At 39.3% G+C, this 183,578-nt stretch carries 173 protein-coding genes, 4 tRNA genes, 3 rRNA genes, 1 other RNA gene, 1 pseudogene, 5 riboswitches and 1 other annotated feature (1 of these 188 only partly in view); of the genes and pseudogenes, 43 read left to right on the forward strand and 139 right to left on the reverse strand.

Annotation, left to right across the window (positions count from 1 at the left end):
* The 3 genes and pseudogenes from ssrA to TSYNT_RS06625 all read left to right on the forward strand — a co-directional run.
* Positions 1 to 224, forward strand: a transfer-messenger RNA (tmRNA) gene (gene ssrA / locus TSYNT_RS06615); it begins 127 nt to the left of the window's first position.
* A 215-nt stretch (positions 225 to 439) separates the two neighbouring features.
* Positions 440 to 1,390: pseudogene (locus TSYNT_RS06620) on the forward strand (ComEC/Rec2 family competence protein); the annotation flags it as partial.
* Between the two features lie 226 nt (positions 1,391 to 1,616).
* Entirely contained in the window at positions 1,617 to 1,820 is a 204-nt protein-coding gene (locus TSYNT_RS06625) for a DUF3006 domain-containing protein (RefSeq protein WP_202859741.1), read from the forward strand.
* Here the strand turns inward: TSYNT_RS06625 and TSYNT_RS06630 are convergent.
* The 35 genes from TSYNT_RS06630 to TSYNT_RS06800 all read right to left on the reverse strand — a co-directional run bounded on the left by TSYNT_RS06630 (position 1,817) and on the right by TSYNT_RS06800 (position 34,200).
* Positions 1,817 to 2,509 carry a copper homeostasis protein CutC gene (locus TSYNT_RS06630; protein ID WP_059032703.1) on the reverse strand — a complete coding sequence of 231 codons (693 nt, stop codon included), beginning with the start codon at positions 2,507 to 2,509 and terminating at the stop codon, positions 1,817 to 1,819. The two genes, TSYNT_RS06625 and TSYNT_RS06630, sit on opposite strands and share 4 nt — an antisense overlap.
* A 21-nt stretch (positions 2,510 to 2,530) precedes the next feature.
* Positions 2,531 to 3,706: an N-acetylglucosamine-6-phosphate deacetylase gene (gene nagA, locus TSYNT_RS06635; protein WP_059032704.1), complete on the reverse strand. Its 1,176-nt coding sequence runs from the start codon at positions 3,704 to 3,706 to the stop codon at positions 2,531 to 2,533.
* A 224-nt stretch (positions 3,707 to 3,930) separates the two neighbouring features.
* Positions 3,931 to 4,662: a glucosamine-6-phosphate deaminase gene (nagB, locus tag TSYNT_RS06640; protein ID WP_059032705.1), complete on the reverse strand. Its 732-nt coding sequence runs from the start codon at positions 4,660 to 4,662 to the stop codon at positions 3,931 to 3,933.
* A gap of 106 nt (positions 4,663 to 4,768) precedes the next feature.
* The gene (gene hemL / locus TSYNT_RS06645; protein WP_059032706.1) at positions 4,769 to 6,052 is read right to left on the reverse strand and encodes a glutamate-1-semialdehyde 2,1-aminomutase; all 1,284 of its coding nucleotides are present in this window, start codon (positions 6,050 to 6,052) and stop codon (positions 4,769 to 4,771) included.
* A complete protein-coding gene (locus TSYNT_RS06650) occupies positions 6,049 to 6,618 on the reverse strand; it encodes a precorrin-2 dehydrogenase/sirohydrochlorin ferrochelatase family protein (protein WP_059032707.1) in 570 nt (189 codons plus the stop codon). Before TSYNT_RS06650 ends, hemL begins: the two co-directional genes overlap by 4 nt.
* Positions 6,600 to 7,580, reverse strand: a complete 981-nt coding sequence (hemB, locus tag TSYNT_RS06655; RefSeq protein ID WP_059032708.1) for a porphobilinogen synthase — start codon at positions 7,578 to 7,580, stop codon at positions 6,600 to 6,602. The genes TSYNT_RS06650 and hemB overlap by 19 nt, the downstream gene beginning before the upstream one ends.
* Positions 7,577 to 9,106, reverse strand: a complete 1,530-nt coding sequence (cobA, locus tag TSYNT_RS06660; RefSeq protein ID WP_059032709.1) for a uroporphyrinogen-III C-methyltransferase — start codon at positions 9,104 to 9,106, stop codon at positions 7,577 to 7,579. Before cobA ends, hemB begins: the two co-directional genes overlap by 4 nt.
* Entirely contained in the window at positions 9,103 to 9,984 is an 882-nt protein-coding gene (gene hemC, locus TSYNT_RS06665) for a hydroxymethylbilane synthase (protein ID WP_059032710.1), read from the reverse strand. The genes cobA and hemC overlap by 4 nt, the downstream gene beginning before the upstream one ends.
* Positions 9,926 to 11,236 (reverse strand): glutamyl-tRNA reductase, encoded by a 1,311-nt coding sequence (gene hemA, locus TSYNT_RS06670; RefSeq protein WP_059032711.1) that lies wholly within the window; start codon positions 11,234 to 11,236, stop codon positions 9,926 to 9,928. Before hemA ends, hemC begins: the two co-directional genes overlap by 59 nt.
* Positions 11,237 to 11,274: 38 nt before the next feature.
* The gene (locus tag TSYNT_RS06675; protein WP_059032712.1) at positions 11,275 to 12,030 is read right to left on the reverse strand and encodes a cobalt-precorrin-6A reductase; all 756 of its coding nucleotides are present in this window, start codon (positions 12,028 to 12,030) and stop codon (positions 11,275 to 11,277) included.
* A complete protein-coding gene (gene cobJ, locus TSYNT_RS06680) occupies positions 12,027 to 12,758 on the reverse strand; it encodes a precorrin-3B C(17)-methyltransferase (RefSeq protein ID WP_059032713.1) in 732 nt (243 codons plus the stop codon). The genes TSYNT_RS06675 and cobJ overlap by 4 nt, the downstream gene beginning before the upstream one ends.
* Complete coding sequence (gene cbiG / locus TSYNT_RS06685) at positions 12,755 to 13,861, reverse strand: cobalt-precorrin 5A hydrolase (protein WP_083497683.1); 1,107 nt, start codon at positions 13,859 to 13,861, stop codon at positions 12,755 to 12,757. Before cbiG ends, cobJ begins: the two co-directional genes overlap by 4 nt.
* Positions 13,806 to 14,546: a precorrin-4 C(11)-methyltransferase gene (gene cobM, locus TSYNT_RS06690; protein ID WP_059032714.1), complete on the reverse strand. Its 741-nt coding sequence runs from the start codon at positions 14,544 to 14,546 to the stop codon at positions 13,806 to 13,808. The genes cbiG and cobM overlap by 56 nt, the downstream gene beginning before the upstream one ends.
* Positions 14,543 to 15,226, reverse strand: a complete 684-nt coding sequence (cobI, locus tag TSYNT_RS06695) for a precorrin-2 C(20)-methyltransferase (protein ID WP_059032715.1) — start codon at positions 15,224 to 15,226, stop codon at positions 14,543 to 14,545. Before cobI ends, cobM begins: the two co-directional genes overlap by 4 nt.
* The gene (cbiT, locus tag TSYNT_RS06700; protein WP_059032716.1) at positions 15,219 to 15,833 is read right to left on the reverse strand and encodes a precorrin-6Y C5,15-methyltransferase (decarboxylating) subunit CbiT; all 615 of its coding nucleotides are present in this window, start codon (positions 15,831 to 15,833) and stop codon (positions 15,219 to 15,221) included. Before cbiT ends, cobI begins: the two co-directional genes overlap by 8 nt.
* The gene (gene cbiE / locus TSYNT_RS06705; protein ID WP_238142659.1) at positions 15,791 to 16,423 is read right to left on the reverse strand and encodes a precorrin-6y C5,15-methyltransferase (decarboxylating) subunit CbiE; all 633 of its coding nucleotides are present in this window, start codon (positions 16,421 to 16,423) and stop codon (positions 15,791 to 15,793) included. Before cbiE ends, cbiT begins: the two co-directional genes overlap by 43 nt.
* 5 nt (positions 16,424 to 16,428) lie before the next feature.
* The gene (cbiD, locus tag TSYNT_RS06710; RefSeq protein ID WP_059032718.1) at positions 16,429 to 17,532 is read right to left on the reverse strand and encodes a cobalt-precorrin-5B (C(1))-methyltransferase CbiD; all 1,104 of its coding nucleotides are present in this window, start codon (positions 17,530 to 17,532) and stop codon (positions 16,429 to 16,431) included.
* Positions 17,525 to 18,178, reverse strand: coding sequence for a precorrin-8X methylmutase (locus TSYNT_RS06715; RefSeq protein ID WP_059032719.1), 654 nt, complete (start codon positions 18,176 to 18,178; stop codon positions 17,525 to 17,527). Before TSYNT_RS06715 ends, cbiD begins: the two co-directional genes overlap by 8 nt.
* Complete coding sequence (locus TSYNT_RS06720; RefSeq protein WP_059032720.1) at positions 18,166 to 18,540, reverse strand: sirohydrochlorin chelatase; 375 nt, start codon at positions 18,538 to 18,540, stop codon at positions 18,166 to 18,168. The genes TSYNT_RS06715 and TSYNT_RS06720 overlap by 13 nt, the downstream gene beginning before the upstream one ends.
* A 4-nt stretch (positions 18,541 to 18,544) precedes the next feature.
* Positions 18,545 to 19,918 (reverse strand): cobyrinic acid a,c-diamide synthase CobB, encoded by a 1,374-nt coding sequence (locus TSYNT_RS06725; protein WP_059032721.1) that lies wholly within the window; start codon positions 19,916 to 19,918, stop codon positions 18,545 to 18,547.
* Positions 19,919 to 19,937: 19 nt separating this feature from the next.
* On the reverse strand, positions 19,938 to 20,759 hold the full coding sequence (locus tag TSYNT_RS06730; protein ID WP_059032722.1) for an energy-coupling factor ABC transporter ATP-binding protein: 822 nt from the start codon (positions 20,757 to 20,759) through the stop codon (positions 19,938 to 19,940).
* The gene (gene cbiQ, locus TSYNT_RS06735) at positions 20,756 to 21,532 is read right to left on the reverse strand and encodes a cobalt ECF transporter T component CbiQ (protein WP_059032723.1); all 777 of its coding nucleotides are present in this window, start codon (positions 21,530 to 21,532) and stop codon (positions 20,756 to 20,758) included. Before cbiQ ends, TSYNT_RS06730 begins: the two co-directional genes overlap by 4 nt.
* Positions 21,519 to 21,809: an energy-coupling factor ABC transporter substrate-binding protein gene (locus tag TSYNT_RS06740; RefSeq protein ID WP_059032724.1), complete on the reverse strand. Its 291-nt coding sequence runs from the start codon at positions 21,807 to 21,809 to the stop codon at positions 21,519 to 21,521. The genes cbiQ and TSYNT_RS06740 overlap by 14 nt, the downstream gene beginning before the upstream one ends.
* A complete protein-coding gene (locus TSYNT_RS06745) occupies positions 21,810 to 22,538 on the reverse strand; it encodes an energy-coupling factor ABC transporter permease (protein WP_059032725.1) in 729 nt (242 codons plus the stop codon). It abuts the gene before it with no gap.
* Between the two features lie 208 nt (positions 22,539 to 22,746).
* Positions 22,747 to 22,925, reverse strand: a riboswitch (cobalamin riboswitch).
* 156 nt (positions 22,926 to 23,081) lie between these two features.
* Complete coding sequence (thiE, locus tag TSYNT_RS06750; RefSeq protein WP_059032726.1) at positions 23,082 to 23,711, reverse strand: thiamine phosphate synthase; 630 nt, start codon at positions 23,709 to 23,711, stop codon at positions 23,082 to 23,084.
* Positions 23,701 to 24,531, reverse strand: coding sequence for a hydroxyethylthiazole kinase (gene thiM / locus TSYNT_RS06755; RefSeq protein ID WP_059032727.1), 831 nt, complete (start codon positions 24,529 to 24,531; stop codon positions 23,701 to 23,703). Before thiM ends, thiE begins: the two co-directional genes overlap by 11 nt.
* A gap of 38 nt (positions 24,532 to 24,569) precedes the next feature.
* On the reverse strand, positions 24,570 to 25,364 hold the full coding sequence (gene thiD, locus TSYNT_RS06760) for a bifunctional hydroxymethylpyrimidine kinase/phosphomethylpyrimidine kinase (protein ID WP_059032728.1): 795 nt from the start codon (positions 25,362 to 25,364) through the stop codon (positions 24,570 to 24,572).
* 72 nt (positions 25,365 to 25,436) lie between these two features.
* Positions 25,437 to 25,535, reverse strand: a riboswitch (TPP riboswitch).
* A gap of 178 nt (positions 25,536 to 25,713) precedes the next feature.
* The gene (locus TSYNT_RS06765; protein WP_059032729.1) at positions 25,714 to 26,982 is read right to left on the reverse strand and encodes a TRAP transporter large permease; all 1,269 of its coding nucleotides are present in this window, start codon (positions 26,980 to 26,982) and stop codon (positions 25,714 to 25,716) included.
* Positions 26,983 to 26,993: 11 nt separating this feature from the next.
* The gene (locus TSYNT_RS06770) at positions 26,994 to 27,476 is read right to left on the reverse strand and encodes a TRAP transporter small permease (RefSeq protein WP_059032730.1); all 483 of its coding nucleotides are present in this window, start codon (positions 27,474 to 27,476) and stop codon (positions 26,994 to 26,996) included.
* A gap of 10 nt (positions 27,477 to 27,486) precedes the next feature.
* Complete coding sequence (locus TSYNT_RS06775) at positions 27,487 to 28,479, reverse strand: TRAP transporter substrate-binding protein (RefSeq protein ID WP_059032731.1); 993 nt, start codon at positions 28,477 to 28,479, stop codon at positions 27,487 to 27,489.
* A gap of 158 nt (positions 28,480 to 28,637) precedes the next feature.
* A complete protein-coding gene (garR, locus tag TSYNT_RS06780; RefSeq protein WP_059032732.1) occupies positions 28,638 to 29,528 on the reverse strand; it encodes a 2-hydroxy-3-oxopropionate reductase in 891 nt (296 codons plus the stop codon).
* Between the two features lie 211 nt (positions 29,529 to 29,739).
* Positions 29,740 to 30,498, reverse strand: a complete 759-nt coding sequence (locus TSYNT_RS06785) for an SDR family NAD(P)-dependent oxidoreductase (protein ID WP_059032733.1) — start codon at positions 30,496 to 30,498, stop codon at positions 29,740 to 29,742.
* 174 nt (positions 30,499 to 30,672) lie between these two features.
* On the reverse strand, positions 30,673 to 31,617 hold the full coding sequence (locus TSYNT_RS06790; RefSeq protein WP_059032734.1) for a transketolase family protein: 945 nt from the start codon (positions 31,615 to 31,617) through the stop codon (positions 30,673 to 30,675).
* Positions 31,618 to 31,627: 10 nt separating this feature from the next.
* Positions 31,628 to 32,485: a transketolase gene (locus tag TSYNT_RS06795; protein WP_353682075.1), complete on the reverse strand. Its 858-nt coding sequence runs from the start codon at positions 32,483 to 32,485 to the stop codon at positions 31,628 to 31,630.
* A gap of 710 nt (positions 32,486 to 33,195) precedes the next feature.
* Positions 33,196 to 34,200 carry a LacI family DNA-binding transcriptional regulator gene (locus TSYNT_RS06800; RefSeq protein ID WP_202859743.1) on the reverse strand — a complete coding sequence of 335 codons (1,005 nt, stop codon included), beginning with the start codon at positions 34,198 to 34,200 and terminating at the stop codon, positions 33,196 to 33,198.
* A 413-nt stretch (positions 34,201 to 34,613) separates the two neighbouring features.
* Between TSYNT_RS06800 and TSYNT_RS06805 the strand changes: the two genes are divergently transcribed.
* Complete coding sequence (locus tag TSYNT_RS06805) at positions 34,614 to 35,876, forward strand: putative glycoside hydrolase (RefSeq protein WP_202859744.1); 1,263 nt, start codon at positions 34,614 to 34,616, stop codon at positions 35,874 to 35,876.
* A gap of 492 nt (positions 35,877 to 36,368) precedes the next feature.
* Positions 36,369 to 36,701: a hypothetical protein gene (locus tag TSYNT_RS06810; RefSeq protein ID WP_059032736.1), complete on the forward strand. Its 333-nt coding sequence runs from the start codon at positions 36,369 to 36,371 to the stop codon at positions 36,699 to 36,701.
* A 417-nt stretch (positions 36,702 to 37,118) separates the two neighbouring features.
* On the opposite strand, the gene TSYNT_RS06815 is transcribed toward TSYNT_RS06810, so the two are convergent.
* Positions 37,119 to 37,394, reverse strand: coding sequence for a hypothetical protein (locus TSYNT_RS06815; RefSeq protein ID WP_059032737.1), 276 nt, complete (start codon positions 37,392 to 37,394; stop codon positions 37,119 to 37,121).
* Positions 37,395 to 37,658: 264 nt separating this feature from the next.
* Positions 37,659 to 38,102, reverse strand: a complete 444-nt coding sequence (locus tag TSYNT_RS06820) for a RusA family crossover junction endodeoxyribonuclease (protein WP_114272607.1) — start codon at positions 38,100 to 38,102, stop codon at positions 37,659 to 37,661.
* 280 nt (positions 38,103 to 38,382) lie between these two features.
* On the opposite strand from TSYNT_RS06820, the gene TSYNT_RS06825 reads away from it, so the two are divergent.
* The 4 genes from TSYNT_RS06825 to TSYNT_RS06840 all read left to right on the forward strand — a co-directional run bounded on the left by TSYNT_RS06825 (position 38,383) and on the right by TSYNT_RS06840 (position 40,233).
* Positions 38,383 to 38,736, forward strand: coding sequence for a tyrosine-type recombinase/integrase (locus TSYNT_RS06825; protein ID WP_272947401.1), 354 nt, complete (start codon positions 38,383 to 38,385; stop codon positions 38,734 to 38,736).
* 306 nt (positions 38,737 to 39,042) lie between these two features.
* Positions 39,043 to 39,312, forward strand: coding sequence for a type II toxin-antitoxin system RelB/DinJ family antitoxin (locus TSYNT_RS06830; RefSeq protein ID WP_059032740.1), 270 nt, complete (start codon positions 39,043 to 39,045; stop codon positions 39,310 to 39,312).
* On the forward strand, positions 39,305 to 39,571 hold the full coding sequence (locus tag TSYNT_RS06835; RefSeq protein ID WP_059032741.1) for a Txe/YoeB family addiction module toxin: 267 nt from the start codon (positions 39,305 to 39,307) through the stop codon (positions 39,569 to 39,571). The genes TSYNT_RS06830 and TSYNT_RS06835 overlap by 8 nt, the downstream gene beginning before the upstream one ends.
* Positions 39,572 to 39,834: 263 nt before the next feature.
* On the forward strand, positions 39,835 to 40,233 hold the full coding sequence (locus TSYNT_RS06840; protein ID WP_059032742.1) for a hypothetical protein: 399 nt from the start codon (positions 39,835 to 39,837) through the stop codon (positions 40,231 to 40,233).
* Positions 40,234 to 40,256: 23 nt separating this feature from the next.
* Here the strand turns inward: TSYNT_RS06840 and relB are convergent, their stop codons facing one another.
* From relB to TSYNT_RS06880, 8 genes are all read right to left on the reverse strand, one after another.
* Positions 40,257 to 40,481: a type II toxin-antitoxin system RelB family antitoxin gene (gene relB, locus TSYNT_RS06845; RefSeq protein ID WP_059032743.1), complete on the reverse strand. Its 225-nt coding sequence runs from the start codon at positions 40,479 to 40,481 to the stop codon at positions 40,257 to 40,259.
* An 88-nt stretch (positions 40,482 to 40,569) separates the two neighbouring features.
* Positions 40,570 to 40,902 carry an RNA chaperone Hfq gene (gene hfq / locus TSYNT_RS12115; RefSeq protein WP_202859757.1) on the reverse strand — a complete coding sequence of 111 codons (333 nt, stop codon included), beginning with the start codon at positions 40,900 to 40,902 and terminating at the stop codon, positions 40,570 to 40,572.
* 300 nt (positions 40,903 to 41,202) lie between these two features.
* Positions 41,203 to 41,538 (reverse strand): type II toxin-antitoxin system PemK/MazF family toxin, encoded by a 336-nt coding sequence (locus TSYNT_RS06855; RefSeq protein WP_059032744.1) that lies wholly within the window; start codon positions 41,536 to 41,538, stop codon positions 41,203 to 41,205.
* Positions 41,532 to 41,783, reverse strand: a complete 252-nt coding sequence (locus tag TSYNT_RS06860; RefSeq protein ID WP_059032745.1) for an AbrB/MazE/SpoVT family DNA-binding domain-containing protein — start codon at positions 41,781 to 41,783, stop codon at positions 41,532 to 41,534. Before TSYNT_RS06860 ends, TSYNT_RS06855 begins: the two co-directional genes overlap by 7 nt.
* 476 nt (positions 41,784 to 42,259) lie before the next feature.
* A complete protein-coding gene (locus TSYNT_RS06865) occupies positions 42,260 to 42,649 on the reverse strand; it encodes a PIN domain-containing protein (protein ID WP_059032746.1) in 390 nt (129 codons plus the stop codon).
* Complete coding sequence (locus TSYNT_RS06870; protein ID WP_059032747.1) at positions 42,633 to 42,851, reverse strand: type II toxin-antitoxin system VapB family antitoxin; 219 nt, start codon at positions 42,849 to 42,851, stop codon at positions 42,633 to 42,635. The genes TSYNT_RS06865 and TSYNT_RS06870 overlap by 17 nt, the downstream gene beginning before the upstream one ends.
* Positions 42,852 to 43,287: 436 nt before the next feature.
* Entirely contained in the window at positions 43,288 to 44,904 is a 1,617-nt protein-coding gene (locus TSYNT_RS06875; protein WP_059032748.1) for a hypothetical protein, read from the reverse strand.
* Positions 44,905 to 44,921: 17 nt separating this feature from the next.
* Positions 44,922 to 46,085: an S-layer homology domain-containing protein gene (locus tag TSYNT_RS06880; RefSeq protein WP_059032749.1), complete on the reverse strand. Its 1,164-nt coding sequence runs from the start codon at positions 46,083 to 46,085 to the stop codon at positions 44,922 to 44,924.
* A 360-nt stretch (positions 46,086 to 46,445) separates the two neighbouring features.
* On the opposite strand from TSYNT_RS06880, the gene TSYNT_RS06890 reads away from it, so the two are divergent.
* Complete coding sequence (locus tag TSYNT_RS06890; protein ID WP_059032751.1) at positions 46,446 to 46,856, forward strand: TM2 domain-containing protein; 411 nt, start codon at positions 46,446 to 46,448, stop codon at positions 46,854 to 46,856.
* Between the two features lie 178 nt (positions 46,857 to 47,034).
* Here the strand turns inward: TSYNT_RS06890 and TSYNT_RS06895 are convergent, their stop codons facing one another.
* On the reverse strand, positions 47,035 to 48,813 hold the full coding sequence (locus TSYNT_RS06895; protein ID WP_059032752.1) for a methyl-accepting chemotaxis protein: 1,779 nt from the start codon (positions 48,811 to 48,813) through the stop codon (positions 47,035 to 47,037).
* Between the two features lie 407 nt (positions 48,814 to 49,220).
* Entirely contained in the window at positions 49,221 to 50,567 is a 1,347-nt protein-coding gene (locus TSYNT_RS06900; protein WP_059032753.1) for a copper amine oxidase N-terminal domain-containing protein, read from the reverse strand.
* Positions 50,568 to 50,859: 292 nt separating this feature from the next.
* Between TSYNT_RS06900 and TSYNT_RS06905 the strand changes: the two genes are divergently transcribed.
* The 6 genes from TSYNT_RS06905 to TSYNT_RS06930 all read left to right on the forward strand — a co-directional run bounded on the left by TSYNT_RS06905 (position 50,860) and on the right by TSYNT_RS06930 (position 54,771).
* Positions 50,860 to 51,414, forward strand: coding sequence for an RNA polymerase sigma factor (locus tag TSYNT_RS06905; protein ID WP_059032754.1), 555 nt, complete (start codon positions 50,860 to 50,862; stop codon positions 51,412 to 51,414).
* The gene (locus tag TSYNT_RS06910; RefSeq protein ID WP_059032755.1) at positions 51,411 to 51,872 is read left to right on the forward strand and encodes a hypothetical protein; all 462 of its coding nucleotides are present in this window, start codon (positions 51,411 to 51,413) and stop codon (positions 51,870 to 51,872) included. Before TSYNT_RS06905 ends, TSYNT_RS06910 begins: the two co-directional genes overlap by 4 nt.
* A 15-nt stretch (positions 51,873 to 51,887) precedes the next feature.
* Positions 51,888 to 52,709 carry a hypothetical protein gene (locus TSYNT_RS06915; protein ID WP_059032756.1) on the forward strand — a complete coding sequence of 274 codons (822 nt, stop codon included), beginning with the start codon at positions 51,888 to 51,890 and terminating at the stop codon, positions 52,707 to 52,709.
* Entirely contained in the window at positions 52,691 to 53,611 is a 921-nt protein-coding gene (locus TSYNT_RS06920) for a hypothetical protein (RefSeq protein ID WP_059032757.1), read from the forward strand. The genes TSYNT_RS06915 and TSYNT_RS06920 overlap by 19 nt, the downstream gene beginning before the upstream one ends.
* Positions 53,612 to 53,891: 280 nt before the next feature.
* A complete protein-coding gene (locus TSYNT_RS06925; protein WP_059032758.1) occupies positions 53,892 to 54,314 on the forward strand; it encodes a MarR family winged helix-turn-helix transcriptional regulator in 423 nt (140 codons plus the stop codon).
* A 100-nt stretch (positions 54,315 to 54,414) separates the two neighbouring features.
* Positions 54,415 to 54,771 (forward strand): carboxymuconolactone decarboxylase family protein, encoded by a 357-nt coding sequence (locus TSYNT_RS06930; RefSeq protein WP_059032759.1) that lies wholly within the window; start codon positions 54,415 to 54,417, stop codon positions 54,769 to 54,771.
* A 152-nt stretch (positions 54,772 to 54,923) separates the two neighbouring features.
* Here the strand turns inward: TSYNT_RS06930 and mnmA are convergent, their stop codons facing one another.
* From mnmA to TSYNT_RS06950, 4 genes are all read right to left on the reverse strand, one after another.
* Positions 54,924 to 56,024, reverse strand: a complete 1,101-nt coding sequence (gene mnmA / locus TSYNT_RS06935) for a tRNA 2-thiouridine(34) synthase MnmA (protein ID WP_059032760.1) — start codon at positions 56,022 to 56,024, stop codon at positions 54,924 to 54,926.
* A 2-nt stretch (positions 56,025 to 56,026) separates the two neighbouring features.
* Entirely contained in the window at positions 56,027 to 56,395 is a 369-nt protein-coding gene (nifU, locus tag TSYNT_RS06940) for a Fe-S cluster assembly scaffold protein NifU (RefSeq protein ID WP_059032761.1), read from the reverse strand.
* Entirely contained in the window at positions 56,388 to 57,578 is a 1,191-nt protein-coding gene (gene nifS / locus TSYNT_RS06945; protein ID WP_059032894.1) for a cysteine desulfurase NifS, read from the reverse strand. The genes nifU and nifS overlap by 8 nt, the downstream gene beginning before the upstream one ends.
* A gap of 81 nt (positions 57,579 to 57,659) precedes the next feature.
* Positions 57,660 to 58,088: an RrF2 family transcriptional regulator gene (locus TSYNT_RS06950; RefSeq protein ID WP_059032762.1), complete on the reverse strand. Its 429-nt coding sequence runs from the start codon at positions 58,086 to 58,088 to the stop codon at positions 57,660 to 57,662.
* A 257-nt stretch (positions 58,089 to 58,345) separates the two neighbouring features.
* Between TSYNT_RS06950 and TSYNT_RS06955 the strand changes: the two genes are divergently transcribed.
* Positions 58,346 to 58,927, forward strand: coding sequence for a YdcF family protein (locus tag TSYNT_RS06955; protein WP_059032763.1), 582 nt, complete (start codon positions 58,346 to 58,348; stop codon positions 58,925 to 58,927).
* A gap of 15 nt (positions 58,928 to 58,942) precedes the next feature.
* Here TSYNT_RS06955 and TSYNT_RS06960 read toward each other — a convergent pair whose 3' ends face one another.
* The 10 genes from TSYNT_RS06960 to groES form a co-directional block, all read right to left on the reverse strand.
* Positions 58,943 to 59,785, reverse strand: coding sequence for an amidohydrolase family protein (locus TSYNT_RS06960; RefSeq protein ID WP_059032764.1), 843 nt, complete (start codon positions 59,783 to 59,785; stop codon positions 58,943 to 58,945).
* Positions 59,786 to 59,936: 151 nt separating this feature from the next.
* Positions 59,937 to 60,407: a DUF1097 domain-containing protein gene (locus tag TSYNT_RS06965; protein WP_059032765.1), complete on the reverse strand. Its 471-nt coding sequence runs from the start codon at positions 60,405 to 60,407 to the stop codon at positions 59,937 to 59,939.
* Positions 60,408 to 60,464: 57 nt separating this feature from the next.
* Positions 60,465 to 61,700, reverse strand: coding sequence for an NAD-dependent dihydropyrimidine dehydrogenase subunit PreA (preA, locus tag TSYNT_RS06970; protein WP_059032766.1), 1,236 nt, complete (start codon positions 61,698 to 61,700; stop codon positions 60,465 to 60,467).
* On the reverse strand, positions 61,693 to 62,934 hold the full coding sequence (locus TSYNT_RS06975; protein ID WP_059032767.1) for an FAD-dependent oxidoreductase: 1,242 nt from the start codon (positions 62,932 to 62,934) through the stop codon (positions 61,693 to 61,695). Before TSYNT_RS06975 ends, preA begins: the two co-directional genes overlap by 8 nt.
* Before the next feature lie 167 nt (positions 62,935 to 63,101).
* Complete coding sequence (gene mtnA, locus TSYNT_RS06980; RefSeq protein ID WP_059032768.1) at positions 63,102 to 64,151, reverse strand: S-methyl-5-thioribose-1-phosphate isomerase; 1,050 nt, start codon at positions 64,149 to 64,151, stop codon at positions 63,102 to 63,104.
* A gap of 332 nt (positions 64,152 to 64,483) precedes the next feature.
* A complete protein-coding gene (locus tag TSYNT_RS06985; protein WP_059032769.1) occupies positions 64,484 to 65,914 on the reverse strand; it encodes a carbon starvation CstA family protein in 1,431 nt (476 codons plus the stop codon).
* A 128-nt stretch (positions 65,915 to 66,042) separates the two neighbouring features.
* Positions 66,043 to 66,807 carry a LytR/AlgR family response regulator transcription factor gene (locus TSYNT_RS06990; protein ID WP_059032770.1) on the reverse strand — a complete coding sequence of 255 codons (765 nt, stop codon included), beginning with the start codon at positions 66,805 to 66,807 and terminating at the stop codon, positions 66,043 to 66,045.
* Positions 66,797 to 68,524 (reverse strand): sensor histidine kinase, encoded by a 1,728-nt coding sequence (locus TSYNT_RS06995; protein ID WP_059032771.1) that lies wholly within the window; start codon positions 68,522 to 68,524, stop codon positions 66,797 to 66,799. Before TSYNT_RS06995 ends, TSYNT_RS06990 begins: the two co-directional genes overlap by 11 nt.
* 145 nt (positions 68,525 to 68,669) lie before the next feature.
* Entirely contained in the window at positions 68,670 to 70,289 is a 1,620-nt protein-coding gene (groL, locus tag TSYNT_RS07000) for a chaperonin GroEL (protein WP_059032772.1), read from the reverse strand.
* Between the two features lie 30 nt (positions 70,290 to 70,319).
* Positions 70,320 to 70,604, reverse strand: coding sequence for a co-chaperone GroES (gene groES / locus TSYNT_RS07005; RefSeq protein WP_059032773.1), 285 nt, complete (start codon positions 70,602 to 70,604; stop codon positions 70,320 to 70,322).
* 659 nt (positions 70,605 to 71,263) lie between these two features.
* Here groES and TSYNT_RS07010 point away from each other — a divergent pair.
* The 5 genes from TSYNT_RS07010 to TSYNT_RS07030 all read left to right on the forward strand — a co-directional run bounded on the left by TSYNT_RS07010 (position 71,264) and on the right by TSYNT_RS07030 (position 75,753).
* Complete coding sequence (locus tag TSYNT_RS07010) at positions 71,264 to 72,442, forward strand: ABC transporter substrate-binding protein (RefSeq protein ID WP_059032774.1); 1,179 nt, start codon at positions 71,264 to 71,266, stop codon at positions 72,440 to 72,442.
* Positions 72,443 to 72,525: 83 nt separating this feature from the next.
* A complete protein-coding gene (locus tag TSYNT_RS07015; protein WP_059032775.1) occupies positions 72,526 to 73,395 on the forward strand; it encodes a branched-chain amino acid ABC transporter permease in 870 nt (289 codons plus the stop codon).
* A gap of 11 nt (positions 73,396 to 73,406) precedes the next feature.
* Complete coding sequence (locus TSYNT_RS07020; RefSeq protein WP_059032776.1) at positions 73,407 to 74,270, forward strand: branched-chain amino acid ABC transporter permease; 864 nt, start codon at positions 73,407 to 73,409, stop codon at positions 74,268 to 74,270.
* A 2-nt stretch (positions 74,271 to 74,272) separates the two neighbouring features.
* Entirely contained in the window at positions 74,273 to 75,055 is a 783-nt protein-coding gene (locus tag TSYNT_RS07025; RefSeq protein ID WP_083497691.1) for an ABC transporter ATP-binding protein, read from the forward strand.
* Positions 75,049 to 75,753 (forward strand): ABC transporter ATP-binding protein, encoded by a 705-nt coding sequence (locus tag TSYNT_RS07030; RefSeq protein ID WP_059032778.1) that lies wholly within the window; start codon positions 75,049 to 75,051, stop codon positions 75,751 to 75,753. Before TSYNT_RS07025 ends, TSYNT_RS07030 begins: the two co-directional genes overlap by 7 nt.
* Before the next feature lie 58 nt (positions 75,754 to 75,811).
* Here the strand turns inward: TSYNT_RS07030 and TSYNT_RS07035 are convergent, their stop codons facing one another.
* From TSYNT_RS07035 to alr, 5 genes are all read right to left on the reverse strand, one after another.
* On the reverse strand, positions 75,812 to 76,708 hold the full coding sequence (locus TSYNT_RS07035) for a DMT family transporter (RefSeq protein ID WP_059032779.1): 897 nt from the start codon (positions 76,706 to 76,708) through the stop codon (positions 75,812 to 75,814).
* 31 nt (positions 76,709 to 76,739) lie between these two features.
* Entirely contained in the window at positions 76,740 to 78,152 is a 1,413-nt protein-coding gene (locus TSYNT_RS07040) for a peptidoglycan D,D-transpeptidase FtsI family protein (protein ID WP_059032780.1), read from the reverse strand.
* Positions 78,145 to 79,368: an FtsW/RodA/SpoVE family cell cycle protein gene (locus tag TSYNT_RS07045; protein WP_238142654.1), complete on the reverse strand. Its 1,224-nt coding sequence runs from the start codon at positions 79,366 to 79,368 to the stop codon at positions 78,145 to 78,147. The genes TSYNT_RS07040 and TSYNT_RS07045 overlap by 8 nt, the downstream gene beginning before the upstream one ends.
* On the reverse strand, positions 79,352 to 79,693 hold the full coding sequence (locus TSYNT_RS07050; RefSeq protein ID WP_238142655.1) for an FHA domain-containing protein: 342 nt from the start codon (positions 79,691 to 79,693) through the stop codon (positions 79,352 to 79,354). Before TSYNT_RS07050 ends, TSYNT_RS07045 begins: the two co-directional genes overlap by 17 nt.
* Positions 79,694 to 79,849: 156 nt before the next feature.
* Positions 79,850 to 80,998, reverse strand: a complete 1,149-nt coding sequence (gene alr, locus TSYNT_RS07055; protein ID WP_059032782.1) for an alanine racemase — start codon at positions 80,996 to 80,998, stop codon at positions 79,850 to 79,852.
* Positions 80,999 to 81,160: 162 nt separating this feature from the next.
* Here alr and TSYNT_RS07060 point away from each other — a divergent pair, with 162 nt between their 5' ends.
* Positions 81,161 to 82,303 carry a 5-(carboxyamino)imidazole ribonucleotide synthase gene (locus TSYNT_RS07060; protein WP_059032783.1) on the forward strand — a complete coding sequence of 381 codons (1,143 nt, stop codon included), beginning with the start codon at positions 81,161 to 81,163 and terminating at the stop codon, positions 82,301 to 82,303.
* Between the two features lies 1 nt (position 82,304).
* Entirely contained in the window at positions 82,305 to 82,835 is a 531-nt protein-coding gene (gene purE / locus TSYNT_RS07065) for a 5-(carboxyamino)imidazole ribonucleotide mutase (protein WP_059032784.1), read from the forward strand.
* 70 nt (positions 82,836 to 82,905) lie between these two features.
* Here the strand turns inward: purE and TSYNT_RS07070 are convergent, their stop codons facing one another.
* The 15 genes from TSYNT_RS07070 to TSYNT_RS07140 form a co-directional block, all read right to left on the reverse strand.
* Positions 82,906 to 83,868 carry an acyl-CoA dehydratase activase gene (locus TSYNT_RS07070; protein ID WP_059032785.1) on the reverse strand — a complete coding sequence of 321 codons (963 nt, stop codon included), beginning with the start codon at positions 83,866 to 83,868 and terminating at the stop codon, positions 82,906 to 82,908.
* Positions 83,868 to 84,995, reverse strand: coding sequence for a 2-hydroxyacyl-CoA dehydratase (locus TSYNT_RS07075; RefSeq protein ID WP_059032786.1), 1,128 nt, complete (start codon positions 84,993 to 84,995; stop codon positions 83,868 to 83,870). Before TSYNT_RS07075 ends, TSYNT_RS07070 begins: the two co-directional genes overlap by 1 nt.
* On the reverse strand, positions 84,992 to 85,951 hold the full coding sequence (locus TSYNT_RS07080; protein ID WP_059032787.1) for an acyl-CoA dehydratase activase-related protein: 960 nt from the start codon (positions 85,949 to 85,951) through the stop codon (positions 84,992 to 84,994). The genes TSYNT_RS07075 and TSYNT_RS07080 overlap by 4 nt, the downstream gene beginning before the upstream one ends.
* Positions 85,952 to 86,026: 75 nt before the next feature.
* The gene (gene gltA / locus TSYNT_RS07085; protein ID WP_059032788.1) at positions 86,027 to 87,421 is read right to left on the reverse strand and encodes an NADPH-dependent glutamate synthase; all 1,395 of its coding nucleotides are present in this window, start codon (positions 87,419 to 87,421) and stop codon (positions 86,027 to 86,029) included.
* On the reverse strand, positions 87,409 to 88,257 hold the full coding sequence (locus TSYNT_RS07090; protein ID WP_059032789.1) for a sulfide/dihydroorotate dehydrogenase-like FAD/NAD-binding protein: 849 nt from the start codon (positions 88,255 to 88,257) through the stop codon (positions 87,409 to 87,411). Before TSYNT_RS07090 ends, gltA begins: the two co-directional genes overlap by 13 nt.
* An 11-nt stretch (positions 88,258 to 88,268) precedes the next feature.
* On the reverse strand, positions 88,269 to 89,114 hold the full coding sequence (locus tag TSYNT_RS07095) for an Asp23/Gls24 family envelope stress response protein (protein ID WP_059032790.1): 846 nt from the start codon (positions 89,112 to 89,114) through the stop codon (positions 88,269 to 88,271).
* A gap of 168 nt (positions 89,115 to 89,282) precedes the next feature.
* The gene (locus tag TSYNT_RS07100; protein ID WP_083497692.1) at positions 89,283 to 90,716 is read right to left on the reverse strand and encodes a stalk domain-containing protein; all 1,434 of its coding nucleotides are present in this window, start codon (positions 90,714 to 90,716) and stop codon (positions 89,283 to 89,285) included.
* Positions 90,717 to 90,808: 92 nt separating this feature from the next.
* The gene (locus TSYNT_RS07105; protein WP_059032791.1) at positions 90,809 to 92,176 is read right to left on the reverse strand and encodes a DUF6612 family protein; all 1,368 of its coding nucleotides are present in this window, start codon (positions 92,174 to 92,176) and stop codon (positions 90,809 to 90,811) included.
* A gap of 149 nt (positions 92,177 to 92,325) precedes the next feature.
* Positions 92,326 to 92,901, reverse strand: coding sequence for a DUF2284 domain-containing protein (locus TSYNT_RS07110; RefSeq protein WP_059032792.1), 576 nt, complete (start codon positions 92,899 to 92,901; stop codon positions 92,326 to 92,328).
* Between the two features lie 251 nt (positions 92,902 to 93,152).
* Positions 93,153 to 93,230, reverse strand: a tRNA-Arg gene (locus TSYNT_RS07115).
* 49 nt (positions 93,231 to 93,279) lie between these two features.
* Positions 93,280 to 94,041, reverse strand: coding sequence for a prolipoprotein diacylglyceryl transferase (locus TSYNT_RS07120; RefSeq protein ID WP_059032793.1), 762 nt, complete (start codon positions 94,039 to 94,041; stop codon positions 93,280 to 93,282).
* Between the two features lie 36 nt (positions 94,042 to 94,077).
* The gene (locus tag TSYNT_RS07125) at positions 94,078 to 94,500 is read right to left on the reverse strand and encodes a PaaI family thioesterase (RefSeq protein WP_059032794.1); all 423 of its coding nucleotides are present in this window, start codon (positions 94,498 to 94,500) and stop codon (positions 94,078 to 94,080) included.
* A 304-nt stretch (positions 94,501 to 94,804) separates the two neighbouring features.
* Positions 94,805 to 96,478, reverse strand: a complete 1,674-nt coding sequence (locus TSYNT_RS07130; RefSeq protein WP_059032795.1) for a cobalamin B12-binding domain-containing protein — start codon at positions 96,476 to 96,478, stop codon at positions 94,805 to 94,807.
* The gene (locus TSYNT_RS07135; protein ID WP_059032796.1) at positions 96,475 to 97,611 is read right to left on the reverse strand and encodes an NAD/NADP octopine/nopaline dehydrogenase family protein; all 1,137 of its coding nucleotides are present in this window, start codon (positions 97,609 to 97,611) and stop codon (positions 96,475 to 96,477) included. Before TSYNT_RS07135 ends, TSYNT_RS07130 begins: the two co-directional genes overlap by 4 nt.
* Positions 97,612 to 97,705: 94 nt before the next feature.
* Positions 97,706 to 97,873, reverse strand: a riboswitch (cyclic di-AMP (ydaO/yuaA leader).
* A 73-nt stretch (positions 97,874 to 97,946) separates the two neighbouring features.
* Positions 97,947 to 98,093: a hypothetical protein gene (locus TSYNT_RS07140; protein WP_059032797.1), complete on the reverse strand. Its 147-nt coding sequence runs from the start codon at positions 98,091 to 98,093 to the stop codon at positions 97,947 to 97,949.
* A 175-nt stretch (positions 98,094 to 98,268) separates the two neighbouring features.
* Here TSYNT_RS07140 and TSYNT_RS07145 point away from each other — a divergent pair, with 175 nt between their 5' ends.
* From TSYNT_RS07145 to TSYNT_RS07160, 4 genes are all read left to right on the forward strand, one after another.
* On the forward strand, positions 98,269 to 99,360 hold the full coding sequence (locus TSYNT_RS07145) for a D-alanine--D-alanine ligase family protein (protein ID WP_059032798.1): 1,092 nt from the start codon (positions 98,269 to 98,271) through the stop codon (positions 99,358 to 99,360).
* Between the two features lie 156 nt (positions 99,361 to 99,516).
* A complete protein-coding gene (locus tag TSYNT_RS07150; RefSeq protein ID WP_059032799.1) occupies positions 99,517 to 99,852 on the forward strand; it encodes a rubredoxin-like domain-containing protein in 336 nt (111 codons plus the stop codon).
* A gap of 29 nt (positions 99,853 to 99,881) precedes the next feature.
* Complete coding sequence (rd, locus tag TSYNT_RS07155; protein WP_083497693.1) at positions 99,882 to 100,040, forward strand: rubredoxin; 159 nt, start codon at positions 99,882 to 99,884, stop codon at positions 100,038 to 100,040.
* A gap of 60 nt (positions 100,041 to 100,100) precedes the next feature.
* Positions 100,101 to 101,312 carry an NAD(P)/FAD-dependent oxidoreductase gene (locus tag TSYNT_RS07160; RefSeq protein ID WP_059032800.1) on the forward strand — a complete coding sequence of 404 codons (1,212 nt, stop codon included), beginning with the start codon at positions 100,101 to 100,103 and terminating at the stop codon, positions 101,310 to 101,312.
* Between the two features lie 54 nt (positions 101,313 to 101,366).
* On the opposite strand, the gene TSYNT_RS07165 is transcribed toward TSYNT_RS07160, so the two are convergent.
* The 4 genes from TSYNT_RS07165 to sfsA form a co-directional block, all read right to left on the reverse strand.
* Positions 101,367 to 102,122 carry a fumarylacetoacetate hydrolase family protein gene (locus TSYNT_RS07165; RefSeq protein ID WP_059032801.1) on the reverse strand — a complete coding sequence of 252 codons (756 nt, stop codon included), beginning with the start codon at positions 102,120 to 102,122 and terminating at the stop codon, positions 101,367 to 101,369.
* 34 nt (positions 102,123 to 102,156) lie between these two features.
* Positions 102,157 to 103,308 carry an iron-containing alcohol dehydrogenase gene (locus TSYNT_RS07170; protein ID WP_059032802.1) on the reverse strand — a complete coding sequence of 384 codons (1,152 nt, stop codon included), beginning with the start codon at positions 103,306 to 103,308 and terminating at the stop codon, positions 102,157 to 102,159.
* A gap of 43 nt (positions 103,309 to 103,351) precedes the next feature.
* Complete coding sequence (locus TSYNT_RS07175) at positions 103,352 to 104,122, reverse strand: IclR family transcriptional regulator (RefSeq protein WP_059032803.1); 771 nt, start codon at positions 104,120 to 104,122, stop codon at positions 103,352 to 103,354.
* Positions 104,123 to 104,243: 121 nt separating this feature from the next.
* Positions 104,244 to 104,924, reverse strand: a complete 681-nt coding sequence (gene sfsA / locus TSYNT_RS07180; protein ID WP_059032804.1) for a DNA/RNA nuclease SfsA — start codon at positions 104,922 to 104,924, stop codon at positions 104,244 to 104,246.
* Between the two features lie 155 nt (positions 104,925 to 105,079).
* Between sfsA and TSYNT_RS07185 the strand changes: the two genes are divergently transcribed.
* On the forward strand, positions 105,080 to 106,156 hold the full coding sequence (locus tag TSYNT_RS07185; protein WP_059032805.1) for a coiled-coil domain-containing protein: 1,077 nt from the start codon (positions 105,080 to 105,082) through the stop codon (positions 106,154 to 106,156).
* A gap of 11 nt (positions 106,157 to 106,167) precedes the next feature.
* Here TSYNT_RS07185 and gcvPB read toward each other — a convergent pair whose 3' ends face one another.
* From gcvPB to TSYNT_RS07280, 19 genes are all read right to left on the reverse strand, one after another.
* Positions 106,168 to 107,616, reverse strand: a complete 1,449-nt coding sequence (gene gcvPB, locus TSYNT_RS07190; protein ID WP_059032806.1) for an aminomethyl-transferring glycine dehydrogenase subunit GcvPB — start codon at positions 107,614 to 107,616, stop codon at positions 106,168 to 106,170.
* Complete coding sequence (gene gcvPA, locus TSYNT_RS07195) at positions 107,617 to 108,948, reverse strand: aminomethyl-transferring glycine dehydrogenase subunit GcvPA (RefSeq protein ID WP_059032807.1); 1,332 nt, start codon at positions 108,946 to 108,948, stop codon at positions 107,617 to 107,619.
* A gap of 1 nt (position 108,949) precedes the next feature.
* Positions 108,950 to 109,336, reverse strand: coding sequence for a glycine cleavage system protein GcvH (gcvH, locus tag TSYNT_RS07200; protein WP_059032808.1), 387 nt, complete (start codon positions 109,334 to 109,336; stop codon positions 108,950 to 108,952).
* A 6-nt stretch (positions 109,337 to 109,342) separates the two neighbouring features.
* Positions 109,343 to 110,416 (reverse strand): glycine cleavage system aminomethyltransferase GcvT, encoded by a 1,074-nt coding sequence (gcvT, locus tag TSYNT_RS07205; protein ID WP_059032809.1) that lies wholly within the window; start codon positions 110,414 to 110,416, stop codon positions 109,343 to 109,345.
* 155 nt (positions 110,417 to 110,571) lie between these two features.
* Positions 110,572 to 110,661, reverse strand: a riboswitch (glycine riboswitch).
* A gap of 297 nt (positions 110,662 to 110,958) precedes the next feature.
* Entirely contained in the window at positions 110,959 to 111,939 is a 981-nt protein-coding gene (locus TSYNT_RS07210; protein ID WP_059032810.1) for an ABC transporter ATP-binding protein, read from the reverse strand.
* Positions 111,932 to 112,927: an ABC transporter ATP-binding protein gene (locus TSYNT_RS07215; RefSeq protein ID WP_059032811.1), complete on the reverse strand. Its 996-nt coding sequence runs from the start codon at positions 112,925 to 112,927 to the stop codon at positions 111,932 to 111,934. Before TSYNT_RS07215 ends, TSYNT_RS07210 begins: the two co-directional genes overlap by 8 nt.
* 15 nt (positions 112,928 to 112,942) lie before the next feature.
* A complete protein-coding gene (locus tag TSYNT_RS07220; RefSeq protein WP_059032897.1) occupies positions 112,943 to 113,845 on the reverse strand; it encodes an ABC transporter permease in 903 nt (300 codons plus the stop codon).
* Between the two features lie 15 nt (positions 113,846 to 113,860).
* The gene (locus tag TSYNT_RS07225) at positions 113,861 to 114,781 is read right to left on the reverse strand and encodes an ABC transporter permease (protein ID WP_059032812.1); all 921 of its coding nucleotides are present in this window, start codon (positions 114,779 to 114,781) and stop codon (positions 113,861 to 113,863) included.
* An 85-nt stretch (positions 114,782 to 114,866) separates the two neighbouring features.
* On the reverse strand, positions 114,867 to 116,486 hold the full coding sequence (locus TSYNT_RS07230; protein ID WP_083497694.1) for an ABC transporter substrate-binding protein: 1,620 nt from the start codon (positions 116,484 to 116,486) through the stop codon (positions 114,867 to 114,869).
* A 100-nt stretch (positions 116,487 to 116,586) separates the two neighbouring features.
* Positions 116,587 to 117,942: an amidohydrolase family protein gene (locus TSYNT_RS07235; RefSeq protein WP_059032813.1), complete on the reverse strand. Its 1,356-nt coding sequence runs from the start codon at positions 117,940 to 117,942 to the stop codon at positions 116,587 to 116,589.
* 26 nt (positions 117,943 to 117,968) lie between these two features.
* The gene (locus TSYNT_RS07240; RefSeq protein ID WP_059032814.1) at positions 117,969 to 118,874 is read right to left on the reverse strand and encodes a diaminopimelate dehydrogenase; all 906 of its coding nucleotides are present in this window, start codon (positions 118,872 to 118,874) and stop codon (positions 117,969 to 117,971) included.
* A gap of 398 nt (positions 118,875 to 119,272) precedes the next feature.
* Positions 119,273 to 120,703, reverse strand: a complete 1,431-nt coding sequence (locus tag TSYNT_RS07245) for an MATE family efflux transporter (RefSeq protein WP_083497695.1) — start codon at positions 120,701 to 120,703, stop codon at positions 119,273 to 119,275.
* A 369-nt stretch (positions 120,704 to 121,072) separates the two neighbouring features.
* Complete coding sequence (locus TSYNT_RS07250; RefSeq protein WP_059032815.1) at positions 121,073 to 121,999, reverse strand: diaminopimelate dehydrogenase; 927 nt, start codon at positions 121,997 to 121,999, stop codon at positions 121,073 to 121,075.
* Between the two features lie 99 nt (positions 122,000 to 122,098).
* Positions 122,099 to 122,274, reverse strand: a riboswitch (Lysine riboswitch).
* A 180-nt stretch (positions 122,275 to 122,454) separates the two neighbouring features.
* Positions 122,455 to 123,018, reverse strand: a complete 564-nt coding sequence (locus tag TSYNT_RS07255; RefSeq protein ID WP_059032816.1) for a pyruvate kinase alpha/beta domain-containing protein — start codon at positions 123,016 to 123,018, stop codon at positions 122,455 to 122,457.
* A 24-nt stretch (positions 123,019 to 123,042) separates the two neighbouring features.
* Entirely contained in the window at positions 123,043 to 123,726 is a 684-nt protein-coding gene (gene deoC, locus TSYNT_RS07260; RefSeq protein WP_059032900.1) for a deoxyribose-phosphate aldolase, read from the reverse strand.
* A gap of 40 nt (positions 123,727 to 123,766) precedes the next feature.
* The gene (locus TSYNT_RS07265; RefSeq protein ID WP_059032817.1) at positions 123,767 to 124,222 is read right to left on the reverse strand and encodes a YbaK/EbsC family protein; all 456 of its coding nucleotides are present in this window, start codon (positions 124,220 to 124,222) and stop codon (positions 123,767 to 123,769) included.
* A gap of 139 nt (positions 124,223 to 124,361) precedes the next feature.
* On the reverse strand, positions 124,362 to 126,470 hold the full coding sequence (locus TSYNT_RS07270) for a heavy metal translocating P-type ATPase (protein ID WP_059032818.1): 2,109 nt from the start codon (positions 126,468 to 126,470) through the stop codon (positions 124,362 to 124,364).
* A gap of 117 nt (positions 126,471 to 126,587) precedes the next feature.
* A complete protein-coding gene (gene zupT / locus TSYNT_RS07275; RefSeq protein WP_083497696.1) occupies positions 126,588 to 127,367 on the reverse strand; it encodes a zinc transporter ZupT in 780 nt (259 codons plus the stop codon).
* A gap of 106 nt (positions 127,368 to 127,473) precedes the next feature.
* Positions 127,474 to 128,670: an anaerobic nitric oxide reductase flavorubredoxin gene (locus TSYNT_RS07280; RefSeq protein WP_059032819.1), complete on the reverse strand. Its 1,197-nt coding sequence runs from the start codon at positions 128,668 to 128,670 to the stop codon at positions 127,474 to 127,476.
* A gap of 157 nt (positions 128,671 to 128,827) precedes the next feature.
* Between TSYNT_RS07280 and TSYNT_RS07285 the strand changes: the two genes are divergently transcribed.
* Entirely contained in the window at positions 128,828 to 129,742 is a 915-nt protein-coding gene (locus tag TSYNT_RS07285; RefSeq protein WP_059032820.1) for a GerMN domain-containing protein, read from the forward strand.
* A gap of 133 nt (positions 129,743 to 129,875) precedes the next feature.
* Here TSYNT_RS07285 and TSYNT_RS07290 read toward each other — a convergent pair whose 3' ends face one another.
* From TSYNT_RS07290 to cdaA, 11 genes are all read right to left on the reverse strand, one after another.
* Complete coding sequence (locus TSYNT_RS07290) at positions 129,876 to 131,564, reverse strand: ABC transporter ATP-binding protein (RefSeq protein WP_059032821.1); 1,689 nt, start codon at positions 131,562 to 131,564, stop codon at positions 129,876 to 129,878.
* 43 nt (positions 131,565 to 131,607) lie between these two features.
* The gene (locus TSYNT_RS07295; RefSeq protein ID WP_059032902.1) at positions 131,608 to 132,447 is read right to left on the reverse strand and encodes an ABC transporter permease; all 840 of its coding nucleotides are present in this window, start codon (positions 132,445 to 132,447) and stop codon (positions 131,608 to 131,610) included.
* A gap of 2 nt (positions 132,448 to 132,449) precedes the next feature.
* Complete coding sequence (locus TSYNT_RS07300) at positions 132,450 to 133,418, reverse strand: ABC transporter permease (RefSeq protein WP_059032822.1); 969 nt, start codon at positions 133,416 to 133,418, stop codon at positions 132,450 to 132,452.
* The gene (locus TSYNT_RS07305) at positions 133,415 to 135,001 is read right to left on the reverse strand and encodes an ABC transporter substrate-binding protein (RefSeq protein WP_083497697.1); all 1,587 of its coding nucleotides are present in this window, start codon (positions 134,999 to 135,001) and stop codon (positions 133,415 to 133,417) included. The genes TSYNT_RS07300 and TSYNT_RS07305 overlap by 4 nt, the downstream gene beginning before the upstream one ends.
* 60 nt (positions 135,002 to 135,061) lie before the next feature.
* Positions 135,062 to 135,592, reverse strand: a complete 531-nt coding sequence (locus TSYNT_RS07310) for an FmdE family protein (RefSeq protein ID WP_059032823.1) — start codon at positions 135,590 to 135,592, stop codon at positions 135,062 to 135,064.
* Positions 135,593 to 135,697: 105 nt separating this feature from the next.
* Complete coding sequence (locus TSYNT_RS07315; RefSeq protein WP_059032824.1) at positions 135,698 to 136,285, reverse strand: class I SAM-dependent methyltransferase; 588 nt, start codon at positions 136,283 to 136,285, stop codon at positions 135,698 to 135,700.
* Positions 136,275 to 136,817, reverse strand: a complete 543-nt coding sequence (locus TSYNT_RS07320) for an ECF transporter S component (protein ID WP_059032825.1) — start codon at positions 136,815 to 136,817, stop codon at positions 136,275 to 136,277. Before TSYNT_RS07320 ends, TSYNT_RS07315 begins: the two co-directional genes overlap by 11 nt.
* A 310-nt stretch (positions 136,818 to 137,127) precedes the next feature.
* Positions 137,128 to 137,895 carry a hypothetical protein gene (locus TSYNT_RS07325; RefSeq protein ID WP_059032826.1) on the reverse strand — a complete coding sequence of 256 codons (768 nt, stop codon included), beginning with the start codon at positions 137,893 to 137,895 and terminating at the stop codon, positions 137,128 to 137,130.
* Between the two features lie 226 nt (positions 137,896 to 138,121).
* Positions 138,122 to 139,471, reverse strand: coding sequence for a phosphoglucosamine mutase (glmM, locus tag TSYNT_RS07330; protein ID WP_059032827.1), 1,350 nt, complete (start codon positions 139,469 to 139,471; stop codon positions 138,122 to 138,124).
* A 17-nt stretch (positions 139,472 to 139,488) separates the two neighbouring features.
* Positions 139,489 to 140,703 (reverse strand): CdaR family protein, encoded by a 1,215-nt coding sequence (locus TSYNT_RS07335; protein WP_059032828.1) that lies wholly within the window; start codon positions 140,701 to 140,703, stop codon positions 139,489 to 139,491.
* Positions 140,696 to 141,520 (reverse strand): diadenylate cyclase CdaA, encoded by an 825-nt coding sequence (gene cdaA / locus TSYNT_RS07340; RefSeq protein WP_059032829.1) that lies wholly within the window; start codon positions 141,518 to 141,520, stop codon positions 140,696 to 140,698. Before cdaA ends, TSYNT_RS07335 begins: the two co-directional genes overlap by 8 nt.
* A 171-nt stretch (positions 141,521 to 141,691) precedes the next feature.
* Between cdaA and TSYNT_RS07345 the strand changes: the two genes are divergently transcribed.
* From TSYNT_RS07345 to TSYNT_RS07355, 3 genes are read left to right on the forward strand one after another with little or no spacing between them, the layout of a single operon-like run.
* Positions 141,692 to 142,129 carry a nucleoside recognition domain-containing protein gene (locus TSYNT_RS07345; protein WP_059032830.1) on the forward strand — a complete coding sequence of 146 codons (438 nt, stop codon included), beginning with the start codon at positions 141,692 to 141,694 and terminating at the stop codon, positions 142,127 to 142,129.
* A gap of 24 nt (positions 142,130 to 142,153) precedes the next feature.
* Positions 142,154 to 142,597, forward strand: coding sequence for a nucleoside recognition domain-containing protein (locus tag TSYNT_RS07350; RefSeq protein WP_059032831.1), 444 nt, complete (start codon positions 142,154 to 142,156; stop codon positions 142,595 to 142,597).
* A gap of 42 nt (positions 142,598 to 142,639) precedes the next feature.
* Positions 142,640 to 142,957, forward strand: a complete 318-nt coding sequence (locus tag TSYNT_RS07355) for a MazG-like family protein (protein WP_059032832.1) — start codon at positions 142,640 to 142,642, stop codon at positions 142,955 to 142,957.
* 9 nt (positions 142,958 to 142,966) lie between these two features.
* On the opposite strand, the gene rho is transcribed toward TSYNT_RS07355, so the two are convergent.
* From rho to TSYNT_RS07405, 10 genes are all read right to left on the reverse strand, one after another.
* A complete protein-coding gene (gene rho / locus TSYNT_RS07360; RefSeq protein WP_059032833.1) occupies positions 142,967 to 144,235 on the reverse strand; it encodes a transcription termination factor Rho in 1,269 nt (422 codons plus the stop codon).
* Positions 144,236 to 144,752: 517 nt separating this feature from the next.
* Positions 144,753 to 145,352 carry a hypothetical protein gene (locus TSYNT_RS07365; protein ID WP_059032834.1) on the reverse strand — a complete coding sequence of 200 codons (600 nt, stop codon included), beginning with the start codon at positions 145,350 to 145,352 and terminating at the stop codon, positions 144,753 to 144,755.
* A gap of 117 nt (positions 145,353 to 145,469) precedes the next feature.
* Positions 145,470 to 148,436 carry a S8 family serine peptidase gene (locus TSYNT_RS07370; protein WP_059032835.1) on the reverse strand — a complete coding sequence of 989 codons (2,967 nt, stop codon included), beginning with the start codon at positions 148,434 to 148,436 and terminating at the stop codon, positions 145,470 to 145,472.
* A gap of 28 nt (positions 148,437 to 148,464) precedes the next feature.
* Positions 148,465 to 150,342, reverse strand: coding sequence for an S-layer homology domain-containing protein (locus TSYNT_RS07375; protein ID WP_059032836.1), 1,878 nt, complete (start codon positions 150,340 to 150,342; stop codon positions 148,465 to 148,467).
* 191 nt (positions 150,343 to 150,533) lie between these two features.
* Positions 150,534 to 151,916, reverse strand: a complete 1,383-nt coding sequence (locus tag TSYNT_RS07380) for an S-layer homology domain-containing protein (protein WP_059032837.1) — start codon at positions 151,914 to 151,916, stop codon at positions 150,534 to 150,536.
* A gap of 151 nt (positions 151,917 to 152,067) precedes the next feature.
* Complete coding sequence (locus tag TSYNT_RS07385) at positions 152,068 to 153,231, reverse strand: TolC family protein (protein WP_059032838.1); 1,164 nt, start codon at positions 153,229 to 153,231, stop codon at positions 152,068 to 152,070.
* Between the two features lie 42 nt (positions 153,232 to 153,273).
* Positions 153,274 to 156,429: an efflux RND transporter permease subunit gene (locus tag TSYNT_RS07390; RefSeq protein WP_059032839.1), complete on the reverse strand. Its 3,156-nt coding sequence runs from the start codon at positions 156,427 to 156,429 to the stop codon at positions 153,274 to 153,276.
* On the reverse strand, positions 156,426 to 157,688 hold the full coding sequence (locus TSYNT_RS07395; RefSeq protein ID WP_059032840.1) for an efflux RND transporter periplasmic adaptor subunit: 1,263 nt from the start codon (positions 157,686 to 157,688) through the stop codon (positions 156,426 to 156,428). Before TSYNT_RS07395 ends, TSYNT_RS07390 begins: the two co-directional genes overlap by 4 nt.
* A gap of 54 nt (positions 157,689 to 157,742) precedes the next feature.
* Positions 157,743 to 158,357 carry a TetR/AcrR family transcriptional regulator gene (locus TSYNT_RS07400; RefSeq protein WP_059032841.1) on the reverse strand — a complete coding sequence of 205 codons (615 nt, stop codon included), beginning with the start codon at positions 158,355 to 158,357 and terminating at the stop codon, positions 157,743 to 157,745.
* A 123-nt stretch (positions 158,358 to 158,480) separates the two neighbouring features.
* Positions 158,481 to 159,062 (reverse strand): YqaA family protein, encoded by a 582-nt coding sequence (locus TSYNT_RS07405; protein WP_059032842.1) that lies wholly within the window; start codon positions 159,060 to 159,062, stop codon positions 158,481 to 158,483.
* A 333-nt stretch (positions 159,063 to 159,395) separates the two neighbouring features.
* On the opposite strand from TSYNT_RS07405, the gene TSYNT_RS07410 reads away from it, so the two are divergent.
* Together TSYNT_RS07410 and TSYNT_RS07415 are read left to right on the forward strand one after the other, a co-directional pair.
* On the forward strand, positions 159,396 to 160,238 hold the full coding sequence (locus tag TSYNT_RS07410; protein WP_059032843.1) for a MerR family transcriptional regulator: 843 nt from the start codon (positions 159,396 to 159,398) through the stop codon (positions 160,236 to 160,238).
* An 82-nt stretch (positions 160,239 to 160,320) separates the two neighbouring features.
* Positions 160,321 to 161,361 (forward strand): NAD(P)H-dependent amine dehydrogenase family protein, encoded by a 1,041-nt coding sequence (locus tag TSYNT_RS07415; RefSeq protein ID WP_059032844.1) that lies wholly within the window; start codon positions 160,321 to 160,323, stop codon positions 161,359 to 161,361.
* Between the two features lie 64 nt (positions 161,362 to 161,425).
* Here TSYNT_RS07415 and TSYNT_RS07420 read toward each other — a convergent pair whose 3' ends face one another.
* The 3 genes from TSYNT_RS07420 to TSYNT_RS07430 all read right to left on the reverse strand — a co-directional run bounded on the left by TSYNT_RS07420 (position 161,426) and on the right by TSYNT_RS07430 (position 164,389).
* Positions 161,426 to 161,935, reverse strand: coding sequence for a ferritin family protein (locus TSYNT_RS07420; protein ID WP_059032845.1), 510 nt, complete (start codon positions 161,933 to 161,935; stop codon positions 161,426 to 161,428).
* A 72-nt stretch (positions 161,936 to 162,007) separates the two neighbouring features.
* Complete coding sequence (locus TSYNT_RS07425) at positions 162,008 to 162,679, reverse strand: rhomboid family intramembrane serine protease (protein ID WP_059032846.1); 672 nt, start codon at positions 162,677 to 162,679, stop codon at positions 162,008 to 162,010.
* A 123-nt stretch (positions 162,680 to 162,802) separates the two neighbouring features.
* The gene (locus tag TSYNT_RS07430; protein WP_059032847.1) at positions 162,803 to 164,389 is read right to left on the reverse strand and encodes a DEAD/DEAH box helicase; all 1,587 of its coding nucleotides are present in this window, start codon (positions 164,387 to 164,389) and stop codon (positions 162,803 to 162,805) included.
* A 266-nt stretch (positions 164,390 to 164,655) separates the two neighbouring features.
* Between TSYNT_RS07430 and TSYNT_RS07435 the strand changes: the two genes are divergently transcribed.
* From TSYNT_RS07435 to TSYNT_RS07455, 5 genes are all read left to right on the forward strand, one after another.
* Entirely contained in the window at positions 164,656 to 164,949 is a 294-nt protein-coding gene (locus TSYNT_RS07435; RefSeq protein ID WP_059032848.1) for an ArsR/SmtB family transcription factor, read from the forward strand.
* Positions 164,950 to 164,974: 25 nt separating this feature from the next.
* Positions 164,975 to 167,476 carry a DsrE/DsrF/DrsH-like family protein gene (locus TSYNT_RS07440; protein ID WP_059032849.1) on the forward strand — a complete coding sequence of 834 codons (2,502 nt, stop codon included), beginning with the start codon at positions 164,975 to 164,977 and terminating at the stop codon, positions 167,474 to 167,476.
* A gap of 304 nt (positions 167,477 to 167,780) precedes the next feature.
* Positions 167,781 to 168,005, forward strand: coding sequence for a FeoA family protein (locus tag TSYNT_RS07445; protein WP_059032850.1), 225 nt, complete (start codon positions 167,781 to 167,783; stop codon positions 168,003 to 168,005).
* A gap of 64 nt (positions 168,006 to 168,069) precedes the next feature.
* A complete protein-coding gene (feoB, locus tag TSYNT_RS07450; RefSeq protein ID WP_059032851.1) occupies positions 168,070 to 170,085 on the forward strand; it encodes a ferrous iron transport protein B in 2,016 nt (671 codons plus the stop codon).
* Positions 170,086 to 170,114: 29 nt separating this feature from the next.
* The gene (locus TSYNT_RS07455; protein WP_059032852.1) at positions 170,115 to 170,384 is read left to right on the forward strand and encodes a FeoC-like transcriptional regulator; all 270 of its coding nucleotides are present in this window, start codon (positions 170,115 to 170,117) and stop codon (positions 170,382 to 170,384) included.
* Positions 170,385 to 170,456: 72 nt separating this feature from the next.
* On the opposite strand, the gene TSYNT_RS07460 is transcribed toward TSYNT_RS07455, so the two are convergent.
* From TSYNT_RS07460 to TSYNT_RS07470, 3 genes are all read right to left on the reverse strand, one after another.
* Entirely contained in the window at positions 170,457 to 171,458 is a 1,002-nt protein-coding gene (locus TSYNT_RS07460; protein ID WP_059032853.1) for a copper amine oxidase N-terminal domain-containing protein, read from the reverse strand.
* Positions 171,459 to 171,604: 146 nt separating this feature from the next.
* Positions 171,605 to 172,129 carry an ECF transporter S component gene (locus tag TSYNT_RS07465; protein ID WP_059032854.1) on the reverse strand — a complete coding sequence of 175 codons (525 nt, stop codon included), beginning with the start codon at positions 172,127 to 172,129 and terminating at the stop codon, positions 171,605 to 171,607.
* A 17-nt stretch (positions 172,130 to 172,146) separates the two neighbouring features.
* Positions 172,147 to 172,407: a TM1266 family iron-only hydrogenase system putative regulator gene (locus TSYNT_RS07470; protein WP_059032855.1), complete on the reverse strand. Its 261-nt coding sequence runs from the start codon at positions 172,405 to 172,407 to the stop codon at positions 172,147 to 172,149.
* A 536-nt stretch (positions 172,408 to 172,943) separates the two neighbouring features.
* Here TSYNT_RS07470 and TSYNT_RS07475 point away from each other — a divergent pair.
* Entirely contained in the window at positions 172,944 to 174,332 is a 1,389-nt protein-coding gene (locus TSYNT_RS07475; protein ID WP_059032856.1) for a hypothetical protein, read from the forward strand.
* Between the two features lie 25 nt (positions 174,333 to 174,357).
* On the opposite strand, the gene serS is transcribed toward TSYNT_RS07475, so the two are convergent.
* Positions 174,358 to 175,632, reverse strand: coding sequence for a serine--tRNA ligase (gene serS / locus TSYNT_RS07480; RefSeq protein WP_059032857.1), 1,275 nt, complete (start codon positions 175,630 to 175,632; stop codon positions 174,358 to 174,360).
* A 64-nt stretch (positions 175,633 to 175,696) separates the two neighbouring features.
* Positions 175,697 to 175,889: a binding site (T-box leader), on the reverse strand.
* A gap of 201 nt (positions 175,890 to 176,090) precedes the next feature.
* On the opposite strand from serS, the gene TSYNT_RS07485 reads away from it, so the two are divergent.
* Positions 176,091 to 176,579: an ECF transporter S component gene (locus TSYNT_RS07485; RefSeq protein ID WP_059032858.1), complete on the forward strand. Its 489-nt coding sequence runs from the start codon at positions 176,091 to 176,093 to the stop codon at positions 176,577 to 176,579.
* A gap of 12 nt (positions 176,580 to 176,591) precedes the next feature.
* A complete protein-coding gene (locus tag TSYNT_RS07490) occupies positions 176,592 to 177,599 on the forward strand; it encodes an AIR synthase family protein (protein ID WP_059032859.1) in 1,008 nt (335 codons plus the stop codon).
* A 64-nt stretch (positions 177,600 to 177,663) separates the two neighbouring features.
* On the opposite strand, the gene TSYNT_RS07495 is transcribed toward TSYNT_RS07490, so the two are convergent.
* The 7 genes from TSYNT_RS07495 to TSYNT_RS07525 form a co-directional block, all read right to left on the reverse strand.
* The gene (locus tag TSYNT_RS07495) at positions 177,664 to 178,116 is read right to left on the reverse strand and encodes an NUDIX hydrolase (protein ID WP_059032860.1); all 453 of its coding nucleotides are present in this window, start codon (positions 178,114 to 178,116) and stop codon (positions 177,664 to 177,666) included.
* A gap of 297 nt (positions 178,117 to 178,413) precedes the next feature.
* Positions 178,414 to 178,488 (reverse strand) — tRNA-Asn (locus TSYNT_RS07500).
* 21 nt (positions 178,489 to 178,509) lie between these two features.
* Positions 178,510 to 178,621, reverse strand: a 5S ribosomal RNA gene (gene rrf, locus TSYNT_RS07505).
* A 44-nt stretch (positions 178,622 to 178,665) separates the two neighbouring features.
* Positions 178,666 to 181,627 (reverse strand): 23S ribosomal RNA (locus tag TSYNT_RS07510).
* A gap of 108 nt (positions 181,628 to 181,735) precedes the next feature.
* Positions 181,736 to 181,812: transfer RNA gene (locus TSYNT_RS07515), tRNA-Ile, on the reverse strand.
* A 19-nt stretch (positions 181,813 to 181,831) separates the two neighbouring features.
* A tRNA-Ala gene (locus TSYNT_RS07520) sits at positions 181,832 to 181,907 on the reverse strand.
* Between the two features lie 70 nt (positions 181,908 to 181,977).
* A 16S ribosomal RNA gene (locus TSYNT_RS07525) occupies positions 181,978 to 183,502 on the reverse strand.
* Together the 16S, 23S and 5S rRNA genes with 3 tRNA genes alongside form the textbook arrangement of a ribosomal RNA operon.
* Positions 183,503 to 183,578: the final 76 nt, after the last annotated feature.

The raw sequence follows: 183,578 nt of genomic DNA on the forward strand, positions 1-183,578 counted from the left end.
GCGTCCTTACTCGGCTTTGCCCGAGAGCTGAGATAAGGGCGTCAAAAAAATCGGGATTTTCTTTTAGCGTTGCTCTGGCGCTAAAAGAGAAACTTACAGAGCTGGCCGAGCTTTAATCCTGCCCTCAGGAGTAAAGCCGGCGAGATCCAAAATGAGGGATAAGCTTGTAGACGCTCTTATTGATGTACCTCCGGACAGGGGTTCGATTCCCCTCGCCTCCACCATAAAAAGCTATTTTTGATATTAATTAATTTTATTGGACATATACAAGCACGAGATTTGAAACTGTGCAAAAGGGCTTTCGAAGTAAAAAACAACTGCGGAAGTCTTTATTTTATTTGAGGATAAATACGGGGTTTATTAGTTCTAAGAAACATCTTACCAGGAAGTGGTTGCTAATATGAAGTTGCTAAAAAATATTTTCGGATTTAGAGCTAAGATGCAGCATAAGCAAGCCATCCAAATTTCGAAAATCTTGTTGTGTCTATTAATATCCCTGTCGCTGATAATTATTGCGGCCTGTGGTGTCTCAACAGATTCACCTCAATCTGATTCTCTGCCAAAATCTCCGCCTGCCCAATCCCAGGAAGAGGAAGTTTCTTCTGCGCAAAATCAGCTCAAAGTCCATTTTATAGATGTAGGTCAGGCAGACAGCATTTTAATTCAGACTCCCGAAGGAAAAGTTATGCTTATTGACGCAGGGAATAACGAAGATGGAGATTTTGTTGTGTCATACTTAAAATCTCAAGGTGTAGAAAAGATTGATGTTTTGGTAGGTACACATCCTCATGAAGATCATATAGGCGGTATGGATGATGTTATATATTCCTTTAATATAGGCAAAATTTATATGCCTAAAGTTGCTTCTACAACCCGGACATATGAAGATGTATTAACAGCTATAAAATCTAAAAATCTCAAGGTTTCTACTGCAAAAGCAGGAGTTACAATTGACATAGATCCTAAAATCAAAATCGAAATGCTTGCTCCCAACAGCGAAACTTATGATGATTTAAACAACTATTCTGCTGTTATAAGGATTACATACGGTAAAACCGCATTTCTTTTCGAGGGAGACGCTGAAAGTTTATCCGAAAAGGAAATGTTAAAAAAAGGATATGATCTTAAAGCTGATGTATTAAAAATCGGCCATCACGGCAGCTCAAGTTCTACTACATCAGAATTTCTTGCAGCTGTGTCTCCAAAATATGCCGTGATAAGTGTTGGAAAAAACAATGATTACGGCCATCCTGCAAAGACAACGATGGATAAACTAAAGACTGAAAATATAATAGTGTATAGAACGGACGAATGTGGGACAATCACTGCTACAAGCGATGGCGCGAACATTTCTTTTAATTGTAAGCCCGGAACTTACAATTCCGGGGCACTAAGCAGCTCAAATTCGTCTATCTCAAGCTCCGTTTCAAATATAAATAAGTCTTCTACTAAAAGTTCGGAAATAACAGTGTATTGGACGCCTAATGGCAAATCATATCATTATTCTAAGGAATGCTCGACCCTTTCTCGCAGTAAGACCATCTTAAGCGGTCCTCTTTCCAAATGTCCTAAATCGGATCCTTGCGATGTTTGCGTTCATTAGGAGGATGGAATAAATGATGAAGGTAATTATTGATAGATTCGAAGGGGATTTTGCGGTAGTAGAATTACCGGATAAAACAATGGTGAATATGTTAAAAATACTCCTTCCTTCAGAGGCGAAGGAAGGAGATGTAATCAGTATAACTGTGGACAAAGAGGAAACAAAAAGTAGGAAGGCTCATATAGAAAAACTGATGAATGACGTATGGGAAGATTAATTTTCAGTTGCCTTTTTGTATTCCTCAGCTATTTCTTTTAGCTTTTCACAGTTTATATCATAAAAAGGAGAATTATTCATGCGGACTGCAGTTCCAAAGTGAACTTCTTTTGTCCCGGTTTTTTTAATAACCGGAGCTAAAGTCTCTTTTGTCATGCCTCCTCCTACCATAATTTCGATCTTTCCTTTTCCGGCTTCGATCATCCTACATATTGTAGAAAGATTGTCCATAGGCTTTCCTTTACCGCCAGAGGTAAGCACTCGCTTTATCTGTGGATATTTTGCAAGAATTTTAATGCTTTCTACCAAATCTTTTGTCTCTTCAATTGCCCGGTGAAAAGTTATATCAAGTCCCTCTGCTGTCCTCAACAATTTTTGTAAATTTCTTTCATCAATACTTCCGTTTTCATCCGCCATGCCTATAACGATTCCGTTTGCCTTTAGCTCTTTTACAATATTTATATCTTCTTCCATGATTTTTATGTCTTCTTTGGTATATATAAAAGACTTGGCATGGGGGCGAATCATTACATTAACAGGAATTTTAACCCTTTCAACAACATTTTTAATAAGAGCGTAACTAGGCGTAAGCCCTCCTTCAGTAAGGCCTGACACCAGCTCTATCCTTTGGCCTCCGCATGCCTCTATTTTTATCGCATCGTCAATACATGTTGCTATGATTTCAAGCACTTTTCATCACCTTTGCTAGTATTAATATGCTTTTATAACATTTAAAATGTTGAGTTCTTCGTCAAAAATTATAAGGTCTGCATCTTTTCCTATTTCTATGCTGCCTTTGCATTTATCTACACCAATAGCTTTTGCAGGATTTAGGCTCGCCATGCGAACAGCATCTTGTAAAGAAACCCCCACCATTTTTACCATGTTGTATACCGCTTTATTCAGCGTTAGGGTGGAGCCCGCTAAAGTTCCATCTATGAGCCGGGCTTGTCTATCTTTTACTATAACTTTTTGCCCGCCCAGGGTATATTCTCCATCGTCAAGTCCGGCAGCCATCATGGAGTCGGAAATCAGTATGACTTTATCCTTGCCCTTTGAATTTACAACAAGTTTCATTGCGGCAGGATGTAAATGAATCCCGTCACAAATCATCTCACAAGATACCCTTTCATCTGTCAGGGCAGCTCCGGCTATTCCAGGCTCTCTGTGAGTAAAGCTTCTCATTCCATTAAAAACATGAGTGACTTGTGTTACCCCACAATCAAATGCTTTTTTTGCAATATCAAAAGAGGCATCGCTGTGGCCTGCTGACACTGTTATGCCGTGGTCTTTCAAAAAACGTATCGCATCTTGCGCACCGGGAAGTTCAGGTGCCAGTGCAACTATCTTTACAGAATTTTTTGAAAGCCTTATAAAATCTGCCAGTTCATCTGCGTTTGGCTCTTTAAGATGCTCGGGAGCTTGCGCCCCTTTTTTAGCAGGGGAAAAATACGGACCTTCAAGGTGCAGCCCTAGTATTTGGGATCTGGGATTATCTGAAACATCTAAGCTGCCATGTTTTTTATTCTGCTCTGATATATAATCTGCAACGTTTACAATGGCTTTCTTAGTATCTTCAATTGAAGCTGTCATAGTAGTTGCCAAAAATCCTGTCACGCCGTTTTTACAATAAAAATCAGCCATGGCGCAGAGTGCCTCAAAAGTGGCATCCATAGTATCATGCCCGGAATTTGCATGGGTGTGAATATCAATAAAGCCTGGAGCAAGATAATTGCCCTTAGCGTCTATAATCTTGTCAAAATTTTCCTCCTGCAGTTTACCGCAAGGCGCAATATCTTTTATTTTAGTTCCCTCAACAGCTAATTCAAAACCATACAACACCTCATAAGGCGTTATTATGTTTGCATTTTTTATAAGAACATTCATCAAGCTTCCTCCGTTTCTATTTCTGTGTTCTAATACATTTTATCATAGAAGGGTGGAACAGTGAACTTTAAAAGCAATAAAAACTAAAACTGTAATTGACGATGGTGTAAAATTGCCAAAAGTAGCTTTGATAGGAGACGATAAAAAGCTGCCCCCGGTCAAGTAGGCCAGAGGCAGCTTTTGTGCTGCTAAAATTTAAGAAGTGCTTATTACTTAGAAATTATTTATTTACACAGCGATGCTGCTTCTTCATCCATGATTATTGTTGTATCGGGATGTAGTTTTAGGAGAGAAGCCGGGATTTTTGTAGTTACTACGTCTCTGTTTAGAATTTTGGCCATAATCTCTGCTTTATTTTTGCCGCTGGCTAAAAGCAGGATTTTTTTGGCTTTCATTATAGAACCAATGCCCATTGTTATAGCTTTTGTTGGAACTTGTTCAGGAGAATCAAAGAACCTGGAATTTGCTTTTATGGTATCTTCTGTAAGATCGGTTAGATGTGTCCCTAGAATCAATTCCTCTGCAGGTTCATTAAAACCTATATGACCGTTTACACCTATGCCCAGCAGCTGCAAATCAATGCCGCCGAACTTTGAAATTTCTTCATCATATTGCTTGCAATAAGTTTCAACATCTTTTACCAATCCGTTAGGTATATGAACATTTTCCTTTTTTATATTTACATGATTAAAAAGATTTTCGAACATAAAATAGTTATAGCTCTGGGGATCGTCGGGAGGAAGATTGTAATACTCATCCAAGTTAAATGATACTACTTTAGAAAAATCTAATCCCTCTTCCTTATGCATCCGAATAAGCTCTTTGTATGTACCTATAGGAGTGCTTCCTGTCGCAAGTCCGAGCACTAAATCAGACTTTTGTTTTATTTCGTTAGCAAAAATCTGTGCCGCTTTCTCACTCATTGCCGAATAATCTTTTTCAATAAATACCTGCATAAAACTACCTCCTAAACATTTTTACAGATTAAAATACATTACTGATTATATCACAAAAAGTTTAATTGTATACTTTTGTTAAAATTAAATTAAAAAATTTTTTTACTTAAAAGCTCAGATTTTTTGCCACGTCTTCCGCTATATTCAAAGTTTTTTCTATGTCTTCATCTGTATGCGCAGTCGACACAAAGAAGGTTTCGAATTGGGATGGAGGAAGATAGATACCGGCTTGCAGCATTTTTTTAAAGAAAATATTATAACAGGCTGTATCAGACGTGGCTGCCGAAGCATAATCATAAACTTTGCTATTTGTAAAGAAAAGTGTCATCATGCTTCCGACGCGATTTATTGTAACCGGAATACCTGCTTTATCCATAATGTCCTTTAATCCCGAGCAGAGTCTTTCCGCCTTCTTGTTAAGCTTGCTGTATATGTCAGGATTTTTAGAAAGTATGCTTAAAGTCGTATATCCTGCAGCCATAGCCAAAGGATTGCCAGATAAGGTTCCTGCCTGGTATACAGGACCATCAGGAGATACCCTGCGCATAATTTCTTCTTTTCCTCCATAGGCTCCCACCGGCAGACCGCCTCCGATAATTTTCCCAAGTGTTGTTATATCAGGCACAATATTATACAATCCCTGGGCGCCTTCATATCCAACTCTAAATCCTGTAATGACTTCATCGAAAATCAAAAGCGCGCCATGGCTTTTTGTTAAACTTCTCAGCTCCTGTAAAAATTCTGGCTTTGGAGGAACTGTCCCCATATTGCCGGCTACAGGTTCCACAATAACAGCGGCTATATCTCCCGGATGTTTTTCAAAAACATCTCTTATCATATCTATATCATTATAGTTAGAAACAACAGTATCTCTTGCAGTATCTTGAGTTACCCCGGCAGAATCCGGACTGCCGAAGGTAAGGGCTCCCGAACCTGCTTTTATAAGGAGACTGTCAGAATGGCCATGGTAACAGCCTGCAAATTTAACTATGATGTTTCGACCTGTATAGCCTCGTGCAAGCCGTATTGCGCTCATAGTGGCTTCAGTGCCGGAATTTACCATTCTTACAACTTCAATCGAAGGTAAGGCTTCTCTTATTTTTTCAGCCATAAGCACTTCAAGTTCTGTACATGCGCCAAAGCTTGTGCCCAGCTCAGCCTGTTTTTTAATAACCGATACCACTTCCGGATGGGCATGTCCCAGTATAAGGGGACCCCATGAAAGCACATAGTCAATGTACTCTTTGCCGTCCTCATCCCAGATATGACTTTTACTTCCTTTTTTTATAAAAGGCGGCGTAAGCCCTGCGGATTTAAAGGCTCTCACTGGACTATTTACACCGCCCGGCATAACTTTCAAGGCTCTTGTATAAAGCTCTTGGGATTTCATATTTTCTCACCTTTTTCAATTATGTTCTCATAGATTTCTATCTTTTCTTCGATTGTAAGATTCTGATGTTTTATCTCCTCTCTTGCCTTTGACAGCTCATCAAGGAGTTTTTCATATCTTTCTCCTATTGTTTTGTCAAGCTCCTCGCGTATTTTCCTTGAAAGAAGAGGACTTTTGCCCCCTGTTGCAACCGCTATCGTAAGGTCTTTTCGCCTTAGCACCGATGGAACTATATATGAAGAAAGCTTAAGATTATCTGCAACATTTACGAGGATGCCGCGCTCTTTAGCTTCATTTGCCACCAGCTCATTTATACGGGCATCATCACATGCAGCAACTACTAAAAAATATCCGGCAGCATCCCCTGAAATATAGCTTCTATGTATTACGTCGATCTTATTTTCTTTGGAAAGCTCATCCACTTCATCACATATTTTGTCTGCAATTACGGTTACTTTCCCTCCACATTCCAGCAAAGACTTTATCTTCCTATATGCAACTTTGCCCCCGCCTACCACCAGGCACCTCTTGTCCTCTATATCGAGCATTATCGGGTAGTAAGCCATTTTGCCGCATCCTTTGCAAAATAGGTTATTATCATATCGGCGCCTGCGCGCTTCATGGATGTCAGCGACTCCAACGCCACAACTTTTTCATCAAGCCATCCTTTCAGCGCTGCAGCCTTTATCATTGAGTATTCCCCACTTACATTATATGTGGCAAGAGGAACCTTAAAGCTGTCTTTTGCACGCCTTATTATGTCAAGATATGCAAGCGCCGGCTTTACCATCACGATATCAGCGCCTTCTTCTATATCCAATGCTATTTCTCTTAAAGCTTCATCTGAATTTGCAGGGTCCATTTGGTAGCTTCTTCTATCTCCAAACTGAGGAGCCGACTGAGCCGCTTCCCTGAATGGTCCGTAGAAGCCGGAAGCGTATTTTGCGCTGTATGCCATGATCGGTACCGTAACATAACCTTCGCTGTCCAATATTTGTCGTATGCATCCTACCCTTCCGTCCATCATGTCGGAAGGCGCTACCATATCGGCTCCGGCTTTTACATGAGATAAGGCGGTTTTTGCTATAAGTTCTAAGGTTTTATCATTATCCACATACCCATTTTCCACCACTCCACAGTGACCATGGCTGGTATATTCGCAAAGGCATACATCTGTTATGACAATCATAGAGGGTATCGCCTCTTTTATAGCCCTTACAGCCCTTTGCACGATGCCTGAGCTTACATAAGCCTGGCTTCCTACCTCATCCTTCGAAGAGGGTATGCCAAAAAGTAAAATTGCCGGTATTCCAAGTTCATATGTTTCTTTGACATCCTTGACCAGTTTATCTATGGAAAAATGAAATACTTTCGGCATAGCCTCGATTTCCTCTTTTACATTCTCGCCTTCCACGACAAAGTAAGGATATATGAGATCCTTTACATCAAGTGAAGTTTCTCTTACCATATCTCTGATATTTTGATTAAGTCTTAACCGCCGCGGTCTTTTCACAAGTTCCGCCTTCATTTAAAATCACCTTCCTTATCAATATAATAGGCTAATATGGCTCTTGAAAGTCCCTCAATGGTATACTCTTGAGGTATAATATCAACGTTCCGGCCTGCTTTTTCTAAGGCCGCTTTTGTAACAGGACCGATTGCGGCTATCTTTACATTTTTAAAACCTGTCATATCATCATTTAGTATTTTGCACATAAAATCAAAGGAGGATGGACTGGTAAACACCGCTACATCGATGCCATCCTGGATTTTCTCAAGCAGCTCTTCTTTAATCTCAAAATTTGGTTCGTTTTTATATGCTGTAATTTTTTTTGCTTTAAGACCGCAGTTTTCAAGACCAGCTATAAGTTCCGCTCCCCCTATATCCGATGTTATTACTGCGGCGCTCTTTCCAAAATGCTCTTTTTCTATGCAGCTCAATAGTGCCTTTGATGTATATACCTTAGGCACCACATCAGGATATATATGAGCTTTCGAAAGTTCTTCACCTGTTTTTTCACCTATGGCCCATATCTGTTTGCCTGATAAATACCGTGCATCTATTTTATTTTCCTTCATACATGAAATAAAGGCATTGACGCCGTTTTTGCTTGTAAATATCAGGATATCGCAGTCCGCGATTTCGTTTATAAATCCTTTCACATTTTCCGCTTGAGAAGATATTTTAAGTGTAGGGCAAATAATAACCTCTGCCCCCTCTTGCTTTAGCTCATTAAATGGCAAATCTCGCCTCGGCGTCGGCTCATCGGAAAAACCCGTTCCTAAAAAGAGGATCCTTTTGCCAAAAAGCTTGCCTTCTTCATACCATGATAGCTCATCTCTCAAATTTACAACCTGGCCTATCACTATGACAGCAGGATTTTTTATACCGGCTTGTCTCACCTTATCGCCTATGTTTGATAATGTGCCTACCACCGTCTTCTGACCAGGTGTTGTTCCTTTCATTATGACGGCAGCAGGCGTATCTGGTGATTTGCCATATTTTATAAGGCTGTTTGCGATATTGTCCAGGTTGCAAATTCCCATCAAAAATACCAAGGTCCCTTTCAGTTTTGCCAATGCTTCAAAATCAATAGAGCTTCCTCCGTCTTTCTCATGCCCTGTTATAATATGGACGGATGAAGCTGCATATCTGTGCGTTACCGGAATTCCGGCATAAGCGGGCACTGCCACTGCTGATGTAACTCCGCAAATTATTTCAAAGGGTATTTGATTTTGCCTAAGATAAAGGGCTTCCTCGCCGCCTCGTCCGAAAACAAAAGGATCGCCGCCTTTGAGTCTTGCTACATTCTTGCCTTCTAGGGCTTTCGTATAAAGAATATGATTTATCTTAGACTGAGGCACCGGATGATCTTTCGGAAATTTACCCACATCAATAAACTCTGCACCGGAAGGTGCCCATTTGAGAATATCAGGATTTATCAGGCGATCAAAAACCACCGTATCGGCGTGTTTTAAAGCCTCTACCGCTTTTAAAGCAATTAAACCTAAATCCCCTGGACCTGCACCTATAAGGTATACTTTGCCCTTCATAGTTTACCTCCCAATTCCTCGGCAAGGCGGATACCGATTTGTTCTGCTTCGCTTCTTCTGCCTTCAAGTTTTCCCCGCTTTACTATTTTATCCCTTTCTATCATGCCTATAAGCTTTAATCTATCATCAAAAATCTCGGCATATGCTCCCATAGGCTGCTTACAGCTGCCGCCTAGGACTTTCATAAAAGCCCTCTCGGCTCTTGTTGCGCAAGTAGTCTCGTCATCATTTATATGCCTGACAAACAAGGACATTTCATCATCAGCTCGAGTTTCCACAGCCAATGCACCCTGTCCTACCGCCGGTACTATTTCGTCCGGTGAAAAATAATCGGTTATGAGGTTTTCCATACCCAGCCGCTTTACGCCTGCCGCCGCCAGTACAATGCCATCAAGGCCGCAGGTTTTTATCTTTTTTATGCGGGTGTTAATATTTCCTCTTATCTGAACACACTGGATATCCTGCCTTAGCTTATTTAATTCACAAATCCGCCGCATACTGGAAGTTCCTATTTTGGCCCCTGTATCCAGCTCGGAAAATCTCCTGCCATCTGCCGATATAAACACATCTCGGGGATCTTCCCGCCGAGTAATCGCTGAAATTTCAAGCCCTTCAGGCAAATCTTGTGGCACATCTTTTAAACTGTGCACTGCCATATCAATAGCGCCGTAAAGCAGTGCTTCCTCTATTTCTTTAACAAAGGCGCCTTTGCCCAATTCATACATATTGGAATTTAAAAATTTATCTCCTGTAGTCTTTACGGTTATCAGCTCAAAATCCCATTGTGGAAAGTGTTCTTTTAATTGGCTGATAATCAGCTTAGTTTGCACTAATGCCAACTGGCTTTGCCGGCTGCCGACTTTTACAATTTTTTTCATCAAAAATGCCTCCTGCAAATACATTGACTACTGATTCGTCTAGCTTTTCTTCCTCGGCCAATGTCTTTAGTCCGATTAAATATCTATTCACTATCTTTGCTGCAACCCTTTCAAGTGAATACTTAATCTTTTCCTTTTCTTTTTCATCCAAATCCTGCAGCTTGTTTTTAACTCGTTCATATTCGCTGCGGCAGACTTCATCAGCATATTCGTTCATATGTCGTATCATCTTTTCGGCATAAATGGTATTATCCCATTTGATAATATCGTTTAGACTATCATCGATCATATCCTCAATTATAGTAACTAAATGTTCCCTTTTCTTTTGATTTTCCACAGCGGTTCTTTTTAAATCATCAATGGTAAACAGTGTCACTCCATCTATTTCGCCTATCCGGGGGTCAATATCCCGCGGAAGCGCTATATCTACCATGCAGATTTTATCGCCCGGATGATGACAGGCCGTAAATTTCTCAAGGTTTACCGTATAGTGCGGCGCATTTGTAGCACTTATAACTACATGGCTCTGGTTTATGTATTCATACTTTTGCTCATAGGGTACAACCGTTACCTCCGGGATTTCTTCCTTGAGTTTTAACGCATTTTCATAGGTTCTGTTAGAGATATAAATGCGTCTTGCCCCCTTTGCCACAAGGTGCTTTATGACCAGCTTCCCCATCTCCCCGGCGCCTATTACAAAGATATTTTTGTCATGCAAATCCTTAAAAACCTCCAATATAAACAAAACTGCAATATAGCTTATAGAAAGCGAATGATTTGTAATTCCGGTTTGACTTCGGGCATTTTTTCCAAGAGTAATCGCTTCTCTAAAGAGCTTGTTTGTGTATTTCCCGGTGGATTTACATTTTTTTGCAATTTCCCAGGCTTGTTTCACCTGAGATAAAATCTGATCTTCCCCCACCACCATTGATTCAAGACCGCAGGCAACTCGAAAAAGATGCTCTACTGCGCATATTCCATCAAGTGCGTAGATATATGGGGAAAGCCGAGCATCATCCAAAGCGAAAAAATCGCCAAAAAAGTTTGTAAGCACATCTGTTTTAGGCTCAGACGCAATCGCATAAATTTCACTTCGGTGGCAGGTTGATACTATAACCGCCTCAAGTATGCCATTAATTTCTTTAAGTTTTGCCAATGCTTCGCCTGTTCTTTTATCAAAACACACTTTTTCTCTAAGCTCAATTGGAGCTTCTCGGCTGACACCTACCATTAAAAGCTGTTCAATTCCCATTGCCGTTACACCAAACCTTTTTTTGAAATAAAATAGTTTCACAGAAGAAATCTATTGCAAATTTCACAAATAACTTTATCCATATCATTTACTACATTGGGGTAATTTACAGATGGCCGCTCAATCAGCAGGATTGGAAGATTAAGCTTTGAAGCGGCTGTGATTTTTTCCGGCACACCGCCAATTGCTCCGCTGTCTTTTGTAACTACTACATCCGCCCTGTATTCCTTAAACATTTGAAAATTTATTTCCATACTAAAAGGCCCTTTTGCCGCTATGATATTTTCCGGAGTAAACCCCAAATCTTCGCATTTTTTTAGGACTTCACTCTTTGGCAGCACTCGTGCAATAAGATATTTACCTATGTGCATAAGCTTTGCAAACTTGTCTAGATTTTTACTGCCTGTGGTCAGGAAAATTCGCTGATATTTTTCTAAAACCTTTACGGCTTCGTCTATGTCTTTTACATGAATTATATTAGGATATTGGGTTTTGGAGCTTTCCCGTTCATAGCGAAGATACTCTATATTGCATTTGCAGGATACTGCTATGGCGGTTTCGCTTATATCTTTTGCATAAGGATGTGTTGCATCTACGATGAGTTCTATGTTGTTTTCTTTAATTATTTGTTCAAGACTATCCTTGTTTAAGGGACCTGTTCTGAATTCAATTCCCGGGCCAAACAGCCGGCTGCCATATTCGGTAACCGTTGTGGCTAAGACTTTAAGTCCTTTTTTGCAAAGCCTCTCAGATAAAATCCGTCCATCCTTCGTACCTGCTAATACCATAATCATAGCTTATACCCTCGTGGTGTAATCATTTTGCCACCTATCGTAAATGTGTTCTTGTTGCCGATAACTACAATGCTTGTCATATCGATATTCTCTATCGGCACCGATTCCAGTGTTGTAAATATCACCTTTTCTCCTTCTCTGGATGCATTTTTCACTATGCCTACAGGAGTATCCTTAGGCTTATATTTTGATATAATTTCAAGGGCGGTATCCAAATGGTTTTCTCGCTCATGGCTTCTGGGGTTGTATAAGGCTATGACAAAGTCTGCCTGAGCTGCCGAATCCAGCCTTCTCTCTATGACTTCCCATGGCGTCAGATGGTCTGAAAGGCTAATCAGCGCAAAATCGTGCATTAGCGGAGCCCCTAAAAGAGCCGCTGCCATATTTACAGCACTTATGCCCGGTATCACTTCAATTTTTATATCTAAGCCCTCCTTTGCTGAAAGTTCCAGCAAAAGACCTGCCATGCCATATATCCCCGGATCGCCGCTGCTGATTACACAGACTTTTTTCCCTTCATTTGCAAGCTCTATGGCCTTCTTGCACCTTGAAACTTCATGGCGCATACCTGAGCCTATGATTTTTTTATCTTGAATAATCGGTTTTATTAAATTTAAGTATGTATTATACCCTACGACCACATCACATTCCTTCAAAGCATCCATGGCTTGCAAAGTCATGTGTTCCAAAGAACCCGGCCCTATTCCCACCGCTTTTATCCAGCTCATGATGTCCTCCTTTTATATACTGCCAAAGTAATGCCCTTTGATGTGTAATATCCTAATTCCTCTCCTCCTCGGCTTGCCATATAGGCCGCCGGTCTTGCCACACAGCCTGTGCCTACGGTTTTTTTGACAAAAGAGGAGCAAGGGAAACGGTTTTCGTATTCTGCAAGCTGTACGCCGGTATATAGTTTAAGCGGCGCATTTAAGCACTCAGACAATTGCAGTATACATTTTTCTTCTCTTTTTATATCCACTGACGCAATACAGCCCACGCTTTTTTCGCTTAAATTAAAATCCCTTAAAGCCCTTTTGACTTGAGTAAGCAGTGTCTCATAAGGCACGCCCTTTCTTGTACCGATACCAAGCACTGTATTTTGAGGCCGTAAGATTACATAAGGCACGGGAGGAGGCAATATTTCTTCATCCGTTACAAATACAGCAGCTTTGGCATCTTTAGGCAAATCATTTGAAAATACTTCTGACCGCTTTATAAGATGTGCCAGCTTTTCATATGGAAAGTCTTTTTCTACCGATAATGCCAGCTTCTCACCATTTACAAGGCAGGCGCTCACCTTCGGCAAATCCGAGAAATTGTCAATATAAAAGCCGAGTTTTTTGGCTAAAACATCTATGCTCTCAAAACCCTGAATGTCACTGGCGGTAGTAATTACCGGCATACATTTTAGAACCTGAGCCACTTTTGACGCAAGTTCATTTGCCCCGCCAAGATGCCCGGAAAGCAAGCTTATAGAAAATTTCCCCTGTTCGTCCACCACTACAACCGCCGGATCCGTTCTTTTGTCGCAAATCACCGGCGCAATCGCCCGAGTCGCAATACCGGCAGCTGTTATAAAAATCAGACCGTCATAGCTTGAAAATATTTGGCGGATAAAATCCTTAAATGAGTTTTTTATCGGAAAATAGTTTTTCAAATCAGCTTCATTTAAAAGCCGACTGTTTACATATACATCGCCGCCGACGCCTGCTCTGATTTTCTCGGCAATGCTCATTCCGTTTTTTGTTATAGCAATAATGGCTGTCTTCATTTTCTTACCTGTATTCATGGCTGAATGTTTTGTTATAGAGGCATGAGAAGTCATATTCATCACTTAAGAAATTTCCTACCAATATCAGTGCTGTCTTGCAAATTCCCGCTTCTTTTACTTTTTCTGCAATATCTGAAAGAGTGCCCTGCACAATCTTTTGGTCCTCCCAGGTGGCTTTATATACAACAGCGATAGGAGCATCCGAACCATAAACCTTCGCCAAGTCTTCTGCAATTTTTTCAATCTGATTTATGCTGAGAAAAATAGCCATAGTTGCTTTATGTTTTGCCAAAGCATCTAAGCTTTCCTCTTCGGGAACCGGCGTTCTGCCTTCTACTCTGGTCAGTATGATGGTCTGGCTTTGTCCGGGCACGGTAAGTTCCCGCTTTAATACTGCACCGGCAGCGCTAAATGAGCTGACACCCGGAATTACTTCATAGGGTATCGCAAGTTTATCAAGAGCTTCCATCTGTTCCCTTATTGCCCCATAAATAGAAGGATCTCCCGTATGAAGTCTTGCCACATCTGCCCCTTTTTCAAAAGCATCTTTCATGGCATCGATGATTTCATCAAGATTCATCGTAGCACTGTTATAAATCTTCGCTCCGTCTTTTGCATATTTTAGCAGCTCAGGGTTTACAAGCGAGCCTGCATATATTACTACATCGCAATTTTCCAAAAGCTTTTTACCCTTTATAGTAATAAGTTCCACATCACCGGGACCGGCACCGATAAAATAAATCACTTTTTATCCCTCCAGGCAATAATTAGGGAAAGGTAGCTTACACCCCTGCCCAAATATTTATCTAAATCAAATTCTATTTTTTCATCTTCCTGGCCGCAGTGGGTAACAAGCACTGCACAAAATCCGTTTTCCTTCAAGACCTTTACTACATCATCATAATTTCTGGATATTTTCATCAAAACAACATTGTCAAAATCCTTTAGGGTTTTTTCCAGTAATTTTTTGTCTTTAACCGGTATTACGGCAAAGGGAGCGTCTCCTTCTGCTATGGGGATATTGACCTTAGATGCAGCGGCGCAAAAAGATGTTATTCCCGGAATTGTTTCGGCTTCATACCCGCAAAGTCGTGATAATATATATGTATAAGTGCTGTATATCATAGGATCTCCCAACGTTATAAACGCAGTGTCGTTGCCTTCTTTAAGAATTTCTTGAATGATCTTAACGTTTTTGTCCCAAATATCATTTAGTTTATTTTTATTGCTTATCATGGGAAAATTCATCTCTATAACTTTACAATTGATGTAAGGCCGGGCTATCTTTAAAGCCAAGCTTTCTTTATCTGCCGCAGGAGCTATGACCATATCCACTTTAGACAAAATCTGTGCGGCTTTCATAGTAATAAGTGTCGGGTCTCCCGGTCCCACTCCGATTCCATAAAACTTACCTGATTTATTCATATAAAGGCTCCTCTGCTTTCTTGCTGTCTTCGGGTTTTCTTGCTGCAAATATATAAATGGGATTGTGGGCAAACATCATTGTTTTTCCCTTTACTTGCTTTGAAGTAGAGATATTTGCTAAGGTGATATCCCTCTCCCAGCATCTTACCTTAAAAAATCCCTGCAAACTGCATAAGGTATCTATTGCTATGGCATTTGCAACTATAATGCCGTAGGGCGTAAGTCTTTCGGCGGCTGTTTCTAGGATTTCCTCGGTAAAATCCCCGGTTCCGCCTATGAATATGCTGTCAGGGCAAGGAAGATTTGAAAGCGCATCAGGTGCTTGTCCACAAACTATTTCCATATTTTTAACTTCAAATGCCTTTCGATTCTCTTTAAGCAGCTTTATTGCCTCCGGATTTTTCTCAATTGCAAAGACCCTTCCCTCCCTGCAATACACTGCTGCTTCCACTGAAACCGAGCCTGTGCCTGCGCCTATATCCCAAACTATGCTGTCGCTTTTGAGCCGCATTTTTGAAAGAGATAAAACCCTTATCTCTTGTTTTGTCATGGGCACGCTGCCTCTTATAAAAAGCTCGTCAGGGATGCCGAATCCATACTGCCACACCTTGTTATCACCACCACATTTAAGTCAAAATTTTGAGTGCTTTCGGCAAGTTCTTCAACCGAAAATTCCCCTATCTTTTCATTTTCATAAGATAGGTTTTCTCCAACATATATTTTTACATCAACAATACCTGCCTGTCTTAAACTTTGAGCAATGTAGCAAGGGCTATGTATTTTGTCGGTAAGCACTGCTAACGATTTATATTCCTTGACTTTTTCTATAAGCTCCTGCTTTCGACCGTGAAGGCTTATCACGCAAACATCTTTCATTGGCATCTTAAGTTTTCCCAGCATGTATTGGATACAACTTATTCCGGAAATTACTTCGATTTCTTCTTTCTTTCGCAAGCTGAGTATTTTATCGAGGATACCGTATATTGTCGGATCGCCGGAAGCTAAGACTACTACATTGCCAGGATTATCCAGGGCTTTTTCTAAATCCAACTTGCCATCGAACAATATTTTCGCGCACGAAACCCCTTCACACATTTTAAGCTGCCGCCGGCCGCCTATGATAACATCAGCGGATTGTATCTTTTTTAGAGCAATTGGAGTTACATAGTCAGGATGTCCCGGACCGATGCCTACCACACTTATCAATTGGAATTTTCCCCTTTCCCATAGGCTTTTGCCAGAAAACCTCGATTTAATGAAAAAATTTTTACCTCTATATTCAAGCTTTTCCCTGTATACCACATGCAGCGTGCGACAATTCTTTCGGCAATAAATTTACTAAAACTTTCCATATCTATGCCTGCTTCTTCGATAATACTTAGAGCTTCCCGAGTTGTAACAGAATTTAGCAAATTTACCGCCACATCCTTTGTGACTCCAAAATATGCTGCATATGCTGTCATTATCTCGCTGCGGGCATCGGCAACTTTCCCTGTTGTATCAAATATGCCTGCGGCTATTTTAATGAGTTTGCCGATATCTCCGATTAACAAAACATCTTTGAAACCATATTCCACTACTTTTTCCAAGGCGAACCCCAGGTAGTTGCCATAAGAGACGATAAGCTCCGGATTTTCACCGGATTTTAGTGCATAATTTTTGCCATAATTACCCGGCACCAAGATTACTTTTTTATGTCCCTGGGCTGCAAGTATTGACAATTGAACCGCCAGTGTATCCTTTAGGGCCGCAGTGGACATAGGTTCAACTATTCCTGTAGTGCCGATAACCGAAAGCCCTCCCTTAATTCCCAGCATCGGATTAAAAGTCCTTTCGGCAACTTCTTCACCGCCGGGAATACTTATGGTAAGTCTTACACCACAGCCCTTGGGAAGCACCTTGCAAACTTCGTTTTTTATCATAGCCTGTGGCACCGGGTTTATGGCAGGTTCTCCCGGCTTTACTTGAAGTCCGGGTTTTGTGACAATGCCTATTCCGGCGCCGGCGGTAATTGTTACTCCTTCTGAGACACGCTCTGCCTTGCAGTATATAATAAGGCCATCTGTCACATCAGGGTCATCTCCGCCATCTTTTTTAATTCCACAGCTTACCCAATCTTCTCCTTTTTCAAAAGCGGCTATCGGAAGTTTAAGCGGCCATCCTTTTGGGGTGTCGATTTCGATTTCCCGGGGAATGTTTTCATAAAACAGTGCAAAAGTTGCAGCTTTTGCAGCAGCGGCTGCACAGCTGCCGGTGGTATAGCCGTATCGAAGTTTTTTTCCGTTCTTTACGATGTACTTATCCATTTTTAATGGTTTTCTCCTCAAGACTCATATACATCAGTGCATTAACTATGGCAGCAGCTATGTTGCTGCCTCCTTTTTGTCCTTTTGTAATTATATGCGGAACCGAAAGCTTGGAAAGCTCTTCTTTGGATTCCGCCGCTCCTACAAATCCTACCGGGACGCCAATTATTAAATCAGGATTGGCTTTCCCTTCCCTTATAAGTTCGATCAGCTTAAACAGTGCCGTTGGGGCATTTCCCAAAACATAAATCTTTATATCAGGAAAAGCAGCTGCCATCATTACAGAGGCCATGGAACGGGTTATGCCCTCGCGCTTTGCCATCTCTGCCGCCTGCGGATCGTCTACCATGCATAAAGCCTTGCATCCCAGCTCTTTAAGTGCCTTTTTATTAATTCCCGCTTCAGCCATTCTGGTATCTGTATAAATACGGCATCCTTTTTGCATTGCCGAAAGCCCCGCTTCAATTGCACCTGGCGAGAATTTTAGTAAATTAGCAAAATCAAAATCTGCCGTAGTATGGATAACTCTCCTGACAACGTTCCATTCTTTAGGGCTAAAGTTTGCTTTATCAACATTTTCCTCTATTATCTCGAAGCTTTTTTTCTCTATGCCCTCAGGTGTTTTCACATAGCTTAAATTTCCCATAGTTTTCCCGCAGCCCTTTCGATTAAAATATCTGCAATGCGTCTGTCAAAGCCTATCGGCTTTGCAAGTGAAATTTCCAAATCCGGATAAACATTTTTAACATTAGTAAGTTCCTCCGGAATATCATGTCGTATGTGGTTTCCCTCAAACAAAAACATAGGTACTGCTACCACCTGCCTCAAGCCTTCTTTATAAATTTCATCAAAGGCTTCGCGAATATTCGGGTGATTAAATTCCATAAAGGCAACTTTTACTTCCTTATATAAATTCCTTTTTGCAATTTCGCCGCGAACTTGATAGATTACTTCCGTGGTAGATTGAGCTTTACTGCCGTGAGCTAGAATAAGCAAGGTTTTATCCATATTTTTACTCCTTATCATTGATTTGCCTACATTTATCCAGAAAATTATCCAAAAGCTTAGGATATGCATAAAAATCTATATGCATATAAGAGGCAAGACAGTTTTTATAGGTGTAGCCGCACTGCCACTTACGGTTTTGTTCCGGCTTTCTAATAATATAGCTTGCGTTGTTTAAATTACCATTTATCTTAGAATAGTGAAACTCCTGGCCATTTATTATGGTGCCGAAAGGAGCGAGCACATTGTCTTTTACTACTTCTGCCGTCACATATCCAAAATTTTGAAGCCTGTCTGTCATTACTGTTTCACAGTCAAATATGCCCACCATCGGATAAGCCTTGCCGCCTCTGTCATAAACTGTCTTTGCAAGATACATCAGGCCGCCGCCTTCTGCATAGGTAGGAAGGCCTGCATTGATGGCGTAAAATATGGAATTTTTCATAGAATTGTTTTGACTAAGCTGCCGGCCAAAGTTTTCTGGAAAACCTCCTCCTATGTATAAGCCGGATATTCCTTTCGGAAGCTCGGCATCTTTTAAAGGGCTAAAGGGCACAAGACAGGCGCCTTTTTCTTCAAAAAGCTCTAAGGAAGCATTATAGTAAAAGCAAAAGGCATCATCCATGGCAACTGCAATCTTTAGCTTTTTGCCGCCGGTATCTGCGGATTTACTGCATTCATTAGGCAGGACAGGTATATGAGCACTCTCTGCAATTTTAAAAATCTTAGCAAGATCTATATGTTTTTCTATTAAATAATTTAGTCTTTCTAGGCCTTCTTCAAGATTTTCCATCTCTTCCGGAGGCATAAGGCCCATTGGCCGCTCCGGGATTACAAGTTTTTCGTCTTTTGGAAGATAGCCTAAGGCGCAAAGCCCTGTATCCTTTTCTATACATTCTTTTAAAAGTTTAAAATGCTCATCTCCCCCAACACGATTAAATATTACTCCGGCTAAGTTTAATTCAGGATCAAAATCTTTATAGCCTTTAACCATTGCCGAGGCACTTCTAGACATACCGCCGGCATCTACAACTAATATTACGGGTATGCCTAAGATTTTGGCCACATGGGCGCTGCTGGCAAATCCCAAAGAATCTTTGCCGTCAAATAACCCCATCACACCTTCTACTATAGAGATATCTCGCCCCGCGGTTTTTTCATAAAATAGTGATGCAAGCCTTTCTTCGCCCAACATGTGAATGTCTAAATTGTAGGAGGGATTTTTGCTTACCAATTTGTGATAAGCAGGGTCAATATAGTCCGGTCCCACCTTAAACGGTACCACTTTGAGCCTTTTAGAAAGAGCGCCCATTATTCCAAGACTTATGGTGGTCTTGCCGGAACCGCTGTTGGTCCCGGCTATCATTACGCCTCTATTCATAAATAACCAGTCCTTTTGTTTAAAGTATGCACCTTAAATCCTCTATTGATTTTGGCTGTCTTTTGCCAATGAGTCCTTTTTCAAAAAGCACTTCATATACTTCTAAAAGCATGGGCTTTTGAAGATCGGCTTGCTTTAGAACTTCATCATTTGCAAAAATTTCTTCCGGAGTTCCCGACTTCAGAAGTTTGCCATCTTTGATTATTATTATATTGTCCGCCCAGCCGTAAGCCAAATTAACATCATGTGTTGAAAGAATTATCTGTTTTCCGCTTTGATGCAGCACATTAAGGCTTTCAAGGAGAATACGGCAGTGCTTAGGATCTAGATAGGCTGTAGGTTCGTCAAATATTATAACCTCCGGTTCCATTGCCAAAACTCCTGCAATACAAACCCGCTTTTTTTGACCATAACTTAAAAGATGTGTCGGCTTTTGAGCTAAGTCATAAACTCCTGCAGTAATCAGAGCTTTTTCAACTCTCTCTTTTACTTCATCATCCTTCAATCCTAAATTGAGGGGTCCAAAGGATACTTCTTGAAACACCGTTCCGGCAAAAATTTGAGTATCCGGGTCTTGAAAGACTATGCCTACATTTTTTCTAAGTTCCATAAGATGCCGTCGATTATACTCAATTTCCCTGCCGTCAAAAAGTACTCGGCCGCTTTTGGGTTTTAATATTCCGTTAAAGTGAAGAAATAGTGTAGATTTTCCGGCGCCATTAGGCCCTAGAACGGCTGTCTTTTTGCCTTTTTCTATGGCCAAATTTATTCCTTTTAGAGCTTTGGTGCTGTCAGGGTACTCATACTCTAATTCACAAGTTTCAAAAATGTATTGACTCATTTAAAAGAGCCTCCGGTTTTTAAAGCTATGACAAACAGAGCGGTGTCGATAGCTGCTATTATCAATAAATTCTTTACAGAAAATCGGTAGTTTGAATCCAAAACTTTAAGCTCTCCGTCATATCCGCGAGAGACCAAAGCCGTATAAAGTCTTTTTGAATCTGAAAATGATTTTGTAATAAGATATGAAAGCAGTTTACCCATCGAGTTTAGGCTTGACTTGAAATTCACATAGCCCAAACGTGCATTTTGAGCTGTGTATATTTTTTCTGCAGTATCTAAAACCACAAATAACTGGCGGTATATGAGCAGCATTAAATCCAATAATACGCCGGGGACATTTAGCTTTTTAAGCAGGGCTATTAAATCCAGAATCGGTGTTGTAAGAGATATAAAGTATAAACAAGACACTAGAGCCATAGACCTTGCAGAAAGAAAACCGGCCTGTTTTAATCCGCCATATGTAACACCTATAGTTGTTTGAAAAAAAGGGAAATGCACGAGACTTTGCTCGGCACTTGCCCCAAAATTTATCACTATAGGTAAAATGCTCATCCCAAGGAAAGCAAGGGGAAGGAAAATTAAGTGCAGATATATTTTTGGTGGTATTCCACCCTTGATAATTATAATAGCCGCCATAAGTAAGATAATCAGCCCATCACAATATATGTTTGGAATAAAGCCTATACACATAGTTATTAAAGCAAAAATCAGCTTTTCCCCGGGATGAACATCTTTTAACCCATTTTTATAAACAAGACTATCTAGCAGCATTTTTTTGAGCTAGGCGGCCGAAAAAGTAGCCTATAAAACCGGCACCTAAAGCTGCTTGCAGCGCAAAAAGCATGCTCTCGATTTCTCCGCTGGGCGGCTCCCAAATATTTGAAAACCATGGTTCATAATCTGATACAATTTCAGTAATAGCTTCTTCTGCTTGTCCATCAGCGCCCTCAAACTCTCCGTCTTTTACAAACATCATCGGAATTATTGCAATGATTATTACGAGTAATAGTAAAAACAAGTTTTTCATTAAAAGGTTCTTGTTATTCATTTATAGACCCCCTTCTTTGAAGTGGCCGACAAGAGTATTGCTATCATATGCCGAAAGAAGATTGACCACAATTACTGTAAGCAGTCCCTCGCTTATGGCCAAGGGAACTTGCGTCAGGGCAAAAATACCTATAAATTTTGTAAATGATGCCGTAAAGCCGCCCACCTCTGCCGGAAAAGCTATTGCCAGCTGAAAAGATGTAACAACATATGTCATAAGATCTCCTAAAGCCGCTGCCAAAAATACAGCTATGCTTCTTGATGCTCCCATCTTTTTTGCAAGTTTATATGTAGCATATGACACAAAAGGACCGACTATAGCCATTGAAAAGGTGTTTGCTCCAAGAGTTGTAAGCCCTCCATGAGCCAAGAGGAGTGCTTGAAATAGCAGCACTATCATTCCTATCACGCTCATAACCCAGGGCCCGAATAATATAGCTCCCAGACCAACGCCTGTAGGATGAGAGCAACTTCCTGTCAGCGAAGGCAGTTTCAAAGCCGACAGCACAAAGGCAAATGCTCCTACAAATCCCAACAGCATTTTATTGCTGGGATCTTCACGGATTAACTTCTTTATTGATGAAAGACCGACAACTACAAAGGGAATCATAGCTACATACCATACAGCAGCCCATACAGGCGGTAAAAATCCTTCCATGATGTGCATGGCAAAAGCCGTGCTCGGCATCATGCATAACAAAACAGCTAGCAAGCATATCTTTTTAGTCATTAAAATACCTCCCAAGTTTTAACTTTTATTTTCGTGTCTTTTTTGGCATTAGTGTTTCAGGTAAATGGATTGTCAACCTTGCTCTAATAAAATATCCCATAAATTAAATATCCTATCTTTTACCATTCAAAAAGCCCCTTGACTACAAACGTCAAGGGGCTTTATCGCCTAAGCAGTTCACAGATTGCACCTCCCTATCGGTCGTAGGATAGTGAAATCAGCATAGGCAGGTCTCCTGGCTCAGGTTCATCGCTCCTTATGCCTTCCCAGTTTCCCAGTGGCTCAGTATAAGGTAGCTCGCCTTTACAGTGGCGGGACCGCGCGGGATTTTCACCCGACTTCCCTTTTAGTCAATCTAAAATTGACACCTACACCTTTAAAATATTTATTTTCCTAAGATGGTTCCATTATAACAATAAATGTCGCATAATACAAGACGATTTTTTTCTTAATATACAATAAATACCAAAATTTTACGGTTGCGTATTACAGCTTTAACCAACTGCATAATTTTTCTAGCCCTATGTCAAAATTTTTTACCCCTTATAGTTGTGAAGCTACTTTTTTTAGCTTTTTGGCCTCTTCTGTAATGTCCTTTGCTGAAATCAGGGCTGAAATAACTGCTATACCGTCAATACCCATGCCCTCAAAGTGCGGCAGAGTTTCTAGGTTAATGCCGCCAATCAGAACTAACGGCAATCTGACGGAATGCCGGATTTTTTCCAATTCTTCCATTGATACAAGCTCTACATCAGTTTTTGTTTTCGTGGAAAACATGGCTCCTATACCAAGATAATCTGCTCCGCTCTCCTTTGCCCGAATTGCCTCATCTAAAGTAGAAGCCGAAACACCCAAAATTTTGTCAGAGCCGATAATTGAGCGGACAATCTCTGCCGGAAGGTCGTTCTGCCCGATATGGACGCCGGCGGCATCCACTGCCAGCGCAACATCAACACGGTCGTTGATAATAAGCGGTACATGGTAAGCGTCTGTAACTTGCTTTATGCTTTTCGCTATTTGGTAAAAGTCAAGGGATGACACTGTTTTTTCTCGCAGCTGCACCAGTGTTGCTCCACCTTTGATTGCCTGTTCTACTGCTTCCTCCAACGTCGGGGTACTCATAAGCTGGCGGTCAGTCACCAAATAAAGGCTATAATCAATCTCAGGCTTCATGAATTTTTGCCCTCTTTGTAAAAATTTCGGCATTCATATTGCTAACAGAATCTATAATTGCTTTATGTAAACTGCCGCTGCCCTCTTTTCCGACCTTTTCCGCAGCAGCCTCGCCTGCGATACCCATACAGAGTATACCTCCTGCAGCAGCAACCAGAAAATCTTCTGTCGCTCCGCAGAAAGACCCAATAAGCGATGTGCACATACAGCCTGTACCTGTTATACCGGAAAGCAGTTTTGTACCGTTTTCAAGGAGAAGAGTGTGCTGCCCATCTGAAACAATATCTGTTTCACCGGTAATCGCTGCCACACAGCCATACTTTTTTGCTATTGTTTCGGAAATACTGCATCCTGCTGCAAGACCGCTATTGATGTCTGCATCGGAAGCATCAACGCCTTTCGTTGAGGCTTCCAGCCCGGCGATAAAACGGATCTCTGACATATTGCCGCGAAGCACGCTAAGCTGCACTTTTTCTAAAATTTGCTCTGTCGTCCGATTGCGCAATTCTGATGCGCCGGCGCCGACCGGATCGAACACCACGGGAATCTCAAGTTTATTGGCCTTTTCTCCTGCGGCAAGCATTGCCTGAACCGTCCGTTCATTCAGTGTGCCAATATTTAGCACCAGAGCCGAAGAAATTGATGTAATAGCTTCCACTTCTCGGATATCGTCTGCCATGATGGGAGATGCCCCTATAGCCAGTGTGATATTGGCACAATCATTTACAGTAACATAATTTGTAATATGATGAACTAGAGGTTTTTTGGTGTGCACCATTTCAAAGGCTTTCTTAACTTTTTCAATATATTTTATCTCCATTACATAAATCATCCCCTTGTGTTTTGTATTTCATTTGATTAATACTCCCTCTGCAATCCGTTTTGATAGAGATTATAAAAGTGATGAGTGGGTCCACAGCCCTTTCCAATAGGCAGAGAATGTCTTATTGCCGTGGTAACATAATCTTTTGCTCTTTTTACTGCTTCCTCTAAATCAAGACCTAATGCGAGGTTGGAAGCTATTGCGGAAGAATAAGTGCAACCTGTTCCATGAGTGTTTTTAGTATTTATACGCTCCTCGCTAAAATAAGTAAAATGTTCGCCATTAAATAATATGTCAAGTGCCTCTCCTTTAGCGTGACCACCTTTTACCAAAACAGCTTTTGCACCCATTTTTGCGATCTTTTCAGCTGCATGCTCCATGTCCTCGGATGTTTGAATAGATAACCCTGTAATCCTTTCGGCTTCTGGAATATTTGGTGTCAGCAGGTCAGCAAGAGGCAGTATTTCTTCGATTAATGTATCCATTGAATCGGGTTGCATTAGCGGGCAACCATTTTTTGCTATCATGACAGGATCAATTACAATATTTTGAGGCCCATACTCCCTGAGTTTGTGCGCTACAGCTTTCATGGAAGTCGATTGTGATAGCATTCCTATTTTGACAGCATCTGTGTCAATATCCTCAAAAATAGCATCAATCTGTTTCTCGATTATTTCAGGCTCAATATCCTGCATGTCAATGACACGAAATGTATTTTCAGCTACTACAGAAACAATAACGCTCATACCATAAACGCCGTGGGCGGCAAAGGTTTTGATATCTGCCTGAATACCTGCGCCACCACTGCAATCAGATCCGGCAATAGATATAACTTTTTTCGTTTTTCACACCTTCCTTCTGAACAAAAAAATAATGCTTGCTGAATTTGGCAAGCATCGTTTTCTCTAAAAATTTTCGCTTCCCTACACCAGTGTTAGCTGACAGGTTCAAAGGGTCAGGTTTTACCTTCTCAACTCATAAGAGTTCCCCCGCAAACTGCATATTATATTGTTGTTAATAACGTATCACTTAAAAAAGGTTCTGTCAACACGATTTAAAAACCGCTGAAGACAAAATTATAAATGAACTTTTGGCAAATCAAAATATTCAGGAGTATATAAAATTTTCTTCATGTGCCGATTGATTCATCTTTTTTGTAAATTTCCAGCTATATAGACATTATACCAGGAACAACGTTAGCTGTGGCACAAGTAAAATCACAGTCAATCCTGCTAAGCAAACTAATAAAAATGGAATGATATAAGGAAATATCTGCACCATCGTTGTTTTTCCAATATTCATAGCGACAAAGAGGTTAACACCTACAGGAGGAGTAATAAAACCAATTGCTAGAGTTACAATCATAATAATACCAAAATGCACTGGATTTATTCCAACTTCCATGGCAATTGGAAATAATATCGGTGTAAAGATAACAACCGCAGCTGAAGTATCCATAAACATTCCCACGATTAACAAAATAACTACAATCAACAATGTGGCTATAATCGGGTTTGAAGAAATTGAAAGCATCCCAGCGGCTACTGCTTCGGGTATTCTTTCCAACGACATGATTGTTCCAAAGGTTGTTGCTGTCCCGATCACTATAAGAATAGTTGCTGAACTTCCAGCTGCATTACATAGAATTGTGAATAAATCTGATAGTTTTACTTCTCGATATATGAATACACTTACAAAAAGTGAGTAGAAAACAGCAACCACTGCAGCTTCTGTTGGTGTAAAAATACCGCCGTAAATTCCACCTAGAATTATAATCGGAACAAGTATTGCCCAGATAGCTTCTATAAAAGAAGACTTCAAACGTTTTAAGGAGAAGGGTTCTTGATTTCCACGATATCCTATTTTTTTTGAATAGAAATAGACATAGATACATAAGCAGATTCCGATAAAAACGCCTGGTATCATACCGCCTTTAAACAAGTCGCCTATGGAAGTTCCTGAGCCTACGCCAAAGAGCACCAAAGGGATACTTGGAGGTATGATTATTCCAAGAGCGCCGGCTGTAGCTAATAATACTGTAGTAAACCGGCTGTCATATCCCTCGCTAATCATCATTGGAATCATCATTCCGCCAACTGCTGCAACTGTTGCCGGTCCTGAACCAGAAATAGCTGCAAAAAATATACATGTAATTACCGCAGCCATGGCCGTCCCACCATAGAAACGTCCAACGAAAACATTGATAAAATTAAATAATCTGCGTGAAATTCCACCTTTTCCCATTAGTTCGCCAGCAAGAACAAAGAAAGGTATTGCCATAAGTGCAAAACTATCTGTCGAAGTTACAAGGCCTTGCGCAATAAAGGTTAGTGTTAAGCTTGGTGAGAAAAGCGCAACAACAATACAAGCTAAACCCATTGCAAAAGCAATGGGTACTTTCAGCGCAATTAATAGCGCAAAAGTTCCAAATAATAAAAATGTAACCATATTAACTCCTCCTAATCCAATTTATCGGCCTGGCAGATATACTTATATTTAATTATATTTGTTTGTATCAGTCGGATAATAGAAAGTCCAAAACCAACCACAGGTGCAAGATATACATATCTCATAGGAATACCTAATGCGGCTGAAGTACGAGTTGCACGGAATACAATGTCAAGTCCAAAATAAGTCATAATCAACATAAAAATTAATAGAAATAAATCAGCAAGCATATCAGTTATTAAGTTTCCTTTTTTATCAAATAACGAATCTAAAGCATCTACTTTTAAATGCATTTTCATCTTTATTCCATAACTTACTCCTACATAAGTCATCCAGATAAATAAGTATCGTGCCAATTCTTCAGACCACGTTAAAGAGTTTCGAAAAATGAAGCGCATAATAACTTGAAGAAAAACGATTATTGAAGTTGAACTTAGTAAAATAACAAGAAGCCATTCTTCCAAATGATCATCGAGCCATTTTAATGCCCTCATAATAACCCTCCTAACTTTTTGCTGCTTTAAGAATGCGATCAATAATCTCTTGACCATGAATTCGAGCAAACCATTCGTATACAGGACCAACTTTTTCTTTAAAGGGTTCCGTATCCACCTCAATCACTTTCATTCCATCTGCAACTAATTCATCTATCATTTGCTGTTCCCTCTCGCGCAGCAGTTGACGGTGAAATTCCGCACTTTCCTGGGCTGATTTCTGAATAATTTCTTGATACTCTTTGGAAAGTGATTGAAAAAATTCATCACTAATAATAAGATGAACAGGCATATATTGGTGATTTGTCATAATCAAGTAATCTTGCACTTCTTGAAACTTATTCGTATAAGCATTGGCAACTGGATTTTCCTGTGCATCCACCGTGCCTTGTTGCAAAGCAGTATAAAGCTCGCCAAAGCCCATGGGTGTTGGATTTGCGCCAAGTGCATTAAACACCTGAATTGACATGGGAAATTCTGGTGTACGGATTTTTAAACCTTTTAAATCTTCTGGTGAATATATTGGACGATTTGAAGTAATTTGGCGGAATCCATTTTCAAAGTAAGCGAGTATTCTCAAATTATTATCTAAATATGTATCCGCTACTTTACGACCAATCTCTCCATCTAATGTAGCCCATGCCTCCTCATAACTATCAAAAAGGTATGGTAGTTCAAAAACGCTGATTAAAGATCCATATTGATTAGTCGAGCTAGTTGCTACCATTTCCAAATCGTCAAAGGAAACGCTTTCTGTTAATGTAGCTTCATTTCCTAATAATCCTTGTGGATAGATTTCTACTCTAATTTCTCCGTTCGAACGCTCTTCCACCAATTCTTTAAAATGGGTTAAGGCAATGTGGCGCTCATTAACCACTGGTTGGTCATGGCCTATACGAATCAGGATTGTTTTGTCATCTTCTTTTTGTGTAAAGAAAACAAAGACGAGAGAAAAACCTAACACAAACAAAAGACTAATGACTATACCCCGCATGTATTTCATTGTTTTTTACGTCGAGTAGACAGCCTCGACACTCCTTTCTAAATATTTTAATCAGTATCAGGTATCTTTCGTATGCAGAAGAGACTACTGAAAAAATTGATTCATGGTTTTTTAACTCACATTTCAAATTATACTTCGATGCTCTTCTTTTTTAAAAATTACTTCATTTCATCACAGGTAAAATTGGCTAATTTTTCATAGTAAATTAGCAACCCGCTATGATCCGTTCGCTCATGACCGTGAGCAATCAGCGAACGAAACATTTCCAGAACCTGAGTCGTCAAAGGAAGAGGAGCATTGATTTCTTTACCGGCATCAATAACATTTTGTAAATCTTTTGCATTTATAGAAATAGGACCACCCGGCTGAAAATTTCTTTTTACTATTTTGGGAATTTTTGCATCTAGCACGGCGCTTCCGGCAGCTCCCCCACGGACTGCTTCATACATTTTAGTAATATCAATATCTGCCATTTCGGCAAAAGTCACAGCTTCTGCCATAGCAGCCATATTAACATTTACCATAATCTGATTAGCTAACTTTACCGTTGTACCAGCACCATTGGAACCAACATGAATAATATCTCTTCCAACTGCTTGTAATACAGGAAATGCTTTTTTAAAAGCTTTATCTTCTCCGCCTACCATTATGGAAAGTGTTCTCGATATCGCACCATCTTCACCACCAGATACCGGAGCATCTACCATGTCAATTCCTTTTTTCCTTAGGGTATCAGCAATCCTTTTTGAAACCACAGGCGAAATTGAACTAGTATCAATTAGTAAGGTATTTTCTTTCGCATGGCTGATAATTCCGTTTTCACCGAGAACTACTTCTTCCACGTGGGATGAATTAGGCAACATAGTAAAAAACACTTCACTTTTTTCTGCTAATTCCGAAACACTTTTTGAGGCTATAGCACCATATTTTTCAACTGCTTCTACTGCCTTTCGATTAATGTCATATACTCTTAACGAATGCCCTGCCTTGATAAGGTTGTAAACCATTGGTCTTCCCATAATGCCTAGCCCTATAAAACCAATTCTCATGATTTCCCTCCTTGTTGCAAAAATCATTCACTATATTTTTCAATTCCTTGTTAATGCGCATACCTTTTTCAATTTTGATTAGCCTGTATATTTTGAATAATAATGATAACTTTTAGAGGCACATAATGCAAAAAGTTTATTTTGTCACGAATTCAGGTAAAAGCGGATTAAGCCTTAGGACATTTCGTTAGCTGCCTAAGGCCTAGTATTTTTAATCCATATGTTGCCCACCATTAATATCTATATCTTCACCAGTTATATATGATGCTTCTTCTGACGCTAAAAAAGCAATTGTTGACGCGATTTCCTGAGTTTCTCCTGGTCTTCCTATGGGAATTCCGGCAATAATATTGTCTGCCTGTTCTTTTGAAAGAGATTTCCATATCTCTGTATTAATCAAGCCTGGCGCAACACAGTTTACGGTAATACCATCTTGGGCCACTTCCCGTGCAAGATTTTTAGAAAATCCTAATACTGCAGCCTTTGATGCAGAATAATGCGCGCCGCCAAATATACCTCCGCCTCTTTTTGCAGAAACGGATGACAGACTTATAATTCTACCATATTTTTGTTTTTTCATTGGTCGTAAACATGCTTGTGTAATTAAGAACAATCCATACATATTGACACTGAAAATTCTTTTCATGTCATCAAGGGTCATATCTTCTACAGTAACTTTTTGTGAGATTCCCGCATTATTCACTAAAATATCAATTCGTCCAAATTTGTCTAAAACATCTTCTATTAATGTATCGACAAAGCTTTTGTCTGTAAGATCTCCAGCAACGCCATAGGCTTTTCCACCATTTTCCTCAATGAAGTTAACATTCTTCTTAACGCCGTCTTCATTAATATCTGTAATAACAACGGTTGCCCCTTGATTCGCTAATGTAGAAGCAATCGTTTTTCCAATACCTTTTTCAGAACCACTTCCAGTAATTATTGCGACTTTATTATTTAATTCAAACATGTATAGTCTGGTCGAGTAGACAGTCTCGACTCTCCTTTCATCGTTAATTTATATTTGCATCGCAAAGGGACTGCCTACTATCCCTTGCGGAACCGTACATGCGGTTTTTCACATGTAAGCAATGCTCTCATTTATCATGCCTATTGCTATTCTTTGAGCTTTTTTCTTGTATGATTAAAGCAATTGTTTTGCATTCATTATTATGTTTTCTACTGTAATTCCATTTAATTCTAACAGCTTTTCGTAAGGGGCAGATTGACCAAATTGATCTTGAATGCCAATTCTTCTTACCTTGCCTTTACCGGCTTCTGCAACAACTTCACAAACTGCGCTTCCTAGACCATTTATTACATTATGATCTTCTACTGTTATAATTCTACCAATATCCACACAGTCTAAAACAGCTTGTTTATCAAGTGGCTTAATCGTATGCATATCTAGTAATTTTACAGAAACTCCTTCTTCTTCTAATTGATTTGCTGCCTCAATAGCAAGGCAAACTGTATCGCCATTTGCGATAATTGCTACATCCTTGCCTTGTTTTAATTCCTTAGCTTTTCCTATGACAAATTCTTCATCTTCATCGTATATAACAGGTACTGCATCTCTTGTAAAGCGTAAATACACTGGGCCATAAATTTCTGCCGCTTGTCTTACAAGCTTTCTTGTAGAGTAATAATCAGCTCCCATTACTACTGTCATATTTGGAATTGTTCTTAATACTCCCATGTCCTCAATTCCTTGATGGCTGCCTCCGTCATTTGCAGGAGTCAATCCTCCATGAGAACACGCAATTTTTACGTTTAAATTGGGATAGCAGATTTCTTGTCGGATTTGTTCCGCCATTCTTAAAGATCCAAATACCGCGTATGTGCTAATAAAAGGAATTTTTCCAGTAGTTGCTAATCCCGCTGCAACTCCCGCACCATTTTGCTCCGCAATACCAACATTAATATGCTGTTTGGGAAGTTGCTTTTGGAATTCAGTAGTTTTGCAAGACTTTCCTATGTCGATATCCAGGACCATAATGTTTTTATTTTCTTTTCCTAGTTTAACGATTTCGTCACCAAAACCTTGCCGAGTAGCAATCTTTTTCATATCGTCTTTTTTCACGCTCATTTCAAGCCTCCTACTGTACTGATGCACGAAGTTCCTTCATTGCTTGTTCATATTCTTCATCATTTGGAGCAACTCCATGCCAGTTACATTTATTTTCCATAAAGGATACACCCTTACCTTTAACCGTATCCAAAACGATACATTTTGGCTTTCCATTTTTTTGTCCACGAACAAAATCAAGAACACTGACGATTTGTTCCATAGAATGTCCATCAATACGCTGTGTTTCAAAACCAAATGCGCGGAATTTATCTTCGAAATCTTGTGTAGGCATTATTTCATCTGTAGTACCATCTAATTGAAGGCCATTGTTATCAACAAAAACCACTAGATTATCAAGTTTATATTTAGCGGCTGTTTGGACAGCTTCCCATATTTGACCTTCATTACATTCTCCATCACCAACCATCACAAACACACGATAATTCTTTTCATCAATTTTTCCAGCAATAGCCATTCCAACGCCGCAGGATAAACCTTGACCAAGTGAACCTGTAGAAATGTCAATTCCTGGGCATTTCTTCATGTCAGGATGGCCTTGGAATGGAGATCCATATTCCCTTAACTTGTGGATAGTTTCATAAGGCACGTATCCCAACATTGCAAGGGCGGCATATTGAGCGGGACACGCATGTCCTTTTGATAGCACAAATCGATCACGGTCTTCCCATCGAGGATTTTTAGGATCAATGTTCATCTCTTTAAAATAAAGCGCTGTCACCACATCAGCTGCAGAGAAAGATCCTCCCGGATGTCCCGATTGAGCTTCATAAATCATCGTCAATACCGTTTGTCTTAGTTCTGCTGCCTTTTGTTTTAGTTCTTCAATGCTAATATTTTTCAAGATATTCACCTTCTTTAAATTTATATTTGTTGTTAGAAATGAAAATCTATAATGCCTAATTTTGGTATCAACATTTAAAACTTATGTACTTGAAAGTTAAAGCTTATATGTATTTATACGATTAACTATGTTACATAAATTATCAGTGTATTATCTGTATATATCAATTGGTTAATCGTTTTACTTTTTTGTTTTTAATATTATCATGTAAATATTTTGTTGTCAATAGTTATTTAAAAAATTTAATTAAATTCTCAACTTTCCCACCTATAAAATAGGCTTGAACCTTGAAAAAATCATATAGAAACGCACTTTGAAATAAAAAAACCTCCATGCAATGGTAAAATCGAATTAGAACAACCCAATAATACCAATTGCTAAGGAGGTTTCTCATGGCAAGTATTGCCCTTGTCTGCTGACTAGACAGGAAATTTCAGGTGTGGCCCTTAACTATACTTTGCGGTATGAGCGGTATTCCAATAAGAAAGTTGAACAAAGTAAATTATAATAGGACTTCTGCTATTTCGTTCACAATAAGCGCAGAAAAAAATAGGAGACAATAAAAGAATAGTAGTTGGGCAAAATTAAAAACCGTAGAAGGGAAAAGCTTGTTGGTAGTGGCTATAACACCATAATTAATGGTGTTATAGAAGTGATGAGAATGACGGTCTTTTGATAAATAGTTACATGATTCTATTTACCAATTGGAATAAAATATTCAGCCTTGATTACAATTAACAACCGCATGAATTTCTCACTATTAAAGAAGAAGGCAGTTGTATATGGGTCATATAATCAGGATTGTGGATTTTGTTTATCAATACATCGAACGCTGTTCTCCCTATGGTTCTTGCAGGAAGGATGATATTTGTCACAGGTGGTTCAATAATGACTGCAGATGGGAAATCGCCAAATCCGATAATGGCTAAATCATCGGGTATTCTCAATTGCATTTCTTTAATTTTTCCAATGGCGCCTACTGTCATTAGATCTGTTTGGGTAAAAAGAGCTGTAATATCTTTTTCGCGGCTTAATAAATTAGCTACAGCATCTGCACCGCCTTTAACTGTTCCGTAACCTCTTTCCAAACATCCTTCGCAAAAAGGAATATCGAATTGTTTTAAAGCATCTTTATATCCTCTTAATCTTTCTTCTGTTGTTGAAACATTCAGAACAGAATATATAAATCCAATCTTTTTATGGCCATGTCTCAATAGATGGGTAGTTGCATCAAAGCCAAGCTGATAATTATCGCCAGATACTATGGGGATGTTTTTTATTTTTTTATCAAAACGATTTACCATAACCACGGGAAACTTATAATTTGTATATTTATTTAAATAGCTGATATCACCAGAAGTAGGCGATAAAATAATTCCATCAACTAAATTAGAATGCAATAGATTAATGGATTCTTCTTCATATTTTTCATCTTCTTTGGTGTTTACCAAAAGAAGATTATATCCCATTTCTCTCGCGCGCTCTTCTACACCAAAAATCATATCATTTACAAAATTATCAGGCAAACTTGATACAATCAAGCCGGCAGTTTTTGTCTTTTTTTTGCGTAAATTTTTTGCTGATGAATCAGGAACATAATTATACTTTTCTATGCTCTTTAGCACTCTTTCGCTTGTTTCCTTAGAAATATTTTTTGTACCGTTTATGACATGAGAAACAGTCGCCACAGAAACTCCGGCTTCTCGAGCAATATCCTTCATTGTAATCCTGTTTTTCAAAATAATCACCTCCAGTAAATCGATTAACTATTTCCACTTTATTATATTATAAACCTGAATCAATGACAAGGTAAACTTTTAATATTCCATGCTTCCCCAAGCTTCGTAGAAATTGAAAATGACAGCTTTAAGTAATTCTGACGGAACAAAGTTGACAGCACAATATACAATCAGAATAATAAAAAGCTGTTATAATAGAGTATATCAGTTTAACAGCACATCCGTCAATGAAAGTATTGTTCTTTGACACTTATTTGAATAAAAAACGTTCAAAGTCCTGAATAGATTCATTTTTTGCCAAGGTTATATATTTAATATTGATGAAAAAATTTTTAAAGAAACAAAGATACGAGAGTTAAAGTTAAGATATAATATATTTTGTAAGGGAATCAGAAGTATTAGGGGGCTTTTAATTGAAATGGACTGTAAAAGGTAGCTTTTTGCTTTTAATTATTTGTGCTGTTTCTTTGGCATTTAATTCTCATAGCTCGACCATTACCTATAGTTCCCAGTCATTGTATCGGGAACTTTTTGAAGAAAAGCAGGCTATTAACGATGCAAAACGGGATAAGGAGATCGAAAGGCGTAATGAGTGGAATCGAAGAAATGAAGTTTTGAAAGAAACACTGAAAGAATATTATGTACCTTTGCCATTGGATAAGCAGAATTCTTTTGATGTACCTGTTGTTAAGGGAATATATGTAACCGGAAACACGGCCGGAACTCCAAAATATTTTAATCACTTAATCGACTTTTTAGACCGTTCTGAATTAAATGCAATGGTGATAGATGTAAAAGATGATAACGGCCTTATAACTTATGAAAGCAATATAGAAATAGTTGAAAGCGCAGAGGCTGATAGATATGTACGCATACAGGACATTAAGTCTTTTATACAAACTTTGGAAAATCATAATATATATCCAATAGCAAGGGTAGTAACATTTAAAGACAGTAATTTGTGCAACCATTATCCGGAATTTGCAATCCAAAAAAAGAGCGGCGGCATATGGCGCGACAGGAACGGTGTACCCTGGGTAAACCCATATGACAAACGAGTTTGGGACTATAATGTTGCTATAGCCAAGGAAGCGGCTCTAAACGGTTTTAAAGAAATACAGTTTGATTATGTAAGGTTTCCTGAAAACGGAAGTAAAGTAGATGCTGAAGCTTTTTTCCCTGGTAAAAACGATGTTTCGAAAGAGGATTGTGTTGCAGGTTTTCTAGCATATGCGCACCAACAACTGAAAGACTATAATGTCGTTATTTCAGCTGATGTTTTTGGTCTTACCACAAGTGCAGATGATGACATGAATATAGGTCAAAAATGGGAAAAGATTTCGCCTACAGTAGACTACATAAGCCCAATGATATACCCTTCTCATTATTATCCTGGAAATTACGGCTTTGATAATCCAAATGCTCATCCCTACGAAGTAATCGACAAGGCAGTAAAAGATGCCCTAAAAAAGGATGCCGGTCTTGAGAAAAAAGCTGTTATAAGGCCGTGGATACAGGATTTTACTCTTGGAAGTCCTAAATACACAGGCGAAGATGTCCTAAAACAAATTAAAGCCCTTAATGATAATGGAATCCAGGGCTACATGCTGTGGAACGCCGGAAATGTATATTCTGAAAACGCTTTCACCACTGACATAGCCCCATCTACAAAATGATGGGGCTATGGAAGCTTTGCTTTAAATTTTATTATTGGAGATGCTGGCTTAGAACTTTCATCTGAAAAGCTGCATTGTATAGAAAACCGAAACAAAGAAAGATATTTTAAAAGCGCAGTCTAGTGTTGTAGACCCTGGGAAATGCCATGATAACATAGATCTCATAAGCGATTATAACTATGCCAGAAACTGTAATACATTTCATATTGCAACCATTAACATTTAACGTAATATACTTTAAAGGCTTTCCTTACGACAGTGAGCTTGTCAAGATTATTCTCAACGGATATCATAACATATATAGATAAAAGCCCCATTAAATCCGCCAACATCGGCGGTAGGACTATGATATTGACAGAGTATATGAAATACTTTGGCTTTGATGTGAAATAGGACCCGGAAGCTAGGCGCTTAGACATTACGTCTCCTGAAATCTATATTATCAAAGGAAAGGTCATAATACCGGATGCAAAGGTCGCCCCCAAAGGCGGTGTGAAGGTAACCATCAGCGCTTGGATAAATCCCAATTCGGATCCTTCTCTGATTTTAAGCGGATACTTTCCTAAGTTCGTAAGAGAGGTGGAATGCGTAATTCCAGAAGGACAAAACAGCGTTAGTTACAGGATAGGTGTGCCGAAATCTATGCCATACAATGATGATCTTGGTTTTAGATATATATCAAATTATGTTTTGCTCTATAGGTATGAATACTATATAGGAGACTTTAAAGCCCAACATGGCAGCTGGCGGCAAGGTTACCTTGACATGAGCACGGGCGATAAAGAGGATGTAGACTATGTTTTAGAAAATATCCAGCTTAATTGAAATAATCTACAGCAGCCGTAAAAATAAAACGCGTCTTGTCCAGCCTTTAAGAGCAAGGCGCGTTTTTGCACACTTTCTTTGAAAGAGGTAAGAGCCGTGGATTTTTTAAGAGCTTTATCGCACAAAAGCTGCTCGTCTTGCTTTCCTTTCTATTTATTTTGAGTTTCTCTGCACTTATCGTGCGAAACAATGCTAAAAGTTATGTAAATGAGCAAAGATATGGATAGCTTCTTTGAAAAGATAGGAATGCCCAATGTGCTAAGCATAGCATACCCTTATGGACAGTTCAACGCGAAGATAGTTAATGAGGCACTCGTGCAAGGCTATAAATTGGGATTTACCATAAATCCGGGGTTTGTATATCAAAACTCTTCCCCTATGACTTTGAACAGGATGGTAATTATGCCAGGGAAAAGCTTAAGCAAATTTAAAGCTATGCTTAGTGGGAGAGGCTATAGATGAATATATACCGATTATGTCGCTTTCAATAGGACTTAAGTTCAGCTCTTTAAGCACCCCTTCCCTTGCTTTAATATCGCTTATCCCTTGATTTCGGAGAATGCGATAGATTTCGTTGCTTTCCAGCACATCGGCCACATTTTCTTTTCTCGCGTAGTACTCATGCAGCTTAACGTCTTCCTTGACAAACTCGGCACCCTTTTTCGACAGCACCGCATATCTTTTTTTATACATATAAGGCACCCTCTCCGTCCTTATCAATCTCTTATTTTTAAGCTTTCGCATTATGTAGTATCCCTTCATTTTATTTGCTTCGCTAATTTGCAGAATATCCAGGATCTGTTCTATTGTCAGCGCTTTATGCTGAAATAGAAGGCGATTTTTTTCTATCTTTTATATTTATACTGTTAATCCTTTATTTTGCTTGGCTTACAGCATATATTAATAACCATTTTTATTAGTTGCCTTTTTTACTGTTTTTTTGACCAAATTTTAGGCTTATCTTAAGTCAAAAAATTCCTCAGGAGACAGCGGATTTTTTTTCATTTCTTCAAGGTGCTCAAATTTACTTTTGTATTTACCATAAAAGAAATGTATCGTTTTAAGCAGGCTGTTATCGTCTGTTACAAAAACCTCGATACCCTGCTCGCCTCCGGTTGCTAAAATGGGCATCATCGACTCCAATACGTCTTTATTGTCATCTATGATTACTTTGTTTTTTTCAAGGGAATCTATTATATACTTTATTGCAAAGTTGTCGATGTCTCTTAATATATCAGCGGTGAAGGTAAACTTAATGACGGCGACGGCTTTGTCAAACGCTTCAAAGGGGAATTTTTCGTCTATAAGCTGCATATTGTCCAAGGCATTTTTGATCTTAATATCCCACCACTTGATAAGGCCGCCTTGAACGTTTTTACCGTTTACGAAATTGCTTCTCATTGAGATAGAGCGGTTAAGCGACAGCGGCAGTGAAGGAATTTTTATGTACAGCAGCTTCGGCGGTCCAAAATAAAAATACGACCTTTCGAGCGACTCTATTTTTCTTCTTTCCCCTTTATCAAGAAGCGATATGAGTTCGGCTCTGTATTTTTCTTGCTCTACGACAGATATAACAAAGCTGCCTATGAGGTCATTGACAGCCTTTTCGCTTTTACGGATAAGTTTGCAAACTTTTTTCCCGCACTTTTAATCTTCCTACCTTAAAGAAGAAGACCTGGAAATATCGGATAGGAAGGGCTTGCTGAGGATAACCGGAAAGGGCAGGAAGGTAAGGGAGGTTCCGGTAAACTCCGAGACGAGAAAATACCTCAAGGAATACCTTAAGGTAAAGCCCAATTCACCGTACCTTTTTGTAAGCCAAAAAGGCGGCAAGATGGAAAGGAGCACCATATTTAGGATCATAAAAAAATACGCAGCCCTTGCAGGCATAGAAAAGCCCGTACACCCCCACACCCTGCGGCACACCTTCGCTCAGACATTAATAGACAGCGGAGTTGACATCTTCACCGTTCAGCACCTTTTAGGGCATGAGGACATTACGACTACCCAGCGGTACCACAGGCCGAAAAAATAGGTAGAGGAACGGGCGGTAGAAAATATGTACGCAAGCTTATGAAAAAACAAAAATAGAGCGCAAAATTACCCTTAAAATCCTTTGTGGGAGTTTTAAGGGTAGTTTTATATGCGAAGATTTTTTCAAAGGCTATAAGGGCTATTTTTGAAGGTCAGCTTCTAACCTTCTTGCGAAATCATCGTATAAAAGTATGTGCACTTGAGCATCCCTGATATTGCTATGTATTGCTATGTTTTGCTTGATATTGATAGTGAAATGCTATATAATAATAGGAGATGTAAGCAGTACACGAAAGGAGCTTTTGAAATGGCACAAGTCAACATTCGCATAGACGATGAGTTAAAGAAAAAAGGCGAAGAACTGTTTAATGAGCTTGGAATGAGCTTTTCGACGGCTGTAAGCATATTTGTCAGTCAAGCTGTGCGCCAAGGCGGAATACCGTTTGAGATTACAACCAAAGATGATTTTTACAACCCTGTAAATATAAGGCACCTGAAACATTCTATTGAGCAGATGAAGCGGGGCAACGTAGTTGTCAAAACAATGGGCGAATTAGAGAAAATGGCCAATGAATAGCATAACATTTACGGCTGATGCTTGGGAGGATTATCTGTATTGGCAATCGCAAGACAAAAAAACTTTGAAGCGGATAAACCGTATTATACGCGATATAGCCAGAAGTCCATATGACGGCATAGGAAAACCGGAACCGCTGCGCGGCGATTTGTCAGGGTATTGGAGCCGCCGCATAGACGATGCTAACAGGATAGTTTACTGTTTGCATAACGACCTTATTGAAATTTACGCCTTAAGGACCCATTATCAAGACAATTGACTACTCCCCGCCATAAGCGTGGTAGGGATTTCTGCTAAGGCATACGTAAGACTATAGCCCTATCGAAAGATAGGGCTATAATTTGTAATTTTCGAACCGTTCACTTGTATAGCCGCCAACGGTGGGCGGACAATATTTGTCGAGCCGTTCACTTGTATAGCCGCCAGCGGTGGGCGGACAATATTTTCAGTGTTTTTATTCACTCACATTATAGTTCATCAATAGCGATTAAGCAAGTATATTATCGAAAAAGAGGTGATTTTATGCTTTATATATCTGGAATTCACGCACTAAACCTGCCTTGTAACTTATTAACCTGCGGCGACTGGCATACATTAGGCATTAACTGGGAAAATATAGTCCTTTTAGAGAGCAATGACAGCATTTTTTTGGATTATGGAATAGAGAAAAATCGGACTATACCGTTTCATAGAGGCAAATATAATGTCGCAAATCATATAAGAGCTTTACTTGACCTTCTAGCAGAAGGAAAATACAGCATAGCTCAGGGCATGAAGGAAGATTATATATGCAATGATATATACACGGAAGAGATTTTCCAAAAAGTATCTTTAATGCAAGAACTTGACAATTGGCCAAATATCGATCGGTTTATGGAACGGGAATACGGAATTGAATGGACTGAATTTAATTTATCTTAACAAAAAGACTTTTGTATCTCATGCTAGATTTCTAATCTTTTTTTGACATCATCAAAAGAAATATGCTTAACTTCATTATTTTTAAGTCTTTCTTCATAAGCAAGGATTGCTCTTAAATCAATCTCATCTTCAATTTTTTCTTCCAAAGCTTTTTTCATCAAAGTAGATAAGGGAACATTTTTGAATTTAGCATATTCCTTGTAAGTCTTAGCTTCATCACTGTTCAATCTGATAGTAATAGTACTCATAAAGACCTCTCCTTTCATATATACATTGTAATACAATGTATATATTTTATAACGTGAAAATAAAAGAGGGATGTGCCCTGCCTCCCTTCTAGTCTGGTTTTGCAGTGCTTGCTGCCTTCTTACTTTTACCAAGAAATTTACTGCTTATTTTTTTGTAGATGTCCTGCCCCTTAGGCACTGAAAGCGTAGAAATGGCGCTCTTGTATATCATCTGGCTCTTATCGCCGCAGTCCACGAGTACAGTGAAGTTGTCGAAGTCTATTATCTTTCCTTTTACAGGTACACCGTTTGCAAGGTATATGGTTATTTGCAGCTGCTTTTTCTTAATTTCGTCGAGAAAAAATCCTGAAGGCTTGCTGTTTGATTTGTCATTTTTACCTCTCCCATTCTTATTCTTGCTCAGAACAAGTATATTGAGTATATCATGATCAACCTCAAATTTCTATGAATCTTCACAGCGCTGAGTAGCTGACATTCAACAAAAAATTATAGTATTCTTTCTCTGCTTCTTACGTGCAAACGTCCATTTCTTTCGGTATGTAGGCTTCAAGCTGTTCTATGGTTTCTGTATCAAGATTTGCACGTTTTGCTGCTTTTGTCATTATACTTTTGGCGTGGGTAGTTCACGTCCTTCTGCTATGGTAGAAAGCTTTGTTTTAAACCCCAAAAATCTGACATGGTAGGTATAGGTTTTGGAAATGGTGAGGTTCATGAGAAAAAGTTAATCTGAAACTATTTCTATTTCAGCCGAAACAATATCAATCACTGTTTGCAATAAATCAAGAGGTAGGCTATCTACTAGATGATACTGCCGAGAATTAATATCAAGAGCTTTCACGTGTTCACAAAGAACGACACCGGTTGTAGTTGTGCGGGTATCAAGCGGGACGTGCAAAGGAAATTTGTTATCGGTATTTGTAATCGGGCAGACAATTGCCATGTTAGTCTTATTATTAAAAACATCGTTGCTTATGACTACCGCAGGCCTATGACCTGCTTGTTCATGACCGGCTTGAGGAGTGAAATTAACCATAATAATGTCCCCTTGTTTTACCATATTTCTCTCCCAACCGGTTTACCCCAATCAATTTCTTCTGGTTGGTATTCACCTTTAAAATCAGCAAATAATTCCTTGATAGTTTTATGTTTTTGCTGTTTTATATTTGCTTTTTTTATGATAATTTTTCCATCATTAGTAATCATTTCAACCTGTTCATTTTCATGCCAGTTTAATTCATCCAAAATATATTTTGGAACTCTGATACCGCAGCTATTACCCCATTTATTAATTACAGTAATCACTTCTAACGCCTCCCTCTGTATATACTTAGTATATACTAAGTATATCTTTTCAGCAATGTTTTTATTTTGTTCCACGAAATTAGCAAATATATAATATACACCCTTTCTTGTCTATATGCATATTTCTTCCTCCTGCATTTCCTGCAATTTCCCAAGGTATATGACGGCAATATTTTTATAGCTGTCAAAGCCTATTTTACCGGTTAAATAATGCCGCATAGGAAAACCTATACGGCATTATTAACGCTCCGGCCCCGCCTGCCGACTGCCGGCCATTATGCGGTCTAAAATTTCTTGAAGTTCGGGGCTTAGTGCAGATATAATCCATCCGGCCTGTGATTTCATGGGGTGCTGCGTGCCTGCTAGGCGCTTTTTTTCTATGTAGCTGCTTGCCAGCGCATCCTTGACTGCCTGTGCGGTATAGGTTTTAATAAGGTGAGCTGTTCGGCACTAAAGTGCCGAACTTTATAATTTTGCTACTGAAATTTCACAAGCCCATCGATAAGGTCAAAGTGTTTGTCAAGCGAATATACGCAAAGATGATTTTTAATCGCCATACAAGCTATCACTGTATTAGTAAACGGAATGACAATACCTTTTTTTCTTAATTCCAGTGAAAAAAAACCTATGTCAGACCAGTCTGATTTCCTGATATCAACATATGGTAAAGCCTTTAGGCTTGCAAGAAGTTCCTCCGCCTGTTTCTTATTCTTGATACCCTGAATCAGTTCTGCAATTATCGGTCCTGTTATATATGCGCTGCCGGCATCTATCAGCAAATCTACGGCTTCGCCAATTTGAGCATTACCGCGAAAATATTCTATCCATATGGACGTATCGATTAAAACCTTACTCTGGAGTTCCATCGTCTAAACTCCTCATCTTTTCAATATCTTCAGGTTCAACTTCGAAATCTATTTTTTTCTTAAGGCTTTTTAATGCGCTCATTCTTTTGTTCCTTATAGCGTCCTTTAATGCTTCTTCTACGGCCTTTGACTTGTTCTTTTTATTGTAAATTTCCTCTACTTCTTTTAAGATGTCGTCTGAAATGTTAAGGGTAGTTCTCATATACATCACTCCTTTCATCAAGATTATACATTACTTTTTGATGTTGTGCAAGCGCATAACTGTATTAACTATTACTAAAGTGAAATAAGTAATATTACCATTTTATTAAAAGTAATCCAACTGTATTTTAGTAATAGTTGGCACCTAAAAACCCAGTATTTCCGCACCTTTCAGGCCTCCGAAAACATATTAAAACATATATAAAACAAGCAAAACAAAGACTGCTTGCCTGCTTTTTCGCTATCGCTTGCATAATTTTCTCCTCGTGCTTTAACATAAGGATCCCTGAGCCTCTATGCAGTCATCATTAGACTGCTTCTTTACTATGCTTCTTTACTTATGATCTTTCTCTTCATAGATACACTCTTTTAACGCGCGTTATCTTTACAGGATAAAATTCCGAAGTTCTCTCGCACTTTATCTATAAAATAAAACCCTACTTAACAAGATACGGATCGCTTGCCCCGGTAGAAGGGCTGTCGTCGGTCTTCAGCACCTCGATTTTTTCGGTAATCTTGTTGTTGGCGTATGTAGTCTCGTTTGAAGGCTTGTTTCTTGAGGGGTTTACCTCAACTTCAAGTGAAACACTTGCGCTTGAAGTATTCGGCATTGTAAGGTTTACCCTATCTATCGCGCTTGACTTTGCCGGAACCGTTATATTTGCCTTTCTTACCTGCTTTCCTGCAAATTTCCATACGATATCGGTCGTTATGGGCTTTTCGGATGTGTTGTACACCCTTGCGCTGAAAAGATCGGTTTCATTGGTATAAAGGGCGTCCGTCCATGCAGCAAGCTGAACCGATAGGTCTACTTTATCCTCCTGCATCGGGATAAATACCTGCTTTTTGTTGTTGTCATACGTGGTCTCGATAAGCCTGTTTTCTCCCAGCTTTTCAGGATTTATCTCGGCTACAACCGTCACCGGCTTTGATTTATCGCTTCCCGCCTGAAAGTCGAAGGGAACAGTTCTTGTTTCACCCGGCTTTAAGCCGTTTACGGGAATATCTGTGCTGCTGGTTATCTTGCTGTTTGCGGCGGTAAGGTAAATAGTCGTATTTATTGGGTTCGGCATACTGTCAGATGCTCTGTGAAAGGTTATTTTCCCGCTGTAATTTGCGCCCGGTTTTGCGCTTTGAGTGCCGGCATCGAGCTTATCTAAAACGATGTCCATATCCTCCTTTTTCCCGCCTTCTATGATCTCAATCTTACCTGTGTTAAGGTCTATTATCTGCATACGGCTTTGAATATCTTCCTCATAGCTTTTAAAGCGGGCAGGGACGTGGATGTCTGTAGAAAAGCTGTTTTCCAGCACATTGTAATATACCTTTGTGCCTGTAGCATCTAGCGCAGGTCCCTCGCCGCCTTTAGCGTCCGCCTGGAAAAACTCTACCTCGCCGCACCTTAAAAGGTATCTTGCCTCGTCTAAAAGGTGCTCTTTTCCTTCAAGCCCCAGGGCTTTTATGATGTATTCCCTGCTTAAAACGGTCGATGTAACGCAGGGCTTGTTAAAGCCCGCGCTGCCGTATTTGCTTTTAATATAGGCCGCTACATTGCTGTTTGACTCTGCGCGAAACTCCTTTGTATTTTCATACTTTGTATTTACGAAGGCATACTGAAAATCTATCCTGCCCTTGTCCGGAAAATAAACAAAGCCCCCGGGAAGGGGGACTCTGCTTTCATTTACAGGAATAAGGCCGTCCGATATTGCTATGCGATTTGAATTTAGAAGGGCTACCTTGTATCCCACCGTCCTGTAGTAAAAACCGTTGGGAACCTTCGGCCCGTATGTGGACTGCTCGTATATGGTTAAACTGTCAAGCTGAGCCTTGCCGTCAGGGCCGCCGGAACGGAATGGAGTAGCTTTGTCCATGCTCGTATCCAGTGTTCCTAGACGCTCGAACCTCATCTCAAGTCCGTTTTTATCATAAACTATCTGAGGCTTTTCATCACCTTCGGCTTTTGCAGGAAGCGCCGCCATTCCCATAAACATCAAAGCAACAAGCACTGCCGATATTATTTTTGTCCAGTCTTTCAATCTCATTTTCAATCTCATTGTCCTACTGCCTCCTTTTAATTAAAAATATCTAAAACACCTCTGCCTACATCAAGTACCTTATACTCCTTGCCTGTAAACCCTACCGTCGCATACCAGGCCTCCCTGCCGTTCACTATTACCCTAAAATAGTGCCTATTAGTGGACTGCCCCGGCTTTGTCTCCCAGTACAAATCCTTACACACTACAACCGATTTTGCATCTACCTGACTCGTTTTATTAAATAGATAGTCCTCTATGGATGCCTTGTATTTTTCAAATAAATCATCATCAATCACGGCCCATCCACCAACAGGAGTCCCCTCAGGAAATCTTGACTCCATTGGACCTAAATCCTTTATCTTTTGGATTATCTCGGGAGTAAGCTGGGATTCGCTTGTAATTCCTCCCGACTTATCGAGGCTTTCCCAAAGCTCATCGACATTTTCGCTTTTAGGGGGGTTTTCTATGCCTTTATCCTCTGCAAGTTCATCGAACATCTCATCGGTAATTACGGTGGTATCCTTAGGCACGTCTACAATTCCTATAATCTCATTTGCCTCTGCGCCGCCTTTTTCCGAAGGCTTGCCCATAAAGGTGGTTATGCCCTTGTCGTTTAAAAGCATTATGAATTGGGTCACCTGATCCCTTTGGAGGGGCTTGTCTTTTTCGTAGGACTCGAAGGTGAGCCTGCCGGGTATCATTCCGCTTGAAAGGTCGTTTTCATACATGTAGTATATAGCCTGACGCTCGTCTAGATTAAATCCGTTCTTTGCGGCTACAATCCTTGCAACCTGTCCTCTTGTAATAGCGGAGTCCTTTATCTTGTCATTTGTATATCCGTTAAAGGGCAGCTGCCATTTTATCAGCTCGTCGTATATTGCCTGGGCCCAGTGCTTTCCTTCTTCCTTTTGGTTTATCCTGTCTTTGTCGGTGTTTTTGGCATACCTTGCAAGTATTGCGGCAAATTCCGCTTCCGTTACATTTTGGAAAGGCTTGAATGTCCCGTCGGGGAATCCCTCCACTATGCCTTCTTCAGACGCCCAAGTTATTGCGGATGTTGCCCAGTAAAGGTCTACGTCCGAAAAGGGAGGGTTTAAGAATATAACATCGAATTCCTTCGCTTGCGCAATAGCGGAAACCGAAAAAATCGATAAAAACAATAAAACGGCAAGTAATACGCTTATTGATTTTTTAAACATGCGATCGTCCTCCTTAAATTTTGTTTTTCAAATATATATACAACAAAAAAACCGGCAATTCCTGCCGGGTAGTTTATTGTGATCAACTTTTTATATATATCCAGGTTATTGCACAACAACTTTCGGATTGGAGTAAAAAGCCTGAAACCTTTGATATATAGGAGGTTCAGGCTGGTTTTTTAAGGGGTTCGGTGTAAAAGTTAAGGTATGGGCAACCCGTGATTTAATGCATGTGCAAAAATTATCTATTTTCATGATATAATATTCTTGAAAAAGTACTGTTGCTTTTTCCATAAGCATTTAAATAAAATGCTTTCTAAAATACATCAAAACATAAACTTCAATGAGAGGGCGGATACTATGTCAGTTGAGAAGAAGAATCAATTATCCGATAAACAGCTTTCAATTCTAGAAAGTGAAATGAAAAAATATGGTAAAAGTGTTGGCGTTGCATATCTTTTGCTAATTTTTTTAGGGACTTTAGGTATTCATAAGTTTTATTTAGGTAAAGCCTTATGGGGGACAGTCTATCTTTTACTAGGTATTATAGGTTTGGGATCTTGGTTTGCCGGCAGTCTAGTAGCTTTTGGAGGAATTCCGGAACTTGCCGGCAGTCTTGGTGCAATCGGTAGTCTGTGCTTAGGTATTCTTTCTATATTAATTCTGATTGACCTTTTTACACTGCCCCGACAAGTTAGAAAAATTTATGAAAAAGCAGAGGAAAAAATAATAAATGAACTTCTACTAAGCCAAAAAAGTCAAGAAAGCTAAAATGTTTCTAGGATATTTAATCGTTTCAAGTCATTTAGAATATTAGAAGTGCATGCAACAGCAACCTTAAGCAGGTGGCAAAAGTTGTGTTACATTAACAATTTAAAAGTTCGAGACTTTTATTTGTCTTAAAAGGCCAATCTGCAAGTGTGTAGAAATTTTTATGTATTGTCGAAATTTATGTTCTAAATGTATTGATTTTGTTTTCTAGGACATCTACAACGTCCTTAAGTATTGAAGTAGATGCCTTTAGTTCTTCGCTCATCGCTGCCTGCTCTTGAGCTGTTGCGGCAATGACTTCCATTTTTCCGGAAAATTCTTTTATCAGTTTGTTTATTTCATTAAACCTTTCCATAGCTTTATCCAATTCGTCCTGTATCATAGCATATTCCTCAGATATCTTACTTATATTGTTTACATTATCTTCTGCATTACCCGTTACATACTTTAGATAATCCTGCATACTTTTAGATAGATTTACACCTTCATCTACCGTATTTATTGTAAGATTCATGTTAGCAATAGTCTCATTTGCTTTCGAGTCAATGCTGTTGGCTATTTCATTTATGTTTTGAGCAGATTCTTTTGTGCCTTGTGAAAGTTTTTGAATTTCTCTGGCAACTACAGCAAAACCCCTCCCCGAATCGCCTGCTCTTGCAGCTTCAATACCTGCATTTAGTGCAAGTAGGTTCGTTTGTTCGGCTATATCATTCATGGTTTGAGTAAAAATATAAATATTTTTGATTTCTGCTAGCAGTCTGTTCAAATTTTCATCCGTCGTTCTGGCTATATCGCTTAAAAGAGATATGCTCTCTTCAAATTTGCTAATCTCATCTTTTCTCGTCAAAGATGCCTCTTGTTCTAATTTCATATCTTTATAAATAGCTTTTAATTTTTCTACAGCAGTATCAAGTTTTTCTTTTATTTTATCCATATTTCCAACGGCTTCATCTAAAATCTTTTCTTGGCTAGACGCGCTGTTTGCCGCCTCTACAATATTTGCTGATACATCCTGAGCTGCGGAGCTTGATGCATCTGCATTTTCTAACAGTTGACTGTTGAAATTGAGTAGTTTACTTACCGAATCCTTTATAGAATTTATTATGCTGGCAGTATTCTTTATCATCACAGAAAACGCGCTATATATTTCGCTGATTTCATTGTTGCTTTTTGTTGAATTTTCAACGTTAACAGATAGATTTCCATTTGAAATTTCTAATGCATAATCTTTTATTTTGATTATGGGGCGAAGTATGCCTGAAATCAGGGCGGCAATAAGAGTTGTAATAGCGGCAAAGCCTAAAAAGATTACCGAAACAACCGTGAAAGTAATGGAGTCTATCATACTTTTAACATCATTTGCCGGAGCATCTGCACCCACAATTCCTACTATCTTTCCTTCCGAATTATATATTGGAGCAAATGCAGAAAAGAGCATTCCCCATTCTTCCGTCTCATAAAAATCAGTATACCCTCCCACGCCTTCAGTAAGAGCCTTTATAGTTTCTTCGGTATCAATAGTTTCATTTTCTGTATTGACAGATGTGCCTATAGGGCTAAAGTCTTCTTTATTTGTCTCATTTCCATCGACTATGTAGGCTGTAGTTTTTCCATCCTTAAGATAGCTCTCAGTAAAAAGAAAGCGCAAACCTGTGGTATTTTTTACTTTTATCAAGTATTGCCTCAGTTCCTCGTAGTAGGGATCTTTATCATTCAAATTTTCAACTAGGCTCTCGTATTTATCGCCGTCAATGCTAGCAGAAACCGTTTCAAGAACTGAAAGGATTTTTTCACCTTCTTTAAGCTTTAAGGTATCCTGGTAATTGTTTACAATAATCAAACCCAAAATAGTTCCAATTACAGCAAGCACAATTATGCACCAAACAATAGCAGTTCGCTTAATTGAGCTGGTACGTAGTTTGCGAGTGTTTTTACTATTTGATAAATTATCAACCATAAGATTGCCTCCCGGATAATGGTAAATATGAACATGTGTTTGTTTTCTAAGTGCTGAGGGGATGAATCTTCAAAAACGTTTCCGTAAATATGTTACAATACAAATATTTACCATAAGATACATGTTTTTCTAGTCATAAGCAAATTATATCGAATTATTAAAATTAAATCAACTTATTACAATCTATATGTCAAAAATTGAATAATGTCTAGTCTTGTACAAAAACCCGCAATTATTTTTCAGATCGAAGATCTGCAGAATGTTCCTATTTAAAATCAAGATTTGGCATAGAATTTAATTCGCAAAGGCAAGATAAAAATCTATCCTTAGCTTTTCCAAAAAATATGGTCCTATCATCTGATAGGACCATATATATATATATATATGAAAATTTATGATATTTATCTTTATTCTTCATATACTATTACAGCTTCCTGTGTGCTGTTTATCCAGTCTACCTTACAGTTTAGGTTTTCAGCAGCAAATCTTATAGGTACAAATGTTCTTTCATTCTTTAAAACAGGCACTACATCCATCTTCTTGCTTGCCCCATTTACTTTAATATCTGTCTTTCCAAGCCACATCTCAACTATGTTTCCCCTTGCATTAAGAGTTATCTTGTTTGTAGCATTGTCCCAATCTGCAGTTCCTCCCATGGCTTCAACAATTGCCCTTATGGGCACCATAGTCCTTCCTGATATCGTAACAGGGGCTGTTCCTCTTCCGGGATCTACTTCTTTTTGCACTCCATCAACACTCATATAGGGACTGTCCAGCTTAAGAAGGATAAAGTGCTTAAAGCTTCCTGGCTTATAAATCTGGCTTCCCGTTGTAACAGTAAAGGTTGCAATAGGATCGCCAAGCTTTTCGTCTATTCCTTCAAAGGGTTTTGCTTCTGCAAGTACAGGTTTTACCGTATAGTAGTATGTTGTATTAGGTTCTACGTTTACATCTGCATAAGAGGTACTTGTAATGTAAAAGTCGGTTACGGATATTCCAAGTTCGTCAGGAGAAGTTGACCTATAAAGTCTATACCCAAGGCAGTTTGATACTGGGTTCCACATAATCCTTGCACCTGATTCAAAAGCCTCTGCGTTGGTTGCGCTTATACCAGTAGGAGTAGTGGGAGCGGGTGCGGCAGGTGGTGCCTCCTCCCGCCATTCATAGGTATAAGTATAGCCATAGCCTTCACCTAAGCGCAAATATATAGACTTTTTGTCTCCCGGCGAACCTGCGGGAATTGGGGCTTCGCTTTCAAAATAGACTTTTTTATCTACTATATTTTTTTCGCCATCTTCAGATACAAAAGATATAGAACCTACTGTAACGCCAGTAGGAATACCCACAATATCAAAGGTTGCAGACACACCGCTTGGACTCCAAAGTTGTGATTCGAGTGTCTCTGCCTCAACATTAAATCCCACTTTTTGCCCTGCAGGAAGATATTCAGGGGGGCTGTCCCATGTTACTCTTGTAACTACGCGGGCAACTAGATCGCCTCCGGGGGTTGTGCATTCATTTGTAATTTTCATGTCTCCTTCAGAACCTTCACAGGCATAAGTCGTAAGTACATAGCCCCCACCCATTACATTGCTTTTAAATGTGCCGTCTGATGGAGAATTCTCAAAATGTTTTTCTACAAGATACCAACCGCCTGTTGCGGCATTAGCCTTTACTGGAATAAAGGCAACTATTGCTAGCATAAGTGTTACAGCCAGGGCAACTGAGGCAAAAACTGATAACCTTTTTTTCATTATTATCCCCCTCTTGATTTTTTTGATAATAGCAGGCAACTTTAATTCGCTATATCGGCAAATCATCACCTCTTTCCCGCAAAAAGATATTCTTTGTAATTTAGATTTTATTACCATTCTAATAACAATTCTGATATCATCTAAATTATATAGTGAAACTACTCATAAGGCAATAAAAAGTTAATTTGCATGCCACTAAACTCCAACTTTTTTTGAGTTATTGTATTATAAAATCTTGCAGGGTTTTTTATTTTTTTCACGTCTTTATAAATAGGGCGGAAGGAGGGGAGCAATGGATCATGATGCAAAGCTTGTTCAAGAATGCCTTCTCGGCAATGAAGATGCATTCTTTGAAATCGTAGAAGCTTACAAAGGATATGTTTTTGCAATTATTTTAAATTTTATAAAAGACTCTTACATAGCTGAGGACATTGCCCAGGAAGTGTTTTTGCAGGTCTACCGCTCTCTTCCTCAATTTAAAAATAAGAATTTCAAGGCATGGATTGGGAAAATTGCTGTAAATAAAGCTATCGACTTTAAGAGAACTCAAAAGAAATTTTATGAAAATGAAGTTATGCAGGAAAAAGAATCAATTTCAATAGCAGAAAATAAAATACCAACACCTGAAGATGCCCTGCTTGATAAAGAGCAAAAAACTAAGGTAGATGAAGCTGTGGCAGGCCTTCCGGAAATTTACGGCAGAGTCCTTAGAAAATATTATTTTGAGGGTAAAACTTATCAGCAGATAGCATTAGAAGAAAATATTACCGTAAAAGCGGTTGAATCAAGATTGTATAGAGCAAAAAAACTCTTTAAAAAAAGTTGGGGGAGGGAGAATATAACATGAAACATTACAGCAAGGAAGAACTAGCAAGTTACAAAGCAGGCACTCTTTCCGAAAAAGATTCGGATATTCTCGAAGAACACCTTACAAAGTGCGATATGTGCTGCGAGATGTTTTTATCGATGATTTATAATGAGGAGATACGCCAAGCCCAAAGCAAAATTTCTCTTGATTTTCCAACAAAGGTACTGTGTAAAGTAAAAAAACAGCGCAAAGTGGAGCCTGTTTGTAAAAAGAAGGTTGAGATCACAAGAAAAAGAAATCTTTTCATGTATTACATCGCAGCCTCCATAGTTACATTTATGCTGATGAACTTTGGAATGTTCAATAAGATTGCAAACATTGTACCTGTAGCAAATGCCACGTCTTACCGAGCAGAGTGCAGTATGAATATAGATTTTCCAGAAAAAATAGTCAGTGGAGCACATGAATGGATTCAAAATTTTGAGGAATATAAGTAAAGGAGAATTTAAACAGTGAATAAAAAAAGTAAACTTGTAACATTTATACTATCTTTTATTCCCGGCCTGGCTCATATTTACCTTGGATACCTTGACAGGGCATTTGTCTTTTTTCTTCTTTTCTTCGGTATAATACTGGGCACGGGAGGGCTAGCCCTTGTCTTGCATCAACATGAATTTATATTTATTTTGGGTTTACTGCTCCCCATAATATGGCTTATTTCATTGGTAGATGCTATCTCTTTAGCCGATAAGTCAGGATATAACGGCAATAATTCCGAAATACCGCAAGGAGAAAAGGAAGAAGTAAAAAGTTTTAAAGATGAAAATAAAAAAGTTATAGCGGTAGGTCTTTCGGTTATACCCGGAGCAGGCCACATGTACTTGGGCCTTCAAAGAGAAGGCCTGATATTGATGAGTATGTTTTTCTTTGACATTTTTTTGATGAGCTGGCTTAACATGAGTTTTTTCTTGTTCCTTTTACCTGTTATATGGTTTTACAGCATATTTGACACGCTCCACAGCCTTGAAGGAAAATCGGAGGAATACCGTACAGACAGTTACCTTTTTTCCTTACTTGACAACAATCCCAAAATTGTCGGCTGGAGCCTTATAGGACTTGGCATATTAGCTACATTTAACAGGATAATCATGCCGCTTTTGCCATGGAGGTTTCAGAGTTATTTGCAAACGATAATTGTAGCCGCAATTTTAATCGCAACAGGTATAAGGTTGCTAAAAGGTCCTAAGGAAAACAGTGAAAATACCGAGAAAGATCATGATTGTGATGATTATCTTGAAGAAAGAAGTGAAGATACATGCAGCAAAGAAGAGTAGGCACTTTTACAATGGGCATAGTACTTATATTTTTTGGATTTATTTTGCTCATATCACAGCTCAAGACACAAAATGCTGCAATTATATTAATAAAAGGCTGGCCGTTGATCCTGGTTCTTTTAGGTCTAGAAGTTTTATGGCGCTACTATACTTTAAAAGATGAACAAACCAAAATAAAGTATGATATCCTCAGCATAATTATAATTGGCGCAATATGTGCTACAAGTCTGGGATTGTACGTTTTTACTCAGGTCGGTGTCGTTTCTCGTATATCGGATATGGTTTTAAATCAAAGCTATAAGATGGATGCTAAAGTCAGCGAATTTATAGTAGATGATACAGTAAAAAAATTAGTTATAGACGCATCAGGCCTACAGCTTAATGTCAGAACGTCACAGAATAATAAAGTTACCGCGCAGGCTAAGGCTTGTATAAGGGCAAATTCAAAGGAAAAAGCTCAAGAGCTTCTGCAAGAGCAAGAAGTCGTCTATGAAAAGGAAGGAAATACTGTACATATGTCGTTTAACCGCCCAATTTCCGGGAATATCAGTGTTAACGAATATGATATTATTGTTCCCGCAAACCTGGAGGTCGAAGTTTATGAAACATCTGCTATAAAATTTATATGTCAGCAAATCCAGTCTGACTGGTATATATTTGATACAGGCAATGTAGATATAACTATTTCTGAGAATACAAATGTAAAACTTATTGCTTTAGTTGAAAATCAAGAATCACTGATGGGAAATGTCGATTGGGATATTGACGATCAAGACCCATCCGGCAACAAGGATCTTCCCGGCAATAGCAAAAGCCTTAGGTATGAGGCGACCTTCGGCAGCGGTAAAAATAATATTTATATACTCGAATCCGGTGATATAACAGCAAATAAGTTGTTGTAACAACTATAAAACTTTACCAATTTTTTCGTCTTCCTCTTTATAGGTAAAAGATATATTCTGAAGATAGGTTAATTTTAAGTAACCTATCTTTATTTATAAACTTAAGTTTGTAAGGCTCATAAAAATCACTTGACTAAATGAATTATGCTTATATTCCTTCGGATTACCTTGCAATAACATAATACAGCAAATATAATAATTATAACAGTGCGACACTGAGTTTGTGTTTTTAAATTATAACAATTGGAATGTTTTTAAAGCAGAAGGGAATGATAACAGATTGTTTGATTTAGATGAATGTGTAGCCTTTATTACTAATAAAGCCGCTAAAAAGATGGCAGATGCTTTCAACGAAAGGTTAAAATCTCTGGGCACTACTCGAGTTCAGTGGACCGCTTTATATTACCTGGGTAAATATGACGGGATAAGTCAAAAAGAGTTAGCTGAAAAAATGAATATTAAAAGTTCAACTGTAGCTAGACTAATCGATCGTATGGAAAATGACAATCTTGTAATAAGATTGGAGGATCCAGAAGATAGGCGTGCCATAAAGCTCGCACTAACTGAGAAAGGCAAAGAATTGAGAGAAAAACTGCTTCCGGAAGGGGAAAAGATGAGTAAAATTTTTGCTAGCGGTTTAACCGATGAGGAAATTGAAATATTTTTAAAGGTTATCAATAAAATGGTGGAGAATATCAGTTAAAAACTCAAAAATCTTCAAAATAAGAAGTTGACGTTTTATATAATAGTTGCTATACTAATAATTGATATAGCAACTATTATATTTTCAGGAGGCTGTATAAATGTCAAAAACACCGCGTGAGTATCTCAACGAGTTTACCCAAGGATTAAACGATCTTGCTAAGACCAACAGGGATAATGTAAAGTCTTTTATGAATCTTCTCGGAGTCACATATAAACCGGGAGCATTAGATACCAAAACGAAGGAGCTTATGAGTGTTGCTATTGCAGCTTATAACCGCTGTGAATATTGCATAACTTACCATGTTTACAAAGCACTCGAAGCAGGTGCCACTCGTGAAGAAATTATGGAAGCTGCAATGGTAGCCGTGGCTTTTGGAGGCGGTCCTTCAATGGCCTATAGCGTATCATTGCTCAAAGCTTCAATTGATGAATTTGAACCGGATTTTAAGAAATAAATACGAATTAATAATGATTTTAAATCAAATAAAAGACACTGACTATATCTTCAGTGTCTTTTATTTTGACCGCAAATATAACTTATTTGTTGCTTAAATTTGAGATTGCAGTGTAATGATAAACTGGGAAATTATTTTAATGTAAAGCCTTTCTAAAAAGATTTTTCAGGAAGGCAGCGCCGTTGTATAACACCACCGCCTAAAACTACATCGCCTTTATAAAATACTGCTGATTGGCCGGGAGTAACGGCTTTTTGGGGATTTTCAAAAATGACTTTTACCGTATCGCCATTAAGTGGTATGATTTCGGCCGGCTTTTCGATAAAATTGTACCTTATTTTTACATTTGCATTAAACTTTTCACAAGGTATATCTATTGATACCCAGTTAGTTTGACTTGCTACAAATTCCTTTGTATAAAGGTCTTTTTCGTCCCCTAGAACTACGGCATTATTCTCGGCATCTATATCGACTACATAAAGAGGCTTACCGGCAGATATGCCCAGGCCCTTCCTCTGGCCTATCGTGTAAAACGGAATACCCTTATGCTTTCCTATTATCTTGCCATTTGTATCTGTAAATGGTCCTTCTTTGATTTTATCCGGGGCTTTCTTATATAGAAAGTCACGGTAATTGGTATCGATAAAACAAATCTCTTGGCTGTCTGGTTTATCCGAAACAGATAAGCCTATTTTTTGAGCTATTTGGCGAATTTCCTTTTTTGTATAATTGCCCAGCGGAAAAAGGACATGCTCAAGCTGCTGCTGAGTCAAGCCATATAAAACATAAGATTGGTCCTTATCGCTGTCGACAGATTTTTTTAAAATATATCGGCTTAGAGCATCATCATATTCTACCCTGGCATAATGACCGGTTGCAAGATAAAAAGCATCAAGTTTAAAAGCTTCTTTTAGAAGTTCGGTAAATTTTAGATATTTGTTGCAAACAATGCAAGGGTTTGGCGTTTTGCCGGATAAATACTCGCTTATAAAATACTTTATGACTTTTTCATTAAAGCAGTGCTTCAGATTTACCACATAATGCGGTATGCCCAGATTTTTTGCTACAAGTCGTGCGTCCTGCACAGCTTCGGTGGAGCAGCTGCCTTCTTTAGCTTTGCTTTTGCCCGATGCATCATCAAATATTTGCATAGTTATTCCGATTACTTCATATCCCTGCTCTTTTAGCAGATATGCGCAGACAGAACTGTCTACTCCCCCGCTCATCGCTACTGCAACTTTATTTTTGTTCAATATTAACCCCTACTTTTTTTATAATCATTTATCGCTTCCTTAAGCGCGTCTGCAGCAAGATTTGAACAATGCATTTTTACAGGCGGCAGGCCTCCAAGGGCTTCAGCCACTTGTTTATTGCTTATCTTTAATGCTTCATCAATGGTTTTACCTTTAACCATTTCAGTTACCATACTGCTGGTAGCAATAGCGGCACCACAGCCAAAGGTTTTAAATTTAATATCTTCAATAACGTTGTCCTTCACCTTTATATATATCTGCATTATATCACCGCACACCGGATTTCCAACTGTTCCGACACCGTCAGCGTCCGAAATTTCTCCTACATTGCGCGGATTTGAAAAATGATCCATAACTTTTTCATTATACATTTTTAGGTTGCTCCTTTCTTTTGGCAAAAAGCGGTGACATCTGCCGAAGTTTATTTATTATACTCGGCAAAACCTCCAACACATAATCCACGTCTTCCTCACTGTTTTCTCTGCCAAGTGTCAATCGCAAAGAACCATGAGCTATTTCGTGAGGTAAGCCAATAGCCAAAAGCACATGTGAAGGGTCTAATGATCCGGATGTGCATGCAGAGCCGCTAGATGCGCAAATGCCTTTCATATCAAGATTTAAGAGTATGGATTCGCCTTCAATAAATTCAAAAGATATATTGACATTGTGAGGCAGTCTTAATGTCGGGTGCCCATTTAATCTAGTATATGGAATTGTGTTTAAAATTCCTTGCATTAGTCTATCTCTAAGCAAAGTAAGTCTTTCATATTGCTCTTGCTGCTCGCATTCGGCAAGCTCTGCCGCTTTGCCGAAGCCGACAATCCCTGCTATATTTTCCGTGCCTGCTCTGCGGCTGCTTTCCTGGGCTCCGCCCGTCATAAATGGAGCAATGCGAGTGCCTTTTCTTATATAAAGAGCCCCTACGCCTTTTGGACCGTAGATTTTGTGCGCGGACATACTCAGTAAATCAACACCCAAATTATTTACATTTACAGGAATTTTGCCTGCCGTCTGAACAGCGTCAGTGTGAAAAATAATTTCGGGATTTTTTTGTTTAATTATTTTGGCAATTTCATTTATCGGCTGTATCGTTCCAATTTCATTGTTGGCATGCATAATAGAAACCAAAATTGTTTCATCGGTTATCGCATCTGCTACATCCTTAACATTTATTAATCCGTCTTTATCTACCGGTAAATATGTTATTTTAAATCCTTGCTTTTCCAAATCCCGGCATGTATACAAAACAGCATGATGTTCTACAGACGAGGTGATAACGTGTTTACCTTTCTTTACATTTGCGGATACAGCTCCTCTTAAAGCCCAGTTGTCGGATTCTGTTCCACCCGAAGTAAAGAAAATTTCTTCGGTATTCGCTCCTATTAATTGTGCAACATTTTTCCTGCTTTCCTCAAGTGCTTCTTTTGCTTCTCTTCCATAGGAATATATTGTAGATGCGTTTCCGAATTTTTGCGTAAAATAAGGAAGCATCGCCTCTAAAACTTCAGATCTTACAGGAGTAGTCGCTGCATTATCTAAATATGTTCTCTTCAATTTACCATCTCCTATATTCGTTCTAATTAATCCGGCCATATTTGCAAGCTGCTGCTTATGCAAGGTAAATTCCTTCGAATTCTACGGCTCATTTTTGTTTGATATTTCATGACACATATCCCAAAGAGTAATAGAATCAATGGTTTTAATTATACTGTCCCTTATTTTTTCCCACACTATTCGCGTTATGCAGCTATCATATTTTTCGCACTCTGCAGCATCCTGTTCCAGCACGCAGTCCACCAGCCCAATGGGTCCTTCCAGTGCTCTAAGCACATCACCCACAGTGATTTTTGAAGGCTCCCTCGTAAGTAAATACCCACCATAAGCGCCTCTTACGCTTTGCACTAAACCCTCTTTTTTTAAAATGGCCATAAGTTGTTCCAAATAAGGTTCGGAAATATCCTGACGCTCCGCAATATTTTTTAATGGTATGGGTTCATCACCATAATTTAAAGCCAAATCATACATCGCTTTTAATCCATATCGACCCTTGGTAGATAATTTCAATACATGTCTCTCCTAATTCCTACTATTTTACTCGGATTTATGTTTATACTATACTCCTAAACATATAAAATGTCAATACAAACAATAAACCTGCAACCGGGGTTAGTTTGTCATGCTGCTAATTTTAAGGTTGATAAAATTTACGATAATGATAAACTAAAGATAACAACTTCGTAATTTGATGCGGGCACAGTTAAAGAATAGAAAATTGCAGGGAAAAATAAGAAAGTAAAGGGGTCAGGGAAATATCTAATTTAATGCTCAAACGGCTCTTGTTTATAATAGTTCTTGTATTATTATGTTCTTTTCTGATAATTGAAAGCTTAATTATAGTCAACTCATTTTCTGATGATGATATACCTGTTGATTTTATAATAATTTTGGGTGCAGGATTATATGGCGGTGAACCGTCACCGTCTCTAAGGTATCGGCTGCAGCAAGCTTTAGAATACGCAAATAAATACCCTCAAGTGCCCATAGTAGTATCCGGCGGTCAGGGTTCCAATGAATGGATAAGTGAAGCTGAAGCAATGCAGCGCTTTTTGGTAAAACACGGAATCAAAGAAGAAAGAATAATAAAAGAGGATCGCTCAACAAATACCGGTGAAAATTTACTTTTTACAAGAGAAGTAATTAAATATGCAGGTGAGACAGAAAGACCGAAAGTAATGATTGTAACCAGTGAATATCATATGTTTCGTTCCAAGCTCCTAGCAAGGCGATACGGATTTATCCCATATGGTATATGTGCGCCGACACCGGCATATCCCAGATATCTAAAACCTCTATACTATATACGGGAATACTTTGCTGTGATTAAATCCTTTTTCTTTGACTAAATTCAGATTGCCCTATTACAGACCAAGGAGTCGGCAGGCGTTTTGTCCGCAAACAAGCTCTTGTTCCTCTTGGCTTAAACCGGATTCTGATATTTCTTTAAGGTATCTTTTCATAGGCAGCAAGGGAAAATCACTTCCAAATAGCACTTTATGCAAAACTTCGATATCGCCGGCTGCTTTGTATATGTTTTTATTGTAAAGTAGTGGAGATGCGGCAGTATCATAATATACGTTTTGATTTTGTTTTTTTATCTCAGGCATTAATTCATAGAACATAAGCCCGCCACCCCAATGGGCAAATATAACTTTAACATCGGGAAAATTTTGAGCAAAGGCACCGGCTTTTTCCGGTGTGGTGTCAGTCTTTCCTGCATAGTAATGGCCTACAGGCTCATTTGTATGGATTATCAGGGGAAGGTTTCGTTCTATACATAAGTTAGCCAGGTTTGACATCTCTTTAGAATCTGCTATATCAAATCCCTGTCCTTGAGGAAAAAGTTCACCAATGCCTTTGAGTCCGGCAGCTCTGCATCTGTCAATTTCTTTTTCCAGCTCCCTCGATGTAGGCATTGCTACCATATATCCTATTAGTTTTTCAGGATATTCTTTTATAGCTTGGGCCGTATAGTCGTTGACATAACGGCAAAGCCCCATATCTTTAAAAGCAAACCCGAAGATAACTGCCTTGTCAATTTCTGAACTTTCAAGCTCTTCTACAACATCATCAGCCGTAGCAAATTTATTTACAGGGCTTTCGCTGAGAAGCTTAAAATAGTCCTCCTTTTCGGCTATTTTCTTCCAGTCTTTTATAATATCCGGTGGTGTTATATGTACATGAAAATCTATCTTCAATATCATCACTCCTTTAATTTGCTTTCTGTGACTACATTCTATTACATTTTTTTCTGTCTCTCAATGAGTCATTAAGGTAAGCAAAAAAGAAGGCTTTTTGGGCCTTCTTTTTTCTAAGGGTATGTTTTGTTTCTGTATCATAAAAATTTAAAACTTATTAGTCTAGATTTTCTGCGCGTTTTCTGTTTAACATTTCATAAATCCAAATTCCCAAAGACTCTGATGTATATCCTAGAACTGCTCCGCACAAAAGCGCAGGAACTACTTGCATCCAATTCCCTTGAGCGGCAAAGGTAGCGCAGCTTCCAACAAATGCACCTGGAATAAAATCAAATGATTTAAATTTCGCTTGAGCGCACATTATAAAAGAAATAATGCCTGTCATTAAAGCTGCGGCACCATCAAAACTTGATATACTGCTAACTTTAATCGCAATTACCGCCCAGATAACACCTGTAATATTAGTCATTATGGCTTTTTTAAATCCTTCTTTTCTCCCTCCGGCGGCAAAGTAAGTCGTGCAGCCCAAGAATCCTGCCCAAGTAATAAGTCCAAAGGCAGAACTTAGATAGGCCCATATTCCCGAAAAAACGCCTACGCTAATTGCAGTAGTCATAAGAGCATCCATTAATTATCCTCCTTGCTTTAGGAAAAGGGTGCCGATTTGACACCCTTTTCTCTTGAATTAAATAACTAATTTACGTTCTGCGGCACCTGATTTAAATTTGATTTCTCCCTTTTCTATGCACTGCACAGGGCATACATTGGCACATAAATGGCATCCCACGCATCTATCTTCTATTAAAATTGGTTTACGCTCTTTTTCATCCCATTCTATCGCCTGGTGTCCGCCATCATAGCAGGATATATAGCATCTTCCGCATTTAACACATTTCTTATCATCGAATTTCGGAAATACTATATAATCCCTGTCTAATTTATCAGGAGGTATAATATTTTGAGTAGCAAGTCCTACCATATCGGAAATTTTCTTAAAGCCCTTTTCTTCCATGTAATAGGACATACCGCTTATCATGTCTTCAACGATCCTATATCCGTACTGCATTACTGCTGTAGTCACTTGTAAGTTTGAAGCGCCTAAAAGTATAAATTCTGCCGCATCCTCCCATGTTTCTATTCCACCTATTCCGCTTATGGGCACATTTTTTAATTTTGGATTTGACGCAAGTTCATATATCCATCTAAGTGCAATAGGCTTGACTGCCTTTCCAGAGTATCCGGAGACACTTGACTTTCCATTTATAATGGGCACAGCCGTATAGTGATTCAGGTCGATTTTTGTAAGAGATTTTATAGTATTTATTGTAGCAATGCCTGTTGCTCCGCCTTCTATGCTAGCTAAGGCAGGAATTGCCATATCTGATATATTTGGTGTCATTTTTGCTAAGATAGGAAGACTGGTCCCTTTTCTGACAGCCTGACAGTATTTTTTAACCAAATCCGGATTTTGTCCAACATCTGAGCCCATCGCACCACTCGTCATCTGCGGACATGAAAAATTGCACTCTATCATATCGGCTCCGGCTTCGGTTACTAGTTTAGCAAGTTCTGTCCACTCTTTTTCGTTTTCTCCCATTATTGATGCCACTAGTACCTTGTCGGGATAGTTCTTTTTTAGTTTTCTCATAGCTTCCAGGTTTTCTTCTAAGGGATGTTCCGCTATTTGCTCCATGTTTCTAAATCCAACAAAAGGTGTGCATTCCTTTTGCAAATGGTCAAACCTTGGAGAAACCTCATTGGCCACAAAAAATCCTACTGTTTTGAACACTATTCCGCCCCAACCGGTATCGTATGCCTTTGCACACATTTCATAGCAGTTTCCCACCGGCGAAGAAGACAGAAAGAAAGGATTCTCGCAATGAACACCGCAAAAATCTATAGATAGGTCTTTCTTAAACATTATAAGCACCCTCTTTCTCAAGATATTCCATAATGGCTTTAGCTGCTTCTTTTCCAGTTTTTACTGAATAAACCACTGTTTTATCGCCTTCAATTATGTCTCCGGCAGCAAAAATACCTTCTTGAGATGTCATATAATTTTTCACAGGCAAAGTATTATTGTCCAATTTTAGCCCTAATGATTCTAGATTTTCAGGCTCCTGTCCAATTGCAAATATTATTGTATCAGCAGGCAGATCCAATGTAGAATCATCAAACATGCCTTCGGCTTTAAAGCGGACTGCTCTACCGTTTTCACCCACTATTTGTTTTGGTTTAAAACCTGTAAAAATCGGGATATCTAATTTAAAAACTCGCTCTTTTTCTTCAGGATCCGCCGGCATTTTATCTATGGTTCTGCGGTAAACTATTTTAACATCTTTTGTTCCTAAATCCTTGGCTACAGACGCGCAATCCATTGCTACATCTCCGCCGCCTATTACTATAACTTTATCTCCTATATTTATGTTTTCTCCCGCTTTTATTCGAGATAAAAATTCCGTTCCTTTGAAAACACCTTCAAGATTTATGCCGTCAATATCAGGCAACTTGCTGCTCTGAACTCCTACCGCAACTAAAATTGCTTTATAACCCTCTTTTTTTAGCTCATCTAGTGTAATATCTTTTCCAACGCTGCAATTTGTCTTAAATTCTACACCTAATTTTTTCACATATGAAATGTCCTGTTCAACTGCTTCTCGAGGCAATCTGCTATCTGGGATGCCGTATGTCAGCCAACCGCCGGGTTTATCTTTTTGCTCAAATATAGTTACTTTGTATCCGTTTCTGGCAAGTTCTGCTGCTGCTTGCAGCCCGCTGGGGCCAGAACCTACTATGGCTACTTTTCCCTTATCTGATGTAACGGGTTTTAGTATTTCCAAATCAAGGGACTTTTCATAGTCTGTCAAAAACTGCTGTAATTTAGCAATGCGAATCGGCTTATCTATTTCTGTGCGGCTGCATGCACCCTCGCAATAGCGGGAAGTTGGGCATACTCGTGCACATACACTTCCTAATATATTATTCGTCCTTATGGTTTCTACAGCGCCTTTTAGGTTTCTAAAGCGCAATGACCGAATAAACTTTCCTGGATCGGTTCCAGCCGGACAAGCTTTGGAACATGGTGAATCATGGCAAAGCAAGCAACGTGCCGCTTCTTCAATAGCAACTTGTGGTGTAATATGCTCTTGTTGCAATTTAAATTCCTCCTTCTGATGCTAATACTGGTTGTTTTATTGTTTATTTTTTAACGAACATGTGAAAATTATAACATACTTTGCAATAATCGTCAAAACCCATTACAAAAAGGGATGCTTTAAAAGCACCCCTTTAAGGTTTTAAATATCGATTTATCTGCTATTTTTTACTTCTTTCCATCTCTAAGCCTGCTTAAATTTTCCAAATACGGTGGTCTTATAATGCCCTTCTCCGTTATTATTCCGGTTATGTTTTCATGAGGCGTTACATCAAAGGCGGGATTGTAAACATCTATACCTTCCGGTGCAATTCTTACGCCGTTTATATGAGTAACTTCTGTGGCGTCTCTTTCCTCGATTATGATATCTTTGCCGCTTTTTGTTTCAAAATCTATTGTGGAGATAGGCGCTGCAATATAAAAAGGAACATTAAAATCCTTTGCTATCTGCGACAGCATAAATGTGCCTATTTTATTGGCTGTATCGCCATTTAGCGCAATTCTGTCAGCTCCCACAATAATTATATCAATTTCCCCATCTCTAATTAGCACAGGAGCTACGCTGTCAGGAATTAGCTTTGCAGGAATCCTCTCCTGCACCAGCTCCCATGCTGTAAGCCTTGCCCCTTGAAGCCGCGGTCTTGTTTCATCAGCAAAGACTCGTATGTTTTTGCCTGTGTAATGAGCTTCCCTTATAACGCCAAGAGCCGTCCCGTATCCTGCAGTAGCGAGAGCCCCTGTATTACAATGAGTTAAAATAGTAGCTCCCTTTGGAACAATCTCGTTTCCATATCTTGCTATAGCTTTATTTGTTTCTAAGTCTTCCCTTTCTATATTTTTTGCCTCATTTAACAAAATCTCACAGATTTCACTGTTTGTTTTATCTTTATTTGCCTCTAAAACATTCATCATTCTTTTTACAGCCCACATTAAATTTACTGCTGTGGGTCTGGCATTTCCTAAAATTGCAGCGCTTTCCTTTACTTTACTAATAAACTCTTCTTTTGACAGATCTAAAAAGTTTTCAGCTGCAAGAACTATGCCGTAAGCTCCCACAACCCCTATGGCCGGAGCTCCTCTTACCACCATGTCCTTTATGGCAAATTCTACATCTTTGTGGTCTTTACATTCAAACATAGAAAGCTTTTCCGGTAATTTTCTCTGATCGATTAAATAAAGTTTTCCGTCCTTAAATTCTATACTTTTTATCAAAGTCATTATCGTAAACCTCCCAGTTAATATCCTTGTAATTTGACTCCTTCACCGTTCTAGCTGTGCTTTCTGTGAAATCTTGCCATTTGTAATTATGTGTTACCATTATGTAGTAGTTTATTAAATACGCTTTATGTTATATTCGTCTTATGCTCATTTAATCTATATTATAGCATAAGTCAATGACCATGTGCATATATGTTTCCATCCTAAGATTTTGTCAATTAATAAGGTTTTAAAAGCATAACCGTTTAGTGAATATAAAAGGAGCTGTCGGAAATAAGAACAGCTCCTTAATTTTAGCTTTTAACTTCTTGTTAGTGCTATCTTATAATTCATTAGGCCGCCTTTGAATCAGCAACACTTTCTTTCATTTTATTTATGTTAAAAATGAAATACAAGAAGGCTGCTGCCGCCGCAATAATCCCCGACGGATAGGATATGGCAGTTGGCAGGTTAAATCCTTCGCTTGCCTGTAAAATATACGTTACGCTTACCGCAGTCATAAAAGTTGCGGGCAAAGTAGAAATCCAATGGTTTTTATTGTGTTTAACCAAATATGCAGATCCGGTCCAAAGCACTATCATAGCCAAAGTCTGATTTGCCCACGCAAAATATCGCCACAAAATATTGAAATCCATTTGGGAAAGAGCTATTCCGACGATAAAAAGCGGGATAGCTATTTTGTAACGGTTTGCAGGGGATTTTTGATCAATATTAAACCATTCAGCCAGAGTATATCTGGCAGCTCTAAAAGCTGTGTCGCCTGAAGTTATGGGAAGAACTACGACTCCAAGTATTGCTAGTACTCCGCCAACGGTACCCATCATGGTAAATGCTGCATCTTTTACCACACCGGAAGGACCTGCCGGGTTTGCAAGGGCTTGGCCCAGTCCTTCAGTTCCGCCATAAAAGCTCATAGCTGCTGCTGCCCAAACCAATGCTATCAACGATTCAGCAATCATCATACCATAAAATACAAATCTGCCTTCTTTTTCGTTTTTTAAGCATCTTGATATGATAGGCGATTGTGTTGAGTGAAATCCGCTTATGGCCCCGCAAGCTATAGTAACAAACAAGAGCGGCCATAAGGGCACACCTTCAGGATGTAGATTTTGCAAAGTAATTTCAGGAATTTCATATCCTTGAGCAAAGAGTGCTCCCCCGATGCCGACAGCCATAACAATAAGAATTGCTCCAAATATAGGGTAGATTTTTCCTATAATCTTATCAATAGGCAAAACTGTAGCTAGGAAATAATAGGCAAATATTATCCATACCCAGACCTGTTTAGTTAAAACTTCCGGTGTCAATATGGCAAGTAATCCGGCTGGACCTGTAACAAAAACAACTCCGACTAAAACCAAAAGCAGCACTGCAAAAATATTTACTATTATTTTTGCTTTTTCTCCCAAATATTTTGATACCAATACCGGCACATTTGCCCCGCCGTTCCTAAGAGAAATCATCCCGCTCAAATAATCGTGAACCGCTCCTGCAAAAATTCCGCCGAAAACAATCCATAAAAAAGCCGCAGGACCCCACATAGCTCCTTGTATAGCTCCGTATATGGGTCCAAGACCCGCAATATTTAATAATTGTATGAGGGCACTTTTATTTTGACTAAGTGGGACATAGTCTACGCCATCTTGCATAGTATAAGCAGGTGTTTTCCGGTTTGGATCTGCTCCAAAAATCCGTTCTACAAAACGGCCATAAATAAAATAGCCTAGTAATAATACAATGATAGAACCGATAAAAGAAAACATTACAAAGCCTCCCTTATTAAAATTATTCGCGTATTATAATTGTATGAATATATTGATAAATTTTCACTATTTTCCTGCTAAAAGGTAAAAAAATAGACCTCATCGGTTAAATACGAGGTCTATTCGGCTTAGATTTGTAAACGTTCCCTTAACTTTTTAGCGCATCTGCGACTTACTGGCACTTCATTTTTCTCATAATCTTTCAAAGAAAGTATATATGTGCCATTAAACCAAGGCACTATTTCTAAAACCTTATCCATATTCACAAGAAAGCTTTTATGAGTCCTAAAGAAGTTCAAATCTTTTAATCTGTCCTCTAGCTCTGAAAGGCAACAATTTGTCTCAAACTCTCCTTGCAAGGCCATTACCTTGCTGCCTTTTTCGCAAGCCTCAAAATAGTTTATGTCTTGCGGATTTAATAAATAAATTCTATTATTTTTCCAAACAGGAATTTTGATATTCTGGGACTTGTTTATTGTTTCAATGCACTCAACAAATCTGTAAATATCAAGACTATTTTCATTGTTTTTCGACAGATTGATAATGCGGTTTATGGTTTTGTCTAATCTTTCTTTTGAAAAGGGCTTTAAAATATAGTCTATGGCATTTATCTCAAAAGCTTTTATTGCATATTCATCATAGGCCGTAGCAAAGACTATAAATGGCTTTATTCCCCTTTGGAAAATTATTTTCGCAGTTTCAAAACCATTTAAATCCCACATCTTAATATCTAAAAAGATTACATCCGGCTTGAGTCTCTCGGCTAATTCTATTGCTTCCTTTCCAGAAGCTGCTTCACCGATCACCTTGACATTAGGATAAGATAAAAGAAGAAAAGAAAGCTCTTCTCTTGCCGGAGTTTCATCATCAACGATAAGTGTTCTAAGCTCCATGGTTCTCACATCCTATTGCAGGTATTCGGCTACAAGGGATAAAGAATTTTACTACAGTTCCATGTTTATATTTTGAGTAAATTTCAAGACAGCTTTTCTTTCCAAAATAACTTTCAAGACGGCCATTTACATTCCACAAACCAATTCTATCTTTGCAAGCTTTATATTTTTTGACGTCTTCCAGTATTTCCTCGCTCATTCCAATACCGTTATCTTCTACGCTGACAATTGTACCCTGATTTACGCTTTCAATCTTGACTGTTACTTTTCCCCCTTCTTTTTTTGGCATAATTCCGTGTTTTACCGCGTTTTCTACCAAAGGCTGAAGAATTAAGGGAGGTACTAATATACTAGAGGCCGCATTAGGTTCTATAATAAATTCTGTTTTAAGTCTTTCGCCAAACCTAGCCTGCTCAATAGACAAATATGCCTTTACATGCTCTATTTCCTGTTCCAGCGGAACCATTTCCATGCCGGCTGAAAGATTTTTTCTGAAAAACTCGCTTAAATCCATCAATAGCTTTCTGGATTCGTCTGGATTCTTCCTAGACACAGATATAATTGTATTTAGTGCATTAAACAGAAAATGAGGATTTATTTGGGCTTGAAGAGCTCTTCTTTCGGCATTAGCCAAAAGTTTTGCCTGATTCTCAGCTTTGGCCAGTTCCAATTGAGTAGCAAACATACGTGCAAGGCCCTGGGCAAGTTTTACATCAATGCTGGTTATACTGTTTGGTCTTACTTTATATAATTTTAGGCAGCCAATAACCTTATCTCCTTCAAGTAATGGAGCTACTACAGCTGACTGTAAGGGACAAGATGGCTCGGCACAGTTAATTTCCTCTTTTGATGTAGCTATTTTATATTCCTTAGAACTAATAACATCTTTCGTAGTCTTTGTCATAAAACTATAGCCGGCTTTGTGGTGATCTTCTCCCTTGCCCACATGTGCCAATATTTTCTCTGTATCCGTAACGGCGACAGCATCATAGTCGGTTTTATCAAAAATTATCTTTGCAGCCTTATATGCCGAAAGTTCATTGAGTCCTTTGCGTAAATACGGAAGGGTTTCTGAGGCAATATCAAGAGACAGTTTGGCTTGCAAGGCTCCTACTTGTTCCTGTTCCTTGAAAATATTATCTATTATTAATATAAAAATGGCGATGCCGCAAGAATTTACAAAAGTCATGGGAAACCAAATTACCTTTACCAATTCTAAAGCTGCTGAAAATGGTTTTGCAATGGTAACAATAATTACCATTTGCAAAAGCTCCATAGCTATTCCTACTGCAAAGCCATGCCACCAGCAGATTTTTTTGCCGTTTTCAAACTTTTTGTGTATAAATCCGGCCAAGGTTGCCTCAATAAATGTTGAGATTGCACATGCCACAGCGGTAAACCCACCAATGTCGATACTCCATCGGTGTAAAGATGCTATAAGACCTGATAATACCCCTACAAAAGGTCCTCCCAATAAACCCCCTATAATTACACCTACAGCTCTGGAATTCGCTAAAGCTCCATAGACCGGGATGCCCATATAAGTGCCCAAAATTCCAAAAGAACCAAATATAGCTGAAAGAATAATTTTTTCGCCTAAGGAAACTTCTTTTTTTAAAATAAGTTTCTTAAAGGGTGTAAATTGGGATAGTAGAAATGCTATTATAACAAATATACCAAGTCGGTTAGCAAGATCAAGAAGGATCTGAAAAGTCATGATTTATCCCCAACTTTCGCAGAATCTGTCTACTGTTAATTTAATTCTATCATTTGCTTTTTTTATGTCAAATTAGTGTAATTTTATTAAAAAGTACATAGTAAAAGACTCGCAAATAATTTGCGAGTCTTTTTGTTTGCTTCTATTAATACATCATATCAGGGCTTGGTGGCATTCCTGCCATTGGCTTTTCTTTTTCAGGAACTTCTGTTACAACAGCCTCTGTTGTAATTACCATTGCTGCGATGCTTGCTGCATTTTGTAAGGTAGATCTGGTTACTTTTGCCGGATCTACAATTCCTTTTTCAATCATATTCACATATTCAGAGTGTAAAGCATCAAAGCCTACGCCTTTCGGGCTTGATTTTACTTTTTCAACTATAATTGATCCTTCATATCCGGCATTTGTAGCAATCTGTCTTACAGGTTCTTCTAAGGCTCTTCTTATTATATTCACGCCGATAGCTTCGTCACCCTCAGCTTCTACTTTGTCAAGAGCGCTAATAGCATCGATAAAGGCGGTTCCGCCACCGGGCACGATACCTTCTTCTACCGCAGCTCTTGTAGCAGAGAGAGCATCTTCAATTCTCAGTTTGCGTTCTTTAAGCTCTGTTTCTGTAGCAGCTCCTACTTGAATCACTGCTACACCGCCTGCCAACTTGGCAAGACGCTCTTGAAGTTTTTCTCTGTCAAAATCTGAGGTAGTCTCTTCAATCTGAGCTTTAATTGCGTTTATGCGCTTCTTAATTTCTTCCGGATTTCCGGCGCCTTCTACTATTGTTGTATTTTCTTTATCCACTTTAACCTGTCTTGCTCTGCCGAGCATGCTGATATCAACATTCTTAAGTTCCATGCCAAGATCTTCTGAAATTACCCGGCCACCGGTTAAAATAGCTATATCTTCCAACATTTCTTTTCTGCGATCTCCAAATCCCGGAGCTTTAACCGCTACGCATGTCAATGTTCCACGCAGTTTATTTACAACTAATGTTGCAAGTGCTTCACCCTCTACATCTTCGGCAATTATTAGAAGTTTTTTGCCTTGCTGCACAATTTTCTCTAATACAGGAAGCAAATCTTGAACCGTTGAAATCTTCTTATCAGTTATCAAAATATACGGCTCATCAAGAACGGCTTCCATCTTTTCTGTGTCAGTCACCATGTAGGGGGATATGTATCCCCTGTCGAATTCCATTCCTTCGACTACTTCTAAGGTAGTGCCCATTGTCTGGGATTCTTCAACGGTAATAACTCCGTCTTTTCCTACTTTTTCCATAGCTTCGGCAATAAGTTGTCCTATTTCTTCATCTGCTGCTGAAATCGATGCTACTTGTGCTATAGCTTCTTTTGTTTCTACCGGTCTGCTGAAATTCTTAATTTCTTCAACTATAGCTTCTACGGCTTTCTGGATACCTTTTTTAAGAATTATAGGATTGGCACCCGCCACTACATTTTTCATTCCTTCATGTATTATGGCTTGAGCAAGTAATGTTGCCGTAGTGGTTCCATCACCGGCGTCATCTTGTGTCTTTGTAGCAACTTCCTTAATTAGCTGAGCTCCTGCGTTTTCATAGGGGTCTTCCAGCTCTATCTCTCTTGCAATTGTAACACCGTCGTTTGTAATTGTAGGTGTTCCGAATTTCTTCTCTAAAACTACGTTGCGTCCTTTAGGTCCTAATGTAACTTTAACCGTATCGGCTAATTTATCAATTCCCCTTAGCAGGGCTGCACGAGCATCTTCATCAAATTTAATCTGCTTTGCCATTTTTCAAAGTCCCTCCTCAATGTTTTAATGTTATTCTAATATCGCAAGTACATCGCTTTGTCTTAATATCAAGTATTCTTCCTCGTCAAGTTTTACTTCTGTTCCTGCATACTTGGAGAAAATAATTTTATCTCCAACTTTTACTTCCAAGGGAACCTTTTTACCATCGATTATTTCTCCTGAACCTACTGCTACGACTTCACCTTTTTGAGGTTTTTCCTTTGCGGTATCAGGAAGAACTATGCCGCCTTTTGTTTTTTCTTCTTCTTTTAGAACTTTGATAACAATCCGATCGCCTAATGGCTTAATATTCATTTTGAACCCTCCCTGTTTATAATTTGTTTATTGATGCACACATGAATGCATAATAGTATGAAAGATATCTTTCTTGCATTCTTACTTAATTGGAAAATAGGCTTTCGCCTTGTTGTTAGCACTCCACTTCGATGAGTGCTAACTTCATTTAATATGATATACAAAGGGAATGCTAAAATCAATTTCTTCTATTCGGTCTCTTACTTGAATAACTAGCATTTTTATAAGATATTCTTGCTTTTTCTTGTTATTTCTCGTTATTTAAACAAAATGTATTTTGTATTAGTAAAATTATGTTAGAACCATTCTGGTAAAAATTATGTATTATTTATGCAATTGTAGTTATAATATCTCATTTTCTTAGTGACATTTTGCTAAAATTAGATTATAATAAAATACAAAATTCAATGTTTTATTTAGTGAAAAGGAATTGCTTATTATATTTATATTATACAAACTTTCAAAGCGACAGATTCCATTTATGGTGTTGTCGTAAATAATCTGTCGCATTTCTATACTTATGAAAATACGGAGGTGGTATATAATTTAGGTTTGTAGTGTGACTATGATATTTACGAATTGCGTTAATTGCTTGAAAAATTTCATTCTTATTTTATGTATATTCTAACTAAAAGTATGGTTTGGGAGGTATTTAAAAGATGGGTACATTTAGAAGATCACGGTTTTTAGTTATGCTTTTAATCCTTGCTCTTTCGCTTTCTCTTCTTGCAGGTTGTGGTCAAAGCCAGTCAAAACAAGAAAGTTCCGGTGACGCTTCCTCACAAGAAGCTAAGCCTGAAGAAACTATCAAAATCGGCACCATCGGACCACTTACGGGGAATATAGCAACTTACGGAATAAGCACAAAGAATGGCGTCGAAATAGCAGTAGAAGAATTTAATCAAAATGGTGGAATAAACGGACGCCCTGTTAAACTTATATCCGAGGATACTCGCGGCGATCAGACCGAAGCAGCTAATGCCGCTTCCAAGCTTATAGAACAGGATAAGGTTGTGGCAATAGTAGGAGGGGTAATAAGCTCAGAAACTCTTACAGCAGGTCCTATAGCGAACGACGCAAAAGTTGTGATGATTTCATCTTCATCTACAGCAGCCGGAGTTCCTGAAATAGGCGATTATATCTTTAGAAACTGCCTTTCTGATGAAGTTCAGGCGGTGCAACTTGCTGAATATGCTGCAAAAGAGTTAGGACTTAAGAAATTTGCCATAATGTATACAAATAATGATTATGGGCTTTCGCTTAAAAATGCATTTGAGGCTAAGGCTAAGGAGCTTGCAGAAGTAACAGCAGTAGAAACTTACAATGATGGAGAAAAAGACTTTAGGGCACAGCTTACAAAAATCAAGGGAACAAATCCTGATGCGCTTTATATAGCAGGCTATTATACCGAAGCCGCCAAAATAGCCCAGCAGGCGAAAGAACAAGGCTTAAATGTACAAATCCTAGGAGCCGACGGCTTCTATTCACCAGTCCTAATCGAACTTGGCGGAGATGCTGTAGAAGGGGCAATCTTTACAGCCGGATTCTTCACAGATGATCCTTCTGAAAAAGCTCAAAATTTTGTTAAGGCATATAAGGAAAAATTCAATGCAGAACCTGATATGTTTGCAGCCCAGGCATATGACGCCGCTATGATTTTGCTTACCGCTCTTAAGAATACCAACGGCGAAGGCGGCGAAGCATTACAGAAAGAAATGGCAAAAACTAAGGATTTTCCAGGCATTACCGGAACTACATCCTTTACTGAAACCGGAGATGCTATAAAGAACATTATTATCTTAAAAGTTGAAAACGGCAAGTTTACAAAACTTCGTTAGTAATTTTGCCAATTAAGCAACTCTGTCAATGGGTGGCATAGCCATCCATTGACTTTGCCCTTTGGAAAGGAATGGATTTAGAAATGTTTTTCGAACAATTGATAAACGGTTTAACACTTGGAAGCACATATTCACTAATTGCTTTAGGATATACAATGGTATACGGAATTTTAGAGCTTATTAATTTTGCCCACAGTGAAATATATATGGTTGGAGCTTTTGTGGGACTTGCAATGGTTACAGTTTACAAGCTTCCTTTTGCAGTAGCTCTCGTTGCAGGCATGTTAGGTTCTTGTTTACTAGGCATAATAATCGAAAAGGCCGCTTACAAGCCTTTACGCAAAGCAAATCGCATAGCTCCCCTTATCAGTGCAATCGGTGTTTCGATCTTTTTGCAAAACGCGGCATTGATGATAGCAGGTCCCCAGGCTAGATCCTTCCCATCAGGGCTTAATATACGGACTTTGAGCGTAGGCAGTGTTCATATCTCGACTTTGCAGCTTTTGATTTTAGTTATTTCAATTGTTCTTATGGTAGGGCTCCAATTTTTAATACAGAATACCAAATTGGGACAGGCAATGAGGGCTACAGCTCAAGATAAGGAAGTCGCACAACTGATGGGCATAAAAATCGACAGTATAATTACCTTTACTTTCGCTATTGGTTCGGCATTAGGCGGTGCCGCCGGAGTTCTTGTAGGGGTTTATTTCGATTCAGTAGATCCGACAATGGGATTTTTCCCGGGTTTAAAGGGATTTGTTGCAGCAGTGCTCGGAGGAATCGGAAATATACCTGGTGCGATGCTGGGCGGGTTGATACTCGGCTTAGTTGAAATGATAGGTGCAGTATATATGTCACGTTATAAAGATGCAATTGCTTTTGCTGTTCTTATAATTATCTTGTTAGTAAAGCCCACGGGATTGCTGGGACGAAATGTGCAGGAAAAAGTGTAGGTGATACAGAATTGAATTATTATTTGCAGATATTGACAGTCATAATGATAAACTCTATACTAGCTGTAAGTCTTAACCTGATTACAGGATATACCGGGCAGCTTTCCTTGGGCCATGCAACTTTTATGGGGCTGGGCGCATATGCTGCAACCCTTTTTACGTTAAAGCTGCACTTTCCTTTTTTAGCAGCTCTTATTGCAGGCGCGCTTGTAGCTGCTTTCTTCGGTTTTATAATAGGGGTGCCTACATTAAGATTAAAAGGCGACTATCTCGCAATAGCCACTCTAGGATTTGGCGAGATTACCAAGAATATACTCATGAACCTTAAAATAACAGGCGGGCCAATGGGACTTCGCGGAATACCAAAAGTAACTAATGTTTATATAGCCGCTGTGGCTTTATTTCTTGTGATATTTTCATTAAACCGCATAATGAATTCCCGTGTGGGAAAATCTTTTATTGCGATCAGAGAAGACGAATTGGCTGCAGAAGCCATGGGAATCAATACGACACAATTCAAGATTCTCGCTTTTATAATCGGTGCTTTTTACGCCGGCTTAGCCGGTGGTTTATACGCCTTTTTATTTAGATATATAAATCCGAAAGATTTTGGCTTTATGAAGTCAATTGAAATACTTTGTATGGTAGTTCTCGGCGGAATGGGCAACACATATGGTGCTGTTTTAGGCGCGTTTATAATAACGATTTTGCCTGAACTTTTGCGATCGGTGTCTCCTGTCATAGCACAATATAGGATGGTTTTCTATGGTTTATTACTGGTTATAATGATGATAGTAAGACCTCAAGGGATCATGAGCGCTCAAGCTTTGGAAAAGAAAAAATATAAAAGTTCATTAGAGAAGGGAGGGTTATGATTATGGAAATTTTAGAAGGACATGATTTGACAATGGTCTTTGGCGGCCTTGCAGCTTTGACCTCGGTCGACATCAAAATAGAGGAAGGCGAAATTTTAAGTGTTATAGGTCCGAACGGAGCCGGCAAAACTACTCTGTTTAATCTTCTGACGGGCGTTTATTCGCCTACCTCCGGTAAAATATACTTCAAAAAAAAGGAAATCAAAAATCTCAAGCCTTATCAAATAACAAAACTGGGTATTGCCCGCACATTTCAAAATATAAGGCTTTTTGGGGAAATGAGTGTCCTTGACAATGTAATAATTGGACAGCATTGCCGGACTAAGACCGGCATCTTTGGGGCAATACTTAGAACTCCCTCCGTAAAAAAAGAAGAAGCTTCCGTTAATGAAAAGGCCATGGATATTCTTAAATTTGTAGGTCTGGAAAAAGTTTACAATGAAAAAGCAAAAAATTTACCCTACGGAAAGCAGCGCCGCCTTGAAATGGCAAGGGCATTGGCCACTGACCCTGAGCTTATACTTTTGGATGAGCCGGCAGCAGGCATGAATCCCTTCGAGACTAATGAGCTTATCGAACTTATAGGGAAGATTAATGAAATGGGTAAAACCATTCTTCTAATTGAACATGATATGAAGCTAGTAATGGGTATATCTAAACGAATAATGGTGCTGGACTACGGCAAAAAAATAGCTGACGGACCGCCGGAAGAAATAAAGAATGATGAAAGAGTTATCAAAGCTTATCTCGGAGAGAGCTCCCGCAGGGAGGGCCGCGCATGTTAAAACTTGAAAATGTTGTAGCACACTATGGAAATATACAGGCACTTAGCGGCATTTCTTTGGAAGTCAGCGAAGGCGAGATAGCAACCATTATAGGCGCAAACGGAGCAGGAAAAACCACCACATTAAAAACTATTTGCAGCCTTATATCCCCTACATCAGGCAAAATCTATTTTCAAGGCAAAGATATTACAGGAAGGCCTACTTATGAGATAGTTGAAGCAGGAATATCTATGGTGCCTGAGGGGCGGCGGGTTTTCCCCCGAATGACCGTCTTAGAAAATCTTCAATTAGGTGCATATCTTAACAAAAACCGGCAACAGGTAAAGAGTTATCTTGAAGAGGTTTTTACGCTTTTTCCTGTACTTAAGAGTCGCGCAAAGCAAGTGGCAGGCACTCTTTCAGGCGGAGAGCAGCAGATGCTGGCCATCGGTCGTGCCCTAATGGCAAAGCCTAAGCTTTTGCTTTTAGATGAACCTTCGATGGGTCTTGCTCCTAAAATCGTTGAAAGTATTTTTGACATAATAACTAAGATAAATTGTGAGGGCACTACCATCTTGCTCGTTGAGCAAAATGCCGGAATGGCTTTGTCTATCGCCAATAAAGGATATGTGCTTGAAACCGGAAAAATCGTAATGAGCGATACTGCAGAAAATCTTCTTGAAAATGAAAAAGTAAAAACGGCTTATCTAGGAGAATAAAAAGAGTATCTTAAAATTATTTGCAAATAATTTTAAGATACTCTTTTTATTCTCAGTATTAACCGACAGTATCTTCAGCTGCCCCATTATCTTCAATTGATATAGCGGGAAATAATTCAGTTATAAGAACTCCTGCTATAACAATAGCAAATCCAGCAACGGTCCTTAATGCTAATTTTTCTTCCCAGAATATAATTGAGAATATGCCTGCAAAAATAGACTCAGTGCACATTATTACGGCTGCGTGGGTCGAACTTGTATATTTCTGAGCAATATTTTGCACGATAAAAGCTCCTGCTGTACAAAGTATTGCCCCGAACAAAATCGCTCCCCACCCCTTAGCATCAAAATTCAGTGATGCGGAAGGTTCAAAAAATATCGAAATAGCCAATGTAGCAAAACCTGTAAGTGCCACCTGTATAATTGCCATGTTTATAGGATTCACGCGTTTCACATAGTGCTCAGTAAAGGTGATCTGCAGTGCAAAGCACACCGCACAAGCAAGCGTTAGGACATCTCCCCAGCCAATTGCAAGGTTTTTGTCAATAGATATAAACCCAAGCCCTGTAAATGTAAGGATTGCCCCAACTATTTGATTCGTCTGGGGAAATTCTTTTGTAATAAGATATGAGATAAATGGAACCATGACTACATTGCTGCCGGTTATAAAACCAGATTTAGAGGGGGTAGTATATAAAAGACCCACTGTTTGGGTTATAAAGCCTAACATTACAAATGTCCCTACAATTAAGCCGGCTTTAATGTCCTCTCGGCTTGCATTCTTAAGCTGCTTATAAAATACCAAAGCCATAAGGACGGCACCTATACTAAACCTTAAACCAAGGTACATGAAAGGTGTAATTGACGACAAAGCATTTTTTTCAATAACAAAGTTCAAGCCCCAGATAAGAGCTACTAAAAGGAGTGCAGAATCTGCTATTAGACTTTTTTTCAATATGTCCACCTCTTTAAGCATTTCACAAAAGCTATTTTTCATCTGTTAAATATTGAAGCATAACACTGCGTGCGATAGGGGCCGCTACAGCTCCTCCTGATCCACCGTTTTCTACTATAACAGCAACGGCAATTTGGGGGTTTTGTGCCGGTGCAAATCCAATAAACCAGGCATGGGCTTTTCCGTGGGGATTTTCGGCACTACCTGTTTTACCGGCAACTTCAATTCCTTTTATCGCTGCAGAAGTTCCTGTACCATTTTTTACAACTTCTACCATTAGTTCTTTAATCTTGTCTGCCGCATCTTCACTAATCACTTGATTTGAGCTAGCCGATGGCTCCCTTGCCTTTACCACACCTAGAGGAGAAACTGTTTCTTTTACAATATAAGGACTTATTTCTCTTCCCCTATTAGCTATAATAGCTGCTACACGTGCCATTTGTAAAGGGGTTGCTAAAATTTTTCCTTGACCGATAAAAGCTTCTGCCATTTCCACATCTTTTTTAACAATTGAAGGTTTTGGAAAGGTGCTTTGGGCTATTGGAATATCGGATTTCTCCTGTCTATTAAATCCAAAGCTTTCAGCCATTGCTATCATTTTTTCTGTTTCTATTTCTTGACCTATCTGGATAAAAACAGTATTGCTAGAATATCGAAAGGCAGATGATAAAGTATAATTTCCCGGTTTTAAGTAATCCGCATCTTTAATAATATTGCCATCTACTTTAATGTATCCGGGGGTATAGAAAGTTTCTGTTTCAACTTTCGGATTATAAGTTAAGGCCGCCGCAAGAGTTACCACCTTAAAAACAGAGCCCGGTGGATAAAGTCCTTGAGTCGCCCTGTTTAATAAAGGTTTGTCCTCATCTTTTGAAACAGCATCCCAGTCCTGCTTTATTGTCGAAGGATCATACCCCGGTGAGCTTACTAAAGCCAGTATTTGCCCTGTTTGAGGATCGAGGGCAACCAATGCCCCCGGACGGCCCTGAAACAGATTATAGGCGGTTTTTTGCAAGTTTAAATCCAATGTAAGTCGAATATCGTTTCCTCTCTCCCCTACCCCAAGTATCTTTTTTCGAAGAAGCGTAACAGGATCTTGTTCAGCTATTCCCAACAATTCACCGTTCAAGATACTTTCGAGGCCCGCTCTTCCTAAAACCTCATCTGAGTATCCTATCAAAGGACCGATAGCTTCTCCTCCTTCATATATTCGTTTTTTTACACCGTTTTCAACTTGCGTATCTGCTAATACTTTGCCGTTTCTGTCGTAGATACTTCCTCGTATCACTTTTGCTTCTTGCTCCCATAGCCTTCGATTATAAGAATTTTGGATGAGTTCTTCTCTTTCAACAGCAGTAAAATATGTTAAGTATAAAATAAGTGAAATAAAAAGTATACTGAATACTAAAAAAATCAACTTTATATTTCTCTCCAGCTTATCCATTGCTTTCACCACTTGATGCTCTGATTTTTATGCCATTTAATATTCCTATGGACACAAAGCTCATCACCATGGAGCTGCCGCCATAGCTCATAAAAGGAAGAGTAACTCCTGTCATTGGTATAAGCTTTATCACGCCGCCTATTATAGTAAAAATCTGTATGCCGAAAAAGGTTGTAATTCCCAACGCAGCAAGACTCAGGAAGCCGTTATTTATTGACAAAGCTATTCTTATTCCCCTGTATATCAATAGCAAATAAACTACGATTAATGCCGAGGCTCCCAAAAAGCCAAACTCCTCGAAGAATGCCGAAAAGATAAAGTCCGTTGTAACAGCAGGGATATAATCCGGGTGTCCAAGGCCTAAACCTGTACCAAAAAAACCTCCCTCAGCTATTGCAAAAAGAGACTGAACAATCTGATACCCTTTGCCCGGCACATCTTCCCATGGGTTTAGCCAAGCTTTTATTCGAACCTTGACATGGTTAAACTGCTTATAACCTACCAATCCTGCAATACACGCCATAAGCATTCCTGCTGCCGCAATATCAAGCCTTGAAGTTGCCGCAAAAATAACCGCAAGTGCTGTAAAATAAAATATCATAGCTCCTCCCAAGTCTCGGGCCGCGGCTAAAAGAAGAAGGATTACCAGGATTTGTCCAAAAAACTGCAGTGGGTTTTTAATTTTTCTATCTTTTAAACTATCTGCTAAAAAAAGGCTGAAGGTAATTTTTGCAAGTTCTGAAGGCTGAAATGAGATTTTTTTATATACTATCCAGCTTTTGGAGCCCCAGCGCTCTACCCCAAAAACTAGCGGAGAAAGCAGCAAAAGGACAGTTATGACAAAAAGAAAAAGGTCTCTAATTTTTACTTCAACCCAGGCTTTAGATGCAAGGGTGCTTATAAAAAATAAAACCACTCCTAATCCGTACCAGATAAGCTGCCGCTCAGCAGAATAAGGATTTATCCTATAAAGCATTATAAGGCTGAGCTGGACAATGAAACTTGATAGCAGAATCAAGGCCGGATCTTGTTGTGGAAATAGCAGGTTTGTAAAGATATAACCGCTGACCATAATAGCAATAAAAATCATTTCACCGTATACAGGTATCGGTGAAAAAGTGCCGTTATAAAAGGACAAGACCAAGGATGCTATTATCCCTATAAGAGCAATTATCGCCATATTTTCTTTGTAAATAATATTAGCGTGGGGCTTCAAGCCTTTCACCTCTTAAGAATGTGAAATTTCTTTTGCCTAAAACAATTTGGTCATTGTCTTTTAATCTGATGGTTTTTTTGACTCTTTTGCCATTTACAAAGGTACCGTTGGTACTGTTCAAATCACGGATAACCATCTTGGAGCCTCTTTTTTCGATAAGGGCATGTTTACTGGAAATAAATGGATCATCTATAATAATATCTGCATCGTTTGCTCTCCCTATTGTGTTTATATCAAAGAGCGGATATATCTTTCCATTTTCTTCTACAAGCACAAACCCGGTTGCCTTTGGATGAGTTTTTTCTTCTTTTAAGTCAGCCATCATTATCCTTAAGAAATTCAATAGGAAATAGTAAATGAGAAAAATGAAAACAAATTTTGAGATCTTCGACAGGAGCTCAAACACTTAAAATCACCTCAATCTTATTATATCTCAAAAATTGAGGTTTTATAATTAAAGTGGTGTAAAGTTGGCTGATTTTTAAGCCTGGAAAAATTTCTCGCCAAACATACTCTTTATCTTCCATATTCTGTAATTTTTTATAAATATCTTAGGAACTCTAGACTTGTCGCTCATTAGCAAAAAATCATAAACAGGCATAATTATTTTATCCTTCTGTCTTCCCCACAAAATAGCCTCATCTCCCACATTGACGTTTGGGATGTCAGTAACATCTATCATTGTTTGGTCAGCACATACCCTGCCAATCACCGGAGCTTTCATGCCCCTTACAAGCACAATTCCTCTATTTGAATAAAGCTTTGTATAACCATCATTATACCCAGCTGCTAGTGTAGCAACAATAGTAGTTTTATTAGTAGTATAAGTTCTGTCATAACCTATGCTTACGCCGGGGCCGACCTTCTTTAAAAATATTATATGCGTCTTAAAGTTTTGAGCAAATTTAATATCTATTACTTTCTTATCTTCTTCTGAATTATAGACTCCATATATAAGATCGCCGGGTCTTACCATATCAAACTTTTTATAGGTTTCTGGCAGCGCAGTAATTGCAGCGCTTGATGCACAGTGTTTTATTGGTATATGATAACCACTGGTATCAATGTCATTTAAAACCTTTATAAACAGACTTAACTGGTATTTCATAAACTCTAGATCATGGGGTGTTGCAAAGTGAGTAAAAATACCTTCCAGCTCTACATTTTTCATCTCGTCGACTTTTGCCACAAAATCAACTGCCTCTTCCGGGAAAACACCTATTCGACCCATTCCTGTATCGACTTTTAGATGAAGTTTTGCAATTTTGTTAATTTTAGCAGCTTCATCCGATATTCTTTTAACTGAATCTAGATCGCATACCGTCTGAGTTATGCCATATTCAATAAGTTCCCTTTCCTGCCCTTTCATATTTAAGCACATATTTAAAATAGGCGCTTTTATGCCCGCCATTCGCAAAAAAATTCCTTCTTCTAGTCTTCCCACTCCAAGATACGATGCACCATTTTCTAAGGCTGTTTGAGAAACTTCTACTATGCCATGAGTGTAGGCATCGCCCTTTACCACAGCAAGCAGCTTCTTGTCTCTGATGAGTTTTTTTATGCTGCGCACATTTTTCCCTATAATATCTAAATTAATTTCCACATAAGTGGGACCGATTGATAAATCCAATATACTTACTACCTCCAACTAAGATTTATATTAATTATAGCACACTTTGCAAAAGGGCTCATAAAACCTGTTGTTTTCAGCGCCATAAACAGTATAAAAGAAATCCTTATTGTGATATAATGTTTTCAAAGTAAGTATAGATTTAGGAGATGAAAATGTTTTATGGCTCATTCGATGGACTTTAAAATTGGCATTATAGGCGGCGGCCAGCTGGGAAAAATGATGGCTCAGGAGGCAAAGAAATTTAATTTTACTGTGAATATATTAGACCCCACCCCGGGATGCCCTGCCTCTTCAGTGGTAGATCATCAAATCGTAGGTGGGTTTTATGATGACGATAAAATACGCGAACTTGTAAAATGTAGTGACATTACAACTTTCGAAATAGAACATATCAATACTCAGGTATTAAATGAACTAGTTGCAGAAGGTCATACTATATTGCCTTCTCCAAAGGTTTTGGAAATAATACAAGATAAATCAAAACAAAAGCGTATGCTAAATAAAAATGGCATACCTACTGCCCGATGGGTAATGCTGAATGATGATTTTGTGGAAACCATAAATGACTTCGGATTTCCTGCAATGCAAAAAGCATGCAAGGGCGGCTACGACGGACGGGGCGTATGTGTTGTCGAGAAACCGGAGGATTTAGAGAATTCATCAATGGGAGAATCTTTTCTAGAAGAGCTTGTACCAATCGAAAAAGAGCTTGCGGTTATGGTTTCAAGGAGCACAAAAAAAGAAATAAAGTGTTATCCTGTTGTAGAGATGACCTTTGACCAGAAGGCAAATATATGTGATAATACCGTGGCTCCCGCACGTGTAGAAGAGTCAATAAAAAACAGGGCTTTAGAGCTTGCCGTAAGATGTGTCGAGGCTCTGGGCGGCGTTGGTATCTTTGGTGTAGAAATGTTTCTGACATCGGATAAAGAAGTCCTTGTAAATGAAATTGCTCCACGGCCTCACAATTCCGGACATTATACAATTGAAGCATGCATAACATCTCAATTTGAACAGCATCTAAGGGCAATTACCGGCTTGCCTTTAGGTTCCACTGAACTTATAATACCTGCTGTAATGGTTAATCTTTTAGGCGCTGAAGGCTATCAAGGCAAACCCTGTTTTGAGGGAGTGGAAGATATACTGCGCATCCCCGGCGTAAACCTTCATATATATGGCAAAAAAGAAACCAGGCCTTATAGAAAAATGGGACATATAACAATAGTTGATAAAGATTTAAACAGGGCTTTAGAAAAAGCCGAGACAGTAAGAAAGACTATAAAAGTTATTTCGGAGGGATAAAATGAGTAGTGATAAAGCTTTGGTAGGCATAATTATGGGAAGTGATTCCGATCTTATTGTAATGAAAGAAGCAGCTAAAGTGCTGGAAGAGTTTAACATAAACTATGAAATGACCATTGTATCCGCTCATCGGACTCCTCAAAGAATGTTTGACTATGCAAGATACGCAGAATCTCAGGGACTTGAAGTTATTATAGCCGGCGCAGGAGGCGCTGCTCATCTTCCAGGAATGGTAGCGGCTATTACTCCTCTTCCGGTAATTGGTGTTCCTGTTAAAACATCAACCTTAAATGGGCTGGATTCGCTTTTTTCAATTGTGCAAATGCCTGCAGGAGTGCCAGTAGCCACCGTGGCTATAAACAACGCCGCAAATGCAGGATTGCTTGCCGCTCAAATACTCGGAATTAAATATCCTGTAATAAGGGACGCAGTAAAAAAATATAAAGAAAATATGAAGGCCGATGTGTGTGCTAAGGCTGAAAAGCTAGAGGCTATCGGATATAAAAGTTACTTATCTGACAGTGAAAAATAATTATATTAAACAACAAAAATAGGCGCAGCATTTAAAGCGCCTATTTTTAATCAAACTGAAGTTATATAAATTACGCCACACCATCATCGACAATTTTCCACTTGTTACATCTATCACCCCAGCGGGCTATTACTTTGCCTTCCATCTTTATGTTGACAACTTCGCAGTGGTTCGGACATCCGCTGCATTCAAAACTATCCGCTGCAAAATGCATATCCGACAGACCAAACCCTTTAAATTTTGTTTTAGATATTTTAGCATGTTTTGCAAGCAGTGCTGCCCCTATGGCCCCCATTACGTCATGGTATTTTGGCACATAAACTTCCTCGCCAAGGGCTTCTTCAAATGCCGCTTTCATACCGGCATTAGCTGCTACGCCGCCTTGAAATACTATGCGAGGCCGAATTTCTTTGCCCTTTGCAATATTGTTTAAATAATTTCTTACAAGAGCTTCGCACAATCCACGGATAATATCCTGGGTTTTATAGCCTAATTGCTGTTTATGAACCATATCTGATTCAGCAAAAACAGCACATCTGCCTGCTATTCGGACAGGATTTTTTGACTCTAGCGCATAATTTCCAAACTCTTCAATAGGTATATTTAAGCGGTTTGCCTGCTGGTCAAGAAAAGAACCTGTTCCTGCAGCGCATACTGTATTCATCGCAAAATCAGTTACAACACCGTCTCTAAGTATTATAATTTTAGAGTCCTGACCGCCAATTTCAAGCACTGTTTGAACATCCGGAACTTCTCTTAAAGCTGCTACAGCATGGGCAGTTATCTCATTTTTTATTATATCAGCACCGACAATCACCCCTGCAAGTTGGCGGCCGCTGCCAGTTGTTCCTACACCTCTTACATCCCATTTTCCCTTATTCCTAAAGGAAAGCTGCCTCATTCCTTCCTGAACAGCCTTGATAGGGTTGCCTTGTGTCCTTATATAAATTGACTCTTCTACAACTTCGTCTTCGTTTATCAAAACAAGGTCAGTGCTGACTGAGCCAACATCAACCCCTAAATAATGAGACATCAGCTCACCTCCTTTGCGATTTTTGATTTTGTCGGAACATATTCCAGCCTTTCTCGTTTCGCCTCAAGCAGATCTACAAATGCTTCCAGTCGAGTTCTAAGACCTTCTTTCCCTGTTTGTTCATCAAAGTTGATACTAAGAAAACCTAAACCATGTTCTTTACACACTTTTGGGAGGATGCTTTTTGCAACTATTTCAGGTATGCAGGTAAAAGGCGAAAGCTGAATCACCCCGTCAAAACCTCTTTTCGCAAATATTACAGAATTGCCTACTGATTCCCTGCCGTGGCCGCCGCACATCTCTTTAAAATAAGGAGCAGCCATTTTTTTAGCGTCTCTGTCGCCTTTAATGTGAAATAAATCTAATACTGCATTTGAAATGGTATATCCGGAAAGAAACATAGAGCGCTCCACATACACACCTAAATCCCCTAACATCTCCTCGATTTCAAGGTTTGAAGCAGGCTCTAAAAGTACATAAATTTCTCCAACAATACCTATTTTTATAGGGTCATAATCTTTCTTCTCAATTAAATCGAAAAGGCGCTCCGATTCATGTTCTATTTCAACTAGCTCACTATATTTTTCAGCTTTCGCAATCATGTCAACGCATTTCTTGTATGTTTGGGTAGTTTCACCTTTTTTTACTTCTAATGGCCTTACTTTATGCGATAACTTTTCAATCTTATCAAGTAAGACTAATTCTTTCCATACAAAGCGTCCTATAGTTGCATAATCTTTTATGCTCAGCTTTACATTTATTAATTTTTTTATACTTTCAATTAGATCTTTCAGGTGCCTGCCGGGCGGTTCAAGGGTAATCATTTCAAATTCATAACCTAAATCTTTTAATATCTTCTCATGAAGAGTGGTATATAAGCCTGCTCTGCATGGCCCGACGCCGCCTGAGGATACAAGGGTGTTAGCCCCCTTTTCCAAAACTTGAACATACGTTCCTAAGACTATTTTAAATGGATAACATGCAAACTCAGGTGCATACTTCGTGCCATAGCTGATTGTTTCTTCTGTAGGTCTTGGAGGAACAATCACATCATTTCCGAATGCCTTAAGCAGTTTTTCAAATGGTATATAGGATGTTCCCATGCATGGAAACGAAACTTTTCTCATACCATTACCGCCTCTTTCTTTTCTTTCTTTATCTTTAGCATATCTACGAAAGCCTCCAGTCTGGTATTTAGACCTTCTTGGCCGCTTTGCTCGTCGAGAGTAATGGTAAGATATGGCATTTGGTATTTTTTAGCATCTATCTCCATCATTTTGTCAACTATAAAATCGGGGCCACATCCGAAAGCTGTAACATGTATTACTCCGTCTACAGTTTTATTTTCAAAAAAATAGTATGCAGATCTTATTACCTCATTGCTAAATGTCCAAAAAAGTGTTTTTTTGAGTTTGCCGGCTTGTTTTTGCTTGTCCTTTTTACTTAGCATTTCAGGTGTTACCACGTAAACGCCCATATTTATCAACTTTTTTATAAGATCAAGACTTAAATAAGAATCATACAGCATATAGGGGTAGCCCACAACAGCAAGGTGTATAGGATTACTTCTTTTTTGAGCTACAATTCCAAGGGGCGGTATACCGCCTTGTAAAAACTGATAAGTATAGTTTTTAAAACTTGACAAAGCTTTTAAATAAGCTGCATAAGTCTTTAAAAATCCTTTTTTAAATTTTCGTCCCACTTTCATGCACAGCTTCAGTAAGTCAACTCTTCCTCCCGGTATATCTACTCTTACTTCAAACATATTCTTAAAGTCTGAAATAGAACATGCGATCATGTCCGGAAGTCCTAGAAATTTGGGGCAGAAAGTAGATTCTTTTTTAATTCTCACAAGCCGCGGGACTAATACATAATCAACCCTGTCTTTTAGATTACGCACATGTCCATGAAATAATTTAATCGGGACACAGGCATCTGAGATTGCATCCTCTACGCCTAAATCCATAATCTCTTTCGTGGTTTCATCTGACACTACTACCTCAAAACCAAGCTTTTCAAAAAAGGTTTTTGCAAATGGATAGTAAGCATAATAAGCCAGCGCCCGAGGTACACCTATCTTCATCGTTATCTCTCCTCTGATTCAAACCCTTTAACACGCAGAGACATCGAAACAAAATTTATTTCTATTTCAGTAGCTTTATTTATTTTTTAAGTAATTATCTATAGACTGTGCCGCTTTTTTTCCGGCTCCCATTGCAAGTATTACAGTTGCGGAACCTGTTACAATATCTCCGCCAGCCCAAACTCCTTCTTTTGAAGTTCTTCCATCTTCATCTGTTGCAATATATCCATATTTATTAAGATCAAGGCCTTGGGTTGCTTGGATTAAAAGGGGATTTGGTCCGGTTCCTATAGCAATAACTACTGTATCCATATCTAACGTAAACTCAGATCCTTTAATCGGAACTGGTCTGCGTCTTCCAGAAGCATCAGGCTCGCCCAGCTCCATTTGGATACATTCAACACCTTTTACCCAGCCCTTTTCATCGCCGATTATGCGTATCGGGTTTGTAAGGAATTTAAAAATAATGCCTTCTTCCTTTGCGTGTTCAAATTCTTCCTTCCTAGCCGGCATTTCTGCTTCTGACCTTCTATAAATAATGTAAACTTCGTCTGCTCCCATTCTTAAAGCAGATCTGGCAGAATCCATTGCTACATTGCCACCGCCTATTACGGCAACTTTTTTGCCTACTTTTACAGGCGTATCAGTTTCCGGGAATTTATAAGCTTTCATAAGATTAATTCTTGTTAAAAACTCATTGGCCGAATAAACACCTAAGTAATTCTCCCCCGGGATACCCATAAATTTTGGCAGTCCTGCTCCTGTTCCTATAAACACAGCTTCGTATCCTTTTTCAAAAAGATCATCCACTGTCAGAACTTTGCCCATTACCATATCTGTTTCAACTTTTACGCCAAGTTCCTTTAAGAAATTCACTTCTTGTTTTACAATTTCTTTAGGAAGACGGAATTCGGGTATGCCGTAAATCAAAACTCCTCCGGCTTCATGGAAAGCTTCGAACACCGTAACATCATAACCTAGTTTTGCAAGATCTCCCGCACAGGTAAGGCCTGCAGGGCCTGAGCCTATTATGGCAACTTTTTTGCCGATGGGATTAGGCTTTTCTGGAATTTTTACTCCTTTTTCCCTTTCCCAATCAGCGGCAAACCTTTCTAGTCTTCCTATTCCTACCGGATCTCCTTTTTTTGTCAAAATGCATTTTTGCTCGCATTGATCCTCTTGAGGACAAACTCTACCACAAATTGCAGGCAGGCTGTTGGTTTCTTTTATTATGCTTATAGCGCTTTCAAAATCTTTTTCTTTTATGCACTTTATAAATCGCGGTATCTGAACTTGAACAGGGCACCCCTGCATACATGTGGGATTTTTACAATTTAAGCATCTGGCAGCTTCATTTACTGCATCTTCTTCAGTATAGCCAAGAGCTACCTCGTTGAAGTTTCTGCTCCGAACCTTTGGATCTTGAGCCGGCATTGGAGTTTTGACTTTGCTTTTATTTATTGATGGCATCGGCACCCACCTCTTTCTTTTTCATACTTTTCAAGGGCTATTTTTTCTTCAGTTGCATATGTTTGCAACCGCTTCATAAGCTCATCAAAGTCTACTTGAGTTCCGTCAAAAGCAGGGCCATCTACACATACGAACTTAGTTTCGCCGCCCACTGTCACTCTGCAGCAGCCGCACATTCCTGTCCCATCTACCATTATCGGATTTAGGCTTACCATTACCGGTATGTTGTAAGGTTTTATAATCTCAGTTCCAATTTTCATAAGTATTGCAGGGCCTATTATGATTATCTCATCAAATTTTTCGCCCTTCTCCAGCAGTTCTTTAAGTACTACAGTTACAAAGCCATGGCGGCCTTTAGAACCATCATCTGTACAAATATATGTTTCATCGCTTACTGCCTTTATTTCGTCTTCCATTATAAGCATATCAGCGGTTTTTGCGCCTATAATGCTTATTACCTCGACTCCTTGTTCATGAAGCATCTTAAGCTTTGGATAAAGCGGCGCAACTCCTAATCCTCCGCCAATTCCAAGCACTCTCTTGTGATTCGGAAACTCCACTGCCTTTCCCAGAGGACCCACAAAATCAGCAAGAAAGTCTCCTTCTTTAAGAGTGCCAAGCTCCTTTGTTGTCTTGCCAACCTCTTGGAACACAACTCTTACTGTGCCGGCTTTTGCATCATAATCCGCTATAGTCAGAGGAATTCTTTCTCCTCCCTCTTTGATTCTTAAAATGACAAATTGCCCCGGCTTGGCTTTTTGCGCGATTAGCGGCGCATCTACAATAAATTGCTTAATAGATGGTGCAAGATCTTCTCTAGATAATATTTTGAACATAATAAGCCTCCTTAAATTTTTTGATTTATTTTTCTCGGATCTTGAGTAAAATAAAGGCGTTTAGCAATTACTTCAACGCTTAGAACGTTCAGACCTGTCATGTGTTCAATAATTTCTCTTACTCTTTTTTGCACTTTACGGAGCACTTCTTGCATATCACTGCCATATTCAATAGACAGCTCAAGTTTTAGTTTTATTCCCTCGCTGTTGTTTTCTATGAAAACCTTTCCTCCACTGCCAATACCACAAACCTGCTGAGCTGTATATAGTGCAATTTGACTTATTGTTGTATCGCCTATGGTATACTTTCCCATGTAACTATAAGTAGGTCTAACGACAGATTTTTCCTCCAGCATTGCAGGCTTGGCCTTTCCCTTTTTTCTAAAAATGCGCAGAGGATCTAAAAGAAAACCGGAAAAGTCTTTCTTAATTTCAAGGGTTGGCACTGGTATAATGTGTTTACCTGTAGTCTCACGTATTTTGAGAGCTGTGCTTATTTCGCGTTTCGATGAAACATCTTCAATCTTGATGATTCGCTCAGGCAAAGGCAGGTCAAGATTTTTGCATATGACTTCAATCATTGAATAAGAAGTGCCTAATATAAGGATACTTTCAGGATTTAATTCTGCAATTTTATTTTTTACTTCCTCTGCATGTTCCGGCTCTTGAAATATAGCACACCTGATAGCTCCGATTTTGGTACTCTCTCGCTTCGCTGAGCGGCCTGCAAGAACTTTGTTCCCTTTTATAAGGATTCCATCATCTATTATGAACTCTATGCCATTTTTTTGAGCGACCCACTGAGCTTTGTGGCTTTTCCCTGTGCCGCTTCTTCCTACCAAGGCTATGGTGCGCATATATCTACCTCCACACAATTTACTGTACATTATAACATTTTTTTAAGAAGATTTGTATCCATGATAACGATTAAATTCACAAGCTTATCAGCTAAGATATAAATTAAGACCCTAGTCACATAAGGGTCTTAATTTGCTACACAATATACAGATAAAGACAGATGTATATTAATTCATTTTCACAGGTTTAAAATTGTCTGCTAAGGTATCCCAAAACGATGGGGTAGTATAGCCTAATCTCCATATGGCAATGCCTTTTAAGCCCTTTTGTAAAACCATTTTGGCCTTCGCATCTATTGAATAATCGCTTTCCATCCAAACTTCGTGTATCTGTCCATTCTCATCGGTATATTTTCCGTTAAGAAGTCCTGAAGTTTGATCAATGCTCATAGTTAAGTTATATTTTTCGGAAAGGTCATCTGCAAATTCAAGATAAGTTGTACCATTATTTTTTGCAATAACAGAACTTCTCTTTCCATTTACCCAGTCGTATCCGTAGCAGCCAATACCAAGCACTATCTTTTCTGCAGGAATACGGGCTGTCGCGTAATTTACAACTTCTTCTACCCAATCGATTCCCGATTGAGGACCTGGCACGCTTGGACTCTTATCATAGGCCATAAGCACTACAAAATCGGCATATTTGCCGAGAGTTGTATAGTCGTATCCCGGCCTCCAGTCAACACTTTCTGTTTTTACAGGAAGCGAAAGACTCAATGATTTTCCCTGAGCTTTCAATTTTGCATAAAGACTTTTTATAAATTCATTAAACTGATCTTTTCCTGAAGCTGTCACAGCTTCAAAATCAATATTTACACCATCAAAACCCTCGTCTGTTGCCATCTTGCTTATTTGATCTATTAGGGCCGTTCTAGATTCAGGAGTTGATAGTGCTTTATTTAGCCTGGTAGCATTATTTTCAAAAACCAGCATCTGGATTTCTACACCGTTTTCTTTGGCAGTTTTAATTACGCTGTCATAACCTTCCGGAACATTTATATACCGCAAGGTGTCTTTATTAATCAAGCTGCCGTTTTCATCCAAAGTATACCACTTAGCTGCCACAGCCGACATTTTGTCGACGTTTTTTAGAAAATCCTCATATGACTGTGAATAATAGTAGCCCATTATGTACTTTGAAGGCTTTTCTTCAGGCAAAGTACTTATTTTAACTGTTCTAAGACCGTTGTCCCAATTAACCGCAGCCCCAAAAGCTTCGCTGAGAAATCTTAAGGGAATGAGGGTTCTGTCGTTTTTTATTATAGGTGCCGTATCTAATTTTGTCGGGGTTTGGTTTATATATGCAGTGTCTTCTCCAACTTTCAAAAGTATCGTTTTATTATCTTTAAACGCCGCAACGGTTCTTGTTTCCTCATCCCATTCTACTTCAGCTCCAAGAGCTTCGCAGATTTTTCTAAAAGGCACCAGTGTCCTGCCATTTTCAATAATAGGAGGCACGTCAAAGCTGAGACTTACGCCGTCTAATAAAACTTTAATATCGCTTGCGGCATCGCATGGCTTAAATGGAACAAACATCGATATCGTAAACATTAACGCAAGTAAACCGGCAATAATCCTGTTTGATATTGCGCGCTTAAACATATAGATCTTCCTTTCGAATAATTCAGATCCAACTTACAATAATTGCATGCGGCATCTTTGTTACGTCAGATGCCGCACTATATAACACAATTCTATTCTTGAGGCGCTTCCTCTGGAAGTTCTTCTAAATTTACTTCTTCGGCATTTTTAGCTTCATCAGGAATTTCTATCTCAATATCGGCATTGTAGTCATGGTAATTGTAATTCATGGACATTTCTAGTGCTTTTACAGCTAAAGGACTGTCCTTCTGAGCATCCTCATTAAATAAAGCCGTAGTACTTGCTTTTGCTTTGCTTGTTAATCCATCTTCAACGCTTACATAATTTATGCCCCTTACAGCGATAAACTTCACTATATTTTCTGCTTCTTCTAAACCTGGAATTTCTTCTTCGCTAAATCCGGGAATTGCGCTGAAAATCTTACTTAAGTCTTCAAGTCTTGAGTAAGTTGCTACTTTGTAATACTCTTTTCCGTCAATCGTCACTTTACCCAAAAGCTTATAGGAAGCTATGTCTTCTATATCTTTGGCCCAGTCCTGCTGCTGTGTTAAAAAATCTTCATCAAAAAGCATTGGCATAAAGTTTTTCATCTTTGTCCATTCAGCTTCGCCTTCTCCTGTATCGGTTAAAGTGTAAATGTAGTCCTTGTCTATATACTGTTCCAAATCTATGCTTTCCTCAAGACCTTTTATTGTCTGAGTCATCTTTTGATGATAAGCGTCTTTTGTATATTCTATGTTTAAAGTTGATGCTACTTCAAGTCCTTCCATAAGGGTATCCCCGGCTGACATATCCATTCTAATTTGCATGTCGCCATCAGCGCGGAATGATTTGATATCCTTACTTTTTTCATTTGCCATATCAATTATTGATTTTGCATCTTCGTCGATACCAAAAACATTAACCAATAATGATGCCGCATCACCGGCTTTAAGTTCATCAGTAGGATTAATATTTTTTTGTGTAAAGTTTTGGTCTATTATCCAGGAATATAACTCATAATCTACGCTTTCTTCATCAGAAGAGTTTCCCGACCCCTCGGATATTACATCTTCAGGAATTCCAAGCATTCTTGCTGTCAGCGCTAAAGCTTCCATGCCTGTAATAGGCCTTTCCGGATAAGCATTGCCGGCAAAACCATTAAGAATACTGCGATCCCAAAGCGCCTTGACTGCGCCGGCATACCACGCGCCAGCATCTAAATCTGATGGAAGATTTTCGCTTTCATCGATTTCAGATGTGGGAATATCCGCAGCATAAACCAGCATTGCAGCAAATGCTCCACGGCTAAGAGGCTCATCTTCGGGAGTTTTTGCTATATCTAATAAATTTTCCACAGTAATTAAGGGCTTTGTCGCCGATGCTGCTTCCTGGGCATTGTTATCCGCTGCCAAAGCAGGTACTGCAGATACAAATAACATAGTTACTGCTAAAAACAAAGTACAAACTTTCTTAAACATTATATTGTCCTCCTTGTTTTAATTACAAGCTTTGATATATCTAGGCTTGCAAAACCATAGTTTGTGAAATAAGGCGTAATTAATTATAACATATATCCGAATACAAATCGTAAAAGGAGGGCAAATGTAACAGAAATGTAACATAAAAACTATGAAAGCAGCACAAAACCTGTCCATGTTACCTTGTCAGGCGAAAACTCCATGTTTATCCCCATATTGCTGCATGTCTTTAAGACATCAACACCCATAGCTTCCATTGAAGGTCTTGCTTTCTCTCGGTGCACACATATTGGATTTGGGCTGTTTATTCCCGGACATTCTTTGCACAACTTGCAAGAGCCGCCTATAAGTGCAGCCGCAAAAGGAAATCCAAGTCCAAATGCCTTATTTTCCAATTGATATACGACATCATGCAGCTTTAGCGCCCATCTATCGCTTTCCGGTTCCCAATTAGCTTTATTTGTAATTTCTCCTTCAAGTTGAACAAGAAGCGCCATATAGTATCTTGACAATACTTTTTTAAACTCATCTACGGAAAGAGTGTAAGGCGGACACATTAGCTTGCGTCCGTATTCTCTGCACCCTGAATATGCACACTGGTATCTTACTCTCTCATCTACAATAATATCTCTTGTATGTATCAATTTAGCTAATTTTACATTATCGAAGGTTGAAGCTGCATTTACTAATTCCTTGGCTTTTTCCATCTCAGTCAGCAATTCCATAAACACATCCCCTTCTTTACATTATTTTCTGTCTTTTATTATATCTTTGTGAACTACTCACCACTTACTCATTCATTCGTCGAAGTGGGAGCTTCTTGGTCAATAGCAGTAGCCTGCCAAGTTTACCCAAGCTCTAAGGGTAGTCCCTGCTCCAATAATAATTTTTAGCTATGGTTTGGCTATCACCATAGCTATTAGCAATTCATTTTCCACTATAAAAGATGGGAGAATTCTTGATAAATATGATTAAATGGTGCGCCTGAAGGGATTTGAACCCCCGCGAAACCCGGCTCCGGAGGCCGGTGCTCTATCCGCTGAGCTACAGGCGCACAAACTATTATCCATTTTCATGATACATTAATTTGCCCTTTAAGTCAATTATTCCGACGCAGGCTTTTCAACGCTGTATTTATACATATAGTATACAATGCCCAGCACTAAAGGCGTAAACCACTGAGTAAGTGTAACTACGCCGATTCCCCATTTTGGGTTTACATATTCTATTAAATATAATGGATTTTCTCTTACTGTTTCCTCTATAAGTGCTCTAAGCAGTTGATGATACCATATAAATGACCAAAATTGATATCCTTCAGGTAATTGCTTTTTTTGAAGATAAAAATAGCGTATAAGCAGTACTAGGCCTATGGAAGAACCTACTAATTGGGCCGGCCATCTGCCAAAGGAAAATTGTGTCATTCTTCCTAATACTTCTTGGTTAAAGATGTTGGCTATCCTAACTAGACAGTATCCAAAGGAAAGGCCCACTACTGTCCAATCTGCTATCATGTTTGGGTTTACACCGTTTTTCTTACAATAATACCAGCCGGTTAAAAGTCCACCAAGAAGCGCGCCATGCCATGCAAGACCACCTTCCCAAATCTTTATAACATTTAAAGGGGCTGTAACAAACCATTGAGGATAATTGCTTAAAACAAAAATTAGCCTTGCACCGATTATGCCTGATACAATTACTATCATAGCAAGGTTTAGCAAAAAATCTTCGCTAAGCCCTTTCTTTTTCCCCATCTTTAAAAGATGAAATGAGCCTACTAAAAACGAAATCGCCATAAAAAGGCCATACCAGCGAACGGCTATGGGGCCTATCTTAAAGGCATATGGACTTAAGTCAAGAAGCATAGAGAAACCTCCTTCTAAAAATAGCTCAAAATTTAACTACTTTGAAGACATGTTTGGATTCTTTACAATATAAGTCCCCAGACTTTGTGCCACAAGTTTATCTTTGTAATATATCTCACCTTCGGCAAAAATTAATGTCCTACCTTCTTTTACCACTTTCCCAACACCCACCAGTTTATTATCTGTTCCGGCAGGAGAGATGTAATTTATTTTCATCTCAACAGTTACCGGTATAATCCCCAGTGTCATTGCAGCGCCGCCCATGGCAGTATCGCACAAGCTTGCAGTTACTCCTCCGTGGATTATTCCAAGACCATTTGTAAATTCTTCTTTTGGTTCGACTTCTATGATTATTTTTCCCCTTTCAGCATCAGCTACTTTTACACCTAATAAATTACCGTCGAAAGGGGAGCTTAAGTTTTGCAAAAGTCGAGATTTTGTTTCTTCGCTTATATCCATAACTCAACCTCCATTATTTGATAGATACAGTAAGTCTATTTAATAATATTAACAGAAGTCACACACAAAAACAAGAAAATATTCCCCGCAGTATCGATATCTAACATTAAAGCCGGCGCCTTTTGGCGTCGGCCTTTGACAAAATTTAGCTTTAAATTATACTCTACTTACTTCTCGCGAGGCTCCTATCCCTGAATTTACAGACTTTCAACATCACTGCTAGAATTTCCTGCTTCATTGACCTTGAAGCCTGCTACCTTTACAGGCGTTAATTCGGATAGTCTTCGCCATCGATATTTGTTCGCTATACCACTAACTCATGATTGAAGTCACAAATATTTGTTGTTGTATCAATCTTACTTAAAATCCTGTCAATACGTTCTTTTTCAGTAAGCACCCGTTTTTCCACAGGATCATAAGCATATAAAGCACCGTTTATCATTTGTGTAACTAACTGTCCTTTGGCAGCCGGATTCCCTCTAAGATGCGGGGCATCCAGAATTCCTATCTCAACCGCCTTTGCAAGAGTTGAGGGGTCAGACAAGGGATCTTTCACGTTTGGACTTAATGATTTTATAGCTTCAAGAGTAACACGCGCTTCTGCTATCAATTCATTTTTTCTTTCCTGAATAACCGGGTCCTTTGTGATATCGCTGGCTCCCAGCATCACATTCCTTATAACGCCTCGGACAATCTTGCAGCTTTCAATAACATCATCAGCCGTAGCTGCATGGTGGGCTTCACAATAGCCTACTACATGATAAATATGTGGTTTTATTGCCATTGCAAGATATGCAGACGAAGCAAGCTGGCCCTTGGCCTGGGCGAGATCTGCCGGAAAACTGGCTATGCCTGCGCGGGCTTGACGGTATACATTGAAGTTTTCATCTTCTAAGCTCTCTATCAACTCAATTTTTGCAAGCATTTTTGCAATATCCATAGCCGGTGAAATGGAGGGTGGAACGTTGAACATGTATTGAGCTACATAGTCCTTTACTCCCATCTTTTTTGCATTATATGCTGCAAGATAAGCAGTAACTACACCAATAGTATCATGGGCATCTCTTAGGCTCCAGTGATGTGACTCATTAACTTCTACCGGAATCGACCGCTGGCCATGCCACTTCATTACCTGCTGATTTTCTCTTATGGCTTCTTCCACCGGCCGCGGTCCTCTTTTATCCAGCACACTGTACCAGTAAAGAGGAACGGCACACCAGGCATTTTTTATTGTTTCATTTAGCATCTCTGCAAAGGGTATCAAATCCTTTGTTCCGCTGTAGCAGCGAAGAAGGGGATAGTTCCCTCTACGTGATGCTTCATATAGTGCTTTAAAATCTTCTTTTGAACGAAGCGGCACTCCCCCTGCTCCGTCTAATCTATGATCCATTTTATCCTGTTCAAAGAAATGCTCCTGAGCATTTTGATCCGGTGCTATAGAAATAACATCCAACACTTTGGCATCAGCTACTTTTTTAATAGCTTCAATCGTCTCTTCTAAAGACGGCAAGCCAATATGATGCCTGAGTATAGGATATGGATATTTTGATTTAATTCGCGAAACCAGATCTTGCGGATAATCATCGCTTTTTGCAAATGTAATGCCTTTTAAAAATCCGATAACTTCATCCGGATCCTCTGTTCCATTGAATATATGTGAAAATATGCCGCTTTTTTTGGCAACTTCTGCAGTAGGTTCAGTGCCGGCAAAAAGCCATTTTATACCTTTTATATTCTCTGCGGCAATTTTGCTCTTAAGCTCATCTAAAATTTTCTCCAGCGGTTCAGGGGTAAGCCTGTAGCTTACACCTACATAATCGGGTTTTTCTGTCTTGATGGCACAAATCAGCTCATCGATAGAAATTGCAGCTCCGCAAAATTCGGTTTCATAGCCTTCTCTTTCAGCCAAGGATAAAAAGTTCATTATCCCTGCCACGTGAACGCAGTTGCCTATCGAGGCCGCAATTATTTTTTTCATAATGCCACCACCCCCACATTTCGATGTGTAGCAGCTACTAAATCGCCTGTTTGGGCAAACTCAATAATTTGAGATGCCGAAAGCCCTTTAAGGCCAAGTTTTTCAACTGTCCTGCCTTTTTCAATAAAATTCTCGCCTGTTATAATATTTGCAAGCCTTATAATGGTGTCAATTGCAGGAGTCTCTATGCCAAGCTCTTCGGCAATTGAAGCTATAGGCACTAGGCTGCACGGAACATCTTCATATATATAGCGGGTATTTAGCCCTTTTGGTGCTGTAAGTCCCTTATATGCCGAATTGTTTTGAATGGCTTCATACAGGGTATCGCCTTTTGCCCCATATGACTCTTCAAGCCATTTTCTTGCAGAAATAGTTTTAACGCCTAAAGCCATAGCAACATGCATTCTTTCCGAATCAAGTTTTTCCAGCATTTGGCCAATAGAAGGGGTAATACCTTCTATATAATATTCAAAAGTCTGACCCCGTTCAATATGTCCGCTGTTTAACAGCGTCGGCGCCGGATGAAAAATAGCTCCGAAATTGTTTAAGCTGGTTTCCATTACACTATTTGCGGGAGTGAATTGAGGATAAGCTTCCGACAGAAGCTCTATTACTTCCATTGTCCTTGTAGCCGGAATAGCCGCAAGAGCCACTTCATTTTTTACGCTAAATATTTTTGCGCTTTGGGGTCCGATTGCTCTGCATGCATAAATAAAAGTTTGGGCTTCTGCAACAGTGATGTCCTTGGTGCATCCATTGCTTCTCAATGTTTCATAAACCTCAAGAGCTCCACCGGTGCGTCCTGGATTTAATACTATAACTTGGCCATCCTCTAAATAAGGTGCTATTAAGCAAGCCAATTCATAATGGCCGGTAGCCGGTGTGGTTATCATAATCACATCTGTTCCCCTGATAGCTTCTTTAATATCGCTTGTTGCAAGATTGATCTTGCCGCTTCCCTCTATAGAACCGCTTAAATTAATATATGGGTTTTTTGCTAAGCCTTCTATCTTCGAATAGGTTCTATTATAAAGGTTCACCGAAAAACCTCGATATGCAAGATAGCCTGCCATTGCCAATCCGCCGTTACCTGCACCTATTACTGCAAACTTCACATCCATCGGGCTTATCATCCCAATACCTCCTTTTCCTCTATTTTTTGGACAAAATAAAAGCCATGGAGATCCATAGCTTTTGAGTTGCTTTTTTGAGCACTCACTACTATCAACCTCCTCTTACAACGCTGGCGAGGTTAGCTGTCGGATTCGGGTCGAAGAGTGTAACCCTACCCCTCTAATCAAGAACTTGCAATTTGATTTCTTGGTCAAAGGGGATTCACCCCAAAAGTGGTTCCCCCGCTTCTTTCTTTTCGAAAGAATTAAGCGCTCAGATTGAGAGCTCATGTATTAAGTTTCTTTAATTGTATCAAAAATCTTAATGTCTGTCAACTTTTTTGACTAAAGGCTTGTTAAGCGCCTTTTTTGAGCTCATCTATCTGCTCTTCGATTTCCATAATGCGGACTAACAATTTTACGCGGTTACCTTCATTCTTTGTCCACTGGCTTAACAGTCTTTCTCTTTCTGATTTGAGCATGGATATCTTGTCGTGGGTCATTGCGCATCCTCCTCCTGTGTGATTTAGCATTGATAATGCAACTCAGTATCATTTACATAATATATAATATATCATAATTATCGAAAAGTCAACTAATAAAGCATATTTTGTTTGTTCAAGAATGGTTTTTGTATTATAATAAATTGAATATTGACAGTGAAAGGAGTATTTTGCTTTGCAAAAACTAAAGGTTGGAATTATATTCGGAGGCCAATCCAGTGAATATGAAGTATCGTTGATGTCTTGTGCATCAGTTATAAAGGTTATGGATAAATCAAAATATGAAATTATGCCAATAGGAATTAATAAGCATGGAAATTGGAAGCTTTTTTTGGGCAGTATCGAAAAAATTGAAAATGATACTTGGCAAAGCGAAGCCATTCCTGTACTTCTTGCCCCTGATCCAAAATATAATTGTGCAATTGAAATAAATAACGGAATTGAAAAGCGGCACTATTTCGACGTGGCGTTTCCGGTTCTCCATGGCCCCAGAGGGGAAGATGGGACAGTCCAGAGCATTTTTGAACTGATGAATGTGCCTTATGTAAGTTGCGGTGTGGCCTCTTCTGCTATTTGTATGGACAAGGTTTTTTCTAAAAAAATTCTCGCTCAGAGTAACTTGCCTATAGTTGATTATAAGGTATTTTATAAAAATGAATTAAAAGGAAAAATCTCAGATATTATCTCAGAAATAGAAAACTCCATTGGCTATCCGTGTTTTGTAAAGCCTGCAAACCTCGGCTCTAGTGTTGGAATAAGTAAAGTTAGCAAAAGGGATGAGCTTAGCGATGCACTTTTTGCCGCTGCAAAGTATGACACAAAAATACTAGTAGAAAAATCAGTTGATGCTCGTGAAATCGAGTGTGCTGTTTTGGGAAACAGCGACCCTAAGGCTTCGCTGCCCGGAGAAATTCTGCCAAGTCGTGATTTTTACGATTACAGTGCAAAATATCTTGACGGCGATAAATCGAAACTTCTTCTTCCTGCGCCTCTTTCCTCTGACCTTACCACTCAGGTTCAGGAACTTGCCATAAAGGCTTTCAAGGCTCTTGACTGCAGCGGAATGGCTCGGGTAGATTTTCTGATGGATAAAAAAACCGAAAAAATTTACATAAATGAGCTTAACACAATCCCCGGCTTTACAAAAATAAGTATGTATCCTAAAATGTGGGAAACATCTGGCTTGTCATATAAGAAGCTAATAGATGAGTTAATTTGCCTTGCTTTAGAGCGTCATAGAGAAAAAAATGAACTTACTTTAGCGTAGTTATCTTGATTCTCTATTGACACATAATAGTAATTATTATTATAATAGTGATGTAGATTATTTGAAAGTTTTATAAAAGTAAAGTATAATTAAACCAGAAGTTATTAGTAGCTTAAAAAAATTTTAAAAAATTATTAAATTGAGGAGGTCTTTAAAATGGCAAAATGGCAATGCGGTGTTTGCGGCTACATATTTGACGGTGATGAAGCACCTGCAAATTGTCCTAAATGCGGAGCTCCTAAAGAAAAGTTCCAACAGCTAGACGACGAAACTGCATCTAAGGTAGACAGATCTCGCTATACCAACGGCTTGCATATGGAACTCTTTGCTCTTCTTGAAAAGGCAAAAGAAATCAGTGAAAATGGCATTAAAGACGCACTTGATCCGGCATGTGTCCAGATATTTGAGACAACAAAAGCCTGTGCCACAGATATCCAGCAGCGAATTAAGGCAGAATTAAAAACTCATATGACCAAAAACAAATGGGGTTAATATCATACTAATAGGCGAGGGGGATTTTTATGCAGAAATGGGTTTGTAGCGTTTGCGGATATGTATACGACCCTGAGGTAGGAGATCCGGAAAATGGGATCGCGCCGGGCACAGCTTTTGAAGACATTCCCGAGGATTGGGTGTGTCCCGAATGCGGCGCGGGAAAAGATATGTTTGAAGAAGCTTAATTGTTCTAAGGCCCGATTTATGGGCCTTATTGTTTATCAAATTATAGGGAGATGTGTAAAATGACAGATCCTGTTGTGATAATCGGAAACGGAATAGCTGCTGTATCTGCTGCTGAAGCCTTTCGCGAAAACGACAGAGGCACTCCTGTTATTATATTAAGCGGAGAACCCTATTATGCGTATTATCGAATGTGGCTGTCGAGTCTTCTGGGAGAACCTTTGGACCTTGATAAGCTTTACATTCATAAACCCGAATGGTACGCAGAGCTTAATATTGATGTGTGGCTTAACTGCAGAGCAGAGTCTCTTGATACAGAAAATTGCACAGTGTTATCAGATAACGGTAAAACAATAAAATATTCAAAATTGCTTCTTGCAAACGGAAGTAGCCCGTTTATTCCGCCTGTTGCCGGCAACGACCTTACAGGAGTTTTTTCTATACGCTCCTTGGATGATGTAAAAAAAGTAAATGAGTATATAAGTGACAAAGAAAATGGTATCGTTGTAGGTGGTGGAGTCTTAGGATTAGAGGTAGCATGGTCTTTGGCCAACAAGGGCAAAAAGGTTTCGGTAATCGAAGGCTCGCCGTATATTCTCTCAAAACAAGTTGACGAAACAGCTTCCCATCTTCTTATGGCTCTTGGTGAAAAAGCGGGGATAAATTTCGTGACCAACGGTAAACTCACAGAAATTATAGGCGAAAACGGTAAGGTTACATCAATTCAGCTTGAAGGTAAAATAATGCCCGCAGAATTTGTGGTATTTTCTACTGGCGTTCGTTCTAATATTGGCCTTGTAAAGAATACTCCTATAAAAGTTGGTAGAGGTGTTCAAGTCAATGAATATATGCAGACTTCAGTAGAAAATGTATACGCTGCAGGCGATATTGCAGAATATAAAGGACAGGTATACGGTATTTGGCCTGTGGCTCGGGAGCAGGGAAAAACTGCAGGCTTAAATATGGCAGGCAAACAAGTACATTATAATGAAGTGGTGCCCTCTAACTACTTAAAAGTATTCGGTGTGGAATTATATTCAGTTGGGGATTTGTGTAAAGACGGAAAGCCTTTTGATTCCATAAAGAAACTCGACAAAGAAAATAATAAATATAGTATTATTTTTATAAGAGATAGCAAACCTGTTGGCGCAGTACTTTTTGGTGACACCAAGCCTGCTATGAAAATTTCCAAAGCGATTAAATCTAATTTAGAAATCCCTGAGGAAATAATAAGAAACAATGATTTCGAAGGATTGCTAGCTATGCTGCAATAATTTTTAGAAAAAAAGAGACAACCGGGTACAGGCACTTCGGTTGTCTCTTTTTGTTTATTTAACTGTATTTTTTAGTCTGCCTATGTTTTCCAATTCAGCTTCAATAATATCCCCCGCTGCAAGATTCCCTTTTCCGGGAGGTGTTCCGGTGCTTATAATGTCTCCGGGATTTAATGTCATTATCGCAGATACAAATGCAATAATTTGCGAGACATTAAATATCATGTCTGATGTATTGCTGTCTTGGGTCACTTTACCATTATGGTACATTTTAATGCCCAGATTATCCCCGTCAATTCCCTCGACAATGCAGGGTCCTATTGGCATAAATGTATCATAGCACTTGGCTTTTGTCCAAGGCTTACCCTTTATCATAAAATCTTTTGCAGTAATATCATTACCGCATGTATAGCCTAAAACATGATTTTTGGCATCTTCTACGCTTACATTCTTGATCTTATCCTTTATGACTACAACAAGTTCTGCTTCATAATTTAGCTCTTTTACGCCTGGAGGACAGACTATAGCTTCATCAGGTCCTATAACAGATGTGCTAGGTTTTAAAAAGATTATCGGCTCCTCAGGCATAGGATCGCCTTTTTCATTTATTACCTCTTTATAATTTGTCCCCACACCTACAACCTTGGTGGGCTCGCAAGGAGCTAAAAGTTTGACTTTGTTTAAATCATAGACTTTTGATGTTTTTGACCATTTTCCAAAGATCGAGCCTTCCAATTCAGCTATCTTTTCACCTTCAAGTAATCCGTACTTTGGACCTTTGCCATCATCAAACCTTACATACTTATTCATTATTGCAGACACCTCCAAAATTTATGCAATTTTTTTAAAGGGAATCTCTATATATCTTTTTTACATCCTCTAAACTCGGAAATTTCGGGCTGGATTTTAAATTACTGCTTGCATTTTCATAAGCATTTTGTGCCAGTTTATCTATATCTTCTTCTTTTACCCCTAGAGCGGATATCTTAGTCGGGATGCCAAGATCTTCTATAAACTCTTCCAAAGCCTTGATGGCTTTTTGCGCAGCTTCGTTTTCTGAAATATCTTTGGTATCTATGCCAAAAAGTTCTGCAACCTTTGCCAGCTTAGGAGAGGCATCCGGCAAAGAAAAACGAAGAAAGGCAAGGGAGACTGCGGCTAGTGTCTCACCATGGGCAATATTATAATAAGCGCTTATTGGATGACCTAATCCATGTATACCGCAAGTTCCGGAAAGGTTTATAGCCATACCTGCAATTGTGCTAGCCCAAGCCATAGGTTCTCGATACTCAATTTTATCTCCATGCTCATACGCACCTTTTAAATTATCCAAAACAAGCTTCATGGCTTCAAAGGCCAGTGGTTTACTTATAGGCTGAGATCTTTTGCTCAGATATGATTCTAGAGCATGAAAGAATACGTCGATTCCGGTAGATGCTGTAACTTTTTTTGGAACTGTGAGCGTAAGCTCTGGATCAATAATAGAAACTTTTGCAAAAGTGTCAGGAGAAGAAAAGGATTTTTTGGCACTGGTTTCGGGATTCGTCATAACTGAATAATTATTAGCTTCGCTGCCGGTTCCGGCAGTAGTAGGTATTAGAATAATAGGTAGTACATCTCCTGCCGGCTGTGGTCCGAAATAGTTAGCAATCGAGCCTTCTCTTTTTACACCAAAAGCAATGGCCTTAGCTGAATCCATAGCGCTTCCACCGCCCAGCCCGATGATAACATCTACTTTGCTATTTCTTGCCAAAGTTATACCTTTATCAATAGTGGTAGTAAGAGGATTCGGCTCCACTTCATCGAACAGTGTCCAATTTACACCTTCCTTTTCAAGGCTTTTTGCAACGGTGTCTAAATGTCCGGTTTTCTTTGCGCTGGATTTACCCGTAACTATTAAAGCATTTTTTCCAAAAGATTTTGCATATACGCCGGTATCTTTAATTTTCCCTAATCCAAATATAAGATGTGCCGGCATGAAAAATTCAAAATCCATAAAAACACCTCCAAAATTTTAAATATCATTTACTTAATGTTAATTATCTATTTGGCTGCCATCCCATTCTTTGGGATATCTTATTTGCACAGTCAATTACATCTTTGCTTAATCTCTCAACTTTTTCATGTGTCATGCTGACAGTAGGCCCTGATATGCTTATTGCTCCAATCACTTTACCTGTGTAATCAAAAACAGGAGCTGCAATACATCTTATTCCTTCTTCATTTTCTTCATCATCAATTGCAAAACCTTGTTTTCTAACTATTTCCAGATGCTTTAATAGTTCTTTTGGATTTGTTATAGTATTTTTTGTAAACTTTGTAAGTCCTTGCTTTATCGCTTCCTCTACAAACTCTTTATCTGCAAAAGCCAGAATTGCCTTCCCTACTGCAGATGCATGCAAAGGAACCGTCCTGCCTATTTGGGAAAACATGCGAATCGTTTTATTGCTGTCTAATTTATCAATATATACAGCACGAAAACCGTCAGGCACTACCAAATGTACTGCTTCATTCGCTTTTGATGAAAGCTCTTCAAGAAGGTCATGAGCTTCTCTTCGTATATCCATCCTGTCAAGAATAGCTTCTGCCAAAAACAAAATTTTCATCCCTAGCCGGTATTTTTCAGAGGATGTATTTTGTTCCACATATCCAAGGCTTAAAAGAGTTGTCAGCATGCGATGAACTGTGCTTTTATGCAGTCCTATTCGAGATGCAAGCTCAGTAACACCCAAACCTTCTTTTTCGGTTGCCAGTTCTTCAAGTATTTTAAATGCTCTCTCTACTGATTGTACTGTATTATCCTGCGGCATATCTTCACCTCTAATTATTTAATATCAATTCGGGTGTACCACTTTATGAAATTATGTTTCATAAAACATTCATATCTAATATATTCTACATTAACTTGTAAAATCCTTTTTTAAATAGCAATTATAGTTTTATTTTTATATGATTTTCTATCATAATGGAATTCCTCGTTACCTTACAATCAAGAGCTGCCATATCGACGTTCTGTTTTTGGGCTGCTTTTAAGGCATCGCTAAAAGTTTTGTGCATAGCTTCATTTGGCATAAAATAGCTTACTTTTTGCATTTGAATTATGAAAATTATCCAAGCTGCATAACCATTTTGCCTGGCATCAATAAGCTCATTTAAGTGTTTTACGCCGCGTTCTGTTGGGGCATCAGGAAATAAGGCTACACCGTCTTTTTCTAATGTAACTCCCTTAACTTCAACAAACCCTCTGCTTTTTGCTGTTTCTATATAAAAATCAAAACGAGAGTTTTTATATTGAGCTTCTGGCTTTACAAACAAAATATCTTCTTTTATGTCAGAATCAGTGAGCCATTCGTAAAAGACTTTATTTGGCGCGCTGCTGTCAATATTTACCAGCATATCGCCTTTATATACCGATATAAGATCATATTTTGTCTTACGCTTAAAGTTATCCGACTCCTGGACAAAAACTTTTGCACCTGGTGTAAGCAGCTCCTTGCACCTGCCTGTGTTTTTTACATGGCACAGCTGGCTTTTCCCTTCGATTTCTATATTTGCAATAAATCTATTAGGACGGTTTATAAATCTTGCTTCTTTAATATTTTTATAAATCACTGTATCGCAGCACTCCTTTAAAACTATTATACATCAAATTTTATCAGTTAATTTTCAAAATAATTTTATAAAACCTGAAATTAAAGGATATAGTAATTTTTTGTAGAATGAAATATATATATAGAAGAACAAGTCGCCCATGCGGGAGGAATATTATGCAAACTTCTAAAGGGCTTATTTTTTTGGTAATAACTATTTTCATTCTAAATGTTTTATATATCGAAACTCCTTTAGGCGCTCAAAACACTGTAAGCGAACAACAACTAATTGAAGATATTCTGTCTCTTGACGCAAAAGTTCTGGCGCTTAAAAATGAGGTCGAAAAACTTTCAAATAAAAACAGCGAGCTCGAAAGGGAACTTAAAGAAAAAAAGAACGAGCTTGCATTGCTCAATAGCAACTTTTCTACGCAACAGAAAAAATTGGCTAAGTGGGTTGTTTTTTCCTTTAAGGGCGGCACAGGAAACATGCTTGCAGTTTTGCTGGGAGCTGAAGACTTGGGAGAGTTTTTTAGAAGATATGATAATGTAATGTTCTTTATGGAATATTATAAAGGTATAATAGATGAGACAAAAAATCTTATATCTTTACGAGAAAAAGAGGAAAATGATATTGAAAGAAAGCAGCAAGATATTAAAAATCTTGAAAAACAGTTAAAACTTACGCTAAATGACATTACTCGGACGCTAAAAGAAAAACAAAAGCAGCTTGCAGAGGCGCGTGCCGTTCTAAAGGATACAACATTTTTAGAAGATTTAAGCAAAAATTGGCAGGAGTCCTTGCCTTCTTTGGATTATCTGCTAAAAAACCTGTCAGCGCTACCTTGGTACAACCTAGACCCTGACAGTCTTAAAATCGATTATACTTCGTCAGCTGTAAGAGCCGATTTTTCGGATGTCTCAGTTACGAACAAGTTACTATCTCAAGATAAAAATCTCAAAAATATCTTTTTCAAATTTCATAAAGGGGGCGTTACAGTCAGCGAAAAGAATACTGACGGCTCTGCTCCCCTTTACTCAATTACATGTGATATTCAAATTACCGAAAATCAAAAAATAAAGTTTATCCCTAAAGAATTAGAGTTTCGCGGCGTTACACTATCTGCAAAAGTCATAGATGAACTTGCGGCAGATTATGATTTAAGCTTTACGCCTCCCCCTCTTCCATATAATTTAAAGATATATTCCGTAAATACCGAAGAGGGAAAACTTATACTGGAGTTTAAAAGATAGCCGAAAAATTTTTATTCTTTATAGATAACTTTAACATCTCTAGCAGCTTTTACCTCGTCAACACGTTTTACAGGCATACTAAAAGGCGCCGATTTTAAAATGTCCGGATTTTCTTGCGCTTCCCTATAAATATTTTGCAGCGCATCGCAAAACGCATCTAATGTGTCTTTGCTTTCGGTTTCTGTAGGTTCGATCATAAGCGCCTCTTCAACTATTAAAGGAAAATAAATAGTAGGAGGATGAAACCCATAATCCAGTAAGCGTTTAGCTACATCTAATGCTCTTACTCCAAAATTCTCTTTCCAGTTTTTACAGCTTACAACAAACTCATGCTTACAAACATTCCCTTCAGGCACGATAAACATATCTTTGATCTTTTTAAGCAGATAGTTGGCATTTAACACGGCAACTTCGCTTGCTTCCTTTAATCCGGAGGCCCCCAAGCATTTTATATATCCATAGGCTTTAAGAACAACGCCTACATTACCATAGAACCCATGAATCTTGCCAATGCTATAAGGTATATTATAGTCTAAGACATATTTATCATCCTTTTTGGCTACGATAGGTTTAGGAAGAAAGTCCTTTAAAAACGCTTTTACTCCAACCGGCCCGGAACCCGGCCCACCGCCGCCGTGTGGTGTAGAAAAAGTTTTGTGCAGGTTAAGATGAACTACGTCAAAGCCCATATCTGCCGGCCGGGCAATCCCCATTACCGCATTAAGGTTTGCACCGTCATAATACAGTAAAGCTCCCTTTTCATGTAATATTTCGGCAATTTCATGTATGTTCTTTTCAAAAAGGCCTAATGTATTTGGATTTGTAAGCATCAGCGCTGCAACATTTTCATCGACCACTTCTCTAAGTGCTTTAGGGTCTACAAGTCCGTCGCTGCCCGATTTTAAGCTTATAACTTCAAAACCTGCTTGACTTGCAGAAGCTGGATTTGTGCCATGGGCCGAATCCGGCACAATAATTTTAGTCCGTTTCTGTCCGCTATGTTCAAAGTACTTCTTTATGATAAACATCCCGGTAAGTTCTCCGTGTGCACCTGCTGCAGGCTGGAGTGTAAAATAGTCCATGCCGGTAATTTCAGCAAGGAAATTTTGCATATGATACATAACTTCCAATGTTCCTTGACAAAGTTCCTGAGGTGCGTATGGATGAAGCTGGGTAAATTCAGGCATTAAAGCAATTTCTTCATTGATTTTAGGATTATATTTCATAGTGCAGGAGCCTAAAGGATAGAAACCGCTATCTACTCCAAAATTCATGGTGGAAAGCTTAGTATAGTGCCTTATAACATCTACTTCCGATACTTCCGGCAGGTCTAGGTCGCATCTTATTAGATCCTCATCAAATACTTGAGATATTTCTACTTGAGGAACGTCAGGGGCAGTTAAAACAAATCCTTCTTTTCCTTTTCTTGATTTTTCAAAAATCAACGGCACATCGCTCACTTAATCCACCCCCAGTATTTTCAAGAGCTCATCAATTTCATGTTTCGTCCTTTTTTCTGTAAATGCTACCAAAAGCTTGCCTGCCTGTTCCGGGAAAAACTTATCTAATTTAAGACCGGGAAGAATCTTGGCATTTAAGGCTTTCTGGTATTTTTCTTCAAGATTGTCTACTTCTACCGCAACTTCATTGAACACTTTTGAATTTATAATCCTTATACCCTGATATTTTTTTGCTTCATTAATAAAATACTGTGTATTTGCGATACAATTATATGCCACTGACTTTAGTCCTTCTTTTCCCAGATATGCAAGATATATAGTTGCTGCCAGGGCATTCAATGCTTCGTTTGAACAGATATTAGATGTGGCTTTCTCTCTTCGTATATGCTGCTCTCGTGCTTGAAGGGTTAATACAAAAGCCCTGTTTCCTTCTTTATCAATGGTTTCTCCTACAATCCTGCCGGGCATGCTGCGCAAATACTTTGCTTTCGCACTCATAAATCCAAGGTATGGTCCGCCAAAGTTTAAGGAATTCCCCAACGGCTGCCCTTCTCCCACAACAATATCGGCTCCATATTCTGAAGGTGGCTTTAAAAACGCAAGAGCGATTGGATTCGCTGCTACTATCAGCATAATATCTTTCTTTTGAGTAATTTTTTGGGCCCTTCTTACATCTTCTATGACTCCGAAAAAGTTTGGTACGCTGACAACCAGTGCTGCCGTCTCACCGTCTATAAGGGTCTCGAGTTTGTCCCAGTCCGTTTCATATAAACAGTTGTATGGCGAGACTACAACTTTGATGCCGCTGCCAAAAGCATAGGTCTGCGCTGTTTCAATGTATTCCGGATGCAGGGTTTGAGAAATTACTACTTTATTTTTCTTTTTTATGCGGCAAGCCATTAATATAGCCTCTGCCAAGCTTGACGCTCCATCATAGACTGAAGCATTCGCAACATCCATTCCGGTAAGTTTTGCTATCATGGTTTGATACTCAAAAATTGCAGCTAAAGTCCCCTGACTGCGCTCCGCCTGATAAGGTGTATATGCAGTATAGAATTCAGAGCGGCTTAGCAAAGCTTTTACCGCTGCCGGCACATAGTGATCATACGCGCCGGCTCCTATGAAGTTTATGTAGTCCGCTGCTTTGTTCTTGCCGCTTAAAACCGCAAACTCTCTTTTAAGCTCAATTTCATTTAAAGGTAGTGGCAAGTCAAGATCTCTGTCTAATTTCACTTTATCGGGGACATCACTGAATAAAGCCGTTACGTCGGAAATTTCCAGCTCTTTGAGCATTTCATCGATTTGATACGGGGCATGGCTTATATACTTCACATTACTCGCCCTCCACTAAACTTTTATATTCTGCCGGTGTCAAAAGGTCGTCCAGCTCGCTTTCATCCTCCACCTCCACAACTATCATCCATCCGTCATCATAGGGGCTTTCGTTTACAAGTTCCGGGGAATCATCCAGGGATTCATTTACCTGAACCACTGTTCCTGACACAGGAGCCATAAGATCAGATGCAGCCTTGACAGATTCTACAGAACCAAAAGGCTCTCCTTTTATTATCTTGTCGCCAACCTCCGGAAGCTCTACATATACAATATCCCCCAGCTCCTCTTGAGCATGATCTGTTATACCGATTTTACCATGGTTCCCTTCAACTGCAATCCACTCATGATCCTGAGTATACTTTAAAGTTAACGGAATATTACTCATTTAACGTCACCTCTTATAATTTTTTAAAAAATTTGTAGATGTTTTTTCTGCTTTATGTTTTTTCTTGTGAATTTCTATTTCAAATAAATCACCGGCTATATCTTTTGATGGAAGTTTTACAAGAGCCATAGCCAGATACTCTTTCACATATGGCGCAAAACCGCCGGATGTTACTTTTCCCACTTCTTTTCCATCATAGTAGACTGCATAGCCATGCCTGGGCACTCCTTTTTCTAAAAGCCTAAGCCCTATAAGACGTCTCCTGTCTTCTTGCTCTTTTTGGGCAAGAAGGGCATCTTTACCTACAAAAGGCTTGTCAAAATCGATAAATTTAGAAAGTCCTGCTTCAACCGGGGTAATATCTGGCCCTAATTCATTGCCATACAGCGGCAGACCAGCCTCAAAGCGCAGCGTGTCTCTGGCCCCAAGTCCGCAGGGAAGCGCTCCAAAATCAATCGCCTCAAGGAACAGCTTTCTTATAGGTTCAGCCATTCCATATATTTCGTAACCGTCGCTGCCAGTATAACCCGTCCGGGATAAAATCAGTCGTTCCCCTTCAAATTCAACAATTTGGAAATAAAATGGTTTAAGCTTTACTTCACCAAAAATATTTTCTATAAAATTGATGCTTTCAGGTCCCTGGATAGCAATTAGGCAACACTCATTACTTATATCTTCAATTTTTATATCAGCTGTTGCAAAATTTTTAATATATTCTACGTCCTTATCCTTATTTGCCGCATTTACTACAAGCAGATATTTTGCCGGCGTAAGCTTGTAGACCATCAAATCATCTACTGTTCCGCCGTTTTCATAAGTCAGCAATGTGTACTGCGCCTGACCTTCACTAATTTTATTTATGTTGTTCGTAAGTATACCGTTTAGGAACTCTGCCGCATTCTCGCCTGTAACAAGAACTTCCCCCATATGTGAAATATCAAAAATGCCCATCTTCGCCCTGACAGCCATATGTTCCTCAATAATTGAAGAGTATTGAATCGGCATTTCATAACCTGCAAAATCTACCATTTTTGCTCCAAGATTCAGATGCTGTTCATACAGTGGTGTTCTTTTAAGCATACAATCCCTCCCTTTCCTTTAATCAATTTTGAATTTTTAGTTATTTTAAGCACAAAAAAATGTTCTAAGTACAAACAAAAAACATTTATACTTAGAACCTCTGTCCTTTTGCCTGAAAGATCTACCTCGTCGGCGCAAGAAGCTCTCCAGAGGGCGGTCCAAAGATGATCCTTTTGCCTGAGAGTTTCACCTGGCTCGGTTTACCCCTTCGGCGCCTTTTTAAAGGTCTCTCTCATCTTTTTCATACCTGTTTTGCATTGTTATCATCATAATAGCAGGTTCTTGGAAAATTTACAAGCCCTGGATAAAAGAAAAGTCTCCCCGGTGCCTTTTTTCTTTTTGTTCCTTGCTATAGAAAACTTTCCTTCAGTAGTTGATACTCTGCTACCATCGTAATGTTTTCTAAGTAATGTCTTTTAATGACAGCAATATATTCTGAGTGCAAAGAAGAATCTTGCTTGTTCTTACAATGATCTTTCACTACGTCAGGATGACAGGCTGCTCCAACCTCTAAAAACCATCTTATCTTAACCTACCTGAAATTATCTCGAATATAGATGGCATGCAACCATATGCCCATTAAAATCCTTAAGCTCGGGTTCTTCTATGCTGCATTGTTTCATAGCGTTTGGACATCTTGTATGAAATCTACACCCTGCCGGTGGATTTACGGGACTTGGCACATCCCCTTGTAGAATAACTCTTTTGCTCTCCCTTAGCCTTGGATTGACTTTTGGAACAGCTGAGATTAAAAATCTGGTATATGGATGAAGGGGTTCGTCATATATGTCTTTAGCGTTGCCCGCCTCTACTATTTTTCCTAAGAACATTACATATACTTTATCTGACACATATTTTACTATTCTAAGATCATGAGATATGAATATATAAGTCAATTGAAACTGCTGCTGAAGATCCTTTAAAAGATTTAGAACCTGAGCTTGAATAGAGACGTCTAAGGCAGAAACCGGCTCATCACATATAATGAGCTCAGGATTTAGGGCAAGCGCTCTGGCGATTCCTATACGTTGGCGCTGTCCGCCGCTGAACTGATGAGGGTATCGTTTCATATGATAAGATCTTAAACCTACTTCTCTCATAAGTTCATATACCATCTTTTCCTTTTCTTTTCCGAAAGCTACTTCATGAGTTTCAAGGGGTTCGCCGATTATTTCACTTACGGGCATGCGGGGATTTAGCGAGGCATAAGGGTCTTGAAAAATTATCTGCATCTTTTTACGCAGTTTTCTAAGTTCTTCGCCGTTCATATCATATATGTTTTGACCTTTAAAAAGCACTTTGCCGGAAGTAGGTTCCAAAAGGCGTAAAATCAAACGGCCTAATGTGCTTTTCCCACAGCCGGATTCACCCACAAGGCCTAAGGTTTCTCCTTTTGCCACTTTCAAATTTATGCCGTCCACCGCATGTACCGCTTTCTTTTTCTTGCTAAACAAACCTTCGCCGCCTACTATAAAATGCTTTTTTAGATCTACTGTTTCAACTAAGACTTCATTACTATTCATCACTGCTCACCTCTTTGCAGTACTTCCAGCATTTAACCATATGGCCTTGCTTTGCTTCGCCTATCAAAGGGTCTTTTTTCTTGCAAATATCCATCGCATCAACGCAGCGAGGCCAGAAGCGGCAACCTTTTGGAAGCTTGGTCAGGTTCGGAACAACGCCTGGTATATTGAAAAGTTTTTGATTTTTTTCCTGTTCAAATTTTGGTATTGAATTGTAAAGACCGATAGTATATGGGTGAAGGGGTTCTTCAAAAATCGAGTACACATCAGAATATTCCACTACTGTTCCTGCATACATAACACACACTTCGTCTGAGACTTCTGATATTACACCTAAATCGTGTGTTATCATCAAAATCGACATATTATTTTGTTTTTGTATATTTTTCATCAGCTCCAAAATCTGAGCTTGAATAGTAACATCCAAGGCTGTCGTCGGCTCATCGGCAATTAAAAGCTTTGGGTTGCACGCAAGTGCCATTGCAATCATAACTCGCTGCCTTAAGCCGCCTGATAGTTGATGAGGATAGCTAGAAAGTCTTTCCTCCGGGTCAGGTATACCTACAAGGTTAAATAGTTCTACAGTCCTTTTTAAGGCCTCCTGTTGGTCTGCATGCTTATGAATCTTCAATACCTCCATAACTTGGCTTCCCACTGTGTAAACCGGATTCAGCGATGTCATGGGCTCCTGAAAAATCATGGAAATTTCATTTCCGCGAATTTCGCACATCTCATCATAGGTTTTTTTCGAAAGGTCTATGCCTTCAAAAAAGATTTGACCGCCGACAATTTTTCCCGGAGGTGACGGGATTAATTTTAATATAGAAAGAGCCGATACGCTTTTTCCACAGCCGGATTCGCCCACAAGACCCAGTGTCTTGCCTTTTTTTATTGAAAAGCTCACATCATCAACAGCCGGAATCACTCCTTCATCGCTATAGAAATAGGTCTTAAGGCCTTGCACTTTCAGTATTTCATCATTATCCAAACTCCCCACCTCCGATTATTGTTTCATATACGGATCCAGCGCATCTCGAAGGCCGTCTCCTAAAAAGTTGAAAGCTAAAACGACAATTAATATGGCAAAACCGGGAGATATTGCAACCCATGGCGCAGAAAATAAATATTCTTTGCCGTTAGAAATCATAAGGCCCCAGCTGGGCGTTGGAGGCTGTGCGCCAACACCTAGAAAGCTGAGACTTGCCTCAGACATGATAGCTTCAGGTATGCCCATTGTAAGTAATACCAAAAGAGGCGCCATACAGTTTGGAAATATATGTCTTATCATTATAACGCTATTTTTTACTCCAATGGCCTTAGCTGCTTCTATAAATTCCTTTTCCTTTATGGATAGTGTTTGGGCTCTTACCACTCTGGCAGTGCCTGCCCATCCGACGATACTCAGTGCTATAAATATATTGTAAATGCTTGCGCCTAATGTGTACATAACTACCATGGCAAGCAGGAGAGATGGAAATGCCATAACCATATCTGCAATTCTCATTATAACAGTGTCTATTTTGCCGCCATAATATCCTGATACGATTCCTAGAACAGATCCTATTGTCATGGATATCAATGTCGGAATAAGACCTATGATAAGAGAAATACGAGTACCGTAAATAATACGGCTTAGCATATCCCGACCATATATATCAGTCCCTAAAATATGCTGACTGCTTGGCGGCTGAAATTGTTTTAACAAATCTACTGCGTAAGGATCGTACGGAGAAATCCATTTTGCAAAAATAGCTACAAAAACCATTATTATTACAGTCGCGGCGCCGATCATCGCCATTCTATTTTTTCTAAAACGATACCATACTTCTTTTATAAAAGTGGTACCGTAAATTTCCATTTCTTCATCATACTCTTCTTTTACAAAATCATCTTTTTTATTTTCCATCACGGCCGGCACCTCTCAATCATACCTTATTCTTGGATCAAGGTAAGAATATGCAATATCTGCTACCAGGTTCCCTATTATAACAAGGCCTACCGTAAATATTACGGAGCCTTGCAACAGAGGCATATCTCTGTTTTGTATGGCATTGACACAAACCCTGCCAATGCCTGGGATTCCAAAGACGCTTTCTGTTATCACAGCACCTGAAAGCAAACCTGCGACTTGGATTGCCATTACGGTCACAACCGGCAGCATTGCATTTTTAAGTGCATGATAGAACACGACTTGTCTTTCTTTTAGTCCTTTTGCTCGAGCTGTTCTTATATAATCAGTTCTTATTACTTCCAGCAAACTTGACCTTGTCAGGCGTGCTATAGATGCCGCAGAGCTCCATCCTAATACGATTGCAGGCAAGATTACATATTGCGGTCCGCTAAAACCTGAAATCGGCAGCAAATTTAATTTAAGGCCAAAAATATATTGCATGATAAGTGCTGACCAAAATATTGGCATTGACACTCCTAATAGCGTAAAACCCATAAAAAAATTATCTATAAAAGAGTACTGTTTTATTGCAGAAATTATCCCGGCAGGTATACCGATTCCCCATGCAATTATTATAGCTGCAATGGAAAGAACAACGGTATTGGGAAATGCCTCTAAAAGTAGATCTGTTACGTTTCTATTTAGTTTATATGACCTGCCTAAATTTCCATGCAGCAAATCTCCCATAAATTTAAAATAGCGGATATAGACAGGATCATTTAAATGCATTTCATTTTTAACACGTTCCAACACATCCGGGCTTATGTGTTCTTTCATCATTAATACCACAGGGTCGCCCGGAACTACATTCAATAGGTAGAATGTAATAATGGTTATACCGATAATTATCGGAATTGAAATCAATATTCTTTTAAATATGTACTTGCCCATTTGATTACCTCCCGTGATATTTGATGTCTTACAGAAATGGGCTCAGAAGTATTGGTTAGAGGAGCCTTATCGGCCCCTCTATATTTTATTCTTCTACTTTTACTTCATAATAAGGCATATCGCTCCAGCCATTCCATGAAACCTTAAAATTCTTAACTCGGGGCTGCACAACGAATAAATGATCTAAATGGAATAATGGAATCCATGCAGCATCATCATAAACTATTATTTTTTCAAGTTCATTGTATAAAGCAATTCTTTCGTTCTGATCAGTCATTGCTCTTGCTTTTTCAAGCCCTTCCTGAACATACTCGTTGTTGTAATTGAAAGATCTTACTTTTGAGTTTTGCTTAGAAAAGAATGTATACATAAAGTTATCCGGATCATTGAAATCTGCAGACCAGTCACTTGTGTACATTGGAAGTTTACCTTCTCGTCTGGTTCCAAACCATGCAGCTTCATCCATTTGCACTATCTCTGCTTTTACGCTTATATCATTGAGCATGGCCTGGACAGCTTCATTTAGCTTTAAGGTATTTGGAGAATCAACAGTTTGCGAAATTTGCATTTGAAAACCATTCGGATAGCCTGCTTCTGTCAACAGCGACTTTGCCGCTTCTATATCATATGGTATGCCCGGCAGATTTGGATTATATCCTATAAGGCCCGGCGGCAGAATGCCTTTAGCAACTGTGCCTGTGCCATTATAAAGCGTATCTAGAAGAAGCTGCTTGTTGATTGCCCGCTGCATAGCTTTTCTAACTTTGACATCATCAAAAGGTTCTATGGCCTGATTGATGTTATAGTAATAGACGCCCACCCTGGGGCCGCTGACTATCTGGTTTTTCCACTTTTCGCTGTTTTTAAAATAGGGAATCTGAGAACGTGCATTGTCGCAGTCAAATACATCAATTTCACCTTTTTCAAACATCATTCTTTGTGTTTCTGCATCCGGAACTATTTTGGCTACAATTTTATCCAAGTCCGGTTTACCTTTAAAATAATTTGGATTAGCTGCTAAAACAATTTGGTCATTATAAGACCAACTACTCAGCACAAAGGGTCCTGTTCCTACTGTAGCTTCGGCTTTTACTCCAAAATCCTGTCCTGCGGCTTCAGTGGCTTTTCGATTATATATTGATCCTGCCGGAGTTGAAAGACAGGCTATAAATGGCGCAAAAGGCTGCGCAAGTGTAATTTGAATTGTATAATCGTCTATGACTTTAAGACCTCTTGTAGAATCAGCGGTGCCATCCATTCTTTCCTGAGCGCCATCTATCATATTAAGAAAATCCGTATTTAATGCCTTTGTCTTAGGATCTAACATACGATCAAAAGTGTAGAGGACGTCATCTGCCTTGAGTTCTTCTCCATTGTGAAACTTTACACCCTTTCTTAAATGAAATGTGTAAACAAGGCCGTCTTCTGATACATCCCACTTTTCTGCAAGTCCCGGTTGAAGTTCGGATTTCCCCGGTTCTATCGTAACAGCTTCAACTAAGCGATCATAAATGTTCAAAGGTATGAAGTATTCTTCAGTAGTAAGTTGAACATCGGCTGTTCCGGGATCTGACGTTTTAGCTATAGTTATAACTTTTTCTTTTTGCTGGGCAGGAGGAGCTGAGCTTGAGGAACATCCCGTAAGTTGAGATAATATCAATAATAATATTACAAAAGATACTAACCATTTTTTTCTTACTGGCATTAGAAAACCCCCTCATATTTTTTAATTTTTTAAACTAATAGCTCCATTTACACTTTACTTATAATTTTTGCTAAATCATCTCCTTCTTTTAAAAACTCTTCTACGCTCTAATAGCGCAGCCAAGGCGTCTGTTTATTATTTTGCCTTGGGCTAAAGCCATTCTGCCGCCTATAAGCACATAATCTATGCCATCAGGTGGCAATGTCGGGTTTTCAAATGTGGCTGTGTCTCTGATTTTTTCAATATCAAAAACAGTAATATCTGCATCGGCGCCTATGGAAAGAGTGCCTTTATCTATGCCGAATCTTTCAGCGGGAATATAGGTCATCTTGGCTATTGCTTCATTTAAAGATACAAGTTTCTTGTTTATAACATATTCTCGTATAAATCTTGGAAAAGTTCCGGCGGCTCTTGGGTGTCCGTTGCCATTGTTTAGTATTCCGTCACTTGCAACAATGGTTTTTGGGTGAGATAAGGCTTTATCTACTTCCGAATCCCTCATAACATGGGCTACAACCAAATAGTCCGGGTGATTTTCTCTTTCTTTTTTAAAACTGGCTTCATTTAGTCTTTGCCCTTTATATTCTCCTTGAGTTATCTCTAATGCCGAATAGTCTATGCCATATCTTTCTAGAAAACCATCATCGAAAGTAGTTGAGCCAATAGATGTGCAAAAAGCATTATACGGGTAGCAGTCTATACCTATATTGATACCGGTGCCGCTATGGTAGTCTATAATCTGAAGAGCTTGCTCCATTTGGCCATAAGCCGCCATACTGCCTATGTGGGATACCTGCACTTTTATACCGGTATCTTTTGCAATATTGATAAGTTCCATAATAGATGGCGCAACTTTATCTGCATCGTCTCTTATATGTGCGGCCACAATTCTGTCATATTTTTTAACTGTTTGGCTCAAAGCCGCCATCTCATCGCTGCTTACTCCCGGAATATAACGTATGCCAAAAGACAAACCTAGCGTTCCGGATTCCAGCTCGAATTCAAGTCTTTCGCTCATTTTATAAATAACATCTTTGCCTACGCCTTTATACTTGTCAAAATTTCCAAAATCACTTCTTAAATTTCCGTGAGCTGAAAGCAAGCCTATATTTATCGGATACCCGAGCCTATCAGCTTCATTTAAGTATCTTTCGGGATGCTTAGGGCCCGATCCGCAATTGCCTCCTACAGCACTTGTGACGCCCATTTTAAGCATGCAGTCGGCTATGTCAAAACTAAAATTTTTTTTCTTTTCATCATATGAATCTTCATGCATATGAATATCAACAAAGCCCGGAGAAATAGTAAGGTCGGAACAATCAATGTTGTTTTCTCCTTCTATTTCGTCGATTGTCAATGCTGCTATTTTTCCGTCTTTTATTCCTATATTTAATTTACTTGCAATTTTGTTTTTAGGATCAACCACATATCCGTTAAGAAGTGCATAATCAAACATAAGGTGTACCTTCTTTATATTAAATTTTAAACAAATCGCTTGATAAGGGATATTCTTTCGCCGTAAATGCAATCTATTGGAGGAATTTCAATCAAGGTGTAGCAGCCCGGATTTTGTTTCAGACTTGCCCTTGCAGCAGAAACCATAACTTGAGCTGTAGCGGCAGGATTCGTAAGGGACATCGTAAAATCCATTTTCTGATTATGAGTATTGCCTGACACGCCTTTTCTTTCTATATGAACTCCGTGGCCCATATCTATGAGGTTTTTCACATTGTCCACGCAAAACACATATGTTTCGTCTTGGTTAAAATAGGAATCATCTTTTATCTCTTTTGAAACCTCGTTAAAATCATAGCCATCTTCAAGTTCAATATAAACTAACCTTTTGTGAAGCCCCATGCCCTTGGGCACCGTTATAGATATGGCATCTTTTACTCCCGGTGTGGCTTTTACTGCTACTGTATGGCCCATGCTCATGCCCGGCCCGAAGTTCACTGTGGTGAGGCCTTTAGGTGCTATCATTTCCAGCACTGCTCTTATAATAGAGTCTGTGCCGGGATCCCATCCGGAGGCCATTATCGAGACTGTATTCTTTTCTTTTGAGATCTTGTCAAGACTTTCTTTCAATTCTATCATAGAATCTCCATGAATGTCATAGGCATCCACTGTATTTATTCCCATATTGAGATATATGGGCGCAGTGCTTGGTACATGCCTGCTGTCTATGGCAAGTATTGCAACATCCACTTTCCCGAGTTTTTCAATATTGTCTACTACAGGAACGTTTGGAATATTGACTTTTAGTTTTTCTATAAGGTGGGCAAGCTCTACAATACCCGCCGTTTCCATGTCAGGACTTTCTTCTACGGCTTCATATACTTTTTTACCCACATTTCCAAATCCTACTATGGCAATTTTTATCTTTTCCAATTTTGCTACCTCCCATTATCAGCCGGTTCCTATACGATAAATATTTAAAAATAGATAATTTTTTATCGTATCGGACAGTCTTATATATTCAAAGTTGAGCAATAATCGTGCCAATTATTCTATTGCCGCAATGCCTTAAAACAAAAGACTCCTGGGCATTTTATAAAATTAAAAAATCCAGTTTCCCGGAAAATTTTTATCAGTTAATATCAATTCGCACAGCTTAATATATGTATTTGCTGGCATTTCCGAAAAACTGGACTTAAGTTCTGATATATGAACTTATTTGATTAAAGCAGTATGTTAAATCTATTTATAATTATATTATTTTATAAATGGTTACTCAATGACTTTTATTAAAAAATTTTTAAGGTATAAAGGGCTCTAGAAGAGCTCCTCTATACCTTTATATGTTTCCACTTTCCCAAGTTGTATCTAATGTATATAAAAACCGAACGGAATATCTGGTCAAGGGCCTGTGCTGTCCATGCGCCAAAAAGGCCAAAACCCATATTAATAAATATCTTTGCAAATAAAACTCGAATTCCCCATATGCCTACAACTGTTGCAAAAAGAGGTCCTCTGGTATCACCAGCTCCTCTCAGCGCCCCTGCCAAAATAAATTGCGTAGATTGCATTGGCTGCATAAGGGCTATTATTTTAAAGCATCCTGCCGCAAGGGCAATTACTTGGGCATCTCTGTTATAAATAGATGCTATTGGCTTACCGAAAAAGAAAAATGTAGAAGCTATTGCAACGGCGACGTACATGCCTATGCGCCGTGTTTCAAGACCGTATTTTTCAGCAAGGTCCGGTCTTCCTGCCCCAAGGCTTTGACCCACCAGAGTAGTTGCCGCCATTCCAAAAGCTTGGCTTGGAGAAAAGGAGAGTCCGAAGACATTAAGCGCTATCTGGTGAGCTGCAAATACTGTAGTGCCGAGCCCTGCAACAGTCCTTGCAAATTCTACCTGGCCAAGTCGAAGGACAAACTGTTCTATTCCTGAAGGTATTCCAATCTTTAGTATTCGTTCTATTACGTTAAAATCAAAGTAAATTCCCTTTTTCTCTGAAAGTGTAAGTATAGAATTAGGATGGTATATAGCCATAAGAGCCATAATCATCCCTACAAGGCGCGAAAGCGTCGTAGCTATAGCTGCACCTGCAACACCCATTGCCGGAAAACCTAGTTTTCCATAGATTAACACATAATTCATACCAACATTTAAAAGATTTGAAATCAGATTATATCTCATGGGCGTCATGGTATCTCCCGCGCCTCTTAATGCCGCACCTATTCCCATACTGATAGAAATAAATATGCCACCTAGTGCAATAATTTGTAAATATGTTACTGCAAGAGGGTACACATCGGGTTCTGCCCCCATAAAGTTTATAACACTTCCGGCAAAAACGTATCCAAGTATGCTCACTAAGGTTCCGATAATAAACGTCAAAATAAGCGTTTGTTTTACAACAGAACTTGCAGATTCGGTATCATCTGTGCCAACATAACGCGCTATAAGAGCAGTGCTGCCTACATTAAGAGCTTGAAATACTGAAAGCGCAAGCATTGTAGGTTGATTTGTGATGCCTACGGCTGCAAGCGATTCCTTGTTTACTTGTCCCACCATGACCATATCAACCATACCGAACAATGTACCAAGGAGTAATTCTATAAGGGAAGGCATTGCGAGCTGCATTATGCGCTTGCGAAGTATGCCTCTGTCACTGGCTTCATCAATAATTTCTTCCTCTTGAATTTCTTCGTAAAAATTAGGTTCTTCATTACTTGCCTGATTTTGTTTAATATTTTTTTGTTCATGTTCCATTTATATTTACCACCTCATTAACCTGTTTTATCACAGCCGAAGTCATAAATCACCTCCACTTGTTACGGCCAAAATAGTTATAATAGTTGTATTAATACCTTGCAAACAAATAATAATATTCCTTGATATAAATATTATATCATTTTTTGCAAGCTGTAAGATATTAGCGAACTTCTTAGGTATCGCCAATACTTTTACTAAAAAAAGACCCCTGCTTTCAGGGTCAACCGTGAAAGAAAGGGGGCATAAAAAATAAGGGTAAATCATTTAAGTAAGAAATAGGGTCTGTATAAATTATAACATTATACAGTCTAATTTACCATACTTAAATTAAGCTAAATTTCCAATTTTTTATAAGTAATTCAAAACTTATATTAAGCGATGCAAAAGTGATTCCTTATCTCCATAAAGAAAATCAATAATAGGAATTTCAAGAGTGCTGTAGCATCCCGGTTTCTGTTTAAGACTTGCGCGTGCAGCTGCCGCCATAATTTGGCCTGTTGCCGCCGGATTGCATATAGACATACTAAATTCTATTCTTTGATTGCTGGTTACCCCCGAAACTCCCTTCCTTTCCATATGGACTCCGTGCCCCTTGTCGATAAGGCTCTTTACGTCATCTACCTTATAAACATGAGTCTCATCATGAATGAAATAAGGATCGTTTTTAATTGCTTGAGAGATTTTTTCAAAATCATAACCATCTTTTATTTTTACATATACCATTCTTCTATGAATACCTGTGCCTTCAGGTATAGTCATTGATAGAGCATCTTCTACCCCTTCAATCGATTTTGCTACCACTGTATGACCCATGCTCATGCCCGGTCCAAAGTCAGTATATGTTATTCCCCTGGGTGCAATTACCTCCATCAAAGTTCTTACAATTGAATCTGAGCCCGGGTCCCAACCGCACGAAATAATTGAGACTGCATTATTTGCTTTTGCAAGACTATCAAGATTTCTTCTAAGCTCGATTATAGAATCTCCGTGAATATCAAAGCTGTCTATCGTATTAATTCCCTGCTTTAAATACATAGGCGCAACCTCAGGAACCGAACGGCTGGGTATACTCAGTATAGCTGCGTCTACCTTCCCTAATTCAGCAACATCAGTTACAACCGGCACTTCTCCTACAAGCTTTTTTACTGAATCAACTTTTTTAGGATTTCTCAAAACTATGCCCGCTACTTCCATATCCGGGCTTTCCTCTACAGCAGGCAAAACCTCTCTTCCTACATTACCAAAACCTACTATTGCAACTCTTATCTTCTTTGCGCTTACATCTGTTGTCATTTTACTTCCTCCCTCTTGATTTAAAATTAAGAGGTCTTGCAAAAAACAAAAACAACCGGGTATACTTGCCGGTTGTTTCACTCTTGGCAAATACCTCTCTCCTGAAGTAGCTCTCCACCGAATTGCTCCGGTGACAGTCCTATACTTATTCAGCATAGGCCCAGCATGGTCTTTGGGAAAAACCACACTTCGGCAGTGTTCCCTTTCGGCTTGCTTAATCAGCTTCCCTCGCCTCTGCAAGCTTACTCTTGATACACCGCGCCTCTACCTCAACTCTTAGCGAGATGAGGCATATTCAATTTTTTATAACTATATCACAATTTGTTCGTTCTGTCAATTTTTCTCAAAATCGACAGAACGAAAATTTCCTTTATTATTGCTGAGACAGCGCCGGGGGAAAATAAAAAACAACTACTTTATTTTGCACAAAGTAGTTGTTTTTTACTAAAACTAGGTTAAACACCTTTTTCTTTACTTGCGGGTTTGCATAAAATCTGCGAAATCCAAGTGTCAAAAATCGCAGAGGCGTGTGCCGGTCTTATGATAATTGCGGTATCGGCTCCTTCGGAAGTGCCGCCTACAGCTATTATGTCTTCCCCGTAAGGGATAAGTCCTGCGTCAAGAGCCATAACAGCCGTTTCCACACAAACTTTGGTACCCTGTCCTAACATCCGCAAAGTTTGAGCTATGATTTCAACAGGATATGCACCGCCAAATTTGCGGCTAATTCCTCTTTCAGCGCCTGAAAGCACATGAGTAGTTGTAAGGACTTTCACTCCGGCATCTGTAAGCTCTTTTCTTACATTTTCGCTCATTTCCTGCTGGCCAGGTTTTTCAAAACCTGTTACATGTGTTACGCAAACAAGATTTACTCCAAGATTTGCATCTTTAAAAAGTTTTGCTGTATAGCCTTTGCATGATGCTATTACAACATGTTTTACATCATATTTTTTTATAGCATCCCTTACAACTTCAAGGGTCTTTTCAGTATTTTGTTTCCCAGCTTTTTCAAAATACATTTTCCTTACCTCCAACTTATTTTGCTAACTAATTTGCTGTTCATAATCTTGAATAATGGTGATTCCCGAGCTTGTTCCTATTCGTGTAGCTCCTGCCTCAATCATGGCAAGTGCTGTTTTGGCATCCCTTATACCGCCGGAAGCTTTCACTTCCATTGCATTTCCTACTATTTTTTTCATTAGCTTTACATCATCCACAGTAGCCCCTCCTGCTCCAAAACCTGTAGATGTTTTTACAAAATCCGCTTGGGCTGCTTTAGCCAACTGGCAGGCAGACACCTTTTCATTTTCATCAAGGTATCCTGTCTCCAGAATTACTTTTACTTTTGCTTGTGGATTAATTGATTTTGCCGCTTTTACCACTTCAGCGATGTCTTCTTGAACACCGTAAAAATCGCCGCTTTTTAGCAGTCCCACATTCATCACCATATCTATTTCTGCGGCTCCTGCTTTAACAGCTTCTGCTGCTTCAAAGGCTTTCGAGGCAGTCAGCATTGCTCCCAGTGGAAAACCTACGGTAGAACCTACTTTAACATCAGAATCCTTTAAAATGCTTGCTGCATGTTTTACATAACATGAATTTACGCATACAGCATAAAACCCGTATTCTTTTGCTTCCAAACACAATAATTCAATATCGGCAAATGTAGCCGTAGGTTTGAGCAGTGTGTGATCTATGTACTTAGCAAGCTCGTTTTTTGTAAGCATAAAAATCACCTAACCTTCTATTTTATTTTAAATAAAAACATTACTGGCTAATATCAATCCACTTTCCCAAGGTTAACTCTTCCAGCTCCTGCACGGACAATTTTACAGCCGCATTAAATTCCCCTGCCGCAGGATATACAGTACCATATTCTTTTAGAGAAATATCAAGATAAATATCAATGGGATTTCTCAGGGCAAAGGGGCAGACCCCGCCTACCGGGTGACCTGTTATCTCCATCACTTCCTCCGGCTCCGGCATTTTAGGTTTGCAAGCAAAAATATTTTTAAATTTACGGTTGCTGATTCGCTTATCCCCTGCCATCAAAACCATTATGTATTTCTCCTTTACTTTTAAAAGCAAAGACTTTACTATTTCTCCTTCTGTAACATTTAATGCTTTAGCAGCTTTTTCCACTGTGCTGGTATCTTCGAAAACTTTTATGTTTGCATCGATATTTTTTTCTTTAAAGTAATTCTTTACAGCCTCTACCGACAACGACTTCCACCTCGCGAATACATAATGACATAATCTGTCTCAATTATACATGGCGCACTTTAAATGTGCAACTTTGCCAAGATAAAGAATGAAAATGCAAAAAGCGCCGAAACTAAATGCTTCGGCGCACCATAAGATCTTACTTTACGCGTAAAGTCCTGATTGAGTTCATTACAGCAAGAAGAGCCACACCAACATCTGCAAAAACCGCTTCCCACATATTAGCAATGCCCAATGCTCCCATAGCTAGGAAAATGAGTTTTACGCCTAGCGCTCCTGTAATATTTTGCATAATTATCTTTTTGGTATATCTTGCCATTTTTACAGCTTGGGGAATTTTAGAGAGGGCATCTTCCATAATAACTATATCAGCAGCTTCAATAGCAGCATCAGAGCCTAAGCCTCCCATTGCAATTCCCACATCTGCGCAAGCAAGTACCGGCGCATCGTTTATTCCGTCTCCAATAAAAGCCGTATTATTTCTTGAGCCATTGTAGTATTTAAGTTCTTCTAATTTCTCTACTTTTTCTTCAGGCAAAAGCTCTGCATAATATTCATCAATTCCAAGCTCTTTTGCTACATTTTCAGCTGTTTCTTTTGCATCGCCTGTAAGCATTACGACTTTCTTTATTCCCAAATTTTTAAGCTCTTTAATTGTTTTTGCTGCATCTTGCCGGATTTTATCAGCAATTAGGATATATCCCGCATATCTATCGTCAATTGCTATATGAACTACTGTTCCAACTATACCTTTATTATCTAAATTTGCTTCTATTTCCTCGCTTTTTAAAAGCTTTTCATTGCCGGCAAGTATTTGTTTATCCTTAACTTTTGCCATTACACCCCGCCCTGCTATTTCTTTATATCCCTTTATCTCGGAATCATTTATGGGTTTACCATAAGCCTCTATTATGGATCTTGATATGGGGTGGTTGGAATAAGCTTCGGCATATGCTGCAAATCGCAGCAGCTCTTCTTGTGTAAATCCGTTTACAGGCACTATCCGGCTCACTTTAAAAACACCTTCTGTAAGTGTGCCCGTCTTGTCAAATACCGCTATATCAAGATCGGCTAAAATATCTATGAAGTTTGCGCCTTTAACAAGAATTCCCTTTCGTGAAGCTCCTCCGATTCCTCCGAAATATCCAAGGGGCACCGAAATCACCAGGGCGCAGGGGCAAGAAATTACCAACATCGTCAATGCTCTATATATCCACTTGCTAAAGCTCTCTCCCGGTATAATCACAGGGGGGATAAGAGCAATTGCTGCTGCTGCCAGCACCACTAAAGGCGTATAGTATCTTGCAAATTTTGTAATTATCTGTTCTGTTTTTGCTTTGCGAGAAGATGCATTCTGGACTAACTCAAGTATTTTCGAAACAGAAGAGTCTTCAAAGGTTTTCTCTACTTTTACCTTTAATGTCCCTTCCATATTAATCATTCCGGCCATTATTTTATCTCCGGTTTCCACACTGCGGGGGACTGATTCTCCTGTAAGGGTTGAAGTGTCAAGATATGAAGCACCTTCCACGACTTCGCCATCAAGGGGGATCTTTTCTCCCGGTCGAATAAATATCGTGTCACCTATGTTGATAGTTTCAGGCAAAACTCTGATTATGCCTTTGTCTGTCACTAGATTTGCATAATCAGGCCTAATATCCATAAGATCTCCGATAGACTTGCGGCTTCTGTTTACAGCAAGGGACTGGAGGTACTCGCCTATACAGTAAAATAGCATTACGCTTGCAGCTTCAGGCAGCTGGTGTATCGCAAATGCTCCTAAGGTAGCAATAGTCATTAAAAAGTTTTCATCAAATATTTGTCCGCGAAATATATTGGAAAATGCAGACTTTAGAACATTCTTTCCGGCTAGTATATAGGATATAACAAATAGACTGTATTCTATAATCTCAAATCTTCCATGAAGCTTAGGGGATAATATTATTCCGGCTATTAAGAAAAGAAATGAAAAAATTATGCGAAAAAGTTTCGTGCGAAATGTATCCCTTTCTTCGTCTTCATCATTAGTATGATGACTAAATGAGGAAGATTTCTTTGAAATTAATTTGATATTGGGATCTACTTTTTTAATAGCTTCCTCAGCTTTTTCTTCAAGGTCTTCATTTATTCGGACGGTCTTACTGGCAAAGTTTACTGTCGCATCAGACAAGCCGTCGATTTTCTTTAATTCGTCTTCGATTTTCGCCGCGCAATGGGGACAATCTAGGTTTTTTAGTTCATATATCATTTTAAGGCCCCCCTATATCATTTTTATACTTGAACAATCATTCAATTGTTTCCTAAAATTATTCTAACACAAGGGAGCTAAAAATACAATATTTAAGATAGTTGAAGGTATAATAAATCACATAAATATAACTCCGGTTAATGGCATCAGGCAAATGCCGGCAAAAGATGACAAAAGCGCCAGCCTGCTGTAGCCATACTGTCTTGAAGTGGGAATAAGCTCCTCAAAGCTTATATAAATCATAATACCTGCTACTACTGCAAAGGTTGCTCCCAGTAAAAAATCATTAATGAACGGTCTTAATGCAAGAAATGTTAAAATTGCGCCAATAGGTTCGGCAATGCCTGATAAAAAAGTATATTTTAAAGCAGTGGCTTTGCTTTGTGTCGCAAAATAAATGGGCATAGCCACTGAGATACCTTCAGGTATATTGTGAAAAGCAATCGCAATACCTATTGATGCTCCAAGAACCGGATCATTATAGCCAGCCATAAAGGTTGCGACCCCCTCCGGAAAATTATGTAATGTAATAGCAAGCATCGAAACAAAGCCTACTCGGTATAGGTTTTTATGTGGCTTATCATTTTTTTCTGTATCAAATTCTTCATGGGGAACGAAGTAATCAATTGATAAAGCAGCCAGCAGACCCAATGCCATAAATATCACCGAAAAAACTACCGCCCGGCTTTCTCCGGTATAGATTCCTATAGCTCGTTGAGCTTGCGGCAGTAAATCGGAAAACGATACCGAAATCATTACTCCTGCTGCAAATCCCAATGAGCACGAAACTATTTTTTCACTTTTTGATTTTGCAAAAAATATTAAAACAGAGCCCAGCATTGTTGACATGCCGGCTAAGACAGAAATTGCCAATGCCGTTAAAGCTCGTTGATCCAAGCATCCCACCTCCAATATTCAAAACTGTAAGAAAATAATTATTGTAAAAAACCCGGAAGAGGCAATTACAGCCCTTCCGGAATCATTTGCTCGTTTTTTGACCTGATTAGTTATTGTTTAATATTTCTCCAATTTCCCGACCGAATTCTATACATTTCTGTTTGCCTTCCTTGTCAGGGTTCCACATTAGCTTAATTCCATCATTTATTATTTCAAAACCGGCTTTTTGGAGTTCTTCTGTAATTATTTTGACTCCTTCTCCGCTCCAACCGTAAGTTCCAAAAGCCGCAGCTTTTTTATTTTTAAGCCCCAGACCTTTCAATACTCCAAGTAAGCCTCCCGTCGAGTGGAGCACAAAGCGGTTTACAGTAGGAGAACCTACTAAAATAGCTTTTGATTTAAAGATTTCGGTAATGATGTCGTTATTGTCAGATCGGGCACTGTTGAACAGTTTTATTGTAATGCCTTGATTTGTCTGTCTTATCCCCTCTGCTATGGCCTCTGCCATTCTTCTTGTCTCATTCCACATAGTATCATAAATTATTGTTATCTGGTTTTCTTGGTAGGCATTGGCCCATTCCTGGTATATCTTTACAATCTGTAAGGGATCTTTTCTCCATATCACACCGTGGCTTGGGCATATCATATCTATTTTAAGATTTAGATTTAAAACTTCGGTAATTTTTTTATCCACAAGTTTGCTAAAAGGGGCTAATATGTTTGCATAATATTTTAAGGCTTCTCCATAAAGTTCGCTTTGGTCTACAAGGTCATTATACATATGCTCTGATGCATAATGCTGGCCAAAAGCGTCATTGCTGAATAAAATATTGTCTTCTGTAAGGTAAGAAAACATGGTGTCCGGCCAGTGAAGCATCGGAGCTTCTATAAAGATAATTTCCTTCTTTCCTAGACTTAATCGATCGCCGGTTTTTACCGGAATAAAATTCCAATCTTCATGGTATTGTCCCTTTAAAGATTTTATACCATTGTTAGTGCAATATATAGGTGTTCCTGGAATTTCCCTCATCAGTGCCGGCAGCGCGCCGCTATGGTCAATTTCGCCATGGTTTGCAATTATATAATCGATTTTTTTCAAATCGACCTCTTTTTTTAGCTGCTCGATAAATTCATCTGCAAAGGGTTCCCATACTGTATCAATAAGCACCGTCTTTTCATCTTGCACAAGGTAAGAATTGTAGCTGGAACCGCGGTGTGTCGACAAATCTTCTCCATGAAACTTCCTAAGTTCCCAATCAATCTTTCCTACCCATTTGACATTATCGTTAATTTTAAAACTCATTTTTATCCCTCCATTCTATTACGTCTACTTATATTTAACAGATTTATATGGTCTTTGTCAAACAACCGCGAGCTCTTTTGTAACAAGTTTGTATTTTTCTTATTAGAAAATATCTGATATAATGTTGTTAAATCAAAAGGATTAGAGGTGGCAGTAAATGAAAAAATTTTTAGCAATACTCATCGCGCTAAGTCTTTTGGTAATAACGCCCGCCTGCTCGATAAACCAGAAAACGGCATCAATTAATTTGTATTATACAAATAATGACAACAGCCAAGTTTTAACCGAAACCAGAGAAATCAAATATACCAAAGATGAAGAAATTCCAAAACTTGCCTTGGAAGAACTTTTAAAAGGACCCAAGACTCAAGGTTTAAAATCCACCATTCCGGAAGGAACAAAGCTTTTAGATATTAATGTAAAAGATAAAATTGCTACCGTAAATTTGTCAAAGGATTTTACGGGATTTCCGGGCATGATGGCTGAAAGTTTGGCGCTAATTTCTATCGTAAATACATTAACAGATATAGACGGTATCGAAAAAGTTGAAATACTTGTCGATGGTAAAGAGTTTATAGGACCAAGCGGCAACCCTTACGGTCTTTTGACTCGCTATGACATTGATCAAATCAATAATGATTTAAGTGGAAAAAAGGAAACTGTTACGCTTTATTTCCCTGATGAGCAAGCAATGTATGTTGTTCCCGAAAAGCGTGAAATTACAGTAAAGGACGATAAGCCTATAGCACAAATTGTGATTGAAGAATTGATGAAGGGTCCAACTGTGTCCGGCCTTACAGCAACTTCTATTCCAAAAGACGCAAAACTGCTTTCAGTAGAAGTAAAGGATGGCATTGCATATGTAAACTTTTCCAAAGAGCTTATTGAAAACCATGTAGGTGGTTCTACAGGCGAAATGATGACCATCGTCCCTATAGTAAATTCCCTTACGGAACTTCCCGGAATAAATAAAGTTCAGTTTCTTGTAGAAGGTAAAAAAGAACAGACCTTAGCGGGTCATGTTATCTTCGATGAACCTTTTGAAAGAATGGAAGAGTGGATAAAAAAATAGAATACTTACTGTTTGATATAGGTTTTTCAAAAGTGATTATCTAAAGTTCTTTAAAAGTGGGGCGGCTTCTGACCGCCCTTTTTTGCGTTCAATAAGCAATGCAGCTGTTAGAGGTTATGCGCAGATAACATTTTCAGCTATTTTTGCTTATTAACTTCCTGGCATATTCACTTTTAGGATTATCAAATACTTTCCGGGCCGGACCTGTTTCCACTATTTCACCCTTATGCATTATATACAGTTTGTCGGCGATTTTTCTTGCAATATCCAAGTCGTGGGTAATATAAATCATGGAAAATCCTAATGCGTTCTGAAGACCCTTTAAAAGCCGCAAGATATTAGCTTGGGTGGAAGGATCCAGCATAGAGCTAATCTCATCGGCGATGAGAAGTCGCGGCTTTAAAACAAGGCTGCGAGCGATAGCAACCCGCTGCCGTTGCCCACCGCTTAACGTAAAGCATCTCCTGTTTAAAAAAGTATTATCACATGCAAGTTCCACATCTGCGAGAGCTTGTTTTACCATTGCTGTTCGTTCATCTGTATTATAGAGCTTTAATATGTCCAGAGGTTCCTTTACAGCTTGCAGTACTGTAAATTGCTTGTTTATGGATGAAAATGGGTCTTGAAACACCATTTGGATACCTCTTAGCTGGCTGGTAAATTCATGCTGTTTTATTGTTTGACCTAAGAATTCAATATTCCCGCTTTCAGGTTCCAAATAACCTGAAAGAATACTTGCCAGAGTAGTTTTACCTGATCCGGATTGTCCTATCAATGCTATAATCTCGCCTGCGCGAATACTCATATGACAATCTTTGCATGCGCAAATCTTGTTGCCTTTAAAAGAGTAGGTTTTATTTATTCCCCGGGCTTTTAAAAGTGTTATAATCCCACCTTGATTGCAGGCAACTTTGCGCTCAAGGGATGCATATTTCAGTTTAGGTTTTTGACTTTTGCATATATCTTCTTTTTGATTGCACCGAGGATAAAAGGAGCAGCCCTCCTCGGTTGCCGCCTCACTTGCCCGGGGAATTCCCCATAGATCCTGATATGGATTTAAAGAAGGCGATGAATTTATGAGCCCGCGCGTATAAGGATGCAATGGGTTTTCAAGTATATCTCTTGTCAGTCCTTCTTCTAAGATATGCCCCCGGTACATCACACACATTTTATCGGTAAGTCGCGTAATTACAGAAAAATCATGGGATATTACAATCATAGCAAACCGCTTTTGGTGTTGAAGGTAAGCTAAAAGCTCGATAATTTCTTCTTTGGATACGGCGTCTAAAGAAGATGTCGGCTCATCAACTATAAGCACTTTAGGATCACATGCCAATGCCATAGCAATAAGCACCTTCTGCCGCATACCTCCCGATAGCTGATGAGGTAAGCTATCTGCTACAGAGGTATCCAATCCCACTTGTCCAAGGAGTTCTTTTACTCGAGAATCCGCGTCATGACTTTTTATTTTCGTATGACGTATAATACACTCTTTTATCTGCTCATTTACGGTCATAAGCGGATTTAATATGTCAAGACCGTTTTGAAATACCATAGCAATGTGTTTCCATCGATACATATCCAGCTGCCTTTGCGAAAGCTCTCTTAAATTGATTTTATTATATTCTATTGTCCCCGTAATCTTTGCAGTCGGTCTAAGTATACCCATTATAGCTAAGCCCAGTGTGGTTTTACCGCTTCCTGATTCTCCGATGATTCCCATGGATTGACCCTGTTCTAGGATAAAAGATACCTCGCTTACGGCATGGGTTTCTTGACCGTCCCCGCTATAGGTTATTGATAGATTTTCAACTTTTAACATGGCAATACCTCTGTTTAAAACATCCGATTTTGGTTTCTAAAATCTAATCAATTTTGGCATCTAATATTTTTTCAAACTCTCTGCCAACAGTGGCTGTAGCAAGAACCAACAATATTATACAAAGCAGCGGATATATAATCCACCATTTCCAATAATCGGTAAAATATATGCCGGGAAAATTTAATGCATAATTTAGTATAAGCCCCCAACTTTTACTTGTGGGGTCCCCTAGGCCTAAAAATGAAAGACTTGCCTCGGATACTATGGCCCTGCTTATAAGTTTTATAAAACTTATAAGCGAAATTGGAAAAATCTGCGGCAGAAAATGTCTGTAAGTTATGTAAAAAAATCCTGCTCCATAGCCCTCGGCTACTTTTATGTAAGTTTCCTGTTTGGCCGAAATAATCTTTGAGCGTATAATCCGCGCGGGCACAGCCCAAGATAAAATAGATAATATTAATATAATGTTTTTTATGCTCGGGCCGAAAAAAGCCCCTGTCACAACCATTATGGGCAAACTTGGTATAGATGTAAGTATATCTATTAGAGCTGTAATTACAAGGTCAGCTACCCCTTGATAATATCCGGATACAACGCCCAGTAGTGTGCCAAGAAAACATGCAATTACTGCTGTGCCTATTCCCACTACAATGCTGTTTCGCGCCCCGTGGCATATTTGAGCCCACAAATCTATGCCCAGATCATCAGTGCCTAGTATATGGGCTTTGCCGGGGGGCTCCAAAGAAGCGCCCGTCGGCTGATTCCAGGGGTATTTTGTAAGCATCGGGGCAAAAATGGCGATAAAACATACTAAGACTATGAAAACTAAGGAAAATTTACCTGCTATTGAAAACTGTTTCACGATTTTAGGCATTTTTATCACCATTAAGTTATTCTCGGGTCAAGCCTTTTATATAAAATATCAACTGCCGCATTCATGATAATTACAAAAAGCGTTACGGTTAGAAAAATGCCCTGTATCAGAGGATAATCCCTGACCATTACGGCTTGTCGCATTAATGAACCGAGGCCCGGATATTTAAATACATTTTCTACCAATAATGTCCCTCCCACTGCTTGTCCCAAACTGTAAAAGGCTTGGGTTGCAATAGGCAAGGCAGCATTAGATAAGGCGTGGCGAAAGAGTATACGCCTTGTGCCAAGTCCCTTAGCTTTAGCTGTGATTATATAATCTTTCGACATTATTGTAATCATGCTGTTTCTGGCTATAAGGTAAAATCCGCTCATCTGCACAACAGAGAGTGTCAGGGTAGGTAAAAAACCGTGACGTGCTATATCTAAAAGCACATCAATCCAAGAGGCATAGTCCGCAAAGGGTTTTGCGCCACCTGAAAGAGGAAAAATTCCCTGCCGAGCCGCCAAATAAAACAGGAAAAATATGCCTATTAAAAACGCTGGAATCTCAGAAATTACCACCATGATACTATAGAGGAACTTATCCGAAGCATTTCCTCTGTACCATGCGGACAAGCAGCCCAACAGCGTGCCAACGCCACCCCCGATTATTACTGATAGCAGTACTAAGGAAACAGACCAAGGAATACGGTTCTTAATAATTGTCTTAACATCACTGCCGAAATATATGCTGTACCCCAAATCCCCTTTGATAATACCCTTCAGATAGCTGCCATATTGGGCAAGCATAGACTTATCCAGACCGTAGTATGCTTTAAACCGATCAATTTCTTCTTGAGAATAAGTTACAGCAACCTCTCCCTGTTCGCTTGATAAAAAATAGAAGGGGTCACCCGGCATAATTCGGGGCAAAAAGAAGTTCAATGTGATTATACAGAAAAACGTTGCAAAATATTTCAGGGCTTTTTGATGTCTCATTTATCTTGTTCCAAGTATGATAATTTGTTATGAGTTACTGCGTGATGGTCAAAAACATGAACCCATCCGTCGTACTTTTCCGGTTTAAAGACTGTATAATCAATTGTATTGTAGATGGGCAGTATTGGTATCTCGTCTGATATAAGCTTTTGAAGCTCCATTATCATCGATTTTCTTTTTTGTTCATCAAGTTCAGCAAGCTGCTCTTTGCAAAGTCGGTTTATATCGGGATTGCTGTAACCGCAAATTACATTGGATGTGGGACCGGCATCGCAAGCTGCGGTTGCCGCATAAACTTCCCTGAGACAATCGGCATCCGCCCCCCAGCCGCCATGTCCGATTATGGCAAGTTCATAATCACAGTTTTTAACACAGCTGTCGCGGGTTTTCATGTCTACCGAACGAACATCGATATTGATTCCGGCTTTTGCGAAATTGATTTTAAGAAGTTCTGCGATTCTGGCTTCTTGTTGGCTGTCCGATATTAGCAGCGCCAGGTTTAATGATTTATTATTTAAAAGTTCTTTAGCTTTTTCTATATCAAAATCATATCGCGTAACATCGGGATTATACCATATATGATCAATCGGTAAATATCCGGGGCTTGCGGGAACCGCCGCGCCTCGTGCTACTTTTTCGATAAGTTCGTCAACATTTACTGCATGGGCAATTGCTTTTCTTACGTTTATATCCGCTAATTCCGGTTTTTTCTCCATATTAAATAAAAGTTTATAACCCCAGAAGGCCGGACTTTTAAGGATTTTAAATTCCTTATTGTTTCTATATCGATCAATTAAATCCGGCGGAACATCCAAAACATCGATTTCTCCGTTTTCGAAAGCCAGCACCGGATCACTTACCGGGATAAATTCAATAACATCTACCCCAGGCTTCCGTCCCCAGTAATCTTTAAATGCTTGGAATCGGTATTTGCCCTGTTCTTGACTATAATCCGTAAGTATGTACGGTCCGCATCCTACTAATTTATCCAAATCCATTATTTTTTTGGGATCATCTATGTCCTTCCAGATATGCTCCGGAATTATCCTGACAATCCCCACTCTATCCAGTACTGTAGCGTTAGGATCTTTTACCACTATTTTTACCCGGTCTTCATCAATAACCTCTATTTTTTCTATAAATGGTTTGCTATCAATTAATAAGCTGTTTGACACCGGAGGATGTTTTTCGAAATACTCGAAAGAAAACTTCACATCTTGGGCGGTAAGCATCTTTCCGTCATGCCATTTGACCTTAGAGTTTAAAAGAAAGGTATACTCCCTGCCGTCCGATGAGATAGTCCATTCCTTCGCCAGCCATGGAATAAGACCGTCTTCTCCTTTTTCCAGAAGGCTGTCATAGATAAGACGCATTTTCGATGCTCCAGGTCCCCGAGAATAGTGAGCAAATGGGGAAGGAAACCCCCAATCCCCGCCTTCCAGGCGTATTACCAATGAGCCGCTTTGACTTCCGGTGCTGCCTGTACTTTTTTCTGTGGTTTTTGCGCCGCAGCCTGCCATATTTAAAATCGCAATTATGAGTATCATTGCAGCAAGCAGTTTGGTTATTTTTGATTTTTTCACATCAAATCCCCTATCTGAATGTTTTGTTTTTTTGTCAGGGTTGGCTAATTACTTTAAGGCTTACCAACCTCTAGAATAATCATCAAAACAGTCTAGGCACACGGGATTATTATTTACCATACGTATTTTATGCTCAGGAGCGCCTTCGCCGCATTTTGTACATTTTATTGTATTAAATATCCGAGCCTTTTTCGGCAAATCAAAACCGGGATTCTTAAATTCAAACAGTTCTTCAACGGGGCTTTCCAGGATAGCTTTCTTGCGCTCATCCTTTGAAAGTTTATCATTATCATCCCTGGGTTTTAATACTATACGCAATTTTTGTCCTGTGTCTCGTCGGAAGAAAGTAAAAGCCTGTTTGCCTGTACCTCGGTATATTAAGTTTCCTTTACCTAGCGTACATCCCGTAACAACCTGGACTGCGTCAACGCCGCACGCATCATTTTCTGTAACGCAAACTATTTCTTCATCTTTAGAAAAATTTACACCGAGTTTTTCCCGCGCCGCTTCGCATACTTTAAATCCGATAGCAAGACCCGGGCACTCATGACCGTGAAATTCCACACATTTTTGCCAAAGCTGCTCATCCATAAAAAATCTCTCCTTGTGATTTAGTATAAAGCGATACAAATAATGAGCCAAGACTCATAAATTTTAAGACTTCATGGCTCATTACAGTCTCTGCGACCTAATTACTTATTTTTTACCGATAACTATAAACATCTCTTCGCTGTCTATAGTAAAGAAAGGTTCAAGCCCTGCCTCTTTCATAAATCCCTCTATAACATCTGCTTCAGGCAGGTCATCGTTATTTACCGCATCAGAGCTTTTTGTATGGAGCTCATTTATAGCTTTTCTGCTCTGGGAGTGAGCTATTACAAGCCTACCGCCGGGCTTAAGAAGCCCTGCCATACGAGATATCACTTTTGGTTTATCTTGAAAGTGAGGGAAAACTGAGTAGCACATTATAACATCAAAATGGTTTTTAGGAAGATGCACATCGTAAATATCTCCCAGAACAAAACGAACATTGTTAAAAGGGTGCTTCTGCTTTGCAACCTCAAGCATCTTTTCCGCAAGATCAATGGCTGTAATTTCTCCCTCATCACCTATCATTTCATGTATATAGGGAATCATAACACCTGTTCCTGTGCCTACATCTAAAACGCAATCACCTTGTGATATCCCTGCCGCTCTAGCTATATATCTAAGTTTTGCTTCATCATGGTTGCACATCTGGTCCCATTTATCCGCTACTTCATTAAAAAATTCTCTATGGTTCAAGGGTATCCCTCCCTCTTGCCCTTATTTGATATTTCTTAAGCAGCAAAACTACTGCAGGAATAAATATTAATTGAATTGCTATTCCTGGCAGCCCTTTTGTAATACTTGCAGCAATAAAGGCGAAGGGTGTGGGGAATTTGGCACCGAAAAATGTCGTGAGCATCCATACGGCAACACCGGATACAATGCGGCCTAAAATCATGCTGCAAACTAAGGATATATAAACATTTTTGTGAAGCTTTCTATACATAAAACTTGTCACATAACCATAAGCGGCAAGTTCAAAAACCATGTAAGGCATTACCGGAAAAGCAGGAGGCATGCCGGTAAAAATAGAACTTAAAATTGGTGTCAAGGCTCCTACCGCCGCTGCAGCAGGCGCATCCAAGAAAAATCCCGAAAGCAAAACCGGTATGTGCATCGGCAAAAAGGTTGAACCAAGTCCTAGCACATGAAACATCATCGGCAGGACAATTCCGAAAGCGGTAAAAACACCTGCAAGAGCTATCTGGTATAAATTATCATTTCTCAAATTTGGCACCCCTATCTGATTATTATTTAAGAGAAAATAAAAAAACCATGAATAAAGCCGTTTCATTCAGCTAAACAGCTTAACCTTCATGGTTTGTCTACTTTATGGCCTTCATGACCATTTGATAAAATTTTAACATTTGCTTCTCTTTTTGTCAACACAAAGTTTGTCGCGAGCAGATAAAACTAAATACAAAAAGGTGGGTTTCTTGAGCTGATCCTTGTCAAGTAGATAATCTAATTTTAATTAATTAGACTGTCCACTTTGAAAGTATCATACATATCTTTCTCCTACCTTTAATATATTGGATCTACTTAAAATATATAGCAATAAAGCCCAATACAACTGTTACTATTAACCCGAAAGCCCACTTTTGCAGTCCGCTAATTTCTTTATGGATATCATTGAATTTTTCATCTACTCTATCAAACCTTGCATCAGTTTCTTTTCTTATGGACTCAAGCCTAATATCTACTCTATCAAATCCAGAATCGGTTTTATCGGATAGGTCTTTGATCTCCTTATGAACTGTGTCAAACCTAGCATCGGTCTTATCTGACAGGTCTTTGATTTCCTTATGAATCGCCTCAAACTTAGTATCAGTTTTATCTGATAGGTCTTTAACTTCCTTACGAACTGCTTCAAACTTGCTCTCGGTCTTATCTGATAAGTCTTTAATTTCCTTATGAACCGCATCAAACCTGGCATCGGTTTTATCTGACAGGTCTTTGATCTCTTTATGAACTGTGTCAAACCTAGCATCGGTCTTATCTGATAGATCTTTGATTCCCTTATGAACTGCTTCAAACTTACTATCGGTCTTATCTGATAGATCTTTAATTTCCTTACGAATCGCCTCAAACTTAGTATCAGTTTTATCGGATAGGTCTTTGATCTCCTTATGAACTGTGTCAAACCTAGCATCGACCCTGTCAAATTTTGCATCCATGCGATCTCTTACATCGTTTATTTGTTGTGATAGATAAAAATATCCTGATTCATAAATCTTGGGTTCATGAGTTTCGTTTTGCCGTTGTTCACCATTACCGCCGGCAATTTCTTTTTCTGCCACGCTCATCACCCCTTCCTCCGCTTAAAACCATTATATCATTAATTACCGTAAGTTTCCATAAAGCCTTCCATTTCTCTGTTCTTTCAAACAGGCTTAAAGCTTATGTAAAAAAATCCGGCATAGCATATCAAAAGGCACCGGGAGTGATAAGGTAATGTTAGAGCTTTCAAATGTGAATGAATTAAAAAGGCGAATAATTCAGGTTCCTAATTATTCGCCAACTCTTTTTTATTTATCTCAGTTCTTCTTCTATCACTTGGGCAACAGATTTTGCTACTTTTTCGATTAAATCTTGCTGTTCACCTTCTACCATTACACGAATAAGGGGTTCTGTGCCTGAGGGGCGAACTAAAATTCTACCTCTGTCCCCTAACAAAGCTTCATTTTCTTTTATGACTTTTTGTATATGCTCATTTGTGTCATAGCCTGTCTTGTCTGCTACTCTTACATTTATCAGAACTTGGGGGTACACCTTCATTACTTGCCTTAGCTCGGAAAGCTTTTTGCCTTCATCTACCATTACATTGAGAAGATTTACGCCGCTTATCATTCCATCTCCTGTAGTATGATAGTTTAAGAAGATTACATGGCCTGATTGCTCTCCACCCAAAGTGTATCCGCTCTTTAGCATCTCTTCTAGAACATAGCGATCGCCGACTTTAGTGCGGACTAAATTTATACCTGCCTTCTTCAGTGCCACTTCAAGACCCATGTTGCTCATTACTGTAGCTACTACAGTATCTTTTTTTAAGAGTCCTTTATTTTTAAGATATATGCCACATATAGCTAAAACATGATCACCGTCGACTATCTCTCCCTTTTCGTCAACTGCAATCAGTCTATCCGCGTCTCCATCAAATGACAGCCCAACATCTGCTCCAATTTTTTTAACATACTCGCAAAGGCTTTCCGGATGGGTGGAACCGCAATTAACATTTATATTAGTGCCATCTGGCTCATTATTTATTATGTAGACATCCGCCCCCAGTTCTTGTAAAATCATGGGTGCTACTTGGTAAGATGCTCCATTGGCACAGTCAACTGCTACTTTTAAACCTTTAAATCTGGTGTTGTCTCCTATTACAGATTTCACAAAGTCTATGTAGTGCCTTGCCGCATCATCTTTTGTATAGATTCTGCCAACGTTCGGACCAATCGGTGTGTTAATAGTGCCACTTTCATCATCCAGCAATGCTTCGATCTCATCTTCTAAAGCATCGGGCAGCTTATATCCGTCTTTATTGAAAAATTTTATGCCATTGTATTCTACGGGATTATGAGAAGCCGATATTACAGCTCCTGCATCAGCATTAAAGTAACGTGTAAGATAGGCTATTGCAGGTGTTGGCATTACCCCGACTTTTAAAACGTCAGCACCTTGTGAGCATATGCCGGCCGCCAGTGCAGCCTCTAACATATCTCCGGATATTCGCGTATCTTTGCCAACTACAATAATTGGCTTCTCATGAAGTTTTGACAAAACATGTGCTCCGGCGCGGCCCAATTTGAAAGCTAAAAGTGGCGAGAGATCTTTGTTAGCTACTCCTCTGACTCCATCTGTTCCAAAAAGCCTAGGTTTCATTTAATTTCCTCCTTCATTTATTGCGAAATTTCGCTAATGACAACATGAATATCGCTCGGCTCTATTTTAATAATTCTGTAAGGCCTAGAGATATCTCCTTGAACTTTGACTGTATGTTCTCCTGCCGTAAGTCCTGTAAGATCGATTTTGAGCTTTACCATGTTCTCATTTACTTTATCAATGATACTATTGGGACCGCTGACTGTCAATATTAATTGAGTCTGTTCTACACTTGCGCTCAAACCGGAAGCAATACCTTCTATAGTAACATTATCGCTATTTAAATTTAATGTTGTTTCACTGAGTTTTTCAATTTCCACAGTAACTTTAGCTGTCCTTACATCCTCGTCAAAGCTTGTAATACCATTAGGAAAAATCAGATCTACATCAAATGTTGTCGTAGAAGTTCTGTCTTGGATATTTATAGGCTCAGTTGTAATTGATTGGACATTAGCAAGCTCCTCTTCACTGCCGGTTACGATAATCGACGGTGGGTCTATCCTGACATCTCTGATGATATATCCCTCCGGTGGATTGCCTTTTATATTCGGGATAATCTGTGTATTTGCCACAGGCACTATTGGAACTGTAACTTCTACTGTTTGAGGAGTAAATGTAATTCTCTTTTGTTCTTTTCCGTTTTTATCTAAAACTTTAAATGGGAAATTGCCTATTATCGGCTTATCTTTGCCTGATACATCTATATATACAACGACCTTATTTACTGCCTCGACAGCACTGCGCGGGCCCTTAACTGTGACATATTGAGGACTAACTTGTGCTGGCCTTGCGGCAAAGCCTTGAGCAGTGGTGCCTGTAACTTCTACTGTAACAGGCCGCTCTTCTTCGATAACAGCTTCTAGTGTTACCAATATTTCTCTCGGGTAAACATCTATTAGTTCTATATTTGGCGGCACGACCACATCAACGCGAATGAGGTTTTCTCCCTCAATCCGTCCTTTCATGTTCATTTCGGCACTGATATCGTCTGATTTCAGATCGGAAACCAGGCTTCTGCGCCCTCTAACTTTAACATTCACCTTAAATTCTGCTGATTCATCCTTTAGGACCAGCTTTTCTTCATCAAGGTTTACTAGCTTAACGGGAACATCTTTTATAATATAAGTTACTTGAGGATTTTGTTCATTCATCACATATAGCCACATTAAAACTGCCAAAATTATCGAGAGGATTTTAATTGCTGTATCATCATCAAATAGTCTTCTATGCATTATTCTTCCTCCACGACGACCATATGGATGGTCTTTTCTCTTTTATTTCGTAAATATCCCTTAGCATGTTTTTAAGTGTTTCTGCATCTAAATAGCGGGTAAGCTTTCCATCTTTTGCCACTGAAATTACTCCTGTTTCTTCTGAGACAACAACTGCTACCGCATCAGTTTCTTCTGTAATGCCTAAAGCGGCTCTATGCCTTGTTCCAAGTTCCTTGCTTAAATTAGGATTTGCCGTAAGCGGAAGATAGCAACTCGCCGCCATTATCCTGTCATTTCTTATTATTACCGCTCCATCATGCAATGGTGTATTGGGAATAAAAATATTTATAAGAAGTTCTGCAGAAACCCGACCTTCTATTTTAACCCCTGTCTCAATGTATTCGTTTAATCCAGTCTGTTTTTCAAGGACAACAAGGGCTCCTATTTGCTCTTTTGAAAGTTCTTCTGCAGCTTCTGCTATACAGTCAAAAAGTTGATTCATTTCATCTTCGGCCAATCCAAATAAGGGTGTTGAAAAAAGTTTACCCCTGCCTAATTGTTCAAGAGCTCTTCTAAGCTCAGGCTGAAATACCACAATAAGCGCTATTACTCCTACTGTCATTGCATTGCGCAAAATCCAATTTATTGTGTAAAGTCCCAGCCATTCGCTAAGTTTTGTAGAAACAACAAGAACCACCAAACCTTTTAAGAGTTGCACGGCCCGAGTGCCTCGAATCAGCTGTATAGCTTCATAAGAGACAAAAGCTACTATAGCTATATCCAGTAAATCTCTTAAACGAAAACCTTTGAAAAGCTCAAGAATCTGTAAAGACATGTTTTCACCCCATTGGCACTCTTTTTATTCCTATGAAAATATTATAGCATTTAATTTTGATTTAGTATATTATAGAAGTCTTCTGCTGGCCCTTTTACGTTTATTGTTTAAATGATATAATACTTTATAGTTATTAAAAATCAATGTTAAAAGGAAAAAGGAGGAGATTTTTTGCAGGATACAAAGAGGAATACTCCTTTTGACATATTAAAGCGCGGGCTATTGTCAGGTCTTGGTGTTACATGGGAACTTTCCAAAATCTTGGTTCCTATTTATTTTATAGTAACGTTCCTTAAGCATACTCCTATTATTAATTGGTTTTCAGATATGTTTGCACCTGTGATGGGTTTTTTCGGCTTGCCCGGGGAGGCGGCAATAGTCCTGGTTATGGGCAATGCCGTAAATATGTACGCAGCTGTGGGTGCCATGGCATCACTTAGTCTTTCTCTTAAAGAAATATCGATTTTAGCTATCATGCTGTCATTTTGCCACAGTCTACCCACCGAAACCGCCCTGGCAAAAAAAATAGGCCTTTCGGGCATAAATGTAATATCAGTCCGGGTGATTCTGGCAGTAATTTCGGGTATTATTTTTAATGTATTGCTGTAAAAAGTATGGAAAGGCGAGTGTATTATGCTCAACATATTAACCGAAGCTATTTTAGGCAGTATAAATTCAGTTAAACAAATAGCCCTTATTGTAATTCCGCTTATGGTAGTAATGGAAATTTTAAAGAGTACAGGTATATTTGATAAAATTGCCGAGGCATTTTCTCCTTTAGTCAATATATATGGAATGAAAAAAGAAGCCGGATTTCCTTTAATTATTGGGATAATAATCGGGCTTTCTTATGGAGCCGGTATCATATTTAGATCGGCAAAGGAAGATCATCTGACAAAACGTGATCTTTACTTGCTCACATATTTCTTGGTCGCCGCTCATGCCGTTTTTGAAGACACTGCAATCTTTATGGCCTTTGGAGTAAATGGCCTTCTTCTTTTTACTACGCGGCTTATTGTAGCTGCACTATTTACATTTTTGGCATCAAAATTTATAAAACCAGATATAGAATTATAATACTTAAAGAATAATACTTAAAGATCGAGGTGTTTTTTGTTTATGGAAAATAATAACTATAAGGTAATTAGTTTGCCTAAACTTAACGGGCTTACTCCCACTTTAGAATCAACTGCTTTAAAGCTGATGGAGGAGGCAGGGGAGCTTGCCCAGGCTATAGGAAAGTTCCGCGGAAAAAGTGGTGAAACCGTCTGGATGGATGAAGAAAAAATCGTTGATAAAATGGCTCAAGAACTTTTAGACGTGGCTCAGGTCGCTGTTTCGATGATGTTTGTTTTAGAGGAAAGTTATGATATAGATCTTGATGAAAAAATAAAAGAACACATTGAAAAACTCAAGTCAAAAGGTTATATAAAATAAAATTAATTCTTATGACTTTCCGTTTTGCAATTCATTAACCAGTGTTGCTAAATTTTCGTAGAATTCTCGATTAGTTTTTGTTTTTCTCAAGCCGTTTATTACTATAGACGCAGCTTCAACATTGTCAACTGAGGCAAGAGCTCTCCTTAAAAGCCATACTGCTTCAAGTTCTTCTTTAGATAGCAATAATTCCTCGCGTCTTGTGCCAGACTTCTTTATATCAATAGCAGGATATATTCTACGTTCTGCCAATTTTCTATCAAGGTGTATCTCCATATTTCCTGTCCCTTTAAATTCTTCATATATTACATCATCCATTCTACTGCCGGTTTCGACTAAAGCCGTAGCTATTATGGTTAAGCTGCCGCCCTCTTCGATATTTCTGGCTGCACCAAAAAACCGCTTAGGCTTGTGGAGCGCGCTTGGGTCAAGACCTCCGGACAAAGTACGGCCCGTTGGTGGCACTACAAGGTTGTTGGCTCTTGCCAGTCGGGTGATGCTATCCATTAAAATTACTACATCCTTGCCACTTTCTACTAAACGCTGTGCTCTCTCTAAAACCATATCTGCAACTCTTAAGTGATTTTCCGGCAGTTCATCAAATGTGGAGCTTACTACTTCTCCATCCACTGACCGTCTTATATCAGTTACTTCTTCAGGTCTTTCGTCAATCAATAGCACTATAAGTTGAATTTCAGGGTAGTTTTTTGCTATGCTTTTTGCTATATTTTTAAGCATCATGGTCTTTCCTGCTTTTGGAGGGGATACTATTAGAGCTCTTTGGCCCTTTCCTATTGGAGCAATCATGTCGATAATTCTTGTAGAAAGTTCCTGAGGATCGTGTTCCAACACAATGCGCGAGTTGGGAAAAATCGGTGTAAGAGAATCGAAATGATAACGGCAGACGGCGTGCTCCGGGTCTAAGCCGTTTACTGCTGAAATTTGCAGAACAGCTCGATATTTTTCCCCCTCTTTGGGAGGTCTTACGTTTCCTGAAATCATATCACCGGTTCTTAGATGAAAGCGGCGGATTTGAGATGGAGACAGATAGATATCCTCATCTGAAGGCAGATAATTCTCAATCCTTAAAAAACCATATCCGTCAGGTAGGATTTCTAAAACCCCTTCAGCCATAGCATTGCCATGCTCATCGGCAGCTTCCATTATTTTAATTATAAGCTCGTGCTTCCGATATTTATAGTAACCGGGAATTTTCTTTTCCTTTGCAATTTCATGTAATTGAGCTATTGTCTTTTTTTCAAGTTCTGTAATAATCAAAACTTCACTCCTTAAAATTTAGTAAAAATGCAACAAAAATTTCAATGTTCAGCCTATATAAAATCGGGCTAAAGAGATAAATATAAGTTAAAGTCAATTTTTAATAAGCAAGGATCATTTTTGATATTTGAACTAAAACAGGAAAATAAATGATGAGTGATAAAGCGCTAGGTTGGAAAGAAATTCCAAATGAAAATTAATTATACATAAGTTAAAAAAGAGCCCTCCATGGGGCTCTTTTTTAAGATACACCGAGGAGGATTTGCCTTTGCTTTAATTATAGCATCTTAGGCAAACTACGTCAACATTGGACGTGTCTCGTTTCTTTCTTGATCTGATAAGTCTGTTACTATCCACAAGTTCAACTTCTACTATATACCTTTATATAGGGTATCGGTATTTTGACCTAGCCATAGGTCATTCTGAAGGCAGTGAAAGATATCACTTATATGCGCAAAAGTCAACAATGTATTCAGGATGAAAATCGCTGTCAGTTTGAACTAAATAACAGCAGATTCTATCTGTTTATGCCAGTTGCTTTTTTACCACTAAGTTTTGACTTTATAATTATCATCGGTCTTTCTTTTGCAATATCTAAATCTTTTTGACTTGCTGCCTTTATTATGTGTTTGCCTCCGCAATTTTTGCATATAAGTTCTATTTTGTCAGTTCCAATATTCGCAGTTACAGCATAACTGCCACATTGGCACTGAATTTTTTTGTTTTCTGCCATATCATGAACATGATTTATCATTTCATACATTATGAATGGATTCGTAAAATAATCGTCAAAACCCATCTCGCGCATTAATGCTTCTACATCCCGACGATGCTTTTCGGCAATTGCCTCTATGTCTTCCCTCGGGCCAACATATCCCAGTTCATTACCGCAACCGGCACAACAGACTCTATACCCTCCGGGCTTATTAAGAGAGGCAAGAGTAAAATTAAATTTACTATATTCTTTGCACTGGTCACAATACATCTTCACAATGATTTCTTTCTTATTCCGATATACAATTAATGATTTTTGTTCATAACCTTGAAACAGGCTTACGGGAACGACATTTATATTGCTGCCTTTGAACAAAGCTATGAAAAATCGTGCATCTATCATTTGCACCACCAAATCAGTAAGATTTATTTACACATTATGATGATTTATCCCTTCTACTTAGTTTTATTCTACATGAAATTAAGAACTCCTTCTTTTGTAAGCAGAGTTTTTTAATTTCTAGCTATTTATTCTTACTATAAGCGGTGCATATTTTTCATCATAAATCTCAACGGTTTCTATAATAACGCTCTGGTGAATCAAGGCTTTTCCATCTACCACAAGATATTTTACACCATTTACTAAAATATCAGTATTTACCGGTCTGTTGGTGTCTTTCTCTTTTACATATAAACTCCCATCTTGAGTAATTTCTATTTTAAGCATTTTCTTTCCTACAACGAATCTCAAAGGAATTCGTGAAATGCATGTAGGATTTGAGTTTTCAACGACTATATAGCCTCTAAAATCGGAACCTTCCTGGGGTATGTTCACAAATAAACGGGGTTTCCATTCATACCCTGCAGGCAGATTTCCGTTAATATCTTGTATATAAACGTTCATTTTATCTGTAAGAATTTGAGTTTTGATTTTAATATTTGCCGATTTATCAGGTATGGAAAAGCCATCTACATACACTACATACTCTCCCGCTTGAGGAGTTTTGATATGTATGCTTTCCTCCATAGAATCGGCTTTTCCGGAAAATGCAATTTCCTTATACAACTCATCAGTATCTTTTTTATACAGATATATATCTATATCGCCCTTTGCTGCGTTTTCGGCGGCTGAATTTATGTACAGATCCATGGTATTTTCAGGCACCTTAAATGCAGGTCCTCTGACAAGTTTACCATCTTCAACTTTTATCGTCTCCGAGATAATTCCTTCGTTTTTCTCAGCAAGGCCTGCCCCTTCAAGTCTTCCTTTGAAAACGCCGCTGCCATTTTTCAGTAATATTTCTTTTGAAAGATAATTTTCCCCTTTTCCCACTGCAAAGGAAAGCTCTTTTACATCCGAAAAAATCCCAAAAGCCTCAGACGACAGCTGATAGGCTGTTTTTACAGCTCCGAAATCTGATAAATTATAATCAGAAACTACAACGGCTTCCCAAATTCCCGGTTTTGGCTCGGTTGCTTTGAATACCGTACTTTGTTTTGGTGAAATATAGTCTGATCCTGCTGTATCTTCATAAACCTTTTGCCCGTTAGGATCATAAACATATAGCATAGCTCTGCCCATATGGGGTAGCGTGTTGTCAATTTTTAAAGTGATATCAAGTTCTGACATTCCGGATGCTGTTTTAAAGAAATAACGCGTCCAATGGCAAGGCGAAAGCTCACCTTTTAATAAAATCTCGCTGGTTTTTCCAAGGTCATGTGGTACAACTGCCGTTGTTGTAAAGCTTGCAACGGATTTTCCGCTTAATTTATCGTAACCCGTTATTTTGGTATTATAAAGCCCCGGGTTCTTCGGAAAATCATAAGAAAACATAACTTCTGCTTTATTTGTTGGTGCAAGCGTTACTTCATTTTTATCTGTGCTTGCCCACTGTTGGTCTGATTCTAGTTTTATTGTTTGTAAACTATCAGATAAATTTGCAATTAAAACTTTCAATTGAGCCTGCAGTTCATCGCGGAACATGATACCTTCTATATACTCTTGCGAATCTTTCAAACTCATGGCTGCCTTTGATGTATTAAGTAAATTCCCCTCATTTACTAACATATTCCAACTTTTTACAACATCGATAAGCCCACTGCCCTGCTCTATTTCGAGATAACCATCGATTTTCCTTGCGCCGGCCTCCAGTGCTTTTATGACCGATCCTGAAGAAGTGTCCAGCCCGGCGGCTTTTGCCTTTTCAAGTATAAGCGCACAGCTGCCGGAAGCAAAAGGCGCTGCCATACTTGTGCCGTCCATCAAAAAATAACCGCCGCTGTCCCAAATATTTGCAGTTGATATAACGCTGGAGGGAGCAACTACTGTGGGTCTTGATGTGCCATGGCCTACGCCGGTATAATACCATAGTGTTTCAGTGGGCACGTTAGCATTGTAGTTAATTTTCCAAAGGTTAGGGGACATATATGCGCCTACCGTAATTACATTGTCAATTCCACTCATGTCGTAAGCTGTCGCGAGACCGGGGCCGCCATTTCCTGCCGCTATAACGATAATGGCATCGCTTTTGGCAGATAAATCTTTCAAAACTTTGGCTTGAGCATCATGGCTTGCTGTAGAAGATATTAGGTTTCCGATACTGACATTTATAATATCTGCTCCTTGGCTTGAGGCGTATTCAATCGCCTTAAAGATGTTGTCCCAATTTCCATCTCCGGAAGATTCAACAGCTTTTAACACCATTATTTCGGCACCCGGAGCCGTTCCTTTAAGGTTTCCGTTTGCTCCTAGAATACCTGCTACATGGGTTCCGTGACCATTGCCGTCAAAACCAAGTTTTATAAAATTACCATTGCTTTCGATATCGGCAACTACAAAGGAGGATTTTTCAATATATTCAGTTAAGGGATTGTCAGTGCCAAAAAAACCAACATCGTGGTTTTTTGCATATATTTTTAAAGGCTCTTCATCAGAAAAATTGAAATTTTGATTAGTGTCTACATAAACTGTGTCATATATGCCGGAAAGCTCTTCGTCTGCTACTAAAATTCCAAAAACACCGTTGCTTTTTCCGTCTCTGTTTACATCCTGGCATATAGGACTGTTTTCGCTAATTTGGCTTTCTTTAAATGTTCCAAGATGTAAAATGCCTGATTTAGTTTGAACTTCGCCAATAGCGTATTGATTTTTATCAATGCTAATTTGATATCCGTCAGGAGCAGCTGCAACTTTTGTTTCGACTAAGCCTTCCTTTGTAAAATCAATATAATCAATTATTTTTGAATTCCCATCAGGAGTTTTTTGAAGATCGGGGTGGCTGGCATCCACACCTGTGTCGACTATTGCCACCTTGATTCCTCTTCCAATTGCTCCGAATTGTGCTTTAAATTCATCTGCTTTAATGGTCCGTAAAGCCTCATGCATTCCTATACTTACATCGAAGGTAGGCTCTTGGCCACTGGCAGGCGCGGCAAAGCACAACGTCCCAACTAATATCAGAGCAAGTATTGAAATGTACTTTTTCATAGCAATCATTCCTAAATTCATTTAATGTTTAATCAGAGATAGTAAGATCATGTATGGTATCTGCGAAAAACAAGCCATTGTCATAATCGCCTATGCAAATAACTTCATCTCCGACTAAAATTTTACTAATTCTTACTTCCCTGTTGTCTTTGTAGAAAATAGTGTCACTAGTATAATACACATGCTGGTTGCTCTTTGTCCCATCACTGTTTTTTACGCTTACAACAATAACTTTTACATCTTCATTGACGTTAACAACTGTTCCGGTTAAAGTTTCTTTTACATTTTTAACCGTTACATCAATCCTCACTGCCTCGTTATTTTCCACTTCCACATCAACGTAGTAGTTTGGTCGAATTTCCGTAGCATCTATTCGCTCTCTATCTTTAATTATTTCTGTATCCCTGGTTATGGTAATTACATGCTCTTTTCCATCCTCATCCACTACCGTAATGGTATCCTTGCTGTCTGTAAATGTTACTGCTTTTACTGTGCCGCTGACATCCTGTTCTGTACTTTCGGCTACTATTTTTACAACAACATCATATTCTAAAGTCAATTCTACTTCGTCGTCTGTTTTAAGATCACTAATATCAGCGCTTTTGCTATTTTTGCGTATAACCGCATCCTCATCTACTTCATAATCATGTTTCCTGCCATTATCATCTTCAATGGTTATTGTAGGATTTTTGGTGGAAAAATCGATATCAACTATAGTCCCTGTCACTTCTTTTGTAGCAGACTCAGCATTAATTTTTGTTACTTTGCCATCGGTAATCGTTACAGTTGCCGTATCGCCGATTACCAGTTTATATATATCGGTGGTTTCTCCATCGCGAATTATCTTAGCATCTGATGCTATTGGGTAGCTTTCATATTTTTCGGTATCATCATTTTCTATTGTCAAGACCTTAGTAGAAGTATTTATCCCTCTTATAATCCCTTCAATGGTCGCAGTTCCGGTTGTAGTACCAGAGGTAGAGCCTGGCTCTTCATCGCTGTAAGCTATTTCAATATATGAGGCTGTATTTCCATTTGCTATTATGCTTACTGTATTTCCTTCTTTTATATCAGCCAGCGACGCCTTGCTAAGCGCACCGTCTTCATCTTCTTTATATATCACAGTGCTGTAAGTATTTATAGTATATGTTTTAGTTGCTCCTGTGCTCAATTTTACTTCAACAGAGGGCAGTAATGTTGTATCTACTTCCTCAACCGTTCCTTTAACGATACTGCTTGTGATATTTCCGGCTTTTATCATATTGTTTAGGACTGCAGCTACTTGAGCTCGAGTAACTTTGTCATTTGGCTTAAAGCTTTTATCGGGGTATCCCTGCATTATGCCCTTTTCAACCGCAATCTCAATATAAGGTTTTACCTCAGGCTCTATAAGGTAACCATCTGTAAACGACAAAGAAACAGTTAGGTTAGTACGGTTTTTAGCTTCTGATTCAAGGCCTAGAGCTCTTACCGCAAAAACCGCAATTTCCGATCTTGTTGCAGCATCAGCAGGCCTAAAGTCTTTAAGGTCATCTCCGGAAATAATACCCTTTTCTACAGCTACTGCTACATATCCTCTTGCCCAAGGTGCAACAGAGCTTGCTTTAGCAAAAGTCGACGGAATGCTCTTGCCTGCCGCCTCGCTCTCCCACCCCATTAATCTTACTAACATAGTAATTAGTTGTTCTCTCGTAACAGAATTATCCGGGCCATAACTAGTATCGCTCATCCCTTTTACAATACCTAAAAGATTCATTTTTTCTATGTAGGGACGGGCCCAATCATATTTTGCCGCAGTTATGTCTGTAAATGTGGCAGCCGCGGCCGGTGTTAAGCTTAATGATGAAATAAGTAAGGCAATTGCCAATAAGGCAATAGATATCTTTTTTGTTCTACTTATCTTCATAAAAAATTCTCCTCCATAAAAATATTATCTTAAGATATTCTACAACTGTTGATATTTATCCTCTTTTTTTGAAGTTTTTGTTCTCTAATAAAAAGTATGCTCCCTGATGTAAAAGAATTTTATTGTTTTAAATATCTCTTACAAGGGAGCATACACATTACCGGCCTTTCAGGACAAAACCTTTATTTAAATTACTTATACTTCAGCTCTTCACTTGTTTCCACTTCGATTTCTATCGCCACATCATCTTTTGCTTTTATTTCAGCGTAATCTCCTTCTGTAATACCTGACAACTTTTCATCTTCACCATCAATGATAACTTTAGTGTCATTGTTAATATAAAATGTTTCAATATCTTCAGCTTCTAATAAAGCAAAATCAGTTACTTCAATCATCGGGCCTCTCATATAGATGGAAGCTTCATCTATCATTTTACCAAAAACGACAATTTTTTCGTCTACATAGTCTTCAAGTTCATCAATTTCTCCAATAAGCACGTAATGGCCTCGCTGAGTTTCGAGTTCATAGTGGCGACCTTCTATATCATTTACCCTTAGCACTCCTACAAACCCTTCTTTGTACTGGTCATGCACAAACAAGCTAATAGACTTTTTAGCCTTATTAACATCTACGACTAAACCTTTAACGGTTGTAGTAGCTTCATCAGCTCTTTCTGTCACTTGGATAAATATTACATTTTCATTTTTATCGAGAATAACTTTAACTGTATCTCCGATATTTAAATCCTTTAAGCTGTAATATTTTCCATCAATATAAACAGTGGCATGTTTTAACACATTATAAGTTACGGTTTCGGAATCATTTTCTAATGTTATTGTGAGTTCATCAAGATCAATATCTTCTATGGTGCCTGCAAACATATTCTCCGGAGCAAAAAACACGTCTAATCTGTCCATTAATACAGCCATCTCAGCCCTTGTAATAGGTTCATTCGGTTTAAATGTGCCATTTGTATCGCCTTCCATCAGACCCAGCTTTACGGCAACATATACATACCCAATCGCATTTTCGGGTATTGCCTTGGCATCTTTAAATGGAAGTTCCTCATCCATATGTTCTGTGGCTTCGCTTTCCATGTCTAATGCCCTGACTATATACCGCGCTACTTCATAACGTTTTGCAGGAGCGTTTAGATTAAAGCCTTTTAGTTCTTCGGGTTTTATAATATTCTTTTCTACAGCCAAAGCTACATAATAATAGGCATCATCCCATGGAAGTTTAATTTTCTTAATGTCATCATTGATTGTTACATCTTCTAGTTCTTCTTCGCATCCCATTACCCTTAAAGCCATTATGATGGCTTCTAAATGGGTAACGTTATTTCCCGGCCTAAATACACCTCCGGGATATCCCAAAATAACACCTTGATTGCACATTCTCTCTATGGCATCTTTTGCCCATTTAAAGTTTTCATCTACATCGTTAAATTTTGCCGCTTTTTTTAACTGACCGGGTGAAAGGTTGCCAGCTTCCGCCCCAAAAACCGGTAATGTGAAAACAATAAGCAATGCTGCCGCAAGGAACAGAACACCTACTTTTCTGCAAGTCTTCATTATTAATATCCTCCTTTTCCAAAAATTTTCTCACTTTTGTAAGTTGAGATATCGTATATCTATTTTAATGATATCAAAGGAGGAAATTAAATTAAAGACTATTTGACATTTGTAATCCTTTTTTAACTTTGCTGTAACATATCCTTAATCTTTACATTGATGAAGAAGAAGCATTTCCGGCAGTGGAAAAATACACAGAATTTTCAAGTTTCAGCCGTGCAAGATTATAATTGTATATGGCGCTCAGCCTTTGCAATTGAACTTGCTTTAGGCCATCTTCCGCTGCGGTAACGTCGACACTACGCACAAGCCCTGCTTCATAACTGAGTTTTGCAATACGCAGGCTCTCTTGGGCAACTTCTAGGCTCTTGTCTAGCACAGGTATATTTGTCTTAGCATCTTCAAAGTCCAGCCAAGTATTTCGTATTTCTGCCTCAGCACTGCTTTTTGTATTAGAAAGTTTAAGTTGCGCTTCTTCCATCGCATACTCTTTTTCAGCATAAGTAAATGTATTTGATGGATAGGCCTTGCTGCTAAGTTCAAAGTCCAGTTTAGCGATTTCGAAAGCGCCTTCAGCGCTAACAATGTCTATTCTATTGCTATTTGCCTGCTCTATTAATTCATCTAATGTCACATCCAAATTTTCCGGCGATTCTTTAAAAGAATCAGTAAGATTTATGTTTTTATCAAGGGGTAAACCTAATAGTTTTTTGAGGGTGATATAAGCTTTTTCTTCACTAGACTTTGCTTTAGATAAATCTCCCTCTGCTTTTGTAAGTTGAACTTGTGCATTTAATACCTCTGTTTTTGCAACAGTGCCGGCTTTATATTTAGCTTCGGCAATTCTAAGCATTTCCTGCTGCCTGTCTACTGCAGCTTGAGCAATTGCCACATTTTCTTTAGCTAAAAGAGCTCCATAATATCCAGCCTCGATACCGTATTCAACGCCTTTTATCGCAACTTCAATACCTCTCTGGGCTAAGTCGACTCCAATATCAGCTTGTTTTTTACCCAAGTCCTGGGCGTATTGGTATTCAAAAGTACCAGATATTATTTCTCTTCCCAGCATATCTTCTTCTTCTTTTACTTTCTTTTCTTGATATACTAACTCTTTCCTTGCAAGCTGTGCCTTTTGTAAGGCAAGCTGTGATAATTTTATTTGCTGATTATTTTCTTCTGCAATCTTTACAGCATCTTCCACTGATAAACTAAGTACTTCATTGTCGCTATTTTCCTGTGCAAAGGCTATGCTCGATATCATCAGTGACAATACGAGCACAAAAATCGCCATCTTACTTAGTAAAGCTTTTTGCATTCCACTACCTCCTATAGTTATATTTTAACCGCTAGCCTATTTTTACACATCCGCTGGTTTTCTTCTGTTTCGCCAATTATTAGTATACCGTGACAAGATATCTTGCCAATCTTCAAAAATTGTATACACCACAGGAATTACTACCAGAGTTAAAACTGTTGAAACAGTTAAGCCTCCGATTATGCTTGTTGCCATGGGAGCAGCTAGCTCAGCGCCTTCTCCTATCCCTAAAGCAAGCGGTACAAGTCCTAAGATTGTAGTCAATGTAGTCATTAGTATAGGTCTTAGCCTTGAAGGTCCTGCTTTAATAATCGCTTCTGTTCTTGACATTCCTTTTGCTCTGTATTGATTTACAAAGTCTAAAAGTACTATTGCATTGTTAACAACCACTCCTGCCAGAATAATTACTCCCATTATTGAAGTCATGTTAAAGGTGCGTCTCGTAATAAATAAAGCAAATACTACGCCGATTAGAGCAAGTGGCACGGTAAACATAACTATAAACGGTTGCTTTAAGGACTCAAACTGTGAAGCCATTACCATATAAACCAAAACAACGGCTAGGATAAATACAAGTCCCAAATCCGTAAAGGATTCAGTCATTTGTTGCTGTTCTCCACCCATTTCTATGTTGTAGCCCTCTGGCAGTTTTAAAGTATCAAGCTGTTGCTGTATTTGGCGGTTTACTGAACCTGTAGCAGCGCCTGCAACATCTCCCGTCACTGTAACCTCTCGGGTTTGATTTTCTCTTGATATTGTTACAGGGCCGACACTTCTTTCTACTTGGGCTATATCCGAAAGTGTTATTAAAGCTCCTGAGGTATTTGGAATCAATAGATTTTCTATGCTGTAAATATCGCTTACTAAATCCTTATTTGCCTTTATAACAACGTCTATCTCTTCGCCGCCAATTTTATACTCTGTTGCAGTGCTGCCTGATATTGCGGCATTTACGGCTTGAGCTACCTGAGCAGAAGAAATGCCATACATGCTTGCCTTTTCTCTGTCAACTTTTATTACAAGTTCCGGTTTTCCTTCTTCCAAACTGCTTTTAACATCCCGAGTGCCAGGTACTTTCTTAACTAAATCTACAACTTGATTTGATATTTCATCAAGTTTGTCAAAGTCGTCACCTTTTACTTTTATTGAAATTGGCGTTAATAGATTGCCGCCGGAAAAGCCGATTCCGCTTAGTGCTTGAACTTCAATCTCGGCTCCGGCCATATCTGCCGTCAAGTTTCTTATTTCTTCGGCTACTTCTTCGGAGCTTCGTTCACGTTCAGACAAAGGTACGAGTTTTATAGAAATTCCTGCTTCACTGCTTTCCGAAAATGCTCCACCTATAGACATCGCCATAGTGGATCCGGTAGTTTGGAGTATTCCTTCGACCTCTGGAATTTTTTCAATCTTTTCTATAACTTGAGTTACAAATTCATCTGTTTTATTTAAATTTGTTCCGTAAGGTAATTTAACTGTAATGCTTATAGAACCGGCATCAGACCGCGGAAAAAACTCTGTACCAACAAATGGGACTAATGCTATGCTGACTACAAATAATCCAACCGCCCCAATAACTACCATTTTGCGGTGAGAAAGTGCCCATTTTAGCAAACCGGCATATCTTACTTCTACTCTTCTATAAAATCTTGCAAAGGCACGAAGAGGTGCGCTAAAAATGCTTGTCTTATTTTTAGCATTCTTTTCTACTGGTATCTCGTCTTCAGTAATTTCAACCATAAGTCTGGAAGATAACAGCGGAACCACCGTAAGAGCCACTGCCAACGAACACAACAGTGAAAAAGTGACAGTTAATGCCAATTGGTTAAATAATTGGGCTGTTATTCCTTGGACAAATACCATCGGCAAGAATACTGCAATGTTTGTAAGAGTCGAAGCGGTTACTGCCACCGCAACTTCATTTGTGCCGTCTAAGGCAGCCGTTACAGGGTCTTCGCCTTTTTCTCTGTGGGCAAAAATGTTGTCTAAAACAACAATGGAGTTATCCACTAACATTCCAACGCCTAAAGCAAGTCCTCCCAAGCTCAGCATATTTAAAGTAAACTTACTGAAATAAATAAGCACGAATGTAGCTATAATAGACACCGGAATTGAAATACCAATAATCAGCGTGCTGCGGAAGTGCTGGAGGAAAAGGTATATGACAAATATCGCTATTATTCCTCCCATTACTGCATTGCTTTCAACATTGTTAATCGACATTTGAATATAGTCGGATTGATCTAAGATAGGATCATATCCAATATCTATAGGAAGCTCCGATTTTATTTTTGCAAGCTCTGTTTTTACCTTCTGAGCTACTTGAACCGTGTTATAACCACTTTGTTTTTGGATACTCAGTGACAGACATGGTTTTCCATTGTAGCGTGTTATAGTTGTAACATCTTTGTTTGTATCTTTTACTTCGGCCACATCTCTTAACAATATCGTTCCGCCTTGAGGAAGAGTAATCGGCAAATTTTCAATTTCGGAAACATCTTTAAATTCTGCTTCAGTTCTAAGTATATACTTTTTATTACCCTGATCTACGTTGCCGCTGGGAAGATTGATATTTTCAGCTTGAAGCTTAGCTGATATCTGACTCATGCTAAGACCGTAATAAGCTAATTGGTCCGGGTCTACCTCTATACTTATTTCTCTTTCCGGGGCCCCCATAATATTTACAGATGCAACGCCTTCTATACGAAGCAGTCTATTTGAGATCGCATCTTCCGCTATATCATTTAGCTGCACAATATTGTCTCCGCCGTATAGAGCTATTTGCATTATAGGCATCATTGTAGGATCGAACTTCATGACCATAGGTTTTTGGGCACCCGAAGGCAGAAAGCCCCTTATCATATCGACTTTCTCTCTCATGTCCTCTGCCGCAACATCCATATTAGTGCCCCAATTAAATTCCACCATGACCATGGAGCTGCCTTCACTGCTGAGTGAAGTTATGTTCTTGACATTACTCAATGTGGCAAGAGTCTGCTCCACGGGCTTTGTTACCATACTTTCAACTTCTTCGGAAGAGGCGCCGCTAAATTGTGTCACAACCACTCCCATAGGAAGGGAAATATCCGGAAGTAAATCTATCCCGAGTCTTGCAAAAGAAATACCGCCCAAGACTATGATAATTAAAATTATCATAAGGGTAGTTACAGGCCTTTTTATTGAGAACTTTGCAAGATTCATTTTGATTCACCCCGGCCCTCTACCTTGACTTTCATACCATCAGTTACGAATTCTTGTCCTTCAACTATTATTTCCGTCCCCGGTTCCAAACCACTTTTAATAATCGCCTTCCCCATGGACACAGGGCCAACTTCTACATTTAGTGCTTTAGCAACATTATTTTCTACAGTATATATTGTCGAGGTGCCGTTGTAATATACGATCGCGTCTTCCGGGACTGTTACAGCATTTTCATGAACTGCCACTGTAAGTTTAACTCTTGCAAACATGCCTGACTTTAAAATATTATTTTCGTTTGGCGCTTGGACTTTCACGGGATATACTTGTGTTCTTGCATCTTTAAAAGGGCTTACGCTTGCGACTTTGCCTTTTAAAGTTGCATCGCCAAGGGCATCAGCACTAATTTCCGCTTCTTGTCCTGCCTTCAGGCCTGTTACCTTGTCTTCTGTAACATTTATTTGTATTTCAACGGTATTTAAATCGCCCACGGTAGCTACCGAATAGCCTGCAGCCACTAATTGCCCTACCTTAGCGGTGATGGAACCTATTACTCCATTAACCGGCGATGTTATAACGCAGTTATCAAGAGCTGTTTTTGCTGCAGAAAGTGCTGCTTCTGCCTGTTTTACTTGGGCACTTGCCAAATCAATGCTCCCTGGAGCTGTTTTTTCTTTTGTAAGTTCAAGTTGGGTTTTTGCCGATTCGTATTGTTCTTTTGCCACCTTGTATTGAAGTTCCGCAGCCTCAAACTGCTGCTGGGTGATAGCTTCCTCATCAAGGAGCGTTTTCATGCGCTCATAATTTTTCTCCGCATTATTAAAATTAGCTTCCGCTTGGGCTACTGCTGCTTCAAGCTGAGCAATTTGCTGAGGAAGTTGGCCGTTTTTTAAGTTGTTTAATTGAGTCATTGCAGCTTCGTAAGCTGCTTGAGCCTGATTTACCTGTGACAGGACATCTTTTTGCTCAAGCATAATTATGGTTTGACCTGCTTTTACTGAATCGCCTTCTTTCACTAAGATCTGCTCCACTTTACCACCCATTTTAGGCACAATGCTAATTTCGTTAAGTGCTGCTATCTTACCCGGAAAAGTTCGATATTCGGGCAAATTTTCTTGTTGTGCTATTGCTACTTTTACAGGAACAATTTTTTCTTTTTCTGTGCTGACAGTAGCATTTTGCTTTTTGCCGCAGCCGGATACTACCAAACTAAATATTATGGCAAGCGCAAGTATGTATGCTGCAAATTTTTTGTTCCTCATTTTATGATACACGCTCCTTTTTTAATAACGTTTATTTAAAGTTATTTTTATATTTTACCGAGAACCGTCTACAACAAGTCCATTTGCAACTATTTCTATTAAGAGTTGAACCATTTCTTCAAACACATCTGGGTCAAATGCTTTTTTGTGAAGTATGGGGTAGTATAATGTTTGCAAAACAGCAACAATAACTTCGGGACGATAATCGGTTATTATGCTCCCTTCCTGCTGCCACTTCTTAATCAGTGGTAAAAAATCATCTACAAACCGTCTGTTGCATTCTTTGATTTTTTCAACAGGAATTTTTCTGACTAGAAGATCTACCTCCTCTTCTAAAAACATTTGTTTGATTATGGAGTTTGTATTTATTACATGCAAAATCTTTTTAAAAAAGGCTTTAAAATCTTCCCTGGTAAGATGTCCAATATCTTTTTCCTGTTTCAAAAAATTTTCTTTTATGGCTTCTCCTTCGTTATTTATAACCTCAAGATAAAGCTCTTCTTTTGAATCAAAAAAAGTATAAAAAGAACCTTGGGCTATTCCTGCCGCTTTTGTCAGGTCTTCTATACTTGTCCTTCTTAGGCCGTATTTTCCAAAAAATTCTCGGCCTGCACTTATTAATTTGTTTCGTATAATCTGTTTTTCTTTGTCGCTGAACCCCCTTGCCATTTCTTCACCTCTTGTTCCTTAATCATGAACCAATGAATAAAAAATATTTATATTCATCTCATTCTATCTTCTGATGCTTCTTTTGTCAAGATTGTGTTGTTGTATAGTTTAATTTCGATTTTATCAATTATTCCGATTTAATTTTTTCACTATAAAATATATTACAGCACAAACAGCCACAAGTACAAAAGAACCCGGTGCTAAAAGCTCGTTTATATAAATCAAGGCTTTTTCTCCCATGCTGTAAATTACTGCTCCTTCAATAAAGAATCGGGCACTTCTGCTGAGAAACGCTGCTATAAAGAATGTAGCAAATCTCATATGAAATACGCCCGATGCAATTGTAAAAACTTTATAAGGAATAGGAGTGAACCCTGCTATAGCAACAGCCCAACCGCCATAACGAGCAAACATATCTTCTATTTTATGAAAATTATTTTGTTTTATAAATCTGTATAAAATCGGCCTACCGGCTTTTGCTCCTATAAAATAGCCAAAAACTCCTCCGAAAGTTGAGGCCAAAGAGGTAATTGCCGCATAATAAATGGCTTTATCAGGTGAAAAAATCGACAGAGGCAGTAATACTGCATCAGGAGGCACAGGGAAAAACGAAGCTTCAAGAAAAGATAAAATAAATAGTCCCCATGCACCGTTTTGTACAAAAAAGTCCTTTGTTCCTTCGATAAAATAAAAGATGTCTTCCATGTCATCACCACTTTTTAAAATTTCTGCAAAATTTTAAATAAGCCAAAATAGAAATTGACTCTAATGCAGAAATTTTTTTCTCCATTCGCTTGCTATTTCAGTATGCTTGTATTTATATGTTAAAACTCCCTTTTTGAAGTGGAATCAAAATTATATACCAAAAAAATAATATCATATTAAATAGTCCTTAACAACAAAAGTCTTGCTATAGCAAAAAGGCATTGATTAAATTATGGCTAAAAAGCCTATTACTTCGACCTAAAATACTATTTTTAAGAATGGTTTCTATGGGAAAATTTTTAATATATAATGATTTATAAGGGAGGGAGTTAAATGAATATGCTGACAATAGGCAAAATGGCGCGACTTAACAATATTTCTGAGCAAGCCCTGCGATTATACGACAAGATAGGACTTTTAAAACCTGATTATGTAGACGAACAGACAGGGTACAGATATTATAATATAAAGCAATGCGCGCGCCTTGACATGATAGCATATATGAAGGAACTGGGAATGAGCTTAAAGCAAATTAAAGAACATTTAGACAGAGAAGATGTAAATGTAATACTTGAGGTCTTGAGGCGGCAAAAAATATTGATCGACAAAGACATTGAGGAGCTTTTTCGCAAACAGAAAGCCATAATCAGATACATTGAAAACTATAACCGCTATCTAAATTTTCAAAAAGAAAGCTTTAAAGGACCAATTGTAGAGCACATTCCTTCACGAAAAATCTATTGTTATAAATGCAGTAAAAATGTTTATGAATGCAAAATGGACAGCTATGAATATATCCTAAGGGAACTTAAAAATCATATAATCCTTCACGATTTGCCAAGTATATATTTTTGTAATGTAGGTTCGATAATTCGCAAAAATACATTAGAACAAGAGGAACTTGCCTCAAATGAGATTTTTGTATTTGTTGATGACGAATTTACTTCAGATACCGGTATAGAAAAAATTCCGGAAGGAGATTTCGCCTGTATATATTTTAATGATTTTAATTTTGAAAAGGAAAAAGAATGCGCCGAAAAGCTTATACGCTATATTAAAGAAAATAGTTTTGAGATTATCGGAGATTATGTATGTGAAGTAATAGCTGAATTGCCTATTTTTCCTCATGACAGCAGGAATATGTCCGTTAAACTGCAAATCCCAATAAAAATTTAACAAAATTCTTGACTCTATAGTTGGTATAAGGTTTATGCTTAAATAAAGATAATATTTCAAATTTTGAAAGGGGATTTGTTGTATGCTGGAAAAAGTAAGGGTAATTCAGTATGGTTGTGGCAAAATGGGAAGGGTATTCTTGCGCTATCTTTATGAAAAAGGAGCAGAAATTGTCGGAGCAATTGATATGAACCCTGATGTAGTAGGCAAGGACGTAGGAGAGGTAGCAGGGCTTGGCTGTAAACTTAATGTGCCCGTTCGCTCCGATGCCGAAAATGTATTTGCGCAGTGTGATGCCCACGTGTGTGTAATCGCCACCAGAAGTCTTCTATCTGAAGTTTATGATGCTTTTGAGCTTGCGGCCCGTTATGGTGTAAACGCCATAAGTACTTGTGAAGAATCTTTTTATCCCTGGAACACTTCACCTGCACTGACAAATAAACTAGACAAGCTTGCAAAGGACAATAACTGCACATTGGCCGGTTCGGGTTATCAAGATGTTTTTTGGGGCAATCTTATAACATCTATTGCCGGAGCCACTCATCATATAACAAAAATTGAGGGTTCTTCCAGTTATAATGTTGAAGAATATGGTATTGCACTAGCCGAAGTGCATGGCGCCGGACTTAGCCCAGAAGAATTTGAAGAGAAGATTGCAAAAAATGATTCGCTGCCATCTTACATGTGGAACACCAATCAATGGCTTTGTTCACAACTTGGATGGAGCATAAAGTCTATGAACCAAAAACTTATACCTCTATTTCATGATAAAGACGTCTATTCAGAAACTTTGGGAAAGACCATAAAAGCCGGCAACGCTTTGGGCATGTCTGCAGTAGTTACTACTGTCACTAATCAAGGACCTATCCTTGAAACCCAATGTATTGGAAAAGTATATCCGGAAGGTGAAGTAGACACCAATTTATGGACTATATATGGAGAACCAAATACTACATTAAAAATAGAAAAACCTGATACCGTAGAGCTTACCTGCGCAACAATCGTCAACAGAATTCCTCAGCTGATAATGGCTCCAGCAGGGTATTACACAACCGAAAAAATGCCTCCCGCAAGATACCTTACTTATCCGATGAATGTATATGTAGACGATTTTTGGCGCTAATTAAACGGCCACTTACAAACTTATGAGTAAAGCCGGCGCTTTTTAGCGCCGGCTGTCATCTTTTTTATGTGCTCATCCAGTTCCATACTTTGCTTTCTTCTTCTGCGTACCATTCTTCTGTACCTGTTAGGAAGCGGTAAACATTATCTAGGGAACTTAAATGTTCTTTTTCCTCTTCCATTAAAAGTCTAAAAAATTCTCTTTCACGCTTATCTTCGACTTTTTCGGCAAATTCTCTATACATATTGTAGCCTTTTTTCTCCATTTCCATTGCTAGTCTGTATCCCTCAATGTTATCCAGTGGCATGGCTTTTTTATCTTTATCAAGCTCATAAAATATCTTTTTTACCTCAGGCTCTAGAGAAAAAGCCGGTCTGCTCGCAGGTTTTACTTCACTGCCGCTTTGTAAGCTTTCGTAGATTTCCATGATTCTTTTTGCGTGTTCATTTTCTTGAATTGCCAGTGATTCAAAAAGTCTCTTTGCTAAAGGCTGATTTGTTTCTTTGGAGATTTTTGTATAGAATTGGTAGCCGTCTTCTTCGAATTTTAAAGCAGCTTGTAAATATTCATCCATTCTTTTCATCTCCTTTTATATATTAATGGTTATCATTTATATTATTCTACATATCTTATCTATTTCCTTCATTTAGTAATAGTATACGTACTTCTTTTTCCTTACGAATTTTTTGTATAGTAATGCTCCGGCAATAAAACCGAAAATATGAGCCCACCACGCTACTCCGCCTATTACATTTCCGGAAATTCCGGACATAATGCCGGAATTAACTTGAGTTATAAACCAAATTAGTAGAAAAATAGAGGCGGGCACGCGTATTATAAACGGAAAAAATGGAATAAGTGTTATGATTCTTGCAAAAGGAAACATCATAAAATATGCTCCCATAACGCCTGCAATAGCACCGGATGCACCAACTGTCGGCACAGTCAGCAGTGGGTTAAAGGCAAAATGGGCAATGCCTGCTATAAGACCGGTTAAAACATAAAAAATCAGAAAGCGAATAGGTCCCATATAATCTTCAACATTGTCTCCGAAAAGCCAAAGAGACCACATATTGCTGATTAAGTGTGAAAAATTCCCGTGTAGGAACATACTTGTAAAAAGTGGAATATAGCTCATTGGATCTTTCCAGCCCGCAAGCAGTCTTGCAGGGATGAAAGAATAAGTAAGAACCATCTTTAAAGCTTCATCAGGCGGCATTATAAGTTGATTCAAAAATATTACTGTATTTATTATTATTAATGATAAAGTAGCTATGGGAACTCTTCGGCTTGATGCGGTATCTCTCAGGGGAAACATATCATTAGCCTGCCTTTCTTTGCCGGTTTTCTAAAACTCTTATTAATTACTATTATAACTTAAAAAGAGAAGTTATGCCAAATTAAAAAGGCTTCTTTGTAAGAAGTCTTTTTTGATAAATTACTATTTTCTATTGGCTGGTTCGATATTTATTTTTTTACCCTTTATTTGATTGTTCTTCATAGTGTGAAGAACATCGGAAGCGTATTCTGATGGAACATCAACGAAAGTAAATTTATCATAAATGTCTATACTGCCGATAAGTTTACCTGGCATTCCGGTCTCACCGGCAATTGCACCAACTATATCTTTTGCGCGTATCTTTTGGTTTTTTCCGATATTGATAAAAAGTCTTGTCATCTCCGAAGATTCCTCAGTGTTTTCAAATGATGGGCTGAAATTTTCCCCTTCATCTTCTCCACTCTTACCTAACGCCATTTTTAGTAAAGATGCGGCAATATCTAGTGAAGTATACTCATCTTCCATTTGTTTTTCAATCCATTGGGTATATTTCGCAAGTCCTCCATCATCTATTGTCTGTTTTACCTTGTCAAAAATCAGGTTTACCCTGGTTTCTTCAACATCAAAGAGTGAAGGAATTCCTCTGCGCATAATGCGGGTATTGGCATACCTTTGTATGTCTTTTAGTTTATATACATCTTTTCCGGTGGCCAATGTAAAAGCTTTACCCGACCTTCCGGCCCGCCCTGTCCTGCCTATTCTGTGCACATAGTATTCATCGTTTTGGGGCACATCAAAGTTTACAACCACGTCTACATCATCTACATCAAGTCCTCTTGCAGCAACATCTGTTGCAACGAGTATATCAATTGCGCCGCTTTTAAATTTTGACATAACCCTGTCCCGCTGAGCTTGGGACATGTCGCCATGCAGACCCTCTGCCGAATAACCCCGTGCCTGAAGCTGCTCTAAAAGCTCATCTACACGCTTTTTGGTATTACAAAACACAAGTGCCAAATTTGGATTGTAGAAATCGATTAAGCGGGATAGAGCCTCAATCTTGTCCCGTTCCTTCACTTCAAAATAGTACTGTTCTATACTGGGAACGGTAAGCTCTTTATGGACAACCCTTACAAGTTGTGGATTGTTTAAATATTTGTCAGCAAGTTCCAAAATAGGTTTGGGTATAGTTGCTGAAAACATTAAAGTTTGCCTTGTTTTAGGGGTATCTTCCAGAATCTTTTCTATATCTTCCCTAAAACCCATATCTAACATTTCATCTGCTTCATCCATTACAACTATTTTTGTGCTTTTAAGTTTAATTGTGCGCCGCCTCATATGATCCATGACTCTACCGGGAGTGCCTATAATAACCTGTACGCCGTTTTTTAAGGCGTGAATCTGTCGCTCTATCGGCTGGCCTCCATATACAGGCAGCGTCTTTATTCCTTCTTTATATTTAGAAAGCGCTTTTAACTCTTCCGCTACCTGAATCGCAAGTTCTCTTGTAGGGCATAAAATTATTGCCTGCTGGCTTTTATCATTCGGGTCTATCATGTCTACTATAGGCAACCCAAACGCAGCAGTTTTGCCCGTCCCCGTCTGTGCCTGGCCTATAACATCTCTTCCTTCGTAAATGAAGGGTATGGCCTGGGCCTGAATTGGTGTTGTCTCCTCAAAGCCCATATCATTTATGGCTCTGAGCAGTTCTTTCGATAAATTTAGTTCTTCAAATTTCATTTGTGACATTAAAAAATCCTCTCATATTTTCTTTTGTTGACATTGACTAAAATATATTAAAATGGTCAACGTTACAATTATACCAGCATATCGTTGATTTCACAACTATTATTTTTCATATTGATTTAAATTTAGGAAAAATATTTCCTCTAGGTATTGATATTGAAGGATTATTGGCAGCTGCCGGTTGATTTTTTGGTGTAAAAGTAAGGTATTGACAAGTTTATTAGTATATCATAATATTATAATATACTAATTTGTGAGGGAGTGCACAAATGGATAATGACATGAATAAATTTGCAAAAATTGCTGAGGTTTTAAAGGCACTTTCAAATCCGGTAAGGCTTTGCATAGTCCACGGTTTGCTTGAAAAGGGCAGCTGTAATGTTTCATACATGGAAAAGTGCTTAGAGGTATCGCAGTCCGGCATTTCTCAACATCTATCAAAACTTAAATCTGCCGGAATCGTCAAATGTGAGCGCATAGGAAATGAAGTGCATTATGCGATAGCAAATGATGATGTTAAAAAGTTTATTACATCAATTTTTGATAACTTTGTCTTAAGCTAGACAAAACTCAATGGAGGTTGAAAATATGAAAAAAATATTAATTGTGGGCGGTGTGGCAGGAGGAGCTACTGCAGCCGCAAGACTCAGAAGATTAAATGAGGAAGATGAAATAATTATTTTTGAGCGAGGGGAGTATATCTCCTTTGCTAATTGCGGACTTCCTTACTATATTGGCAATGTTATTTCAGACAGAAATAAACTTTTAGTGCAGACAATAGAAGGAATGTCCAAACGCTTTAATCTTGATATACGCAATTTTAGTGAAGTAATAGATGTCGATAGAGAAAATAAAACCGTCAAGGTGCGAAATGTAAAAACCGGTGAAACCTATACGGAAAATTATGATATATTAATTTTATCTCCCGGCGCAAAACCGTTAAAACCTAAAATCGATGGCATAGACGAGGCTGATAATCTTTTCGTCCTGCGCAATATCCCTGATGCAGATGATATCAAAAAATTTATAGAGGAAAATAAACCAAATCGTGCAGTAGTTATCGGCGGCGGCTTCATCGGTATTGAAATGGCAGAAAATTTGGCCTTGCGAGGTATCAAAGTTACTATAGTAGAAAAACTTAATCAGGTTTTACCGCCCCTTGATTTTGAGATGGCGCAAATTGTCCATCAAGAAATAAACGCAAATGGGGTCGACCTTATTTTAGAGGACGGTATTGCGGGATTTAAGGATAGGGGCAGAAAAATTGTTCTTGAAAGCGGCAAAGAAATTGATACAGATATGACCATATTATCAATAGGCGTTGCGCCTGATCTTCCGTGCTCAGAAAATCCTCTTGCAAAATCCTGCGGCTTGGCTTTAGGTAAGAAAGGCCATATTGTAACCACAAAACAGCTTCAAACAATAGATGCTAAAACCGGTCAAGTCGTCGAAGACATATATGCTATAGGTGATGTGGCTCAAATAACAGACTACGTAACAGGCGATGAAACAGCGGTTCCTCTTGCAGGGCCTGCTAATCGTCAGGGACGTCTTGCAGCAGACCACATAAATGGTATAGATGTAAATTATACCGGCGCACTGGCAAGTTCAGTCCTTAAAGTATTTAACCTGACAGTAGCTTCAACCGGAAACAATGAGCGCCAGTTAAAAACCAAAGGCTTAAAATATAAAGCTGTACATGCCCACCCTGCAAACCATGCTACTTATTACCCCGGCTCATCTCAAATCGCCATGAAACTTTTATTTGACCCGGATAGCGGCAAAATATATGGAGCACAGGCTGTCGGAAGAGAAGGCACCGAAAAGCGAATAGACGTAATTGCCACAACGATAAAACTTGGCGGCACAATCCGCGACTTACAGGGTCTTGAGCTGTGTTATGCTCCTCCTTATTCGTCGGCCAAAGATCCTGTAAACATGCTTGGCTATATTGCCTGTAACGTAGCAGACGGTGTTTATGACATGGTATACTGGAATGAAATTGATGATATCGTAAAAAATGGCGGCTATTTGCTGGATGTAAGGACACCTCTTGAATTTGGAGCAGGGCATATAGAAGGCGCTGTAAATATCGAGCTTGATGAGCTAAGAAACAGGATTGATGAAATTCCTGTATCAAAGGATACTCCTATTTATGTTAATTGTCAGGTGGGTCTTAGAGCATATCTTGCAATTCGGATATTGCAAGCAAATGGTTTTAAAAAGATTTACAACCTTTCCGGCGGATACCTGACATATAAAGAAGCAAAATATAAGATTCAAAACAGCAGCAATGCAATCTCAGACACCCCTTTTGAGGATAAAAAGCAAGAGGTTTCTCCGCCTTCTACGCCACAAATCATTAAAGAAATCGATGCCAGAGGTTTGCAGTGTCCCGGTCCCCTTCTTGCAGTCTATAATACTCTAAAAGATGCAAAAGAAGGCGATCAAATAAGAGTAACCGCCACTGACTATGGTTTTGCAGCCGATATAGAAAACTGGTGCAATACTAATGGTCATAAACTTATTTCTCTTACCCGTGATAACGGCAAATACACGGCGCTTATACAAAAGGGAGACAAAGAAAGCAGATGTGCCTTTCCTTCTTCTGCCCCACCTCAAGAAAATGCCACAATTGTATTATTTAGCGGCAATCTTGATAAAACTTTGGCTGCTATGATTATTGCTCAGGGGGCAGCTATGCAAGGCAAAAATGTCACCGTGTTTTCTACGTTTTGGGGTCTTAATGCTCTTAGAAAAGACAAACCTGTAAAGGTCAAAAAGAACTTCATAGAGAAAATGTTCGGCTTTATGATGCCTCGCGGCGCATCAAAAATGCCTCTTTCAAACATGAATATGCTGGGAATAGGACCTGCCATGATAAAAAGTCTTATGAAAAGCAAAAACGTGAATGACATTGATACAATGATAAAATCAGCGATGGATTTAGGCGTAAAATTTGTCGCATGCACAATGAGCATGGACCTTATGGGCATAAAACAAGAAGAGCTCATTGATGGTGTCGAGCTCGGCGGTGTAGCCACATATGTCTCTAGAAGCGAAAATGCAGGAATAACATTGTTTATATAGCATTATATAGGGCTGTAGGCAAAAACCTATAGCCCTATATAATTATCTCTATTTAGTATTCAAAGCACTCAAAATCAATCATCCGCGTAGCCGGTGCTTTTAGGTTTTGACCGGCAACTGCCTCTTATAGGTGTGAGTAAAACGCCTATTTGGTAGGTGATTATGATTGGAGGTTATTATATTATATATAGAGTAAAAATCATTGACATGCTTTGTATAGGGTGGTATTCTATAGGTAAGGTTTGAGAATGATTTTCGTTATCTTATATTTTCAAATTAACACTAATCATGGAGGTGCTTTAAAATGACGGTAAGTTTAGATAGTGCCCCTATAGGTGTAAGGGCAAGGGTTAAAAATATTTCGGATGGAAATATAGGTAAAAAACTCATGGAAATGGGTATTGTCCCAGGCACTGAAATATTTGTAGAGGGAATGGCACCTCTAGGAGATCCGATTAAGATTTCAGTTCGCGGATATAAACTTGCACTTAGAAAAAATGAAGCAAAGAGGATTTTAGCAGAAATTTAGTTAAATCCATTTTTTATTTAATGTTAGTTGAGAATGATTATCAATCAAGGGAGGTAATGTCTTCATGCACATCATAGCGCTGGCCGGCAATCCTAACTGCGGCAAGACTACCATCTTTAATGCTCTTACCGGTGCCAATCAGTATGTTGGAAACTGGCCAGGTGTCACTGTAGAAAAAAAAGAAGGAAAATTGCGATTTGGCGGCGATGAATATAGGATTGTGGACTTGCCTGGCACTTATAGTCTTACTGCTTATTCTCAAGATGAAGTTGTTGCAAGGAACTTTATAGTAATGGATAAGCCGGATTTAGTTGTAAATGTAGTCGATGCATCTGCTATAGAAAGAAACTTATATCTCACAATTCAGCTTTTAGAAATGGGAACAAAAGTAATAATAGCCCTTAACATGATCGACGAAGCTGAAAATAAGGGAATTAAAATTGATGTAAATTCTCTTGAGAAAAAAATTGGCGTACCAATCGTTCCTTTAGTTGCTTCTAAGCAAAGCGGCATTAATGATTTGAAAGCAAAAATTGCCGAAGCTGTTCACGGTCAAATGCCGCCAAGCGTAAAAATTACTTATGGTCCCGCTATAGATAGTGCAATCTCTTCTTTGTCTCAAATAATAACAGAAAGCGGCATTAGCGGCGACTATCCCCCTAATTGGCTGGCACTAAAGCTTTTAGAAAACGACAGATATATAATGGATTATATAGAAAAAGAATCATTAGAAGTTGCAAATAAAGCTAAAATTTGCATAAATGACTTAAAAACATCTTTGGGCATTGAACCCGAAATCGCAATTATAGACAAAAGATATGAATTTATAAATGAAATTGTCAAAGACTGCGTAAAGCAGCCTTTAGAACAAATCGAAACCACTTCTGATAAAATCGACAAGGTGCTCACAAATAAATGGCTAGGTCTTCCTATACTTGCCTTGATAATGTTTACTATTTATCAACTCACCTTTATTGTTGGCCAGAATATTTTAGGAGATAGTGTAGCATTTTTTTTGGAAGTCTTAGGTAGCAATGTGGCTTCATGGCTTGAGAGTATTAAGGCTCCGGAACTGTTAATCGCATTTATAACTGATGGTATTTTTGGTGGAATCGGAGTGGTTCTTGAATTTATTCCCTTAATCATGGTGCTTTATATCTTGCTAGGCATACTTGAAGACAGCGGTTACATGGCAAGAGCCGCATATATAATGGACAGGGTAATGATGGCGCTGGGTCTTCACGGTAAGACCTTTATATCAATGATAGTTGGTATAGGATGTAATGTTCCAGGCATAATGGCGGCAAGAACTTTAGATAGCGAAAAAGACAGGATGATAGCCATTCTCATTAATCCTTTTATATCTTGTGGAGCAAGGTTGCCTATTTATTTGCTATTTATATCAGCATTTTTTCCGGATAATGGTGGAATAATTTTATTTACCATCTACGCTATAGGATTTGTTGTGGCTGTATTGATGGGCAAAATTTTCAGTAAAACCTTGTTTAAAGGTGAAGCTTCTTATTTCCTTTTAGAGCTTCCGCCTTATCGCATGCCTACTTTAAAGGGTGTTTTAATACACATGTGGGATAAAGTCGGTGGATTTTTGAAGCGAGCCGGAACAGTTATTTTTTTATTGGTTACATTGCTTTGGGCGCTGTCCGTGCTGCCTTATGGCGTAGAACCTTACAGTCAAGCCAGTATTTTAGGCAGGATCGGTTCATTTATTGCCCCTATCTTTAAGCCTGCAGGGTTTGGTACATGGCAAGCATCTGTCGGACTTTTTGCAGGAATAGTTGCAAAAGAGGCGGTTGTGGCAACGCTCGGCATGGTATATGCAGGTGTCCAGGAAGGCACCCAGCTTATATCATCTATCCAACAGGCTTTTACTCCACTTAGTGCCTTTTCTTTTATGATTATGGCTTTGCTTTATACTCCCTGTGCTGCTGTTATAGGAACAATAAAAAGAGAAACAAATTCGTGGAAATGGACTTTATTCGCTGTTGTCTATACTTTTTTAACAGGTTGGACTGCCTCAGTTCTTGTGTTTCAAATCGGCAGGCTTTTGGGTTTTGAGTAATAAAGCGGCAAGGATCGTGAGGTGTAAAAATGTTATTCGAAGCTTTAATGCAAATAAGTAAAATGGAATTTTACTCTTTGACACAGCTTGCAAGAAATCTCAAAGTAAGCGAAGACATGGCTCATCATCTGGTAGAACAGCTTAAGGCAATGGGCTATATTAAAGAGGAATCCTTTGGCGTAGAATGCGGCGGCGACTGTAAAACGTGTGCTGGCTGCCCGGCAGCAAAGGGCGCTCTACCTATAAAAACGTTGGTCATAACTGAAAAAGGCAAACAGGCTTTGAACCTTGCTAATTAATGAAGTTAAAAATCAAAAATAAGCCACCCTCATGTTATATGATACCGGGTGGCTTATTTGCAGTTTTAAAACTTATTCCATTACTTCGTTATTATCTATCACTATCTGTCCTTCAAATAAATAAGCATTGTTCATCTTGACAACTTTTCTAAAGAAACTCAAGGGCACAAAAGTTTTTTCGTTACAAAGTTCCGGCGCTCTTTCAAGTTTAATTATATCTTTGTCTGCAATGTACTCATTTTTTCCTATCGTCAACTGTATATCCTGTCCCAATGAAACACTTTGTGTTTCATTATGCCATAAAACTTCGTATCCCAAGGCCTCTGCGATAGCTCTTAAAGGAACCATTACCGTGCCTTCTTTTTCATAAGCAGGTGGAGCTTCTATTTTCTTATCTTCGACTATAATTTCTGCACTTGAAACGTCATACCCTACCATGTCTTCTATTTTGTCAGGAAGAACAATCACTTTTTCAGGGGTTGTCTGAGCAGGTATACTTTTTGTAGATATTGTATAGATTACTACAAGCCTTTTCCCCGCAAGTTCCCCTTCGTAAGGTGTTCCATCGTAAAATACGATTTCGGTTTCATCTGAAATGTTAAGTTTTAATTGATTATCAGAACTTGTAAGATTTTCGTCAAAAATATCAAATTTAACATTTCTATCCGGGCTCTCAATAACCACTACTTCAGCTGCATACTGAGGTGGATAAATCATTATCATGGGTTTTCTCGTGTCATAGTATGCGCTAATAGTATCTCCTATTTTGATTTCAGCATTTTCTAGAATATACGTATCATGACTTATGATAACATATGCAGGTGCTCCCTCTTCGTTCTCTACGAAGATCATCTTGGAACCCTCGTTATTCTCTCGATCCTTTATCTCTTTAACAACACCGGTAAATGCTTTGTAACATATCCTCAACTCCTCGCAAGGTTCAGAGGTGTTTGTTTCTTGTTCATCTATAATTTCATTTGGTATACTCATTTGATCTAAAGCAAATGCTGTGCCCCCCAATGAAAAAATAAATACTGCGGATAAAATTACTGCGGATAGCTTTTTAAACTTCATGGCATAATCCTCTCCTTTAATAATTTTTGTTTCTATTTTTTTAGACGGAAAAGGAAGGAGATATGTTCCTTATTTAAAAAACTCAACTAGAGCGAAGCCTTTTATACGTGAAAAGGAAGAACTCTTCGTTCTTCCTTAAATTATCTTTAAGCTCTATTTTGTTTAATAGCTGCATCCAAAATTTTCTCTACTATAAACGCAATCACGCCACCTAATAATGCTGTATATAGTTGCGGTATCTGCATTGCTTTTGCCACGGGAGGCGGAACGCTTACAATAAATCTAACAGCTGATGACAATATTAAAAACTTAATAATTGCGCCTATAATAAGGCCTACAGCAGAGCCGGCATAACCTTTTCCCAGCTTTGCGCGAGATATCACATAAGCAATTATAAGGACTGCATTACCCACCATTATAAACGGAATCATCGGCGCTAAAGGCGGTGCTAAAATACCCCTTACGAAAGCTATTAATGGCGTAAGCATTCCAATTATAACCGCCCCTATTATTCCAACATATGTACCTGATATGAGAAGCATAGCATTTACCGCCGGGCCTGTTACCATTTGAGGAAAACCCAACATCTGAAAAGCCAGTGTTATTGCTAAAAGTATTGCAGTTCTTGTAAGCCATCTGATACTAAAAGGTTTAAGGTCTTCATCTTTCATTATTTTGCACCTCCAATTTACTTTGTTTCAAGCTTTTTGGTCATCGCAGATTTTACGGACACAGATTTGACTTTCCCTAATTTGCCCGTCATAGCGCTAATTTCATCTGACGTGCCATCTACAATAAGTGATATTACTGAAATCCCTTTTTCTCTATAAGGTATGCCCATTCTTCCAACGATGATATTGGCATATTCATGTAATATAGAATTAACTGCACCGGCACTTTCCAAGTCTTCGACTACAATCCCCACAACACCTATTCTCTTGTCTTCCATGGCCTTCCCCTTTCATTTTGATAAAATAAAAACCCTCGCAAAAGCCGAGGGATAATAAGCGTTATATGATGAATAAAATAAACTCTGCTTAATGTCCTTCGCCTTTTTGCTCAGAGAAGAGCACAGAGGGACTGACCCCCTGTGTTATACAGTTCTTTGCAGTCAGGGACTATGGACTTTATATCTTCTGCATCAGGACTTCTGAAACATCAGATCTTTATTGCTTTTATTTTATCATTCTTAGACAGCAAGTGTCAATAAATCATCGATTAAAGCTGAATTGAGTTGATAATTATTATCATTGACAACATTTTAATTTTTTTAGACAGTTCTGCTTAAGAAGAAGGATTTTTAAGTTTTATGTCGAATATAATAACTGTAGTTAATTGCTCATCTGTGATGAGGAGGTGATTACTAAAAACTTATAACTGTCTATTTTCCTCCAATTATTTTTTGTATAAGTTTTATAGGTCTTTATGCAGCCATCTTTATTTATTATTGTTTGAGTCTTAAAAAAAAGAAACGGAGGAGTAAAAATGACCACTGCTCACTGGATTTATGCTATAGGAACAGTCTCGGTTCTTGTAGCCATGTTATTTCGGAGAAATGTTCTTATACCATGTATAGTTTCAACCTTCCTAATCGGACTCCTTTGGAAGGGAAGTCTGGTCGGGGCTGTTACTGCGGTTTTTAATTCTCAATTAACCGCCCTTGTGGAACTTGGGAACATTTTCTTGATTATTGGTTTGATGTTTGCCATGTTAAAATCTATCAGCGTTACCGGAGCTGACGAGATGCTTGTGGCTCCAATGAAAAAGTTAATGACATCCCCTCTTATAAGCTATGTTGTTCTTGTAATAGCAACATACATTATCTCACTTTTCTTCTGGCCTACACCGGCTGTTCCTTTGATAGGTGCCTTACTGGCTCCGGCTGCCATTGAAGCTGGCTTGCCTCCTATGGCAGCTGCAGTAGCTATGGCGCTTGCCGGCCAAGGCATGGCACTTTCCGGTGATATGGTAATCCAGGGTGCCCCTGGTCTTTCGGCTAAGGCTGCAGGCATACCGGTTTCAATCATGACAACATATGGCGCCATTCTTTCATTAATCACAGGTATTATCGCAATAGTAATAGCATACTATATGATGAGAAATGAAATTAAATTCTTTAAGAGAGAAAATTTGGGAGAGTCGTTAATAGGTGAGTTAAAGCCTGAAATGAAAATGAAAGCAGAGGCACATCGTGGTCAGGCTTATGCTCCATTTCTTATGTGGCTGACTGTCATTTCATTGATAGCAGTTGTATATGCTATGTTCCGTTTCAACATTACAGGTGGAGATGCTTCAGCACTCCTGGGCGGCACTGCTGTTTTGATAATGACAATCGCAACTATTCTTGTAGACGGTATTAAAAGCCTTGACACTATAGCAGATTATCTTACTGATGGCGTGGTTTTTGCATTTAAGGTAATGGGTCAAATACTGCCTATAGCCGGATTTTTCTTCCTCGGCAATCCCGAAGTTGTGGTCAGGATTTTGGGCGAAGGAGCTCCCGGATTCTTGTTTGATATGGGGCAAATGCTTGCTCAATCCATCCCTCCTCAAGGATTCCTTGCCGCCTTTGGCATGCTGATTCTTGGAATAATCGGCGGTCTTGACGGTTCCGGTTTTTCCGGCCTTCCTATGAGTGGAACATTGGCCGGTGCAATGGCAGGCGGAGATGTGAAAGTAGCTGCTGCTCTTGCAGCCATTGGACAGATGAGCAATATATGGTCAGGCGGAGGAACTATCGTAGCATGGAGCTCTCTTATCGCTGTAGCAGGTATAGTAGGAGTTCCTGTCATGGATCTTGCAAGAAAGAATCTTATACCGGTTCTAATAGGTCTTGTTGTATCAACAATTGTGGCTGTGCTATTCTTGATGTAAAAAAAGCGGGGGTAAATCCCCGCTTTTAATCTATCTTGCTTAGCCCTCCCATATAGTTGCGCAATATTTCAGGAACTACAACCGTGCCATCGGCTTGCTGATAATTTTCCAGTATTGCCGCTGTAGTTCTACCAATCGCAAGGCCTGAACCATTTAGCGTGTGGACGAATACAGGTTTTGCGCCATTTTTTGGCCGGTATTGGATCCTTGCCCTTCTCGCCTGAAAATCTTTAAAATTGCTGCAGGAAGATATTTCTACATACCGGTTATAGCTTGGCATCCAAACCTCTATGTCATAAGTTTTCGCAGAAGAAAATCCCAAATCTCCTGTGCTTAAAACCACCACTCTATAAGGCAAGCCTAATAATTGCAGCACTTCTTCAGCATCAGCAGTAAGTTTCTCCAATTCTTCCATCGAGCTTGTCTCATCGGTAAACTTTACTAATTCCACTTTATTGAATTGGTGCTGTCTTATAAGGCCGCGAGTATCTCTTCCGGCAGAACCCGCCTCTGCTCTAAAACAGCCACTGTAAGCTACATAGTAAATAGGCAAATCTTCTTTTGAAAGCACTTCATCCCGGTGCAAATTAGTGACCGGAACTTCAGCTGTAGGGATTAAAAAATAATCATTATTATTAGCCAGCTTAAATGCATCTTCTTCAAATTTTGGCAGTTGACCTGTTCCTGTCATGCTTTCACGATTTACTATAAATGGTGGAAATATCTCTTTGTAATGATGCTTTTGAGTATGCAAGTCTAGCATAAAATTTATAAGGGCTCTTTCTAGTCTTGCACCTGCTCCTTTATAAACAGTAAATCTTGCTCCTGTTATCTTCCTTGCTCTTTCAAAATCAAGTATATCTAAGTCTTCTCCTATATCCCAATGAGGCTTTGGTTCGAAATCAAATTTTGTAGGTTCTTTCCATCTGCGAACTTCTACATTATCGGCATCGCTTTTTCCTATTGGCACTGATTCATCGGGGATGTTAGGTATTGTAAGAAGTATCTGCTCCATGGACCTTTCTATTTCACTTAATTTGTCATCCATTTCTTTAATCTGTTGAGAAACTTCCTTCATGCGAGCTATAAGGTCTTCAACAGGTTCACCGGCCATTTTCTTTCTGGCAATTTCTTCTGATTCAGAGTTTCTTAAGTTTTTTAATTTCTCTACTTCAAATAGAAGGTTTCGGCGTTCTTCATCCAGTTCTAAAAACTTGTCCAGGTCGGCTGTTGCCCCTCGATTTTCAAGGGATTTTCTTACTATATCAGGATTTTGTCTTACAAATTTAATATCAAGCATATTTTTAGCCCTCCTATGCTATAATAATTATGTTTTAAATCACATATAAAAATCCTCCCACCCCAAAAGGGGCGAGAGGACTCGCGTTGCCACCCTTAATTAATACTTAATTTGTTTAACGGGATTCTGAAAATCCCGGCACCTTTTCAAAGGTGCAGCTTGCGGAGCGGAATTCAGCAAAACTCTTTACCGGCTTTCACCTGCCGCCGGCTCTCTAAAAAAGAGTGGTGCTTACTTTTCTCCATCATCGCTATTGAAAATCCTCGATTGTCTCTTTATTATATCGGACAATGCCGAGAAAATCAATAGTTAGCGGTTTTAAGGTTTAATTTTTTAAATATTCCTCCTCTACTGTATTTTACATTTCCGTGGGAGTTGCAAAATACATTGTCAAAGGCTTTTTCTTTCTGATATAATACCATTAGACTTTAATAGATACAGCTTGGGAGGATAGCTTAATGGATGAGAGGATTAGAAAACTTGCATTTATGGGACTTTTTTCCGGATTATTAGTTATAGCAACTGTGGTGCTGCGCTTTCCGGTTCCTACTTTTAATCTTTATTTTAACTTAGGAGAAGCCGTTATTTACCTTACTGCGCTGCTGTATGGGCCAGGACCCGGCGCTTTGATAGGAGGCATTGGTTCTGCGCTATCCGATATTATCGGGGGATATCCTGTATGGGCCCCTATTACTTTTATAATCAAAGGTCTTGAAGGCTATGTGGTAGGTGCTCTCGGGAAAAAAAATAAGTATCTTGCCATAGTCGCCGGGGCCATTATAATGATGGCAGGCTACGCACTTGCGGCAGGTATACTATATGGAATCGGAGCTGTGCCGGTAGAGCTTGCCGGAGATTTTGTTCAGGTATCGGCCGGTGGCGTTATTTCGCTTTTCTTATATAATAGACTTAAAAATATTACTTTCAATGATGAAGACAGATTTTGAGGTGAGATTCTAATGTTTAAAACAGGAAAGGTTCCGCCGGAAATTTTAAAATCCAGTGTTTATCCGTATACCGGCAAGCTGAGAGATGAAGTGTTGATACACTCAAGTTTTGGAGAAGATTGCAGCATTATAGATTTTGGTGAAAAAGTAGCCGTTTTGTCTACCGATCCTATAACCGGAGCTGATATTCAAAGCAGTCGTCTTGCAGTTTATGTATCTTGCAATGATATTGCAGCATGCGGAGCAGCACCTCTTGGCATTTTGGTTACACTGCTTTTACCTTTAGGCGCAGACGAAAGCCTTCTTGAAGAATTGATGAATGGAATAGACGAGGCGGCAAAAAGGATAAATGTAGAAATTCTGGGAGGTCACAGTGAAATTACTCCCACTGTTTCAAAATCCGTTATATCCACCACAGCCATAGGAATTACGGATAAAGACAAATTTGTAACATCTTCAGGTGCAAAGCCAGGCGATGCCGTAATTGTTACAAAAGCTTTAGGTCTTGAAGGTTCTGCAATACTTGCTTCTGATTTTGAAGATTTCCTTGTTAGAAGGCTTCCAAAAGAAATAGTTGCGAGGGCAAAAACCTTTATTGAGCAAATCAGCGTAGTAGATGAAGGAATAATTGCTTCAAGAGCAGGCGTTTCGGCTATGCATGATATAACTGAGGGCGGATTGTTGGGAGCCTGCTGTGAAGTTGCAGAGGCATCGGGTGTGGGCATTGAAATACAAGAAGAACTTATCCCTATATTACCTGAAACCAAGGAAATATGTAAAGTTTTTGATATAGACCCCTTAGGCCTTATTTCAAGTGGCTCTATGTTAATTTGCACTCCTAGACCAGATAAAGTTATAACAGAATTAGAAAATGCAGGCATCATTGCCACGGTGATAGGAAGAATAATTCCTGAAGGCAAGTTTATGATTTCTTCAGATAAAAGAAATCCCATAATTCCCTTTGAAAGGGATGAATTATATAAGGCTATTGAAAAGGCAAAAGGTTTTGCTGAAAATTAAAATCAACTCCCTTGTATCAGCCTACTTGGCAATTTGCAGGGGAGTTGATTTTTTAAAGGCTATTTTAAATTATCACTTCATTTTTTTCGTCGTTGCTTCTTTCCTTGCAATATTCTAAATAGCGCTTGTAAGAGGTGCTAACGAGGGCTTTATCTTGGCTGTATGTTATCATGTCAAGAGCCTTTTCAATAGGATAAAAGCCTCCATCTGAAAAACCAAGCTCCGTATTTGGAGTGCAATCTTCAGATAAGGCTTCCATCAAAAACCATGTTATTTGGTTGCATACAGGTTTTTGCCTTGTTACTGAATAAAATTCATAACATGTTTCTCCTACGCATGAAACTATGCGAGCATTAACTCCTGCCTCTACTTTTACTCGCTCAACAGCAACTTCCTGAGCAAGCCTGCCTGGCCTTATTACTCCCTTCGGCAGTATCCATTCTGACTTCTCGTTTTTTAATATCAGCACTTTGTCTTTAAAAAAAACTACACCACCGGCACAAATTCTTGTGAGCATTGATAATATGCCTCCTTTGCCTTATTTTTTATATTAACTTGACTTTCTGGCAAAACTATCTTCACACAAACTGTATGAAGTTACTTAGGAGTTCGACGCGCTACCCTTAAAATCCTGCTTTTTTAAATTTTAAATTACAATTTATAATTTCTCGTGGCTGACAAATTTTCTGATGGCAGGCCTTAGTCAAGTTCAATCAGGTAAGGCTATATATGTATTAATAAACGAAAGGTATAATCTAAGGTAAGATAGTCTATCAGCAGGCTTGTTATGTATTAAAACTTTTGTACATAAAAATGGCTCCTCGAGCAGGATTCGAACCTGCGGCCCTTCGGTTAACAGCCGAATGCTCTACCGCTGAGCTATCGAGGAACGGTTTAGATATGAATAAATTCTCGGCAGCGACCTACTCTCCCGGGCAATGCCCAGTACCATCGGCGCTGGAGGGCTTAACCTGTGTGTTCGGGATGGAAACCGGTGTTTCCCCTCCGCTATGGCCACCGAGAATGTATTTTGCTGTACCTTCAAAATTACACAGTGAGGAAAATTTTGGTCAAGCCCTCGGTCTATTAGTATCGGTCAGCTCAAAGCCTTGCGGCTCTTACACCTCCGCCCTATCTACCGGGTAGTCTTCCCGGGACCTTACTCCCTTAATGGGATGGGATACCTTATCTTAGGGAGGGCTTCGCACTTAGATGCTTTCAGCGCTTATCCCTGCCGGACTAGGCTACTCAGCTGTGCCGCTGGCGCGACAACTGATACACCATCGGTCCGTCCACCCCGGTCCTCTCGTACTAGGGGCAGCTCCCTTCAAGTATCCAACGCCCACGACGGATAGGGACCGAACTGTCTCACGACGTTCTGAACCCAGCTCGCGTGCCGCTTTAATGGGCGAACAGCCCAACCCTTGGAACCTACTTCAGCTCCAGGATGCGACGAGCCGACATCGAGGTGCCAAACCTCCCCGTCGATGTGGACTCTTGGGGGAGATCAGCCTGTTATCCCCAGGGTAGCTTTTATCCGTTGAGCGACGGCCCTTCCATACAGTGCCGCCGGATCACTAAGCCCGTCTTTCGACTCTGCTCGACTTGTTGGTCTCACAGTCAGGCTACCTTATGCCTTTGCACTCAATGCACGATTCCTAACCGTGCTGAGGTAACCTTTGGGCGCCTCCGTTACCTTTTAGGAGGCGACCGCCCCAGTCAAACTGTCCACCTGACAATGTCCCGCATCCGGATAACGGAGTGCGGTTAGAACCTCAGCATCAAAAGGGTGGTATCCCAAGGGCGGCTCCCCGGATCCTGACGAACCCGGTTCTGTGCCTCCCACCTATCCTGTACATTTGATGCCGAAATCCAATATCAGGTTGCAGTAAAGCTCCATGGGGTCTTTCCGTCCTGTCGCGGGTAATGAGTATCTTCACTCATAATACAATTTCGCCGGGTCTCTTGTCAAGACAGCGCCCAAGTCGTTACGCCATTCGTGCGGGTCGGAACTTACCCGACAAGGAATTTCGCTACCTTAGGACCGTTATAGTTACGGCCGCCGTTCACTGGGGCTTCGGTTCACACCTTCGCCTTGCGGCTAAGCGTTCCCCTTAACCTTCCAGCACCGGGCAGGCGTCAGCCCCTATACATCGGATTTCTCCTTAGCAGAGACCTGTGTTTTTGCTAAACAGTCGCTTGGGCCCATTCACTGCGGCCTTTTCGCCTTAGGTTACCCTAAAGCTACTCAGGCACCCCTTCTCCCGAAGTTACGGGGTTAGTTTGCCGAGTTCCTTAACAAGAGTTGTCCCGCTCACCTTAGGATTCTCTCCTCGCCTACCTGTGTCGGTTTGCAGTACGGGCACCCTTGGCCTTGCTAGAGGCTTTTCTTGGCAGTATGGGTTCAGCTGCTTCGTTACTTAAATTTCACTCCCCATCACGCTTCAGCCATGGCCTGACGGATTTGCCTATCAGGCTTGCCTTTGCGCTTGGGCACGCTCTACCAACGGCGTGCTCAGCCTACCCTCCTGCGTCACCCCATTGCTCATAGCGGCCTTAGGTGGCACTGGAATATCACCCAGTTGTCCATCGCCTACGCATTCACTGCCTCGGCTTAGGCCCCGGCTTACCCTGAGCGGACGAGCCTTCCTCAGGAAACCTTAGGCATTCGGTGGACAGGATTCTCACCTGTCTTACGCTACTTATACCGGCATTCTCACTTCCTGTAAGTCCACACAGCCTTTCGGATGTGCTTCTGCCTTGCAGGAACGCTCCCCTACCACGCAAGCTGTTGCTTGCATCCGCAGCTTCGGTGTAAACCTTTAGCCCCGTTACATTTTCGGCGCAGCACCACTCGACCAGTGAGCTATTACGCACTCTTTGAATGAATGGCTGCTTCTAAGCCAACATCCTGGTTGTCTTCGCGGTACAACATCCTTTCCCACTTAGGTTTACTTAGGGACCTTAGCTGACGGTCTGGGCTGTTTCCCTTTCGACTATGAAGCTTATCCCCCACAGTCTGACTCCTAACTATCGCTCCTCGGCATTCGGAGTTTGATAGGGTTCGGTAACCTTTTCGGCCCCTAGCCCATTCAGTGCTCTACCTCCGAGGGCGTAAAGTTAAGGCTAGCCCTAAAGCTATTTCGGGGAGAACCAGCTATCTCCGTGTTCGATTGGCTTTTCACCCCTACCCACAGCTCATCCCAAGACTATTCAACGTCAACGTGGTTCGGGCCTCCACGAGAGGTTAGTCTCGCTTCACCCTGTCCATGGGTAGATCACACGGTTTCGGGTCTACCGCGCAAAACTTGCGCCATTTTAAGACTCGCTTTCGCTTCGGCTGCGGAGCTTAACTCCTTAACCTTGCTTTGCGCGGTAACTCGCCGGTCCGTTCTACAAAAAGTACGAGGTCGCTTTCGCTTCCTCCGGTTGTAGACACACGGTTTCAGGTTCTATTTCACTCCCCTCCCGGGGTTCTTTTCACCTTTCCCTCACGGTACTAGTTCACTATCGGTCGTAAGGTGGTATTTAGCCTTGGGAGATGGTCCTCCCGACTTCCTACGGGGTTCCTCGTGCCCCGCAGTACTTTGGACCTGCCGGCTAGGAAATCAAGTTTTGCATACAAGGCTTTCACTTTCTATGGCCCTGCTTTCCAGCAGAGATCTGCTACTTTATTCCTTCGCCTGCCTACCGCTGTTGGCTTGGCAGTCCATAACCCCATATATGCAACGGCAGCGGCCTTACACATATATGGTTAGGGCGCTTCCCCGTTCGCTCGCCGCTACTGAGGGAATCGAATGTTTCTTTCTTTTCCTCGGGTTACTTAGATGTTTCAGTTTACCCGGTTAGCCTCCCATACCTATGGATTCAGTATGGGATACTTGAGGTTCGCCTCAAGTGGGTTTCCCCATTCGGAAATCTCCGGATCGTACCTTGCTTGCAGCTCCCCGGAGCGTTTCGCCGCTAGCTGCGGCCTTCTTCGCCCCCTTACGCCAAGGCAGCCTCCGTGTGCCCTTATTCGCTTGACCTATGCGAAATTGTTAAAAATTGATATTTGGAACTTGATATTTGGATTTGATGCTTTGTTTTCCTCACTGTGTAGTTTTCAAGGTACAGAAATGAAAAAATCTGCTAATTGGTGGGCTTGGATGGACTCGAACCATCGACCTCACGCTTATCAGGCGTGCGCTCTCACCGCCTGAGCTACAAGCCCAAGAATTTTTCTTACTGTATGGTGGAGATGAGGAGACTCGAACTCCTGACCCCCTGCGTGCAAAGCAGGTGCTCTCCCAACTGAGCTACACCCCCATAAAATAAATATGAGAGAGGATGGTAACTCAAAACTAAAACCAGTGTTATGCCCGGTCATACTCCTTAGAAAGGAGGTGATCCAGCCGCAACTACCGATACGGCTACCTTGTTACGACTTCAACACAATCGCTGACCCCACCTTCGACGGTTAATCCCGGCTTCGGGTGTTGCCAACTTTCGTGGTGTGACGGGCGGTGTGTACAAGGCCCGAGAACGTATTCACCGCGGCATGCTGATCCGCGATTACTAGCGATTCCGACTTCATGCAGGCGAGTTGCAGCCTGCAATCCGAACTGAGACCTGTTTTTAGGGATTAGCTTAGGATCGCTCCCTTGCTGCCCGTTGTTCAGGCCATTGTAGCACGTGTGTGGCCCAGGCCATAAAGGGCATGATGATTTGACGTCATCCCCACCTTCCTCCGTCTTATCGACGGCGGTCTACTTAGAGTGCCCACCTTTAAGTGCTGGCAACTAAGTATAAGGGTTGCGCTCGTTGCGGGACTTAACCCAACATCTCACGACACGAGCTGACGACAACCATGCACCACCTGTATAGGCTCCCTTGGTTTCCCAAGGGTCGATTCCGTTTCCGGTCTCTACCACCTATATGTCAAGGCCTGGTAAGGTTCTTCGCGTTGCTTCGAATTAAACCACATGCTCCACCGCTTGTGCGGGCCCCCGTCAATTCCTTTGAGTTTCAACCTTGCGGCCGTACTCCCCAGGTGGGTCACTTATTGCGTTAGCTCCGGCACGGATGGCTTGCCCACCACCCACACCTAGTGACCATCGTTTACGGCTAGGACTACCGGGGTATCTAATCCCGTTCGCTCCCCTAGCTTTCGCGCCTCAGCGTCAGTGATAGGCCAGGAAGCCGCCTTCGCCACTGGTGTTCCTCCCGGTATCTACGCATTTCACCGCTACTCCGGGAATTCCACTTCCCTCTCCTACACTCAAGAGATGCAGTTTTATCGGCAAGCCCGTGGTTGAGCCACGGGTTTTTACCGGTAACTTGCATCCCCGCCTACACGCCCTTTACCCCCAGTTCTTCCGGACAACGCTCGCCCCCTACGTATTACCGCGGCTGCTGGCACGTAGTTAGCCGGGGCTTCCTCTTTGGGTACTGTCCTTTTCATCCCCAATGACTGCGCTTTACGCCCCGAAGGCCTTCATCGCTCACGCGGCGTCGCTGCGTCAGGGTTTCCCCCTTTGCGCAAAATTACCCACTGCTGCCTCCCGTAGGAGTCTGGACCGTATCAAAGTTCCAGTGTGGCCGGTCGCCCTCTCAGGCCGGCTACCCATCGTTGCCTTGGTGGGCTGTTATCTCACCAACTAGCTAATGGGACGCAGGCCCATCCATGACCGCTAACTCGCTTTCTTTACACACCATTGGAAGCGTAAAGGTATCGGGTATTACCTTCGGTTTCCCGAAGCTATCCCCGTGTCATGGGCAGGTTACCTACGTGTTACTCACCCGTCCGCCGCTAAGTTTGGCCGGTTTTAACCGAAATTAAAACCGGCCAAACTCCGCTCGACTTGCATGTGTTAGGCACGCCGCCAGCGTTCGTCCTGAGCCAGGATCAAACTCTCATGTTAATGTTTTATATCGTTGCTTTAAAAGCTTGGATACAAAAGAATTGAATTATGGTTTATCGTTTCAGGCATAACACTG

Origin of the sequence: Tepidanaerobacter syntrophicus (assembly GCF_001485475.2) — a bacterium.
In the GTDB taxonomy this organism is placed as follows: domain Bacteria; phylum Bacillota; class Thermosediminibacteria; order Thermosediminibacterales; family Tepidanaerobacteraceae; genus Tepidanaerobacter; species Tepidanaerobacter syntrophicus.

What these genes read in the sequence shown, in the direction of transcription:
- TSYNT_RS07105 (WP_059032791.1), bottom strand. Translation starts at nt 92,176, where the DNA reads ATGTTTAAGAAAGTTTGTACTTTGTTTTTAGCAGTAACTATGTTATTT.
- TSYNT_RS06920 (WP_059032757.1), top strand. Translation starts at nt 52,691, where the DNA reads ATGCAGCAAAGAAGAGTAGGCACTTTTACAATGGGCATAGTACTTATA.
- TSYNT_RS07210 (WP_059032810.1), bottom strand. Translation starts at nt 111,939, where the DNA reads ATGAATAGTAATGAAGTCTTAGTTGAAACAGTAGATCTAAAAAAGCAT.
- TSYNT_RS07365 (WP_059032834.1), bottom strand. Translation starts at nt 145,352, where the DNA reads ATGATAGATGCACGATTTTTCATAGCTTTGTTCAAAGGCAGCAATATA.
- TSYNT_RS06990 (WP_059032770.1), bottom strand. Translation starts at nt 66,807, where the DNA reads ATGGAGCTTAGAACACTTATCGTTGATGATGAAACTCCGGCAAGAGAA.
- TSYNT_RS07435 (WP_059032848.1), top strand. Translation starts at nt 164,656, where the DNA reads ATGGATAATGACATGAATAAATTTGCAAAAATTGCTGAGGTTTTAAAG.
- mtnA (WP_059032768.1), bottom strand. Translation starts at nt 64,151, where the DNA reads ATGACTTTGATAAAAAGTATAGAATTTAAGGACGGAAAACTTTATTTA.
- cbiQ (WP_059032723.1), bottom strand. Translation starts at nt 21,532, where the DNA reads ATGCTGCTAGATAGTCTTGTTTATAAAAATGGGTTAAAAGATGTTCAT.
- TSYNT_RS07255 (WP_059032816.1), bottom strand. Translation starts at nt 123,018, where the DNA reads ATGTATTTTGAAAAAGCTGGGAAACAAAATACTGAAAAGACCCTTGAA.
- TSYNT_RS07060 (WP_059032783.1), top strand. Translation starts at nt 81,161, where the DNA reads ATGGCTCATTCGATGGACTTTAAAATTGGCATTATAGGCGGCGGCCAG.
- TSYNT_RS06900 (WP_059032753.1), bottom strand. Translation starts at nt 50,567, where the DNA reads ATGAAAAAAAGGTTATCAGTTTTTGCCTCAGTTGCCCTGGCTGTAACA.
- TSYNT_RS07400 (WP_059032841.1), bottom strand. Translation starts at nt 158,357, where the DNA reads ATGGCAAGGGGGTTCAGCGACAAAGAAAAACAGATTATACGAAACAAA.
- TSYNT_RS06995 (WP_059032771.1), bottom strand. Translation starts at nt 68,524, where the DNA reads ATGACTTTTCAGATCCTTCTTGATCTTGCTAACCGACTTGGTATATTT.
- garR (WP_059032732.1), bottom strand. Translation starts at nt 29,528, where the DNA reads ATGAGAATTGGTTTTATAGGGCTAGGCATTATGGGAAGACCAATGGTT.
- TSYNT_RS07355 (WP_059032832.1), top strand. Translation starts at nt 142,640, where the DNA reads ATGGAAAATAATAACTATAAGGTAATTAGTTTGCCTAAACTTAACGGG.
- TSYNT_RS07285 (WP_059032820.1), top strand. Translation starts at nt 128,828, where the DNA reads ATGAAAAAATTTTTAGCAATACTCATCGCGCTAAGTCTTTTGGTAATA.
- TSYNT_RS07430 (WP_059032847.1), bottom strand. Translation starts at nt 164,389, where the DNA reads ATGTCACAAATGAAATTTGAAGAACTAAATTTATCGAAAGAACTGCTC.
- TSYNT_RS06865 (WP_059032746.1), bottom strand. Translation starts at nt 42,649, where the DNA reads ATGGAACTCCAGAGTAAGGTTTTAATCGATACGTCCATATGGATAGAA.
- TSYNT_RS07185 (WP_059032805.1), top strand. Translation starts at nt 105,080, where the DNA reads ATGCAAACTTCTAAAGGGCTTATTTTTTTGGTAATAACTATTTTCATT.
- TSYNT_RS06875 (WP_059032748.1), bottom strand. Translation starts at nt 44,904, where the DNA reads ATGAGATTGAAAATGAGATTGAAAGACTGGACAAAAATAATATCGGCA.
- nagB (WP_059032705.1), bottom strand. Translation starts at nt 4,662, where the DNA reads ATGCAGGTATTTATTGAAAAAGATTATTCGGCAATGAGTGAGAAAGCG.
- TSYNT_RS06955 (WP_059032763.1), top strand. Translation starts at nt 58,346, where the DNA reads ATGCTCAAACGGCTCTTGTTTATAATAGTTCTTGTATTATTATGTTCT.
- TSYNT_RS07235 (WP_059032813.1), bottom strand. Translation starts at nt 117,942, where the DNA reads ATGTTTGATTATGCACTTCTTAACGGATATGTGGTTGATCCTAAAAAC.
- TSYNT_RS07300 (WP_059032822.1), bottom strand. Translation starts at nt 133,418, where the DNA reads ATGAGACATCAAAAAGCCCTGAAATATTTTGCAACGTTTTTCTGTATA.
- TSYNT_RS06625 (WP_202859741.1), top strand. Translation starts at nt 1,617, where the DNA reads ATGATGAAGGTAATTATTGATAGATTCGAAGGGGATTTTGCGGTAGTA.
- preA (WP_059032766.1), bottom strand. Translation starts at nt 61,700, where the DNA reads ATGTTTAAGAAAGACCTATCTATAGATTTTTGCGGTGTTCATTGCGAG.
- TSYNT_RS07095 (WP_059032790.1), bottom strand. Translation starts at nt 89,114, where the DNA reads ATGCGCACCATAGCCTTGGTAGGAAGAAGCGGCACAGGGAAAAGCCAC.
- TSYNT_RS07030 (WP_059032778.1), top strand. Translation starts at nt 75,049, where the DNA reads ATGTTAAAACTTGAAAATGTTGTAGCACACTATGGAAATATACAGGCA.
- TSYNT_RS06820 (WP_114272607.1), bottom strand. Translation starts at nt 38,102, where the DNA reads ATGAGAAGCAATTTCGTAAACGGTAAAAACGTTCAAGGCGGCCTTATC.
- TSYNT_RS07015 (WP_059032775.1), top strand. Translation starts at nt 72,526, where the DNA reads ATGTTTTTCGAACAATTGATAAACGGTTTAACACTTGGAAGCACATAT.
- serS (WP_059032857.1), bottom strand. Translation starts at nt 175,632, where the DNA reads ATGCTTGATATTAAATTTGTAAGACAAAATCCTGATATAGTAAGAAAA.
- thiM (WP_059032727.1), bottom strand. Translation starts at nt 24,531, where the DNA reads ATGGAGATAAAATATATTGAAAAAGTTAAGAAAGCCTTTGAAATGGTG.
- TSYNT_RS06835 (WP_059032741.1), top strand. Translation starts at nt 39,305, where the DNA reads ATGAATAGCATAACATTTACGGCTGATGCTTGGGAGGATTATCTGTAT.
- TSYNT_RS06770 (WP_059032730.1), bottom strand. Translation starts at nt 27,476, where the DNA reads ATGAGGGCATTAAAATGGCTCGATGATCATTTGGAAGAATGGCTTCTT.
- TSYNT_RS07010 (WP_059032774.1), top strand. Translation starts at nt 71,264, where the DNA reads ATGGGTACATTTAGAAGATCACGGTTTTTAGTTATGCTTTTAATCCTT.
- purE (WP_059032784.1), top strand. Translation starts at nt 82,305, where the DNA reads ATGAGTAGTGATAAAGCTTTGGTAGGCATAATTATGGGAAGTGATTCC.
- TSYNT_RS07495 (WP_059032860.1), bottom strand. Translation starts at nt 178,116, where the DNA reads ATGCTCACAAGAATTTGTGCCGGTGGTGTAGTTTTTTTTAAAGACAAA.
- TSYNT_RS07425 (WP_059032846.1), bottom strand. Translation starts at nt 162,679, where the DNA reads ATGTTTCCCCTGAGAGATACCGCATCAAGCCGAAGAGTTCCCATAGCT.
- TSYNT_RS06895 (WP_059032752.1), bottom strand. Translation starts at nt 48,813, where the DNA reads ATGGTTGATAATTTATCAAATAGTAAAAACACTCGCAAACTACGTACC.
- TSYNT_RS07140 (WP_059032797.1), bottom strand. Translation starts at nt 98,093, where the DNA reads ATGACCCACGACAAGATATCCATGCTCAAATCAGAAAGAGAAAGACTG.
- cbiG (WP_083497683.1), bottom strand. Translation starts at nt 13,861, where the DNA reads ATGAATATGACTTCTCATGCCTCTATAACAAAACATTCAGCCATGAAT.
- relB (WP_059032743.1), bottom strand. Translation starts at nt 40,481, where the DNA reads ATGAGTACTATTACTATCAGATTGAACAGTGATGAAGCTAAGACTTAC.
- gcvT (WP_059032809.1), bottom strand. Translation starts at nt 110,416, where the DNA reads ATGCTTAAAAGAACACCACTGTATGAACAGCATCTGAATCTTGGAGCA.
- TSYNT_RS07380 (WP_059032837.1), bottom strand. Translation starts at nt 151,916, where the DNA reads ATGAAGACTTGCAGAAAAGTAGGTGTTCTGTTCCTTGCGGCAGCATTG.
- TSYNT_RS07440 (WP_059032849.1), top strand. Translation starts at nt 164,975, where the DNA reads ATGAAAAAAATATTAATTGTGGGCGGTGTGGCAGGAGGAGCTACTGCA.
- TSYNT_RS07370 (WP_059032835.1), bottom strand. Translation starts at nt 148,436, where the DNA reads ATGAAAAAGTACATTTCAATACTTGCTCTGATATTAGTTGGGACGTTG.
- groL (WP_059032772.1), bottom strand. Translation starts at nt 70,289, where the DNA reads ATGGCAAAGCAGATTAAATTTGATGAAGATGCTCGTGCAGCCCTGCTA.
- TSYNT_RS06910 (WP_059032755.1), top strand. Translation starts at nt 51,411, where the DNA reads ATGAAACATTACAGCAAGGAAGAACTAGCAAGTTACAAAGCAGGCACT.
- TSYNT_RS07160 (WP_059032800.1), top strand. Translation starts at nt 100,101, where the DNA reads ATGACAGATCCTGTTGTGATAATCGGAAACGGAATAGCTGCTGTATCT.
- TSYNT_RS07220 (WP_059032897.1), bottom strand. Translation starts at nt 113,845, where the DNA reads ATGGAAAATAAAAAAGATGATTTTGTAAAAGAAGAGTATGATGAAGAA.
- TSYNT_RS07130 (WP_059032795.1), bottom strand. Translation starts at nt 96,478, where the DNA reads ATGAAAAAAATAATTGCGGCCTCGATAGGCAACTGCGTTCACGTGGCA.
- TSYNT_RS07175 (WP_059032803.1), bottom strand. Translation starts at nt 104,122, where the DNA reads ATGCCGCAGGATAATACAGTACAATCAGTAGAGAGAGCATTTAAAATA.
- TSYNT_RS07090 (WP_059032789.1), bottom strand. Translation starts at nt 88,257, where the DNA reads ATGTTCAAAATATTATCTAGAGAAGATCTTGCACCATCTATTAAGCAA.
- TSYNT_RS07150 (WP_059032799.1), top strand. Translation starts at nt 99,517, where the DNA reads ATGGCAAAATGGCAATGCGGTGTTTGCGGCTACATATTTGACGGTGAT.
- hemA (WP_059032711.1), bottom strand. Translation starts at nt 11,236, where the DNA reads ATGGGAATTGAACAGCTTTTAATGGTAGGTGTCAGCCGAGAAGCTCCA.
- TSYNT_RS06960 (WP_059032764.1), bottom strand. Translation starts at nt 59,785, where the DNA reads ATGATATTGAAGATAGATTTTCATGTACATATAACACCACCGGATATT.
- TSYNT_RS06650 (WP_059032707.1), bottom strand. Translation starts at nt 6,618, where the DNA reads ATGGCTTACTACCCGATAATGCTCGATATAGAGGACAAGAGGTGCCTG.
- TSYNT_RS06985 (WP_059032769.1), bottom strand. Translation starts at nt 65,914, where the DNA reads ATGTTTTCTTTTATCGGTTCTATCATTGTATTATTACTAGGCTATTTT.
- TSYNT_RS07420 (WP_059032845.1), bottom strand. Translation starts at nt 161,935, where the DNA reads ATGGATGAATATTTACAAGCTGCTTTAAAATTCGAAGAAGACGGCTAC.
- TSYNT_RS06855 (WP_059032744.1), bottom strand. Translation starts at nt 41,538, where the DNA reads ATGGTAAAACAAGGGGACATTATTATGGTTAATTTCACTCCTCAAGCC.
- TSYNT_RS07110 (WP_059032792.1), bottom strand. Translation starts at nt 92,901, where the DNA reads ATGGAATTGCTGACTGAGATGGAAAAAGCCAAGGAATTAGTAAATGCA.
- TSYNT_RS07325 (WP_059032826.1), bottom strand. Translation starts at nt 137,895, where the DNA reads ATGAGCGTGGCAGAAAAAGAAATTGCCGGCGGTAATGGTGAACAACGG.
- cobA (WP_059032709.1), bottom strand. Translation starts at nt 9,106, where the DNA reads ATGAAGGGCAAAGTATACCTTATAGGTGCAGGTCCAGGGGATTTAGGT.
- TSYNT_RS07475 (WP_059032856.1), top strand. Translation starts at nt 172,944, where the DNA reads ATGACCACTGCTCACTGGATTTATGCTATAGGAACAGTCTCGGTTCTT.
- TSYNT_RS07405 (WP_059032842.1), bottom strand. Translation starts at nt 159,062, where the DNA reads ATGGAAGACATCTTTTATTTTATCGAAGGAACAAAGGACTTTTTTGTA.
- TSYNT_RS06725 (WP_059032721.1), bottom strand. Translation starts at nt 19,918, where the DNA reads ATGAATAGAGGCGTAATGATAGCCGGGACCAACAGCGGTTCCGGCAAG.
- TSYNT_RS07455 (WP_059032852.1), top strand. Translation starts at nt 170,115, where the DNA reads ATGTTATTCGAAGCTTTAATGCAAATAAGTAAAATGGAATTTTACTCT.
- gcvH (WP_059032808.1), bottom strand. Translation starts at nt 109,336, where the DNA reads ATGAGTAATATTCCGTTAACTTTAAAGTATACTCAGGATCATGAGTGG.
- TSYNT_RS06740 (WP_059032724.1), bottom strand. Translation starts at nt 21,809, where the DNA reads ATGAATAACAAGAACCTTTTAATGAAAAACTTGTTTTTACTATTACTC.
- nagA (WP_059032704.1), bottom strand. Translation starts at nt 3,706, where the DNA reads ATGAATGTTCTTATAAAAAATGCAAACATAATAACGCCTTATGAGGTG.
- TSYNT_RS07080 (WP_059032787.1), bottom strand. Translation starts at nt 85,951, where the DNA reads ATGAAGATAGGTGTACCTCGGGCGCTGGCTTATTATGCTTACTATCCA.
- cdaA (WP_059032829.1), bottom strand. Translation starts at nt 141,520, where the DNA reads ATGTCTTTACAGATTCTTGAGCTTTTCAAAGGTTTTCGTTTAAGAGAT.
- TSYNT_RS06675 (WP_059032712.1), bottom strand. Translation starts at nt 12,030, where the DNA reads ATGATTATGGTATTAGCAGGTACGAAGGATGGACGGATTTTATCTGAG.
- TSYNT_RS07290 (WP_059032821.1), bottom strand. Translation starts at nt 131,564, where the DNA reads ATGTTAAAAGTTGAAAATCTATCAATAACCTATAGCGGGGACGGTCAA.
- TSYNT_RS07465 (WP_059032854.1), bottom strand. Translation starts at nt 172,129, where the DNA reads ATGAAAGATGAAGACCTTAAACCTTTTAGTATCAGATGGCTTACAAGA.
- TSYNT_RS07025 (WP_083497691.1), top strand. Translation starts at nt 74,273, where the DNA reads ATGGAAATTTTAGAAGGACATGATTTGACAATGGTCTTTGGCGGCCTT.
- TSYNT_RS07120 (WP_059032793.1), bottom strand. Translation starts at nt 94,041, where the DNA reads ATGCTTCTTGACTTAAGTCCATATGCCTTTAAGATAGGCCCCATAGCC.
- TSYNT_RS07230 (WP_083497694.1), bottom strand. Translation starts at nt 116,486, where the DNA reads ATGCCAGTAAGAAAAAAATGGTTAGTATCTTTTGTAATATTATTATTG.
- TSYNT_RS07225 (WP_059032812.1), bottom strand. Translation starts at nt 114,781, where the DNA reads ATGGGCAAGTACATATTTAAAAGAATATTGATTTCAATTCCGATAATT.
- TSYNT_RS06880 (WP_059032749.1), bottom strand. Translation starts at nt 46,085, where the DNA reads ATGTTTAAAAAATCAATAAGCGTATTACTTGCCGTTTTATTGTTTTTA.
- hemL (WP_059032706.1), bottom strand. Translation starts at nt 6,052, where the DNA reads ATGAAATCCCAAGAGCTTTATACAAGAGCCTTGAAAGTTATGCCGGGC.
- cobJ (WP_059032713.1), bottom strand. Translation starts at nt 12,758, where the DNA reads ATGAGCTGGATAAAAGCGGTGGGAATAGGGCCGGGTTCTTTGGAACAC.
- TSYNT_RS07410 (WP_059032843.1), top strand. Translation starts at nt 159,396, where the DNA reads ATGAATATGCTGACAATAGGCAAAATGGCGCGACTTAACAATATTTCT.
- TSYNT_RS06745 (WP_059032725.1), bottom strand. Translation starts at nt 22,538, where the DNA reads ATGACTAAAAAGATATGCTTGCTAGCTGTTTTGTTATGCATGATGCCG.
- TSYNT_RS07335 (WP_059032828.1), bottom strand. Translation starts at nt 140,703, where the DNA reads ATGCATAGAAGACTATTTGATGATGATACAGCAATTAAAATCCTCTCG.
- cobI (WP_059032715.1), bottom strand. Translation starts at nt 15,226, where the DNA reads ATGAATAAATCAGGTAAGTTTTATGGAATCGGAGTGGGACCGGGAGAC.
- TSYNT_RS06890 (WP_059032751.1), top strand. Translation starts at nt 46,446, where the DNA reads ATGTCAGTTGAGAAGAAGAATCAATTATCCGATAAACAGCTTTCAATT.
- TSYNT_RS06720 (WP_059032720.1), bottom strand. Translation starts at nt 18,540, where the DNA reads ATGGATAAAACCTTGCTTATTCTAGCTCACGGCAGTAAAGCTCAATCT.
- TSYNT_RS07350 (WP_059032831.1), top strand. Translation starts at nt 142,154, where the DNA reads ATGCTCAACATATTAACCGAAGCTATTTTAGGCAGTATAAATTCAGTT.
- TSYNT_RS07385 (WP_059032838.1), bottom strand. Translation starts at nt 153,231, where the DNA reads ATGCAAAAAGCTTTACTAAGTAAGATGGCGATTTTTGTGCTCGTATTG.
- TSYNT_RS07460 (WP_059032853.1), bottom strand. Translation starts at nt 171,458, where the DNA reads ATGAAGTTTAAAAAGCTATCCGCAGTAATTTTATCCGCAGTATTTATT.
- TSYNT_RS06930 (WP_059032759.1), top strand. Translation starts at nt 54,415, where the DNA reads ATGTCAAAAACACCGCGTGAGTATCTCAACGAGTTTACCCAAGGATTA.
- TSYNT_RS07075 (WP_059032786.1), bottom strand. Translation starts at nt 84,995, where the DNA reads ATGAGAAAAGTTTCGTTTCCATGCATGGGAACATCCTATATACCATTT.
- TSYNT_RS07375 (WP_059032836.1), bottom strand. Translation starts at nt 150,342, where the DNA reads ATGAAGATAAGTAGAACAAAAAAGATATCTATTGCCTTATTGGCAATT.
- thiE (WP_059032726.1), bottom strand. Translation starts at nt 23,711, where the DNA reads ATGAAGCCTGAGATTGATTATAGCCTTTATTTGGTGACTGACCGCCAG.
- TSYNT_RS06965 (WP_059032765.1), bottom strand. Translation starts at nt 60,407, where the DNA reads ATGGATGCTCTTATGACTACTGCAATTAGCGTAGGCGTTTTTTCGGGA.
- TSYNT_RS07415 (WP_059032844.1), top strand. Translation starts at nt 160,321, where the DNA reads ATGCTGGAAAAAGTAAGGGTAATTCAGTATGGTTGTGGCAAAATGGGA.
- TSYNT_RS07280 (WP_059032819.1), bottom strand. Translation starts at nt 128,670, where the DNA reads ATGAGTTTTAAAATTAACGATAATGTCAAATGGGTAGGAAAGATTGAT.
- cbiD (WP_059032718.1), bottom strand. Translation starts at nt 17,532, where the DNA reads ATGGATAAGTACATCGTAAAGAACGGAAAAAAACTTCGATACGGCTAT.
- TSYNT_RS07470 (WP_059032855.1), bottom strand. Translation starts at nt 172,407, where the DNA reads ATGGAAGACAAGAGAATAGGTGTTGTGGGGATTGTAGTCGAAGACTTG.
- TSYNT_RS07170 (WP_059032802.1), bottom strand. Translation starts at nt 103,308, where the DNA reads ATGGATTTTGAATTTTTCATGCCGGCACATCTTATATTTGGATTAGGG.
- rd (WP_083497693.1), top strand. Translation starts at nt 99,882, where the DNA reads ATGCAGAAATGGGTTTGTAGCGTTTGCGGATATGTATACGACCCTGAG.
- TSYNT_RS07050 (WP_238142655.1), bottom strand. Translation starts at nt 79,693, where the DNA reads ATGATGGCTGACTTAAAAGAAGAAAAAACTCATCCAAAGGCAACCGGG.
- TSYNT_RS07250 (WP_059032815.1), bottom strand. Translation starts at nt 121,999, where the DNA reads ATGACAACAGATGTAAGCGCAAAGAAGATAAGAGTTGCAATAGTAGGT.
- TSYNT_RS06715 (WP_059032719.1), bottom strand. Translation starts at nt 18,178, where the DNA reads ATGGGAAATTTAAGCTATGTGAAAACACCTGAGGGCATAGAGAAAAAA.
- TSYNT_RS06775 (WP_059032731.1), bottom strand. Translation starts at nt 28,479, where the DNA reads ATGAAATACATGCGGGGTATAGTCATTAGTCTTTTGTTTGTGTTAGGT.
- nifU (WP_059032761.1), bottom strand. Translation starts at nt 56,395, where the DNA reads ATGTATAATGAAAAAGTTATGGATCATTTTTCAAATCCGCGCAATGTA.
- TSYNT_RS06815 (WP_059032737.1), bottom strand. Translation starts at nt 37,394, where the DNA reads ATGTATAAAAAAAGATATGCGGTGCTGTCGAAAAAGGGTGCCGAGTTT.
- TSYNT_RS06765 (WP_059032729.1), bottom strand. Translation starts at nt 26,982, where the DNA reads ATGGTTACATTTTTATTATTTGGAACTTTTGCGCTATTAATTGCGCTG.
- TSYNT_RS06730 (WP_059032722.1), bottom strand. Translation starts at nt 20,759, where the DNA reads ATGAGTCAATACATTTTTGAAACTTGTGAATTAGAGTATGAGTACCCT.
- TSYNT_RS06840 (WP_059032742.1), top strand. Translation starts at nt 39,835, where the DNA reads ATGCTTTATATATCTGGAATTCACGCACTAAACCTGCCTTGTAACTTA.
- groES (WP_059032773.1), bottom strand. Translation starts at nt 70,604, where the DNA reads ATGAATATTAAGCCATTAGGCGATCGGATTGTTATCAAAGTTCTAAAA.
- TSYNT_RS07125 (WP_059032794.1), bottom strand. Translation starts at nt 94,500, where the DNA reads ATGGATATAAGCGAAGAAACAAAATCTCGACTTTTGCAAAACTTAAGC.
- hemC (WP_059032710.1), bottom strand. Translation starts at nt 9,984, where the DNA reads ATGAAAAAAATTGTAAAAGTCGGCAGCCGGCAAAGCCAGTTGGCATTA.
- TSYNT_RS06870 (WP_059032747.1), bottom strand. Translation starts at nt 42,851, where the DNA reads ATGAGAACTACCCTTAACATTTCAGACGACATCTTAAAAGAAGTAGAG.
- TSYNT_RS07490 (WP_059032859.1), top strand. Translation starts at nt 176,592, where the DNA reads ATGTTTAAAACAGGAAAGGTTCCGCCGGAAATTTTAAAATCCAGTGTT.
- TSYNT_RS07245 (WP_083497695.1), bottom strand. Translation starts at nt 120,703, where the DNA reads ATGGAACATGAACAAAAAAATATTAAACAAAATCAGGCAAGTAATGAA.
- TSYNT_RS07135 (WP_059032796.1), bottom strand. Translation starts at nt 97,611, where the DNA reads ATGATAAGCCCGATGGATGTGAAGTTTGCAGTAATAGGTGCAGGTAAC.
- TSYNT_RS07485 (WP_059032858.1), top strand. Translation starts at nt 176,091, where the DNA reads ATGGATGAGAGGATTAGAAAACTTGCATTTATGGGACTTTTTTCCGGA.
- deoC (WP_059032900.1), bottom strand. Translation starts at nt 123,726, where the DNA reads ATGCTTACAAAAAACGAGCTTGCTAAGTACATAGATCACACACTGCTC.
- TSYNT_RS07310 (WP_059032823.1), bottom strand. Translation starts at nt 135,592, where the DNA reads ATGGATGAGCAGCTTTGGCAAAAATGTGTGGAATTTCACGGTCATGAG.
- TSYNT_RS07270 (WP_059032818.1), bottom strand. Translation starts at nt 126,470, where the DNA reads ATGATATATGAACTAAAAAACCTAGATTGTCCCCATTGCGCGGCGAAA.
- gltA (WP_059032788.1), bottom strand. Translation starts at nt 87,421, where the DNA reads ATGCCATCAATAAATAAAAGCAAAGTCAAAACTCCAATGCCGGCTCAA.
- TSYNT_RS07040 (WP_059032780.1), bottom strand. Translation starts at nt 78,152, where the DNA reads ATGGATAAGCTGGAGAGAAATATAAAGTTGATTTTTTTAGTATTCAGT.
- TSYNT_RS06905 (WP_059032754.1), top strand. Translation starts at nt 50,860, where the DNA reads ATGGATCATGATGCAAAGCTTGTTCAAGAATGCCTTCTCGGCAATGAA.
- TSYNT_RS07100 (WP_083497692.1), bottom strand. Translation starts at nt 90,716, where the DNA reads ATGTTTAAGCGCGCAATATCAAACAGGATTATTGCCGGTTTACTTGCG.
- TSYNT_RS07395 (WP_059032840.1), bottom strand. Translation starts at nt 157,688, where the DNA reads ATGAGGAACAAAAAATTTGCAGCATACATACTTGCGCTTGCCATAATA.
- TSYNT_RS06790 (WP_059032734.1), bottom strand. Translation starts at nt 31,617, where the DNA reads ATGAGCGTGAAAAAAGACGATATGAAAAAGATTGCTACTCGGCAAGGT.
- TSYNT_RS06830 (WP_059032740.1), top strand. Translation starts at nt 39,043, where the DNA reads ATGGCACAAGTCAACATTCGCATAGACGATGAGTTAAAGAAAAAAGGC.
- TSYNT_RS06785 (WP_059032733.1), bottom strand. Translation starts at nt 30,498, where the DNA reads ATGTTTGAATTAAATAATAAAGTCGCAATAATTACTGGAAGTGGTTCT.
- glmM (WP_059032827.1), bottom strand. Translation starts at nt 139,471, where the DNA reads ATGAAACCTAGGCTTTTTGGAACAGATGGAGTCAGAGGAGTAGCTAAC.
- TSYNT_RS07165 (WP_059032801.1), bottom strand. Translation starts at nt 102,122, where the DNA reads ATGAATAAGTATGTAAGGTTTGATGATGGCAAAGGTCCAAAGTACGGA.
- TSYNT_RS07390 (WP_059032839.1), bottom strand. Translation starts at nt 156,429, where the DNA reads ATGAATCTTGCAAAGTTCTCAATAAAAAGGCCTGTAACTACCCTTATG.
- TSYNT_RS07070 (WP_059032785.1), bottom strand. Translation starts at nt 83,868, where the DNA reads ATGTCTCATTATTTAGGGGTTGATGTTGGCTCAGTCAGCACTGACCTT.
- feoB (WP_059032851.1), top strand. Translation starts at nt 168,070, where the DNA reads ATGCACATCATAGCGCTGGCCGGCAATCCTAACTGCGGCAAGACTACC.
- hemB (WP_059032708.1), bottom strand. Translation starts at nt 7,580, where the DNA reads ATGAAGGCGGAACTTGTGAAAAGACCGCGGCGGTTAAGACTTAATCAA.
- TSYNT_RS07445 (WP_059032850.1), top strand. Translation starts at nt 167,781, where the DNA reads ATGACGGTAAGTTTAGATAGTGCCCCTATAGGTGTAAGGGCAAGGGTT.